The organism is Spirulina subsalsa PCC 9445 (genome assembly GCF_000314005.1).
Taxonomy (GTDB): Bacteria; Cyanobacteriota; Cyanobacteriia; order Cyanobacteriales; family Spirulinaceae; genus Spirulina_A; species Spirulina_A subsalsa.
In genome coordinates, this window is record NZ_JH980292.1 from 346,029 (window position 1) to 576,714 (window position 230,686).

Annotated in this window: 202 protein-coding genes, 1 tRNA gene and 14 pseudogenes (2 of these 217 only partly in view); 113 read left to right on the forward strand and 104 right to left on the reverse strand. The window is 46.5% G+C overall.

The features are described 5' to 3' along the window. From SPI9445_RS0101990 to SPI9445_RS0102010, 5 genes are all read right to left on the reverse strand, one after another. Nucleotides 1-1,945: the 5' end (the start) of an ankyrin repeat domain-containing protein gene (locus tag SPI9445_RS0101990; protein WP_017303042.1), read on the reverse strand. Its footprint begins 3,101 nt before the window's first position; 1,945 of the gene's 5,046 nt are visible here — the first part of the coding sequence; it begins with the start codon at nt 1,943-1,945; the stop codon falls past the left edge of the window. Nucleotides 1,946-2,188: 243 nt separating this feature from the next. Continuing rightward, complete coding sequence (locus SPI9445_RS0101995) at nt 2,189-2,686, reverse strand: HNH endonuclease (protein ID WP_017303043.1); 498 nt, start codon at nt 2,684-2,686, stop codon at nt 2,189-2,191. A gap of 283 nt (nt 2,687-2,969) precedes the next feature. Continuing rightward, on the reverse strand, nt 2,970-3,329 hold the full coding sequence (locus SPI9445_RS23985) for a hypothetical protein (protein ID WP_017303044.1): 360 nt from the start codon (nt 3,327-3,329) through the stop codon (nt 2,970-2,972). A 9-nt stretch (nt 3,330-3,338) separates the two neighbouring features. After that, entirely contained in the window at nt 3,339-4,160 is an 822-nt protein-coding gene (gene larE / locus SPI9445_RS0102005; RefSeq protein ID WP_017303045.1) for an ATP-dependent sacrificial sulfur transferase LarE, read from the reverse strand. A gap of 81 nt (nt 4,161-4,241) precedes the next feature. Continuing rightward, nucleotides 4,242-5,015 (reverse strand): ABC transporter permease, encoded by a 774-nt coding sequence (locus SPI9445_RS0102010; protein ID WP_017303046.1) that lies wholly within the window; start codon nt 5,013-5,015, stop codon nt 4,242-4,244. A 68-nt stretch (nt 5,016-5,083) separates the two neighbouring features. On the opposite strand from SPI9445_RS0102010, the gene SPI9445_RS0102015 reads away from it, so the two are divergent. Together SPI9445_RS0102015 and SPI9445_RS0102020 are read left to right on the forward strand one after the other, a co-directional pair. Continuing rightward, nucleotides 5,084-6,535, forward strand: coding sequence for a mechanosensitive ion channel domain-containing protein (locus tag SPI9445_RS0102015; protein WP_017303047.1), 1,452 nt, complete (start codon nt 5,084-5,086; stop codon nt 6,533-6,535). Nucleotides 6,536-6,861: 326 nt separating this feature from the next. Then, complete coding sequence (locus SPI9445_RS0102020) at nt 6,862-7,596, forward strand: hypothetical protein (RefSeq protein WP_017303048.1); 735 nt, start codon at nt 6,862-6,864, stop codon at nt 7,594-7,596. Between the two features lie 6 nt (nt 7,597-7,602). On the opposite strand, the gene SPI9445_RS0102025 is transcribed toward SPI9445_RS0102020, so the two are convergent. After that, nucleotides 7,603-8,067 carry a YbjN domain-containing protein gene (locus tag SPI9445_RS0102025; protein ID WP_017303049.1) on the reverse strand — a complete coding sequence of 155 codons (465 nt, stop codon included), beginning with the start codon at nt 8,065-8,067 and terminating at the stop codon, nt 7,603-7,605. 372 nt (nt 8,068-8,439) lie between these two features. Here SPI9445_RS0102025 and SPI9445_RS0102030 point away from each other — a divergent pair, with 372 nt between their 5' ends. The 16 genes from SPI9445_RS0102030 (at nt 8,440) to SPI9445_RS0102105 (ending at nt 27,955) form a co-directional block, all read left to right on the forward strand. Continuing rightward, nucleotides 8,440-9,282: an ABC transporter permease gene (locus SPI9445_RS0102030; protein ID WP_017303050.1), complete on the forward strand. Its 843-nt coding sequence runs from the start codon at nt 8,440-8,442 to the stop codon at nt 9,280-9,282. A 43-nt stretch (nt 9,283-9,325) separates the two neighbouring features. Beyond that, a complete protein-coding gene (locus tag SPI9445_RS23990; protein ID WP_017303051.1) occupies nt 9,326-10,603 on the forward strand; it encodes an ABC transporter ATP-binding protein in 1,278 nt (425 codons plus the stop codon). A gap of 160 nt (nt 10,604-10,763) precedes the next feature. Then, entirely contained in the window at nt 10,764-11,657 is an 894-nt protein-coding gene (locus SPI9445_RS23995) for a class I SAM-dependent methyltransferase (RefSeq protein WP_017303052.1), read from the forward strand. A gap of 8 nt (nt 11,658-11,665) precedes the next feature. After that, nucleotides 11,666-12,901, forward strand: coding sequence for a glycosyltransferase family 4 protein (locus tag SPI9445_RS0102045; RefSeq protein ID WP_017303053.1), 1,236 nt, complete (start codon nt 11,666-11,668; stop codon nt 12,899-12,901). Next, nucleotides 12,898-13,944 (forward strand): glycosyltransferase family 2 protein, encoded by a 1,047-nt coding sequence (locus SPI9445_RS24000; protein ID WP_017303054.1) that lies wholly within the window; start codon nt 12,898-12,900, stop codon nt 13,942-13,944. Before SPI9445_RS0102045 ends, SPI9445_RS24000 begins: the two co-directional genes overlap by 4 nt. Before the next feature lie 6 nt (nt 13,945-13,950). Further along, nucleotides 13,951-14,796, forward strand: a complete 846-nt coding sequence (locus SPI9445_RS0102055; protein ID WP_017303055.1) for a hypothetical protein — start codon at nt 13,951-13,953, stop codon at nt 14,794-14,796. Nucleotides 14,797-14,808: 12 nt separating this feature from the next. After that, a complete protein-coding gene (locus tag SPI9445_RS24005; protein ID WP_071525253.1) occupies nt 14,809-15,969 on the forward strand; it encodes a glycosyltransferase family 4 protein in 1,161 nt (386 codons plus the stop codon). Beyond that, nucleotides 15,966-16,814: a glycosyltransferase family 2 protein gene (locus SPI9445_RS24010; protein WP_017303057.1), complete on the forward strand. Its 849-nt coding sequence runs from the start codon at nt 15,966-15,968 to the stop codon at nt 16,812-16,814. Before SPI9445_RS24005 ends, SPI9445_RS24010 begins: the two co-directional genes overlap by 4 nt. Before the next feature lie 25 nt (nt 16,815-16,839). Then, nucleotides 16,840-18,684 carry a DUF8201 family protein gene (locus tag SPI9445_RS0102070; RefSeq protein WP_017303058.1) on the forward strand — a complete coding sequence of 615 codons (1,845 nt, stop codon included), beginning with the start codon at nt 16,840-16,842 and terminating at the stop codon, nt 18,682-18,684. After that, nucleotides 18,671-19,819, forward strand: a complete 1,149-nt coding sequence (locus tag SPI9445_RS0102075) for a glycosyltransferase family 9 protein (RefSeq protein WP_017303059.1) — start codon at nt 18,671-18,673, stop codon at nt 19,817-19,819. Before SPI9445_RS0102070 ends, SPI9445_RS0102075 begins: the two co-directional genes overlap by 14 nt. A gap of 26 nt (nt 19,820-19,845) precedes the next feature. Beyond that, nucleotides 19,846-21,462, forward strand: a complete 1,617-nt coding sequence (locus tag SPI9445_RS0102080; RefSeq protein WP_164674452.1) for a hypothetical protein — start codon at nt 19,846-19,848, stop codon at nt 21,460-21,462. Between the two features lie 21 nt (nt 21,463-21,483). Then, nucleotides 21,484-22,560, forward strand: coding sequence for a hypothetical protein (locus SPI9445_RS0102085; RefSeq protein ID WP_017303061.1), 1,077 nt, complete (start codon nt 21,484-21,486; stop codon nt 22,558-22,560). A gap of 14 nt (nt 22,561-22,574) precedes the next feature. Then, nucleotides 22,575-24,035 (forward strand): glycosyltransferase family protein, encoded by a 1,461-nt coding sequence (locus tag SPI9445_RS0102090; protein WP_017303062.1) that lies wholly within the window; start codon nt 22,575-22,577, stop codon nt 24,033-24,035. Nucleotides 24,036-24,101: 66 nt separating this feature from the next. Continuing rightward, nucleotides 24,102-25,577 carry an ArnT family glycosyltransferase gene (locus SPI9445_RS0102095; protein ID WP_017303063.1) on the forward strand — a complete coding sequence of 492 codons (1,476 nt, stop codon included), beginning with the start codon at nt 24,102-24,104 and terminating at the stop codon, nt 25,575-25,577. 12 nt (nt 25,578-25,589) lie between these two features. Then, nucleotides 25,590-26,855 (forward strand): glycosyltransferase, encoded by a 1,266-nt coding sequence (locus SPI9445_RS0102100; protein ID WP_017303064.1) that lies wholly within the window; start codon nt 25,590-25,592, stop codon nt 26,853-26,855. 35 nt (nt 26,856-26,890) lie between these two features. Then, the gene (locus SPI9445_RS0102105; protein ID WP_017303065.1) at nt 26,891-27,955 is read left to right on the forward strand and encodes an NAD-dependent epimerase/dehydratase family protein; all 1,065 of its coding nucleotides are present in this window, start codon (nt 26,891-26,893) and stop codon (nt 27,953-27,955) included. 38 nt (nt 27,956-27,993) lie between these two features. Here SPI9445_RS0102105 and SPI9445_RS0102110 read toward each other — a convergent pair whose 3' ends face one another. From SPI9445_RS0102110 to SPI9445_RS0102125, 4 genes are all read right to left on the reverse strand, one after another. Next, nucleotides 27,994-28,224, reverse strand: a complete 231-nt coding sequence (locus SPI9445_RS0102110) for a hypothetical protein (RefSeq protein WP_017303066.1) — start codon at nt 28,222-28,224, stop codon at nt 27,994-27,996. An 18-nt stretch (nt 28,225-28,242) separates the two neighbouring features. Beyond that, nucleotides 28,243-30,519: a heavy metal translocating P-type ATPase gene (locus tag SPI9445_RS0102115; RefSeq protein WP_017303067.1), complete on the reverse strand. Its 2,277-nt coding sequence runs from the start codon at nt 30,517-30,519 to the stop codon at nt 28,243-28,245. Between the two features lie 94 nt (nt 30,520-30,613). Beyond that, the gene (locus SPI9445_RS24015) at nt 30,614-30,904 is read right to left on the reverse strand and encodes a PIN domain-containing protein (protein WP_164674595.1); all 291 of its coding nucleotides are present in this window, start codon (nt 30,902-30,904) and stop codon (nt 30,614-30,616) included. A gap of 29 nt (nt 30,905-30,933) precedes the next feature. Further along, nucleotides 30,934-31,140 carry a type II toxin-antitoxin system HicB family antitoxin gene (locus tag SPI9445_RS0102125; protein WP_017303069.1) on the reverse strand — a complete coding sequence of 69 codons (207 nt, stop codon included), beginning with the start codon at nt 31,138-31,140 and terminating at the stop codon, nt 30,934-30,936. 342 nt (nt 31,141-31,482) lie between these two features. Between SPI9445_RS0102125 and SPI9445_RS0102135 the strand changes: the two genes are divergently transcribed. Both SPI9445_RS0102135 and SPI9445_RS0102140 read left to right on the forward strand, forming a co-directional pair. Next, nucleotides 31,483-31,710: a hypothetical protein gene (locus SPI9445_RS0102135; protein WP_017303071.1), complete on the forward strand. Its 228-nt coding sequence runs from the start codon at nt 31,483-31,485 to the stop codon at nt 31,708-31,710. Further along, nucleotides 31,700-32,113 carry a putative toxin-antitoxin system toxin component, PIN family gene (locus SPI9445_RS0102140; protein WP_017303072.1) on the forward strand — a complete coding sequence of 138 codons (414 nt, stop codon included), beginning with the start codon at nt 31,700-31,702 and terminating at the stop codon, nt 32,111-32,113. Before SPI9445_RS0102135 ends, SPI9445_RS0102140 begins: the two co-directional genes overlap by 11 nt. Nucleotides 32,114-32,232: 119 nt before the next feature. Here the strand turns inward: SPI9445_RS0102140 and SPI9445_RS0102145 are convergent, their stop codons facing one another. The 11 genes from SPI9445_RS0102145 to SPI9445_RS0102195 all read right to left on the reverse strand — a co-directional run bounded on the left by SPI9445_RS0102145 (nt 32,233) and on the right by SPI9445_RS0102195 (nt 36,906). Next, nucleotides 32,233-32,649: a type II toxin-antitoxin system VapC family toxin gene (locus SPI9445_RS0102145; RefSeq protein ID WP_017303073.1), complete on the reverse strand. Its 417-nt coding sequence runs from the start codon at nt 32,647-32,649 to the stop codon at nt 32,233-32,235. Further along, nucleotides 32,646-32,897, reverse strand: a complete 252-nt coding sequence (locus SPI9445_RS0102150; RefSeq protein WP_017303074.1) for a hypothetical protein — start codon at nt 32,895-32,897, stop codon at nt 32,646-32,648. Before SPI9445_RS0102150 ends, SPI9445_RS0102145 begins: the two co-directional genes overlap by 4 nt. 19 nt (nt 32,898-32,916) lie before the next feature. Beyond that, nucleotides 32,917-33,198 (reverse strand): hypothetical protein, encoded by a 282-nt coding sequence (locus SPI9445_RS0102155; RefSeq protein WP_026079466.1) that lies wholly within the window; start codon nt 33,196-33,198, stop codon nt 32,917-32,919. Nucleotides 33,199-33,342: 144 nt separating this feature from the next. Then, nucleotides 33,343-33,732: a type II toxin-antitoxin system VapC family toxin gene (locus SPI9445_RS0102160; protein ID WP_008055511.1), complete on the reverse strand. Its 390-nt coding sequence runs from the start codon at nt 33,730-33,732 to the stop codon at nt 33,343-33,345. After that, on the reverse strand, nt 33,722-33,955 hold the full coding sequence (locus SPI9445_RS0102165) for a hypothetical protein (protein WP_008055509.1): 234 nt from the start codon (nt 33,953-33,955) through the stop codon (nt 33,722-33,724). The genes SPI9445_RS0102160 and SPI9445_RS0102165 overlap by 11 nt, the downstream gene beginning before the upstream one ends. 152 nt (nt 33,956-34,107) lie before the next feature. Continuing rightward, complete coding sequence (locus tag SPI9445_RS0102170) at nt 34,108-34,461, reverse strand: DUF433 domain-containing protein (RefSeq protein ID WP_017303076.1); 354 nt, start codon at nt 34,459-34,461, stop codon at nt 34,108-34,110. A 74-nt stretch (nt 34,462-34,535) separates the two neighbouring features. Next, on the reverse strand, nt 34,536-34,760 hold the full coding sequence (locus SPI9445_RS0102175; RefSeq protein ID WP_017303077.1) for a hypothetical protein: 225 nt from the start codon (nt 34,758-34,760) through the stop codon (nt 34,536-34,538). 76 nt (nt 34,761-34,836) lie between these two features. Further along, a complete protein-coding gene (locus SPI9445_RS0102180) occupies nt 34,837-35,265 on the reverse strand; it encodes a type II toxin-antitoxin system VapC family toxin (RefSeq protein WP_026079467.1) in 429 nt (142 codons plus the stop codon). Beyond that, complete coding sequence (locus SPI9445_RS0102185; RefSeq protein ID WP_017303079.1) at nt 35,262-35,531, reverse strand: hypothetical protein; 270 nt, start codon at nt 35,529-35,531, stop codon at nt 35,262-35,264. The genes SPI9445_RS0102180 and SPI9445_RS0102185 overlap by 4 nt, the downstream gene beginning before the upstream one ends. Before the next feature lie 234 nt (nt 35,532-35,765). Next, nucleotides 35,766-36,026: an NACHT C-terminal alpha/beta 1 domain-containing protein gene (locus tag SPI9445_RS31855; RefSeq protein WP_420329805.1), complete on the reverse strand. Its 261-nt coding sequence runs from the start codon at nt 36,024-36,026 to the stop codon at nt 35,766-35,768. A 415-nt stretch (nt 36,027-36,441) separates the two neighbouring features. Continuing rightward, complete coding sequence (locus tag SPI9445_RS0102195) at nt 36,442-36,906, reverse strand: SPASM domain-containing protein (protein WP_164674453.1); 465 nt, start codon at nt 36,904-36,906, stop codon at nt 36,442-36,444. Between the two features lie 110 nt (nt 36,907-37,016). On the opposite strand from SPI9445_RS0102195, the pseudogene SPI9445_RS31860 reads away from it, so the two are divergent. Then, nucleotides 37,017-38,040, forward strand: a pseudogene (locus tag SPI9445_RS31860) (transposase). A 42-nt stretch (nt 38,041-38,082) separates the two neighbouring features. On the opposite strand, the gene SPI9445_RS0102210 reads toward SPI9445_RS31860, so the two are convergent. After that, nucleotides 38,083-38,928: a radical SAM protein gene (locus tag SPI9445_RS0102210; protein WP_017303082.1), complete on the reverse strand. Its 846-nt coding sequence runs from the start codon at nt 38,926-38,928 to the stop codon at nt 38,083-38,085. A gap of 185 nt (nt 38,929-39,113) precedes the next feature. Between SPI9445_RS0102210 and SPI9445_RS0102215 the strand changes: the two genes are divergently transcribed. Beyond that, the gene (locus SPI9445_RS0102215; protein ID WP_017303083.1) at nt 39,114-39,665 is read left to right on the forward strand and encodes a helix-turn-helix domain-containing protein; all 552 of its coding nucleotides are present in this window, start codon (nt 39,114-39,116) and stop codon (nt 39,663-39,665) included. Nucleotides 39,666-39,794: 129 nt separating this feature from the next. On the opposite strand, the gene SPI9445_RS0102220 is transcribed toward SPI9445_RS0102215, so the two are convergent. The 11 genes and pseudogenes from SPI9445_RS0102220 to SPI9445_RS28100 all read right to left on the reverse strand — a co-directional run. Further along, complete coding sequence (locus SPI9445_RS0102220) at nt 39,795-40,823, reverse strand: NACHT domain-containing protein (RefSeq protein WP_017303084.1); 1,029 nt, start codon at nt 40,821-40,823, stop codon at nt 39,795-39,797. A gap of 89 nt (nt 40,824-40,912) precedes the next feature. Continuing rightward, complete coding sequence (locus SPI9445_RS0102225) at nt 40,913-41,242, reverse strand: type II toxin-antitoxin system PemK/MazF family toxin (RefSeq protein WP_017303085.1); 330 nt, start codon at nt 41,240-41,242, stop codon at nt 40,913-40,915. Continuing rightward, nucleotides 41,230-41,490: an AbrB/MazE/SpoVT family DNA-binding domain-containing protein gene (locus SPI9445_RS0102230; protein WP_017303086.1), complete on the reverse strand. Its 261-nt coding sequence runs from the start codon at nt 41,488-41,490 to the stop codon at nt 41,230-41,232. The genes SPI9445_RS0102225 and SPI9445_RS0102230 overlap by 13 nt, the downstream gene beginning before the upstream one ends. Before the next feature lie 110 nt (nt 41,491-41,600). Continuing rightward, the gene (locus tag SPI9445_RS0102235; protein ID WP_017303087.1) at nt 41,601-43,253 is read right to left on the reverse strand and encodes an NACHT domain-containing protein; all 1,653 of its coding nucleotides are present in this window, start codon (nt 43,251-43,253) and stop codon (nt 41,601-41,603) included. A 41-nt stretch (nt 43,254-43,294) separates the two neighbouring features. Next, nucleotides 43,295-43,549 carry a hypothetical protein gene (locus SPI9445_RS0102240; protein WP_017303088.1) on the reverse strand — a complete coding sequence of 85 codons (255 nt, stop codon included), beginning with the start codon at nt 43,547-43,549 and terminating at the stop codon, nt 43,295-43,297. Between the two features lie 52 nt (nt 43,550-43,601). Then, on the reverse strand, nt 43,602-44,039 hold the full coding sequence (locus SPI9445_RS0102245) for an HNH endonuclease (protein ID WP_017303089.1): 438 nt from the start codon (nt 44,037-44,039) through the stop codon (nt 43,602-43,604). Between the two features lie 5 nt (nt 44,040-44,044). Then, a complete protein-coding gene (locus SPI9445_RS0102250) occupies nt 44,045-44,323 on the reverse strand; it encodes a hypothetical protein (RefSeq protein WP_017303090.1) in 279 nt (92 codons plus the stop codon). A 28-nt stretch (nt 44,324-44,351) separates the two neighbouring features. Beyond that, nucleotides 44,352-46,013 (reverse strand): NACHT domain-containing protein, encoded by a 1,662-nt coding sequence (locus tag SPI9445_RS0102255; RefSeq protein ID WP_017303091.1) that lies wholly within the window; start codon nt 46,011-46,013, stop codon nt 44,352-44,354. A 90-nt stretch (nt 46,014-46,103) separates the two neighbouring features. After that, on the reverse strand, nt 46,104-46,556 hold the full coding sequence (locus tag SPI9445_RS31295; protein WP_017303092.1) for a type II toxin-antitoxin system VapC family toxin: 453 nt from the start codon (nt 46,554-46,556) through the stop codon (nt 46,104-46,106). After that, complete coding sequence (locus tag SPI9445_RS0102265) at nt 46,553-46,852, reverse strand: hypothetical protein (RefSeq protein ID WP_202803624.1); 300 nt, start codon at nt 46,850-46,852, stop codon at nt 46,553-46,555. Before SPI9445_RS0102265 ends, SPI9445_RS31295 begins: the two co-directional genes overlap by 4 nt. Nucleotides 46,853-47,111: 259 nt before the next feature. Further along, nucleotides 47,112-47,234 (reverse strand): annotated as a pseudogene (locus tag SPI9445_RS28100) (type II toxin-antitoxin system PemK/MazF family toxin); the annotation flags it as partial. A 189-nt stretch (nt 47,235-47,423) separates the two neighbouring features. Here SPI9445_RS28100 and bioF point away from each other — a divergent pair. The 3 genes from bioF to SPI9445_RS0102280 all read left to right on the forward strand — a co-directional run bounded on the left by bioF (nt 47,424) and on the right by SPI9445_RS0102280 (nt 50,128). After that, nucleotides 47,424-48,572, forward strand: coding sequence for an 8-amino-7-oxononanoate synthase (bioF, locus tag SPI9445_RS0102270; protein ID WP_017303094.1), 1,149 nt, complete (start codon nt 47,424-47,426; stop codon nt 48,570-48,572). A 66-nt stretch (nt 48,573-48,638) separates the two neighbouring features. Continuing rightward, nucleotides 48,639-49,088, forward strand: coding sequence for an NfeD family protein (locus SPI9445_RS0102275; RefSeq protein WP_026079470.1), 450 nt, complete (start codon nt 48,639-48,641; stop codon nt 49,086-49,088). 80 nt (nt 49,089-49,168) lie between these two features. Beyond that, nucleotides 49,169-50,128, forward strand: coding sequence for an SPFH domain-containing protein (locus SPI9445_RS0102280; RefSeq protein WP_017303096.1), 960 nt, complete (start codon nt 49,169-49,171; stop codon nt 50,126-50,128). A 547-nt stretch (nt 50,129-50,675) separates the two neighbouring features. Here SPI9445_RS0102280 and groL read toward each other — a convergent pair. Then, entirely contained in the window at nt 50,676-52,343 is a 1,668-nt protein-coding gene (groL, locus tag SPI9445_RS0102285; protein ID WP_017303097.1) for a chaperonin GroEL, read from the reverse strand. A gap of 566 nt (nt 52,344-52,909) precedes the next feature. Continuing rightward, nucleotides 52,910-53,380 carry a DNA phosphorothioation-associated protein 4 gene (locus SPI9445_RS0102290; RefSeq protein ID WP_017303098.1) on the reverse strand — a complete coding sequence of 157 codons (471 nt, stop codon included), beginning with the start codon at nt 53,378-53,380 and terminating at the stop codon, nt 52,910-52,912. A gap of 248 nt (nt 53,381-53,628) precedes the next feature. On the opposite strand from SPI9445_RS0102290, the gene ilvN reads away from it, so the two are divergent. Beyond that, on the forward strand, nt 53,629-54,147 hold the full coding sequence (ilvN, locus tag SPI9445_RS0102295) for an acetolactate synthase small subunit (protein WP_017303099.1): 519 nt from the start codon (nt 53,629-53,631) through the stop codon (nt 54,145-54,147). A gap of 77 nt (nt 54,148-54,224) precedes the next feature. Here ilvN and SPI9445_RS0102300 read toward each other — a convergent pair whose 3' ends face one another. The 8 genes from SPI9445_RS0102300 to pyk form a co-directional block, all read right to left on the reverse strand. Then, nucleotides 54,225-54,923, reverse strand: coding sequence for a DUF726 domain-containing protein (locus tag SPI9445_RS0102300; protein ID WP_017303100.1), 699 nt, complete (start codon nt 54,921-54,923; stop codon nt 54,225-54,227). 19 nt (nt 54,924-54,942) lie between these two features. Next, nucleotides 54,943-55,200: a hypothetical protein gene (locus tag SPI9445_RS0102305; RefSeq protein WP_017303101.1), complete on the reverse strand. Its 258-nt coding sequence runs from the start codon at nt 55,198-55,200 to the stop codon at nt 54,943-54,945. A gap of 133 nt (nt 55,201-55,333) precedes the next feature. Then, on the reverse strand, nt 55,334-55,555 hold the full coding sequence (locus SPI9445_RS0102310; RefSeq protein ID WP_017303102.1) for a DUF4327 family protein: 222 nt from the start codon (nt 55,553-55,555) through the stop codon (nt 55,334-55,336). 170 nt (nt 55,556-55,725) lie between these two features. Then, on the reverse strand, nt 55,726-56,778 hold the full coding sequence (locus SPI9445_RS0102315; protein ID WP_017303103.1) for a D-alanine--D-alanine ligase family protein: 1,053 nt from the start codon (nt 56,776-56,778) through the stop codon (nt 55,726-55,728). 162 nt (nt 56,779-56,940) lie between these two features. Next, nucleotides 56,941-57,912, reverse strand: a complete 972-nt coding sequence (locus SPI9445_RS0102320; protein ID WP_026079471.1) for a glycosyltransferase family protein — start codon at nt 57,910-57,912, stop codon at nt 56,941-56,943. Between the two features lie 221 nt (nt 57,913-58,133). Beyond that, nucleotides 58,134-59,930, reverse strand: coding sequence for an SLC13 family permease (locus SPI9445_RS0102325; RefSeq protein WP_017303105.1), 1,797 nt, complete (start codon nt 59,928-59,930; stop codon nt 58,134-58,136). Beyond that, the gene (locus tag SPI9445_RS0102330) at nt 59,915-60,904 is read right to left on the reverse strand and encodes an NAD-dependent epimerase (protein ID WP_017303106.1); all 990 of its coding nucleotides are present in this window, start codon (nt 60,902-60,904) and stop codon (nt 59,915-59,917) included. The genes SPI9445_RS0102325 and SPI9445_RS0102330 overlap by 16 nt, the downstream gene beginning before the upstream one ends. Nucleotides 60,905-60,909: 5 nt before the next feature. Next, nucleotides 60,910-62,766 carry a pyruvate kinase gene (gene pyk, locus SPI9445_RS0102335; protein WP_017303107.1) on the reverse strand — a complete coding sequence of 619 codons (1,857 nt, stop codon included), beginning with the start codon at nt 62,764-62,766 and terminating at the stop codon, nt 60,910-60,912. 293 nt (nt 62,767-63,059) lie between these two features. Between pyk and SPI9445_RS32270 the strand changes: the two are divergent. From SPI9445_RS32270 to trmB, 3 genes and pseudogenes are all read left to right on the forward strand, one after another. Next, a pseudogene (locus tag SPI9445_RS32270) lies at nt 63,060-63,227 on the forward strand (pepsin/retropepsin-like aspartic protease family protein); the annotation flags it as partial. Between the two features lie 9 nt (nt 63,228-63,236). Then, nucleotides 63,237-63,467, forward strand: a complete 231-nt coding sequence (locus SPI9445_RS31865) for a type II toxin-antitoxin system RelE/ParE family toxin (protein ID WP_420329806.1) — start codon at nt 63,237-63,239, stop codon at nt 63,465-63,467. Between the two features lie 107 nt (nt 63,468-63,574). Then, on the forward strand, nt 63,575-64,210 hold the full coding sequence (gene trmB / locus SPI9445_RS0102340) for a tRNA (guanosine(46)-N7)-methyltransferase TrmB (protein ID WP_026079472.1): 636 nt from the start codon (nt 63,575-63,577) through the stop codon (nt 64,208-64,210). Between the two features lie 54 nt (nt 64,211-64,264). Here trmB and SPI9445_RS24025 read toward each other — a convergent pair whose 3' ends face one another. Further along, nucleotides 64,265-64,717 carry a hypothetical protein gene (locus SPI9445_RS24025; RefSeq protein WP_017303109.1) on the reverse strand — a complete coding sequence of 151 codons (453 nt, stop codon included), beginning with the start codon at nt 64,715-64,717 and terminating at the stop codon, nt 64,265-64,267. 211 nt (nt 64,718-64,928) lie between these two features. On the opposite strand from SPI9445_RS24025, the gene SPI9445_RS0102350 reads away from it, so the two are divergent. The 3 genes from SPI9445_RS0102350 (at nt 64,929) to SPI9445_RS0102360 (ending at nt 73,026) form a co-directional block, all read left to right on the forward strand. After that, a complete protein-coding gene (locus SPI9445_RS0102350; RefSeq protein ID WP_017303110.1) occupies nt 64,929-70,739 on the forward strand; it encodes an AAA family ATPase in 5,811 nt (1,936 codons plus the stop codon). Nucleotides 70,740-70,976: 237 nt separating this feature from the next. Beyond that, a complete protein-coding gene (locus SPI9445_RS0102355) occupies nt 70,977-71,978 on the forward strand; it encodes a fatty acid desaturase family protein (protein ID WP_017303111.1) in 1,002 nt (333 codons plus the stop codon). A 124-nt stretch (nt 71,979-72,102) separates the two neighbouring features. Next, on the forward strand, nt 72,103-73,026 hold the full coding sequence (locus SPI9445_RS0102360) for an NAD(+) kinase (protein ID WP_017303112.1): 924 nt from the start codon (nt 72,103-72,105) through the stop codon (nt 73,024-73,026). Between the two features lie 140 nt (nt 73,027-73,166). On the opposite strand, the gene SPI9445_RS0102365 is transcribed toward SPI9445_RS0102360, so the two are convergent. Further along, the gene (locus SPI9445_RS0102365) at nt 73,167-73,943 is read right to left on the reverse strand and encodes a PspA/IM30 family protein (protein ID WP_017303113.1); all 777 of its coding nucleotides are present in this window, start codon (nt 73,941-73,943) and stop codon (nt 73,167-73,169) included. Between the two features lie 288 nt (nt 73,944-74,231). Here SPI9445_RS0102365 and SPI9445_RS0102370 point away from each other — a divergent pair, with 288 nt between their 5' ends. Beyond that, entirely contained in the window at nt 74,232-75,809 is a 1,578-nt protein-coding gene (locus SPI9445_RS0102370) for an adenylate/guanylate cyclase domain-containing protein (RefSeq protein WP_017303114.1), read from the forward strand. A gap of 151 nt (nt 75,810-75,960) precedes the next feature. Here SPI9445_RS0102370 and SPI9445_RS0102375 read toward each other — a convergent pair whose 3' ends face one another. Continuing rightward, complete coding sequence (locus tag SPI9445_RS0102375; RefSeq protein WP_017303115.1) at nt 75,961-76,875, reverse strand: phosphatidate cytidylyltransferase; 915 nt, start codon at nt 76,873-76,875, stop codon at nt 75,961-75,963. A 101-nt stretch (nt 76,876-76,976) separates the two neighbouring features. Continuing rightward, nucleotides 76,977-77,567, reverse strand: coding sequence for a precorrin-6Y C5,15-methyltransferase subunit CbiT (gene cbiT / locus SPI9445_RS0102380; protein ID WP_017303116.1), 591 nt, complete (start codon nt 77,565-77,567; stop codon nt 76,977-76,979). 502 nt (nt 77,568-78,069) lie between these two features. On the opposite strand from cbiT, the gene SPI9445_RS0102385 reads away from it, so the two are divergent. The 4 genes from SPI9445_RS0102385 (at nt 78,070) to SPI9445_RS27220 (ending at nt 85,827) form a co-directional block, all read left to right on the forward strand. Beyond that, nucleotides 78,070-79,335: an RNA-guided endonuclease InsQ/TnpB family protein gene (locus tag SPI9445_RS0102385; RefSeq protein ID WP_017303117.1), complete on the forward strand. Its 1,266-nt coding sequence runs from the start codon at nt 78,070-78,072 to the stop codon at nt 79,333-79,335. 254 nt (nt 79,336-79,589) lie between these two features. Next, a complete protein-coding gene (locus SPI9445_RS0102390; protein ID WP_017303118.1) occupies nt 79,590-79,982 on the forward strand; it encodes a response regulator in 393 nt (130 codons plus the stop codon). A gap of 225 nt (nt 79,983-80,207) precedes the next feature. Beyond that, nucleotides 80,208-80,354: a hypothetical protein gene (locus SPI9445_RS30260; RefSeq protein ID WP_017303119.1), complete on the forward strand. Its 147-nt coding sequence runs from the start codon at nt 80,208-80,210 to the stop codon at nt 80,352-80,354. Nucleotides 80,355-80,376: 22 nt separating this feature from the next. Further along, nucleotides 80,377-85,827: a WD40 repeat domain-containing protein gene (locus SPI9445_RS27220; protein ID WP_017303120.1), complete on the forward strand. Its 5,451-nt coding sequence runs from the start codon at nt 80,377-80,379 to the stop codon at nt 85,825-85,827. A gap of 260 nt (nt 85,828-86,087) precedes the next feature. Here the strand turns inward: SPI9445_RS27220 and SPI9445_RS29740 are convergent, their stop codons facing one another. Beyond that, nucleotides 86,088-86,618, reverse strand: a complete 531-nt coding sequence (locus SPI9445_RS29740; protein WP_026079473.1) for a GerMN domain-containing protein — start codon at nt 86,616-86,618, stop codon at nt 86,088-86,090. Nucleotides 86,619-86,686: 68 nt separating this feature from the next. On the opposite strand from SPI9445_RS29740, the gene SPI9445_RS0102410 reads away from it, so the two are divergent. Beyond that, a complete protein-coding gene (locus SPI9445_RS0102410) occupies nt 86,687-87,673 on the forward strand; it encodes an aspartate carbamoyltransferase catalytic subunit (RefSeq protein ID WP_017303122.1) in 987 nt (328 codons plus the stop codon). A 210-nt stretch (nt 87,674-87,883) separates the two neighbouring features. On the opposite strand, the gene SPI9445_RS0102415 is transcribed toward SPI9445_RS0102410, so the two are convergent. Further along, nucleotides 87,884-89,362, reverse strand: coding sequence for an aminotransferase-like domain-containing protein (locus tag SPI9445_RS0102415; RefSeq protein ID WP_017303123.1), 1,479 nt, complete (start codon nt 89,360-89,362; stop codon nt 87,884-87,886). 171 nt (nt 89,363-89,533) lie between these two features. Between SPI9445_RS0102415 and SPI9445_RS24040 the strand changes: the two genes are divergently transcribed. From SPI9445_RS24040 to SPI9445_RS0102430, 3 genes are all read left to right on the forward strand, one after another. Then, entirely contained in the window at nt 89,534-89,806 is a 273-nt protein-coding gene (locus SPI9445_RS24040; protein ID WP_017303124.1) for a hypothetical protein, read from the forward strand. A 61-nt stretch (nt 89,807-89,867) separates the two neighbouring features. After that, nucleotides 89,868-90,818 carry an ABC transporter permease gene (locus SPI9445_RS0102425; protein ID WP_017303125.1) on the forward strand — a complete coding sequence of 317 codons (951 nt, stop codon included), beginning with the start codon at nt 89,868-89,870 and terminating at the stop codon, nt 90,816-90,818. A 463-nt stretch (nt 90,819-91,281) separates the two neighbouring features. Then, nucleotides 91,282-92,229, forward strand: coding sequence for a hypothetical protein (locus SPI9445_RS0102430; protein WP_017303126.1), 948 nt, complete (start codon nt 91,282-91,284; stop codon nt 92,227-92,229). A gap of 162 nt (nt 92,230-92,391) precedes the next feature. Here SPI9445_RS0102430 and SPI9445_RS0102435 read toward each other — a convergent pair whose 3' ends face one another. After that, entirely contained in the window at nt 92,392-93,267 is an 876-nt protein-coding gene (locus tag SPI9445_RS0102435; RefSeq protein WP_017303127.1) for an SDR family oxidoreductase, read from the reverse strand. A 211-nt stretch (nt 93,268-93,478) separates the two neighbouring features. Here SPI9445_RS0102435 and SPI9445_RS24045 point away from each other — a divergent pair, with 211 nt between their 5' ends. Further along, nucleotides 93,479-95,260 carry a response regulator gene (locus tag SPI9445_RS24045; RefSeq protein ID WP_017303128.1) on the forward strand — a complete coding sequence of 594 codons (1,782 nt, stop codon included), beginning with the start codon at nt 93,479-93,481 and terminating at the stop codon, nt 95,258-95,260. Here SPI9445_RS24045 and SPI9445_RS0102445 read toward each other — a convergent pair. The 5 genes from SPI9445_RS0102445 to SPI9445_RS0102465 all read right to left on the reverse strand — a co-directional run bounded on the left by SPI9445_RS0102445 (nt 95,257) and on the right by SPI9445_RS0102465 (nt 102,690). Further along, a complete protein-coding gene (locus tag SPI9445_RS0102445) occupies nt 95,257-95,685 on the reverse strand; it encodes a hypothetical protein (protein WP_164674454.1) in 429 nt (142 codons plus the stop codon). The genes SPI9445_RS24045 and SPI9445_RS0102445 overlap by 4 nt on opposite strands. Nucleotides 95,686-96,203: 518 nt before the next feature. Beyond that, entirely contained in the window at nt 96,204-97,229 is a 1,026-nt protein-coding gene (locus tag SPI9445_RS27225; RefSeq protein ID WP_017303130.1) for a helix-turn-helix domain-containing protein, read from the reverse strand. Nucleotides 97,230-97,444: 215 nt separating this feature from the next. Beyond that, entirely contained in the window at nt 97,445-100,177 is a 2,733-nt protein-coding gene (locus SPI9445_RS0102455) for a DUF4114 domain-containing protein (protein WP_017303131.1), read from the reverse strand. A 534-nt stretch (nt 100,178-100,711) separates the two neighbouring features. Then, nucleotides 100,712-101,917, reverse strand: a complete 1,206-nt coding sequence (locus SPI9445_RS0102460) for a TIGR03032 family protein (protein WP_017303132.1) — start codon at nt 101,915-101,917, stop codon at nt 100,712-100,714. Nucleotides 101,918-102,075: 158 nt separating this feature from the next. Beyond that, nucleotides 102,076-102,690 carry a Uma2 family endonuclease gene (locus tag SPI9445_RS0102465; RefSeq protein ID WP_017303133.1) on the reverse strand — a complete coding sequence of 205 codons (615 nt, stop codon included), beginning with the start codon at nt 102,688-102,690 and terminating at the stop codon, nt 102,076-102,078. Nucleotides 102,691-102,761: 71 nt separating this feature from the next. Here SPI9445_RS0102465 and SPI9445_RS24055 point away from each other — a divergent pair, with 71 nt between their 5' ends. The 3 genes from SPI9445_RS24055 (at nt 102,762) to SPI9445_RS0102485 (ending at nt 108,082) form a co-directional block, all read left to right on the forward strand. Beyond that, the gene (locus SPI9445_RS24055; protein ID WP_100227063.1) at nt 102,762-104,219 is read left to right on the forward strand and encodes an N-6 DNA methylase; all 1,458 of its coding nucleotides are present in this window, start codon (nt 102,762-102,764) and stop codon (nt 104,217-104,219) included. 321 nt (nt 104,220-104,540) lie between these two features. Further along, the gene (gene sat, locus SPI9445_RS0102480) at nt 104,541-105,716 is read left to right on the forward strand and encodes a sulfate adenylyltransferase (protein ID WP_017303136.1); all 1,176 of its coding nucleotides are present in this window, start codon (nt 104,541-104,543) and stop codon (nt 105,714-105,716) included. Nucleotides 105,717-105,820: 104 nt separating this feature from the next. After that, nucleotides 105,821-108,082 (forward strand): caspase family protein, encoded by a 2,262-nt coding sequence (locus tag SPI9445_RS0102485; protein ID WP_017303137.1) that lies wholly within the window; start codon nt 105,821-105,823, stop codon nt 108,080-108,082. 216 nt (nt 108,083-108,298) lie between these two features. Here SPI9445_RS0102485 and ftsH3 read toward each other — a convergent pair whose 3' ends face one another. Next, the gene (gene ftsH3, locus SPI9445_RS0102490) at nt 108,299-110,149 is read right to left on the reverse strand and encodes an ATP-dependent zinc metalloprotease FtsH3 (protein WP_017303138.1); all 1,851 of its coding nucleotides are present in this window, start codon (nt 110,147-110,149) and stop codon (nt 108,299-108,301) included. 292 nt (nt 110,150-110,441) lie between these two features. Further along, complete coding sequence (locus SPI9445_RS0102495) at nt 110,442-111,125, reverse strand: C40 family peptidase (RefSeq protein ID WP_017303139.1); 684 nt, start codon at nt 111,123-111,125, stop codon at nt 110,442-110,444. A 159-nt stretch (nt 111,126-111,284) separates the two neighbouring features. On the opposite strand from SPI9445_RS0102495, the gene SPI9445_RS0102500 reads away from it, so the two are divergent. Next, nucleotides 111,285-112,223: a serine hydrolase gene (locus tag SPI9445_RS0102500; RefSeq protein WP_017303140.1), complete on the forward strand. Its 939-nt coding sequence runs from the start codon at nt 111,285-111,287 to the stop codon at nt 112,221-112,223. A 196-nt stretch (nt 112,224-112,419) separates the two neighbouring features. Here the strand turns inward: SPI9445_RS0102500 and bchM are convergent, their stop codons facing one another. Continuing rightward, nucleotides 112,420-113,130, reverse strand: coding sequence for a magnesium protoporphyrin IX methyltransferase (gene bchM / locus SPI9445_RS0102505; RefSeq protein WP_017303141.1), 711 nt, complete (start codon nt 113,128-113,130; stop codon nt 112,420-112,422). A gap of 141 nt (nt 113,131-113,271) precedes the next feature. Then, nucleotides 113,272-114,411 carry an ABC transporter ATP-binding protein gene (locus SPI9445_RS0102510; RefSeq protein ID WP_017303142.1) on the reverse strand — a complete coding sequence of 380 codons (1,140 nt, stop codon included), beginning with the start codon at nt 114,409-114,411 and terminating at the stop codon, nt 113,272-113,274. 83 nt (nt 114,412-114,494) lie between these two features. On the opposite strand from SPI9445_RS0102510, the gene mrdA reads away from it, so the two are divergent. Together mrdA and rsmD are read left to right on the forward strand one after the other, a co-directional pair. Continuing rightward, nucleotides 114,495-116,303, forward strand: a complete 1,809-nt coding sequence (gene mrdA, locus SPI9445_RS0102515; protein ID WP_017303143.1) for a penicillin-binding protein 2 — start codon at nt 114,495-114,497, stop codon at nt 116,301-116,303. A 14-nt stretch (nt 116,304-116,317) separates the two neighbouring features. Further along, on the forward strand, nt 116,318-116,863 hold the full coding sequence (rsmD, locus tag SPI9445_RS0102520; protein WP_017303144.1) for a 16S rRNA (guanine(966)-N(2))-methyltransferase RsmD: 546 nt from the start codon (nt 116,318-116,320) through the stop codon (nt 116,861-116,863). A gap of 132 nt (nt 116,864-116,995) precedes the next feature. On the opposite strand, the gene petG is transcribed toward rsmD, so the two are convergent. The 4 genes from petG to SPI9445_RS0102540 all read right to left on the reverse strand — a co-directional run bounded on the left by petG (nt 116,996) and on the right by SPI9445_RS0102540 (nt 121,042). Beyond that, nucleotides 116,996-117,094 carry a cytochrome b6-f complex subunit V gene (petG, locus tag SPI9445_RS0102525; RefSeq protein WP_017303145.1) on the reverse strand — a complete coding sequence of 33 codons (99 nt, stop codon included), beginning with the start codon at nt 117,092-117,094 and terminating at the stop codon, nt 116,996-116,998. Between the two features lie 89 nt (nt 117,095-117,183). Continuing rightward, nucleotides 117,184-117,558 carry a c-type cytochrome gene (locus SPI9445_RS0102530; protein WP_026079474.1) on the reverse strand — a complete coding sequence of 125 codons (375 nt, stop codon included), beginning with the start codon at nt 117,556-117,558 and terminating at the stop codon, nt 117,184-117,186. Nucleotides 117,559-117,896: 338 nt separating this feature from the next. Next, nucleotides 117,897-119,579: an HD domain-containing phosphohydrolase gene (locus SPI9445_RS0102535; RefSeq protein ID WP_026079475.1), complete on the reverse strand. Its 1,683-nt coding sequence runs from the start codon at nt 119,577-119,579 to the stop codon at nt 117,897-117,899. A 542-nt stretch (nt 119,580-120,121) separates the two neighbouring features. Beyond that, nucleotides 120,122-121,042 (reverse strand): metal ABC transporter solute-binding protein, Zn/Mn family, encoded by a 921-nt coding sequence (locus SPI9445_RS0102540; protein ID WP_017303148.1) that lies wholly within the window; start codon nt 121,040-121,042, stop codon nt 120,122-120,124. A gap of 147 nt (nt 121,043-121,189) precedes the next feature. Here SPI9445_RS0102540 and SPI9445_RS24060 point away from each other — a divergent pair, with 147 nt between their 5' ends. From SPI9445_RS24060 to SPI9445_RS0102560, 4 genes are all read left to right on the forward strand, one after another. Beyond that, nucleotides 121,190-121,933, forward strand: a complete 744-nt coding sequence (locus SPI9445_RS24060) for a metal ABC transporter ATP-binding protein (RefSeq protein ID WP_017303149.1) — start codon at nt 121,190-121,192, stop codon at nt 121,931-121,933. Further along, nucleotides 121,933-122,772, forward strand: a complete 840-nt coding sequence (locus tag SPI9445_RS0102550) for a metal ABC transporter permease (RefSeq protein WP_017303150.1) — start codon at nt 121,933-121,935, stop codon at nt 122,770-122,772. The genes SPI9445_RS24060 and SPI9445_RS0102550 overlap by 1 nt, the downstream gene beginning before the upstream one ends. 287 nt (nt 122,773-123,059) lie before the next feature. Beyond that, nucleotides 123,060-125,591: a mannose-1-phosphate guanyltransferase gene (locus SPI9445_RS0102555; protein WP_017303151.1), complete on the forward strand. Its 2,532-nt coding sequence runs from the start codon at nt 123,060-123,062 to the stop codon at nt 125,589-125,591. A 108-nt stretch (nt 125,592-125,699) separates the two neighbouring features. Continuing rightward, a complete protein-coding gene (locus SPI9445_RS0102560; protein WP_017303152.1) occupies nt 125,700-126,557 on the forward strand; it encodes a Uma2 family endonuclease in 858 nt (285 codons plus the stop codon). A gap of 2 nt (nt 126,558-126,559) precedes the next feature. Here SPI9445_RS0102560 and SPI9445_RS29065 read toward each other — a convergent pair. Then, a pseudogene (locus SPI9445_RS29065) lies at nt 126,560-126,741 on the reverse strand (helix-turn-helix domain-containing protein); the annotation flags it as partial. A 209-nt stretch (nt 126,742-126,950) separates the two neighbouring features. On the opposite strand from SPI9445_RS29065, the pseudogene SPI9445_RS31870 reads away from it, so the two are divergent. From SPI9445_RS31870 to SPI9445_RS30265, 3 genes and pseudogenes are all read left to right on the forward strand, one after another. Further along, nucleotides 126,951-127,076, forward strand: a pseudogene (locus SPI9445_RS31870) (GNAT family N-acetyltransferase); the annotation flags it as partial. Nucleotides 127,077-127,156: 80 nt separating this feature from the next. Next, nucleotides 127,157-127,471: a DUF4388 domain-containing protein gene (locus tag SPI9445_RS0102570; protein ID WP_017303154.1), complete on the forward strand. Its 315-nt coding sequence runs from the start codon at nt 127,157-127,159 to the stop codon at nt 127,469-127,471. Between the two features lie 20 nt (nt 127,472-127,491). Further along, nucleotides 127,492-127,638, forward strand: a complete 147-nt coding sequence (locus SPI9445_RS30265; RefSeq protein WP_017303155.1) for a hypothetical protein — start codon at nt 127,492-127,494, stop codon at nt 127,636-127,638. A 216-nt stretch (nt 127,639-127,854) separates the two neighbouring features. Here SPI9445_RS30265 and SPI9445_RS26865 read toward each other — a convergent pair. Together SPI9445_RS26865 and SPI9445_RS31570 are read right to left on the reverse strand one after the other, a co-directional pair. Then, nucleotides 127,855-128,875: pseudogene (locus SPI9445_RS26865) on the reverse strand (IS4 family transposase). Between the two features lie 71 nt (nt 128,876-128,946). Next, nucleotides 128,947-129,081, reverse strand: a complete 135-nt coding sequence (locus tag SPI9445_RS31570; RefSeq protein WP_017303157.1) for a hypothetical protein — start codon at nt 129,079-129,081, stop codon at nt 128,947-128,949. 323 nt (nt 129,082-129,404) lie between these two features. Here SPI9445_RS31570 and SPI9445_RS31875 point away from each other — a divergent pair. Then, nucleotides 129,405-129,479: pseudogene (locus SPI9445_RS31875) on the forward strand (Uma2 family endonuclease); the annotation flags it as partial. 32 nt (nt 129,480-129,511) lie between these two features. On the opposite strand, the gene SPI9445_RS0102590 reads toward SPI9445_RS31875, so the two are convergent. Then, nucleotides 129,512-131,830: a TIGR03032 family protein gene (locus SPI9445_RS0102590; protein ID WP_237747917.1), complete on the reverse strand. Its 2,319-nt coding sequence runs from the start codon at nt 131,828-131,830 to the stop codon at nt 129,512-129,514. Between the two features lie 23 nt (nt 131,831-131,853). Beyond that, nucleotides 131,854-131,938 (reverse strand) — tRNA-Leu (locus tag SPI9445_RS0102595). Between the two features lie 84 nt (nt 131,939-132,022). Here SPI9445_RS0102595 and SPI9445_RS24070 point away from each other — a divergent pair. Continuing rightward, a complete protein-coding gene (locus tag SPI9445_RS24070; protein WP_164674455.1) occupies nt 132,023-132,286 on the forward strand; it encodes a hypothetical protein in 264 nt (87 codons plus the stop codon). Between the two features lie 218 nt (nt 132,287-132,504). Here SPI9445_RS24070 and ispE read toward each other — a convergent pair whose 3' ends face one another. Further along, on the reverse strand, nt 132,505-133,443 hold the full coding sequence (gene ispE / locus SPI9445_RS0102605; protein WP_017303158.1) for a 4-(cytidine 5'-diphospho)-2-C-methyl-D-erythritol kinase: 939 nt from the start codon (nt 133,441-133,443) through the stop codon (nt 132,505-132,507). Between the two features lie 47 nt (nt 133,444-133,490). Beyond that, nucleotides 133,491-134,303, reverse strand: a complete 813-nt coding sequence (gene rsmA / locus SPI9445_RS0102610) for a 16S rRNA (adenine(1518)-N(6)/adenine(1519)-N(6))-dimethyltransferase RsmA (RefSeq protein WP_033374134.1) — start codon at nt 134,301-134,303, stop codon at nt 133,491-133,493. A gap of 197 nt (nt 134,304-134,500) precedes the next feature. On the opposite strand from rsmA, the gene SPI9445_RS0102615 reads away from it, so the two are divergent. The 4 genes from SPI9445_RS0102615 (at nt 134,501) to SPI9445_RS0102630 (ending at nt 136,954) form a co-directional block, all read left to right on the forward strand. Continuing rightward, nucleotides 134,501-134,701 carry a hypothetical protein gene (locus tag SPI9445_RS0102615; protein ID WP_026079479.1) on the forward strand — a complete coding sequence of 67 codons (201 nt, stop codon included), beginning with the start codon at nt 134,501-134,503 and terminating at the stop codon, nt 134,699-134,701. A gap of 412 nt (nt 134,702-135,113) precedes the next feature. Then, nucleotides 135,114-135,695, forward strand: a complete 582-nt coding sequence (locus tag SPI9445_RS0102620) for a response regulator (RefSeq protein ID WP_026079480.1) — start codon at nt 135,114-135,116, stop codon at nt 135,693-135,695. Nucleotides 135,696-135,835: 140 nt separating this feature from the next. Beyond that, on the forward strand, nt 135,836-136,249 hold the full coding sequence (locus SPI9445_RS24075; RefSeq protein WP_017303162.1) for a hypothetical protein: 414 nt from the start codon (nt 135,836-135,838) through the stop codon (nt 136,247-136,249). A gap of 150 nt (nt 136,250-136,399) precedes the next feature. Beyond that, on the forward strand, nt 136,400-136,954 hold the full coding sequence (locus tag SPI9445_RS0102630; protein ID WP_017303163.1) for a Uma2 family endonuclease: 555 nt from the start codon (nt 136,400-136,402) through the stop codon (nt 136,952-136,954). A 141-nt stretch (nt 136,955-137,095) separates the two neighbouring features. Here SPI9445_RS0102630 and purU read toward each other — a convergent pair whose 3' ends face one another. From purU to pyrE, 3 genes are all read right to left on the reverse strand, one after another. Continuing rightward, nucleotides 137,096-137,950 carry a formyltetrahydrofolate deformylase gene (purU, locus tag SPI9445_RS0102635; protein ID WP_017303164.1) on the reverse strand — a complete coding sequence of 285 codons (855 nt, stop codon included), beginning with the start codon at nt 137,948-137,950 and terminating at the stop codon, nt 137,096-137,098. Nucleotides 137,951-138,029: 79 nt separating this feature from the next. Further along, the gene (gene ruvA, locus SPI9445_RS0102640) at nt 138,030-138,662 is read right to left on the reverse strand and encodes a Holliday junction branch migration protein RuvA (protein WP_017303165.1); all 633 of its coding nucleotides are present in this window, start codon (nt 138,660-138,662) and stop codon (nt 138,030-138,032) included. Then, nucleotides 138,662-139,225, reverse strand: a complete 564-nt coding sequence (pyrE, locus tag SPI9445_RS0102645) for an orotate phosphoribosyltransferase (RefSeq protein ID WP_017303166.1) — start codon at nt 139,223-139,225, stop codon at nt 138,662-138,664. The genes ruvA and pyrE overlap by 1 nt, the downstream gene beginning before the upstream one ends. A gap of 162 nt (nt 139,226-139,387) precedes the next feature. On the opposite strand from pyrE, the gene SPI9445_RS24080 reads away from it, so the two are divergent. The 4 genes from SPI9445_RS24080 to SPI9445_RS0102665 all read left to right on the forward strand — a co-directional run bounded on the left by SPI9445_RS24080 (nt 139,388) and on the right by SPI9445_RS0102665 (nt 142,739). Continuing rightward, the gene (locus SPI9445_RS24080; protein ID WP_033373939.1) at nt 139,388-139,885 is read left to right on the forward strand and encodes a hypothetical protein; all 498 of its coding nucleotides are present in this window, start codon (nt 139,388-139,390) and stop codon (nt 139,883-139,885) included. A gap of 586 nt (nt 139,886-140,471) precedes the next feature. Continuing rightward, entirely contained in the window at nt 140,472-141,371 is a 900-nt protein-coding gene (gene hetR, locus SPI9445_RS0102655) for a heterocyst differentiation master regulator HetR (RefSeq protein WP_017303168.1), read from the forward strand. A 172-nt stretch (nt 141,372-141,543) separates the two neighbouring features. Further along, nucleotides 141,544-142,131, forward strand: a complete 588-nt coding sequence (locus SPI9445_RS0102660) for a L,D-transpeptidase (protein ID WP_017303169.1) — start codon at nt 141,544-141,546, stop codon at nt 142,129-142,131. After that, the gene (locus SPI9445_RS0102665; RefSeq protein WP_017303170.1) at nt 142,131-142,739 is read left to right on the forward strand and encodes a L,D-transpeptidase; all 609 of its coding nucleotides are present in this window, start codon (nt 142,131-142,133) and stop codon (nt 142,737-142,739) included. The genes SPI9445_RS0102660 and SPI9445_RS0102665 overlap by 1 nt, the downstream gene beginning before the upstream one ends. A gap of 107 nt (nt 142,740-142,846) precedes the next feature. On the opposite strand, the gene cobS is transcribed toward SPI9445_RS0102665, so the two are convergent. Further along, on the reverse strand, nt 142,847-143,668 hold the full coding sequence (gene cobS / locus SPI9445_RS0102670) for an adenosylcobinamide-GDP ribazoletransferase (protein WP_033373941.1): 822 nt from the start codon (nt 143,666-143,668) through the stop codon (nt 142,847-142,849). Between the two features lie 378 nt (nt 143,669-144,046). Between cobS and SPI9445_RS0102675 the strand changes: the two genes are divergently transcribed. Further along, a complete protein-coding gene (locus SPI9445_RS0102675; RefSeq protein WP_026079481.1) occupies nt 144,047-144,502 on the forward strand; it encodes a hypothetical protein in 456 nt (151 codons plus the stop codon). A 50-nt stretch (nt 144,503-144,552) separates the two neighbouring features. Beyond that, nucleotides 144,553-145,665 carry a tRNA guanosine(34) transglycosylase Tgt gene (gene tgt / locus SPI9445_RS0102680; RefSeq protein WP_026079482.1) on the forward strand — a complete coding sequence of 371 codons (1,113 nt, stop codon included), beginning with the start codon at nt 144,553-144,555 and terminating at the stop codon, nt 145,663-145,665. A gap of 149 nt (nt 145,666-145,814) precedes the next feature. Here the strand turns inward: tgt and SPI9445_RS31880 are convergent. Beyond that, nucleotides 145,815-146,084: pseudogene (locus SPI9445_RS31880) on the reverse strand (zinc ribbon domain-containing protein); the annotation flags it as partial. A gap of 65 nt (nt 146,085-146,149) precedes the next feature. Here SPI9445_RS31880 and SPI9445_RS0102685 point away from each other — a divergent pair. The 3 genes from SPI9445_RS0102685 (at nt 146,150) to SPI9445_RS0102695 (ending at nt 147,959) form a co-directional block, all read left to right on the forward strand. After that, on the forward strand, nt 146,150-146,734 hold the full coding sequence (locus tag SPI9445_RS0102685) for a Uma2 family endonuclease (RefSeq protein WP_017303174.1): 585 nt from the start codon (nt 146,150-146,152) through the stop codon (nt 146,732-146,734). A 39-nt stretch (nt 146,735-146,773) separates the two neighbouring features. Further along, nucleotides 146,774-147,367: a Uma2 family endonuclease gene (locus tag SPI9445_RS0102690; protein ID WP_017303175.1), complete on the forward strand. Its 594-nt coding sequence runs from the start codon at nt 146,774-146,776 to the stop codon at nt 147,365-147,367. Between the two features lie 271 nt (nt 147,368-147,638). Beyond that, nucleotides 147,639-147,959: a hypothetical protein gene (locus SPI9445_RS0102695; RefSeq protein ID WP_017303176.1), complete on the forward strand. Its 321-nt coding sequence runs from the start codon at nt 147,639-147,641 to the stop codon at nt 147,957-147,959. A gap of 552 nt (nt 147,960-148,511) precedes the next feature. Here SPI9445_RS0102695 and SPI9445_RS0102700 read toward each other — a convergent pair. The 6 genes from SPI9445_RS0102700 to asnB all read right to left on the reverse strand — a co-directional run bounded on the left by SPI9445_RS0102700 (nt 148,512) and on the right by asnB (nt 158,208). Then, the gene (locus SPI9445_RS0102700; protein ID WP_017303177.1) at nt 148,512-151,715 is read right to left on the reverse strand and encodes an efflux RND transporter permease subunit; all 3,204 of its coding nucleotides are present in this window, start codon (nt 151,713-151,715) and stop codon (nt 148,512-148,514) included. Between the two features lie 224 nt (nt 151,716-151,939). Continuing rightward, nucleotides 151,940-153,541, reverse strand: a complete 1,602-nt coding sequence (locus SPI9445_RS0102705) for a B12-binding domain-containing radical SAM protein (protein WP_017303178.1) — start codon at nt 153,539-153,541, stop codon at nt 151,940-151,942. 219 nt (nt 153,542-153,760) lie between these two features. Further along, entirely contained in the window at nt 153,761-154,780 is a 1,020-nt protein-coding gene (locus SPI9445_RS0102710; RefSeq protein ID WP_026079427.1) for an IS4 family transposase, read from the reverse strand. 123 nt (nt 154,781-154,903) lie between these two features. Then, nucleotides 154,904-155,482, reverse strand: coding sequence for a Uma2 family endonuclease (locus SPI9445_RS0102715; RefSeq protein ID WP_017303180.1), 579 nt, complete (start codon nt 155,480-155,482; stop codon nt 154,904-154,906). 85 nt (nt 155,483-155,567) lie between these two features. Next, on the reverse strand, nt 155,568-156,230 hold the full coding sequence (locus SPI9445_RS0102720) for a Uma2 family endonuclease (RefSeq protein WP_017303181.1): 663 nt from the start codon (nt 156,228-156,230) through the stop codon (nt 155,568-155,570). Nucleotides 156,231-156,312: 82 nt separating this feature from the next. Next, complete coding sequence (gene asnB / locus SPI9445_RS0102725) at nt 156,313-158,208, reverse strand: asparagine synthase (glutamine-hydrolyzing) (protein ID WP_017303182.1); 1,896 nt, start codon at nt 158,206-158,208, stop codon at nt 156,313-156,315. A gap of 459 nt (nt 158,209-158,667) precedes the next feature. Here asnB and SPI9445_RS0102730 point away from each other — a divergent pair, with 459 nt between their 5' ends. Further along, on the forward strand, nt 158,668-160,722 hold the full coding sequence (locus SPI9445_RS0102730; protein WP_202803626.1) for an ATP-binding protein: 2,055 nt from the start codon (nt 158,668-158,670) through the stop codon (nt 160,720-160,722). Here SPI9445_RS0102730 and SPI9445_RS0102735 read toward each other — a convergent pair. Then, nucleotides 160,715-161,287: a hypothetical protein gene (locus tag SPI9445_RS0102735; protein ID WP_017303184.1), complete on the reverse strand. Its 573-nt coding sequence runs from the start codon at nt 161,285-161,287 to the stop codon at nt 160,715-160,717. The two genes, SPI9445_RS0102730 and SPI9445_RS0102735, sit on opposite strands and share 8 nt — an antisense overlap. Before the next feature lie 296 nt (nt 161,288-161,583). On the opposite strand from SPI9445_RS0102735, the gene atpD reads away from it, so the two are divergent. After that, nucleotides 161,584-163,035: a F0F1 ATP synthase subunit beta gene (gene atpD, locus SPI9445_RS0102740; protein ID WP_017303185.1), complete on the forward strand. Its 1,452-nt coding sequence runs from the start codon at nt 161,584-161,586 to the stop codon at nt 163,033-163,035. Between the two features lie 129 nt (nt 163,036-163,164). After that, a complete protein-coding gene (gene atpC / locus SPI9445_RS0102745; RefSeq protein WP_017303186.1) occupies nt 163,165-163,578 on the forward strand; it encodes an ATP synthase F1 subunit epsilon in 414 nt (137 codons plus the stop codon). Between the two features lie 84 nt (nt 163,579-163,662). Here atpC and SPI9445_RS0102750 read toward each other — a convergent pair whose 3' ends face one another. Beyond that, nucleotides 163,663-163,965 (reverse strand): 30S ribosomal protein PSRP-3, encoded by a 303-nt coding sequence (locus tag SPI9445_RS0102750; RefSeq protein ID WP_017303187.1) that lies wholly within the window; start codon nt 163,963-163,965, stop codon nt 163,663-163,665. A 115-nt stretch (nt 163,966-164,080) separates the two neighbouring features. Between SPI9445_RS0102750 and SPI9445_RS0102755 the strand changes: the two genes are divergently transcribed. From SPI9445_RS0102755 to SPI9445_RS0102800, 10 genes are all read left to right on the forward strand, one after another. Continuing rightward, nucleotides 164,081-164,788: a DUF2232 domain-containing protein gene (locus SPI9445_RS0102755; protein ID WP_017303188.1), complete on the forward strand. Its 708-nt coding sequence runs from the start codon at nt 164,081-164,083 to the stop codon at nt 164,786-164,788. Then, nucleotides 164,778-165,890 carry a nicotinate mononucleotide-dependent phosphoribosyltransferase CobT gene (gene cobT / locus SPI9445_RS0102760; RefSeq protein ID WP_017303189.1) on the forward strand — a complete coding sequence of 371 codons (1,113 nt, stop codon included), beginning with the start codon at nt 164,778-164,780 and terminating at the stop codon, nt 165,888-165,890. Before SPI9445_RS0102755 ends, cobT begins: the two co-directional genes overlap by 11 nt. A 293-nt stretch (nt 165,891-166,183) precedes the next feature. Then, the gene (locus tag SPI9445_RS0102765; RefSeq protein ID WP_017303190.1) at nt 166,184-167,614 is read left to right on the forward strand and encodes a cation:proton antiporter; all 1,431 of its coding nucleotides are present in this window, start codon (nt 166,184-166,186) and stop codon (nt 167,612-167,614) included. Nucleotides 167,615-167,945: 331 nt separating this feature from the next. Beyond that, nucleotides 167,946-168,293 (forward strand): NADH-quinone oxidoreductase subunit K, encoded by a 348-nt coding sequence (locus SPI9445_RS0102770; RefSeq protein ID WP_026079484.1) that lies wholly within the window; start codon nt 167,946-167,948, stop codon nt 168,291-168,293. Then, on the forward strand, nt 168,290-169,717 hold the full coding sequence (locus tag SPI9445_RS0102775) for a cation:proton antiporter (RefSeq protein ID WP_017303192.1): 1,428 nt from the start codon (nt 168,290-168,292) through the stop codon (nt 169,715-169,717). The genes SPI9445_RS0102770 and SPI9445_RS0102775 overlap by 4 nt, the downstream gene beginning before the upstream one ends. Continuing rightward, on the forward strand, nt 169,714-170,103 hold the full coding sequence (locus tag SPI9445_RS0102780; protein WP_017303193.1) for a Na+/H+ antiporter subunit E: 390 nt from the start codon (nt 169,714-169,716) through the stop codon (nt 170,101-170,103). The genes SPI9445_RS0102775 and SPI9445_RS0102780 overlap by 4 nt, the downstream gene beginning before the upstream one ends. Then, nucleotides 170,100-170,351: a hypothetical protein gene (locus SPI9445_RS0102785; protein WP_017303194.1), complete on the forward strand. Its 252-nt coding sequence runs from the start codon at nt 170,100-170,102 to the stop codon at nt 170,349-170,351. Before SPI9445_RS0102780 ends, SPI9445_RS0102785 begins: the two co-directional genes overlap by 4 nt. A gap of 52 nt (nt 170,352-170,403) precedes the next feature. Continuing rightward, complete coding sequence (locus SPI9445_RS0102790; protein ID WP_017303195.1) at nt 170,404-170,673, forward strand: monovalent cation/H(+) antiporter subunit G; 270 nt, start codon at nt 170,404-170,406, stop codon at nt 170,671-170,673. 72 nt (nt 170,674-170,745) lie between these two features. Next, entirely contained in the window at nt 170,746-171,318 is a 573-nt protein-coding gene (locus SPI9445_RS0102795) for a DUF4040 domain-containing protein (RefSeq protein ID WP_017303196.1), read from the forward strand. 31 nt (nt 171,319-171,349) lie between these two features. Then, nucleotides 171,350-172,012 carry a Na(+)/H(+) antiporter subunit B gene (locus SPI9445_RS0102800; protein WP_017303197.1) on the forward strand — a complete coding sequence of 221 codons (663 nt, stop codon included), beginning with the start codon at nt 171,350-171,352 and terminating at the stop codon, nt 172,010-172,012. A gap of 45 nt (nt 172,013-172,057) precedes the next feature. Here SPI9445_RS0102800 and SPI9445_RS27230 read toward each other — a convergent pair whose 3' ends face one another. Together SPI9445_RS27230 and SPI9445_RS0102810 are read right to left on the reverse strand one after the other, a co-directional pair. Then, nucleotides 172,058-177,283: a PAS domain-containing protein gene (locus SPI9445_RS27230; RefSeq protein WP_017303198.1), complete on the reverse strand. Its 5,226-nt coding sequence runs from the start codon at nt 177,281-177,283 to the stop codon at nt 172,058-172,060. Nucleotides 177,284-177,340: 57 nt separating this feature from the next. Beyond that, entirely contained in the window at nt 177,341-180,049 is a 2,709-nt protein-coding gene (locus SPI9445_RS0102810; protein ID WP_017303199.1) for an EAL domain-containing protein, read from the reverse strand. Nucleotides 180,050-180,385: 336 nt separating this feature from the next. Here SPI9445_RS0102810 and SPI9445_RS0102815 point away from each other — a divergent pair, with 336 nt between their 5' ends. Then, nucleotides 180,386-181,672: an FAD-binding oxidoreductase gene (locus SPI9445_RS0102815; RefSeq protein WP_017303200.1), complete on the forward strand. Its 1,287-nt coding sequence runs from the start codon at nt 180,386-180,388 to the stop codon at nt 181,670-181,672. Nucleotides 181,673-181,681: 9 nt separating this feature from the next. Here the strand turns inward: SPI9445_RS0102815 and SPI9445_RS0102820 are convergent, their stop codons facing one another. Both SPI9445_RS0102820 and SPI9445_RS0102825 read right to left on the reverse strand, forming a co-directional pair. After that, entirely contained in the window at nt 181,682-182,236 is a 555-nt protein-coding gene (locus SPI9445_RS0102820; protein WP_086010350.1) for a sugar O-acetyltransferase, read from the reverse strand. A gap of 83 nt (nt 182,237-182,319) precedes the next feature. Further along, nucleotides 182,320-182,505 (reverse strand): annotated as a pseudogene (locus SPI9445_RS0102825) (type II toxin-antitoxin system RelE family toxin); the annotation flags it as partial. Between the two features lie 605 nt (nt 182,506-183,110). On the opposite strand from SPI9445_RS0102825, the gene SPI9445_RS0102830 reads away from it, so the two are divergent. From SPI9445_RS0102830 to SPI9445_RS31005, 4 genes and pseudogenes are all read left to right on the forward strand, one after another. Beyond that, a complete protein-coding gene (locus tag SPI9445_RS0102830) occupies nt 183,111-184,289 on the forward strand; it encodes an RRXRR domain-containing protein (RefSeq protein WP_017303203.1) in 1,179 nt (392 codons plus the stop codon). Nucleotides 184,290-184,295: 6 nt separating this feature from the next. Beyond that, nucleotides 184,296-187,844 carry a methionine synthase gene (gene metH, locus SPI9445_RS0102835; RefSeq protein ID WP_017303204.1) on the forward strand — a complete coding sequence of 1,183 codons (3,549 nt, stop codon included), beginning with the start codon at nt 184,296-184,298 and terminating at the stop codon, nt 187,842-187,844. Between the two features lie 121 nt (nt 187,845-187,965). Then, nucleotides 187,966-191,910, forward strand: coding sequence for a two-partner secretion domain-containing protein (locus SPI9445_RS27235; protein WP_017303205.1), 3,945 nt, complete (start codon nt 187,966-187,968; stop codon nt 191,908-191,910). Nucleotides 191,911-192,057: 147 nt separating this feature from the next. Continuing rightward, nucleotides 192,058-192,285, forward strand: a pseudogene (locus tag SPI9445_RS31005) (element excision factor XisI family protein); the annotation flags it as partial. Nucleotides 192,286-192,386: 101 nt separating this feature from the next. On the opposite strand, the gene SPI9445_RS0102855 reads toward SPI9445_RS31005, so the two are convergent. Further along, nucleotides 192,387-193,838 carry an XDD3 family exosortase-dependent surface protein gene (locus tag SPI9445_RS0102855; protein WP_017303208.1) on the reverse strand — a complete coding sequence of 484 codons (1,452 nt, stop codon included), beginning with the start codon at nt 193,836-193,838 and terminating at the stop codon, nt 192,387-192,389. A gap of 409 nt (nt 193,839-194,247) precedes the next feature. Beyond that, entirely contained in the window at nt 194,248-194,439 is a 192-nt protein-coding gene (locus SPI9445_RS0102860) for a hypothetical protein (protein WP_017303209.1), read from the reverse strand. A gap of 214 nt (nt 194,440-194,653) precedes the next feature. Here SPI9445_RS0102860 and SPI9445_RS0102865 point away from each other — a divergent pair, with 214 nt between their 5' ends. Both SPI9445_RS0102865 and SPI9445_RS0102870 read left to right on the forward strand, forming a co-directional pair. Further along, entirely contained in the window at nt 194,654-197,002 is a 2,349-nt protein-coding gene (locus SPI9445_RS0102865) for a CHASE2 domain-containing protein (protein WP_017303210.1), read from the forward strand. A gap of 16 nt (nt 197,003-197,018) precedes the next feature. After that, nucleotides 197,019-197,729 carry a DUF928 domain-containing protein gene (locus SPI9445_RS0102870; protein WP_017303211.1) on the forward strand — a complete coding sequence of 237 codons (711 nt, stop codon included), beginning with the start codon at nt 197,019-197,021 and terminating at the stop codon, nt 197,727-197,729. A 7-nt stretch (nt 197,730-197,736) separates the two neighbouring features. Here the strand turns inward: SPI9445_RS0102870 and SPI9445_RS0102875 are convergent, their stop codons facing one another. Both SPI9445_RS0102875 and SPI9445_RS0102880 read right to left on the reverse strand, forming a co-directional pair. Then, on the reverse strand, nt 197,737-200,493 hold the full coding sequence (locus SPI9445_RS0102875) for a CHAT domain-containing protein (protein WP_017303212.1): 2,757 nt from the start codon (nt 200,491-200,493) through the stop codon (nt 197,737-197,739). 24 nt (nt 200,494-200,517) lie between these two features. Continuing rightward, the gene (locus SPI9445_RS0102880) at nt 200,518-202,221 is read right to left on the reverse strand and encodes a ShlB/FhaC/HecB family hemolysin secretion/activation protein (protein WP_017303213.1); all 1,704 of its coding nucleotides are present in this window, start codon (nt 202,219-202,221) and stop codon (nt 200,518-200,520) included. 495 nt (nt 202,222-202,716) lie between these two features. On the opposite strand from SPI9445_RS0102880, the gene SPI9445_RS0102885 reads away from it, so the two are divergent. Next, a complete protein-coding gene (locus tag SPI9445_RS0102885) occupies nt 202,717-203,586 on the forward strand; it encodes an aldose epimerase family protein (protein WP_017303214.1) in 870 nt (289 codons plus the stop codon). On the opposite strand, the gene SPI9445_RS24100 is transcribed toward SPI9445_RS0102885, so the two are convergent. The 3 genes from SPI9445_RS24100 to SPI9445_RS24105 all read right to left on the reverse strand — a co-directional run bounded on the left by SPI9445_RS24100 (nt 203,587) and on the right by SPI9445_RS24105 (nt 208,457). Further along, the gene (locus tag SPI9445_RS24100; protein WP_017303215.1) at nt 203,587-204,945 is read right to left on the reverse strand and encodes a methyl-accepting chemotaxis protein; all 1,359 of its coding nucleotides are present in this window, start codon (nt 204,943-204,945) and stop codon (nt 203,587-203,589) included. It abuts the gene before it with no gap. An 83-nt stretch (nt 204,946-205,028) separates the two neighbouring features. Next, entirely contained in the window at nt 205,029-205,247 is a 219-nt protein-coding gene (locus tag SPI9445_RS0102895) for a hypothetical protein (protein ID WP_017303216.1), read from the reverse strand. 159 nt (nt 205,248-205,406) lie between these two features. After that, nucleotides 205,407-208,457 carry a COG1470 family protein gene (locus SPI9445_RS24105; RefSeq protein ID WP_017303217.1) on the reverse strand — a complete coding sequence of 1,017 codons (3,051 nt, stop codon included), beginning with the start codon at nt 208,455-208,457 and terminating at the stop codon, nt 205,407-205,409. A gap of 242 nt (nt 208,458-208,699) precedes the next feature. On the opposite strand from SPI9445_RS24105, the gene SPI9445_RS0102905 reads away from it, so the two are divergent. Continuing rightward, the gene (locus SPI9445_RS0102905; RefSeq protein WP_017303218.1) at nt 208,700-209,563 is read left to right on the forward strand and encodes an alpha/beta hydrolase; all 864 of its coding nucleotides are present in this window, start codon (nt 208,700-208,702) and stop codon (nt 209,561-209,563) included. 132 nt (nt 209,564-209,695) lie between these two features. After that, the gene (locus tag SPI9445_RS0102910; RefSeq protein ID WP_017303219.1) at nt 209,696-211,690 is read left to right on the forward strand and encodes a serine/threonine protein kinase; all 1,995 of its coding nucleotides are present in this window, start codon (nt 209,696-209,698) and stop codon (nt 211,688-211,690) included. On the opposite strand, the gene SPI9445_RS30275 is transcribed toward SPI9445_RS0102910, so the two are convergent. After that, the gene (locus SPI9445_RS30275; RefSeq protein WP_164674431.1) at nt 211,657-211,974 is read right to left on the reverse strand and encodes a hypothetical protein; all 318 of its coding nucleotides are present in this window, start codon (nt 211,972-211,974) and stop codon (nt 211,657-211,659) included. The two genes, SPI9445_RS0102910 and SPI9445_RS30275, sit on opposite strands and share 34 nt — an antisense overlap. 110 nt (nt 211,975-212,084) lie before the next feature. On the opposite strand from SPI9445_RS30275, the gene SPI9445_RS0102920 reads away from it, so the two are divergent. From SPI9445_RS0102920 to SPI9445_RS24120, 11 genes are all read left to right on the forward strand, one after another. Beyond that, nucleotides 212,085-212,411 carry a thioredoxin family protein gene (locus tag SPI9445_RS0102920; protein WP_017303221.1) on the forward strand — a complete coding sequence of 109 codons (327 nt, stop codon included), beginning with the start codon at nt 212,085-212,087 and terminating at the stop codon, nt 212,409-212,411. Nucleotides 212,412-212,427: 16 nt separating this feature from the next. Continuing rightward, nucleotides 212,428-213,603, forward strand: a complete 1,176-nt coding sequence (locus tag SPI9445_RS0102925; RefSeq protein ID WP_017303222.1) for an LL-diaminopimelate aminotransferase — start codon at nt 212,428-212,430, stop codon at nt 213,601-213,603. 88 nt (nt 213,604-213,691) lie between these two features. After that, nucleotides 213,692-214,603: an FTR1 family iron permease gene (locus tag SPI9445_RS0102930; RefSeq protein WP_017303223.1), complete on the forward strand. Its 912-nt coding sequence runs from the start codon at nt 213,692-213,694 to the stop codon at nt 214,601-214,603. A gap of 240 nt (nt 214,604-214,843) precedes the next feature. Next, nucleotides 214,844-215,632 (forward strand): 30S ribosomal protein S2, encoded by a 789-nt coding sequence (rpsB, locus tag SPI9445_RS0102935; protein ID WP_017303224.1) that lies wholly within the window; start codon nt 214,844-214,846, stop codon nt 215,630-215,632. Between the two features lie 126 nt (nt 215,633-215,758). Then, the gene (gene tsf, locus SPI9445_RS0102940; protein ID WP_017303225.1) at nt 215,759-216,547 is read left to right on the forward strand and encodes a translation elongation factor Ts; all 789 of its coding nucleotides are present in this window, start codon (nt 215,759-215,761) and stop codon (nt 216,545-216,547) included. A 247-nt stretch (nt 216,548-216,794) separates the two neighbouring features. Beyond that, entirely contained in the window at nt 216,795-217,829 is a 1,035-nt protein-coding gene (locus SPI9445_RS27240) for a hypothetical protein (protein WP_017303226.1), read from the forward strand. Between the two features lie 10 nt (nt 217,830-217,839). Further along, nucleotides 217,840-220,302: an ATP-dependent DNA helicase RecG gene (recG, locus tag SPI9445_RS0102950; RefSeq protein ID WP_017303227.1), complete on the forward strand. Its 2,463-nt coding sequence runs from the start codon at nt 217,840-217,842 to the stop codon at nt 220,300-220,302. A 107-nt stretch (nt 220,303-220,409) separates the two neighbouring features. Then, nucleotides 220,410-221,069, forward strand: coding sequence for a Uma2 family endonuclease (locus SPI9445_RS0102955; protein ID WP_017303228.1), 660 nt, complete (start codon nt 220,410-220,412; stop codon nt 221,067-221,069). Nucleotides 221,070-221,142: 73 nt separating this feature from the next. After that, nucleotides 221,143-221,826 carry a Uma2 family endonuclease gene (locus tag SPI9445_RS0102960; protein ID WP_017303229.1) on the forward strand — a complete coding sequence of 228 codons (684 nt, stop codon included), beginning with the start codon at nt 221,143-221,145 and terminating at the stop codon, nt 221,824-221,826. A gap of 28 nt (nt 221,827-221,854) precedes the next feature. After that, nucleotides 221,855-222,145 carry a nucleotidyltransferase family protein gene (locus SPI9445_RS0102965; RefSeq protein WP_017303230.1) on the forward strand — a complete coding sequence of 97 codons (291 nt, stop codon included), beginning with the start codon at nt 221,855-221,857 and terminating at the stop codon, nt 222,143-222,145. Continuing rightward, nucleotides 222,142-222,339, forward strand: a complete 198-nt coding sequence (locus SPI9445_RS24120) for a hypothetical protein (protein WP_052646620.1) — start codon at nt 222,142-222,144, stop codon at nt 222,337-222,339. Before SPI9445_RS0102965 ends, SPI9445_RS24120 begins: the two co-directional genes overlap by 4 nt. A 51-nt stretch (nt 222,340-222,390) precedes the next feature. On the opposite strand, the pseudogene SPI9445_RS24125 reads toward SPI9445_RS24120, so the two are convergent. Then, nucleotides 222,391-222,726: pseudogene (locus SPI9445_RS24125) on the reverse strand (Uma2 family endonuclease); the annotation flags it as partial. A gap of 92 nt (nt 222,727-222,818) precedes the next feature. Continuing rightward, on the reverse strand, nt 222,819-225,416 hold the full coding sequence (locus SPI9445_RS26875; RefSeq protein WP_017303233.1) for a GmrSD restriction endonuclease domain-containing protein: 2,598 nt from the start codon (nt 225,414-225,416) through the stop codon (nt 222,819-222,821). 134 nt (nt 225,417-225,550) lie between these two features. Between SPI9445_RS26875 and SPI9445_RS31885 the strand changes: the two genes are divergently transcribed. From SPI9445_RS31885 to SPI9445_RS0102990, 3 genes are all read left to right on the forward strand, one after another. Further along, nucleotides 225,551-225,784, forward strand: coding sequence for an NACHT C-terminal alpha/beta 1 domain-containing protein (locus SPI9445_RS31885; protein ID WP_420329808.1), 234 nt, complete (start codon nt 225,551-225,553; stop codon nt 225,782-225,784). Beyond that, the gene (locus SPI9445_RS26880) at nt 225,711-225,941 is read left to right on the forward strand and encodes a hypothetical protein (protein WP_202803628.1); all 231 of its coding nucleotides are present in this window, start codon (nt 225,711-225,713) and stop codon (nt 225,939-225,941) included. Before SPI9445_RS31885 ends, SPI9445_RS26880 begins: the two co-directional genes overlap by 74 nt. Before the next feature lie 166 nt (nt 225,942-226,107). After that, the gene (locus SPI9445_RS0102990) at nt 226,108-226,326 is read left to right on the forward strand and encodes a hypothetical protein (protein WP_017303236.1); all 219 of its coding nucleotides are present in this window, start codon (nt 226,108-226,110) and stop codon (nt 226,324-226,326) included. Nucleotides 226,327-226,397: 71 nt separating this feature from the next. On the opposite strand, the gene SPI9445_RS0102995 is transcribed toward SPI9445_RS0102990, so the two are convergent. Continuing rightward, entirely contained in the window at nt 226,398-226,802 is a 405-nt protein-coding gene (locus tag SPI9445_RS0102995) for a type II toxin-antitoxin system VapC family toxin (protein WP_017303237.1), read from the reverse strand. A gap of 2 nt (nt 226,803-226,804) precedes the next feature. After that, the gene (locus SPI9445_RS0103000) at nt 226,805-227,041 is read right to left on the reverse strand and encodes a hypothetical protein (RefSeq protein ID WP_017303238.1); all 237 of its coding nucleotides are present in this window, start codon (nt 227,039-227,041) and stop codon (nt 226,805-226,807) included. Nucleotides 227,042-227,226: 185 nt separating this feature from the next. Here SPI9445_RS0103000 and SPI9445_RS31890 point away from each other — a divergent pair, with 185 nt between their 5' ends. The 5 genes and pseudogenes from SPI9445_RS31890 (at nt 227,227) to SPI9445_RS0103015 (ending at nt 228,395) form a co-directional block, all read left to right on the forward strand. Next, nucleotides 227,227-227,337 carry an NACHT C-terminal alpha/beta 1 domain-containing protein gene (locus tag SPI9445_RS31890; RefSeq protein ID WP_420329809.1) on the forward strand — a complete coding sequence of 37 codons (111 nt, stop codon included), beginning with the start codon at nt 227,227-227,229 and terminating at the stop codon, nt 227,335-227,337. 89 nt (nt 227,338-227,426) lie between these two features. Beyond that, on the forward strand, nt 227,427-227,741 hold the full coding sequence (locus tag SPI9445_RS0103005) for a hypothetical protein (RefSeq protein WP_017303239.1): 315 nt from the start codon (nt 227,427-227,429) through the stop codon (nt 227,739-227,741). Beyond that, nucleotides 227,729-227,959, forward strand: a complete 231-nt coding sequence (locus SPI9445_RS0103010) for a hypothetical protein (RefSeq protein WP_017303240.1) — start codon at nt 227,729-227,731, stop codon at nt 227,957-227,959. Before SPI9445_RS0103005 ends, SPI9445_RS0103010 begins: the two co-directional genes overlap by 13 nt. A gap of 31 nt (nt 227,960-227,990) precedes the next feature. Beyond that, nucleotides 227,991-228,149: pseudogene (locus tag SPI9445_RS31895) on the forward strand (hypothetical protein); the annotation flags it as partial. A gap of 30 nt (nt 228,150-228,179) precedes the next feature. Continuing rightward, nucleotides 228,180-228,395, forward strand: a complete 216-nt coding sequence (locus tag SPI9445_RS0103015) for a hypothetical protein (protein ID WP_017303241.1) — start codon at nt 228,180-228,182, stop codon at nt 228,393-228,395. 125 nt (nt 228,396-228,520) lie between these two features. On the opposite strand, the pseudogene SPI9445_RS31900 reads toward SPI9445_RS0103015, so the two are convergent. The 4 genes and pseudogenes from SPI9445_RS31900 to SPI9445_RS0103035 all read right to left on the reverse strand — a co-directional run. After that, nucleotides 228,521-228,781: pseudogene (locus SPI9445_RS31900) on the reverse strand (type II toxin-antitoxin system RelE/ParE family toxin); the annotation flags it as partial. Between the two features lie 11 nt (nt 228,782-228,792). Continuing rightward, on the reverse strand, nt 228,793-228,996 hold the full coding sequence (locus tag SPI9445_RS0103025) for a hypothetical protein (RefSeq protein WP_017303243.1): 204 nt from the start codon (nt 228,994-228,996) through the stop codon (nt 228,793-228,795). 387 nt (nt 228,997-229,383) lie between these two features. After that, entirely contained in the window at nt 229,384-229,725 is a 342-nt protein-coding gene (locus SPI9445_RS0103030; RefSeq protein ID WP_017303244.1) for a DUF5615 family PIN-like protein, read from the reverse strand. Continuing rightward, nucleotides 229,722-229,955, reverse strand: coding sequence for a DUF433 domain-containing protein (locus SPI9445_RS0103035; protein WP_017303245.1), 234 nt, complete (start codon nt 229,953-229,955; stop codon nt 229,722-229,724). Before SPI9445_RS0103035 ends, SPI9445_RS0103030 begins: the two co-directional genes overlap by 4 nt. Before the next feature lie 373 nt (nt 229,956-230,328). On the opposite strand from SPI9445_RS0103035, the gene SPI9445_RS31905 reads away from it, so the two are divergent. Beyond that, nucleotides 230,329-230,424 carry a hypothetical protein gene (locus SPI9445_RS31905; protein WP_420329810.1) on the forward strand — a complete coding sequence of 32 codons (96 nt, stop codon included), beginning with the start codon at nt 230,329-230,331 and terminating at the stop codon, nt 230,422-230,424. A 33-nt stretch (nt 230,425-230,457) separates the two neighbouring features. On the opposite strand, the pseudogene vapC reads toward SPI9445_RS31905, so the two are convergent. Beyond that, nucleotides 230,458-230,686 (reverse strand): annotated as a pseudogene (vapC, locus tag SPI9445_RS31770) (type II toxin-antitoxin system VapC family toxin); it runs 179 nt beyond the window's last position.

Consider the following 230,686-nt stretch of genomic DNA (forward strand, 5'->3'; position numbering starts at 1 on the left):
TGGTTTCCCCGACCGTTAGGGCATAGCGACCTTGAGGGGTTAGGAGAATGCGATCGCCATTGAGTTGGCTCATATATAGAGTTTGTCCCGTGGCCACTTCCACCAAGGTTAACGTCAGGGAATCCTGCCACAGTTCATAACGCCCATCGGCACTGGCGGCTAATACTTGAGTTCGGGGGAGGGTGGTAGAAGGGGGGAACGTCGCCAACACTTCCCCAATTTCCGCCACCTCACTGGGGGGCAATTCTCCCCGAGGGCTAACCTGTTCTTCCAAAGGAGTGGCCGGGACTTCAAACATACACAGCCCTTTCCCACTGATTAAACTCCACACCTTGAGGGTAATCACTGGGATAAACTGCCGGGGATAGGCCGGGTGATTGGGGGGTGGGGGTAACATTTTCGACCCCACGGACAAGACATAGCGGTTATCCGGCGTAATAGACACCCCTTGCACCGCTTCCCCAATCTCCCCGGCGAAAACGTGCCGTTGATGGGTCTGAAAATCCCACAATTCCATCGTGCCATCTTGTTTCCCGGCTAACCCATAGCGCCCATCTTGACTAAAACAAACTGCATTGACTTGGGTGGGGTTACTTTGGCCGCGCACCTGCCCCAAAGGAGTGGGACAAAGGCGCTTCGACTGAGAAAGACGGTTTTGAGCTTGGGCGATACTGGTTTGAACTTCTTCCGGCACGGGTTCTCCCATTTGCCCCCACATCTGCAAGGCACTTTCACAGTCATCCCGTTCCCAATGGATACAGCCCCAGAGATAGCTATTTAACCAAGAGGCTTGAGGGGGGAGGGTTTTCGCCAGTTCTTCTAGTAGGGTGGCATCGGTAATCTGACGCATTCGCCATAACAGCAGCCCGCAGTTATAGACCGATTCCGGGTGTCCGGGTTGATGGCGTAGGGCTTGATCCCACAGTTGCAAGGCTTCGGAGGTTTCCCCAAGGTCTAAGAGGGCGAGGGCGCGGTTGTTGAGGTGTTCGGCTAAGGGTTCTTGACTCAAGGCTTGACGGGGGTAGGCGGTGCCGATCACTGCCTGATAAATCTGCATCAGTTGTCCGGCGACCTCTTGGAAGCGATAGGGGCGATCGCCGGGATATTCTTGAAAACAATGGCGGAGTAGATGCACCAAGCCTTCCGGCATCAAGGGCAAATGGGAAGGGGCTGTCGTTTGGAGATATTGATGGAGTAAATGAGACGCGATCGCCCCCCGATTCCAATTCCGCCCCCCTTGGAACATTTCCAGCACCATTAACCCCCAACTCCAGAAATCTGTCTGGTGGTGAATGGCTTCCCCCCGTTCCTGTTCCGGGGAACAATAGGCCGGAGTCCAACCGCCCCAAGGGGTAAGGGTAAATTTATCCTCGTTCGCCCGCCGATCCAAAGGATTCCACAGGACATTCCCCCCATGAACCGCCCGCAGATTTCCCCAACCCCAATCCGTCACCTTAACCGTCCCGAGTGAGGTTAACAACACATTACTGGGCTTAAAATTCTGGTGTTTTAAACCCTTACTGTGGGCATAATCCAAAGCCCAAGCGCATTGGATGCCAATATCGAAAATCCGTTTGAGGGCGGCTGTATTGCCCCCATGATAGAGTCTCTCCTGACTAATCCACTGTTCTAGAGTTCCGCCACCAATGGCCTCGGTAAAAATCAGGGGATGATCTTCCACAACTCGCCCATAAAAGCAACTCACCAGATGGGGATGTAATCCTAAATCAACCCACTGCCCGGTTGTATGTTGCAGACTTTCTAATCCACCCACCCCAGCCAGCACATCAGGATGAGGCACTTTCAAGATTAAGTCCTGATTCCAGCCCTCATGGTGGACTTGATAAACCGTCCCTAACCCCCCTTCTCCGAGGATGGTTTTGACCCGATACAGGTCGAGGATTGTCTGTCCGACTTTAAAACGGTTGGCAACCTGAGCCTGCATGAAATCATTACTCCTGTGCTGTATGGATGGATTAAGCCCTGATTCTAGCAAAAAAGGTGATACATCTAAGCATTAAGGCGGAGAGTCGGGAGTTGGGAGCAGGGGAGAGGTAATAGGGAATAGGTAATAATTCTTGATTCCTCGACTCCCGACTCCCTAGGGCGCAAGCCTTGCGCCCCTACACCGACTCTCGATGCCTTGACTTCTAACGTTGAGCCTTAATTTGTCAATATTCCCTATCCCTTAAATCCCAATAACATATTTTTTCCATTCCTCATTCCGACCACTGCGAATATAGCGGGCGATTTCAAAATGTAGACTACTATAAGGGCGACGAGGTTGGCTCAGTAAAGGCATCTGCGCCTCATTCGGAGTCCGATTGCCTTTGTGGACATTACAACGCACACAAGCAGAGACTAAATTCTCCCAAGTGTCTCCTCCCCCTCGGGAGCGCGGAATCACATGATCTAAGGTTAAATTATCCCCTCGGAAACGACAGTATTGACAAGAGTGGTCATCTCGTTCGAGAATATTCCTCCGGGTCAGCGGAATCTCTTTGTAAGGAACTCGCACATAATAACGCAGTCGAATCACCGTCGGGGTAGGGAAGCGCCTATAAATCTCTTGGGTTTCAAACTCAAGCTGTTCGGCTTTTCCCTTAAGTAACAAAACGACCGCTCGCCGCCAACTCGTGATGTTGAGCGGTTCATAGGAGGCGTTCAGCACCAGAACCTTGCCCATTGTTCCTGTATTGTATAAAAGTGTTACTAAAATCTTACTGAAGATGGTAGCACAGGTTTTTCAATTGGTTGTTGACACTCCGGCGCCTAAAGGTGTGGGGGTTCTTGGTTTTGAGCAAGCCCTAATTAGGGCTTGCTGAATAAGTCCGAGAGTTGGGGAATCGGGAGTCGGGAGTCGGGAATAGGCAATCGTGCCAGTTTTAGATGATCTGTTCCCTGTTAAGAGTTCCCTGTTCCCTTGTTGAGCCTAGCATCTGGTGTTATTCAGCAGACCCTAATTAAACTCAACGACGGCGTTTCCGTTTAGTCAAGAGAAAGCGGGGAATGGGAAGCACGCGGCCTCTGGGGGTTCTCCGTTCCCGACATTTACGCCGCGCTTGGGCTTCAGCAATGCCGGGGGCGGTGCGTCGCTCACCCGCCTGTTCTTCCATGGTTTTCGGTCGATCGAGTTCTGAGGGGGGTTCGTCACTATTCCACCAGGCCACAATCCACCCCCCAGAAAACCCGCCTAAGCCGCCTAAAATAATGCTCACGGTGACTTGATAGCCCAAGGCAACGAGTGCCAAGAGGAAGAAGAGCCAGAGTAACAAGCCTATGGATACCCCTTGAACCACATCATCGCCTTTTTTCTTGGATTCAGCCATTTTTGAAGATCAGGCAGAGGTGGAAGCGAGTTCCAAAACTCGATTCAGTTTGCCGCTTTGATAGCCTTCGAGATCCAAGGTAACGTAAAGAAAGCCTAGTGCTTGGAAGGCTTGGACGAGGGAGGGTAAGTCTGTACTTAAGACAAACTCTTTAATTTCATGGGGGGGGAGTTCAATCCGGGCGGTGTCTCCTGCGGAACGGACGCGGATATTTTGTAGTCCTAATTTGCGTAAGTGGACTTCGGCCCGGCCGACTCGTTGTAATTTGGCGATGGTGATTTCTTCGCCGTAGGGAAACCGAGAACTGAGACAAGGTTGAGCGGGTTTATCCCACCAGGGTAAACCTAAGTGCTGACTAAGTTGGCGGACTTGGGTTTTGGTAATGCCGAGTTCGGCTAAGGGCGATCGCGCTCCTCGTTCTTTGGCGGCTTGAATGCCGGGGCGATAGTCTTTTAAGTCGTCTGCATTCACCCCATCAATCACATAAGGATACCCCCATTCTTGGGCGAGGGGTTTTAAGGTGTCGTGAAGTTCGCTTTTACAGAAATAACAGCGGTTGACGGGGTTGGCGGTATATTGGGGGTTGCTCATTTCGTGGGTTTCGACGCAGTGATGTTGAATCCCCAAGGTAGCGGCTTGAATTTTGGCATCTTCTAAATCTTCCGGTAGGAGGGACGGAGAGATAGCCGTAACGGCCAGAGCGCGATCGCCTAAAACATCATAGGCCACCTTGGCCACTAAGGTACTATCAATTCCCCCGGAATAGGCAATCAATGCCCGATCCATTGAGGCAAATAAAGTGTGTAGTTGAGTCAGCTTGGCCTCTAACATGGTTAGATTAATCCTTTGGGTAGATTGAGCAGAACAGAGTTTTGAAATCAAACCCCTATTGTATCGCCCCCCTTCCGGTGTCTAAAACTGCCTACGGGAGAAAATGAGAATCGCCACTGTCAACAAAACAATCATATACACCAAGGCATAAACCCCACTCCCCAACAATTCAAGACTTGGGGGAACTAAACCATAAACGGCCTCATTGCGGAAATTGAGACGGGATAAATCCGGCAACACGAGATAGAGATTCTGCGTCACCGCTTCAATCGTTGGGTTTTTGCTCAGTTTCCCCAAGGCCACCAAATCCGGGCTTAAATGTCCCATCACATAGACGGCCAAGGAGAGTAAAACCGCTAACAGGGAACTGGTAAAAGACCCAAACATCAAGGCCGTAGCCACTAGCACCCCCAATTCTAACCACAGGTACAGTAAGGAGAGGGCAATAGAGGACAGAGGAAATATAATATTAGAGGCCAACAACAATCCCAGATAAATTCCCGTCATACTGAGGAGCAAGACGGCTAGAACCATCCAGAGTCCTAAATGCTTACCCACAATGAACTCTGAAGGACTCACGGGTTTAGGTATCATGACCAGTACCGTGTGTTTTTCAATTTCCTTACTGATTAATCCTGTGCCGACAAAAATCGCCACGACACTGGTTAGCAGACCAATCACCCCTAAGCCAAAATCGAGAAAAATTTTGTCTTCTGTCAGGGCTGAAACCTCGGGCAGAAAGGATACTGCCGCCACCAACAGCAAACCGAATAAACCGAGTAGATACAAAATGCGATCGCGGATGACCTCTCGAAACCCATTGGCTGCGATCGCCCAAACTCTTCCCCCATTCACTCGTTTTCTTCTCCCAAACTCTTGATCATTACGATTTTATTCAGATGATATCCTCCCCAGTTTAACCCATGCTCAACCTCATCGAGTCCTTAATCAGAAATTTTCGTACTGTTTTTAATACCCCGATTTTCCCCGGAGAACCTCCCATTACACTCTGGGCAATCATTGAGCTTATTTTAGTTTTTTGCCTTGTTATTCTCTTAGTTCGTCTCCTGAGAAACCTACTTAAAAACAAACTGCTTTTACCCCTTAAACTCGATGTGGGCAACCGTGAAGCCATTGCCACCATTTTAAGTTACAGTTTAGGAACAGTCTTTTTTCTTGGCTTTGTCCAAAGCCTTGGCTTTAATATTCAATCCCTATTATTTCTCATTGGAAGTTTAGGCTTTGGGATTGGTTTTGCTTTACAAGATGTTATACGAAATTTTATTAGTGGATTGATTCTATTAGTTGAACAAAAAATAAAGGTTGAAGACTTTATTGAATTTGACGGACTAGCGGGTTATGTTAAAGCCATTTCCTTACGAGCGATTGTGATTCGGACTCGCTCAGGGGGGGATGTAATTGTCCCAAATAATAAACTGGTCGAAAGTAAAGTTTTAAACTGGAGCTATGGTGATCCTCAAGGACGGCTTGATATCCCTATTGGTGTAGCCTATGGGAGTGATCCTGTTTCGGTCACAGAAGCCTTGTTAAATGCGGCTTATTTAGAAAATAACGTCTTACATGAACCATCCCCGCAAGTTTTATTTATCCGTTTTGGAGATAATGCCTTAGAATTTGAGCTACGAGTCTGGATTAATGGATTTGACCGAGAACCTTTGATTAGAAGTTCTCTAAATTATTGGATTGATTATATATTCCGTCAAAATGGAATTGAAATTCCCTTTCCTCAACGAGATTTATGGTTAAAAAATCCAGAAATTCTAAATTCCATCATCCATCCACCCTCTCCCCAAGTTCTCCAGAAAACCTCATCAGAGAGTACCGTAAAAACAGGAAAAAAAAGCCATTCTGTACGGGATTTACTCAAGCAAGTGGTTTACTTTGAGAACTTAACCGACATAGAATTACGGCAATTCATTGAAATTGGCTATCGTAAACGACTTTATCCTGAACAGGTTTTATTTAAAGAAGGAGATCGCGGAGATGCCTTTTATATTGTTCTATCGGGTTCAGTTGATGTGGTGGTGCAAAAAATCAATAAACATCTGGCAACGTTGGGAGAGGGGCGTTTTTTTGGTGAACTCTCTTTACTGTTAGGAATTCCCCGCACAGCAACCGTAATCGCCAAAACAGAAACAATTTTATTTACAATCAACGACAAAGGCTTTAAAAAATTGCTCAAAGACCATCCTGAAATGGCAGAAGTGATTGTCCAAGAACTGGCAAAACATCAACAAGAATTATCAGAACGGCGGCAACAATTGCGAGATATGGGGTTAGAAGAAGACACAGAACAGGATAAAAATCTAGTCAACTGGGTGCGTCGTCGATTAACAGTTTTATTTAACTTTTAAAGCTATTCGTTGCTTCCCATAGGTTGGGTGAAGCAACAGCAAAATTTAACAAAATAGAGGACAAAGGTACATCTTTTTTTAATAATCTGTTCCCTCAAACTAGAGACTCTGTACCCCACCAGCAGGAGAATTGTTATATCAAATGAAATAGACTTGAGGGCAAAAGCCTGAATTTCCCCTGTTCCCCACACCTTCCCCTACTGCCCACAACTCAAGTTAAATTGGTGTTGTATCATTGATACAGAAAAAGTCAAGAACCTATGGAAACTAGCCTCTTCTCTCACCTTAAAACAAGCGGATGGACTGTTCTAGTCCTTCTCCTATCAATGGGTGCTATTATTGGCCTCCAGCGCCCTCGTTTAGCAACCTTACTCCAACCTGTCACAGAATTAGATCGAGCGCGAGTTGAACAGGAAGTACAACGGGAGGCCTTGCGTCTTGCTGTAATTCGTCACTTACCGAGTTTAGGGTTTGATAATCTCTGGGCAAATTGGGTCTTTTTGCGTTACCTTCAATATTTCGGGGATGATGAAGCAAGAGCCATCACAGACCATTCTTTAGTGTTGCCCTATTTTGAAATTATTTTAGAGCGAGATCCTCGTTTTCGGGATGCCTATAGTTTTTTGGCAACGGGAGGGTCAATTTTCGCTGCCCAACCCCAAGAAGCGAATGATTTAATGGAGGAAGCGTTCCAATATGTGCAACCCAGAGCGCCTTATCGGGCTTATTATATCCTCCGTCATAAGGCAATTAACCAGTTATTGTTTCTGGGGGATGGGGAAGCCGCGCGACGTTCTTATGAATTAGCGGCACAGTGGGCGACGGATTATTATTCTGACCCAGAAAGTCAGAAAGTGGCCGAATTATCGCGAGAGATGGCTGATTTTTTACGCAAAAATCCAGCCAGTCCAACGGCTCAAATTTCGGCCTGGTTAATGATATTAGGAACGGTGCAGGATGACCGAACGCGACAAATTGCGTTAGACCAAATCCAAGCTTTAGGGGGCAGAATTGAAGTGAGTCCAGAAGGACAAATTCAAGTTCTTCCCCCGTCGGAGTAGGGTGATTTATAATCCGAATTCAGCTTGTAGCCGATCATCATTGTCGTCGGCAATGGTTGCCACGAGGGTGATGGCGCGAGAAATTTCTCCGGGGTAGAGATCGGCTATTGTCCTCTGATGAGAAACTACTACTTGGTCGTTTAGTAGAGCAAAGCAGGTTTCAAAGGTTCCTGACCAATTCATGGCCATTAGTTGTTTCATTAACTCTAATTCGTTTTTGGCGGGTAGGGTGAGGATGGGCGACCAAACGGTTAATAGGTCATCATTCTTGGTTCCAGTCATCTGCACAAAGACTTCAACACTGCCATATTGGAATTTCCAGAGGGTTCCCTGTTCGCCGTGATTGACCATGGCGCTGTCATTTTGTTCTAAGCTGGAAATCACGGTTTCAATGATTTCCTGATAATTGAGGTTTTCTGTTTCTGCTAAGTCTTCTTCTTGAACAATGGGATCTAGATTATCGACGGTCATAGTATTTTGCCTATTCTGAGGTTGCAACAAGAGCTAAACGTTTGAAAGTTTACCCTGATTTTCGCCCGCTTCCCCTTGGGGGAAGGCGGGGAAAAGTAGCAGATCCAATCTTGAAATGGGTCGCTTTGCCTATTGTACTCATCCTCGGAGTGCTATTCTGTCTCAAATGGGCTTGAGGTTAAGAGTGTTAAGGCTCAAAAACCTTGTTTTTCGTGGGTTTGTGAATATTTATGACGTTATCTAAAGTTTCAGGAGATTTGCCCTCTAGTTTAGTGGGAGAAATCCTGCTAAATTAAGGCGAGTCTATGAATGAAGAATCCCTGTCTATGCAGAGCGGGGAGTGTCAACCTTTCCCATTGAGCAATCCGGCGAATGTCTCACAGTTCTAGCCCTAAACCCCCTACGTTAATTATTGAAGCGGGGAAAACGGAAAAACACTATTGGCGCGATCTTTGGCGCTATCGGGAGTTGTTTTATTTTTTGGCTTGGCGGGATGTGTTGGTGCGTTACAAACAAACGGCCATCGGTATGGCTTGGGCATTACTTCAGCCCTTTTTAACGATGGTAGTATTAACGGTGGTGTTTGGTCGGTTGGCTCAGTTGCCGTCGGATGGCGCACCCTACCCGATCTTGGTGTTTGCGGCGATGTTGCCATGGCAGTTTTTCGCTAATTCTTTATCGGCTTGTAGTAATAGTTTGATTACTAATGCTCATGTGATCTCTAAGGTCTATTTTCCCCGTCTGATTGTGCCAGCGAGTGCGGTGGTGGTGAGTTTTGTGGATTTTTTGGTGGCGGGGATGATGTTGTTGTTGTTGATGGTGGTGTACAATTTTGTCCCGACTTGGCGGATTATTTTCTTGCCGTTGTTTATTGCGATCGCCGCGTTAGCCAGTTTGGGGGCTGGATTATGGCTGTCGGCCTTGAATGTGAAGTATCGGGATTTCCGCTATATTGTGCCGTTTATCGTCCAGTTTGGGCTGTATCTCTCTCCGGTGGGGTTTAGTAGTAATGTGGTGCCAGAACGCTGGCGCTTGTTGTATTCTCTCAATCCGATGGTGGGGGTGATTGATGGGTTCCGTTGGGCGATTTTGGGGGGAAATTTTCATCTTTATCTGCCGGGATTTTTCCTGTCTCTGTTTTTACTGTTGGTGCTGTTGGTTAGCAGTTTGTGGTATTTCCGCAAGACAGAACGAACTTTTGCGGATATCATTTAGGGGAAAAATACTTATTGCTCTTTACGGTTGACCTGATTGCCCCATGTCCGATGTTGCCATTCGTGTGGAAAATCTCGGTAAGAAGTATCTGCTTAACCATCAGCAGGAGAGCGATCGCTATGCTTTACGGTATGCGATCGCCAATGGGGTGAAACGGTGGGGGAAACGCCTCTTGCACCCCCGGCAAGGGTTGACTCGTCCTGAGATTGAGGAGTTCTGGGCGCTCGATGATGTGTCCTTTGAGATTGAACAAGGCGATCGCGTCGGCATCATCGGCCGCAATGGTGCCGGAAAATCTACCCTCCTAAAAATTCTTAGCCGCATCACTGAACCCACTACCGGACGCATTACTCTAAAGGGGAGAGTGGCCAGTTTATTGGAAGTTGGTACCGGATTCCACCCAGAACTGACGGGACGGGAAAATATTTATTTAAATGGTTCAATTTTGGGCATGAGTCGCCAAGAAATTAACCGAAAATTTGATGAAATTGTGGCTTTTGCTGAAATTGAAAAGTTTCTCGATACCCCGGTTAAACGCTATTCTTCGGGGATGTATGTTCGTTTGGCTTTTGCCGTTGCTGCCCATTTAGAGCCGGAAATTTTAGTGATTGATGAAGTTCTAGCGGTGGGAGATGCCCAATTTCAAAAAAAATGTCTGGGCAAAATGGAAACGGTGGGAAAAGAGGGTCGGACGGTGATTTTTGTCAGCCATCAAATGGGCATGGTGAATCAGCTATGTAATCAGGCGTTTTGGTTAAGTCAAGGGGTTTTAATTCAACAAGGTTCACCCCAGACCATTATTAATGCTTACCTAGAGTCCATGAATCAAGGGGATAGCAACCGCTTTGTTGCCTCTCCTGATTTGCCCAATGAAATTCATATTTTTAGTGCTGAAACTGTCAATAATTTAGGGGAAGCATACAAACAGTTTGCTCACAATGAACCCATTATTTTAAGAACTAAGATAAAAGTATTAAGTTGGATTGAGAATACAAATTTTTGTCTGGTGTTAAGTGACAGGCCAGGGCGAAAAATTTTCACATCGGAGTATAGTTTAGATAAGATTGAGTCAAGGGCGGAGGAGTTTGAGCTAGCGTTTGAAATTCCTCCCAACTTTTTACAACCCAATTCTTATTATTTTGATTTATGTCTTCATGTTCCCAATGTGCGTCATATTGAAACTATCTCAGAAGTCTGTGAGTTTAGTATTATTGACTTTGGGTCAGATTTTTCAATGTATAATGAAGAGGTGGACAGGGGCTGCATATTTGCCACATTTTGTCAATGGCAGGTTCAATATTTAATGGGTCATGAGGTCTGAATTTTATGCTTTGAGAACCGATGGTTTTTAGTCCACTCATTGCAACCCCAGATATTCGACAAATTGACTCAATTGTTGTGAAAATAGCAGGCTTAAACAGAACCTAGAATCGTTGTGATTTGATGGTTCATGGTAACTCTCCTTTAGAGATGATGGCATTATGACACAGTTTGATTTTACGCTTTTTTCGCTGGAGGAACAGCAGAGTTTAATTGATTTGGTTGAAAAAATTCCCCACAGTCCTCTGGAATTGGCGGATATTTGGCATCTCCTTGATGAGATTTGGGATGAGTTAGGTTGTAATAATGAAAGGTTAGAAGAACATCAAATTAAAGCCTTTTATCAACATCCTGTTTGGTTACTCAATGGGGTATTTACCGAAACGGATTCTGTCTCTGTACAACATCGCCTTTCTATTGCCACTTGGGTAGCCCAAAATCCAGAAGTTACAAGGGTTTTGGACTTTGGGGGGGGCAGTGGTGCGATCGCCCGTTTCATTGTCCAAAAGAATCCGCAGCAAGCTGTAGATATTTATGAACCTTTCCCCCATCCTTATTTTGTACAACAAACGAAACCCTTTCCCCAGATTAAATTTATTCAACAGTCTGGCAATAATTATGATTGTTTAATTAGCACCGATGTTTTAGAACACACAGATGATCCTTTAAAATTACTGGCTGAGATGATTTCAACGGTGCGGATTCAGGGATGGTTAATCCTCGCGAATTGTTTTCTCCCGGTGATTAAATGTCATATTCCCTCAACTTTTCATCTTCACTATACTTTTGATCAGTTTGCTGAAAAAATGGGGCTTAAATGCCTAGGAGAATGTGCAGGTAGTCACGGCAAAATTTATCAAAAAGTGGCTGATGTTGCCTTAGATTGGGAAACTCTACGTCGTTTAGAAAAAGGTTCTCAAAAAACCCATAAAATCCGCCAAACCTATCAGCATTGGGTTCATCCTGTTTCCCTCCGTCTGAAATATTGGCTGGAACATCCCCTAGATTCAGTGCAGAAAATGGCCTCAAAGCTTCAACCTAACAGGAAAGGATAGATTCAACTATGGTTGAAGTGCTACACATTAATCAATCGGATATCAAAGGGGGGGCGGCTATTGCAGCTTATCGTCTCCATCAGGGGTTATTGCAGCAGGGGGTAGAGTCGCGTTTACTGGTAGGAGAAGCAAAACAGGCAGGCGATCGCATTGCTATTATACCCCGTCGTCTCAGGTTAGAAAACCAGCTTTCTCGCCTTAATCGACGCTTGAGTTTAAACTATCTCAATGTCATCAGCAGTTTTGAAATTCCCCGCCATCCCTTTTATCAGCAAGCAGAAATCCTGAATTTTCATAACCTCCATACGGGTTATTTTAACTACTTAGCCCTTCCCTCTCTCACCCGTGAAAAGCCTGCGGTGTGGACACTTCATGATATGTGGAGTTTTACCGGACATTGTGCCTATAGTTACGATTGCGATCGCTGGAAAATTGGCTGTGGTCATTGTCCCTATCCCCAAGAATACCCCGAAATCACCACGGATCACACCCCTTGGGAATGGAAACTCAAAAACTGGCTTTATCAACAGTCTAACTTAACCATTGTTACCCCCAGTCATTGGTTAGCCCAACAAGTGAAACAGAGTCTCTTAAAACACTGTCATCTTGAAGTCATTCCCTATGGCATTGATTTAGACACTTATCAGCCTATTTCCCCCTCTCTTGCCCGCACTGCCTTGGGCATTAATCACTATAAAAATGTCCTTTTATTTGGCGTAGAAAACCTCAGTTATCGCCGCAAAGGTGCAGATTTATTAATCGATGCCTTAGAAAAATTACCCCCCACCCTGAAACAGGAAACCGTCCTGCTCACCTTTGGGAATAGTAGTGATAAAATTGCTCAAATCGTCGGAATTCCTAACGTAAACCTAGGCTATATAGAAAGTGATCGACTCAAAGCGTTATGTTATTCTGCCGCCACCTTAACCCTATTTCCCACCCGTGCCGATAACTTACCCCTCGTCTTACAAGAAAGTTTAGCCTGTGCTACTCCTATTATTTCCTTTAATGTGGGAGGAGTACTAGAATTAATTGAATCTGGCAAAACCGGATACCTAGCAGAAGCCGAAAATGTAGAACAATTTACCCAAGGAATTTTAGAACTTTTGGAAAATTCCAGTCTGGTTGAAAAAATGTCCCAAAATTGTCGTAAAATAGCAGAGCAACGATACAGTTTAAGCCAACAAGCCCAGCAGTATAAAAACTTATATTATCACACTTTAAGCCACTTTAAACCCTCATGACGATTCTCACACAAGCCCTCCATTTAAAAGATTTGCCCCCTCCCCCCTCCGACAAAACCGGATGGCCTTGGGATCTAGAAATAAACCTCTTAAATCAAGTAGTAGATCCTGAACAATTGCCCTTAATTACCATTGTCACCCCCAGTTACAATCAAGGACAATTTTTGGAGGAAACCATTCGCTCGATTTTACTCCAAGGCTACCCCAACCTAGAATATATTATTATTGACGGAGGCAGTGATGACAATACCTTAGAGATTATTCGCCAATATGAACCCTTTTTAGCCTACTGGATTAGTGAACCTGATGGCGGACAATCTGAGGCACTAAATAAAGGCTTTAAACGGGCAACAGGGGAACTCATTGGCTGGCAAAATTCCGATGATACCTATGCTCCCCATGCTTTATGGTATGCGGCCAATGCTTATTTAAACAATCCTGCTGCTGATGTTATTTATGGGGAAGTTCACCATATTGATGAACAGGATAATTTTATCAAAAAATATCCCGTTATTGAAGCAACAGTTGAAAACATGATCCCTTACTCTAGCGTGAGTAATCATTCCGTTTTCTATCATCGTAAAATCTTTGAAAATCAGCAATGGATTAACTCCGAACTAAAACACTGCATGGATCAGGAATTTCACTTACGCTTACTCTTAAAAGGGTATCAATTCACCTACGAACCTCGTATTATTGGCTATTGGCGCATTCATGAACAAGCCAAATCCACCCGACAATTAGAAGTCTGGTCAAAAGAAGCCTTTCAACTCTGTAAATCCCTCTATCAGCAATCTGATCTTGAGCCAAAAATTCGGCAAAAAGCGAAAGACTGTCTCTATGGATTTTGTTTAGATAACTTCAGTAAAGGCAGGGTGGAAAACTTCCATGAAACCGTCAGGGAAATTATCCAGCTTTTTGGTCTTCAAGGGCTAACCTTCAGTATTATGGTAAAATACCTAATTTCCCTCGTCGGTAGTGAGAATTTATCTCGACTCCTTGCCTTAAAAAATCGCTGGAAAAATCTACCCCAGAATCAATAATTTAACATGGTAAACTTTGCCTATCGTGCAGCACGACTCCAAGGGAAACTAACTCGTTCCCTCTATCAAAAAATTATCCCCCAAATCGTCAAAAAGCCCATCACACAAACCCCAAAAATTAAGGCTGTTGTTTATGCCTTATCCTGTGAGCGAGATTTCCCGGAACAAGTGGTGAGTTTACGTTCTTTCTTAAACCATGTAGGGATTCCTGAACAGTTTATTATTATCTCAGATGGTTATAGCGCCAAGAGTTGCCAGTTATTGCAACAGATTCATCCCTGCGTCAAAATTATCCCCTTAAACGAGTTTATTGGAACTAAACTCCCGGCTAAAGTTTACCACTACGCTCAGATTCAATCAATGGGGAAAAAGTTAGCGACTCTGCTTTCTATCCCCCACCATACCGTTAGTATTTACACCGATTCCGATATTCTCTTTTTCCCCGGTGCCAGCGCGTTAATCCCCCTAATTGAGTCCTCAGCCTGCCATTCCTACTATTTACCAGACTCCAATCCTGCCTTTGATTTTCGCCTCATCCACCACCCCCAAGAGGCAGAAAATCCCATCAATGGGGGGTTTATTTTATTTAAAAAAGCACCGGATTGGACTGAGGGAATAGAGCGTTTTTTAAACCTTCCAGAAGAACCCAATTATTTTACAGAACAAACCATTGTTCACTTGACAATGCACCAAGACTGTGCTAGAGCTTTACCCTCTCAACATTATATTATGGGTCGAGAAGACGAGTTTATTTATTTAGATCAATATGCGCGACAAAAGGATGTTATTTTACGTCATTATGTAACCCCGGTTCGCCATAAATTTTGGGGTAACTTTGAGTTTTTATTCTAACCCTTTAAGCCCATGAAAAGACCGCTTAAAATCCTGATGATGCTCCATATGCCCTGGAATCGAAACCTAGGCGGTTCACGGGTACAAATTGAACTAGCCGATGAATTGATGAAACTGGGGCATCAGGTGGAAAAGTTTGCCTTTGAGGATGCCTTTCCTCAGTTTAAAGGCACAGCATGGGAGACGATAACTCGACCGGATTTTGCGGTTAAAGCCAATAAATTTATTCAAAGCTACGGTCATCATTTTGATATAATTGACGCGCATCAAGGCAACTTAACGTTACCCAAAGAAAAGCTTAATTTTCAGGGACTATGGATAAGTCGTTCTGTGGGACTTCATGAACTCTATTTTCAGTTTGAATGTGCCGCAGCGCGACGGTTTCCGCCCTCTCGCTTCAAGGTTCGTCTGTGGAATCAATTATTACGATGGCGCAATTATCGAGAAGTGATGAACTGTCACAAAAGCTTTCAGTATTGCGATATAATTAATCTGCCTAATGCTACAGAATTAGACTATTTAGAAACCTTTGCTGAGAAAACGGTAGTCTTTCCCTTTGGACTATCTCAAGAACGACGAGAGGTATTAAAAGCGGCGATACAGCCTGTTTCTCTACGCTTATCTCATCCGAAAGTGGCGTTTATTGGGACGTGGGGGTATCGGAAAGGTTCGCAAGATTGGGGGGGGATTATCCGGGAAATTCGCGCACAAATTCCGTCGGTTGAATTCGTCTTTTTAGGCACAGGATTAAGTGAGGAAAAAGTATTACAGGATTTAGAAATGAGTCGGGTTTCTTGGCTGAAAGTGATTCCCCAGTATGAGAGTGAACAATTGCCTAAATTATTAGGGGATTGTACGGTGGGAGCATTCCCCAGCTATTTAGAGGGTTTTGGCTTTGCGGTGTTAGAAAAACTGGCGGCTGGTTTACCAACTGTGGCCTATAATGTAGCCGGACCGAAGGATATTTTAGCCTCTCTGCAAGAGACAAGTTTAGTGCCTGTGGGAGATGGGCAACAATTCAGTCAAAAAATTATTGAAATTTTGCAATATGATGAGGGGAGTTATCAGGAATTACAGCGTCAGGGATGGGAATTAATGGAACAATTTGCTTGGGAAAAAATTGCCCGGGATATGTTATATGTTTATCAGTGCCGTCTGGAAGCGATGGGATGAGTTCAACTGGAGTTAAACTAAGTATTGCATTAGTGACGCGGAATCGTCCTGAGTCTCTCAATCGCTGTCTGGAAACTGTGCGATCGCAAAATTGCCAACCTTATGAGATAGTCGTCTCAGATGACTCCGATCCTGACCATCGTAGCACCACCCAGGCGATCGCAGAACATTGGCATTGTCGCTATATTCCTGGCCCCGGTAGGGGATTATATGCCAATCGGAATCACGTTGCTTTCGCTTGTCTCGGCACCCATATCCGCACAATGGATGATGATCATATCTTACCCCCCGGTCATCTGGCACAATGTTTAGTAGCCCTAGAACAAGATCCTTTTTCCATCTGGACAACGGGAGAAATTGGCTATATTAATGGAGAATATTGTGCCACAGCCCACCGAGCGAATCAACTCTGTAAATCGGGAGTCGGGATGACCATTGAAAACCTCGATGATAACTGGGGAATTGCCGATGGTTCAACCATCTATCCTCGCGTAATTTTTGACCAAGGTTTAGCCATGTTAGAAGACTATCGTTATGGTTCTAGTTATTTAGAATTTGGAGCTTATTTATACTATCATGGCTTTCGTTCCCGATGTATCCCTAACGCTTACATTGAACACTACGGGGATGAAATGACCATTACTCGTTACAATGCTACCATTTTAGAAAGTTATCTCTACGCCAGTTTGTGCTTTAATTTGTACTTTAAACGCAGTTATACCAATGCGCTTAAATATGCCATGATTTACCTCTGGAAACTTCGCCAAGATGCCCCCATTTTCCCCCGTTTAACCCGCATTTTAAACCACATCGAGCAACGTTGGGGAAAAGCCCCCATCTCCTAAATTCCTGCTAAATTAGTTATCTACCATGTTTGTTCTCTTTTGCCTGTGGCTCATTTTAGGAAGTATTAGCTGGATTATTGGCACTGGGGTACTCCAGCGCACTCATGCCGTCAGTATAGCTCGATTCGGCGATCGCACCATCCTCGCCCTTTGGTTAGGAATCACACTCCTAGGGATTTCCCTCCTCGCCACTTCCCTCCTCCTCCCCCTCTCCCCCCTCGTCGGTGGTGTCGTTGCCCTCCTCCTAATTCTAGCCGCCCTACAGAACAAAAACACACGCCAAGAACTCTACAAACTCCCCACCCATCTATCCCTTAAAAGAATCCTAATCTACAGTATAATCGGCGTAATAATCGCCCTCTTCAATGCCCAACCCGTCACCGCTTACGACACCGGACTTTATCATTTTCCCGTCATTCAATGGCTATCCGAACATGGCACCGTCTTCGGATTAGCCCTCCTTTCCTACACCTTCGGTTATCCCTCCTCTTGGTTAGCCCTAGCCACCCCCTTTAATTTACCCACGATTGGCACCCATTTAGCCGCCACAACCGGAGGATTTGCCCTCATTCTTTGCCTCGCCCAAGGCATCATAGCCCTCGAACGAATTTGGCGAAAAAACCATCAATTTGTTGACTATTTCTTACTCATCTCAACCCTCATTTGCCTACCCATTTATATCTGGTTCAGTCTCCCCATATCCCCCTCCCCAGACGTGCCGCTATTAGGTCTATCTATCCTTGTTCCTTGGTTAATTCTCCTATTGAGTCAAGCCCCCAAACCCCCGCAAAAAACCGTCATTGATGCCAGTCTAATCGTTCTAATTTTAGCCGCCGCAGGACTGACCATTAAACTCACAGGCATGGTTTTATTTCTCACCAGCTTTGTCTTTTACCTATTCTTTAACACCTTTAGCCTAAAACGCTTATTTACAGGCATAATAACCAGTCTTATCCTGTTATTTCCCATGTTCAGTTATGGTCTGATTACCTCCGGTTGTCCCCTCTATCCAGCCCCCCTCTTTTGTGTTAATGTCTTCCCTTGGTCCGTCGGCACAGAAACAGCCCGTCAATCCGCTAAAGTCATCCAAAACTGTGCGCGTTGGTTGTGTCCCCCCGACCAACCCCCCGACGCGGAACCGTGGGATTGGGTTATTCCGTGGCTCATTGACCAACGACAAGCCACCTTTTTAATCCTTTGTTCCCTAGTTTTTCTCTACCTTCTTTATCGGTTATGGCAGCAAGATAAAATCTTTATCAACGGACAAAAATATATAATCAGTTTAGGGAGTTTAGGCACTTTATATATGCTTTATGGTAGTCCATCTTTAAGAATTGGCTTAGGCTATCTTTTTATCATCCCCGCCTTTTCTCTTGCTCTCGCTTTTGAGCATAGAAAACCAGTAAAGGCTTTCTCCTTTCTGATCATTGTTTTAACCACAAACCTCTGGTTAGGGGTTTCCTCTACTCTAGTTTTGGTCTTTGTTTCTACCCTTATTTTAACCTTAGTTGCTTATGTATTTTCTCCTAAAATCAGTGATAAATTCTACTGGATAATGTTCCTGATTTTAGTCAGCATTGTACAGATTAGAATGATACCGACCTACTTTGCTGGCTTTAACTGGATTCTCCCCCCTCCTTTACCCACCTTACCCTCCGAACAATTAATCACTGAAACGGTTAATGATGTGGAATATACCACCATGAACCCGAACTATTTATGGGAACGAGAAATCGGATTTTGGTCAACTCCCGATCAATGTTGGGCAACTCCTCTCCCTTGTAGCCCCTTTCTAACCCACGATGATATTAGACTGCGTGACCCGGAACAAGGTATTAGAGGAGGATTTATTAGAAATGAGCAAATTTAAACGCACAATTTACTTAATTTATCAAATTATTTTAGCTAAAATATTAGATGGTCTTTTGCTATTTTATCAGCGAAGACAAGCCGTTCCTCACTTGCCAGAAGACCCATTAGAACACCCTGAATCAATTTTTATTTTACGCAACAATGACTTAGGCGATTTACTCATTATTACCCCACTACTTGACGCACTAAGAAAACAATTTCCTCAAACCAAAATTGTTTTAGGAATAGGACACTGGGCGACAGAGATTGTTCAACATAACCCCCACATTAGCGAAATTATCCTAATCAATGCCCCTTGGTTTAATCGCGTCATTCCCCAGCAAAAAATAACCGATATTTTTACTTATATTTTTACCTCCCCAGAAGTGGCAAAACTCAGCCAACAAAAATTTACTATCGGGATTGATATTTTTGGCAGCTATTGGGGGGCTTTCCTCTTACTTCGGGCTAAAATTCCCTATCGTTTGGGGGTTAAAGGGTATGCCGGAGGATATCAGGCTATGCAGCAATATGTCCAGTATAATGAACGTGAACAAGTGGGGCGTTCTGCCTTGCGCTTTGCCGAACTTTTAGGAGTGCAAGACTTACCCCAATGTCGCCCCCAACTCTTTTTAACCAGCGAGGAAAAAGCCGAGGGTGAGAAAAAATGGTCTGAGGTTGCTACAGAATCCCAACAGCGTGTTATTGTAGCCGCAGGATCTGGTTTAGAAGCCAAATGTTGGCCGTTGGATTATTATATTGAATTAGTCCGAGAACTAGCCCAACGTGATAGTCTTAAAATCATCCTCATTGGCGGAAAAGGAGATATTCTAGCCGCCCAAAAAATCAGTTCATCTGCCCCTAACACGATTAACCTAGTCGGGAAAATGACCTTACGAGAAACCTTTGCACTAACAGCCCTGTCTCAGCTTGTCCTGTGTAATTCTAGCATGATGATGCACGCCGCCGCCGCGTTTTCTATTCCTACCCTAGTCTTGCTAGGTGATAGTTTTGCCTCTCAAGCTCAACATGATGACCAATGGGGCTATGAGTCTTGCTATCATAGTTTAGGCAAAGAGTTAGGACAACGAGACAAAATTTATACACCCGATGAGGTTTTAAATTATGCTCGGTACAATCAATTATTATTTTGATCTCAATCCATCCCCTATTTTTTACCATGAATATACATTCATTTAAAACTTTAAAATCGGCTCATTTACTCAACAATCTCTTAATCTATCTTAAAGTAAATTGGGCGTTAACCATTGGCCTCTTTTTAGCCGTATCTGTTCGCCTTACTTTTTGGATTTATACCGATCGAACCTGGGAAGATGCCTTAATTACCACAACCCACGCCATGAGTGCGGCCGAGGGAATTGGTTTAACCCATCACGCGGGAGAACCTCCCATTCACGGTTTTACCTCTGTTCTTTCTGTTCTGATTCCTTTAGTAGCAGAGGTAACAGTTTCAGGATCGGGTATATTTTTCCTGAAACTTTGTTCAGTGATTGCTAGTGTTTTGACGTTAATTTATGCCCATTCTATTGGTCAAAAATATAACCTTGATCAGTGGTCAAGCTTATTTGTTTTAGTGTTCTTAGCCTGTGATTATCAGCACATTTTTTATGGAATGGCAGGCATGGAAACTCAAGTCGCCGTTGCCATTATTGTGGCGGGGGCTTTTTATGTTATAAATCGGGCAACTATTCCCAGTGGAATTTGTTTAGGTTTAGCGTTATTAGCCCGTCCTGATTTTGTTTTGTGGGTTGCCCCTGCGTTATTTTTTCTGGGTGTCTATAACTGGAAAATTGCTAGAAATTCGGGTATTATTGCCTTTCTTGTTACCCTGCCTTGGTTAATCTTTACCTTGCTTTATTATGGTTCTCCTGTGCCGAATCCCATTAAAGCAAAAGCTGGGTTTTATTTTCAGGATCAACTGACAGAACATTCCTCCAAGTTAGCTGAATGGATGCACTGGATTGGGGTAAGACTGGATATGCACCGACTGCAAACTTGGAAGATGTTAACCCCTCTCTATAATGTTAATTCCGCCATTATTATTGATCCTCCAATTCGCTTTCGTTATGCCATCATCTTTGCTTTCATTTTTGTTACGTTAGCCTTGATTGGCATTTGGACTAAGCGTCGTTCCCTTGAGTTTTACCCCATCATTGGCTATTTAGGCATTTATTTAGTTTACCGAGTTCTCTTTGTTTTTCCTTTCTATTTTGATTGGTATTTACCCCCCTTTACGGCTTTTTTGGTTCTCTGTGCTGGCCTTGGAATTCATCGCTTAGGTAAAGCGTCATGGCAGGTTAAGCGAGGTTTAGCGATTGTTCTTTCTCTCGCCTATGCTTTCCATATTCCCTTTACCTTTCCCTTAGAACAGCGTGTACAATCAATTGAGAATCAAGTGCGTAGACCGTTGGGAGAATATTTAGGTCAAGTCATTCAACCCGGAGAAGCTATTACCTCTGAATCTTCCGGCTACATTGGCTATTATTCAAGGGGATTACTGTGGGATTTTCCCGGTTTAACGTCCCATACTTCTCGGCAGGTTTTAGAGAATGTGCCACCGGAGGATAACAATTTATACTATTTGATTGCTCAGTTAGAACCGACATGGATTGTTTTACGACCTAATGAACGAGATGAGCTAGCGAGAATGTACCCAGAAATCTATGCTAAATATCGGGTACATAAACACCTGAAGTCAGAAGTAGATTTAAACTATTTATTTATGTCTTATACCAGTATTGATCAAGAATTCTGGTTAATGCGTCGTGAGGATTAAATCCGAGGAGAGGAAAGCGGGATGAAAACCTTAGTGCAAATTGTGCCGACGTTACCTCCGGGAGTCGATGGTTTGGGAGATTACGCCCTCTATTTGGCTCAACAATTAAAGCAAGATTGGCACATTAACACCCGCTTTGTAGTGGGAGATGCCAATTGGCAAGGAACGCCAAACATAGAGGATTTTTCCGTCAGGGCTGTGTCGGAACGTTCTGCTAAAAGTCTCGGTGTTTTGTTAGAAGATACAGAGCAGATTTTACTCCAATATTCTGGCTATGGTTATGCACAACGAGGATGTCCTAATTGGTTAGCAAAAGGGTTAAAAACGTGGCGACAACAGGGGGGGTATTTAGTGACCTTTTTTCATGAACTCTATGCCTATGATCACGGCCCCCCTTGGAGTAGTTCCTTTTGGTACTCTCCCCTGCAAAAACGGGTAGCGCGTCGTTTGGTGCAACTGAGCGATCGCACCCTAACCAGTAAACAAGCCTATGCCCAGCGTTTACAAGCCTTACACCCTGCCCAAAGTTCCCCCATCTCCTCCCTCCCCGTCTTCTCCACCATCGGAGAACCCCCCCATTTAACCCCCTTAAACCAACGAACGAGACGGATGATAGTCTTTGGTCATCGTAACAGCAGAACCCTCGCCTATGAGCGGGATTTCGCCCAATTAGAGCGCGTTTGCCAGGCACTGGAGATCACCGAAATTGAAGATATTGGCGTTCCCCTAGATTTTCCCCTACCTTGCGTTAATGGGGTGACAGTGCGACCGTGGGGGGTGCTAGATGCCGGGAAAATTAGCGCACTCATGCAGGATGCGATCGCCGGATTTCTAAGCACACCTCCCCCAGCCTACCTCGCTAAGTCTACCATATTTGCGGCCTACTGCGCTCATGGTTTAATTCCCGTGTTAACCTTACCCCAACAGCAACCCGAAGATCACCTAACCGCCATGCAGGACTACTGGCACGCCCACCCAGAGCAAGTTAGCTTATCCTTCACTCAAGGAGAAGCGATCGCCCACCAAGCCCATTGTTGGTATCAAGACCATAGCTTACCCAAACAAGCTAAAATTATAGCGACTCTTTTTAGCCCTTAATCTGTAAATATTCAATGGCGTTATCTGACCTTAAATTTCCCTTCTTCAAAACATTTAGCTTTACTGTTTTAACCCCAATTGTGTTATTTTGGTTATCTCTGTATGCCCTAGGTTATCCCTTGCCCGGCGATGATGATCTCTTCTTTATTGGGGCTGGCATTCACCTTGCAGAAACAGGAAATTTTGTCAACCCATTTCTATCCCAATGGGCTGAACAAACCATCGACCGATTCTATGTTCAACCCCCCTTTTATTCCTACGCTCTTGCCCTATGGTTACAAATTTTTAGCATCACAACTCGCAGTTTTCTCCTCTTCCAGTTCTTCTGTTATAGCAGCTTTTCAATTTTCCTAGCCTTAACCCTACGAAAGTTAAAATTTTCCCCTTTAGCGTCTTGGGCTATTATCCTCTGTGCTGCACTGTGGCTGCTGTTCGGAGGGCTAAGACAAGATGCCTTTGCCACCGCCTTATTGATGGCCGGGTTATATTATCTTTTAACCGATCAAGTGGTTTATTACCTAATTGGTTTTACAATTTTAGGTCTTTCCGTCCTTTCTTCTCCAGTTAATATTGCCTATGCCACCCCTTTAGCTTGGGCTATCCTAATCCGTAACTTTATGACCCAAAAATCCTCAATCTTAATCCGGCAGTATGTCACTCCAAGGCTGTTGATGCTGCTGAGTGCAATTGTTATAGTTTTTCTCCTATTTTTACTCAGTATTAACTTTGAACTGGCGCGCTTTTTTGCCGATCTCGGTTGGCACTCTGACCTACGACGTTCCCCCATCTCCCGTATTATACCTAACTTGATTTTTATTGTTACAGGAGGGTATGGAAAAATCACCTATGGAGGACTCTATATTTTTAGTATTTTCTTCGCCGGATTATTGTTTATAAAACGGAAAACAACCCCCAAACAGTTATATTGTGTCTTGCTAAGTTTGCTGCTAGCGATAATCTTGGGACTCATCACCTATGCCAACACCTTAGCCTCTAATATTAATTTCCTGCTTTGGGTGAGTATTATTCTAACCTTAAATAAACTAGACCTAAAAGCCCTTCATCGCCAAATCCTCTGTTGTATCGCTTTTCTTTTGTTATTAATTAATTACAGTTCAACTCTCTTAAACCTAGTGTTTGTCGATCATAGACTAGATCCCCCAGAAACGATTGCTGAAATTGTTGATTATGTGGCTAACAACCCAGAAAAAACCTATTTTATAGATGGAATTTCTGCTCGTTATATTTTTGACTATAAATTACCCCCTAGAGCCGTGAGTTGGGAATTTTCAGGAGAACCCGCAATGGGGCCTCCAACTTCCCTCGCGGATAAGTCTGAAAATGAGGTCTGGATTATTTCCCGTAGGCAAGCATGGCACGTTCCCGAGTTACCAGATTATCCTAGATTGACATTACTAGGTCGTCGTTTTAAAAGTATTGCCGCCCAACCTCATAAAATTCTTCTCATTCCTTAACTGATTCATGATTTCCCCCAACAATCATCACGGGATTCCTTATCAATTACATCAGGATCTAATTTTATGATTCAAGCAAAACTGATCCCTTTTCAAAATTTTAAGTCCATTATCAAAAACTACTATTTTCAAGTTTTTACCCCTATTCCCTTGTTTTGGCTGGTTTTTTATGCCCTAGGATTTCCTCCTCCTATGGATGATGATTTATTCTTTATTGGGGCTGCTATAAACTTAGCTAAAACGGGAAATTTTGTTAATCCATTATTAGCCTTGTGGTCAGATAGAGCGATTGACCGATTCTATGTTCAGCCTCCCTTTCATTCTCATATTTTGGGCTTTTGGCTTCAACTATTTGGCGTAAATACCGCTAGTCTTTTAGCCTTTCAGGTGTTCTGTTACTTTGTCTTTTCTGTTTTCTTAGCCCTTTTGCTCAAAAGATATAAATTTCCGTGGTTTACTCCCTTAGCGATTACCCTTTGTTACGGTCTATTTATGTTTGGTTTTGGGTTACGCCAAGATGGGATCTCCATGGCTTTTTTAGCCCTAGGTTTATGGCTGATTTCCTATGATCAATATCTCGCCTATTTTTTCGGGTTTGTTTGTTTAGGTTCAAGTATTCTTTCCTTACCCGTTAATATGGTAATAGCAATCCCGTTTGGTTTAGGGATTCTGATCCGCAACTTTTGGTCAATCAAAGACGCTCCAGTGACGCTTAAAAAGCATCTATTTTATACCTCAATGATTTGGGGGTTAGCTGTTTTATTTACATTTTTTATTCTTTTACTCAGTATCAACTTTGAATTGTCTCGTTTTCTCTCTGATTTATCTTGGTGTGCCTCCCTCCGTCGCCAACCGATTAGTAACTTAATCCCAAGTATTATTTGGCAAATTTCTATAGGGGCTGGAAAAATGATTTACGGCAGTCTTTACGGTTTATTGCTTGCTGTAGAAATCTTGGTTTTAATCAATTATAAAAAACAGGAAAATTTAATCAAAGGATTTTTAGTGATTAGCAATATTTCATTAGGAACAATGCTAATTGCTTATTCTAATGTCTTGGGAACAAATTTTAATTTTTTCTGTTGGGTCTGTGTGATCATTCTTTTATCGAAATCTACTCTCCCGGCAATTTCTCGAAAAATTCTAGGATTAATGGCGGCCGTTATTGTCTTCATTAATTACAGTCCCACGTTTCTCACACTCTTCTTCCAAGATAGAACTGTCTCTACAAGCGTACAAGAAGCTAAAGAGTTTGTCGAAGCTCATCCCAATACAGCCTACTGGGTTGATAGTATTGCGGCAAGGTTTGTCTTTGACTATGATATTCCTGAAGGGTCAGTAGGCTGGGAGTTTTCGAGCGGTTCGGTTTTCTTCTTGCCGAGTTCTGTCGCCCAAAAACCACCAGATATGGTCTGGATTATTGGGACTAAACAGGCTTGGCATATTCCTGATGAATTACCGGACTACCCACGATTACAAGTATTTGGTCGAGAATTTCAAAGTATTGCTCGTAAACCTTATGATGTTTTAATCATTGAATAAATTAGGCAAATTATGTCATCTCCAGCTAATGGTCGCTTAAAGTTTTTGGGTGCAGCGAGTTTAAGCACTGCGTTTAATTTGGTCTTAATCTCTGTCCTGATTGAACAATTACAATGGGATGGGAATATAGCCAATTTGGTGGCTGTAGAAGTGTCCTTACTGTTTGGTTTTTTGGCTTATCGTTTGTTGGTGTGGTCAGGGGGAAATTGGCAGATTCAGGATGTGTTGCTCAAGCAAATCCCCCTCTACCATATCTCTCATGGGGCGGCTTTATTGGGGCGGATTTTGCTGATTTTTCCCCTGTTGAACTATTGGGGGGTACATTATGGGGTAAATACCCTTGCCGGGGCGATTTTTGGGGGGATTTTGAATTATCTGGTGAGCGATCGCATTCTACCAGAATTAAGGCGATCGCATTTCCACTATCCCGAAGCCCTCGCCCCCTCCCTCGTTGCCTCTGGACCCCGTGCAGAACGTCCCGATTCCCTCCCCCCCGTCGATCTTCTTTCTATCGTTATTCCAGCGTATAACGAGGAAGGAAGTATTAGCCCCACCGTCCACAAACTCAGCCAGCGCCTAGAGGAAGCAGACTTAAACTATGAGATTTTAGTAGTCAATGATAACAGCCGCGATCGCACAGAACAAATCCTGCAACAACTGCACCAAGAAAACCCCCGCGTTCGTTACATTAATAACTACTACCCCAACGGTTTTGGTTTTGCCGTCCGGTGTGGAGTCGAAAACTTTCAAGGGGATGCCGTTATTGTCTACATGGGCGACAGTTCGGACAGTCCCGATAATATTATAGACTACTACGAACAACTGCAAGCAGGCTATGAATGCGTCTTTGGTTCGCGCTTCATCCAAGGCAGCAAAATTGTAGACTATCCCACCCACAAACTCCTAATTAACCGTTTAGCCAACTGGTTTGTTAAAGTCCTCTTTGGACTCGACTACAACGACACCACCAACGCCTTTAAAGCCTACCGGAAAGAAGTCATTCAAGGCATTTCGCCCTTACTTTCCCATCACTTTAACCTCACCGTAGAAATGCCCCTAAAAGCCATCGTCCGAGGCTACTCCTACACCATTGTTCCCATTACTTGGCACAACCGCAAAGCGGGAGTTTCCAAACTCAAAATCAAAGAAATGGGCAGTCGTTACCTCTTTATTGTCCTCTCCATCTTCTTAGAACAAAAACTATCGGGAGGAGACTATCACCGCAGCAGAAACCCCATCGCTCAATCTCCCATAAGTTCTCATAAATCGTCAAACTAAACCCCAGTCAAGTTATTAAAAATTCCCCAAACATCATGAGCGAAAAAATTCTAATTCTAGGCGGTGCTGGCTTTATCGGAAGTTCCCTCGCCCTTAACCTCAAACAACAATATCCTGACGCGCATATTATCTGTTTAGATAACCTCAGACGGCGCGGTTCAGAACTAAATCTCCCTCGCTTCAAAGCCGCTAATATTGACTTTATTCATGGAGATATTCGCAGCGAAGCAGATTTAGATCCCGCCATCTTAGCCGTTGATACTATCATTGATTGTTCCGCCGAACCCTCTGTATTAGCGGGATTTAGTTCCCCCCAATACGTGCTACAAACCAACCTTATCGGCACAATGAACATCTTAGAACTAGCCCGCAAACTATCAGCCCGTTTACTCTTTTTATCCACCAGTCGCGTTTATCCCATTGAACCGATTAAGCAACTCAATCTGATTGAAACAGAAACCCGCTTTCAACTGGCAGAAAAACAACCTTATCCCGGCATTTCTCCCCAAGGAATTAGCGAAGAATTTCCCCTAACGGGGGCGCGTTCCCTGTACGGTGCGACCAAACTCGCGTCAGAATTACTCATTGAAGAATACCGCCATGCTTATGGTTTAAAAGCCATTATTAACCGTTGTGGGGTGATTACTGGGCCCTGGCAAATGGGGAAAGTAGACCAAGGGGTTTTTACCTTTTGGATGGCTGCCCACTACTTTAAAAAATCCCTGCGCTATATTGGTTATGGTGGAACGGGGAAACAAGTTCGAGACTTACTTCATGTGAATGATTTATTTAACTTAGTGCAGTATCAACTGGAACATTTTGCTGAATTAGATGGAGATGTTTTAAATGTAGGAGGAGGGCTAGATGTGAGTCTTTCCTTATTAGAAACAACTCAAATCTGTGCAGAAATTACAGGTCATCAGATTCCCATTGAAGGGGTTTTAGCAGAACGGGAGGGCGATGTTCCCTTATTTATTACAGATGCCTGTAAAATGAAAGAAAAAACGGGCTGGAATCCTGCTTATTCCGCCCGACAAACTTTGTTAGATATTTACCAATGGATTCAACAAAATGAGTCCTTACTCTCCGGCATTTTATGACCTTGTTACTCAAATGAAATTGGTATGAGAATCCAGAGTTACGGTGTCTTAGTTTTATCCTTCACTAAAAACCACCAGAGTTCTAACCCAATTAATCCTAATCCCCCGGCGGTAACAGCTAATTTTAAGACTAAAGGCTGTTCGATTTGTTCAAAGGTTGGGTCTTTCGGTGGGGTGGAATGATCCATTTTAGTTTGACCGGGGGAGGGGCTAGTTAAGAGGAGAATCAACGTGATAGCCGTTGGGAAAAAAGTTCGCTTGAAATTCATAATTTTTGAGCTAAATTATCATATCTTGGGTTTAAAATGCCGTAACTGTAAGGCATTCATGACCACAGAAACAGAACTGAATGCCATGGCTGCCCCTGCGACAATGGGGTTGAGTAACCAACCGAAAAAGGGGTATAAAACCCCGGCAGCAATGGGAATCCCTGCCACGTTGTAAATGAAGGCAAAAAATAAATTACTGCGAATATTGCCGAGGGTAGCGTGACTAAGTTGAATGGCGGTGATCAGGCCTTGGAGGTCGCCAGAAATCAGGGTAATATCGGAAGCGGCGATCGCAACATCAGTTCCCGTCCCAATGGCAATCCCTACATCCGCTTGGGCTAAAGCGGGCGCGTCATTGATACCATCCCCCACCATTGCCACCCATTTTCCCTCCTCTTGTAACTGTTGGATAATAGCGGATTTTTGATCCGGGCGCACTTGGGCAAAGACTCGGGAAATTCCGGCTTGTTGGGCGATCGCATCAGCCGTTTTTTGATTATCCCCCGTCAGCATCACCACCTCCAACCCCATTTTCCGCAACTGCTTCACCACCGCCGAGGACGAAGGTTTTAAAGCGTCAGCAATGCCCACAATAGCCTCTACCTGACCCTCCAAGGCCACCCAAACCACCGTTTGACTCTCCGACTCCCAGCGTTCAGCGAGACGGCTTAACGGCTCATTTTGGGGGGTCTGGCGGTCACAATCTAAGCCCAACTCCCTCAACCAGCGCCAGGTGCCCATCTGGAGCCGAACCCCATTCACGCGACCCTGTACCCCACTCCCAGCAATAGCCTCAAAGCCCTCTACCTTGGGCAAATCCCCCCCGATTCCTTGATTTTTAGCATATTTGACCACCGCCTCCGCTAAGGGGTGTTCTGATTGATTTTCTAACGCCGCCATCAAGCCCAACAGCTTAATCTCATGGCCATCGGCGGTTCCCGTCACCGTTTGAAACTGACGTACCATCGGCTGACCCACCGTAAGGGTTCCGGTTTTATCCAAAACAATCGTCTGGATTTTGTGGGCCACTTCCAAACTCCCCGCATCCTTGATTAATACCCCATATTCCGCCCCTTTCCCCGTGCCAACCATAACCGAAGTCGGAGTAGCCAAACCTAAAGCACAGGGGCAAGCAATCATCAAAACCCCTAAAGTGGTGAGGGTGGCCAGAGTCAGGTTGCCCATCGCCCAAAACCAAATCACAAAGGTCAGAATAGCAATAGCCATCACCACCGGAACAAACCACCCCGTCACCTGATCCGCTAATTGTTGAATGGGGGCCTTTGAACCTTGGGCGGCCTGGACTAACTGGACAATCTGGGCTAAAACCGTATCCCGTCCGACCCGAGTCGCCGTAAATTGGAAACTCCCGGTTTTATTCAACGTCGCCCCAATCACCTCATCCCCCGCTTGTTTCTGCACCGGGACACTTTCCCCCGTCACCATCGCCTCATCCACCGTAGAAGCCCCTTCCACCACCTGCCCATCCACCGGGATTTTCTCCCCTGGCCGGACTAAAATGCGATCGCCGACTTCCACCTCCTCCACCGGAATATCCTCCACCTGTCCCCCTCGAATCACCCTAGCCGTCCGCGCTTGCAGTCCCAACAACTGACGAATCGCCTCCGAAGTTTTCCCCCGCGCCCGATGTTCCAGAAACCCCCCCAACAGCACCAACGTAATCACCATGGCACTAATTTCATAGTAAACATCCGGCGCTAACCCTTGCTGTATAAATAAATGAGGGGCAAACGTCGGCACCAACGAATAAAGATAGGCCGTCCCCGTCCCCAGCGCCACTAGGGTATTCATATCTGCACTATTCTGTTTAAACGCCTTCCACGCCCCGATAAAGAACCCTTGTCCCACCCAAAACACCACCGGAGTCGTTAACACCAACTGAAGATAGGGATGATGTAACCACATGGGAATCCAAGGCAAATGTAACCCCGTCATCATCGGCAGGCCACCAAACATCAAAACCCCACTAACAATTCCCCCCAACACCAGTTTCTGGATAAGTTCCCGTCGTTGGGCTTCTTGCCGCGCCTTTTCCTCCTCATCCAACTCCCTACCCATTGGTTTCATCGGAAAAGCCTGATATCCCGCCCGACTCACAGCCCCTTGAATAGCATTGAGGGTCGTTTGTGCTGGGTTATAGCGGACCTTAGCCTGTTCTGCCGCAAAATTGACCTGACAATCCTCAACCCCAACAACATCGCTGATTACGCGCTCAATACGACCCGCACAGGTCGCACAGGACATTCCCTCTAAGCGTAAGATTGATTCTTCCATCGCTTCCTCCTGACTTTACCTTGCTAGTTTTAAGATAAAGTCTCCTCCTCACTGGAGAGTCAAGGGAGTCCTATAAACCCCCAACCTTGATAAGTTAAGACCCAAAGTTAGAAGTCAAGGCATCGGGAAGTTTGAGGCGGTGATGTCGCCGTAATTGAATAGTGCGATCTTCAGTTTGGGGCAGTAGGGGGACTTGTTCAAACTGCATTAACAAATCAGCAATGACCGCTTCTTCCTCATTGGATAATTCTGGGAAACTCAGCAACTCAATTCGCACAATACAGGAAATAATCACCTCATTTTGTCTGATAAATGATTCTGAGAAAAATGGCAAGATTGCCGCTTCGTCAGCCAAGTAGTCAATAAATCTGTTGGTGTCGTAAATTTTACAAAGTTGTTTTCCTCAAATAGACTTCATACAGTAATTTCCACAATTTCATCTGTTGGGTCTATTCTGTTTAGGCTATTATTCGCAACAGTGAGCCACCCCTGAACGGCATCTTGTAAATTTTGCCGAACCTCTTCTATAGTATCTCCCTCGGTAATACAACCCCGAAATGCTGGAACTTCTGCCCAATAGCCACCTTCTTCTGCTGGATGAATAATTGCTGTAATTTTCATAAGCTAAGTATTAGTAAACTGCCGTTAAAAAAAAATTTGTCTTCGCCCATTAGCCGTTTTTGCTGAAGCCTTTGTTTAAAATCGGCAGTATGATGACCGACTCCCATTGTAATTAAATCAGCTTGCAGGTTCTGGATTTCTTCCTGTTCTTGAGCAATTTGAGCATCAATTTGGGTAGGTCATGGCAAATCGTATTTTTGGGTCCCTTTCTAGGGATTGCGGCAGTCGCCACGAGCGCGAGGAGTTAGGGGACAACCACCCTAACGGGGGGATGGTTAAACGGGGGGGTGATATGGTGCTATAATTTTGTCAAACTCTAAATTGCCAATTGACAAGAAAACTATGGCTAGTATTATTCTTCAAGTTGATGAAGAGATTAAGGCGGCATTTGAACAGGCTAACCCGGAAATCCAGAAACAGTTAAGTCATATTGTTCAGTTATTTTTACGAGGAAATTTATATGACAAGCGTTTAACTGAGGTGATGGCAGAAATTTCAGACAAAGCACAACAACGAGGCTTAACACCAGAAATTTTACAAGATATTTTAGACGATGACAATGACCCGTAAATTTGTCATTGATACCAATGTGTTAATCAGTGCTTTACTGTTTAAATCATCAGTTCCATTTCGGGCGTTAGAGTTAGCGGAAGAACAAGGAATAATTTTATACTCTGAAGCAACTTTAAGTGAATTAGGGCAAGTTCTGAATCGTCCCAAGTTTGATAAATACCTTTCTCCGGAAGAAAGGCAACTGTTTTTAATTAAATTCATCAATTCCTGCCAATTGGTCAAGATTACAGAAACAATCACAATTTGCAGAGATAAAAAAGACAATAAATTTTTAGAATTGGCTGTTAGTGGTAGTGCTAATCTCATCATTACAGGAGATTTAGATTTATTAGTGTTAAATCCTTTTAAATCCATAGAAATTCTGACACCCGATAGGTTTGCTGATAAATGTACTGAATAAACTCCAGCCGTGGGCGTGTTTTTCTTGAATCAGTTGGGCAACTGAAACGCAACTCTGGGCAATTGTTGGGTGAATAAACTTGCATCTATGGTATTAATTAGGCAGGTTTTGCTTTGATGTTAAAACATGAAAAGATTCTCAAAATAATTTTTATTATTCCATTGATAAATACTAAAATCTTTAATGTCTAATGATAAAATTCGTCCGGTTTTGTATTCTTCTGCTAACAGAACTAGGGATGCGTCTGCTAAATCCATCGGAACATCGCGATATTTATTCATCAAATCTTTGAGCTTAGAAACATGGTAAGGCTTAATTTCAAAAACTTGAAATAATCCCTCAGACATGGCATTAATAAAGGTAACTGAAGATTGAACTCCCCGACGACCTTGTAGAAAGTAGCAAGTTTCGGTTACAACACACCAGGTGGTTATCAAAGGTTCATTATATTGACCGAAAGTTTGTTTAGCTGCTTCATGGTAGTTATCATTTTTGTTGGCTAAGGCAACCCAGAAGCCAGTATCAACAATAATCATTGTTCAGTCCGAATTTCCTGCATTAAGATGGATTCGCAGTTTTTAGCTAAGTCAGGTTCGGCTTCAATACAACCAATAAAGCCAATTCTACTAAAATTTTCCAGATGATTAGTAGAAGTAGTCAAGAGTTGTTGATAATAATAGTCAAGAGCCGCTGCTAAAATTTCATCTGGATTTTGTCTAGTTTTCTGTTGGATAAAAGCAAGTTTTTGAGCTTGTTCATCAGTGAGTTGAGTGGCAATTTCCATTGTTTCCTCCTTTTGTCTATCAACTGAAGGATATTTTAACTTCGTATTGAGGATGTCTCTTTTTCAAATAATCAGCGATCGCCTTTTTTCGATTGGCCCGTTCTGATAAATCAGGAGGCGCATCTTCTAACAGATGTTCAGGATGTCCCCCACGTCTTTCGACAATAGTTTGGCGGGGTTGCAAACTCAACCAGCGTTCTTTAACCAACCGTTTAATCAATTCATCACTGGTCGTTTTTTCCTTGGCTAAAATTTCCACTAAACGGGCTTCTGTTTCGGGGTCTAGTTGTATGTTCAGTATGAATCCCTCTGATTTGTGATTAATATTTAATTATGCCTAATGGACGCCAACTCATCCTTAAACTGATTTAAGTTGAGGAGGGGCTAAGGGGGGGGGTGACTACTATTATAGCAAAATTTCCAGCAACCTGGTTTCTTGACAACATCACTTATCAAATGGATTCCATAAACTTAACCCGTCAATGCGCTTAAAATCATCAACGTTGCGAGTGACCAAAATACATCCGGTGACTAAAGCACAAGCGGCAATGATACCATCAGCCAGTTTTAAGCGATAATTTCGCCTAATTATCGCCGCAGTATCTAAAACCGCTTCCGTCAAGGATACGCAGTTAATTAGCCTTAAAAACTCTCGCATTTCATTGGCTTGCTCTTCGGTTAGACCCGGGTAACAAAGCAATTCAACCCAAGTAATTGGACAGTAAAATCCCTCTGCTTGTCGGCTGTCAATTTCCTCAAATACATCCTGAACTTCGGGCTGATTATTAAAATAATAAATCAGGATGTTAGTATCGAGAAGGTATTTATTCGGCATCCCATTCTTGTCGAATTTTTAATTGAAATTTCAGAGCATCGACGCGCTTGGGTAGAAACCCACGCCATCGATTCAAGTTGAGTCGGGGTGATTCGGTAGTATTTTGCACCTCTTGAGAGGGTTCACCCTGAGAAACTAGGGTAGCTAGTTCTTTTAACAGAAGTTTTTGCTCATCTGAGGTTAGAGTTTGAGCTTGATGCAGAATTTCTTGGTAATTAGACATCGGTTTTGGAGTCAGCTTTCAGGTGATGTTTTTATTATACTCGCTATTGGCTCAACCGGGTTTATTTTGAAGGTGGGGAATCATAAACCGGGTTTGTATCAAAACTCTGGTTAGTCCCTGAAACTATTGCAGAAACACGATTTCTCAGATACTCAAAGTTCATAGCTTTTCCTCTTTTGCTGAAGCCTTTGTTTAAAATCGGCAGTATGATGACCGACTCCTATTGTAATTAAATCAGCTTGCAGGTTCTGGATTTCTTCCTGTTGTTGGGCAATTTGAGCATCAATCTGGGGTTGATAGGTGTAGTAATAACTGAGGGCAGAATAAATGGCAGCCAGGGAAATTTCTGGGTGTTGAAAGTGCAGTTCTTCTGGACTCCAGCCGTGGGCGTGTTTTTCTTGAATCAATTGGGCAACTGAAAGGCGACTCTGGGCAATGCTTGCCTGATTTTGAGCATCAAGGTCTAGGTATTGCCAAGTTACCGGAGCATCGCTCGTGAATGCCATCTTGAGGAGAGGGTAAGGGTTGATACTATTGTAGCAAAATCCCAAGAAGCTCGTTTTCTTTGATTCCACGCAACCTAAGACATTTCTAAAACTTGTTGCAGAGAGGCAGAGAGTTCAATGGGCATAAAATAGGCGTTAGGATAGAGATAATCTTCCCCGGATTCATCAACAACCCGAATCATTTGATAGGGACTGGCTTTTGAGTCCGGTAAGACTTGATAGATTTTGCGAACTTCTAGGGAAGCGGCATAGTCTGTGTTTTTGATGCAAACAACAAATTCTCTTGAAACTTCCATCATCTGCCCTCGTTACTCAAGCATTGATTTGAGTTTTTATAACTCACTTCTAGAAATCATAGTCACCCTAAAAATAACTTTATGATTCAGGGATAAATGCCCGTTCAAAAGCTCGGTTTCGATAACGCCGATACACATCAAAATCACTATCTAAAGTAGCAATAGCTGGAATATTCAGCCGTTCCGAAATCGCAATTAGAGACAAATCCGCAAAATCTCCAGGCAAATCTGCATATTGCTGATTCAGTTCAGCAATGCGGGAAAAATCTTCAGGCAGCAGTGGGATTGTTTCAAAAACCCCCTTAGCAACTGCCTCTAAAAACAGATTTTGTATTCGCCAATTAGAACTTAAAAGCCACATAACCTCAGTAGCACAGCCAACAGTAGTGACTAGGTTACTGGTACATCTTTCAAAGAAGATTCGTACCTGTTGATGATAGCGGTCTTTAGCACTGTAGTAAGCGACTAGAATTCCACTATCTACAAGAATTACAGGATAGTAGGTCATTGCAAATCGTATTGAGGATGTTTCTTTTGCAAATAATCAGCGATCGCCTTTTTGCGAGTAGCCCTTTCGGACAGATCCGGCGGCGCATCTTCTAACAGATGTTCAGGATGTCCGCCCAATCTTTCGACAATCGTTTGGCGGGGTTGTAAACTCAACCAGCGTTCTTTAACCAACCGTTTAATCAATTCATCGCTGGTCGTTTTTTCCTTGACTAAAATTTCCACTAAACGGGCTTCGGTTTCGGGGTCTAGTTGTATGTTCAGCATGAATCCCTCTGATTTGTGATTAATATCTAATTATACCTGATTGACGCCAACTCATCCTTAAACTGATTTAACTTGAGGAGGGGCTAAAGGGGTGATTACTATTGTAGCCAAGTTGCCAGAAACCGGGTTTCTTTGAGAAAGGGTTTTCTTTGGTTGGGTTTTACTCTTTCTGGATTTCCAGTTTAGCGAAGTGTTCTTGCACGAGGCGATGGATGAAGCGGTAGCGATCGCCTTTTATCTGTCCAAGTTTTGCAACCACTGGAGGAGATTGGCAATCAAATCCGGGTCGCTTTCTAGGAATTGCGGGAGTCGGCACTCCGGGAGGGGTTGGGGGACAATCACGGCAATGGGGGGATGGCTAAACCGGGCGAGTTGATTGAGGACGGCGATATCAAAGCCTTGGGGGGTGGGTCGGTGGGTTCTTCGTAGAGGATGAGAGAAATCGTGATTTCCCTTTGGTGGGTTTCGGTAGCGAGGGGTTGGGTATAGCCACAGCGAAACCCAACATTTTACCGTTCACTAAGTGACTGATTCTTGATATCAAAAAACCCTAATCCTGCTCAACAGCCCGCAGTTTCGCTTGCGCTGCCCCAAAAAAATCTGGATCCGATCAACTATTAGCGAATGGGATCCAGATTTATGTTGTCCTTATAATAGGTGATCTGTCAGTTGTATTTTAGAAAAACGAACAGTGGTTACAGTCACATGAACAATATTGGACTCGCTGACATCCGCGCTCGCCACAGCCAGAAGCTGAGTCAAAAAATAAATTTGACCTAAAGTCCATATCCACTTCTATTTCCACAACATTGCCAAAGTTCTTGAGATTAATATCAGGAGGAAATGCTGAGGCAATTTTCGACGATTTTTTACGAGAGTAATTGTTGTATTTTGAGGTTTTCATTTTGGGTTAATTCTCCTTAAAATTAATAGGGTCTACAACAAGCTTTTGACTTAATACATAACGACCTATTTCCCGAATAGAGTTGCAGTCCGACTTATCATCAATTCGTCTATCTGGACAGTCCCCTGCACATTGATACTTGCAAAAACAATCAGTACATTCAGGATAGTTTAGGACGTTCATGCGCCGGAGGTTAGCAACTTTTTTCTGATCCAAAACTATGGTTTGGGTATCTTTATTGAAATATCCAAAGACAAACTCATCCGGTGCATTATCTCTAGCACACGCTATCACATCTCCATTGATAGAAACCGTCCAGTTGGGAATACCAACGTTTGAACAAAAAACTGGTCTAATCATATCGTATTCAGTGGATGCAGCATTTAAAACATATACGGGTTTGTTTTCTGCATATTTTAATGCTTCTACAATCATCCGCCCAAATACTTCTTTGTCAGGTGGTTCAACCAATGGATCTTTATGCTGGAGTGCAGAAGTGTTGAATGTTAGTAAAAAACTTGACAAAAAGCCCCTATTGTTTTAAAATAGGGGCTTACTTTTTTAAAAAAACTAATCCCTTGATTCTATCCAACTTTCCTCAAATTGTCAAACAATGCCTCGGTCATTTGCCTCAAGATGACTATCCCGTCTTAAATACTTTTAAATTCGTTTCCATTTGGCTTGAATTTGTTCTTGACCAGAGTCAAACCAGTATGAGAAGTCTCTTCAAGAGGCTTAATATTATGGGGGAGTCTGTTGATATTTCCACCTTTTCTAAAGCCAGTAAGTATCGCGATCCTCAAATTTTTTATCAATTGTGGGTTCATCTAACACAACAGTTTCTTAAACAGAATAAGGTTCCATCCAATCAGCTACAACTTTTTCCCTTAGATTCAACCATTGTCACTCTCACCAGTAAGTTACTCTGGCATCAAGAAGTTCACCNAAGTCAGCTTTTTGCGGGTCTAAATCTCTTCACCGGGATTCCAGGCGGACTCTTCCTTCATTTTGGTCAAGGTCATGACTATAATTATGGCGATACACCCCTAGAATCAATTCCAGCTAATGGCGTTTGAATAAATGGATAGAGGCTTTTTTAGCCTAATTCAAAATTGCCCTGTTACAAAAGTAAAGGGATCGTTATTTGGTCCTGAGAATTAGGGAACAATGTCACTTTAACTTTCCTAGATAATGGCATTTGTTTACTAGGCCCAAGGTCGCGAACAAATTGAAGCTAGAGTCGTGAGTTTTAGCGACTTAGAGAAAAAGACTGAGTTTCGATTAGTAACGAACTTACCCGAGACGGGAGAAGGAGGAGTTAGCTCAGAAGAAATTGCCGAGTTTTATCGTTTGCGTTGGTCAATTGAGTTGCTTTGGAAATTTTTAAAGATGCACCTCAAATTAGATCGCCTCATCCCTAAAAATATCAACGGAATTGAAATCCAGATTTATAGTTGTCTGATTGCCTATTTACTTCTAAATATGCTCAAGATACCGACAGAGTTCGGTAAATCTTTATTGGATAAATTGCGATATTTACAGGCGTTTATGTGTCAAAAAATTAGCTATGTACACTGGTTTAGAGAGCTAGTGCCACCTGGTTAAATTTACCCCTTAACAGGGTTAGTGTGTCCATTTGTACTTAGTTCATAAGTACCGATTCAACACTTCTGGCTGGAGTGCTCTCCCGAAAGGATTGAGACTCTCAATACCTATCGACCTCCCGGGAAATTCTTCAGCAATTAAGTCAATAATTTCAAAAAGGTGGGGAAGGCTGAATGAACTCACCGTAGCGCGGAAAGCGAATGGAAATTGTCTATTGTAGAAGTATTTTGCAGTTTCAAATACCTGCTGAAATGATCCATTACCATTTGGTAATGGTCGATGTCTATTCTGAATAAATGCAGGCCCATCGAATGAAAGACTAACACTGGTGAAGTTTTCGACAATAAATTGACGAACTTCATCTCCATAAAAACCATTGGTTGGCATGGCAAACCCAACTTTTATCCCTCTAGAATCGGCAATTTTTTTTGCTTTTTCTATGGTATATTGTAAAAGTGGTAATGCGTAAGTAGGTTCACCTCCACCATGAAAATTAACTGAAATCACATCTGGGGAACCAATGAAGTTGAAATAGCTAGTCAACACCGCATCAACTACTTCTTTGCTCATGGATGCTTGTTTATGCTTTTCCCCCGCTGAAGCATGACAGTACACACAGCGCAAAGTACAATTGTCTGTAATGGCAATTGCCAACTCAGGTACGGCATTATGTAAATTATCTAAGATGTCGGACATCTTCAGGAGAGGTTGATTTTTCAATCGTTCTATGAAGGTTGCTTTGAGCAGTGTATCTTCTGTCGAAGAAATAACCTCACCTATCTCTTCCGGTACTTGTGCTAAATAGCTTCTCAGGGGAGCATAGATAATACACTTTCCTTGATTATAGGAGTGCTTCAAAACAAAAACTTCTTCGTCTGCTATTTTCATTCTTCTTAGCCTCGTTTCAGATGGATACATTATGAATTGATTGTATCAATCTATGCAACACGGAAAAAATCGGAAAAAATCGGAAAAACCCTGGAAAAATGTTAAGAAATGTTAAAAAATGTTAAAATAGCGAATCATTAGGGATAATAATGGATCAGTAAAGATTGAGGAGCCAACCTGAACACATGAAATGGGAAGCAGTGTTGAAGTCAATTGATCAGTTAGTCTTTGAAAAAACTGGGAAACACCTTGACAGTCTGCAACTTGAAATTTTAAAGGGAGTCATCAACAGTCAGAAATACTCAGAGATCGCAGAAAATTACGGATGTACCACAGGTCATGCTACCGATCAGGGATATAAACTCTGGCAAATCCTATCAGAGGTTTTAGGAGAAGATCTACATAAGTCTAATTTTTGTGCTACAGTTGAACGGTTGGGAATTGCCAATTCTAACTCTATGTTAGTCAATCCAGTTCGAATTGGTCATTTGAATCTTTGCTCTAATTCAGAAAAGGGGGAATCAGAAGAATCTGATTTATTTACTCCTGATTCAAATCATCAAAAAACACAAACTGATGATTCGATGATTAAGGATATTCAACTTGAAACTAAATTAAAGACTATCCCTAAATTAATAAAAATAGGTTTGACAGCCCCACAAATTTCAGAAACTCTTGATTTGTCATTAAATAAAGTACAGCATATTACAAATCAATTACAGCAAAAAATCAACTAGATTAGCTTTTTGCATGGCAAGATTTTCATTCAATAAACAATCCTCTAAAACTAACTACTAATATGACAAATAAATCTTGTGTTATATTAATTTTGAAATATTGAGTATTTTATGCTCAATATCTCAAAATTAATCAAGGTAATCGGCCCAGACAAAAGGTGTGATTGCCTCTTGATTGCCTTGGTCGATTTGACCTAAATTATGATCCGCTTCTTTACGAGAATATTCATTGGGCCACTTCTCAAGAACCTTAATCAATTCTGAAATCGCCAAGTGCCTAATTGTTTCAGGGTTCGCCTTTATAGCTGCTTCTTCAATCAGATCGAGAAAATCTTTCCATTTTTGCTTTTTAAGATTCAAATCAACAAACCTCCACTTCCCCATCGGCGTAATAATTTCATCTGCTAAAAAACAGACGTTAAACTCATTAATTCCGGTTCCTGCCAGCCGATAGGCTTGATATCCATAAAAATCTCTGACCCCATCCTTAAACTCAACCAACGCCCGAATAAACCCCTCCTTCTCCTCATCCTCAACATCACCACGCCCCAACCAACACAAAATCACCTGCTTCCACTGCGGTTCAAAAATCCGATACCGCTTCCCCGCCACCGGACAATTCACATGATCCTTCGGCAGAAAATAATCCCAATCCTTCACCGCCAACGCCGCAAAATACTCCTGAAACGTCGCATGATAAAAAGCAAAAATCGCATCGCCGCGCCCATCTCTGCCCACCCGATTTAACCAGCCCAACCGCAACGCCAAATAACCCAAGGAAGTCCGATCCGATTCCTGCCCTAGATGCTGTTCCACCAAAGCCTGTGATAACCGAAATCGCTCCTGGGGCAAATTCAGCGCCGCCTTTGCCAGTTCCCCCAATTGCTGATTCAAATCCTGCTTTAATTTCGTGGTAGTCGTGCCACAACGTTCGGCATGGTTTTCCAACTCATGCCAATTCTGATTCCAACCATAAATCTTTCGCAGGTAACGGTCATATAACTCCGCCTGAGTTTCCGGCAACGATGACCCATCCCAAGTCATGCAGAGCAAGGTCAAACGCAAGGGATTTCGGACCAAATCAAGGAGGTGTTCCCGTCCCGGTTCATGGAGGGCGGCAATTAGAGCATCGGCAGGAGTTGGGGTTGAATTTGTCATGGCATTTTTGTTTGAGCAATCAAAAGCTAATCACTAAAGCATTGTTTATCGTCCCGGTAATGAGCGATCGCATCCCCCCCTCGATTGGCTCATTCGGAAAACATCTCAGCCAAGGTGTCGAGAACTCCGCTTTGCTCATCTGGACTAATTTGACCCAGTTTTTTGACCAATCGAGTTTTATCAATGGTGCGGATTTGATCCAGAACAATTTGCCCTTCCTTACCCTGAAACTGGCAGGAAATTCGCGTCGGGTAGGCTTTCCCTTTTGTCGTCATTGGTGCAATGATCACCGTGGCAATATGGCGGTTCATTTCATCCGGTGAGATGATCACACAGGGTCGTGTTTTCTGAATTTCACTGCCAATTGTAGGGTCAAGATTAACCAAAAAAACATCGAAACGCTTGGCTACCACTCCCATTCACTTTGCTCCCAATCGGTACTGTTGACTCGATCAAGAAGAACATCATCTTGTTCTTTCGCCATTGCTGCAAAGGCTTGATCCCAGCCGTTGCGTAACCGTCGTGCGGTGCGAATCGTGAGATGATCGCCCTCCACTTCAATTTCAACATCTGTCTGAATACCGCTTTGCTCTAAGAGTAGTTTAGGAATACGCACACCTTGGGAGTTGCCAATTTTAACAATTCGGGTTCTAATCACTGTACTCATACTTAGATGATCTCAAAAGCAGATGTGATTACATTGTAGATACCCTTGAAAGGGTCGTCAAGGGTTGCTCGATGTTCAATCCTAAGATTTCAAGGAGAATCAAGATCGAATCACTGTTCTCGATCGCTCTGGGCAAAGAATCGCCGGATAAAGGTTTCCATTTGATCCGTCTCAAAGGGTAAATTCCGATAGACATCAAACCCCGAAAAGGCATTTTGATCGGCTTCCCAGACATTCACCCGACAGGTAATAATCGCCCGTCCTAACCCCACCCACCCGGTTAATAACTGGGACACATGGGGCCGTTCAATCCGGGCAACCATTTCATCCAAGCCATCCATCAATAACCAGAGATGCTCTTTATGGTCTTGGAGAGAGGCGATCGCCCCTTCAACTCCCGCCAATTTCAACCATTTTTCTTGCAGATAATCCACCAGAGTCGGTTCCGTAAATTGTGCCAACTCAATCCAAATCGGGATGCCGAGATGTTCTGCCAATATCCAATCGGCGATCGCCTGTAACCGCGTCGTTTTTCCTGACCCCGGTTCCCCAATCACCGCAATCCGTCGCCCCTGACTTTGGGGACTTTTCCCCTGCCGCAAAACCTGATTAAAAAACTCATCCTCGGCGATGGGAGTCATTCTCTCTTCTTCCCGCTCTTGCTCTGGATTTTCCAAACTTTGCCCCGGTTTCCGTTGCTGAGTTTGGCGACGCTCAACCAATGCCAACGGCACATAGACATCCACCCGCTTAAATGCCGGATTAGCGGTTAATGCCTGTCGGTTAGCCAGCATTAACTCGGCAATGGGTCGCCATTCTGCTAAGGAAAGATGGGGGTTAGCGGCATCAAAATGCGATCGAATTTCTGCCACCAAACTTTCGAGGGTGCTTTCCAGTCCTTGCAACAACTGAGTGATCTGGGTTTCCATCACCCCCAACCGCTGACAGACTTCCGCAAAACCGGACTCAATCCCACGGGAAATATCCCTAAAAAACTCCTGCTGCTGGGTAACACTTCCCCGTAACTGGGTTTCCAACTCCTGAAACTGTTGCAGGATTTGGCTGAACTCCCCAACATTGCCCGCCCCTGTATTGGCTTGCAGTTGCCTCAGTTGTGCCTGCATTCCCGTCAGCAACTGCAACGTTAACCCCGCCCATGCTTTCCCATCCTTGGCAAAGTCTTCCTTGAGGGTTTCTCGCAAGGCTTTGGGGAAGGTTGTATGGAGTAAATCCGCGACTTGTTGACGCACCTCCGAGGGAATGGGAAAGCCACCCCCTTTACAGGCTGCCATGTTGAGGCGGATGAAGATATCACCCCATTCTGTAGGGGTGAGGTTGCCTTGTTGGGTGAGTTGGTATTCTTGGGGGGTGAGGAATTGGTCGAGTTGGGCTTCTCGTAGTTCAGGGTAACATTGCTGGGTGAGTTCCTGTTGGGCGATCGCGACCCAGTTATCCTTAGCTTGGGCGGCGATTTTTTCGAGATGTTGGCGGGTTTTGCCACGCTGTGATTTGGCGGCGAGAGTGATGACGGCAGCTATGGCTTTCCCCACCGCCTTCGTTAAATCCTGATTTTCTAGGGAAACTCCCCCCTCTCCTCCATCGAGTAACGCATCAAGAGCATTAGCCGTATTCCCCGCCGCTACATTGCCTAGAGCCGTTGCGAAAATTCCTCCCACCGGGCCAACGATCGCCGTCGTTGCCAAAGCCCCCAGAACACAGCCACCACCAATCGTTAGTTTTACAAGCGATCGCCCGACACCCATAAATCAGTCCCTCAAGCCTGTCATTATTCGACAAGCATCTCTTATCGTCCTGGTAATGAGCGATCGCACCTCATCTGCTGTTGCCATTGAACTGGATCGATCCCCTCCAATCCGTTGTTAGTAGCGAGATGTTCCAATAGCTCAGACATCCTCTGCCCCCGTGTCTTTAGGATTGGATCGGTATCATTCTCCAAAACCGTAACATAGACCTGTAACCGTTCATTGCCAAGGTTAGGGCGATCGTCAATCCACTCTAAACACCCATCTTGCAAAAAAGCCTTAAACGTCCTTAACATTGTAATTTGCTCCCGCTTGTACCGTGGAAACTCAATTCAATACACATCAACTTTACTCTCTATCGTCCAAGGGTGGGTGTCGCCCAATTTCGTAATCGGCGGCTCGAATGGCCAGGATGCGTTCCCGATTCAAAGCTAGTGCTGCCACCGTTGCTCGTCCAGTGGGAGTCATGCCCATAATCCTTAAACAATCGTCAGACCAGCGAAAATGGTCCAGCCATCGATCCTGTCTGGGATTAAATAAAGCGACCGTTTGCCCTGATTCTGGATCGATCGCATCTTGATAGCGTCCTTTCCGACGATTGCAGTGAAAACAGGCCAGCGCCAAATTATTCAGATCGCTAGAACCGCCTTCTGCTAAAGGAATAATGTGATCGATGGTAAATTGTACATATTGCCACTGTTCTGAAGCATGACAATATTCACACAGCCCTTTGGCGCGTTGCCTAACCGTTGCTTGTATCTGTTCAGAAATCCAGGGACGAGCCATTTTATTTAACCTGGCGAATTAGGCGCAACTGCCAAATTATGAATCGTGCGATTGACAAAACTTAAATAATCATCAATTTCCTCATAGGCATCTAACTCCTGTTCTTCTAACTCAGTTAACGCTTCAAGTTGCTGTTTTTCCAGCAACATGAGAATCCGATTCTGCACGGTTGCCGATGCCCGAAAAATGGGGACACCGGATTCCAACTCAATTCGCACCGCCCCATCTAGGGGTAACGAATCAGGGAGATGATGAAGAGGAGGGAGAGAAGGATGAACTAGCATCAGGGTAAAAGGTTGGGTTTTTCTTATTTTAATCAGTCTGGGCAAAGAATCGCCGGATAAAGGTTTCCATTTCCTTCGCCTCAAAGGGTAAATTCCGATAGACATCAAACCCGGAAAAGGCATTTTGATCGGCTTCCCAGACATTCACCCGACAGGTAATAATCGCCCGTCCTAACCCCACCCACCCGGTTAATAACTGGGACACATGGGGCTGTTCAATCCGAGCAACCATTTCATCCAAGCCATCCATCAATAACCAGAGATGCTCTTTATGGTCTTGCAGAGATGTTATCGCCCCTGCAACTCCCGCCGACTTCAGCCATTTTTCCAGATAATCCACCAGAGTCGGTTCGGTAAATTGTGCCAACTCAATCCAAATCGGGATGCCGAGATGTTCTGCCAATATCCAATCGGCGATCGCCTGTAACCGCGTCGTTTTTCCTGACCCCGGTTCGCCAATCACCGCAATCCGTCGCCCCTGACTTTTCGGACTTTTCCCCTGCCGCAAAACCTGGTTAAAAAACTCATCCTCAGCGATGGGAGTCATTTTCTCTTCTTCCCGTTCCCACTCTTCTCGGTTTTCCAAACTTTGCCCCGGTTTTCGTTCCTTAGTTTGGCGACGTTCCACCAACGCCAACGGCACATAAACATCCACCCGCTTAAATGCCGGATTAGCGGTTAATGCCTGTCGTTCAGCCAGCATTAACTCCGCAATTGATCGCCATTCTGCTAAGGAAAGATGGGGGTTAGCAGCATCAAAATGGGAGCGAATTTCTGCCACCAAACTTTCTAGAGTCCTTTCCAGACCTTGCAACAACTGACTGATCTGGGTTTCCATCACCCCCAACCGTTCACAGACTTCCGCAAAACCCGATTCAATCCCACAGGAAATATCCCTAAAAAACTCCTGCTGCTGGGTGACGCTTCCCCGTAACTGGGTTTCCAATTCCTGAAACTGTTGCAGGATTTGGCTGAATTCCTCCCCATTCACCCCCTCTTGACTGGCTTGCAATTGCCTCAGTTGTGCCTGCATTCCCGTGAGTAACTGCAAGGTTAACCCCGCAAAAGCTTTCCCATCCTTAGCAAAATCTTCCTTGAGGGTTTCTCGCAAGGCTTTGGGGAAGGTGGTATGCAGTAATTCCGCAACTTGTTGACGCACCTCGGAAGGAATGGGAAAGCCACCTTTCCCTTTATTAGCTGCCATGTTGAGGCGGATAAAAATATCCCCCCATTCAGTATCGGTGAGGTTGCCTTGTTGGGTGAGTTGGGATTCTTCCGGGGTGAGGAATTGGTCGAGTTTGGCTTCTCGCAGTTCGGGATAACGTTGCTGGGTGAGTTCCTGTTGGGCGATGTGCAGCCAGTTATCCTTGGCTTGGGCGGCGATTTTTTCCAGATATTGGCGGGTTTTGCCGGGGTGTTGTTTAGCGGCGAGGGTGATGACGGCAGCTATGGCCTTCCCCACCGCTTTGGTTAAATCCTGATTTTCTAGGGAAACTCCCCCCTCTCCTCCATCGATTAAGGCATCAAGAGCATTCGCCGTATTCCCAGCCGCCACATTCCCTAATGCTGTGGCTAAGACGGTTCCCCAGACTATCCCTTCTGCGGCGAGTAGGGGGGGAAAGGCGATGCTACCTAAGACGCAGCCGCCTCCAATGGTGAGTTTGAGGATGTTATTGCGGGCTACGTTCATCCTGATTCCTCCAAGCCTGGATTGATTATAACTGCGCCCGGAGAGTAATGCTACAAAAGGAATTAGGTCTGTATTAGCTCACGGTTCACCTCATAGAATAGATTGCCAATCTAGTGCCGTAACAAACCGGGACAAATGACCTACATTAGTTGTTGCGACAATTACTTCGGCGGTCTCATGACCCATAAGACGAGCTTGAGCAGACAGGATCACATCTCCATCTAACGCTTTAGGATCAGCAGTGGGCTGCCCACTTTGCCTTGCTTCTGCCCATAGTTCAGCCGCCAGCAACATTGTCTCTGTTGTAATGGGAATATAATCAAGTGTCTGTTTCAAATTATCAAGGCGACGTAAGCTCTGCAATAAGCCTGCACGAAGGAGTTCCCTGCGAACTTCATAGTCTGCAATTTCAGGGATAGCAACCCTTTCTCCACGCCGCAGAAGAGACTTTAGCCATCGTTGACATTCTAGTGGAAGACCTCCAGCTTTGGGGTTTGTGACCATCCCCAATGGCCCAGAATCCAGTAAAATCAATCGGCTCATGGGAATAGTGGGCGATCAGACAAGCGATCTTCATCCAAAGCGGTTTCCAAAAAGTCCCACGCTTGCTGATGCTCTGCTTCATCTTCATCATCACCTAGCCATGAATCTAAAAGGTCTACGGCTGCTTGATTTTGCTGTGCTTGTTCAGGATTAGGGGTAGGAGGAGTTGATGCAACGTTCTGTCGAAACTGGCGTAAGATGCCCAAAAGGTTTCTCCAATACGTCTGAGGCGTTGCCTCAATTTCATGAAGCAACACATTGAGGGATATGGGAGAGGAGCTAGATGGGTCTGCCATGGGAGAAGGCTTATCGTACAACTATAAATCAATTCTAGCGGAGGACTGATTGGTGTGTGTAGGTGGGTGACTCGTTTTTCATCTTGTGCATTGCAGGAGGATACCAAACAAACCACAAATATTTTTTATCCTCAACGGCTACCGCCACGCTCTGCGAACGCTCCTTCAACTCCCGCCGACTTCACCTGGCTTGAGCAAGTCACGGGCTTTCACAAATCACTCCTACAATATCAATAATGGCAAGGTTTGATCAAACTGTACCATGAAAATGGCAGTAAATTCGCATCGGGTAGGCTTTCCTTTTTGTCGTCATTGGTGCAATAATCACCGTGGCAATATAACGGTTCATTTCATCCGGTGAGATGCTCACACACGGTCGTGTGTTCTAAATTTCTAACCATTAATCTGGGTTTGTTGGGTTGCGCTTCCTGTGCCGAACCTACGGGCTGAATGGGTGGTTAAATATTAGAAATTGAGTTTCTAACCGTTAATCTGGTTTGTTGGGTTGCGCTTCCTGTGCCGAACCTATGGGCTGAATGGGTGGTTAAATAAAGGGGGGAGAAAACAAATTATGTCTAATCCGTATAGTTGGCTAGAAAAATCTCTCGCTACGATTCACCGGGCGAACTGGTATCGTTCCGTTAAAAGCATTACTGGACGAGGGGGGGCGGTGGTGGAATTAGAGGGAAAAAAGGTGATTAATTTTGCCAGTAATGATTACTTGGGGCTGGCCGGAGATGACCGTTTAATTGAGGCGGCGGTGCAAGCTGTGCGAGAATATGGCACGGGTAGCACGGGATCTCGTTTAATTAGTGGACATCGACCCCTGCACCAACAACTCGAACAAGCAATTGCGGCTTTAAAACAAACGGAAGATGCCTTAGTTTTTAGTTCAGGCTATCTGGCTAATTTAGGCGCAATTGCCGCTTTAGTTGGGTCAAGAGATTTAATTCTAGGGGATCAATATAATCACTCTAGTCTAAAAAATGGGGCTATTTTAAGCGGGGCAAAAACGATTGATTATTTGCATAATAATTTAGAGGATCTAGAGTCTAAGTTAAAGCAATATCGCGCTGATTATCGCCGTTGTCTCATTACGACTGACACGGTTTTTAGTATGGATGGGGATCTCTGTCCTTTGCCGGAATTACTGCAACTGGCACAAGATTATGAGGCGATGCTATTAGTAGATGAAGCCCACGCGACTGGGGTTATGGGTGCAAGGGGGGCGGGCTGTGTGGAACATTTTAATTGTACTGGGGCGGCTTTGATTCAAGTGGGAACGTTAAGCAAGGCTTTGGGGAGTTTAGGGGGCTATGTTGCAGGGTCTAAAGTGTTAATTGATTTCCTGAGAAATCGCGCCCCAAGTTGGATTTATACGACGGGACTTTCCCCGGCAGATACGGCGGCGGCTTTGGCGGCTTTGGAGATTGTCCAAACTGAACCAGAGCGACGTAACACAATTTTTGAAAATGTCAAGTTTATTAAGGAAAATTTAATAAATCAATTTGAAATTTTACCTTCGGAGTCGCCGATTTTGTGTTTAAAGGTAGACAGTCCAAAAATGGCGCTGGATTATGCTCAAAAACTCTATGATGGTGGAATTTTTCTTCCGGCCATTCGTCCTCCCACTGTTCCCACCAGTCGTCTCCGTTTAACGGTTATGGCGACTCATGAACTGTCTCATCTGGAGTATTTACGCTCTAAGTTGTTGAGTTAGAATATAGTCAGATTGCGGAATGTTGATTTTCCCTGTCGCCTTAATATTATGCCCTTTAATCCCATCATGTTAAGTCCTCCTCTCCTCTGGCTGATTACTGGAGTTATTTTATGTGGGATGGAACTGGTTTTTCCCACGGCCTTTGTGGAATTTATGATGGGCGTTGCTGCGTTAATTGTGGCATTGTGCGCGCTCATTATCCCTCAGTTTAGCTTGCAGGTTCTGCTGTGGTTGATTTTTTCCATACTGTTGATTATTCTGTCGCGGCGGATGTTTACGCCTTCCTATAAAGCGAGTCGTGTCATTGAGGAAGATAAGGAAGGACAGACCTTGACGGCTATTCCACCGGGGGAGACGGGACGGGTGCTATATGAGGGCAATTCTTGGAGTGCAAAGTGTGGGGATGAGAAATTGGCGATCGCATCTCAACAACCCGTTTATATCATTGGACGCAAGGGCAACACCTTAATCGTCATGCCCACGGCTGTGGTGTTAAATCCCACCGACCCTGAATGAGTCCTGATTCTACATCCTGTAAACTAGAGCGGCATCACCTAAAATTTTTAATCTGCCCATCGATCTTGAGGAATTAAATTATGAATCCCTTTGTTTGGATAGTTGTACTGGCCTTTGGGGGTTCTACCCTCTTAGGAAGTGTGAAAATCGTGAGTGAGAAAAACGAAGCCCTGGTTGAAAGTTTAGGCAGTTACAAGAAAAAACTCACCCCCGGCCTAAACTTTCTCGTTCCCTTTATTGACAAAGTGGTTTATCAAGAAACCGTCCGGGAAAAAGTTCTCGATATTCCCGCCCAATCCTGTATCACCAAAGACAATGTAGGCATCTGCGCCGATGCGGTGGTGTATTGGCGCATCATGGACATGGAAAAAGCCTACTACCGGGTGGAAAACCTGCAAAAGGCGATGGAAAACCTCGTGCTGACCCAAATTCGGGCAGAAATGGGGAAACTGGAACTGGACGAAACCTTTACCGCCCGGACAGAGATTAACGAAATCCTACTGCGAGAATTAGACATTGCCACAGATCCTTGGGGGGTGAAAATCACGCGGGTAGAATTGCGGGATATTACCCCCTCTCGTGCGGTGCAGGAGTCCATGGAACTGCAAATGTCGGCGGAACGGAAAAAACGGGCGGCTATTTTAACCTCAGAAGGGGAGCGCGATTCGGCGGTGAATGCGGCGCGAGGTCGTGCGGAAGCCCAAGTTTTACAAGCGGAAGCCCAGAAGAAAGCGGCCATTTTGGACGCAGAAGCCCAAAAACAAGGGACAGTCTTAAAAGCAGAGGCGGCTGCTCAACAGGAAGTTCTGAAAGCGCAAGCCACTGCCCGCGCCATTGATATTATTGTGGAGAAACTGAAAAATGATCCCGTGGCTCGGGAAAGTCTGCAATTCTTGCTGACTCAACAATATTTAGATATGGGTCAAATCATTGGTAGTAGTGGCAGCAGTAAGGTCATGTTCATGGATCCGCGTAGTATTGCCGCTACCTTAGAGGGAATGCGGTCTGTGGTGGGGGATGACAAAAAAGCGGTCTTGTAGGCGTTTCTAGCGACCGACTCCAGTCCATCTGTCGGTTATTGACACTCCCCACGCTATTTCCCGTGTAGCGAATCAATCGACAATTTTTTCTGAGCAATGCTGAGTTCGTGCAGATCTCGTTCTCCATTGCTCTTTTTTATTGGTCGGGGAAAAGAGCAAAAAAAAGAGAGCCACCTGGGTGACTCCCCCAATCATCAGGGTGCATCTACATGATTTAAATATAGCATTTTGGGTGAGGGGTGTCACCCCCCACCCCCCTATTTTTTTGTAAAAAAATATTAAATCTTGCTTATACATACTTATCAAAATTTGTCAAGAGTAAAACCGAGGAACTTTGCTCGTCTTTAGCTTATCCGTAGGTTGGGTGAAGCGTCAGCGCAACCCAACAACGGCAAAACCTTAGCAAACCTTGAAGTATTGGAGGGGGTCGGGTGGAAATTCTACTCAATACTGAATTTTCTCCCCAGAGCTAATATTCCCAAAAAAAGAGTCTGTGTATCACAGACTCCTTGAAAATTGACGATTCACGTTAGATAAACGGTCATGATTACATCATACCCATACCGCCCATGCCGCCCATACCACCCATGCCGCCCATGCCGCCCATGCCACCGTCAGGCATAGCGGGGGCGGGAGGTTCGGGTTTTTCCACCACTAACGCTTCGGTGGTTAAGACCATCCCGGCAATGGAGCCGGCGTTTTGTAGGGCAGAGCGGACAACTTTGGCGGGGTCAATGATCCCGGCGGCAATCATATCCTCGTAGGTATCGGTGAGGGCGTTGTAACCGACGTTAAATTCCTTTTCACGGACTTTTTCCACCACAACTGACCCTTCAACTCCGGCGTTGGTGGCCAGTTGACGTAAGGGTTCTTCGAGGGCTTTGGCGACAATGTTGGCGGCTACTTGTTCCTCGGTGTTGCTGAGTGTGCCTTTGAATTCATGGACTTTAGCGGCGAGGTGGATTAAAGTGGTTCCACCGCCGGGGACAATCCCTTCCTCAACGGCTGCTTTGGTGGCGTTGAGTGCGTCCTCAATGCGCAATTTGCGGTCTTTCAGTTCGGTTTCGGTGGCTGCCCCAACTTTAATCACGGCGACACCGCCGGCGAGTTTGGCAATACGTTCTTGCAGTTTTTCTTTGTCGTATTCCGAATCGGTTTCCTCTAACTGTTTGCGCAGTTGGGCGATGCGTTTGTCCACATCTTTACGATGTTCGTCTCCGGCAACAATGGTGGTGTTTTCTTTGTCGATGGTGATTTTGCGGGCTTTGCCCATCATGTCTAAATCGACGGTTTCTAGGCTCAGTCCCACTTCTTCGGAGATTAGACGGCCTCCGGTGAGGATGGCGATGTCTTGTAACATTTGCTTGCGGCGATCGCCAAATCCGGGGGCTTTGACGGCGGCCACGTTCAGAACTCCCCGTGCTTTGTTGACTACGAGGGTGGCGAGGGCTTCCCCTTCGAGATCCTCGGCAATAATCAATAAGGGGGTGCCGGCGCGGGCGACTTTTTCCAAGACGGGGACTAAATCGGCGATCGCATTAATTTTTTTGTCGGTGATCAACAGAACCGGATTGTCGAATTCCACCACTTGCCGTTCTTGATCGGTGACAAAGTAGGGGGAAATATAACCCCGATCAATCTGCATCCCTTCCACGACTTCTAATTCTGTGGATAAGGACTTAGACTCCTCAACGGTGATTACCCCGTCTTTAGTCACTTTGTCCATCGCTTCGGCAATCATTCGGCCGACTTCTTCATCATTCCCGGAAGAAACTGTAGCCACTTGGGCGATCGCACTTCCTTCTACAGGTTTCGCGATCTTCTCAATTTCGTCCAGCAAGAAATTAACGGTTTTTTCAATTCCTCGACGCAAGGACACTGGATTAGCCCCAGCCGCCACATTTTTCAGACCTTCTCGGATTAACGCTTGAGCAATCACTGTGGCCGTGGTGGTACCATCCCCAGCAATATCTTTAGTTTTTGAGGCGACTTCTTGAATTAAGCGAGCGCCTGTATTTTCCAGGGGATCTTCTATTTCGATTTCTTTAGCAACGGTGATCCCATCGTTTACAATTTGGGGCGCGCCAAATTTCTTCTCTAGGAGGACGTTGCGACCTTTGGGCCCGAGGGTAATCCGCACAGCATCCGCTAGGGTATTGACTCCTCTCTCTAAGGCTCGTCTAGATTCTTCATTAAACGAAACGAGTTTTGCCATTGTTCTTTTAAGGTTTCGCTATTACTCCAATAGCAAATTTAGCACTCTCAGGGACAGAGTGCTAATAAAAGAGTTCGGATAGAGGGTAAATGGCTGAACATCAGGCAGAATGGGAGTTTTACTCCCTACATTTTATCTAGATACACAGTTGTAGTATTTTGTAAAGCCTTTTCTCAGGTGAGTTTTCCGTAATCCTGGGTGTGGGTTGTGGGAAATTGAGTCTTGATCAGAGGTAGGGTCTGCTGTTCGCGAAGCGTTGCGTAGCAATATATCCCTCTAAGCCGTGTTACTAGGACTTTTAGCGGTTTATACCAAATTAAATAGACTTGAGGGCAAAAACCTGAATTTCCCCTGTTCCTTCCCGTTCCCTGTTCCCTTGACTTCTAACAGCGAGAAACGGCAAGGTTTTAGGGATAAATCATTAAAAAGGCTTGCCTTTTTTCGACTCCCCCTGTTCCCTGTTTCCCACCCGGAGTAGAGTTATATTGCTACGCAACGCTTTGCTACGCAACGCTTCGCGAACGCGAACGCGGAGCGTCACGAAGTGAACAGCAAGCCCTAGGTAGTCATAAAAAGCGACTGAGATCAAATTCTTCCACGGAGTCGGTTTCCTTGTGAAACCGTTCATCACTTAACATCAAGAGAATCCGTTCTGTATAGTCCACCGCCCCCCGTAATTCCTCCTGTAAGATTAATAGGCCTCCATTGGCATACTCTTCAAAAATCTGGATGCGGGTTTCCTCCGCCTCTCGATTGTAGGGGGAGAGAATCTTTAAATCATGGGTTTCTGCGATCGCCAATACCTTAATAATTGGCTCATATCCTCTGGAAATAAAAATATCCAGTGCAATGGGACCGGGTTCTGTGTTAGAACTCTTCTCAACGGGGAGGCGTTTTTTCCACTTTGCCCCCAAAACGGCCGCAAAAACCATCACATCGGCGTAGGTTTGAAAGGGTCCGGTGGTATCTTTGCCTTCCAGCAACCCTTGAACCAATTCCGCTTTATCTCGTGCAACACGCACACGACTGATTGCCATAGACTTTCCCCAATTCTGAAGTCTGAATTACAAAAGACTGGATCCCCTCCTAGAGAACTTTATACTAAAAAAGGTCAGTTTGGATGATTGGAAGGCGATGCTTTCCATCGGGGCGATCGCACAATTAACTAGGGGAATTGATCATGGGATCCCTTATCCTCCCCTCCTGATCCCATCCCCCTTAGCGACTGCCCACTTTCACCCACCCACACAGGTTACGGAATCGATTGATTGAACTATAAATTGCCATGAAACACACGATTTCTGTTTTAGTTGAAGATGAAGCTGGGGTTCTCACCCGTATTGCTGGATTATTTGCCCGTCGTGGCTTCAATATTGAAAGTTTAGCCGTTGGTCCAGCCGAACAAGTGGGGATCTCACGCATTACCATGGTAGTCCCGGGGGATGACCGGATTATTGAACAGCTAATCAAACAGCTTTACAAGTTGATTAGTGTTCTCAAAGTGCAAGACATCACCCAAGTCCCTTGTGTGGAACGAGAACTGATGTTAATTAAAGTCAACGCTTCAGCCTCCAATCGCGCCGAAGTGATCGAAATTGCTCAAGTGTTCCGGGCGCGCATTGTGGATATGTCAGAAGACACCCTCACCATTGAAGTCGTCGGGGATCCGGGGAAAATGGTAGCAATTGTACAGATGTTGAACAAGTTCGGCATCCGAGAAATTGCCCGCACCGGAAAAATTGCCCTTGTGCGTGAGTCGGGTGTTAATACAGAATATCTTAAATCTCTGGAGGCCAAAGTTTAGCCAGACTGTCGGGAATTCCCCCTCCTATGGGTGGGGGAGTCCACTCCAAGGCTAACCCATGCAGCGTTTCCCCCCTTTTAGGGGTGTGAGGATTTCAAAATCTGGCTTAAAACCGATAAATAATTTTTCGGGGAATAGCTAGCGGTTTTCATCAGGGGTGCTGCATCAATATTGAGAATTTGGGGATGGACTTCTCGAATGGGCTTAATGCCGCAGGGGCTACGTTCCCAGCCCAAAATCTGACTAAAGCGCATCAGGAGTAAATCTTCCCCATTGTAAACATTAAAGAGGGTGCCATTCAGATTAGAGGCGGCATAACTCCAGTTTTTAGTGCGATCGCGCTGAATCATCCCCCCCAACAAAATCACATCCTTTAAAATAGGTTTAGCTTCAAACCATTCTCGCATGGCATAGTAAGCAATTCTTGACCCTAAAGAACAGCCCATCAACGAAACCACCGGCACCGGAATTTCTTGAGCAATTAACTTCGGTAAAAAACTTTTGCCAATACGTTTGACATAACTACGGTGTCTTTGCCAGTAGGGGAGCGCTTCGCTTCCCAACTGAGACAACAACTCCAAAGACGGGCTAAACTGGGCAACATCCCACCATAAATAATAAATCGATCCTTGCCAGCCTGCTTGTCTTAAAATAGTCCACCATTGGTAATTTTCCGCTAAGGTATCCCCTCGATCTGACAAATAACCATCAACAAATATAAGAGCCTCTGCTTGACCTAAAGACGGCTCAATATTAATTAAATAGGGTTTATCCATGTTAGCTTAGTTCATCACATCACCACTTAAGAACGGCGGCTTCTATGCCTTGTTCACGGCGAATTTTACTATCCTTTTCAAACCACTGGATAATCTGTTGATGAGATAATTCGGCAATGGGAACTTGATAATCTTGGGCAATAACTTGTAATAAACGGAGGGAAGAAATCGTCAGACGAGTTAAGAACTTCTCAGAAGACGAGAGCAACGCCTGATCCACATCGGCGGATTCTTCGACGGACAGGAATTGAACCCCGGGTTGCTGAAATTCTGTCATAGAACTTTAAATTTAGACCTGTGTAGGCTGCATCTTGTTCCATTTTGACACAGAAGACCGGAAACCCGACAGGATAGCGTGGGAATTAGCCTTACCACAACACGACTCGACAAGAATCCCTGGGGTAATCTGCTTAATCTTCGTCCCAGTCTTCGCGCCCCATTAAGTCAATAACGCGATCGCGCAACAAATAACCATGACGTTCTAACTCACATTCCACCCAAGCCCATTCTCGTCCCGGGATAAACTGACACAGAGCGTAAATCGGCTGTTTGCGGCTCAATTTACCGTTCCAAACCAAATGGCGCACCTCTTCCCGAATCACATCGATAGAGTATTGAACGGATTGAAGCATTGCTGACCTCCTAGATCGGTCATTAAGGTATTAAATCGAGCTTTCTTATCCTAGAAATATTCAGTAACATTAGATACGAAATCTCTGTATTTCTTAATTTTCTGTGATTTTGCGGAGAAATGATAAGTATATTTACCATTTTTAATAAATGATCAAATCCCAAGCCCCCACTAATCCTGAGAACAAGCCAACTGAATCAATTGATCCACCAACTCCGGAAAGGGAACCCCCGTCGCCTCCCATAACTGAGGATACATACTGGTTGCCGTAAAACCCGGTAAGGTGTTCACCTCATTAATTAACACCTCCCCCGTAGACTCCACATAGAAAAAATCCACCCGCGCTAATCCCGCACAGTCTAGCGTCGTGAACGCCTGAACCGCCATCTCCTGAATCCTTTGGGTCACAGACTCCGGGAGAGGGGCAGGAATCGTTAAATCCGCTCGTCCGGCCGTATATTTCGTTTCGTAGTCGTAGAAATCACTGTTAAAGCTAATTTCACCCACAACAGACGCTTTCGGTTGCTCTTTTCCCAAAACGGCACATTCCACCTCCCGCGCTGTCACACCCGCCTCAATAATAATCCGGCGGTCGTAACTGGCGGCACTGTCTAAGGCCGCTTCTAACTCGCTACGGGTGCGGACTTTGCTAATACCGACAGAAGAACCTAGATTAGCCGGTTTAACAAAACAGGGGTAGCCTAATTTCGCCTCAATCTCATCGCAGAGTTTGGGGAAGACACAGGGATTAGACCAGACTTGAGAACGAGTCACCCCCATATATTTCACTTGGGGAAGTCCCGCTTGACCAAAAACCCCCTTCATGGCCAACTTATCCATCCCCACGGCAGATCCGAGTACCCCACTCCCCACACAGGGAACCTGCATTAAGGTTAATAACCCCTGTATCGTGCCATCTTCACCATTGGGGCCGTGGAGGATGGGAAACCAGACCTCAATTTCTGACGCTTCTGGGGGGAATTGCCAGAGTTGGGCGGGCTGGATTTCCGTTTCTGGGAGGGGTGTTCCTTGGGCTAAGACTTCTTGGGAGACGGCGGGGGGATGCCAGACTCCGTTTTTATCAATATAAAAGAGGATGAGGCTATATTTGCTTTGATTTTCGGGGGCGGTAATGCCGCGTGCGATCGCCCGGGCTGAGGCAATAGACACCTCATGCTCTCCCGACCGCCCCCCAAACAAAAGACCGACTTTTAACTGCGTCATCTTTTCTTCTCCTCACCCAGTCACGGGATTTAAGGCGTATTCTACCAGAAATATGGCGTGGGAATGCTCCCGACTGAGGAGATAATCGCCTCTACCATGGATAGGCTACCTGAACCCGTCACAAGAATCTCCCTCTATAGCACACCTTAGAGCGAGAGTATATCAAGGGTTGAGAGTTTCCATCACACGCTGATAAAACCAACGGTTGCGCGCTCGATGTTCTTCTAAAATATCTGGATAAACTAGGGCTTTTTTAACTACTGTCTGCCATTCACTGAGATCACAACCGTATTTATTTTTATAGCGCAAGTCAATCACAAATTTATTTAAAAATGTCTCCTTAAACGGACGAAAATAAAACCCTTTCTGTCGCCATTCCTGCACCGGATAAACCCCGGGCAAATACTTCAATGTCATAAATTTAGTGCTAAAGGGAAACATCACCACTTTACGCCCTAACAGAGTTCCCCAATAGGCCCCATGAAAGGAACTGGTTAAAATCGTTTCTCCCGAAGCCAAAAAATCCAGAATTTCCCCTAAATCGGCTGAGGCGTTGGTAGTATGGGGAAAACCGGGTAGAGAAATCTGGAATTTTTTATGAGAAAATACAACAAATTCATGTTGTGGGGAGCGTTTTTGCTCAAAACCGGGGTGCATACAAGTCACACAAGGCACCCAATCATAAGCAAAGCCATAATCTCGAATTCCTACTAAATCAAAGGAGTCTAAATAATCGCCATAGTTAAAAGTTGTTTTGACTTTATTCAGTTGTTCCGGCAGTGAGTCAGAATCTCGGCGAGTTCCACTATAAATCTGTTGACCAATCCCCCAAGCGATACGCTTTCCCCCGGAGCGCGGAAAGACTTCCTCTAGATTTTTATAACAAGGTTTAAAGGTTTCATATAATAATCCACCCCCTCCGACAATCAGATGTTTTTGCTGGATTTTCTCGACGGTTTCTAGTGTTACTGAATCCTGAACTCCTGCCTCGGGGGGATTAAATGATGGGTTGAGGTAATGAATATCTAATTTCCTATTCTCCATTCCGGTAAAGGGAAAATAGGTTATGGGAGAGGACATTAAATCCCCTACATTTTTGAGGTCGAGAACATGGGAGTGGATTATTGTAGTCATGGGATATGGGTAATAGGTAATGGGCAATCTTAACAAGTTGAGGCTCAACGTTAGAAGTCAAGGGAACGGGGAACAGGGAACAGGGGGGAGTGTCGTCCAATTTATTGGACGCTATATATGGGACTTGACACAATGCACACAAGCTTAACTTGTTAAGGTTGGGTAATAGGTAATGACAAATAGGGAATATTGGCAAAAAATCCCCCTCAAAGTGTTATAGCTTATCCCGATAAACCGCAGACTAAAACAATCACGGCCGGGGCAACAATAACCATGAGTAAATTTAATGGCCCCCCCACTCGCAAGAAGTCTAAAAATTTATATCCTCCCGGCCCGTAAACCATTGTATTAGTTTGATACCCAATGGGGGTGGCAAAACTATTAGACGCGGCTAACATCACCGCAAACATGAAGGCAAAGGGGTTTAAACTTAGGGTTTGAGCCACTTTAACCGCTACGGGTAACATGAGAACCACTGAGGCATTATTAGACAAAATTTCCGTTAATATTGAGGTGACTAAAAAGAAAAAGACCAAAATCCAGTAACCGGATAAACTGCCGCCTAAACTGACTAAATGATCCGCTAACCATTGGGTTGTTCCTGATTTATCCATAGCGATGCCGAGGGGAATAAGACCCGCTAATAAAAAGATAATATCCCAACGCACCGCCCCGTAAATTTCACCGGGTTTTAAACACCCTGTTACAACCATTAAGATCACGCCAGCTAGGGAACTAACGAGAATCGGCACAATGTCAAAGGCAGCAACTAATACAACCGCTACACCAATCCCAATGGCGATCGCCGCTTTCTCAGTGCGCAACATCTCCACATCTCGTTCTTCCAGCACCAACAATTCCCGCGTTGTTTGTAACCCGATAAAACTTTCTTTCGGGCCTTGTACTAATAACAAGTCCCCAAACTTTAACGGCACTTTCCCTAAACGACCTTGCACCAATTCCGCGCCGCGACGAATCGCTAAAATTGTGGCATTATACCGTTGTCGGAAGCGCATATCTTTTAATGTTGTTCCCACGAGACGAGAGTTAGACAGAATCAAAACTTCGGCAATTTTTTCTTCACCGGAACTTAATGTAGACTCAATCTCTTGGTCATTAAATTGAACATCGGCTAAGATTTCTAACCCCCGTTCATCCCGAATTTTTAATAAATCCGCCTTGGTACTCCGCACAACCAAAATATCACCAGCATCTAATACTTTATCGGCTAAAGGTTGAGGAAAGCGAGTTTTATTGCGGATTAGTTCTAACACATCTAAATCAAACTTACGCTGGATTTCACTTTCCCGTAAGGTTTGACCAATTAAAGTAGAACGGGGGGTTAAAACTAACTCGCTGACATATTCTTTGAGTTGATAATCCTCCGCAATACTACTCTCAGTGTTTTTCTCTCGATTGGGTAACAGATAGGGACTGAGAAAAATAATATAAATTAATCCCACTGAAAAGGTAATAATACTAATTGGAGTAAACTGGAAAATGCTAAATTCTGAATAGCCTAATTGAGCGGATAAACCACTAGCTAATACATTAGTCGATGTACCGATTAAGGTTAACGTTCCCCCTAAAATCGTGCAGTACGACAGAGGAATCATAATCTTAGAAACGGGGATTTTTTGTTGACGACACCAAGTTTCAACAATGGGCAGAAACACCGCGACGACAGCCGTATTATTAATAAACGCGCTAATCGGCCCGACTAACATTCCCATGACAAATATTTGCTGTCTGGGGTTATCTCCTGACCATTTAATCAGCCAATCGCGGATAATCTGAATGACTCCCGTTTTAGCAATGCCTGCACTTAAAATGAACATCGCCATGACGGTAATCGTGGCCGTATTGCCAAAACCAGAAATTCCTTCCTGTGGAGTAACAAGCCCCAAAATCATCAAAACAATAGCGACAATAAGAGCGATCAGATCAACGGGCAGAACTTCGCTAATAAAGCCAATTAATGCCCCGACAATAACCAGAACCGTTAAGATAATTTCCATTTAAAATAATCACAATACCAGTTGACAAATTCTCTTAAACCTGTTAGGAGAGGAGTGGAAGGTTGAAAGCCAACATCCTGCATTAAATCATCTACATCGGCATAGGTAATCGGCACGTCTCCGGGCTGCATGGGGAGCATATTTTTAATCGCTGTCTTACCGAGACAGGTTTCTAATAGTTCAATCATGGTGAGCAGTTCAACGGGCTTATTATTGCCGATGTTATAAATTTTATAGGGGGCATGGCTGGGGCCTTGGGGTTCGGGAATTTTAGCCATCACGCGGACAATCCCCTCAACGACATCATCGACATAGGTGAAATCCCGCTTCATTTGCCCTTGATTAAAGACATTAATAGGCTGGTTTTCTAAGATGGCTTGGGTAAATTTCCAGTAGGCCATGTCAGGCCGTCCCCAAGGGCCGTAAACGGTGAAAAAGCGGAGGGCAGTGATGGGGATTTGATAAAGATGACTGTAGCTGTGGGCGATTAATTCGTTGGCTTTTTTGGTGGCAGCATAGAGGCTTATGGGATGGTCTACGGAGTCGGTTACAGCAAAGGGGATTTTCTCATTCACCCCATAGACGGAACTGGAAGATGCAAAGACTAAATGCTTAATCTTGTTGTGCCGACAGCCTTCTAAAATGTTAACAAATCCGACTAGGTTACTGTCAACATAGGCGTGGGGGTTTTCGAGGGAATAACGGACTCCGGCTTGAGCGGCCAAATGAACTACTTGATCAAATTTGTGGTTTTGAAAGAGTTGCTGGGTGGCTGCTCGTTGGGCGAGGTCGAGGGGGTAGAATTGAAAGGCCTCGTGGGGGTCGAGTTGGGCTTTGCGGGCTTCTTTTAAGGCTACGTCATAGTAGGAGTTGAGGTTATCTACGCCAATAACCTGATGACCCTCTGCCAGTAAACGACGGCTGAGGTGAAAGCCAATAAACCCCGCCGCCCCGGTGACTAATATAGTTTTCATGTGGTTTAAAACAGAGGTAAGGACACCCCAACACCGTTATTTTGAGCGGTGGGTTTTGAGCCAAAATAGACTAATCCCCGTTGAGAATCGAGGGTTAAAATGGCACCATCCCGAATGACATCGGTGGCATTTTTCAAGCCTACAATCACGGGAACGCCTAGACGCAAGCCAATCACGGCGGCATGGCTGGTTAAGCTGGACTCTTCGGTAATAATTCCGGAGGCTTTACGAATGATATCTACATAGTCGGCATTGGTGGAAGGGGCGACTAGAATATCTCCCGGTCGGAAGTTGGCGATTTCTTTGGCGTTGCGAATCACTCTCGCCCGTCCGGTGATGGACTGTTCCCCAATGCCAATTCCTTGACCGAGGACGGCGGTCACGACTTCGACTTTAATTAGGTCGGTGGAGCCGGAAATCCCTTGGAGGGTGCCGGCGGTGAGGATGACTAAATCTCCATCAAAGAGCAGTTGTTTTTCTTGAGCCACATTGATGGCGGCTTGGAAGGTTTGGCTGGTGGAGGGTAAATCCAACACTAACAAGGGTCTGACTCCCCAAACGAGTTGTAATTGTCGGGCGACATCTACATGGGGGGTAATGGCTAAAATGGGGGTCTGGGGGCGGAATTTGGAGACGTTGCGCGCTGTGGCTCCGGTTTTGGTTAGGGTCATGATGGCGGCCGCGTCTAGTTGTTTGGCGATGTGACTCACGGCTCCGGAAATGGCGTTGGGAATTGACCGGGTGGGTAGGTTGACGTGATTGGGGTCGGCGAGTTGGTGTTCTACACAGGTGGCAATTTTGGCCATTGTGGCGACGGCTTCGACGGGGAAACTGCCTACGGCGGTTTCGTTGGAGAGCATGACGGCATCGGTGCCATCAAGGATGGCGTTGGCTACGTCGGAGACTTCCGCCCGGGTGGGGCGGGGGTTGTTTACCATGCTGTCTAACATTTGGGTGGCCGTAATCACGGGAATGCCCAATTGGTTGGCGGTGGCAATGAGGCGTTTTTGTAGGAGGGGGACTTGTTCGGCGGGGAGTTCTACTCCTAGGTCGCCCCGGGCGACCATTACGCCATCACAGAGGGAGAGGATGGCTTCCATCTGTTCGATGGCTTCGTGTTTCTCAATTTTGGCGATGACGGGGACGGATTTTCCGGCGCTGGCGATGATTTCTTTAATTTCGAGGATGTCGTGGGGATTGCAGACGAAACTGAGGGCGACCCAATCCACGCCTTGATCGAGTCCAAACATTAGGTCTTCTCGGTCTTTGGCGGTGAGGGCGCTAATGGAGAGGTTGGTGTTGGGGAAGTTGACTCCTTTGTTGTTGGAGAGGGTGCCGCCGACGACGACGCGACAATGGAGTTCTTCGTTGTCGAGATCAACGGATTCGACGGCCATTTCTACTTTGCCGTCGTCAATGAGGATGAGGGCGCCGGGGGTGACTTCTTGGGCGAGTTTGGCATAACTGACGTATCCCCGTTCTTGGGTGCAGGGAATTTTGCGACTGGTGAGGATGAAGCGATCGCCTTTTTCCACGACGACTGACCCGGTTTCAAAGCGTCCGAGGCGGATTTTAGGCCCTTGAAGGTCTTGTAAAATCCCCACAGGTTGATCCAGTTCAAAGGCGGTCTGACGGATTAAACGAATGGCTTTTTGATGGTCTTCATGGGTGCCGTGGGAGAAGTTTAACCGTAGGGTTGTTGCTCCCGCTTCAATTAGCTGACGGAGAACCGGGGGGTGGAGGGTGGCCGGTCCGACGGTGGCGACAATTTTGGTGCGACGATCATTTTCAGGCGATCGCACCAACGGTTGAGGATGAACCGGAAATCCGAAACGTTCAGCTTGGGGAAGCGGCACTTGCATAGTTAACCAATCACAATCATAATTTAGGGCAGACTAGGCCTTGAACGCAGCACAGAGTCATAATTCGCCAGTCATAATTCGCCATGATCTCACAAATAGGAACCCTTTGCTAGAGAAAAAACTCACGGAACAAGGGGGAGGGATAGATTTTCGCTTTCCCTTAACCCGGATACTCCAGAATTTTGTAATTTTGTCAAGTCCTAATTCATATATTTTAACGAGCAGAATCGGTCTTGAACAGAGATCCTTCAGAACCGCTCGGCGAGGCCTGAAAAAATACCGGAATGCCTTGATTGAGTTGGCGAAATGGTCGGGGCGATTCACGAGGTTTGGTTGTATCGGGTGCGATCGCTCAATTTCCTCCCGTGCTACTGGGGTTTGCTTGGACTGAATCGCGAGATGTACCCGTTATTCTTGGACAAATGAACTTCTTTGCAGAGTTCAAGGTGTGTTTTTATTAGGGTGAGATGATGCGCCAGGGCGATCGCAATTGTAGTTCGGCTTCTGACTCAAGAGGATCCAGTCCAATATCAAAAAAGTCTAGAACTTTTTCAAAACCCGGAAATCTTCATTTCCAATACCGTTATCCTAGAAACCGAATAGATGACTACATTATTTTTTATCGGGTCAGAGGGGAAATGGTGGAAATTTTGCGGGTTGTGCATGGCAGACAAGACCTAGAAGAATTGTTTAAACTTTGATCAATCAAAGGATGAAACTATGCTAGACATCACCCTAAATTCGTTAAAATCTTCCAGAGTGACAGAAGAGAGATATATTGATTTCGGATCAAAGTGAGGATAACATCTTGGCTAGAGTGCGCGTCCGTCAGCACGTTAACCCTTTAAGTCGTAAATATCAACAACCCATGACCCCTCCGCCGTGGGAACAGGTGTTCAGGTTCCCCCAACAGCCTCTACATCTAGATATTGGCTGTGCGCGGGGGAGATTTTTGTTAGACTTAGCCCCCTTGCAACCGGATTGGAACTTTTTAGGGTTAGAAATTCGAGAACCTTTGGTGATAGAAGCGAATCAAAAGCGGGATGAGGTGGGGTTGCACAATTTGGCTTATCTGTTCAGTAACATTAACATTGATGCTGAGATTTTGCTGCAATCCTTACCCCAAGGTGTTTTACAACGAGTCTCTATCCAATTTCCGGATCCGTGGTTTAAGCAACGACAAAGCAAGCGCCGTGTGGTGCAACCGGAGTTAGTGGCTATTTTGGCGCAATACCTCCCTGTGGGGGGGGGAGTCTTCTTACAGTCGGATGTAGAGGGAATGGCGGTGGAAATGCGCGATCGCTTCCAAGAACACCCCGCTTTCCACTTAACCCATCCTAGCCCTTGGTTAAAGGAAAATCCCTTACCCGTCACCACAGAACGAGAACGGGCTACGCTAGCGAAGTCTGAACCCGTTTATCGCTGTTGGTTTGAGCGGATTTAGTGCAGAGGGTGCGTCAGAATTACAGCGATTCCCCCTGACGCACCTTAGACGAAATTACTCTGGATCAGAATCCGAGGGAGTGGACTTGTCGGTTTCCGTGAGGATCTTCCAGGCCGCATCAACAGCCCGATCCATGCGATCGCCCCACGCCTTCATATCCGACAGTAACATTTCCCAGTTTTTATTCGCCGTGTCCTCCATAGCAGACACCGACTTTTCCATAGTCTCGCGCTGTTCATCAAAAAAACCGCCCAATTTTTGCAAAGTGTCTTGCGCTTGACGCATAGCCGTTACATAGGTTTCCCGCGTCATTTCCCCCGTAGACTCAATTTGGGATTGACTTTGCTTTTTAATTGCTTCAATCAACGCCATCATGTGATATCTGACTTCATCCGACTCCCCGCTCATTTTCCGTTCTACGAGGGCTTTGGTTTCCTCACTCACAGAACTAGAGGAAGAATCAGAATTTGGGGACGTTTCGTTAGTTGGTGTTGTTGGTTCAACCATGATTTCTGAACGTACTGCTAGAGGTTCACCTTTATTTTAACGGCTTCCCCCAATTCCTACCAACTGCCCCAACTGAATGGTCTAATTGTACGGCAAGCGTCTTCCCAGAGCCTAGAAATTAGTCAAACTTAACGAAACTTTGAGATATTTTGCCGCCCCAAAACCCCCAAAACTCCGGTTACAATAAAATTATTCATTTTAATTTAATGGTATGAATACTGTCGCCAATTTATCCGGCTACCAAATCCTAGAACAACTCTACGCAGGGACTAGGACTCTAGTCTATAGAGGAACTCGCAACAGTGATCAGCAACCTGTCGTCATTAAGATCCTACGGGATGAATACCCCCATTTTCACGACTTACTACAGTTTCGCAATCAATACACCATCGCCAAAAATCTCAACCATCCCGGCATTATTCAGCCCCTCGCCTTAGAATCCTCTAATAATACCTACGCCTTAGTGATGGAGGATTTGGGCGATATTGCTTTATCTGAGTATCTCAAGCCCGATAAAGATTCAAACTCAAAATATAAGGCTTTGCCGTTAATTGATTTTCTGGATATTGCCATCCAATTAACAGATATTCTCTATTATCTCCATGAGAACAGAGTTATTCATAAAGATATTAAACCCGCTAATCTTTTAATTCATCCTCAAACCCATAAAGTTAAACTGATTGACTTTAGTATTGCTTCTTTATTACCCAGAGAAACCCAAGAAATTGAAAATGCTAATGCTTTAGAGGGGACACTTTCCTATATTTCTCCAGAACAAACCGGGCGGATGAATCGGGGGGTGGATTACCGCAGTGATTTTTATTCGTTAGGGGTGACTTTTTATGAATTATTGACGCGAGTTTTACCTTTTACCTCAGAGGATGCTCTGGAATTAGTCCATTGCCACCTCGCCAAACAACCCCCACCCCTTGATCAGATTAATCCACAAATTCCCTCAGTTTTGGCTAAAATTGTCAATAAATTAATGGCAAAAAATGCCGAAAACCGCTATAAAAGTGCTTTAGGAATTAAACATGATTTAGAAAAATGTTTAACCCAACTCAGCGAAACCTGCCGTATTGAAGAGTTCCCCCTCGGACAGCACGACATTTGCGATCGCTTTATCATCCCAGAAACCCTCTATGGTCGTCAAGCCGAGGTTCAGACCATCCTCACCGCCTTTGAAAAAGTCAGTGACGGGGCGAGTGAAATGATTCTCGTTGCAGGTTTTTCTGGCATTGGAAAAACAGCCGTTATTCAGGAAGTCCACAAACCCATTGTACGCCAACGGGGTTACTTTATTCAAGGGAAATTTGACCAATTTCATGGCAATATTCCCTTTTCTGCTTTTGTGCAAGCTTTCCGCGACTTAATCGGGCAATTACTCTCAGAATCTGACCCAGAAATTGAACGATGGAAAACGGGCATTCTCGAAGCCGTAGGAGAAAACGGACAACTCCTAATTAATGTCCTTCCAGAATTAGAACAAATCATTGGTCAACAGCCTCCCGTCGTAGAATTATCTGGTATTGCAGCCCAGAATCGCTTTAACCTTCTTCTGCAAAAATTCCTGCAAGTTTTCACCCATCCAGAACATCCTCTCGTCCTATTTTTAGATGACCTGCAATGGGTAGATTCTGCCTCCCTGAACCTATTAAAAACCCTATTCGATCATTCCAGTTACTTACTGCTTTTAGGCGCGTACCGAGATAATGAAGTATCTCCCGTTCACCCCCTGATGCTCACCCTTGAAGAACTGAGAAAAAATCAAGTTAACTTTACCACAATTGCGCTCCCTCCCTTAACCGCAGAAACTGTTAATCAATTCGTAGCCGACACCCTAAACTGTGAACTAAGTATCGCTCAACCACTAAGCAAATTAGTTTATCAAAAAACCCAAGGTAATCCTTTCTTTGCGACCCAATTTCTCAAAGCACTCCATGAAGAAAAACTGATTACCTTTAACTGGAAAATCAACCATTGGCAATGTGATATTGCTCAAGTTCAAGCTTTAGCCATCACCGATGATGTTGTAGAGTTCATGGCCTTACAACTGCAAAAACTCCCCCCGGAAACCCAAAATAGTCTAAAACTAGCGGCTTGTATTGGGGCAGATTTTGACTTAGAAACCCTCGCCATTGTCAGCCAAACCACCCCAGAAATTGCAGCAATCAGTCTCTGGGAAGCCTTACAAGAAGGATTAGTCATTCCCATGACTAAAATCTATAAATTCTTTACCAAACTGGGCAATGAGAAAATATTAAAAGGGGCGGCTAATCCGACCTATCGCTTCCTCCACGACCGCATTCAACAAGCCAGTTATTCATTGATTCCTGAGCCAGAAAAAAAAGCCACTCATTTAAAAATTGGGCAGCTTTTAGAGCAAAACTTATCCGAGGAGGATACAGAAGATCGACTATTTGATATTGTCGTTCACTTCAACCTTGCCCAAGACCTAATCCCCCTAGAACAACGAGAACATCTGGCACAGCTTAACCTAGCGGCAGGTCTGAAAGCGCGCAACTCTACCGCTTATCTTGCCGCCCGAAACTTTATCCAACTGGGGCTACAATTCCTAGGCGAAAATAGTTGGAGAAATCAGTATGAACTAACCCTAAATCTTCATGTAGCTGCCGCAGAAACCGCTTATTTAAACGCTGATTTTGAGGGAATGACCCAAGAAGCCAATGAGGTGTTAAAACAGGCTCAAAATAGTCTCGATCCCGTGAAAATTTACGAAATCCAAATTAAGGCACTGGTAGCCCAGAGTCAAATGTTGGAGGCGATCGCACAAGGAGAACAAGCCCTCACCCAACTTGGTGTAGCCTTTTCTGCCCAAGCCGACGAAACCTTAGTTAATCATACCCTCCAAACCGTCACCCGCCAACTGGCAGAGCAAGAAATTGAGGAGTTAGTGAACTTACCTGTAATGACTCATCCTCAAACAGTGGCAGCGATGGAAATATTAGCCATCCTCTTTGCTCCCATTTTCCTAGCTAATCCAAATCTGCTCCCCTTACTATCAGGAACAATGGTCAATCTTTCCCTTGAGTTTGGCAATTCTCCCGTTTCTACGATTGGTTATGCCATGTATGGGATGGTTTTGTCGGCCTTTTTTGGCGAAGTCCAAACCGGCTATCGTTGCGGACGAGTGGCCTTAACGCTACTCCAGCGATTCGATGCGCGAGAATTTAAGGGAATTACCCTTTTGATGTTTGCCACCTTCTTACAACATCGTCAAGAACCGTTACGTGCTGCTATTCCCACCTTAAAAGAAGGCTATTCAGCCGCGATGGAAATGGGAGATTTTCTCTATGCCGGGTACAATATTTTTAATTCCTTTTACGACAGTTTCTTTGCCGGATTGCGCCTTGATGATTGGGCGTTAGATATGGAAAAATATTGCATTGTTTTAGAGCAAGTTAAACAACAATCTCCCTTAACTTATTTGAAGATTCAACAACAGTTAGTAGACCACTTGCAAACCGTAGTAAAACAACCTGACATTTTACAAGGTAAGCACTATGATGAAAGGCTGATGATTACCAAACATCAGCAAGATAATGAATTAACCGCTTTGGCGGTGGTTTATATTTATAAACTGATTCTCGCCTATTTCTTTGGTAACTATACTCAGGCCGAAGATTATATTACCGAAGCTAGTCAGTATTTGATGGCAGTCGGGGGAACATTCTACATTCCCGTTTTTCATTTTTACGCCGCTTTAACCTATCTCACCCGATGTAATGATTTACCGGAACCGGAGTCCTCTGAATGGTTTAATTTAGCCCTAACCCATCAAAAAACCTTAGCAGAATGGGCGAATTATGCCCCCATGAACCATCAACATAAATGGGAGTTAGTAGAAGCCGAAAAATCTCGCCTTTTGGGGCAAAAATTAGCGGCACTTGAATTATACGATCAAGCTATTGCCGGAGCAAAGGAAAATGAATATAACCAAGATGAAGGATTAGCCAATGAACTAGCAGCCAAGTTTTATCGCACTTGGGGGAAAGAAAAAGTAGCGGCTGGTTATATGCAGGAGGCCTATTATTGTTATGCTCGCTGGGGGGCTAAAGCCAAAGTCTTAGAGTTAGAACGGCAGTATAGTCAATTGCTTAAACCCATTTTACAAAAACCGGACATTTTGACCTCCTTACAGGAAACCCTTGTTACAGGAACAATTACCTTAAGCAGCACCTCTAGCAGTATTTCAGAGATTTTAGATTTAGGAACTTTAATCAAGGCTTCTCAAACTATAACCAAGGAAATTGAACTAGATCATCTGTTGGTTAGCTTATTAGAAATTATCCTAACTAATGCGGGAGCTAATCGGTGTGTTTTGCTGTTGAAACAGGGGAAATCTTTACAAGTAGTGGCTCAATTAACCGAGGGAAAAGCCCCCCAAATTGTAGACCCCATTCCATTAGGAACAAGTCCAGACTTACCTCCAACCGTTGTGAACAAAGTCCGACGCAGTTTAGAAACGATTGTGTTAAATGATCCCTGTAATCAGGCGCAATTTATGGTTGATCCTTATATCCAACGCTGTCAACCTAAAAGTATTTTATGCAGCCCCATTCTCCATCAAGGAAAACTGATTGGGGTATTTTATCTAGAGAATAATCTCACCGTGGGGGCATTTACAAGCGATCGCGTAGAACTGCTAAAATTCCTCTGTTCTCAAGCTGCCATTGCCTTAGAAAATGGGCGACTCTACCAAGAATCTCAACAGTATGCCCAAAAATTAGAACAATCCCTAGAACAACTGCAAATCAGCGAAGCCCGCTATCGTTATCTTGCCACAGCCACCTCTCAGATTATCTGGTTAGCCAGTCCAGAAGGGGTAAACCTTGATACTGTCCACTGGGCAGCGTATACTGGACAAACACCGGAAGAAGTGCAGGGGACAGGATGGCTCAATGCTTTACACCCCGACGATCTCCCCCATACGGTGGAAGTGTGGCAGGAAGCCGTAAGAACAAAAAGCCTGTATAAAACAGAATACCGCATCCGGGGGGCTGATGGAATTTATCGTTACTTTGCCGTGCAAGGAGTGCCGATTCTCACTGAAGATGGCAACGTGAAAGAATGGATTGGCACCTGTACAGATATTGATGCGCGTCGTCGCGCAGAAGATGAACTGCGGCGCAAATCTGCCGAACTAGAACGCACTTTACAAGAATTACAAGGGATGCAATTGCAATTAGTCCAGAATGAAAAAATGTCCGCTTTAGGAAATTTAGTTTCTGGGGTAGCCCATGAAATTAATAATCCTGTTGGCTTCTTAAAAGGGAATATTAAACCTGCTTTAGAATATATCGAAGATTTGTTAGGTTTAATCGACCTCTACCAAGCTAAATATCCTGAACCAGATTCAGAGATTGTCGAAGAAATAGAGCGGATTGAGTTAGAGTTTGTGCGGGAAGATTTACCCCAACTGGTTTCCTCCATGTGGGAAGGAATTAAACGCATTCAAGAGATTAGCAATAGCTTGAGAACCTTTTCCCGTGCTGATAAAGATTACCCCGTTGCTTGCAATATTCATGATGGCATAGATAGCACCATCATGATTTTAAAACATCGTCTCAAAGGCAATCAAAACCACCCGGAGATTAAGGTCATCAAAGACTATGGGGAGTTACCCCGGCTGAAGTGCTATGCTGGGCAACTGAATCAAGTTTTCATGAATATTCTTAGTAATGCTGTGGATGCAGTGGAGGAAGGGAATCAAGGGCGAAGCTATCAAGAAATCGATAATAAAATTTCGATTAAAACGGAAATTTTACCCGATGAGAAACAAGTCAAAATTTGTATCAAAGATAATGGTATAGGAATGAGTCCAGAAGTACAAGCTAAGATATTTGATGATTTATTTACTACCAAAGAAGTAGGAAAAGGAACAGGTTTAGGTTTAGCCATTGCCCACCAAATTGTAGTAGAAAAACATCAGGGCGAGATTCAGGTGAATTCTGAACAAGGCGTAGGTACTGAATTTGTGATTACTTTACCCCTCCTTTAGGAGCAACGCATAACTTGCTACAAAATGCAATACTTTTAATTTTTTTTTCAGGTTTTAAAAAGGGAAAAACTTTAACCTAGCTTAGTCTAGAGCGAAGGGATCCAGTCAAGGTACAATCAGGGAGCAGGAATAGTGGGGTAGGATGGGACATACTACAGAATTTCCTCGAAACTCTGGAACTGCCCGTGTTTTCCCCCAGTCTAGCCTGTTGGAATTGCTCGCTAATGAGGCTTAAGTGTGTTAAATCCAGGTCAACAATTATATCAGAAACTCCGTCAAGAACTTGCACAAACAGACTTCTTTAAACCCGACTTAGGGCATCATCTCCGCCGCTTATTCCTTTATGGTGGATTGCATCTCATTTCATTCTGGGGAGTCTTTTATTTTGCCCACAGTGGCTGGCGTTGGGTCGCCCTGTTGGGTTTAGCATTAAGTAATCTGCAATTTTACTTTTTCGCCCATGATGCGGGTCATTATTCCCTCTCCCGTCGCAAGATTATTAATTTTTTAGTTGGGGAATTCAGTATGAGTTTCTTGGGGGGAGGAAGTTTCCACTTCTGGCAACACAAACATAACCTCCATCATCGTTACTGCAACGAAGAAAAAAATGATCCCGATGTTGAGGCATTGTTTGTCAAATTCTATGCTGATGATACTACGGAAAGACCGGGGTGGATTCGCTGGATCGTTAAGAATCAAGCGGTTTTAGTTTGGTTCTTAGCCATGTTTCATAATTTTGATTACTTACGACTCAGTTGGTTGTATATTGCCAAACATCGGAAACTGTGTCAGCGTGAAATGGTTCTCGCTCCCCTGCATTTTTGCGTTTATTTCTTCCTCCCTGCCGTTGTATTAGGTTGGCAGATGGCTGTAGTGAATTACCTGTTTATCACGGCGGTAACGGGGATTTTATTGGTCAAACTGTTTGCGGTGAATCATATCGGAATGCCGACCATTCCGCCGGATCACAATTTATCGTTTTTGGAGCAACAGGTGATTACCTCGCGCAATGTATTAGTTCCCCGTTGGCTTGATGACTATTTTGGGGGATTAAATTATCAGATTGAACATCATTTATTCCCCTGGGTTCCGATTAGTCGCTATCGTGGGGCGAGTCCTGTGGTCAAGGCGTTTTGTCAACAACATGGCATTCCTTACCATGAGGAAAATTTATTCTCCGCTATGATGGGGGTAGAGCGTCATCTAGCACACATGGCCGCCACGGAGAAATCCGCATGATATCCAAGAGGGAAACAAGGCCTAATCGACAAATCCCATCTTAAATTCAGCCGTCAATTATCAATTCTTAAGACTTGGCAGCAATCGGGTAGGGTAAACCAACCAAGGCTAAAAGGGGGGACTCGTGCAACTCAAACAGGTCATCATTATCCACAAAGCAAGAAACCGGGATAGTGAGGTGTGGGCGGAAAAATGCGCCCGTCAGTTGGAACAGCTTCACTGTCGCGTTTTAGTCGGTCCCAGTGGTCCCAAAGATAATCCCTACCCGGTGTTTTTGGCCTCAATTACCCAACCCATTGATTTAGCGGTGGTGTTAGGGGGGGATGGGACGGCTTTAGCGGCAGCGCGTCATTTAGCGGCGGAAGGGATTCCCATTTTGGCGGTGAATGTGGGGGGGACTTTGGGCTTTCTGACGGAGCCCTTTGAGGTGTTTCAAGACACGGAACAGGTTTGGGAACGGTTAATCGGCGATCGCTATGCTGTGCAAACTCGGATGATGTTACAGGCGAATATCCTTGAAGGTAGCCGCACCCACCCTCAAATTGTCGGCGATTCGGTACTGTGTTTAAACGAAATCTGCATCAAGCCCGCCAGTGTTGACCGAATGCCTACCACTGTCATTGAAATGGAAGTGGATGGGGAAGTGGTGGATCAGTATCACGGGGATGGTTTAATTGTCGCCACCCCCACCGGATCTACTTGTTACAATGCTTCGGCCAATGGTCCAATCATTCATCCGGGAATGCAGGCGATCGCCGTTACCCCCATTTGTCCCCTCAGTTTATCCAGTCGTCCCATTATCCTCCCCCCCGGTTCCGTCGTTCACGCTTGGCCTTTGGGGGATTATGAACTCAACACCAAATTATGGACCGACGGGGTAATTGGTACCCAAATTTGGCCGGGACAACGGGCTGAAGTGCAAATGGCACAATGTCACGCTAAGTTTATTATCCTGCGGGAAAAATACTCGTTTTATCAAACCCTACGGGAAAAACTCCAATGGGCTGGAACAAGGGTTCTTCATAGTAACAATCATCACGCAACCTAAGTAGGGCTTGCTGAATAACTCTACTCCGGGTGGAAAACAGGGAACGGGGGGAGCAGGGGAGCGGGGGAGAGGGAAAGACGAGGAATTAAGACTTATTCCCTATTCCCGACTCTTGGACTTATTCAGCAAGTCCTTAAAATTTATTGATTCAACTGACGGCGGAGTTCCTCTAATTCCGCGTCTACCACCTCCACATTTTGAGTCGTATTGGCGACTGGAGTCGTGCCTTGGGGAAGTGCCTGTTGATCGGGGGCAGATCCACCCAACATTTGAGCCTTCATCGCCGCCAGTTCATCATCAACATCGGTACCACTTTCCAAAGCAGCAAACTGACTTTCTAAATCCACACCCCCCAACTCGTGGGCGGCTTGAGAACGCGCTTCCAACTCCAGCACCTTCTCCTCCATCCGTTCAAACGCCCCCATCGCACTCCCGGTGTTCATAGAACTAATCGTGCTTTGGAGTTGTTCATTAGCCTTAGCCGCTTGAACTCGTGCCTTGAGCATATCTTTCTTGGTTTTAGCCTCAGAAATTTTGCTCTCTAGGGCGACCAAATTCCGCTTCAGGGTTTGAACTTGGTTATTTTGAACCTCTAACTGAGATTTCAGTTGAGCCGCCGTATCTCCGCTCGTTTTCTTGCGTTGTAAGGCCTCGCGGGCTAACCCTTCATCCCCTTTTTGTAAGGCGAGTTGGGCGCGCTGTTGCCAAGTGTTGGCCTCGCTTTGGTTTTTGTTGTACTGTTGTTCCGTGCGTTTTTGGGTAGCGATCGCCCGGGCAACGGCTTGGCGTAGTTGAACCAAGTCCTCCTGCATATCCAGAATCGACTGTTCAAGGATTTTCTCAGGATCCTCGGCTTTGCTCACCATATCGTTGAGGTTAGCGCGAACCACTCTACCAATCCGGTCAAATAATCCCATAATCTATGACATTCCTCGCGAGGTGGACAAAACAATAAATAGTGATCTTGCGTAATAATTCTAGTGTGCCATTATCTGGGGGAATTGACCAAGACTCATGGGATTGTCCTTGAGAGGGCTCTTCCCTGCTGAATGAGTCTGGGAATCGGGAGTGGGAAGTCGAGAATCTCCTGTAGACTGGGAAGGTATCAGAATAGAGAAGAGGTGATGTTTCCGTGATCTGTGGGATTCTTGGCTCACGGAAATAATCTAGACTAGCCAGTATGGTTTCCCCGCTTGCAGCACGCTATGGTGAATGATTACCCCTCCCCTGACGCTTTAAAAGCAGAGATTGAGCAACTACGTCAGGAAAATGCTCGTTTGTGTCAAGAAAAACTAGATATCGAGATTGTCTTAGAAAACACCGTCAGCCATGCGGATTTTATTGAGTCCCAATTGCAGCGCACCAACGAACAACTCGCCCAAGAAGTCAAAGAGCGTCAACGGGCTTTAGCCGCCTTAGAAGCGGTTTTATCGGTGGTTAAACAAGATATGCGGGATTTAACCATCCTGTTGGCCAATACCACCGAACACGGAGATTTAATGGAATCCTTGCTCTATCAACAAGCAGAAGATGTCACCCGAGAAAGTGAGCAACGATTAGCCCAATTTTTAGAAGCAATTCCCGTGGGGGTGATGGTGTTTGATGGAGTGGGCAAACTGTATTATATGAACCGGAAGGCTGCTGACTTATTAGGAAATAGTCACTTTGGGGATCTCACCTTAGAGAAAATGTCAGAAGTTTGTCAACTGTACGTTTCCGATAAACCTGATCTTTATCCGACTCAAGACTTAGTGGCGGTTAAGGCATTAGAGGGACAAAGTACAAAGGCCGATAATTTAGAAATTCAACGGGAAACGGTGCGGATTCCCATTGAATGCTGGGGAACGCCGATTTTTGATGAGGAAGGCAAGGTGATTTATGCTTTGACTGCTTTTCAAGATATTACGGATCGGAAGAATGCGGAGGAAGTTCGGGTTAAGTTAACCAATGATTTGTTAGAGTTAACCCAAGCCTATTCCCGGTTTGTGCCGAAACAATTTATTCACCTCCTCTCGAAAAAAAGCATTATTGATGTTGAAATTGGCGATCGCATTCAAAAGAAAATGTCGGTTCTCTTCGCCGATATCCGGGACTTTACCAAGCTTTCGGAAGGGATGACTCCCTCAGAAAATTTCCTCTTTCTCAACTCCTACTTACAGGAAATGGATCCCATTATCCTAGACCATCATGGGTTTGTGGATAAGTATATGGGAGATGGCATCATGGCCTTATTTCCCCGCAGTGCCGATGATGCCATTACCGCCAGCATTTATATGTTACGCGCTCTCAAACAGTGGAATCAACAGCACCAAAACTCTAGTTTCCCCCCCCTCAAAATCGGAATTGCGATTAACACCGGAGACTTAATGTTAGGTATTGTGGGGGGCAAAAATCGCATGGATGGCACGGTGATCAGTGATACTGTTAATTTGACCTTCCGCATTGAACGACTAACCCAACTCTATGGGGTGTCATTATTAATTTCCCAATATACATTTACCCAGCTCAAATATTTAGCAAATTATGACATTAGAATTATTGATCGAGTACAGGTTAAAGGACGAGTTCAACCCATTACCATCTATGAAGTCTTTAATTCTGATCCACCCAGTTTAAGGAAAAAAAAACGCCTGACTAAGACCTTGTTTGAGCAGGGAATCACCGAATACAATCTAGGAAATTTAGCCGCAGCAACTACCCTGTTTGAGCAATGTCAAGCGGAAAACCCAGAAGATCCAGTGATTGACATTTATTTGGAACGTTGTCGGAGTTTGGATGGTTGAAAAAGGGGGTTTGATGGCCGATAAGTCCCGCGCCAACCTTAACTTGTTAAGGTTGGGGAATAGGGAATACTAATCAACTCCCGACTCCCGACTCCCGACTCCCGACTCCCAACTCTCGGACTTATTCAGCAGACCCTACAGAGGGAGTCGGTCAAAACAGGGTTTTCGGCAATAGGGGCAAAAACAGCGTCACATAGTAATAAATTAAGGGCGCGGTGAACACATAACTATCCGTTCGGTCTAAAATACCGCCATGACCGGGGATGAGTTGGCCTGAATCCTTCACCCCTGCATCCCGTTTCATCATAGACTCGGTGAGATCCCCCAATAAACTCACCACCCCAATTAATAACCCCAACAAAATCCCGCTGATTTGCCAAGCGTTCCACTGCATATACCACGCGCCCCATCCCCCGACTAACGCACTGGCGAGAATGCCAAAAACTGCCCCTTCTACGGTTTTTTTCGGGCTAATTTCTGATAGACGGGTTTTGCCGAAAAACTTACCCATGAGATAAGCCCCAATATCGGCCGCCCAAATGCAGGCAAAAGCAATCAGGGTGATTTTGAGGGCGGGGGAAAAATGATTAATATTCCACCAAGCGGGGGGCAGGGGATCTAAACCAATATTAATCTGGGGCAGGGCGTTAGGATTGGTGGCAATCAGAATCGGGGGATGACTTTCTAAACCCACCCGTAAGCGAATCCAATAACTGGGCAACCAACCGCCATAAAATAACCCTAAAATCGAGGTGGAAATATCGGCAATGGAGGCGAAGGTTGGCTGAAAGAGGAGATAAAAACAGATGAAGGTGCCGCCAATGGGGAAAAAGGCATCGGTGAGGGTGGGGTTAAAGGTGGCGGTAATCAGCAGCAATTGAGAGATAACTAGGGTGGTTTTTCCGGCCGGATTAATGCCCTTAGCCCTGACTAGACGGAAGTATTCCAGTTCTCCTAAAAGAACAATGACCATAAACCCGGCGGTAAAGTACCAACTCCCGGCTAGGAGCATTCCTAAAGCAAGGGCGATCGCAACAATAGCGCTAATAATCCGTGACCAAGGCATATCAAAAGCGTTTCCACCATCTGGGGGAAGAATAAGAGGAGGTTAAAGAAATCTTATCAAACCTTAAGGGGTCTTGCAGACATTTCACAGAGATTCAGGAGTTATAATTTCTCCCCACTTAAGATAAAAATGGGGTGAACCGAGGCAAAGGTTTGATGATTGCCCCGGGTTTCTAAACGATTAATCACAGGTTGAACGACTTCGATATTGCGCGCTTGGAGTTCCGCAAAGCCTTCTGAGAGGGCGTAGAGGGTTTCTAAATTCGACGCGGTGGCAATTAAACGGCCTTCGGGTTCTAAACAGTCCCAAACGAACTCTAGAATCGTTTTAATGGGTCGTCCTCCTTCTAAACAAACGCGCTGGGGGCGAGGTTGGACATTTTCCAGACAGTCGGGGGCATTGCCTTCAATCACCTGCACATTTTTCACCCCAAAGCGATCGCAATTCCGCCGGATTAAATTGGCCACATCACTATCCCGTTCCACTGCAACAATGTTATTTTTAGGACAGAGCAACCCAATTTCAATGGGAATTGTGCCAGTCCCGGCTCCAATATCCCAGACCACGGAATGAGTCTCTAAGCGTAGGTAAGAAAGCATCAACAGACGCACTTCCCGTTTACTTAAGGGAATACCGGGGAGTTGTTCAAATAAATCATCAGGGATGCCGGGGGTTCTATAAGGCCAAAGCATGGTCATGGGAGTTCAACGGTTTAATTTTCTAGGGTAACGCGAGAAAAGGACTGTCTCAACCTAGAGAAGTTTTTCGTCCGAGTTCGGGTGTGCCGAAGAAGGAAACGGGGAATCGGGTGTCGGGTGTCGGTGTCGGGTGTCGGTGTAGGGTGTCGGGAATCGGGAAAAGGTAATAGTCTAGGGTTTTGGCTATTCCCTGCTCCCCTGCCCCCCTGCTCCCCGGTCGGTGAGCGAAGTCGAACCGCTGCCCCCCCTCTCCCCTGCCCCCCTACTCCCCTGCTCCCCCTCACCAAGCCCTAGTTATTTTTCCCGATGGGGCAGGTGATCTAAACCAAGGGCTTTCTGGGTAATCTTTTTTAACAAAAATGTTGCGGAATTCCCCTTCCTCGCTTGCAGGGAGGGGATGGATAGCAACCCAGTAATAAACTGAGCGACAGTGAATCCTTAGATAAAATCCTTAGATAATCTGTTATACTGTTGTCAGCAAAATCGGTTCTCAATAATGTATAAGGCTTACAAGTATCGTATCTATCCTACTGACGAGCAAAAAGTATCCCTAGCTAAGGCGTTCGGATGCTGTCGTTGGTATTGGAATTTGGCGTTAGACTTGTGCCAAAAAACCTATATCGAGACGGGGAAAGGATTGTCTCGTGGATACATTCAAAGCCTGTTACCTAAACTAAAAAAGGAATATCCTTGGCTAACAGATGCCTACTCCCAATCCTTACAGGTGGTTGCCCTTAATCTTTCTACTGCCTACAAAAAATTTTTTGAGAAACGGGCGCTGTCACCCCGTTTCAAGTCAAAGCATGGTCGGCAGTCTTTAAGTTATCCTGCTAACGTTAAGTTGGAGGGGGATTACATCAAAATACCGGGAAAAATTGGATTGATTTATTGCCGTCGTCATCGGGAACTTGAAGGGACAATCAAAACAGTTACTCTCTCCAAAAATCCTGACTGCAAATACTATGCTTCAGTGTTAGTGGATGACGGGAAGGATGCCATTAGCCCATCGGTTGAGGGTAAAGCTATTGGGATTGATGTTGGACTAACTCATTTTGCCATTACTAGCGATGGGTCTAAGTACGACAACCCTCGCCATTTTGCCAAGCATCAGAACAACCTCAAACGCAAACAAAAAAAGCTATCCCGCAAACAAAAAGGGAGTCAGAACCGGATTAAAGCGAAGCAAAAAGTAGCTAAGGTTCATAGTAAGATAGCCCGATGTCGTGAGGATTTTCTACACAAGCTATCCCGCAAGATAGTTAACGAAAACCAAGTGATTGCTGTAGAGAATCTGAACGTCAAAGGGATGGTAAAAAACCCTAAACTAGCCAAGGCAATTAGTGATGTGGGTTGGGGGATGTTTACCACAATGCTGAAATACAAAGCCGAGTGGGAGGGGAAAACTTATATTGAAGTTGACCGCTTTTTTGCGTCTTCAAAAACTTGTCACGTTTGCCTTAATCGAGTAGATAGTTTAGCGTTAGAGATTCGGCAATGGGAATGTCAAAATTGTGGCACTCACCATGACCGTGATCTCAATGCAGCGCAAAACATTAAAAATGAAGCCTTGCGGATATTGTCGTTGGGAACCAGCGATACGGCCTGGGGAGGGAACGTAAGACAACCTGGCAAGATTTCGGTTTTGCTAGATGCTGTTCCCATTGAATCAGGAAGCCCCATCCTCGCGCCTAGGCAGGGTGGGGTAGTTCACGATGGTAAGTCTAGGGGAAATATACAAATCATGGTTAAGGTAGGGTCATGATGAACCTAAATTCAGTCTAACCTCCCAACCTCCAGGCTTAAAGCCACGGGAGTTGAGCTATCACACATTCTTAGACCGAACTTCTTAAACCTAACGCTGAGTGCATTTCCCCTGTGATTTTGTGATCTGTGATCCTGTGGTCTGTGATTTTGTCCGGTTGGCCCCAATGACTTCAAATTTCCTCCCGGAAAACAGTCAACGGTTTAGACAGAATTAATAGCGCGCCTTTTTATATTCAGTTGGGAGAAGTTCTCATGACCACCATTCTGATTGTTGATGATAGTCAAACACAACGACATATTCTGTCAGACTTATTAGGGCAACATAAGTTTACAATTTGGACAGCCGCCAATGGTTTGGAAGCCATTAAACAAATTCGTCAACAACAGCCAGATTTAATTGTGTTGGATCTGATTATGCCCCAACTGAATGGTTATGAGTTGTGTCGTCTGCTCAAAACCAACCCCTCCACCCGTGACATCCCTATTATTATCTGTTCCGCCAAGGGAACCAATGTGGATCGTTATTGGGGACTCAAACAAGGGGCGGATGCCTATATTGCTAAACCGTTCCATGCTCATGAGTTGGTGGAAACCATTCAACAACTGTTAGCCGAAAGTAGTTCTATGGGATTGTTAGGGACTTAGGAGAGTCAGTTAGAGAATTGTCCCCCCAGAGAGAATATTCTGGGTGATGGGCTAATTCCCTTGTAAAATAGAGGGCAGTAGGGGTTAAACCTTCTCCCGCGAAGTCCGCGCTGACCGAGTTCGCCCCCCCGGAAATCACGCAATTCACAAACTGTCTGCTTGCTTCCCCCTGAGTTCTAAGCCTCACTTTATCTTGAGGGCATAGAACATTTACAGGAGATGGTTATGGAAGCGCTGTTTTACCCCGTGTTGGTTGAATCTACCCCCGTTCAAGTGGAAGCAACGGCTGAGTCTCACCCCAAGCTTGATCTGAGTTATACTGAAACACGCGAATTGCTTTGGTACTGGGAAATCTTGATGCGGGTGGCTTGAAGACCTCCCTTCCCCTTCATCTATGAGTGAATCTACTGTTCCCGATCTGACCGCCGAAAACAATCAACGCTCCCTAAGTACATTATTGCGGGCGATCGCATTTTCTCAAGAACAGTTCACCCTCATCCTCCTCCGTTGTAACTATCAAAGCTTACAGCAGGAAATGTGGGAGCAGTTACAGGGGATGATTCCCGAAGCAGATCCCCTCTACCTGTACCCCATTTATCTCCCTCCTCGCCTCAATACGCTTTTTACCACACTCCACGAGGTCTATGAGCAGGAATTTAGCGGGTTTTCCCCCGAACTCTTGCCCGGTGCTTTAAGTGTCTTTAACCTCGACGGGGTGGCAGATTTGGAAAGTGTCTTAGAAGTCACCAACCAGATGCGGGATGAGTTCCGTAAGTCCCTCCCCCTGCCCATTTTGCTCTGGGTAACGGATGAAGTGCTGCAAAAACTCACCCGTTTAGCCCCCGATTTCAAAAGTTGGGCGGCCACCTCCTTAAAATTCGAGTTAGCGCCCGAGGATGCCATTGTTTTATGGTGGCAAACCACAGACTCCCTGTTTCAGCAACTCCTAGAGGCAGGAGTCGAGCATTTTTTACCCAATGAGGCCGTCGATTTAGCCCCCGGTTGTCGCACTCGTCAGGAGTTAGAATTTGCCAAAGGCAAGGTAGAAACCAGCCAAAACCAACTAAACCCCGTGAGTGAGGCGACTTGGTTATTTATTCTGGGGCGGGATGCTTATGGCAATCAACAGATAGACCAAGCGCTGGAGTATTTTCAAGCCAGTTTAAAATTTTGGAGTCAGGGTAAAAGGTACCCGCAAAGGGAACAAGCGGGGGGAAGCCAGAGAGAGGAACGCCTTTCTCATTCTGAGACGCTCCGCGAACGGGTGAACCCTTTTTTAAATCATAAGGGGCTGGTTTTATTTCATTTGGGACTATGTTACTGTCGGCAAGCCCAACAAAAACCCGTCAACAGTCGGACTTATTGGTTAGAGGCGAAATACTGTTTTAGCGCCAGTTTAGAGATTTTCCGCTTGAAAAACCTGCAAGACCCCCTCTATACTCCCTTAGTCAATCAAATGACCGTTCAAGTGGGGCGAGTCCTGCAAAAATTGGAGGATTGGCACGCTCTCCAACGGTTAAGTTTAGATGCCCTCAAACAAACAACGGCGCTGAATGATCCCGGTCATAGTGCGAGGGTGTATGGTTTTTTAACCCAAGTGGCTTTAGCTTCACCGGGGGCGAAAGTGGGGGAACGAGCCGAACAGTTAGCACGACAGGCGATCGCACTTCAAGAACAAGCCCCCAATGCCCAAGCCACCGCCCACTACTTACTCCTGTTAGCTCAGGCTCAAATGCAGCAAGGTCAAGTAGACCTCGCCCAAACCGCCTTAGAACAGGCCAAAGAAACCCTAATTCATCATTGGTCCGAGGGGAATCAATACAGACTGGAGAGTAAAGAAAAAGAGCGCCTCTATCTGACGATATTGGAACAATTGCGATCGCTCTACTTCCAGAAAAAACAATATCAAAAAGCCTTCACCCTCAAACAAGAAAAGCACTTTGTTGAACAATACAGTGGACTGCGCGCCTTTCATGGAGTCCCCACCTCCCATAGTGACCGTTGGGTAGCCTCTTGGTCAGACCTCGTAAATCAACGTTCCCAGCACCTCATCACCGCCTCCGGTCGTCAAACCCTCATTAACGACCTCCTCGAACGGATGAGCCGTCATGATCATAAACTCACCATCCTCCACGGCTTTTCCGGCGTGGGAAAAAGTACCCTTCTCCGAGGCGGCCTCATTCCCCAACTGCGCGGGCAAATCATCTCCGCCCGGGAAGTCCTGCCCGTCCTACAAAGCCGTTATCGAGACTGGGAAGCAGAATTAACCCTCGCCTACCAAGAAGCCCACAAAACCTTTCAAGACACCGCCCTAGAAGCCAATCAGCAAGCCATCCCCCCCTGGCAACCCGAACAGCGTTTACAAGATTTATTGACCCATCTGCACCAAAACGCCCAAGGGCAAATCCTCACCGTCCTGATGTTTGACCAATTCGAGGAATTCTTTTTCCTCACCCCCGACCACAGCCAACGGCAGAAATTTTATGAATTTTTACGCGATACCCTCCAGTTGCCCTTTGTTAAAATCATCCTCTCCCTACGGGAAGATTACCTGCACTACCTACTCAACATCGAACGTTCCGTAGACCTCGAAGCCATCAACAACAACCTCCTCGACCGTCAAATTCGCTATCAACTCGGCGACCTCAGCCCAGACTACGCCCATCAAGTAATTTCCCAACTCACCGAAGCCGCCCAGTTTCACCTTGAACCGCGCTTAATTGAAGCCTTTGTCAGCGATTTAGCCCAACCCCGAGGCACCGTGCGCCCCATTGAACTCCATCTCGTCGGGGCGCAACTCCAAGCCGAACAAATCACCACCTTTGACCAATACCAGAACCTCGGCAAACAGCCCAAAGCCACCCTCGTCACCCGTTCCCTCCTAACCATCATTGACGACTGCGGCCTTGAAAACCGTCAGGTCGTCTGGCAAATCCTCTTTACCCTCACCGCCAGCAACGGCACCCGCACCCTGAAAACCAAAAGCGAACTAAGCCAATACCTCAAAGAACATCAAGCGGCTCCAGACCCTACCCAATCCGTCAGACAATGGTGGCCTTTTAAACCAAATCCCCTTTTTCCCCTCCCCCCCGATACTCAGGACTCCCTCGATTTAATCCTAGAAATTCTAGTCGGTTCTCGCTTAGTAGTGCGTTTCCCTGAAGACCCCGAAGACCGTTATCAATTGGTGCATGATTACCTCGTTGGGCCGATTCGGGAGCAATACAGTCAGGTGCAAGTGGAAGCCATCGAAGCCCAATTTGCCCAAAAACAGCAAGCCCTCGTCAAGGTCGAAAAACAACGACTCAAAGCCATTGTCGGCGGTGGGGTGATGGGGGTGTTAGCCTTAGCGGCCGGATATTGGGCTTGGCAGGCTAATCTAGGGCAACGTCTCGCCCAAAATGCCTCCCTGAACGCGGAACTCTTGGCCTTGAGTACCTCATCAGAAGCCCTGTTTATTTCCGAACAGCGTTTTGATGCTCTCCTCGAAGCCCTACGCGCCGCCAAAGCCTTACAGGAGGATGTCCTTGAACGTCATCGCGCCCCCCAGTGGCCATTCCTCCCAAGCAGGGCAAGTATCCCCCCCTTCCAAAGGGGGGCTAGGGGGGATAATATTCCTCCCTTCCCAAGAGCAACAATCATTCCCCCCTTCCAAAGGGGGGCTAGGGGGGATAATATTCCCCCTTTCCAAAGAGCAACAATCATTCCCCCCTTCCAAAGGGAGGCTAGGGGGGATAATCCAACAGCACAACTCGGAGGGAGAATCGCCCAAGACCAAATCACCCCAGACCCCGCACACCTCCTAAAAACCTTCCCCTTACCCTCCCAAGCCGAAATCACCCCCGCCACCCAATTTAAAGTCATTGCCGCCTTAGAACAGGCAATTTATGGCGTACAGGAAAAAAACCGCTTTTCCGGCCATGAGGATGTGGCTTGGTCTGTGCAGTTTATCGCCCAAGATCAAATCATTGCTAGTACCAGTCGGGATGGTTTGATTAAATTATGGCGACCCGATGGGCAGTTATTAGCCAATTTGCGGGGTCATGAGCAAAGTGTGACCAGTGTAGACTGGAGTCAAACCCCCCAAGATGCTCTACTGGCCTCTAGTAGTGAGGATGGCACGGTTAAACTCTGGTCAATGACTTTAAACCAGGAACCCGGAACCCGGAACCGGGAACAGGGAGGGAGAGAGCGTCAACTGTCTTGTTTACAGCCGGTAGGCTGTCATTTTGCCCCCCCTCAAACCATTGCCGCACAACAAGGCATAGTCTACACGGTGCGCTTTACCCCAGACGGACAACGGTTAATTACCGGGGGAGAGGATGGCACGGTGAAATTATGGACGAGATGGGGGGAATTGCAGGGGATTCTCACCCGCCATCCGGATGCGGTGCGTTGGGTCGCGGTTCATCCTCAAGGGAATCTCATTGCTTCGGCCAGTCGGGATGGGACGATTCGGCTAGTTAGCCTGACGGGGGAGGTGGTGCAGACTCTGACGGGTCATAGCGGGCCGGTGAGTTATGTGGCGTTTAGTCCTGATGGTCAGGGTTTAGCCAGTGCGGGGGATGATAAAACGATTCGCCTCTGGGAGGTGGGGACGGGGGAGTTACAACAGACGCTCACGGAACATCAGGATTGGGTGTTTGCGGTCAATTTTAGCCCCGATGGCCAGGGTTTGGTGAGTGGGAGTAAGGATGGCCGGATTCTGGTCTGGAATCGTCAGGGAGAGGTCTTACAGACGCTGTTAGGCCATCGGGATGGGGTGACGGCGGTTCAGTTTAGTGGGGATGGGCAACGGTTGGCCTCGGCTAGTTATGATAAGAGTGTTCGGGTCTGGGATTTGGCGGAACGGCCGCGGGTGGCGCTGGTGGGGCATCAGGGGGCGGTGGATGATGTGGTGTTTTCCCCGGATGGTCAGCGACTGGTGACGGGGGGGCGGGATAATTTGGTGAAACTCTGGACGCGAGAGGGGGAGTTTCTGGGGGATTTACGAGGCCATGAGGGGTTTGTGGAGGGGGTGAGTTTTTCGCCGGATGGGGAGTTTATCGCTACGGCCAGCCGCGATCGCACTATCAAAATCTGGACGAAAACCGGTGAGTTGCTGGAGACGTTTACAGGCCATGAGGATTGGGTGACGGATGTGCAGTGGCACCCCGAGTTCCCCCTATTGGCCACGGCCGGCCGCGATCGCACGGTGAAACTCTGGACTCCTCAAGGCACGGTCTTACAAACCTTGGCGGGGTACAATGCCCGGGTGAATACTGTTGCTTTTAGTCCTGATGGTCGCTTTTTGGCGGCGGGCAGTGATGACAGTACCATCCAATTATGGCAGATTGACCCCCATAGTTATAAGGCTTCTACGGTATTGTCCAATTTAGCCGGCCATCGGAGTTGGGTGATGGATGTGCAGTTTTTCCCCCACTGGAATCTGAGGGGAAGGAATGGGGAAAAACCTTTGTTGGCTTCGGCTAGTTATGACAATACAATTAAGTTCTGGACGCAACAAGGACAAGTGGTGAAAACCTTAATTGGTCATACGGACAGTATTAATCATTTACGATTTGACCCCACGGGGGAGATTATGGCTACTAGCACCTGGGACAATCGTTTGCAGATTTGGCAAACTAATGACCAGCTTTTAAAAACGTGGGAAGCCCACCGGGAGCGGGTCACGGCTATTGCTTGGAGTCCTGACGGTTTAATTTTGGTGACGGCAGGGGGAGATAGTACGGTGTACCTCTGGAGTTTGGATTTACAGGTGTTGCTAGAGCAAGGCTGTTTGTGGTTGCGGGACTATTTGCGCCATAATCCTAATGTGCGAGATGGCGATCGCAATTTATGTTAGGGAGTCGGGAGTCGGTGTAGGGGCGCAATGCTTGCGCCCTAGGGAGTCGGGAATAGGTAGGGCTTGCTGAATAAGTCCGAGAGTTGGGGAGTCGGGAGTCGGGAGTCGGAAGTAATGTCATTGCGAGGTACGAAGCAATAAGCGTCAGGAGTCAGGAGATTGCCTCTCCCTCTCTCCCCCTCTCCCCCTCTCCCCTGCTCCCCTGCTCCCCCTCTCCCCCTCTCCCCCTGTTCCCTGTTCCCTGTTCCCTCTTCCCTTATTCACAATACCAAATCGGCTCCTTGTTCAGTAAAACGTACCTCTTGAATTTGCCACTGACGATTACTGATCAAAGTTTGACGCACACTACCAAAGAGGGCGAACTTCTCACAACTGGAGAGGGAGGCAAAATGGCGAGGACTGCTAGGGGAGAGGCGAAAATCAACCGTTGCCAGACCTTGAGCATTTACCGTGACCTGGTATCCGGCAATGGCAATATCAGCCCGAGCGCTTTTTTTCAAAACTTGTGCGATCGCCTCCTCCATTCCATCCTGTAAGTCCACTGTGACCGTTTCCGGCACCAACTGTTCACAATTGCTATCAGGATAAAACACCTCCACCGCCAGCGTTGCCGTCGTTGTAGAGGGCGTTTCTAGGGTGATATAGGCGGGTAACTCAGAAGTGGGTTCTAAGGTTAAAATATGGGGGGATGGGGCAACATCTGCCGGGGCATTGAATGAACCACAAGCGCTCACCAACAAGACCATTAGACCCAGCAGAGAAGAAGACCCCCATTTTGGGTTAAGCTTCATAGGGGGAAATTGTGCTGTATGTGTTCATTAACCACTATTCACCCTGATCTTGCCCCCATCTGGATAAAATGACTGAAACCACCTCATGGACTCGCCATCATGTCCTCTCCCTCGCCGACTTTAGCCCGAGGGAGTATGATACAGTTCTACAAACCGCCGCTAGTTTCCGTGAAGTCCTCTCCCGTCGCACCAAAAAAGTCCCCGCCCTACAAGGACAAGTCGTTGCGAACCTCTTTTTTGAACCCTCCACCCGCACCCGCAGCAGCTTTGAACTGGCCGCTAAACGCCTGTCGGCTGATACCCTGAACTTTGCCCCCGGTACCTCCTCCTTAACCAAAGGAGAGACGATTTTAGACACCGCTAAGACCTATTGGGCAATGGGCGCTAACCTGATGGTTATTCGTCATCGCCAATCTGGAGTTCCCGGTGCGATCGCCCAAGCCATGGATCACCTCCAAACAGGCGTTAAAGTTTTAAATGCCGGAGATGGATTACATGAACACCCCTCCCAAGCCCTCCTAGATTTATTTACCCTCTGTTCCCTGATTGACTTTGAATCCCCTCGTCTGGACTGTCTCGCGGGAAAAAAAATCGCTATCGTCGGGGATATTCTCCATTCCCGTGTTGCCCGGTCTAATATCTGGAGTTTAAGCGCGGCCGGAGCCGATGTCCATTTGGCCGCCCCCCCTACCCTCCTCCCCTCCCTCTTCGCAGAGATGGGTCAAGTAACGCTACACTGGGAACTCCCCCCCGCCCTCCAAGACGCGGATTTTGTCATGACCTTGCGCTTACAAAAAGAGCGGATGACCCAGAATCTCCTGCCTAGTTTACGGGAATATCATCAACAATTTGGCATTACACGCGATCGCCTGCAACTCTGCCATCCCGAGGTTAAAATCCTCCACCCCGGCCCCGTCAATCGTGGAGTAGAACTCAGTTCCGATTTAATGGATGATCCTCGTTTGAGTTTAATTAATCAACAAGTCACCAGTGGAGTGGCTGTACGCATGGCTCTTCTGTATTTATTAGGCACTGGACTACATCAGGCTGGCTGAATAACTCTGCTCTTGGGGGTAGGGAACAGGGGGAATCGGAAAAGCGCAAGCCTTTTTGATTCTTTATTCCTAAAACCTTGCACCTTCTCGCTCCCAATCGAAAGTCCTAGTAACAATGCTTAGAGGGATATATTGCTACGCAACGCTTCGCGTTCGCGAAGCGTCACGAAGTGAACGCGGAGCGTCACGAAATGAACAGCAGACCCTACATCATTGATTCATCTCGGTTTGCGCCAAAAACTGCCGGGCAAGTTGCTGTTTCGTCAATAATCCTAGCGTCTGGATGGCGTGATCTAATTCCGACGACCAAAGCAACCCCGCATTCAAACGTAAACAGTTGCGATAACTTTCTGAGGGGGAAAAAATAATCCCCGGTGCAATACTAATCTGTTGCTCTAAAGCCTCTCGATATAAAATCATGCTGTCAAAATGGGAGGGGAGTTCCAACCAAAGCACATGGCCCCCTTGAGGGCGGGAAACGCGGGTTTCGGGGGGGAAATACTCGCAGATGGCTTGAGTCATGCGAGCCATTTGGGTTTGATAAGCTCGGCGTAGGTGGCGTAAATGCCGATCATAGCCACCATTCGCCAGAAAAGCCGCTACAGTCAGTTGGGGTGCGATCGCCGTTGTCACATTAACCGCAATTTTCAACAGTTCCACCTGCCCCTGATAACGTCCAGGCACCAACCACCCCACCCGTAAACCGGGCGAGAGAATCTTACTCACCGAAGCACAATATAAAACTAACCCCTCCGTATCAAACGCCTTAATCGCCTTGGGACGAGCCGCCTCAAAATAAATTTCACCATAAACATCATCCTCAATCAGGGGAACTTGATAATGAGTTAACAACGCCACCAGTTGTTTTTTCTTCTGGTCACTCATACAATGCCCCGAAGGGTTGCTAAAGTTGGACACCAAAGCACAAGCGGCCACTTTCCCCTGTGCCAGCGCCGTTTCTAAATACTCCAAAGAAATCCCCTCAACGGGATGGGTGGGAATTTCCAACGCCTTAAGATGAAGCGCCGCCAAGGTTTCCAACAGGCCATAATAACAAGGGGATTCTATGGCCACCGTATCCCCCGGTTTAGTCACCACTCGTAACCCTAAATAAACCGCCTCCGTCGTGCCGTTGGTCGAGAGAATTTGATCCGGCACCACCGAACAGCCTGCATCCATCAACCGCTTGGCCACCTCATGGCGCAACGCCTCACAACCGGGCGGAATGCCGTAACCATGAACTTTTTGGGGTTGAGCGCGCATTACCTGCCCCATCAGGCGGTTTAAGGCCTGACTGGGGAATAAATCCGGGGAGGATATAGCTGCCCCCAATTGGATAATTTCCGGGTGCTGCATGGCTGCCCGCACCTGAAAAGCAACCGAGGTATCAACGGCACAAGGGAGAGAGGGGGGGGTGGAGGTTTGGGGGAGTGCTGGGGGGACGGGTAAAAGGCGTTTGACATAGTATCCAGACTGGGGGCGGGCGGTGATTAACCCTTCATCTTCTAGAAGGCGATAGGCTTCTAAAACCGTTGAAATGCTGACGGAGAACTGTTGGCGGAGTTTGCGCACTGAAGGCAGGCGATCGCCCGGTTGCAACGTTCCCTCCCAAATCAACGCCCGTAACCGTTCCGCCACTTGCTCATAGAGATTTTGCTCTTTCGTTTTTTCCAGCAATTGTACTTTCATTTGCCCTCAATTTAGGGGTTTAGGCAGGGAACAACACAGTTCTCCTCAAAAATAACCAGAACACTTATCAAAATCAAAACTGTTATGATTACAATTCATCATAACTGCTGCTGTTCGATTGCTCAAGAAATACAGATAATTAAACATAGATGATTTAACCCGGTTCAGCCCATGAAAACACAGCCCTCCTTTCTCCCCCTATCCTCCACCACCGTTCCCCTTAAGCCCGCTTCCACCCCATCCCGTCGGGGTCGAAAACTCACCCAAGACCTGCTGCATCGTCTGTTTCAGTGGCTACTCGGCAATAATGAACCCAAAATTAGGCTAGAGCGAGACAATTCCGAACAAATTTACTATCAAGTCTATGATCCCGTAACCCAAGAACGCCAGCGTTATCTGACCGAACAGGAAGTCCGAATCTGGTTAGAAAAACGGTATTTTTAGAGCTTGCGCCCCTACCCCTGCTTATAATGGGGGCGTTCTTAGCCCAAAAAAACAGTAGCTCATGACCCAAGCGTTAGGATGGTGGGGTGTGCCCTTGGCGATCGCAGCCGGAACCCTTCGAGGCAGTATTCCCTTTCTCTTCGTCAGTTTAGGCGAATGTTTAACCGAAAAAAGCGGCAAAATTAACCTCGGTTTAGAAGGAGTCCTACTCACAGGAGCCATGAGCGCCTACGCCATCTCCTACCTCACCCAAGACCAACTCAGCCCCATCTTCGCCCCCTGGTGCGGCGTTCTCGTCGCCGCCCTCGCAGGCATGGCACTAGGCATCATTCAAGGGTGGCTCTGCCAACAGCCCCGCGTCAACGATGTCGCCGTAGGCATCGCCATGATTATCTTCGGCAGTGGGATTGCCTTCTTCTTCGGCAAACCCTTCATTCAGCCCGTCGCCCCCCGTCTCATCGCCTTTGAGTGGGGCAACTGGAGCAACCTTCCCCAAGTCCAAGCCGCCCTAAAAGTCAGCCCCCTCTTCCTCCTCGGTGCCCTCCTCGCCCCCCTCATGCAGTGGTTCTTCACCGCCACCCGTTGGGGCCTCCTCGTCCGAGCCGTGGGCGACAGTCCCCAAGCCGCCCGAGCAATGGGAATTTCCGTCTTTAAAGTCCGAATGCTCAGTATTATGGCCGGGAGTAGTTTAGCCGGAATCGGCGGCGCGTCCCTCTCCCTTTACTATCCCGGCTCTTGGAACGAACTCATTTCCAGTGGACAAGGCCTCATGGCCGTTGCCCTCGTCATTTTCGCCCACTGGAACCCCATCCAATGCTTCTACGCCTCCCTCCTCTTTGGCGGTTCCCAAGCCCTCGGCCCCGCCCTACAATCCGTCGGCATAGACTCCTACTATTACCTCTTCAACGCCGCCCCCTATATCCTCACCCTCGTCATTATGATCCTCACCTGTTCCCCCAAAACAACCATTCCAGGCACACCAGGCGCATTAGGTAAAAACAATCACCCTTAATCACATCCAGAAAATTGATCACAAATCCCGAAAAATCACGCTATCCTGAGTATCATAATTGATCCCCATGATCCCGTGTCCAGATCAACGCCTCATTAGGGCAGAGCATCCACTGATTTTTCTCTCGTGTTATAAAATACACTGGAATCATCCGGAAAATTCTGTTGTCCCTCGCATGAGAGAAAGAGATTCTAAGCTGTTCAGAGTAAAATACAATAAACTTGTCTCCCCAGCATCTACCAGCAGATTTGGGATTGTATAAGTCCAGCACAAGACTAGACATTTAACCCACAGGGTTACAATGTTCTTTCATTGAGCAACTACCAAGATTAAGATGATGTCACCATCCCATCTTGCTGTTTCCTCGGTTCAGGAAACAAGGGATTCTAGAATGCTCGCTCAGAGCAGACATTCATGAATCGTCAAATAGTCGTAATGTGGTTAACGCAGGGAACGTAACACAATGACAGGACGCAGGATATTAATTTTTGTCTTATTGGTCGTCTTGGCTATGGTAGCCGTCGTACTAATTCATGGGTCAGGCTCCCCCGCCGGGCCAATGTTAATTAGTATTTTACTGGTGGCCGTGTTCCCCATCATCTCCGTTGCCGCCACAACCCGCGTCTGGTGGGACTTGATTGATAACTTTCGGGATGATGCCAACCTCCGCCATCCAGCCGTTCGATTTTATCTTTATGGTCGGGGAGGGAGCGGTAAAACAACCCTGATTAAAAGTTGGTTGGGGGGAGAAGTTCGACCAGAACAAGCGACTAAATATTTTGCCTATTACACAGCGGAAAAATACTTAGACCTCGAAACAAAACGGCGCTGTCGGGTTGTGATTTCTGACTATCAAGGGCAATCTCCCTCACAAAACACCCTCAATGCGTCCTCTAAAGTCATTGGCCCCCCCGGACAGCGTTTAGTGAATGGGGTCTTTTTCATTGTAGATATTGCCCCTCGCATCGAAAAAAATGGTCGTCCTTTAGATACCTACGAATTACTTGAGTGGTTATCAGTCGATACAGAAATGAAAATCCGCAAGCGGGTTGAACAACATTTAGAGTACATTGTTCCAGCCATTTTAGAAATTGTTTTTTCTACCGTTTATAGTCATAACTTAATCAGTACAACATTAGTGATCAATAAAATAGATTTACTAGAGAAAGTCGTCGCAATGGGCTGTATTCCGGGAGTCAGTTTAGCCAGTGTTGATGAATATGCCCGCAATTTATTCCGGCGCATTGAATACAATATCCGCGAAGCTTGTGATAAGGTGACAAGTCCGGATCATAACATTGAATTTTCTGTAGTTTTAGTGAGTGCCTCTAATGGCACGGGGGTTTCTCGTATTTTCAATGATACGATTAAGCGCTACTCGGATATGAATTTGAAAATTGAGGTCAAATAGTTAGGGCGTGCTGAATAACTCTACTCGTGGGGCTAGGGAACAGGGAACAGGGGAAATTCAGGTTTTTGCCCTCAAGTCTATTTAATTTGGTATAAACGGCTAAAAGTCCTAGTAACACTGCTTAGAGGGATATTCAGCAGACCCTAGTCACGATTGACTCTTTTATACGACCCCCCGCAGTTCCGTTAATGCGGCGCGTAGTGAGGGGGGATTGTAACCCAAACTAAAGGCCTTGGCACTATCTAAGGAGAGATCAGCCGGACGGGGGGCAGCCATTTTAACCTCTTTTTGAGAACAGCCGATTAACCCTGTGCTGGGTAAACCTAAAACCTCTACCATTAAGCAACCAAATTCATAACGAGATAGTCTTTCTTTACCCCCCAAGTGAATAATCCCAGAAACCTTTTCTAGGGCGAGTAATAACCCTTCTGTGGCGGTTTTTGCGCTCACGGGCATTCGGAACTCATCGGTAAATAGTTTTAATTCTTGTTCAGCCCGCAGGGTTTGAATAAAAGGTTGAATAAAACTCTCGGCTGTAGGGGCGGCGACTCCAAACATGAGAGGCAGACGACAGACGGCTGTTTTGGGATAACGGGCTAACATTCCCTGTTCTGCTTCGGCTTTTTGTTCTCCATAAATGCTGAGAGGACAAACGGGGGAGGTTTCGCTGTAGGGGGGGTTAAACCCATCAAAGACTAAATCAGTGGAGGTGAAGACACAGGGGATGTCAGCCTCGGCACATAATTCCGCTAGGTGGAGGGAAGCGGTTACATTGATTTTATAGGAGGCTTCGGGGTGGGTTTGGCAATAGTTGGGTTTGGAGGCGGCGGCAGTGTGAATGACGGCATCGGGTTTGATGTCTCGGAAGAGTGTCGTTAAGGCTGAGGTTTGGGTGAGATCGATTGGGCAGAGGTGAACACCGGGTAGGGTGAGGGGATGGGAGGAGTAAGTTCCGTAAACCTCCCATTCCTTTTGAACCAGTTGGCAGAGATTCCACCCGAGAAAGCCACTGGCTCCTGTGACGAAAAGTTTTTTCATGGTTTTAAATCGGGAAAATTTTCAATAATATTGCGGATTAGTGTATTTTTCGCGGATTGTTCTCTACTTGTGGCGGTTACAAGATGGTTAAGACTGACGCACCATCAAGCAAACCACTAAGGGCGTAATGGGAGAGATATCATATTTTTGACCCCTTAACCCGCTAGGATAGTTTCTAACACACCCCACACTCTGCGCTCTCAGGCATCCCATGAGACTTTTACTGGTTGAAGACGATGACATACTAGCTCAAACCCTTAGTCAAGCCCTAACGGATCAGAATTATGTGGTGGATGTTGCCTATGATGGTGAGGAAGGATGGGATTATGCCCAATCTTTCACCTATGACCTCATTCTCTTAGATGTTAGTTTACCCAAGCTCAATGGGATTGCTCTGTGTCAACGTTTACGTCAAGAAGACTGCCACACTCCTATCTTGATGTTAACGGCTCGGGACTCCAGTTCTGATAAAGTGACCGGACTGGATGCGGGGGCCGATGATTATGTGGTCAAACCTTGTACGATTTCTGAACTTTTTGCCCGGATTCGCGCCCTGTTGCGGCGACAAAGTGCTTCAGGTGCGCCAATTTTGGCCTGGGAAGAGTTGACGTTAGATCCCAGTAGTTGTGATGTCAACTACAAGGGGCAACCTGTGGATCTCTCGCCGAAAGAATATGCTTTGTTGGAACTGTTTTTACGTAATCCCAAGCGAGTGTTTAATAAAAGCACGATTTTAGAGCATTTATGGTCGTTTGAAGATCCTCCGAGTGATGATACTATCCGAGCGCATATTAAGGGGTTACGGCGTAAATTAAAGGCTGTAGAGGCGGATCAACTGATTGAAACTATCTATGGGGTGGGTTATCGGCTTAGAGCGTTGCCTGATAAAAAGCCGCCGGAGTCTCCTGTCCCGAGTAAAGCGGAAAAAACCCGACAAGCGGTTCAGCAAGCATGGGAACAGTTTAAACCTGCAATTCTTAAGCGCTTGATGGTGATTGAACAGGCGATCGCCGCCTGGGGGAAAAACACCCTTAGCCCAGACCTACAGGAGGATGCCGCCCAACAAGCTCATAAGTTGGTCGGATCTTTGGGAATGTATGGTTTTCCAGAAGCCTCTCTACTCTCCCGGCAACTCGAACACCAACTCCTGGACTTAACCACCACCTCCCCCCCAATCCTGACCCAACTGCTGCAAACCCTCCGCCAACACATTGATCCCCCCTCCACCTTTCCCCTCGTGCTGATCATTGACCCTAATTCCGCTTGGGTGGAACAACTGACCAGCACTGCCCCCCAGTGGTCTGTACGGGTGGCTAGTGTGGCTCACCTCAAACAAGCTAAAACCTTCCTCAAACAAGAAACCCCCGACCTAATTCTGTTAGATCCTCAAGGGGAGTGGGCAAGTTTAAAGTATTTCACCACCCGTTACCCGAAAATTCCGGTTTTAGTGATGACTGTAGGCGATCGCTTTGCCGAACGTCTCACCGTTGCCCGCCTAGGTGGGAAAGGCTTTCTGGTTAAACCCCTCACCCCAGCCCAAGTCTTTCAATTCATCCAACACACCTTACAAGACCATCAATGCCCCCCCACCCATCTCCTGATCATTGATGATGATCTCACCTTCCTCCAAGACGCTAAAACCACCCTGACCCCAGAAGGGTTCACCATTCACACCTGTTCAGATCCCCGCCAGTCTTGGCAACTCCTCACCCAAATCAAACCCGATTTATTAATTTTGGCTCTGGAAATGCCCCATATTAGCGGACTGGAACTTTGCCAAGTCATTCGCAATGATCCCACTTGGAAAGTTCTACCCATTCTTCTCCTCACTCCTGCTCTTAAAGATCAACCCAACCCGCCTATGCCCGACCGAGGGGCCGACGACTACCTCTCTAAACCCGTTAACCTTTCCCAACTCAAAACCCGTATTTATAACCGTTTAGAGCGCACTCGACAACTGCAAAATGCCACCTCAACCCCAGCGTCAAGCTAGACCAAGCATTCCAGTAAATTCGTGATAGCGTGATTAGAACAAGACCAACTTGACGTTTCCACAACCTCAACTCGGTTTTTATCAACCATGTGTAGAATGCGGTAAATCATTAACCGATGTTCTGCCGCAAGAGAGGTTATACTGGCCAATTCTCGCACTAAAGCCACTTCTGCCGTTGAAATCCAGCGATATTGGAGAATTTCTGAGTAAATCACATAGAGGCGTTCAATCCGTTTAATATTATTCACCACTTGGTTAAAGGAGAGCGAGGAGACTTGTTGGGAGTCATAAGGGCTGAGGTCTTGAGGCATGAGACAATCCTTTGGCTGATCCAATCCAGAGACAGATGATAGATAGGAAGACTCAATTAATTCTCTTCCTTCGGGATAGTTTGTTCTGATTTCTTCATAGGATTGCGTCTTCATGACCGTCTTGCCTAGTAAACAATGAATGGGTAAATCTTAATCCCTCCTTCTGGAGGTCACTGGGAATTGAGTGGAGTTGTGACTGTCTATGATAGAGAGATGGAATCTTTACCACCCGTTCCCTTGAGCCTAGGAAAAGTGATCTGATTAGGTTAACAGTAACTTCAGTCAACTAATAACAGGCTGAAGTTAACTTTACCAGTAATCATTAGATTAACACCCAAATATGAAAAACTTGGGGAGAAAAAGTGGCATTTTCTTTTTCCCCCCGAGAGGAAAGGTAAACCGGGCGAACAAGTCAAAATTCCGGCGGCGTTTCCTCCCCGGAAGGAGTGAGAGGAAACGCCGCCGTTTTATCTAGGGTTTGCTGAATAACTCTGCTCCGGGTGGGGAGAGGGGGGAGATGGGTTGATTACTGTTGCATGAGTGCCTATTCCCGACTCCCTAGGGCGCAAGCATTGCGCCCCTACACCGATTCCCGATTCCCGTTCCCTGTTCCCCGTTTCCCGTTCCCTGATTCAATTATTCATTAACTCTGGGGGAGCAATGCTGGTGGTTTGTTCTTGCGGGATAACCTTTTGACTATGTTTAGAGGACTGGGACACGGATTCTGGAGTGGGTAAAGCCTCAGTATCCACAATAGCACTGACACTTTCTTGATGAGACGATAACCAAGCTAATCCTCCTACCGCACCAGCGACAAGGGCGGTATAGCCTAAATACATATGCAGGGAGGTCACTTGCCCCACACCTCCATTCAACCCCGGAGAATACCAGGAGGGAACCGCATTATTGGGCTGTATGGATTTCGGTAATGCCTCCGCTAAGGTCTTACCATCCAATCCCAAGGTATTCCCTAAGCGGCGAATAAAGCCCCGTAAGTAAATGTCCTCGGGCAGTTGATCAATTCTGCCTTCTTCAAGGGCTTTAATGTAAAACACTTGAACTAATGTTTTGCTGTGTAATTGACCAATCGACATTCCTTGGGCTTCTCGGGCTTCTTTGAGAGCGTGACCAATTTGCTGACAAATTTCGTTGCGTTCTTGAATCGCGAGTTGGGCGCGTTGGGCTTTGCTCATTCTCTTATGAAGTTTCAGGAAGTGGTTTTTCGCTTCAGTGGGCGACTCAGTTTCCGGTCGCAATATGGGGATAGGGGTAGACTGTTTGGGTGTTTCCGCGACGGGGTGACTGTCTGAGGTCTGTTCTTCCCCAGAGTCTTCAACTTCCGTAGCGGCCACATTTTTAGTATTAATGGACACGACTTTACTTTTCGGCAGATTGGGCGCCACGTGATAACGCTGGGCAATTTGGCGAACAGCGATGCGAATGGCTTCCCGTCCAAGAGACTGGACTAAGGACTGAGCCTGATTTAATGCCTCTTCGGTGACGGTTTGTAATCCGTTCATGGTGCGTTGATAAATCTCACTTTCCATCAGTTCCGCTTCAATTTGCGAAAAGAGGGATTGAACGGCGCCGAGTGAGGTGACATTGTTGTTGGTTGATGTTGCCGCGCCAGCCTGTGCAACCGCTAGTTGTAATTCCATAGTTCGTTCTGTCTCCGTACCCACATAAATAGCACAATCAAGATTTCGGTGATGTTGGTGTGACTCCGGCACCCACCCCCACGATCCTCTGCCCACTCTTTCCCGGAATAGAGGGTTAAATCCGGATAGTTTTGTGCAGGATGGGCGAAAAGGCGGACAAAAAAAGAGGGGTATCCTCACCGGACACCCCCAAGGGGAAAGTTTAGTTCAAGGGTCTAAGCCATTGGAGTGACATCAATGCGCACAATGAGATCATTGAAATCGCGATCGCCTCCACCCGGTAGATCCTCAAAACCGATCACGTTGCTACCAAACAACAACACATGATCCACCCGATCGGGATTAGCCCCAATAAAGGGGAAGTAAGCCACAATATCACTGGTTCCCTGGACGTTTTGAGGATTGACCGCCAGTAGATCCTGCGTGGTTCCATTAACCACAATAAACGGTGCATACAGCGCTCCAGCCGCAAAGACACTGGAGAACTGCGCCACATTTTGATTCCCCACATTAAAGGAAATATCGGGAACTCGGTTGTCAATGGCCGCTTGAGCGTATCCAGCCTCACCGGGCGCAATCCCATTCACCCGACCACTGGGGTCATCAATGCGATAGAGGTTGAAATTATTGGTAAAAGCCGCCTCACGAAACAGGGTAAAGGTTGCTCTCACGTTCCCTTGCAGACCTCGCAAATCGAGAATTTCCTGTTCCGGTTGCAGTTGGGTTTGCCGTCCGTCAAATTGAATCCCCAAGGGAATTCCCCCAGTTTGCCGCAGAGACAAGGATAGATCCCCAAAGTTCAGGGAATACTGACCCGCCGCCGTTTGGGAGACGGCTAATTGAGGACTATTATAAGAAACGACCCCATTGGGACTAATGAAGTCCACGCCAAAAACATCCCCCGGTCGGAGATCGGTAAAGATAGAAACTTGTTGATCTGTACCGAAACCACTGGGTCGGAAGATACCCGGTAAGACGGAAAATAGGGATTGTTGACCCGCTAATTCTCCGGTGGCTGAGAAGCGGGAAACCCGAATTTCGGAAATATTCCCGGCATTCGTCCCAGTTAAGCGAAATTCTAAGTTATCTGGTTGTCCGATGCCTAAACGGAATAAACGACTGGTGGGGTCATAAAATAGAACATCCCCTGCCGGAGGAGGCACAGGAGGCCCCGGAGGAGTGGGAGGCTGTCCGTCTGGAGTGACATTGCCGGAAATGGCAAAATCAAACAGTCCGCTAATAGTGGGGTCGTTGGCGGCAAAGCGGACTGTGCCTTGGAAGGTGCCGAGATTGGCACTATTCACGGCTACCCCGAAACTGGTGGACTGATTCGGAGCCAGTACAGGATTAAACCCTTGGGTATTGAGACTAAAGGCGGGGGTGTCTACGGTCGGGACGGCTAGGATTAAGTTATCTAAGCCGTTGTTGGTGATGGTAAAGGTGGTAAATTGTCCTGGCGCACCAAAGGCAAGGGTACCTAAGCCAATGGGGGAGGTGGTGCCGTCGGCGATGACTTGTTCTCCCCGTCGGACTTCGATGCGGGATGCCCGTACCGTCCCCTGAACCGTAAAATCAAAGGGTTGAGTAATATTAGGGTCATCTACGGCAAAACTCACCACACTAGAAACTTGACTATTGAGATTATTTAAGTTTCCACTATTGAGAGCAACTGTAAAGCTGGTGGTTTCATCGGGGGCGAGAACCGATTGAAACCCGGTTTGATTAAGGGTAAATAAATTGGGGTTAGCAATGGTCGGAGTTCCCAAATTCATGGTCGTCCGACCAACGTTAGTAATCTGAAAAGTTGTGGCAACGGCCGCCTGATTGAAACTAACATCAGTAATGGCAAGGGTTGTCCCATCTATCACTAATTGGTTAGTATCTAATCGTTCAACTTGAATTTCGGGGAAGAGGGTTTCATTGAGGAAAAAACGCAGCCCGATTTCTTCTTGTTGAACCCCAACTAACGCATCCGGTCTACCATCTTCAGTCAAATCCCCAAAGGCAATAGTAGCCCGTTGTCCCCTGGATCCACCGGGTAACTCATTAAAGGATTTAAAGGGGTTTATATCATCTCGTTGAACAAAGTTGGGAGATTGAACTGTTCCGGTGTTTTGATAATAAATAATTTGTCCGTTTTTCTGTCCAATAAAGACATCATAGGTCTGTTGATTGCTATATTGGAGAAAAGAAGGATAGAGGATTTCAAATACTTCTGTGCTATTAACCGGTCCCACACCATTTAACGGGTTATCCGCTCCTGTTCTTGGAGCAAAACTTATTTCATTGAGTTGAATTTGCCCGTCTAAGTTTGTATCTTGGGTGGTGTTTTGATAATAAACAATATAGGGAGCTGTAGGATTTGCCCGGTTGTTATACTGACCGATAAATAAATCTGACCTACCATCTCCATTAATATCTACAAATGTGGGAGCAGCATAGGCTGTGGCGGCTGTGATACCAAAGAGATTTCCCTGTTCGGTAGAACGATCTGCATTAGCCCGATTCAGTTCTCCGGTGCCTCCTTGGGAAGTCGGGATGGGATCTTTAAATCTAGGATTCGTTGCTGAACCAATATTTTGGAAAAAGAAGAGTTCTCCGTCCCCCGCACCGAGGAATAAATCTAAGTCTCCATCCCCATCAATATCCGCAAAGGCTGGGATGAGGGGAGTTCCAAACTGGGTGTCTACTGCATCTTCAATCCGAATGTGTCGGAAGGGATCATTCTGAGTTCCTGTGAGGTCTTCATATTGACCGTCTTCGTTTAATTTAAAAAAGGCGACTCTTCCTGCGTTTGTCCCAATGACGGCTTCAAGCCGACCATCTCCAGTCAAATCAACAAGGAGCGGGGCGGTGAGGGCTCGTGAGGTTGTATTTACTAAGACCAGGCCATTATTGGTCACTGGATCATTAACAGGAAGTTGGAGAGTAAAAACGTTTTCTGCCATGATGGTTGATGCAGTCTAAAAGTAGATTGGGTTTATTGGTGGATCAGGAATTGGCTAGGGCTGAGTCGGGAACAAGAAAATGATCGGCAAAACAAAGATGATCGTCAAGAAGATTACAGTGGTTTGGAATGCACTGGCCATATTGTAGGGCGGTTTGCCCGGATTGATCATCGTTTTTTGCGAGAATCTTGGCAACCTAAGACAGGGAAGATTCGGGGGCATGGGATCTTTCTTCGAATTATCATCGACTCCTCCAAACGACAGGAATTGCCATTCAAAACTAACCGCTCTGACACGCTCTATAACCTTTAATCTATGACCTTGGGACTTTATGACCTTTGGATTTTATGACTGGAGGATGAGGGTATTCGGGACAAAGGGAGATTAAGGAGGAGGATGGGACAATCCGAGGATGTAAGTGGGAGGAGGAGAAAAAGCGGAAAGTTTACGGGTTAGAAGAACTGGGATTTTCATACTCACCGCCCTAAAAGGGCGAGGCTTTAAACCCAAAAGATTTCGGCAAGTTGCAGGGCGTTAATTGTCCTGCCAGTATAAAGGGTTACTCCCTATACTAGCTTGATTTTCCCCTCGTTCGAGTTCGTCTTCTAAAAAAGTTAAGTTTGGGCTAGGTTGGGGGGGATCAAGGGGGTGGAGTTGGTCTGGGGGGATAGTGGGAATGGGTTGTTGTTCAAGGGTGATCAGTTGGCAGATTTCGTCGGTCATAAAGCCTAGTGCCATGGGACGTAGGGCGTTGGGGATCATTTGCACGTCGTAGAGTTCACTGATTACGCCGTCGATTTGTAACCAGTGGTCGATGATTCCGGTGTTGAGGTTAATCCAGAGTAGGCCACATTGGGCGATCGCATCTTTGGCGGTTAAACGGTCTTCAAGTTCGAGTCCGCTAAAGGTTTGCTCTCCTCTAGGTTTGGAGAGTCCCACAATCGCCCAATCTTGATGGAAGGTTAAACCGCGTAAATAGCCCGGACAGAAGGTCACAGGTTCAAATTGACCTAACACGGGGTCAAAGTAGCCGAAATCGCCTGTTCCTGAGTTCAGAAGCCATAATTTTCCCCGATACCAGCGCGGAGAGTGGGGCATGGAGAGGTTAGTCAGGATCACCTCGTTGGTTTGCATATCCACGACACATCCCCCATCCCGTCGTCGTTGTCGCCACCCGGCGGCTACATCGGAACGACTGACGGCGGTCACATAGCGGGGTTTGCCGTCTACGAGGGCGAGGCCGTTCAGGTGACAGCGATCTTCGGGGACGAGTTGGCTAATAAAGGGGGGTTGCCAGAGGGGGATAAAACTATGGCGATCGCTTATTGTGGCGACACAACTAAAGAGGGTGTTGACGAAAATCGGGCGATCGCACTCATCCACCACCACATCATGAACATCTACATCTCCGGTCGTGTAGGCAATACGGGGAATATACAGTTGGTCATACCCCTTATGAAACTGTCCCTCCGTTAACGCATTATCCAACTGCCACAACTGAAAACGGGTACTCATCCAGAGGCGATTCGGTTGGCTAAACAATCCCATCGGGCGCTGAAACAGGCGCTCAAAAATGGACAAGGAGCCATCGGGTTTAATCCCAACCAAGAAAAGGCGGTTGGTTTGATAGGTAGTAAAGGCTAGACTAATTTGGTGTTGCACTAACCACGGGATAAACTGGCGAGAGCAGCTAAAGCTAAGAGGGGGGGCGGTGTTCGCTTGGGTCATGGATTCACTCATCGGTAATCTCTTGTCGGGTGCATCAGAAGGAATCACTTAATGGTGTCGCCAATTTTGAAGAATAAGCTTGATGAACTTTTGGCTGTGGGTTAATGGAGGGCGATCCAATGTGCTTGAGGTGGGGGTGAAAAATTTTTCGCCCCTACTTGGATAGTAGGTCACTGATTACTGATGATGTGTTGCCAATCTAACACAAACCCCGGCAGAACATTTTCCCCGGATAATTGGCGAGAATTGGGCAAAATCTCCACCTCTTGACCCGGCCGGTAGATTTCCACCTGTTCCTGTTGTGGGTCAATCAACCAGCCCAACTGAGTCCCATTGTCGATATACTCCTGTAACTTGTCTTGTAACTTGCTCAAACTGTCCGATTCTGAGCGCAGTTCAATGACAAAATCTGGACATAACGGCACAAATCCCCTACGTTGAACTGGGGTTAGAGTCTGCCAACGGTCTAAACGAATCCAAGCGGCATCGGGGGAACGGTTCGCCCCATTGGGTAAAATAAAGCCTGTAGAAGAATCAAAGGCGATGCCATGTCCCCCTTCTTCCTCCATCCACTTCACTAAGAAATAGGCAATTCTGATATTGCGATGTCCGGTTTCACCACCCGTGGGGGGATTCACAATGAGTTCTCCTGTTGCTGTTCGTTCTAGTTTTAACTCCGGATTGGCGATCGCAAGTTGGGCAAATTGCGCTGGCGTTACGTTCAACTTGAGATCCGTTGGCCATTGTAAGGTGAGGGTGTCTGGAGGGTGGGTTAGGGTGAGCATGGGTGAATTTTCGACCAGTGCCTTTTTATTCTATCCTTTGTGATGGAGGGTGTCCTCTTGAGCATTCAATAATGATGAATAGCAACAAAAAACAATTAGGGGATTTTCAAACTCCTGCCCCTTTAGCAGATCAGATCCTTAAACTTCTCAAATTGAAGTATCAAATCAACCCTGATTTTATTTTAGAGCCTACCTGTGGTTCGGGAGTATTCATCCAAGCATCACGCAATGAATTTAGCCACGCCAAAATTATGGGCTTTGATATTAATTCTCACTATATCCAGTTAGCACAAAAATCTATTGAATGCAATCAAAATCAGGATAATATCATCCTAAAACAAGCTGATTTTTTTACCAATAATTGGCAAGAAATTCTATCAAGCGTTTCTGGGTATCTTTTGATTTTGGGGAATCCCCCTTGGGCAACAAGTAGTGAATTAAGTCGTCTCAATAGTCATAATATACCAACAAAATCAAACTTTCAAAACAGACGAGGCATTGAAGCGATAACCGGTTCAGCTAACTTTGATATATCGGAATGGATGCTTTTACAATACATTGAGTGGCTATCTGATCGTCCGGGAACAATTGCCCTGTTGTGTAAGTATTCCGTGGCTCGTAAAGTTTTACAAGAAATCTCCAAAAAATATCCTAGTTCTTTCTCGACTTCAATTTATTTAATCGACGCTAAGTATTATTTCAATCTCTCAGTACAAGCTTGTCTGTTTCGCCTATCTACGGATTACAAAGAAACAAATGATTGCCCCGTCTATATGGATTTAAAGACCCAAGGGTTATGCTCCGTTATTGGTGAGCGAGATGGTTTTATGGTGAGAGACACGAAAACCTATGAACAAGGGAAACATTGGTTAGGATATAATTCTAAATACCTTTGGCATTCTGGGATTAAACATGACTGTTCTAAGGTTATGGAGCTAGACCAAATAGGGGGGAATTTATTCGTTAATGGGTTGGGAGAAAAATATTATTTAGAAACGGATTATCTGTATCCCTTGCTCAAGGGGTCAGATGTTGCCAATGGGAGAGTTAAAGATTACCGCAAGCTCATGTTAGTCCCTCAGCGATGGGTGGGTGAAGATACTAGAATTATTCAAGATAAAGCTCCTAAAACTTGGCAATATTTACAAGACCATGATCTATTTTTTACAAAACGCAAAAGCTCGATCTATCGCAACAAGCCCCCTTATGCTATTTTTGGCGTAGGAGATTATTCCTTTATGAACTGGAAAATTGCAATCTCTAGTCTGCATAAGAAGCTTAAATTTAACTTGATTGGTTTGTTAAATAATCAACCTGTTATGTTTGATGATACGGTTAATTTTTTATCTTTTGAGACGGCACAGGAAGCAGAGTCTATTTTTCATTATATCACATCACAGGATGTTTTACAATGGTTAGAGTCTATGATTTTTTGGGATAGCAAAAGACCAATAACTGTTAATTTACTGAACCGATTGTATCTAGAAAAATTTGCCTCAGTAAATAATTTTAGTCTCTGTCATAAATGAGCCTCACTAGCATGAGAGTTATTGCTCAATTCAAGGTCGATATAGCGTTAATAAACGAGATGAAAATTTTAGTAGATACTGTATTGCCTATCAAGGGGGGGCGAAAAAATAGCCCAACAGAGCAGGAGTATTCAGTGGATTAAGGCGATCGCAGGGAAAAACCGCCCCCCATCCAAGGCAAACCCGAGACTGGCATCAGATCCTAACCTGAAGCCAGACGAATCCCTATTCCCTATTATCCTGTTCCCCGTTCCCCCATTAAGCTAGGATGAAGAATGGAACGTTAAAGCGGTCAGAACCCGCAATCAATCAATATTTAGTATGACTACTCATGTTGATGGCATCGCGCCCCACGGCGGACATCTTATTAATCGCATCGCGTCGGAAGCAGAACGACAGGAATTTTTAGCCCAAGGGGAGGAACTGCCCCGTGTTCAATTGGATGAACGCGCCATTTCTGACCTACAAATGATTGCCATTGGGGGGTTTAGTCCCTTAATGGGATTTATGGAACAGGCGGACTATGAGCAAGTCGTTACAGAAATGCGTTTAGTCAATGGTACCGTCTGGTCTATCCCGATCACCCTTTCCGTCAGTCCAGAACAAGCGGACCCCTTAAAAGAAGGGAGTTGGGTTCGTTTAGATGATGGAGAAGGTGGTTTTATTGGGGTGTTGGAACTCACCCAGAAATACCACTACAACAAAGCCCATGAGGTCTTAAATGTCTACGGCACCGATGACATTAAACATCCTGGGGTTAAGGTAGTCTATGACCAAGGCGCGGTCAATTTAGCGGGGCCGGTGTGGTTGCTGAAACGAGATCCTCACCCCCTTTTCCCTCAATATCAAATTGATCCCCTGGTCTCTCGCGCTAAGTTCAAAGAATTAGGCTGGCAAACCGTTGTAGGATTCCAAACTCGTAACCCTATCCATCGCGCCCATGAGTATATTCAAAAATGCGCCCTTGAAACAGTGGATGGGTTATTTTTACATCCCCTCGTCGGTGCAACGAAGAGCGATGATATTCCGGCGGATGTGCGGATGCGTTGCTATGAGATCATGCTAGAGCATTATTTCCCCCAAGACCGGGTAATGTTGGCGATTAATCCCTCAGCGATGCGTTATGCCGGACCCAGGGAGGCGATTTTTCATGCCCTGATTCGCAAAAATTACGGCTGCACCCATTTTATTGTGGGACGAGATCATGCGGGTGTGGGGGACTATTACGGCACTTACGACGCTCAGAAAATTTTTGATCAGTTTGACCCTCAAGAGTTAGGGATTCAACCGATGAAGTTTGAACACGCTTTTTATTGCACCCGGACGCAACAAATGGCGACGACGAAAACCAGTCCGAGTCAGGTAGAGGAACGGATTCACCTGTCGGGAACAAAAGTGCGGGAAATGTTACGACGGGGTGAGTTACCCCCTCCTCAGTTCTCTCGTCCTGAAGTGGCGGCGGAGTTGGCCAAGGCGATGCAAGTTCCCGTTGCTTAAAATAGCAGTAAGGGGTTGAGGGGCAGTGGTGAGTCCCTGCCCCCTCAACAACGAGAGTAAAAACCTGATACCCTGATAGGGTCGATGGATAGCGGACAAGGGCTATGGGATTGGATCGACGGACATTTTTACAAGGTTTGGGTTTAGGTCTGCTGACTTGGGGCGGACAGTGGATGGTTAGTCCCAAGGCGAGGGCTTTTCCTTTAGGTAATGCTTATGCTCAAGGTTTGGTCAGTCCGACGGGGCGTAAGTTGGCGTTGTTGGTGGGGATTGACCAATATCCCTATAAGTCCCATTTACAAGGCTGTGGGACGGATGTGCTACTACAACGGGAGTTGTTAGTTCACCGCTTTGGTTTCCAACGAGGGGATATTGTGTCGTTGGTAAATCAAGAGGCAACGCGAGAAAATATCGAATCGGCTTTTTCTGAACACCTGATCCAACAAGTGAAAGAGGGGGATCGGGTGGTGTTTCATTTTAGTGGCTATGGCAGTCAGGTTCGTTTACCGGGGACGGAGGACGCGGGGGAACTTTTGGTGCGCAGTCTGATTCCCGTGGATGGGGTGATTGCCACGAAGGGAGAACCAGCGGTTAATGACCTGTTAGAGGAAACGTTGATTCTTTTGGCGCGATCGCTCTCGACTCGTCATGTCACGTTAGTTTTAGATACCAGTTACTCGAATAATGGTCAGGAGTTACGGGGAAATTTGCGATCGCGCTCTAGCCCCAGTGATCCCGCCAAACGTCCCAGCCCAGAAGAGTTAGCCTTTCAAGAACAATTACGCCTGCTGCGTTCGGCCGGTCGTTCCCCCACCCCCCTCAATTGGGGACAGTCCAGCTTTCCGGGGTTTATCCTCACGGCCGCCGCTCACGATCAACCCGCCCTAGAGGGTCAATGGAATGGCTTTAGTGCGGGTTTATTCACCTATGCCTTAACTCAGTATCTCTGGGAAAGTACCCCCCCCAGCACACTCTATATTAGCCTCACCCGAGCCACAGAAACCCTTCGCCCCCTAACGACCCAGCAGCCCCAAGGCCTTGGCATTTTTTCCGGCAACCCCCCCCTCGTCTATGATTTACCTCTCCAGCCTACCTTTGGGGCCGAGGGGGCAATTATCGCCATTGATGAAGAACAGAATATGGTGCAGTTAACCCTGGGTGGCTTGCCTCCTGCGGTGTTAGATGTCTGTGGGAATTCCCGCTTTTGGGTGGTGGAGGGTGAGATTAGCCCAGACACCCCCCAAGTCCAGATCCGCTCCCGCAATGGCTTAAAAGCTAAAGCTAAGGGGGTTGACAGCCCCGCCACGGCCTTAAAAGTGGGGCAATGGGTTCAGGAAGCCATTCGGGTCTTGCCCCGCCATATCGGGCTGGTGGTGGCCTTAGATAACGCTTTGCAACGGATTGAACGGGTGGATGCAACGAGCGCCTTTGCCAATATTAATGTGGTGTCGTCTGTGGTGACGGCCGGAGAACAACGAGCCGATTGTTTGTTTGGCAAGGCAAAATCCCCCCATCCCGTGACGGTAGCCATGACCGATTTACAGCCCTTGGATCGTCCTCCCACTAAGGGCTATGAGTTATTTTCTGTGGGGGATTTACCGATTCCTAATACTTTGGGTCTGGCTGATGAAGCGGTACGATCGGCGGTGAATCGCTTAATTCCCCATTTAAGAACCCTTTTAGCGGGCAAATTGTGGGGGCTAATGGTCAATGAGGGGTCCTCTCGCTTGGGGGTGACGGTACGCTTCCAACTGCTGCAACCTCAACCCATGACGCTGTTGGAACGGTCTACAGGACGCTATCCTGGGGCAGAAATAACGAAGAATGCCCCCAACTTAGCCGACCGCACCAGCGCCCTTGTTACGCTGCCTGTGGGGGGGAAATTGGAGTGTCAGTTAGTGAATCAAGGCGATCGCAAACTCTATGTGTTACTGGTGGGCTTAGACCCCCTCGGCAATCCTCTTGTTCTCTATACTCCCGCCCTCTCTAATCTTTCAGATCCCAACCACAACGCCATCGGGTCGAACTCTTTACAAATTGAGGCGGGTCAAACCCTCACCCTACCCCGCACCCCGTCTAATCTGAACTGGTTTATTACCGGGTCTACGGGGGTGGTGGAATTGTTCACTTTGTTTAGTACCGAACCTTTTACTGAAACTCTCACCCTGTTGATCAGTTTAGCGAATAAGGGAGAAGGCGATCGCTTTGTCGAATTACCCAACCCCCAAGAAGTCGCCCAAGCGATTTTACAGGATATTCACAACGCCAGCGCCGTCAGTCCCGATCTATTAAGTTCCCCGGCTGATTTTTACGCCCTAAATGTGGAAACTTGGGCCGGTCTACATTTTGTCCTACAAATTGTGTGACATCCTCCCGACACCGACCCTAGGGGTACGGTGCGGGCTTCCCCATATCACCATGAGGCTTTCCTACTTCTACTTTCTAGCCAGTCAAGTAATTCTTTTTCTTGACTGGCATCTGGATAAATTCTGTTCCCGACTCCCGATTCCCCTAAAAATTCCCCCACCCGATAGGACAGGATGGGGGAAATTGATACTCAATCAACAAAAGCCAAAATAGCCTTAAACAATAGCGGCCATTTTCACGTCATTGGTGTCTAAGATGTTTTGTAACTCTTCCGCGTCTACCGTTTCTTTTTCCACCAACATATCCGCTAAAGCATCAAGGATGTGACGATTGCTCGATAAGACATCCTTAGCGCGACTGTAGGCTTGATCGACCAACTTCCGCACCTCTTCATCAATGGCAGCCGCCGTTTCATCGGAAAAATCCCGATCCGACGCAATTTCCCGACCGAGGAACACATTGCCTTGTTGACGACCTAAAGCGACCGGGCCCAGGCGATCGCTCATGCCAAACCGAGTCACCATCTGCCGCGCTACCCGTGCCACCTGCTGTAAATCATTGGAGGCTCCAGTCGTCACCTCTTCCTCACCGAAAATTAACTCCTCGGCAATGCGACCCCCCAAAGCGACAGCCATTTGATTTTGCAGATAAGACCGAGAATATAACCCCGAATCCATCCGATCCTCACTCGGTGTAAACCACGTTAACCCCCCAGCGCGACCCCGAGGAATAATACTAATCTTCTGCACCGGGTCATAATCCGGCATTAACGCCCCCACCAAAGCATGACCCGCTTCGTGATAAGCCACTAACTGTTTCCGTTTTTCACTCATCACCCGGTCTTTCTTCTCAGGCCCCGCTAACACCCGGTCAATGGCATCATTGACTTCATCCATTGAGATTTCCGTCAAACTGCGACGGGCGGCTAAAATTGCGGCCTCATTCAACAAGTTAGACAAATCCGCCCCCGTAAAACCGGGAGTCCGACGGGCGATTTTTTCTAAATCCACATCCTTAGACAGGGTTTTGCCTCGGGCATGAACCTGAAGAATTTCCTTCCGTCCCGCATAATCCGGACGATCGACCACTACTTGACGGTCAAAACGACCGGGACGCAACAAGGCCGCATCTAACACATCCGGGCGGTTGGTGGCGGCAATAATAATGATTCCGGTATTGCCTTCAAACCCGTCCATTTCCGTTAACAACTGGTTGAGGGTTTGTTCCCGTTCATCATTTCCGCCCCCTAAACCAGCACCCCGACTGCGACCGACGGCATCAATTTCATCAATAAACACAATACAAGGAGCGTTGGCTTTAGCTTGTTCAAACAGGTCACGCACCCGAGAAGCACCTACCCCAACAAACATTTCTACAAACTCGGAACCGGAGATGGAGAAGAAGGGAACACCCGCCTCACCTGCAACGGCACGGGCTAACAGGGTTTTCCCCGTTCCAGGCGGCCCGACTAATAACACCCCTTTAGGGATTTTTGCCCCAACGGCGGTGAAGCGGTCAGCATTTTTCAGGAAGTCCACCACTTCCGTTAGTTCTAATTTCGCTTGTTCAATCCCCGCTACATCCCCGAAGGTGACTTGAGTTTGGGGTTCCATTTGCACCCGGGCGCGAGATTTGCCAAAGTTCATCGCTTGGGATCCCGGACCACTGGAAGCCCGACGCAAGATAAAGAACAGGGCGATTAACAGTAAAGCGGGAACAAAAAGACTGCTTAAAATGCGGAACCAGAACCCGTCATCGCTAGGGGGTTGTACGGAAATATCCACGTTGTTGGTGGTGAGGATATCGATGAGTTCCGGGTCATTGGGGAGGTTGACCAGAACTTGGGTTCCGTCTTGGGTGGTGACTGAGGCTTGAGAACGATCGGCGGTTAGGCGGATGGTTTCAATTCTACCGCTTTCCACTTCTTGGATCAGTTGACTATATTTCCAGCTTTCCCGAGTTTCCCGAGGGCTATCGAAAAAGGCTGAAGCGAGGGCTAAAAGGACGACCGCTAATAGGACGTACAGTCCTGCATTACGCCATTTTTTATTTTTGTTATTGTTCACGCGCTTGAACTCCTAATGTTGTTGGCTGTGGCAATATCCTTATCCTTATATTTTTACTATTTTGACAGTGTTTTCTCGTCGCTATCGGCCGGAGAACCAACCATCAGAAGCAGGGGACTGTCTGAATCCTCTCGGGTTGGACAACACTGTATTTTGTATAGCAAGGATGGCTTGCGCCCCAAGGTGACAACCTGTTTTACTCTTTATATTAATTTATGTTAACGTTTCTCAGAAAGTCTTAACAGAGTTGACAAAAAAAGTTTTTTGTGCATTTAGGGGCAGGGGAGGAATTTCAACCGGGCCAACTGGTCATGATTCGTCCGGCACAGAGAAGATAGGGGTAGTATTTGCTCCCCACGGGGCCACTGTCGGGAGAGAGAGAGTCAATGCCGATGCCGTTGCGCCCTTTTTCAATGCCGGAACTGTGAATATATTGATTGTCCCCTAAATAGAGAGCAACGTGGGTGACGCGGGTAGTTTCTTGAAAAAAGATTAAATCTCCGGGGAGGAGGTTGTCCCAAGGGACTTTTTGGCTAAAGGCTTCCTGTTGGTAGGAGTCCCGAGGCAGCCAAATGCCAGAGGCGGCAAAGGCGGCCTGGATGAGTCCGGAGCAGTCATAATGGGGGGCAATGGTTCCGCCCCAGAGGTAATGATGGGGTTGTGCCATAGCGTGGTGGGTAAAGGCGATGATCTCAGGGATTTTTTCGGCGATCGCCTCCCGTGACCAAATCGGGGCGCAATACTTGTTTTCACTAGGTTTGAGGTTTTTTCCTTCCGTCACAGGTAGCCAAGCCAAATAATCATCTTCACAGAGTTGGACGTGATAGGCTAATCCCTGTTGTTCTAAGATGCGCAATGGTCGCCCTTGCGCCGCTTGGGTGGCCAAACCTTGACAACTGGGGGAATTATAGAGATTAAGATCAATCTGGCAATGATATTCATCGGTTGGGGAGGGGGGAAAATCGGATAGTTTCATAAAGACCTCCGGGAAACCCCAGCGCCTTGTGCCTGGGGAGGGATGGGAGCGTCGATTGAGCGGGGTACGGCTAGAAGCAAGCTACGATACCCCCGAAATCGACACACCATCAAAGTAACTCACAGATAACCTTTTAAAGTAAACAATAAACAGTCAATAATGCCCTTTTTCTATCGTCACCCCCACATTGAAACCTTGGGTCAACAGATTTTAGACGCAACTTGGTCTAGATTTCCCAACATCACCGGGCAACAAATCGCCTTCACCTGGTTAGTGTATGACCCCCCAGTGATTGTTAATACAGGGGCAGCTATTGCCTACGAGGAGTTTTGGCAGTATCCTGTTCGGGGCTTTAGTTATCGAGGCACAGAACGTTACTATCCCGCCCACTTAGCTCAATTGTTTTATCTGGTGGCCATTGAGGAATGGTTAAGTAAGGAAATGTTAAGCACCTCACCGGAACTAGAGCGAGCCATTCGTGATATGGCTATTCATTCTAGCCATGATGCCACCAGTTTAGTGATTGATGTATTGAGCGGAACCACCAGTGGGCCGGAATTATCGCCGGGGCCTTTTGAAACTTGGAAACAACAACGAAATATTGTTAACCGTTATTTTCAATCATTAGGCTGGGAAGAACTCGCTGAGATTAACTTAAATCAAAAAACTTGGAGTCATGGCCCCTACGGTCGAGAACGGTGTTATATGGGGGAAATGATGGACAATCGCAATATGTTAACCGCCAATGCGATCGCCCGCCTTCTCCATAGTATTGTAGGAGGGGTGGCCGTGAGTAGCGATCGCGCTCAAACCATGATGCAAATGCTTCAACGTCAACCTGACCTACCCCTCACCCAAACAGGCACAGAAAACGGCATTCAAGGCTTCCTCGGCCAAGGAATCCCCCCTCAGAGTCATTTATGGTCAAAAGGAGGCTGGAACGCCCAAGTCCGCCATGATGCTGCTTATATCGAAGTGTCAGACCTTCAGCCCTATCTCCTAGTCGTTCTCACCGAAGGCATCGACGAGCAAGACAAAGCCGCCATTCTCCCCTTCCTCTCTCAAGAAGTTCTAGCGGCCATGACTCAGATTCATTAGGGAACGGGGGGCAGGGGAGCAGGGGAGAGGGGGAGTTGATCATTATTAACTATTCCCGACTCCCGATTCCCGACTCCCGATTCCCGACTCCCGATTCCCGATTCCCGACTCCCGATTCCCGATTCCCGACTCCCGACTCCCGACTCCCTATTCTCTATTCCCTATTACCTATTACCTATTCCCTATTCCCCGTTCCCTAATTATCAATTGACCGCACCGCTTCGAGCAAACGGGAATAATAGAACCGAGTGCTAGTCATCTCCTCCCGTTTGAGCGTGAAACCATTCTCTTGCAGAATCTTCACAATATCCGCCTCCTTGTGTTGATAAGCCCGCGTCGTCTTACTCGGCCCCGGGAAAAACTCCCCAATCCGCTTTAAGAGTGTCAAACAGAGGGTTTTCGGCGCAAAACTCAAAATCAAACGGGATTGTGCCAAAGAAGCCAGATGTTTAATCATTTGCGCGGCCTCATCTGTCGGGTAGTGGATTAACACATCCAGACAAATCACCGTATGATATTGCCCGCTAATCGACTCCAAATCCTTGGTTTCCAAGGTTAGACCACTCGTATCCTTTAACGTCTCTTGGGCGCGTTCTTGGGCTTCTGTGACCATTTTCTCAGAGATATCACTCCCATAGACCTTAGCCCCCGCTTCCGCCAGAGGAATACTTAAACTCCCCACCCCACAGCCCGCATCACAAATCGTCAACCCTTCCAAATTGCCATCATCCTGAAGCCAGCCTAAGACCTTATCAATCGTCTGTTGATGGCCAACGCGGATATCGAGTTGAACCTTATTTACCTCCCCATCGCCATAAATCCGCCGCCATCGGTCGAAACCTGTAGAGTTAAAATAGTCTTTAACAATAGTTTTATCATTGAGAGTTTTATTATCCAGAGCCGTCATTATCCGTTAATCCTGTTGAAAGTTCAGAAATAGCCACAGATACTAACTGTACTGCCATTGGGGACGACCAGACAAGGTTTTGTCTGCTGGGTATTTGACCGAGAAAAAATAATGTTGATAGAAGTTTAGGTTTCATTGTCCCTAACGCTCCAGCACGACACAATCCCCAGCTGACCACCCCATAAACACTTCACTATCGGGTTCTAACGCCAAAACACTATCCCCCGGCTGCATTACGATTACGGTTTCCCCGGTTTGTACTAACTCTACCCCGTACTGTTGGCGAGTTCCTAAATACATGACATACTTTAAGCGCCCCTCATAACAATTCTGCCAATGGGATTGGGGTTCAAGACTTAACTGAATTTTTTCCGGTCGAATACTAACCTGAACTGGAGAAAGAGACTGTACTGGCACCGCACTACTACTAAGAGGAGGAATGAACATGGGCAGTCCTTGGCGTGTAATCAGGGTAACGCGGTCTGGGGTGACTTGGGCGCGATCGCCCACAAACAAATTGGTATCCCCAATAAAGTCCGCCACAAAAGCCGTCTGGGGACATTGATAAATCTCATTAGGAGTTCCGACCTGTTCAATTTGACCCGCCCGGACTACAGCAATTCGATCCGATAACGATAACGCCTCCTCCTGATCATGAGTCACCATGACAAAGGTTAACCCTAATTCCCGATGGAGTCGAGACAGTTCCACCTGCATCTCCTTACGCAATTTAAGGTCTAAGGCCCCAAGGGGTTCATCTAATAACACCACGGCCGGACGATTGACCAAGGCCCGGGCTAAGGCCACGCGCTGCCGTTGTCCCCCGGAGAGTTGATTCGGATAGCGTTGGGCAAATTTTTCCATCTGGACTCCCGCTAAAGCCACCTTAACTTGTTCTTCCCGTTCAGTCCGAGGAACTTTTCTGATTTTTAAACCAAAGGCAATATTTTCTGCAACGGTGAGGTGATTAAATAAAGCGTAACTTTGGAACACCGTATTCACCGGACGACGATAGGGCGGGATGCGATTCATGAGTTGAGATTGAATCAAGACCTCCCCGGCCGAGGGAGTCTCAAAGCCTGCAATCATGCGTAACAGGGTAGTTTTACCACAACCCGAAGGGCCGAGAATACTAAAAAACTCCCCCTGACGAACTTGGAGGTTGACCCCATTGACGGCGGGTTCCCCGTCAAACACCTTGAACAACTGCCGTAATTCAACATCGAGGGATTCCGCGCCCTCATTTGTCGAAATTTGTGTTTTGATTAGAGTAGAATCCATTCCAGATTGTTTATCCCCACTTTGAGTACAACCTCTGAGTTATTTGCTATTTTATTGGCTAATAGAGGAAAGACGAATAACCCATGATGCGAGCCGTTCATCCCACCACCGTTCAACCTGCGTCCAAAGTCGGACCCAAACAAACCTCCCGCACTGTTGGGCGGCAATATCAGTCTGTCTTTATTATGCTAATGATTAGCCTCTTACTGTTAGGGGGCATTGGTTCTCGTTTAGCTTACCTTCAGTTAGTCGAAGGCGATCGCAACAAAGAACTCGCCGAAAATAATCGCATTCGCCTCATTCCCAAGCAACCCGTCCGTGGCACCATTTTCGACCGCAAAGGCCGCATCCTCGCCAGCAGTCGCCTCGCTCACACGGCCTATGTGTGGCCCCTCGCCCAAAAATACGACACTTGGGATCAAACCGTTAAACGCCTTTCCCAAATCCTTAAAATTCCCGAGGCCGACATTCGCACCCCCGTAGAAGATGCAGGCTACAACTCACCCACTCGGGTAGCCGTGGGTCGAGACTTAACGGAAGCTCAAATTACCGCCATTAAAGAATACAGTGCCGAATTACAAGGCGTGGATGTGGATATTGAACATATTCGCAATTACCCCAACAAACAAGTCGGCGCCCACATTCTGGGTTATACCGGAGAACTCAACGCCGAAGAACTCGCCCAACGCCGCAAAGACGGCTACCGTCTGGGGGATATTGTGGGACAAATGGGCGTAGAAGAAGCCTATGAGCATCTGCTGCGCGGGGAGTGGGGCGGACAACAAGTGGAAGTCAACGGCGCGGGTCAAGTGGTGCAGATTTTGGGGCAGAAACAGGCCAAAGCCGGAAGGGATGTCACCATTACCCTCGATTTAGAACTTCAGAAAGCCGCCGAACAAGCTCTAGGCAGCCGTCGAGGGGCGGTGGTAGCCATTGACCCCAATAATGGAGCCGTGCTGGCTATGGCCAGTTTTCCCACCTTTGACCCCAATATTTTCTCCTCCCGCATTACCCCGGAAACCTGGCAAAAACTGCAAGGTCAAGGCAATCCCTTTGTTAACCGGGCGTTGCGGGGTTTTCCTCCCGCTTCTACCTTTAAAGTCGTGACGGCCACAGCGGGGCTGGAATCGGGCAAATATCCCCCCAGTACTATCCTCCCCACTTTTGCCTATTTACGAGTGGGGGGTATGGCATTAGGCGAATGGAATCGCGCCGGTTTTGGACCGATGGGCTATGTCGGGGCGATGGCTTGGAGTAGTAACACCTTCCACGGCCAAATCGGTCGCGGGGTAGGGGGTGAGGTCTTAATCGACTGGGCCCGTCGTTACGGTTTTGGAGATAGAACAGGGATTGAGTTAAAATCTGAGGCTCCAGGTCTGATTGCGGATGATGCTTGGAAACGCAGGCAATTTAACTGGGAGTGGACGGTCGGGGATACGATCAATATGTCTATTGGTCAAGGGTTCACCCAAGCGACTCCTCTACAAGTGGCGGTCATGTTTGCTGTTCCGGCGAATGGAGGCTATCGGGTGCGACCCCATTTAGTGGAAGATCCCAGTAAGAGTAATTCGGATTGGCGAGAGTCTTTAAATCTGAAACCCTCAACCCTTGATATTTTACAGAAATCCCTGCGGGCGGTTGTCACCAATGGAACGGGGGGAGCTTTACAAAGTGAGGGGATTCCTACACCCGCCGGAAAGAGCGGCACGGCGGAAGCTCCTCCGGGGAAAGCCCATGCTTGGTTTGGGGCCTATGCACCCTTTGACAAGCCGGAAATTGTCGTGGTGGCCTTTGCCGAACATTCTGGGGGCGGTGGGGGTTCGGTGGCGGGGCCGATGGTGGCTCAGGTCATGGAGGCCTATTTCCGGCAAAAGAATAATCCTCAGCCCTAAAGGGAGTTCTCCCCATGCGAATTTATGGGAATCGACCGTTGAAAACCCTGCCGGGGCGTGATGTGCGCCCGACTCCGGCGAAGGTGCGGGAGGCTTTGTTTAATATGTGGCGCGATCGCCTCGAAGGATGTCGATGGCTGGATCTCTGTGGGGGCAATGGTTCGATGGGGGCAGAAGCCCTCTGTCGAGGGGCCGGGTGGGTGGTGGGGATTGAAAAGTGGGGGAAGGCCTGCCGAGTGATGGGGGAAAATTGGCAACAGTTCGCCCAGGGGGAGCAAGAGTATCAAGTGATCTGTGGAGATGTTCGCCAAAAACTCCCCGGTTTGGCGGGACAGGTGTTTGATTGTATTTATTTTGACCCACCCTATGCCAGTGATCTCTATCAACCGACCTTAGAGGCGATCGCATCATTCCACTTACTGGCCCCGGATGGGATAATGGCGGCCGAATACGAACCCCATTTCTGGACTCCTCCCCCCCAAGTGCAGCAACTCACCCTCACACGACAAAAGGTTTATGGCAATAGTGCGATCGCCTTTTATCAAGAGGAGGGCGTTTAGGGGCGCAAGTCGGGAGTCGGGAGTCGGGAGTCGGGAAAAGGCAATACTCAAGAGTTTTAGCTATTCACTATTCCCCTGCTCCCCTGTTCCCCCGTTCCCCGTTCCCTAACCCAGTTATTCAGCAGACCTTAGCTAACTCCGTTTGTACTGCATATAGGCCGCAAAAAATAGCCCAGCCAAGGTAATCATAATTAAGCCAAGGGCAATCCCTAAGAGTAAAGGTTCAATCATGCTCGCTCTCCGTTGTTATAGTTCTTTACCTTTTTTTCATCCTACAAGAGATTGGAAACCCTGTGAGGGAAATTCGCCCCTTTTCTCCCTCACAGTGTTTTCAGATACTGCAATAAATCCGCCATATCTTGGGGATTTGGCTGAAACTTTGGCATGGGGGGCGTTTCCCCACTAATCACCTGTTGAATCAACACCACATCAGAGCGCCGTTTCGAGATATGTTGTAGACTCGGCCCCACATTGCCATCTCCATAAACGCCATGACACCCCGCGCAGTTAATCTCAAAAATCGCATGACCCCGTTGAGGATCTCCTTCAATGGCTAACACATTTTGAATATAGGGGTCTGACACGCGGTACAAATAGACCCCAACTAAACTGGACAGCAGCAGGAGAATGATCCCCAGCAAGAGCAAGATCAGTCTTGGTATTACAGTTTCGGTCTGGGCAGACTGAGTATCCACGGTCAATATGGTAAGAGTTCGCAGGAGATTAATCGTTGAGATGATCACAGGGACAACCCCACTTTGATTCAAAGCGGGATTTCCCAGAATGTTGCATTTCATCAACTAAGCTTAAGATTTATGGCGAAAATCAGCAAGGGGTTGGGCAAGTTAGGGTTTGTTGAATAAAGGAGCAGGGGAATATTGGGTAGGGTGCGTTACGCTCCGCTAACGCACCGTTCGGGCATCCCAAGGGCTATTTCCGACTCCCTAGGGCGCAAGCATTGCGCCCCTACACCGACACCGGACACCCGACACCCGATTCCCCGTTCCCTGTTCCCCTGTCAAGTAGACCCCACTCAGCCCTCTTCGGGGACTTGATGCCCCAGAACCTGATACACTTGGCGCTGAATAAACACATCCACTAAAGCCTGATTGATTTTATTCTTATGGGCTTCTTCCCGTAAAATGCGCAGAACGGTAGGCACGGGTAAAGGTTTACGATAGGGACGATCTGCCGCCGTCAGGGCATCATAAATATCTGCAACGGTTAACATTTGGGTTTGAATGGGAATTTGATCCCCTTTCAATCCTTCAGGATAGCCTGACCCGTCTAAGGTTTCATGGTGACGGTAGGCAATGACGGGGATTTCTTTCAGGTGTTTTGTCCAAGGGATGCGCTTGAGAAACTCGTAAGAGTGGGTAACATGAGACTCAATGAGTAAACGTTCTTGATTGCTCAAATTCCCCCGAGGAGTCAGCAATTGTTCTAATTCTGCTGGTGTTAGCAGGGGGTGCAGTTGCCCATCGATGCCGCGATAGTGATATTGAGACAGGGCGGTTAAATCGGCTAGTGCTTCCTCAGAAAGGGCGTGAAATGGCTCTGTTGCCAAGGCTTCCGGCTCATTGAGGTGTTCAATAAAGGCTTGATACTTTTGTAGGGTTGCGATCGCCTTTTGTAAATCTGCGTCTAACTCCGCCAACTGTTGGCAGTGACTACAACTCCCCCCTTTATCAGGACTATGAAACACCCGAGGATGATTGATCAGGTGTTGAAACTTCCGTTCAGCACAGTCCATCTGTAACGTGCGTTGTGCCACAGCAAAGCGCTGACGAATCACCTCTAACTGTTCGGGGTACAGTTTTTTCCGTTTATTTAAAACCGTTTCCGGTACTCCAACCTTACCAAAATCATGAAGTAGGGCAGCGTAGCGGATTTCTTGCAGTTGTTGAGCATTAAAAGAAAACCCCCACAACGGCCCTAAATCAATTGTATTCACTTCTTGGGCTAACTGCACCGTTAAATCCGCCACCCGTTCAGAATGCCCCGAAGTCGTCGGATCCCGGGCTTCAATCACTTGCACAGAAGCCCTCACAAAGCCCTCAAACAAGTTCTCAATGTTTTTTTGTAGAATATTGCGTTCAATGGAAATCGCCGCTTGAGAGGCAAAAGAACGCAAAATCCGTTCCTCCCAATCAGAATAGGGGCGAGTGATTTCCTGGGCATTTTCCGGGGTAATCAACAGATGAGGGCTAGTTTTGCGATTAAGGAGTTGCAATACCCCGATTAACTCCCCCTCAGCATTGTGCATGGGCAGGACAATCACCGAACAAGTCCGATAGCCAAAATCCTGATCAAATCCCCGATCCAGTTTATAAGGGAGATGAGTGGGAAGAGCATAGGCATCCGGGATGTTAAGCGATCGCCCCGTTGCCGCCACATACCCCGCTAAACTCTCGGGTGAAATTGGGAGTGCAACCTCAGAAAAAGATGCCCGGGGGAGGGAATCATTCTGAGCCACTTTGAAAATCAAATAAGGCTCTTCTTCAGAACGATCTATCAAAAAAATACTACCTGCGTCACTATAGGTAATCTCTCGACTTTTACTTAAAATTAGATGCAACAACTGCCCTAGGTCTTGTATAGCAGACAATGCTGTTCCAGTAGCTAGCAGTTTCTCTATGAGGTCTAGACGATCTTGAAACTGAGTCGTAAATTCCTCATAATCGTATATGAGATTGAGGGAATTAAGGGCAGTCATAGTTGCGAATAAGGCACAAAGGGAATAAGGCACAAAGAGTGAATATTCAAGGCAAGCTGAAGCCAGAGAGCTAGACGATCTGCACAAATCCCAATCAGCTTATCCCAAGTATATCCTTTTAGAAAAATTTAATACATTTTTTGACTTAATTCAAAGTCAGTCAAAAAACACTCGACCATAACGAGACTATCTACACTCTAGTCTTCAATCTTTTTTCCGTAGATTCCGGCAATCTTCATTAAAAATTTAAAAAAAATCAGTAAAAATACTGATTTGGATGGCTTCTGATTCCAGATCCATTATCAGGGGCGGATCTTACATTGACACCTAGGGGGCTTTTGCGCAAAACGGCACGGAATTACTTCTTGAGAAGATAAAGAGACAGTAAGCTATAGCTTGCGGAATAAAAGGGAATAGGAAATCTTTTTAATTCCCTATCTCCCCGACTTTTTCACCACACTCTAAGCTCAATGTTCCCAGGGGAGAATCACTTTCAAAAATCTGTCCTCCCTCTACCCTCAAACCCCGGCCAAACGCCCTCCTTAATTGGGTGCAAAAGGAGTTATAGTTCCCCCCAAACCTTCCACAATTGCCGTTGTATTCGCCACCAACATATTAATATAACTATCCCCCGCACTACCTGCCGCCCCAATAGAATCAGAATATAACTGTTGTGACGACAAAACCGCCCCTGATTCCTGGGCTAAGGTATCCATTAATGCCGGATTAATCGTCGTTTCAGCAAACACAGTAGGGATATTTTGCCCACGAACTTCATTCGCCAATTGACTCAATGTTTGCGCACTGGGCTGTTCTTCTGTGCTGACCCCAATTAAGGTTCCCAGTATTTCTAAACCGTAGGCTTCTGCGTAATAGGCAAAAGCATCATGGGTCGTCACTAACTTTCGATTTTCCGGGGGAATGGTGGCAATTTGGGCTAAAATCCATTGATCCAGTGCTTCTAATTGTTCAATTAAACCCTGAGCATTCTGGCGTAAATTTTCGGCTTTTCCGGGCAATAATTCAATCAAAGCATCCCGAATGACTTCCACCATAATGATCCCATTTTTCGCATCTCCCCAAACATGGGGATCGGGCAAGTTTTCTGCCTCATCCATTAACGGAGTAATTTGTTCAGCCACTGCGATTTTTTTAGCCCGAATCCCGGCGGCATTAATTAACCGAATTAAAGCCGGTTCTAAGTCGTAGCCATTATAGAAAATTAAATCCGCTCGTTCTAAGGCAATACTATCTTGAGGGACGGGTTCATAAACATGGGGATCTTCCCCCGGTTTTAAGATACTTTTCAGTTCAATTTTGTCCCTCGCGACCTCTTGGGTCAGATCTGCCAAAATGGTACTGGTGGCCACCACATAGGGTTTATCTGAGTCTGAAGTGGGTTGTGCATTGCACCCACTCAACAGCAACAGTCCACAAAACAGGAGTTTTTCTAAGTGTCTCATCGTCCATTCACAATTCTTTTCATAATTCTCTCATAATTTTTATCATAATTCTTTCATTTTCTGCTATGCTGGGGGGTATTGTGGGAAGTTAAAAGCCGTTGTCAACCACCCCAGCCACGAGGGGATGGGGTTTCTCGGAGGAAGATCATGAGCCAGATCACGATTGAAAATTTGGGCGTACAGTACCGTAGTTTTGAGGCCTTGCGTCAGGTTAGCTGTGTGGTGCATTCAGGACGCTTAACGGGGATGATTGGCCCCAATGGGGCGGGGAAGAGTACGCTGTTAAAGGCGATGTTGGGGTTAATCCCGGCCGAGGGAACCCCTGTTTTGTATGGGGGGCAACCGTTACACCGTCAACTAGAGAAGGTGGCCTATGTTCCCCAACGGAGTCAGATTGACTGGACTTATCCCGCGACGGTGTGGGATGTGGTGATGATGGGACGAGTGAAGAAAACCGGGTGGTTGCGGCGCTTTTCAGTCACCAGTCGCCATCGGGCTTATGAGGCTTTGGTGCGGGTAGGCATGGAGAAATTTTGCGATCGCCCCATCGGACAACTTTCGGGAGGACAACAGCAGCGCGTCTTTTTAGCCCGATCATTAGCCCAAGAAGCCGAAATATTTTGTTTCGATGAACCCTTTGTGGGAGTAGATCAAAAAACCGAGGTCGTTTTATTCCAGATTTTCCGAGAATTAGCCGATCAAGGTCATGTCGTGTTAGTCGTGAATCATGATTTGGGGGAATCGATTACCCATTTTGATGATTTAATTTTATTGAACAAGGAAATTGTCGCCGCCGACGTGCGGGAAAACGTCTTAAACGAAAGCAACTTAAACCGCGCTTATGGGGGGAAAGTCTCCTTTTTCTCTGGATCTTCTTTACAAGCTGCCTGATGAATGCCCTGCTTGAACCCCTCCAATATAGTTTTATGCAGCGATCGCTCATTGTCGCGGTTATCGTCGGTATGCTTTGCGCTGTCGTCGGTTGCTACCTCTTAGTGCAGCGTTTAGCCCTCCTTGGGGATGCCATTAGTCATTCCGTCTTACCCGGTTTAGCCCTTGCCTTTTTAACCGAAACCAATCTTTTTGTCGGGGCCTTTATTGCCGGAATTATTAGCACCCTTTGTATTAATTTAATTCACACCCGTTCTAACATCAAAGAAGATGCCGCTATGGGGATTGTTTTCTCCGCCTTCTTCGCCCTCGGAATTATCCTCATTACCACCATTCAACGAGAGAACAAGATAGACTTAAATCATTTCCTCTTCGGCAATATTTTAACCGCCACCTTTAGCGATGTACGGGACACCCTAATCATTGCCGTTTTAGTTTTATTAGGGGTGGGTCTATTATACAAAGAACTACTATTTTATTCCTTTGACAAACTCGGCGCGCAAGCCGTAGGTTTACCCGTTAAATTACTAGATTTAAGTCTAATGGTCTTGATTGGCATGACCATTATTGCCAGTTTAAAAGCCGTTGGTGTTATTTTAGTTCTCTCCCTATTAATTACCCCCGCCGCCACCGCTTATTTATTGGTGAAACGACTCCATCAGATGATGTTTATCGGGGTAGGAGTCGGGGTAATTTCTAGTATTAGTGGGATGTATCTAAGTTATTTCTACAATCTCCCCTCCGGCCCCGCCATTGTATTAGTCGCAACCGGATTATTTATTCTCGCCTTTCTCTTCAGCCCCAGCCAAGGACTTTTAACGGTAAACAGTAAGAAATAGGTAATGGGTGACAGGTAATAGATAATAGCCAAAACTCTTACATTTTGCTTTTTGCCTATTGCCTCTTGCCTTTTACCTCTTGCCTATTTCCTGAATAATTGATCGTGAATCTAGCTAAATGTTAAAATTCTCTAGGGTTTCCGCCTGATAGAGAGGGGATTAGGGATACTAGGAGATGGAGTATCCGGTTGGCTCAACGGGAGTCGTAGATACAGCATAAAAGAAACACTTTAACCAGCCCCTGTTAATAAAAATCAATAAAAATGTTTAATCATTAAGGAGTATTTATGCGTGCAGTGCTGATGGCGGGCGGTTCTGGGACTAGACTACGCCCTTTAACCTGTGATCTCCCCAAACCGATGGTATCCATCCTCAACCGTCCCATCGCCGAACATATCATCAACCTACTCAAAGACAACGGCATCACCGAAGTAATTGCCACCTTGCACTATCTCCCCGATATTATGCGGGACTACTTCCAAGACGGGAGCGACTTTGGCGTACAGATGACCTACGCCGTAGAAGAAGATCAACCCCTTGGGACTTCGGGTTGTGTAAAAAACATTGCCGAACTATTAGACGAAACCTTTCTGGTCATCAGTGGCGATAGTTTGACCGATTTTGACTTAAGGGCTGCGATCGCCTTTCATAAAGCCAAACGCTCCAAAGCCACCCTTATCCTAACCCGCGTCCCCAACCCCCTAGAATTCGGAGTCGTCATCACCGACAGTCAACAACGGATTTGTCGCTTCCTCGAAAAACCCTCCACCAGCGAGATATTTTCCGATACCGTCAACACCGGAGCCTACATCCTAGAACCCGAAGTCCTAGACTATCTCCCCGTCAACGAAGAATCCGACTTTTCCAAAGACCTCTTCCCCCTCCTCCTCCAACGAGGAGAACCCATGTATGGGTACATCGCCGAGGGCTATTGGTGCGACATCGGCAACCTCGACACCTACCGTCAAGCCCAGTATGACGGCTTAGACGGCAAAGTTCACCTACAGATTCCCTACGAAGAAAAAACCCCCGGTCAATGGATTGGTCAAAACACCTACATTGACCCCAGCGCCAAAATCGAGCGCCCCGTTCTCATTGGTAGTAATTGCCGCATTGGCCCCCGCGTCCATATTGAAGCCGGAACCGTCCTCGGCGACAATATCACCGTCGGAGCCGATGCCGACCTGAAACGCCCCATCATCGCCAACGGCGCAATCATCGGCGAAGAAGCCCACTTAAGAGCCTGTGTCATCTCCCGAGGGACAAGAGTAGACCGTCGCTCTCATATCCTAGAAGGCGCCGTTGTTGGGTCCCTCTCCACCGTCGGAGAAGAAGCCCAAATCAGTCCGGGAGTGCGCGTTTGGCCCAGCAAAAAAATAGAGTCAGGAGCCATTTTGAACATTAACCTGATTTGGGGAACCATGGCCCAGCGCAATCTGTTCGGACAACAGGGCGTTTCTGGATTAGCCAACATAGACATCACCCCAGAATTTACCGTCAAACTCGGAGCCGCCTACGGCTCCACCTTAAAACCCGGTTCCATGATCACCGTATCCCGCGACCAACGCCCCATCTCCCGCATGGTCAGCCGTTCCCTCATTGCCGGATTAATGTCCACCGGAGTTCACATCCAGAACCTCGAATCCACCGCCATCCCCGTCGCCCGTACCGTCATCCCCACCCTCAGCGTCTCCGGGGGAATCCATGTCCGCCTCCACCCAGACCGCCCCGACTATATCCTGATTGAATTTTTCGATAAACAAGGCATTAACATTTCCAAAGCCAAAGAAAAGAAAATCGAGGGAACCTACTTTAAAGAAGATATCCGCCGGATGCCCATAGCCGACATTGGCACCATGACCTACGCTTCCCAAGTCTTAGACCTCTACAGTCGCTGTTTTGAGCGACAACTCAACGTTGCCGCCGTCCAAAACAGCCGCGCCAAAGTGGTGATTGATTACGTCTACGCCGTCACCGGGGCCATTTTACCCCGCTTACTGGCAAAATTTGGCTGTGATGCTGTGGTATTAAACGCCAGCTTAAGCCAGACCGCCGTTTCCAACGAAGAACGAGAAAACTTGCTAATTCAGTTAGGCCATGTCGTGGAGGCCGTGCGGGCGAATTTCGGCGTACAGGTATCTGCTAATGGAGAACAGTTAATTCTCGTCGATGAGGCAGGTTTACCCATTCGGGGCGAAACCCTGACCGCCCTAATGGTTAACATGATCATGACCGCTCATCCCCGGAGTACCGTTGTGGTGCCCGTGCAGACCTCCAGCGCCGTAGAAAAAATTGCCCGTCGTCATGATGGTCGCGTCATTCGCACCAAAGCCAGTCCCACGGCCTTGATGGAAGCAGCCCGGGCGAATCATAATGTGGTCTTAGGAGGGAGTGGGGAAATGGGCTTTATTTTTCCCAGTTTACATCCCGGATTTGATGCCATGTTCTGCATTGCCAAGTTAATTGAAATGTTAACCATTCAGGAACGTTCCTTAGCCCAAATTCGCGCCGAATTGCCCAAGGTGTGCCATAAAAACTACACAATGCGTTGTCCTTGGACAGTGAAAGGGGCTTTAATGCGTCATTTAGTAGAAACCCATGCTCCGGAAAATTTGGAGTTAATCGACGGGGTGAAAATCGTTAATCGGCAAAATGATAGCTGGATTTTGATTCTGCCTGATGCGGGAGAGCCATTGGTTCATTTGTATGCCAATAGTGACGATCGAGACTGGGTAGATCGGGTGTTATTGGAGTATCGTCAGCGTGTACAAGGGTTTATTGATCAGGAGGAGGGAGTGGATCTCTTGCAATTGGGTTAGAATCGACCCGGATTCTGCCGAGTCGTTGCGTTTGGTGTGGGGAATTAGAAATCCTGGGGTTTCTTTGTTACAATGTGAATCACCCTTTGCGATGAGAACTATTGCACCATGACCATCGCCAAATCTTCGCCCTTCGGTATTACCCGCTTACCGGATCATACCCAACTCCCCGACTCCGACGGTACTTTTGTGAAAAACTTTCAGGAGCATCCCCAAAGTATCCTACTCACTGATTCCATCCAACCCCGATTAGAGCAACTCCATCCTGATGGACAGTATGCCATCGGTCAAGATTGTGGCATTTATTGGCGTTTAACTGAACCTCCCGAAAAGGGAGCGGAATGTCCCGACTGGTTTTATGTTCCTAATGTTCCTCCCGCTCTAGATGGACAATTTAGGCGTTCCTATGTGTTATGGCAAGAATTTATCCCCCCCCTGATTGCCCTTGAATTTGTCTCAGGAGATGGGTCCGAAGAGCGAGATAGAACTCCCCTATCACAATTAACAGAAAACCGCCAAAAACCGGGGAAATTCTGGGTCTATGAACAGATTATCCGTCCCGCGTTCTATGCCATCTATGAGGTACAACGGGCAAGTGTGGAGGTCTATCACTTGATCGAAAATCATTATGAGTTAGTCCAGGCCAACCAACGGGGGCATTATGCCATAGAACCGATGGGGGTAGAGTTGGGCATTTGGCAAGGACGCTATGGGAATGTAGAGTTGCCTTGGTTGCGCTGGTGGGATTGTGAGGGGAATTTATTGTTAACGGGGGATGAACGAGCGCAAATTGAACGAGAACGAGCGCAAATTGAACGAGAGCGAGCGGAAGAAGCTCAGTTGGCATTAGAGCAAGAACGGCAACAACGGCAACAACGGGAACAGGAGTTAGAGCAAGAACGACAACGGGCGGCAAGACTGGCGGAGTTGTTGCGTTCTCAGGGCATTAACCCAGAGGAATTTTGAGATTGATATCCAGTTACAGGGTTTTCCCTGAATTGAGGAAAGTTAATCGACCGAAACTGACCATATTTCTTAAACCGGGGAAAACCAAATTATATACCCCTCGACAGATTTCTAGCCAGTCAAGTAATTCTTTTTCTTGACTGGCATCTGGATAAATTCTGTAGCAATAGTTGAGGTTTAACAAGAATAGTAGCTTATGGACATGAACCAATTATACAATATTTAGGGATAAATCGTCACTCCCTAGTAAATGATTGTTGGTGAATTTTCGGGGCATCGAACCCCTCAATTAACCGTCTTTCATCCCGGCACTGACATTTGCTACGCAACGCTTTGCGTTCGCGAAGCGTCACGAAGTGAACGCGAACGTACAGTGCGGGGCTTCCCGACGATTTCTATGATGACCGGATGGCGAAAATTCTCAAGGCTTACATCGGCGAGATCAACGACATGGAACAGCAGGAAATTGATGCCATTAATCAGGATCTCCCCTTCACCAAAAAGGAAATTGTCTTTTGAATTTGAGTTTTCCCAACTTTTTCACGTTGTTTTTCTAAGATTCTAAAGTTGAAGCCTATCAGATTGTGCCTTGTCTCACTATGACCCCTCCAACTTCTACCTTGAATCTTCTTTATTCCCTCCTGAAAAAGCTTGGGGAGACAACAGCCACAGGTCAATTAGTCCTCACTGCCCAGAACAAACGCTGGTATTTCTTCTTTTACCAAGGTAAATTAGCCCATGCTACCACCCAAACCCATCGCGTTCGGCGTTGGTATCGGGCATTACGGAAACATGACCATTCATGGACTCCCACGGACTCCGATGCTTTCCAACGAGAACCTTGGGAGTATTGTGTCCTCTTGCAAGAGTACCAACAGAAAAACTCCATTATTCCAAAGCGAAAGCGATTTTAAAAACTATTTTTTTAGAGGTTTTGTTCTCTCTAAGTCAGGCGCAAAATATCACGCATAAATGGACTAATAACTGGTCGATTGAGAAATATAATCAGCCAGAGTTTACCTTTGAACGGGCAGAACTGAAACCCCTTTTTAAGGAAGTCAAAGCCTTAAGTGAACAATGATATTCTTTGACCTTTTTCCCGAGTCTTTCTGATCAAGGTATTTTCTTACAAACTCCTCCCCCTTTCTTCGGCATCAAATAACAGTCTATTATCCCTGCAACCCTTACTCAACGGAAAGCGAACCTTCTGGGATATTGTTGTAAAAACCCAGAAGTGTTGAATCGGTACTTATGAACTAAGTACAAATGGACACACTAACCCTGTTAAGGGGTAAATTTAACCAGGTGGCACTAGCTCTCTAAACCAGTGTACATAGCTAATTTTTTGACACATAAACGCCTGTAAATATCGCAATTTATCCAATAAAGATTTACCGAACTCTGTCGGTATCTTGAGCATATTTAGAAGTAAATAGGCAATCAGACAACTATAAATCTGGATTTCAATTCCGTTGATATTTTTTAGGGATGAGGCGATCTAATTTGAGGTGCATCTTTAAAAATTTCCAAAAGCAACTCAATTGACCAACGCAAACGATAAAACTCGGCAATTTCTTCTGAGCTAACTCCTCCTTCTCCCGTCTCGGGTAAGTTCGTTACTAATCGAAACTCAGTCTTTTCTCTAAGTCGCTAAAACTTACGACTCTAGCTTCAATTTGTTCGCGACCTTGGCCTAGTAAACAATTGCCATTATCTAGGAAAGTTAAGTGAACATTGTTCCTAATTCTCAGAACGAAGTAGCGATCCTTCAACTTTTGTAACAGGGCAATTTGAATTAGGCTAAAAAAGCCTCTATCCATTATTCCAACGCCATTAGCTGGAATTGATTCTAGGGTTGTATCGCCATATTTATAGTCATGACCTTGACCAAAATGAAGGAAGAGTCCGCCTGGAATTCCGGTGAAGAGATTTAGACCCGCAAAAAGCTTGACTTGGTGAACTTCTTGATGCCAGAGTAACTTACTGGTGAGAGTGACAATGGTTGAATCTAAGGGAAAAAGTTGTAGCTGATTGGATGGAATCTTATTCTGTTTAAGAAACTGTTGTGTTAGATGAACCCACAATTGATAAAAAATTTGAGGATCGCGATACTTACTGGCTTTAGAAAAGGTGGAAATATCAACAGACTCCCCCATAATATTAAGCCTCTTGAAGAGACTTCTCATACTGGTTTGACTCTGGTCAAGAACAAATTCAAGCCAAATGGAAACGAATTTAAAAGTATTTAAGACGGGATAGTCATCTTGAGGCAAATGACCGAGGCATTGTTTGACAATTTGAGGAAAGTTGGATAGAATCAAGGGATTAGTTTTTTTAAAAAAGTAAGCCCCTATTTTAAAACAATAGGGGCTTTTTGTCAAGTTTTTTACTAACATTCAACACTTCTGGTATATTGCCAATCTCCGATGAGGGTTGCAGCTTGTGCGGAGGGGGTATAGGGCGCAAAGTAGCACAAGGAAGTAGCGGCTAAACCTAACGTTAAACTTGCAATTTTATTCAGCATGGTTAATTTCTCGCGTGAAGTTACTTGATACTAAGGACAGGAGCTATGTTTGATTTTTTTGTGTCCTGTCGGGCATTGAACCTAGGGTTTTGATGCCTTATGTAACTGTCTCGCTCAGTTGGCAGGGAAATGATGCAAGGAAGGATAAACTTTACCGTAACTTCATAATTGGATCTAGTTAGGGCTTGCTGAATAACTCTGCTCTGGGTGGGGAATGGGGAACAGGGGCAGTCGGGAATGGCGAGTCGGGAGTAATGTCCCTGACTCCGACGGTACTTTTTTGAAGCTCCCCACCCACAAGGGGATGGGGCTTTCAACGCAACATTGCTGTAAAAAATTTTCAGGAGCATCCCCAAAGTATTCTACTCACTGACTCCATCCCCTCCCTGCAAGCGAGGAAGGGGAATTCCGCAACATTTTTTTTAAAACTCTATCGCTCCCGCAAAAACCCCCAGTTCTTCAAGCTTAACTCCTTCATCACTCGACTTATCACCCCAGACCAGTCTTGCCGCAGGGTTTGCCGGAATAACGTCATGGTGGGATACCAAGGAGTTTCACGGCGGTCTAACATCCAGCGCCAATCGGGAGCATAACAGAGCAACGTCCAGACCTGTTTTCCTAATGCTCCCGCCAGATGAGCAACAGAAGTATCAACAGTAATTACTAAGTCGAGTTCTTGGATTAAGCGGGCGGTGGCGGCAAAGTCGGTCAGGAAGGGGCTTAAATCCGCGACAGGGCAAGAGTCGGGCAGTTCTTTTAACTCTTCGACCCGTTCCCCTTTTTGTAGGCTGTACCACTGAAAATTAGACTGTTGTAGCAGGGGGAGAAAGTCCTTTAGGGTGGCGGAACGGTTGTGATCGTTTTTGTGGGTGGGACTGCCTCCCCAAACGATGCCGACTTTGGGCAAGGGGGAGGGGGGCAGTTGAGGATGGGGGGCGGGGGTGATGTGGAGATAGGGGCAGGGGGTGGGGTGGGTGTCGGGGAAAACTTGCAGGACGTGGGGCAAACTCATTAGGGGGATGTAGCTGTGGAAGTCCTCTAGATTAAGGGGGCCGGGGGGGAGGATTTGGTCAATGCCGGGGACTGAGGCGAAGAGTTCCCTTAATTCGGGGACACAGACGAGGAGAACACGACTACACCGTTGGGCGGCTAGGGGGAGATAGCGGATAAATTGGATAGCATCTCCAGCGCCTTGTTCTGTGTGGATGAGTAGGGTTTGTTGGGGTAGGGGGCGACCATCCCAGCGGGGGTGAGGACAGTCAAAGGGGGTAAATTCGGGGGTTTGCCAGCGCCATTCGCACTCTTGAAAGCCTTCTGCCCATTGCCCCAAGGTTAATAGAGCCATGCCGAGGTTAAAGTGAAGGGTGGGGAGGTCGGGACGGAGTGTAAGGGCTTGTCGATAGTGAGCAAGGGCTAAAAGCATTTGATTCTGGGCATTGTAGAGAATCCCCAAGTTGTTATAACTCTCTGCGTGGTGGGGGTCAAATTCTAGGATTTGGCGAAACTGGGCGAGGGCGAGATCATGGGTTTTGGGGTCATCTCGATAAATCACCCCCAGATTGTACAGGGCGGGGATATAGTCCGGTTGTAAGGCGAGACAATCTTGATAATGTGCGATCGCCTTTTCCCGTTCCCCCGTCTCATAGGCCTGATTCCCCAACTCAAACAGATGATTCGGCGACTGCATCGCCAACTCCGGGGACGGATGCACCACCTCCTGTAACGCCTCATCCGGCAGCGCAAAAGACGTTTTCAGTAACTCCTCATCCCACTCAATCAACTCCGGAAACCGAATCCCCGGCAGAACCTCCACCGCGAAAACCTCCTGTACGGCATCCTCGAAGCGCAGGAAGGCCACCGTTTCCCCCCGGTCGATATCCACCACCCAAACCCCACAACAACGCTCCTCTTGCTGACTAATGGGAATCCCACTAAACACCGCCGTTTCCCGCACTTGGGACAGTCCCACAAAAGCCCAGCGCCCATAAAAACTCAGCCCCCGCGTAAACCCCGGCAACTGTGCCACTGGGGTTAATTTCCCCCCGTTCAAGTCAACCGTTGCCAAACTCCCTTTCCCCGACTCCAACACCCAGAGGCGCCCATCATACCACCGAGGAGAGTGAGGCATCGAGAGGCTTTGAGTGATGATCTCATTACTGGGAATATCCATCAGAATCCCCCCCGTTGCCTTGGTTTTCCGCCATCCTTCCGGGGTATTCGTCGCCCCCAAGGCCGTCACATACTGGGGTTGATTCATCGGCCCCACTGCCAAACCATTGAGGTGACAACGGTCTTCTAGAGCATAGTGGGTAATAAAAGGAGGTCGCCAGCGAGGGACAAAACTAGAACGATCTTCCAGCGTACAGAGACAGGAAAAACGGGTATTAATAAACCATAATTCCTCATCAATATAGGTCATTTCGTGAATATCAATATCCCCCGTAATGTGGGTTTTGCGGGGTAAATAACAAGCATCATGGGGGCCTGGTTCTTTCAATCTTGGAATAACGGCGGGAATATTGCGAAATTCGATAATTTGGAAGTGAGTCCCAATGGCCAAGCGGTTGGCATCAGCTACCATCCCCATTGGTTTATCAAAGACCCGAAAATGAGTATTTAGCACTTCTCCCTCACTGCGCAAAATAACCACTTTTCCCGCTTGGTAGGTGGACACAATGAGGGAGATTCCCAGTTGATTCAGCAGGTGAGGAAAATTGCTAGTGTGGACACTACTTAAAGGGTTTTGCAAAGGGCTTTGCATAGGGGAATAGATGGGGGCGGAGAGACTTGAACTCTCACGGTTATCACTAACCAACGGATTTTAAGTCCGTAGCGTCTACCATTCCGCCACGCCCCCCTTTTTTCAAAGGCGAACTTCATCATAGCAGAAAAAAAACGGGCTTGGCAAATTAATTTATTTTATGGTTTCTTGATGGAATGTTTGACAACATTGATAAATAGGGAACAGGGAACGGGGAACAGGGAATCGGGAGTCGGGAGTCGGGAGTCGGGAGTCGGGTGTCGGGTGTCGGGTGTCGGGTGTCGGGAATCGGGAGTCGGGTGTCGGGAATCGGGAGTCGGGTGTCGGGAGTCGGGAATCGGGAGTCGGGAATCGGGAGTCGGGAATCGGGAGATTGCCTCTCCCCTGCTCCCCTGCTCCCCTGCTCCCCCGTTCCCCGTTCCCTTTAACAAAAATGCTGCGTAATTCCCCTTCCTCGCTTGCAGGGAGGGGATGGACTTGACCACTAACTCCCAAAGCGAAAACCAAGCTAAAAAGGGCTGTGTTGCAAGAGAAAATTTGGGTCTTAGGAACTAGGACTTCTGCCTGGGGAGGGAAGATAAGACTGGCTATATTTCGGTATAGAAAGCACTTCCCATTGAATCAGGAAGCTCCATCCTCGCGCCTCGGCAGGGTGGGGTAGTTCACGCTAAATGGATACCCTGACTAGAGAATTGTGTCACCCATAGCCCCAAATCGGGATTAGGGATTTGTTGGGCGATGGTTTCTTTTACCTGTTGGGCTTGGTTTTGGGACTCACAGAGGGCGAAAACCGTTGGACCTGAACCGGACATCATGGTACCGAGAACTCCCGCTTCGGCAAAGGCAGCGCGTAGGTGAGCGACGGCGGGGTATTGGGGTAAAACCACCTTTTCAAGATCGTTGTGGAGGTGTTGGGCGATGCCGCGGCCGTCATTGTGGGCGATCGCCTGCACCAAGGCTCCAGACTCCACAATAGCCGCCCGGTGGTGGAATTGGTCGGCTTCGGTTAAGTAGGTTTCCCCAAATTGTTGGCGATAGGTTTGATAAGCCCAAGGAGTAGACACTTCTAAACTTTGATATTTCCCCAACACCACCCACCAACCATGAGGATTATGGAGAGGATCTAACTGTTCCCCTCGTCCAGTGGCTAAGGCTGTCCCCCCAGCCACACAAAAGGGAACATCTGACCCCAATTCCGCCCCTAAGTCTTGCAATTCCGGCTGAGTCAGTCCCAGTTGCCAGAGGAGGTTTAACCCCACTAACACCGCGGCCGCATCGGTTGACCCCCCGGCCAGTCCCGCCGCCAGGGGAATATGTTTCTCGACCATAATCTCTACACCGCCCCAATTGCTGAAGGCATGGGGAAAGCGTTTTTCCATGAGTTGAGCCGCTTTGTAGGCGAGGTTTTGCTTTTCGTCGAGTTGGGGCAAATTACACCGGACGCGGGTCAGGGGGAGACTACTACTCTGAATCGTGATGCGATCGCACAGGTCAATACTTTGTAGAATCATCACCAACTCATGGAATCCATCGGGGCGATCGCCGACAATTTCCAGATACAGGTTAATTTTAGCCGGAGCAAGGAGTGTGTAACGGTTCATAGGAGTCCAAGGGCGAATAATTGGGGGATACAGCCTTTCTCACGGGCTTATAATTCCCCAATTTTATTACTGAGGGCGATCCAGTCGTCAACTCCAAGATTTTCCGCCCGGGATTGGGGATTCAGATTCAATTGTGCAAAACATTGATTGATCTGCTCCTCGGGAAATAAGCCCTTTAAGTTATTGCGCAGCATTTTCCGTTTACTGGCAAACCCCACTTTGAGGAGGGTAGCCAATTTTTGGGGAGATTGCGCCCGATGTTCTCGCACAAAAGGACGAAGCCGCACCACGGCGGAATTCACCTTGGGGGGAGGCGAAAAGGCTTTAGGGGGGACTTGACAAATCGGCTCACATTGGGCGAGATACTGCACCCGCACTGACAGCGCGCCAAAGTTTTTCTGGTGAGGTTCGGCACAAAGGCGATCGCAAATTTCCTGTTGCACCAACAACACAATCGACTCGTAGGGTATCGCTCGCGGTTGGTCAATGGTGCCTAACAAATATTGTAAAATCGGCCCGGTGATGTTGTAGGGAATATTGGCTACCACTTTATTGGGGTTCTGGAAGCGGGGGAAATCCCCCAGCATTCCCTTGAGGTCTAAAGTTAAAATATCCCCTTCCAACAACAGAAAATTCTCCATTTTCCCGAAACGATGCACCAAACGGCGCACCAAATCCCGGTCAATTTCCACCGCCACCAAAGCCTCTACCCAAGGTAACAAACGGTCCGTTAGGGCGCCCTGTCCTGGGCCAATTTCCAAAAGGCGATCGCTCTTTTTTAACTCCGCCGCCGTCACAATCTCCCCCAATACCTGCTCCGACTTCAGCCAATGTTGTGCAAAACGTTTTCGCGCTCTCATCACAGTAATCCATAAATTAATTATCCATTCCCCCACACCTCACACCCTATCCCCCAAGATATACCCCTTGTGACATATATCACGTTACTAAGTAATTAAACTCACTTCGTTCTTAAGATTTAATCACTCTCTCACCAGAGAAAATTTGAGATACTATGGCTGTGATTCAAATCAGGGTAATACGTTGGAGCAGTCCCATGTCTATTTCACTTCAGGAAACACCAACCTATATCGAAGAGTTCGTCAATCACATTTTGACCACTCGCCGTATCACACGCCAAGACCAAAGCCGCTTAATGTCTCTCCTTTTTGATAATGTGTTAGGCGACCAAGAGCAGCGCGTTGTCAACCGGATTTTTGATGCCCTTCATCAAGGAACTGTCCGCGTTGTAGATTAATTCAGCATTCTACAGGAATAGATAGGGTCTAAACCCTTGGTCAACCCAAGCAAGAGGCAAACAACAAGGGAAAAGCCCATGAAATTGACGGTAAAGCTCAGAATTGGTCTAGGCAATGCCTCCAGACCCAAGTTTTTATACACATTCTAGTGCTTGATTCATTTAGAGATGAATCGCGGTCAGGGACTACGCTATAATCGATTGCATCGTTGAGACTCCAACAGGAAGCGCGAGAACCAAGCGTCAAACAACGATACTCCTGCGGAAGGTGGGAGTCTGCCTGTGGACGCTGAGTAAGACCAAAAGGATTTGATTCTGGCGGCTTCGGCGGTTGAAGCAGGAAGCCTTGATTGTATGTGATTCAATCGTCGGTACTTCACTCGTTTTATAATCACCTCTCAAGGAGTCAGTCGTGGCCACTCAAAAGATATTAGTCATTGACGACAGCCGGGTTATTCGACGAATGGTTAAAGATATGTTGCCTGCGGGTAATGTAGAAGTCATTGAAGCGAAAGACGGTGTAGAAGGACTAGATTTAATTCACAAGGAGCATCCCAACCTGATTATGTTGGATTTTTTGCTCCCCAAAAAGAGTGGCTGGGATGTTTATCAAGAACTACAGAAAGACCCTCAATTGTGTTATATCCCCTTGATGTTGATGTCAGGGCGCAAAGAAGAGGTGACAGAAAAACTCCCAGAACCCTTTCAATTCTTCGCCTTTGTCGAAAAGCCCTTTGAGAAAAAACAACTCGTCGGGGCGATTAAAGAGGCGATGCAAAAAGCCGCCCAGAAGAAAAAAGCAGTCCCCGCTCCCACAGGTGCTCCCTCAGCAGCCACTCCGGCGGCGGCAGCTACTCCTGCGGCTGGCGGCGGGGCATCAAGTGCCGAAATTCAAGCCCTCAAGAAACAAATCGCACAGATGCAAGGTGAAATCAATTTGTTGAAGAAACAGTTAGGACAAGTTGTTACCCTCATCAAGCAAAAGTTGAAATAATTCTCTGAGTGTGCCGCCAGATATCCCAAACCCGGTTTTAACGTGAAACGCGGGTTTTTTCGTTTTTAGTACCTTAAAAAGTGCGAAATGGTATATAATGTTTAACATTCTTAACATTGTAGCGCTTTAAAAAACCATCCATGAGTGTTGTTCCTCCCGTTTTACCTGCCATTAGCGCAGCGATTATGATTACTTGTTTTTTTGCCATTGCCTTTGGGTTTATTTTCAAGGATATGCTGGAATATCAAGTAGCGTTGTGGAATATTAAGCGCCAAACCCAAGCTACGATTAATTACAAAAACCCCAGTTTAATTGTAGCTTATTTAGCCTTGACGGTTTTTATGACGCTCTTTGTAGGGGAATGTCTTTCCGTGTTTCAAATTGGCTATTTATTCGCCTCAATTTTAGCGGTTGTGGTGGTTATTCCCACCGCGCTTTTAGTTTGGGTACAACTGGGAGAAATGTTGAAGCTACTGGCTATTGGTGGCTCTCAAGCAATTGATATTGATAGCTATTTATCCATGCCGGAGTTGGAAGCTAAGGCAAAAAAATAAAGGGAACAAGGGAATGGGGAATAGGTAATAGGTAATAGGTAATAAGTCTTAATTCCTCGTCTTTCCCTCTCCCCGACTCCTGACTCCCCCCTATTGCCTTTTGCCTCTTCCCAACTCCTTATTTCTTATGACCTGATTCCCGTCTCAAAAATGCAATTACTCACTAAAAAATTCACGATTGAACAATATCAAAAAATGGGTGAAATGGGTATTTTTGCCCCAGAGGAACGGGTTGAGTTAATCAAGGGAGAAATTATTGCGATGTCGGCCATTGGTTTACAACACGCGGTAGTTACCAATCGCTTAACTAATTTCTTCCCTCGTCAATTGGGGGATAGAATGATTATGACGGTTCAGAATCCCATCCGACTCAATAATTCCTCTGAACCTCAACCCGATCTTGCCCTACTTAAACCCCGTACAGATTTTTATGCTCAAAAGTTCCCGACACCCGATGATGTTTTACTGTTAATTGAAGTGGCGGATTCTAGTCTTACCTATGATCAGGAAATTAAAATGCCACTCTATGCAGAAAATGGGATTCCTGAGTTCTGGCTGGTTAATCTTAATCTTCAGGTTTTAACGGTGTATCGAGAACCGGATGGAAAAACCTATCAACAACAGCAAAATATGGGGGACAATCAAAGAATTGCCCCTCTTGCTTTTCCGGATTTAATCATTGATTTTAGTACCATTTTTGGTTAAGCTCATTGAAACTCTTTCAATCGGGCTTGCTTAATAAAACTAGATGCTAGAACCCAGAAATTAACAGGAAATAGGCAATCTTAAAAAGTTAGGGCTGAAAGTGAGAAATCAATAGTATTTGTTAGAAAAAATAAGACCCCATTAAGCAAAAACAACGGTACGAGTTCCGTAGACTAACACCCGATTTTGTAGATGAAACCGCACGGCTCTGGCTAATACTAACCGTTCTAAATCTTTCCCTTTACGGATTAAATCTTGTACGGTGTCGCGGTGACTAATTCTCACCACATCTTGTTCAATAATCGGGCCTTCGTCTAAATCTGCGGTGACATAGTGAGCCGTTGCGCCGATGATTTTAACGCCTCGTTCGTAGGCGCGTTGATAGGGATTGGCACCGGGGAAAGCGGGGAGAAAAGAGTGATGAATGTTAATAATTTTTGAAAATTGTTTAACAAAATCTGGGCTTAAAATTTGCATATATTTGGCTAAAACAACTAAATTGATTTGATATTTTTCTAAAAGCTCTAATTGTTGAGCCTCTTGTTCTAATTTGGTGTCTTTGGTGATGGGAATATGATAAAAGTCTATGCCAAATTGCTCGGCAAGGGGTTTTAAGATGGCATGATTGCTGATGATTAGGGGGATGTCTACGGTGAGTTCTTTGGCTTGCCAACGCCAGAGTAAATCGAGTAAACAATGATCTTGTTTTGTCACCCAAATGGCGAGACGGGGGAGGGTGTCGGAAAAGTGGAGTTGCCAGGTGGCGTTAAGGGGTTTGGCGATCGCACCAAAAGCTGGATCAATCACCTCGCGGGGTAAGTTAAAGCCCTCTAACTGCCATTCTAGGCGGGTTAAGAATAATCCCTGTTGGAAATCAGTATGTTGATCGGCATGAATAATATTGCCCCCATAGGAGTAAATAAAATCAGCAATTTTGGCAACTAAGCCCTTTTGATCAGGACAGGAAACCAATAAGGTCGCGGTGGAATTGTTCATAACAGTTACTTCATTCATGGACTGATGCGGTTTGTCACTTAGGGCAAGCTTGAGGTAGGGAAATCTCCCCCCTCTTAAACTACTGACTCAACCAAGCAATGGCGCTCCGAATCCATTCCTCTGGGGCGGGATTTTTCATTAACTGGGCATCCCCACTTAAAACTGAAAACGCCTGTTCAATTTCGTCGTTATCATAGCCCAAGGCCAATAAAGTCATCTCGACATCGGCTTGGATTTCTGGGGAAGGTAAGGGGGACTTGCCACTTAAAACCACCCCCGATTGTTCCCGCCATTGGGCTAATTTAGTGCGTAATTCTAGGGAAATCCGTTCCGCCGTTTTTTTGCCCACTCCGGGGGTTTTCGAGAGGGTTTGGATGTTCCCCGCTACAATGGCTTGAACCAGATCCGCAATGCCGAGGGTGTCGATGAGTGCGATCGCCAACTGGGAGCCAATCCCACTCACACTGATTAAATGGCGGAATAAATCCCGTTCCGCGGCCGACTCAAAGCCGTATAAAATCAGGGCATCCTCCCGGACTTGTTGATGAGTAAACACCTGCATCTGATCCTCCGTCTCTAGGGTAATATGTCGCCCCCACCGGGAGGGAATTTGGATCTCATAGCCCACCCCCTGCACCTCTAGCCACAAAAGGACTCGACCGTTGAGACTCTTGACAATAGCGATCGCCTTCCCCTTCAAATAAGCCAGCATTAACCCCTTAACTCCTGCGTTCTCCGTTGTAAATCCTCAATCCGGAACAGCACCTCAAACGTCAGACCAACAGACTCATAAAACTCCCGTCCGCCCTGTTCCCGATCCACCAAAGCCATCACTTGATTCACCCGATAGCCCGCATCCCGTAAGCGTTCCACCGCCAACATCGCCGACTTCCCCGTTGTCACCACATCTTCCAACACCACCACCGAAGCCCCGGCCTCTAAACTCGGCCCCTCAATATAGGCCTTCGTGCCGTGTCCTTTGGCCTCCTTGCGCACAATCAAGGCCGGAATGGGTTGATTTTCCAAGGCAGACACCACACTAACAGCCGTCACAATGGGATCCGCCCCCAAAGTCAATCCCGCCACCCCTTGGGTTCCTTGGGGGAGACATTCCCACAACAAGCGCCCCACCAGTAAAGCACCTTCCGCCCGGAGTGTCACCTGTTTTCCGTTGATATAGTAGGTGCTACGTTGCCCAGAGGACAGGACAAAATCTCCCTCTTGATAAGCATATTGAACCAGTAAATCTAATAATTGTTGACGCAATTCAATCATGGAAAACCTCTAAGATAGGGCGGTTAGGATAGAGGATGATTCCTCTCCCTCCTTTATTTTCCCATTGGATTGCCTGTTCACCGAATCCCGTTCAAGCTCTGAGGAGGTCATGTTAAGATCGAGGGGCTTTGTCAGGCAAAATCGTTGTGAGGACTTAAATCCATGATGTGGCTACGATTCTCCTTCCGAGACGCTGCGCGATTCTCCTTCCGAGACGCTTCGCGAACGCGCTTTTGGCTTTCCACAGGCGTTACTGCTCTGATTCTCAGCAGTTTTACCTCCCCAGCGTTAGCCCAATTTCTCTCTACCCCCGTCGGCATTAATCCCATTCGCCTAGATCCTATTCCCGAAGCCTTTAGACGCGCTTTAACCTTTAGTTCTCAAGACACCTTTTCCACCACCTTCACCACTGGGCGACAACTCGATTTTATGTTTGGATTGGGGGGCTTTCCTGAAGTAGAACTCAATCGGGATATTTCCTTAGTTCATAAAGTGTATGAAGATGTTTTAAGGCAACAATACTCCAGCGGCCCCATTCTCCGCTCCCCTGACCTAGAAAATCCCTACAATTCCTCTCTCCGCACCAATCCCCTCTATACCCAGCCCGGACAAGCCCTGCCGGGGGGAGAATTTGTCCTGCCTCGTCCCTTTTTGCCTTGAAACCTTAAGGGAGCAGGGGAGCAGGGGAGCAGGGGAGAGGGGGAGTTGATAATTATTAACTATTCCCGACTCCCGACTCCCGACTCCCGACTCCCGACTCCCGACTCCCGACTCCCGATTCCCGATTCTCAACCCTCATCTGAGGGGGAGGGGTGGTTCACCCGATAAGATCGCGTATAATGAAAAGCAACTGGGCGGTCAGTCCAGCGAGGTTGACCCAGTGTGTGCAATCCAGTAGGGTGGGACGTACCCGAACTTATACGCTTGGGGAGATGAACTGGAATCTGATAGAATCTATCCTCTAGAGTCTATTGGTCTTTTGGCAAATCGTTAAACCAAGAATCCTTTCAATCTTAAAAAGGAACGTCAAATTGGGGTGCTTGGAACTAGACCTGTTAGGATATGGCAACTGATTCAAGTGATTTGAGAAAACCGGACTGGTGCAGCTTAGGTCGCCTCATTCATGATTTTTCCAGATGGCTTTGAATTTCTGGGTTTACCCTTAAACCCCTTTAAAAGCTTCTCCTAACACTCAGTCTCTCTACCGAAAGAATAGTTCACCCCTAGTAACTTGATTAATGGCAATATGAAGAGTGATCTTGATCTGATCAAAACCCTCAGCCCCAGTGCGATGGATCAGATCATGTTTTATCTAGCTTTTAGTGCGATGCGCACCAGTGGACACCGCCACGGGGCTTTTTTGGATGCGGCGGCAACGGCGGCAAAGTGTGCCATCTATACCACCTATATTGAACAAGGGGAAAATGTCCGCATGACGGGGCATTTACACCATATTGAACCCAAACGGGTGCGAGTGATTGTTAACGAGGTGCGCCAGGCGTTAACTGAGGGAAAATTGCTCAAAATGTTGGGGTCCCAAGAACCTCGCTACTTGATTCAGTTTCCCTATGTGTGGCTGGAAAAGTATCCTTGGCAACCGGGGCGATCGCGGATTATGTTAGGATCCCTTGAACCGGAACACCGGGACTATCTAGAAGAAAAACTGCCCCCCAATATTCCCGATGCTCAGTTAATCAACTCCTTCCAGTTTTTTGAGTTAATTGATTATCTGCATTTGCGATCGCAAGAAGACCTCCCCGAAGACCGCAAAATGCCCATGAGTGAAGCCCTCGCCGAACATATCAAGCGCCGTTTAATCTATGCCGGAACCGTCATGCGCATTGATAATCCTTGGGGCCTACCTTACTACGCCCTCACTCGTCCCACCTACTCCCCCGCCGAAGACGAAGAGCGCACCTACGTTATGGTGGAAGATACCGCCCGTTTCTTCCGCATGATGCGAGATTGGGCTGAACGCAAACCCCAAGTCATGCGGGTTTTGGAAGAGTTGGACATTTACCCCGAAGACTTAGAAGCCGCCCAAGCTGAGTTAGATCAAGTGATCCGGGCTTGGGCGGACAAGTACCATAAAAAGGGTGGGAAACCCATGATTCTCCAGATGATTTTCGGCGACAAGGAAGACTAGGCTTGGTGATGCGGTAGAGAAATTAATTATCAATTGTCAATTTTTGACCATTCATTTATGAATTTTAAGTAAAGATTTATTTTCTGGCTTGAGGTGAGGAAACTTTTTCTATAATATTAGGCATCTTCTTATTCAAAATCGCTGTATTTTAGTTCGGGTGAGGATGCAACAAATGTTAACTTGGGTGAAAAATACTCATCTTACTCGGAGTCTCCTGTTCGGGTCTGCGATCGCCATGATCAGCTTATTGGGGCATCAAACCCAGATGAGCGCCTCTCGTTCCCCCGGAACTTACTCCTCCGCCCTTGGTTCTGTAGCCGCCTTAGACTTGCCGGAATTAGGTAATCCTGACCGTTATCTCCCCAATGAACTGGAAGTTCACCTCGTCCTACGCTTACGGGAACGTCGGGTGTATGTGTATCAAGGGGACGAACGGAAAGCCAGCTATCCCGTCGCCATCGGCACATCTCGCACTCCCACCCCTACCGGGACCTTTGAAGTGTTCCAAATGGTTGAAAATCCCATCTGGCAAAATCCTTGGACAGGTCAAGTGACCGCACCGGGTCCCAATAGTGCTTTAGGTGTGCGTTGGATTGGCTTTGCTAATATGTCCAATGGGATTATTGGGTTTCATGGTACCCCCACAGTCAATTCTATTGGTCACGCGGCATCTAATGGCTGTGTGCGGATGTTTAATCATGATGTGGTTGCCCTGTTTGAACAAGTTAAAATGGGAACCAAAGTGATTGTTGAGCCGTAATGTGGACTGTGTTTGAGCTTAAGACTTATCAACTCGCTCCAGTTCAGGCTTTCCCCTCTCGATTCCGGGGGTATTGTCTGACTGGGGCGATTCTCTGTATTTTATGGGGACAGGGCAGCATAGCGGCCGCCTCCACCCCCTCGGCCGTGGGTCTATTGTCGGAGATGATCCCCTTTGAGGTTCCCACTTTGGGGGAATCTTCCCGTTTCCTACCCGATGAGATTCCGGGGCGTTTGGTCTTAAGATTGCGCGATCGCCGGGTGTATTACTATGTGGGGGATGAATTAGTCGTGAGTTACCCGGTGGCCATTGGTCGTCAAGGGTGGGAAACGCCCAAGGGACAGTTTGAAGTCCAGCAAAAAGTCGTTAATCCCGTCTGGGAACACCCCTTTACCCGTGAACGAGTTCCCCCCGGCCCCGATAATCCTCTAGGGAGTCACTGGATTGGTTTCTGGACTGATGGAAACAACGCCATTGGGTTTCATGGCACCCCCCAAGAGGAGTTAATCGGTCAAGCGGTTTCTCATGGTTGTGTACGCATGAGAAATGCGGATATTGCCGCTTTATTTGAAAAGGTTAAAGTGGGAACTGTCGTCATTGTTGAGTAACTGGACTAGGGAACGGGGAACGGGGAATAGGGAATAGGGAATAAGTCTTAATTCCCCCTCTCCCCCGCTCCCCTGCTCCCCTGCTCCCTTCCCGTTCCCTAGCCCACCTATTCAGTAAGCCCCATACCTGTGAGTAATACCAAAAACCCAGCCTCAGTCCACTCCACCACAGCCCCGTAGGTGTCCCCCGTATGCCCCCCTAATTTACGGTTGAACCACCATCCGGTGAACAAAGCCAGTCCCATCCCTGCAATAGTACAGATCAGCACCCCTAACCATTTTTCTCTGTTCAGATATATTTGCAATAGCCCTAAACCCACTAAAACCAAGAACCCAATCAGGAGGTCTTGAGGAGAACGAAAGTATTGCTTATGAAACGCGCCCTTGCCTGTGGGTTTGAGATAGGGATAAAAGGCGATCGCACAAACCTGGCCCCAACGGCCCCAACCCGCCGCCCCCATAAGTCCCCAGAGGAGCGGTAAATCCCCCCGACTTAAATCATATAAAGCGACCGTTTTTAACAACAAAATAATCACCCCCACCATCACCCCAAACGCCCCCGTATGGCTATCCTGCATCACCTCTAAGCGACGATTCGGGGTCAAAACAGCCAATCCATCGGCCGTATCCATTGCCCCATCTAAATGCAGCCCATTGGTCAACTGGAGCCATAACACCACTAACACCACACTGCGCGTTAAGTCAGGAACTCCTAACACCCCTAACCCGAAGTTAATCAGGGTTAATCCTGCCCCCAAAGCACAGCCAATGACCGGAGCCCAACGCGCAATCCGTTCAAAATGCAAAGACCACGAGGAAGGTAAAGGCAAGCTAGTATAAAAAACCACACCCCCCAAAAACGACCCTAGACAGGATAAGCTGCATTTTTTGAGCCACTTTATCCATTGATGTACTTGCAACTGCTTCATCTCCTGTTAAACTTGAGACAAGCGAGTTCAAGAATCTTGGGCTAAGATTGGGTCAGAGGTAGTTGTTAGGAAACTATCTTATTCCTGAATCCATTCCGACCCGTTTCGGATGATCGATTTTAGAGAGATGCTATTTAGGGAAAAGATAGTCTAGACGTTCAGTTAGATGTTTAGTCGTTTGAATCTTCTCACTATAGGCCATTCTACTCTAAAAGTTTGGGAAGTAGATAATTATACCTAACACAACTTCTATTAAATTGCCAATAAGCTCAAAGTGTGACTTGTCTATTGGCCTATCTTTAGGGCTAAACCCTAGCGCTCTGAGTTGTTCAGAGCATAGTCGAAATAAGCCCCCATCTCATCAATGGCTTTTTCCCCATGAGTTATAATCAGTTCTCTCACTCTATCCCCGCTCCCTGTATAGTAGACACCGGTCTTATCGTCAATAAAGACGATATGCGTCGTCTGCTTAGTTCTTTGGGCAGGGTGCGTTATATTCATACATTGGACGATCAGGTGCAAAATCAAGGTGAAGGTTGTATTTTAGAGGTTTTTACTGATCCAAGTCAGGCCACTTTAATCGCCAATCGGGCCTTATACATTAATGTCTGTAGCTTTGACTATTTGCATTTGCATCAATCTCCAGAAGGAGATAGTTTCTTTGATTTAGTGCAGGAAAACCGTCAGTTAAGGTTGATTTCTCTAGGAAATCCCTTAAATGATCCAGAAAGCTCCCGTAATTTAGATGAAGCGGCTTTAGAAGCCATGTTAACCCAAGTGCTTTCCGCCAAATGGGATGTACAAATGGATGACGAAGACGATTGTCCTTTTTAATTCCTGTTCAATTAGGACAAATATCAGTACAAACCAAAGGGAAAACAAGAGTGGGATTTTCGTTTCAGCTTCAAGCAACCTGTCCAAAAACTCAAGCCAGGGCTGGCGTATTTCATACGCCTCATGGGGTGGTTGAAACCCCCCGTTTTATGCCAGTAGGGACGGCCGCCACCATTAAAGGCTTAATGCCCGCGCAGGTGGCCCAAACGGGGGCGCAAATGATTCTTGCCAATACTTACCATCTACATATTCAACCCGGGGAAAAAGTAGTTGAGATGGCGGGTGGGTTGCATCAGTTTATGGCTTGGCAAGCCCCCATTCTCACCGACTCCGGAGGCTTTCAAGTGTTTAGCCTCAGTGAACTCCGTAAAATTTCGGAGCAAGGAGTAACATTTCGCTCACCCCGAGATGGGCGACTGATTGAACTAACCCCTGAGCGTTCCATTGCCATTCAAAACGCTTTAGGGGCCGATGTGATTATGGCTTTTGATGAATGTCCCCCCTATCCCGCAGGGCGGGGGGAAGTCATCGCCGCCACCGAACGAACTGCACGCTGGTTAGAACGCTGTATTCAAGCCCATCAACGCCCCCAAGACCAAGCCTTATTCGGGATTGTCCAGGGGGGAGTGTTCCCCGATTTACGCCTAGAGGCCGCTAAAACCCTGATTCAATTTGACCTTCCGGGTTATGCCATTGGGGGGGTGAGTGTGGGAGAACCTCCCGAATTAATCCATGATATTGTGCGGGCTACCGCGCCAATCTTACCGCCGGATAAGCCGCGTTACCTGATGGGCGTGGGAACCTATCGAGAAATGGCGATCGCCGTTGCTGCCGGGGTGGATCTCTTTGACTGTGTAATCCCCACCCGTTTAGGGCGACACGGCACCGCCTACGTGCAAGGAGAACGGTGGAATCTGAAAAACGCCCAATACCGCGAAGATTTCCGCCCCTTGGATGAAACTTGTCCCTGTTACTGTTGCCGGAACTTCAGCCGTGCCTATTTGAATCATTTAATCAAAGCCCGGGAGATGTTAGGGTTTATTCTCCTCTCTCTACACAACGTCACCGAGTTAGTTCGCTTCACCCAACGGATGCGCGAATCTCTATTACAAGGCAGTTTTAGCAGCGATTTTGCCCAGTGGTTAGAGAAAGAGGAAACCTAGAAAGCAATCTAAATCGGTAGGTTTTGACACTCTCAGGCCTAAAGGCGAGGGGATTGTTCATTCATAGACCCAACTTGCTGTAAGCGATACTTGTCTGTCTTTTGAACCTCCCATCGCTGAAAGCGAGGGATTCCCATATAGACTCTTATCTAGACCGAAGTCCCCGACAGAACGCCATTACTGGGCTGTTTGACCACGGGCGCACCGACCGCAGTTAATCCACGCTGTTTTACTATCATTGAAGCAGCAACATCCCGATCCACGGTGTAGCCACATTCGGAGCAAGAGTGAACCCTTTAAGAGAGTTCTTTCTTCCCTGTATGGGTTCCACATTCAGGACAAACTTGAGAGGTATAGTCTGGATTGACCTTGGCAAAATATGTATCCGTTTGAGAGCAAACATATTGCAAGATAGTAGCGTATGTGACGCAACCCTACAGCATTTTTCATCTCGTTTATACAACCTATATATTAGGAGAAAATTATGATTGCTGAACTGAAATTTCCTCAAAAAATGACCCCAGAAGAATACTTAGAATGGGAGGACAAGCAAGAACTTCGTCATGAATACATTGACGGCGAAATTTTAGCAATGACAGGGGGAAGTATTCCACATACTAAGATTTATCTCAACTTCTACAGAGCTTTGTACCCTCATTTGCGTCAAAGAGGGTGTGAGGCTTATGTGTCGGACGTGAAAGTTAAGGCCAGTGAAAAGAGTCGTTATTTTTATCCTGATTTAGTCATTACTTGTGATGCTGAGGATTTACGATCTCAACAATTTGTAAAAAATCCAACGGTGATTGTTGAGGTGCTTTCTCCGGGAACATCTGCTTATGATCGCGGTGATAAATTCAAATATTATCGTCAGATGGCTAGTTTGCAGGAGTATGTTCTAGTGGATTCAGAATCAATTTCTGTGGAGGTGTATAAGCGGGGGGAGGGGAAAATGTGGGGGTATTATGCCTATGGGGAGGGAGAGGCGATCGCACTCCACAGCATTGGATTTGAATGTGCCATTGAACTTTTGTATGAAGGGGTTACATTTGGCAATGAATCCCCGGACTAACTTCAAGGACGGTAAAACACGATAGCTCAGGAGAAAATTATGATTGCTGAACCGAAATTTCCTCAAAAAATGACCACAGAAGAATATTTAGCATGGGAAGATAAGCAAGAACTTCGCTATGAATACATTGACGGCGAAATTTTTGCAATGACAGGGGGAAGTATTCCTCATAATGATATTGCGCTAAACTTTTATACAGAGCTAAGACCTCATTTGCGTCAAAGAGGGTGTCGAGTTAATGTTTCGGACGTGAAAGTTAAGGCCAGTGAAAAGAGTCGTTATTTTTATCCTGATTTAGTCATTACTTGTGATGCTGAGGATTTACGATCTCAACAATTTGTAAAAAATCCAACGGTGATTGTTGAGGTGCTTTCTCCGGGAACATCTGCTTATGATCGCGGTGATAAATTCAAATATTATCGTCAGATGGCTAGTTTGCAGGAGTATGTTCTAGTGGATTCAGAATCAATGTCTGTTGAGGTGTATAAGCGGGGGGAGGGGAAAATGTGGGGGTATTATGCCTATGGGGAGGGAGAGGCGATCGCACTCCACAGCATTGAGTTTGAATGTGCCATTGAACTTTTGTATGAAGGGGTTACATTTGACACTGAATCTTCAGATTCAGTAGAGTGAAGGTTGAGGGACTTGCTAAGAGCGACCAGAAGTCGGGAATTGCCACCGAACGCTACGCGAACGGGATCGGGAGTCGGAAAGAGGCAATAATCCCTAATGCCCCTTCCCTCCTGTTCCCTCTTCCCCACCCGGAGCAGAGTTATTCAGCACGCCCTAAGTAATCTGACTTAGAGAAATTCGACGGAATGTAAAATCATGTTGAAACAACGTTAAAAATTCTTGAAAATCGTTTAAATGTGTAGATAACACCGAAGATCGCCGAGGAGTCCTAATGGATCAAGAATTAACCAAATACCGTTTAAATTGCACCTTAACATTTGGTGATATTTACGGACAAATTATTGTCTGGCTCATCGTTATTTTGATTAGTCTAGCCACTACAATTGCCTTCTGGAGTAGCTCCCGTCAAACCTATGCCTTTTTAAGCTTGGCCATTATTGTTGTCCTTTCATTACCCTTTCTCTTGTTTGCTTTTGTCACCACTCTCCTCAATCATATTGAGTTTATCCCCGTAACTGAAGCAGAGAAAACCCAAAAACTCTCCTTAAATGCACCCCGTCCCGCTCAAAAACCCGCCCCTTCTGCTGGATAGTTTGTTCAAGAGGAAAAACGCAACAAAAAACGGTAAAATGAAGTATCGGTTTTCATGAAGTTTTAGGTGGTGGATGAGCAATCATCCACCCATTTTAATCCAGGCCTTGCTCTGAGTCTGTGGTGCGGTGCGGGTTTCAGACTACAGGATAGGGGTGAGGTCAGGTCGTTAACTCGGGCTTGCTGAATAGGGGAACAGGGAATAGGCAAGAGGCAATAAGTCTTAATTCCCCGATTCCTGACTCCCGGAGTTTCCCCCCCATCAATCTCTTCTGAAGCTCCCGGCAGAATCTTGGATTGGCCCGGAGAGAACGTCACGAAATAGGGGCAACGGGCTAATAAGGCTCAGACTCCAGAATTCACCCTATGGTAGACTTCCGACAAGCTAAAAAAACGGTAAAATAAGTTTGTCGGTTTTCACGAAGTTTTGCGGGTGGTTGAATTGCAGCCACCTGTTTTTCTTGAGTTTAGTTATCAGTCAAAGGTTATGAATCATAAATAACTATATAGGTTATAAGCTCCCCTGTTCCCCGTTCCCTAACCCCACGATTGTTCACTGATTGCGAGGGGAGAATAACCCATCATGGAGCAACACATAAAAACAGGGGATGATAAACAGGGTTAACAAAGTGGCCACCGATAAACCGGAGAATACCACCACCCCTAACGGTTGGAGAAACTCTGAACCTTCTCCCACACCCAAGGCCAAAGGGAATAAGCCTAAAACTGTTGTAATGGTGGTCATGAGAATGGGTCGTAATCGTTGGGGTGCGGCTTTGAGAATGGCGGCATAACGACTCATGCCAAACTCTTCGCGGATTTGGTTGGCTAACTCTACCATGACAATGGCATTGTTCACCACAATCCCCACCATGAGGATAATTCCCACTAAGACCATGGCACTAATGGGGGTCTGGGTGATATATAAGCCCAGAAAACCACCTGCTAGGGCGAGGGGAACCGTGAGGATAATTACAAAGGGGTCGATGAGGGAGTTATATTGTACAGCCATCACCACAAATACGAGGAACACAGCTAAACCGCCTAAGACCAATAGGGAACTTTGTAACTGACGGTTACTGGCGGCGGCGAAACTGGGCAGGATGCGCACTCCTTGGGGGAGTTCAACTTCTTGCAGGGCGTTTTCTACTTCCGCTAAGCCCGCGCCTAAACTGGCTCCTTCGGTCAAGTTTCCGGCAATAATAAACACTTCCCGTTGATTTAACCGTTGAATCTGTCCGGGAGCGCGACCTTTGTCTAGGGTGGCAATCTCCCGGAGTTGGATGGGTCGGTTTTGGTCGGTAAAGATGGGCAGTTGGGAGAGTTGGGCGATACTTTGGCGGGCTTCGGTGGGCAGTTGCACTCGCACGTCTACGAGGCGATTTTCCCGTTGGAGTTGGGTGGGAACTGAACCGAGTAGGGCGGTTTGAATGGTGCTGCCGATGGTGGCGGTATTCAGGCCGAGGTCGCTTAGGCGTTCCCAGTTGGGGTTAATTTGAACTTCGGGTTGAGAGGGGTCGGCATCGGGATTAAAGCGCACAGATTGCACTTTTTCATCCAGAAGGCTTAACACTTGCCGTCCGGCCTGTTCTAGGGTGGCTTCGTCGCTGCCTTGGAGGATGACATCAATATCAGCGCGGGGGACGGGGGAGTTATTGAGGATAATCCCGCGCACGCGACCGGGGGAGACGCGGAGGCGAATATTAACGAGATTGAGTTGATTTAAGGCGCGGGTGAGTTTTTCGCTATAGGCTTGAATGTCGGTGTTGGGTTTAACGGTAATGGTGCTAGAACTTCTCAGAATGTTGGCGTTGGTGTTGGTGCCGAATAAAAAGCCTCCGGTGGTGGTAAAGGCGTATTCGGTTTCGGGTTGTTCTAGGATAATGCGGTCTACGGCCTCCATAACCTTGCGGTTGGTTTCAAGGGTGGTGCCGGGGGGGAATTGAGCGATTAAGTTGGCCTGTCCGGTGTTAATTTGGGGGAGGACTTCTTGGGGGATATGGTTGAGGAGCCAGAAGCTACTACCGCCTAGGATGCCAAAGGCGAGGACAATGACAATGATTCGGTAGTGAAGGACTTGGGCGAGTAGGCGGGTGTAGTTGAAGGTGGTTGCGGCGAAGGCGTTGTTAAAGGTGCGTAGAATGATGTTGTGTTGAATGCCGCTATTGTTGGATAGTCCCAAGAGACGGGAGGCTAACATGGGGACGAGGGTTAGGGCGAGGACGAGGGAGGCGGCGACGGAGAAGCTAATGGTTAGGATGAGTTCGTTAAAGAGTAGGGAGAAGAATCCGCCGATGAGGAGGAAGGGTAAGACGGCTACTAGGTTGGTGGTGGTTGAGGCTAGGAGGGCGGACTCGACTTGCTGACCTTGGTTTTCGGCGATGTTCTGAACTTCGGAGGGGGATAATCGCCCACGATGGCGATATTTTTCAATGCCTGCGTCTATGTTTTCTAACATGACGATGGAGTTGTCTACTACGATGCCCACGCCGAGGGCGAGTCCACCTAAACTAAAGACGTTGATGGATAAGCCGAAGACTTTCATTAAAATGACGGCGGTGAGGGTGGCGAGGGGAATGGCGGTGATAATGATGAAGGTTTGACGGAGGGAGCCGAGGAAGAAGAAGACGGCGAGGGAGGCGAGGAGGGTTCCGGTGACTCCGGCGCTGACGACGTTGGCGATCGCATTTTTAATAAAAACCGACTCATCTAAGGTGGGAATGAGGGTCATATCTGAGGGAATTAACCCCCCAGCTTTTAATTCTTCAATGCGTTGTTTGACCCCTTCTACTACGGTCACGGTGTTGGCATCGGGTTGTTTCTGCACGCTGACTTTAACCGCAGGTCGTCCATTGAGGGTGACAAAAACCCGTTGTTCTTCGCTACCGTCGAGAACATTGGCCACGTCCCGCAGTCTAATACGCCGCCGACCCAGAATTTCATCACTTCCTCCCACCTCTAGGGTCAAGTCTCGCAGGTCATCCACGCTGCGGAAACGGCCAACGGTACGAGTCAGGGGTTCTCCGGCCTCCCCTTCCAATCGTCCCCCGGCTACATCTTGGTTGCGATCGCGCAAACTATTCAGAACATCCTGCAACGTCACCCCCAAAGCCTGCAACCGTCGCAAGTCCAACTGAACTCGCACCTCTTCCTGTACCCCCCCAGAAACATCCGTTACAGCCACCCCCGGCACTATCCCCAATTCCCGGGCGAGTTCCTCCTGAGCAAACACCCGCAACGCCCGCCTGTCCATCGTTGCCGACTCTAGAGCAAACTCATAAACCGGGAGTTGAGAGGGGTCAAACTTAAATAAACGGGGTTCTTCAATGACATCCGGTAAACGACCACGAGAACGGTTCAGGGTTGCCGTAGCATCATTCAACGCCTGATCCACATCTTCCCCCGGAGCAAAGAAAAGATTAATACTAATTTGCCCTTCCCGGGTTTGAGAATAAACCTCTACCACGCCTTCCGTCGCGCTCAGTGCCTCTTCCAAAGGTTTTGTCACCTCTTCCACCGCCACATTGGGCGACACTCCTGGCGCAGCGACTCGCAAGCCAATACGGGGGTAAGTAATCGCAGGCAATAAATCCACTTGCAGATTGAGGATGAAAAAGATACCCACGACAACCGCCGCCACCGTCAACATGAGGGTACCAATATGACGACGAATGGCGAGGGAACTAATAGAAAATTTCGGTTGAGGATTGCTAGGAGGGCTTACAGCAATAAACTTTGAGCGAGACTCATCTAGCATGGTAGAAATTTTAAAAACAGCAATATCTTCCCATAGTAGTGGGTGAGGCTGATTTTAACCACTTTTAGCTTTTCCGTCGAGCAGCCCCCGCTCTACTGATCAGTCTGGAGAGTTTAATTTAATCGCTGGTGGGTAGGGGGAATTCCTGAATTCCCCCGACGATATGGGTTAAAGCTCCAATATGACCACTCAAACAGGATGGCCATCGTTTGACACCCATTCCCCTAAGAAAGCGCCACCGTTTCAGACACCGTTTCCTGTGGTTTAGCCTGTTCTTGCTGCTCTTTTTGAGCGACAAACGCCGCTAATTGTTCCTCAATTTGTGCCTTGACAATATGGCGATAATCTGCGAAATGCTCAATGTAAGCACAAACACTTAAGTAACTCATCACCCCACCCGGATTACAGCGCATAATGTCAAACAAATAGGGCCAGAACTTCCAGCGTGTTGGACGAACAACGCCTTGATTCCACAATACCGTTAATAGACCTTTCACAATGTCCAAACGAACCTTTTTCGGTTCCCGTTTCTTTTCCGGGAAATTCGCCGTAGCTAGAATGCGATAACAGCGATGCGTCCGTTCTAAAAACATTTCGGGATCATATAATTGCCAAAACGTATCAATATATTCCCGCGCAATTTCTTCAATCGGGCGCGTGGGAATAAAATTCATCAACGTACTTTGATTCAAGTCAGCCGATGCCCCCAATAAACGCCCCTCTTTTTGCAGTCGGAACCATAAAGCCGTATCTGGTAACGCCTGCAACATACTATAAATAGCTACCGGGATCCCGCTTTCTTGGACAAACTGAACAATGCGTTGTCCTGCCCCCGGTTTTTCCCCATCAAACCCAATAATAAAGCCCGCCATAATTCGCAAGCCAGAACTGGTAATTTTATAAACCGATTCGCTTAAAGGACTACGGGTATTTTGGAACTTCTTCGTTACCGCTAAACTGTCCTCATCCGGCGTTTCAATGCCCAAGAACACAGAGCCAAAATTACAGGCTACCATCATGTCCATTAGCTCTTGATCTTGAGCTAAATCAACCGAAGCCTCTGTGTTAAATGGGAACGGATAGCGATGTTCTTCCATCCAAGGCTGTAAAGCTTTTAATAACAACTTCACATTGCGTTTATTGCCAATGAAATTGTCATCCACCACAAACACCGTATCGCGCCACCCTAAATCATATAAATACTGTAATTCCGCCAGCAATTGTTCCGGGGTTTTCGTGCGCGGTTTCCGACCATATAACACAATAATATCGCAGAATTCACACTGGAAGGGACACCCCCGAGAGAACTGCACCGACATCACCGCATAGGCATTCATTTCTAACAAATCATAGCGGGGGATGGGGGTACCAGTCACATCCGGTTTTTCTCCATTAGAGCGAAAAACCCCTGATGTTTCCCCTCGTTCCACGGCTTCGATAAACAAAGGGATAGTAATTTCCCCTTCATCAAGAATTAAAAAATCAATGCCTGCCCCTTGACAATCTTGGGGAATTGAGGTAGGATAGGGTCCCCCGGCCGCTACTAATTTTCCCCGTCGTTTTGCCTCCCGAATTTGCTCTAATAAATCAGGCTTTTGGACAATCATTCCTGAGAGCATGATTAAATCCGCCCATTCCCACTCGTCCTCTCGAATATCGCGCACATTGCGATCGACTAATTTGAGTTCCCAATGTTGGGGAAGGAGTGCAGCAACGGTAATCAATCCCAGAGGGGGTAAAAAGGTTTTGCGTCCAATCAGTTGGATGGTGCGCTCAAAAGACCAGAAACTTTTCGGAAAAATGGGATAAACGAGTAAAACTTTCATATTATGAGCCAGAAATGAGGTTAAAAAGAAGACGGTTGTGAATAATGGATACTTATTTATAGCACTAATTACAGATTTCGCCACATATTCTTAATTAGTAACCAATAATCGTTATCAGTCCGTCACTAAGTAGTGAGTATTGATAATCATTCAGAAGTGTTGAATCGGTACTTATGAACTAAGTACAAATGGACACACTAACCCTGTTAAGGGGTAAATTTAACCAGGTGGCACTAGCTCTCTAAACCAGTGTACATAGCTAATTTTTTGACACATAAACGCCTGTAAATATCGCAATTTATCCAATAAAGATTTACCGAACTCTGTCGGTATCTTGAGCATATTTAGAAGTAAATAGGCAATCAGACAACTATAAATCTGGATTTCAATTCCGTTGATATTTTTAGGGATGAGGCGATCTAATTTGAGGTGCATCTTTAAAAATTTCCAAAGCAACTCAATTGACCAACGCAAACGATAAAACTCGGCAATTTCTTCTGAGCTAACTCCTCCTTCTCCCGTCTCGGGTAAGTTCGTTACTAATCGAAACTCAGTCTTTTTCTCTAAGTCGCTAAAACTCACGACTCTAGCTTCAATTTGTTCGCGACCTTGGCCTAGTAAACAATTGCCATTATCTAGGAAAGTTAAGTGAACATTGTTCCTAATTCTCAGAACGAAGTAGCGATCCTTCAACTTTTGTAACAGGGCAATTTGAATTAGGCTAAAAAAGCCTCTATCCATTATTCCAACGCCATTAGCTGGAATTGATTCTAGGGTTGTATCGCCATATTTATAGTCATGACCTTGACCAAAATGAAGGAAGAGTCCGCCTGGAATTCCGGTGAAGAGATTTAGACCCGCAAAAAGCTTGACTTGGTGAACTTCTTGATGCCAGAGTAACTTACTGGTGAGAGTGACAATGGTTGAATCTAAGGGAAAAAGTTGTAGCTGATTGGATGGAATCTTATTCTGTTTAAGAAACTGTTGTGTTAGATGAACCCACAATTGATAAAAAATTTGAGGATCGCGATACTTACTGGCTTTAGAAAAGGTGGAAATATCAACAGACTCCCCCATAATATTAAGCCTCTTGAAGAGACTTCTCATACTGGTTTGACTCTGGTCAAGAACAAATTCAAGCCAAATGGAAACGAATTTAAAAGTATTTAAGACGGGATAGTCATCTTGAGGCAAATGACCGAGGCATTGTTTGACAATTTGAGGAAAGTTGGATAGAATCAAGGGATTAGTTTTTTTAAAAAAGTAAGCCCCTATTTTAAAATAATAGGGGCTTTTTGTCAAGTTTTTTACTAACATTCAACACTTCTGATAATCATTAATTGTTCCCTATAACTGAATTTTTTAAAACCTTGATAATTCTAAAATAAATCCGGGTAAAACATCTTCCCCTGATAAGCTTGTTGGCAATGAAACAATTTCTATCTCTTGATTTTGACGATAAATTTCTATTCGTTGATTTTGAGGGTCAACCAACCACCCCAATCTTAACCCACTATCCACGTATTCCTGCATTTTTTCCTGTAATTGAGTTAATGAATCGGTGCGCGATCTTAACTCAATCACAAAATCAGGACAAATTTTGGCAAATCCTTCCTGTTCTTCTTGACTTAATTTATCCCATCTTTCCTGAGAGATCCAAGCGACATCAGGAGAACGGTTGCCCCCATTGGGCAAATTAAAGATAGTCGAAGAACTAAAGACTTTACCTAGGTTTGTTTGACGATTCCATAACCACACCAAGCCATTAAACTCTGACTCTCTGTTCCCACTAATTGCGCCTACAGGGGGCATAATTATTAATTCTCCTTTGGCTGTTTTTTCCAGTTGCCAATTTTCGTTATTTTGGCAAAGTTGATAAAATTGCTCATCACTTAAATTGACAGTCTTAATGTTCAAGATAATGGGTTTTGCGGTAATCATTTGTTTAAGTTTTGGTAATGAATGTTTGGGGGTTGCTGAATAAGTCTACTTGTGGGGTTAAGGAACGGGAAACAACAGATAATTTTTATGATATTTCTTCAACAAAAGCTTGATGTTCATCCGTGGCTAACCCCTCTTGTAAAATCGCTAAAACTTGAGGTAAGTCACCCGCTAATAATGCCGATCTATCTAACCATAAACCCGGAAAAATTTGGGAACATATTATACCATCTGCATTGGGTTCAAGTTTGATATATTCTTCATTGGTTAATCTAAACCAGTCCAATTCATGATCATCAACCCGCCAAACTAAATATTCTTGAACTTGGTTACGGCGATAAACATTAAGTTTTTGATGTAAGTCCAGAGAGACGGTACTTGCTGCTATTTCGACGATTAACTCCGGCGCACCTTCTACATAGCCATCCTCACTAATTGTTGATTGTCCACCCTCTATAATTCTTAATAGCCCATCGGGTTGAGGTTCATTATTGGCATCAAGGCGCACGGTACAATTATCCCCTAATTGCAAACTAGGGGTAAAGGCTTTGTAGAAACCTAACCAAGTGATAATACGAGCGTGGGGTTCACCATGATTAGTAATTCTCAGGGGGGAAGCCATGTAAACAATTCCTTCAATCAATTCGGCTTTTTTCAGATTGGGCATAGCATTATATCTACGCTCAAATTCGTTACGAGTCAGTTTATCACCATTTTCTAGGGGAAAAATTGTTGCAGTTGCTGCCATGATTTTATTTCAAATTTTAATAGATTTTAAAGTGTAAACTGGGAGTACCTACTAATAGGATACCCTGTCTTTTGAATTGATGCTAGGAATTACCCCAATGTTCATACCACAGTTCAAACACGAGTAACGTCCATAATAACTTACGATGATCTTGTTTGCCTTGCAGATGTTCCCGCAATAGTTTCTGAACATAACTCACATTAAAAAAGCCTTCTGCTTGTAGGCGTGTGGGGGAGAGCATTTCTTCGAGGAGGGGACGTAAATCACTGGTAAACCATTTAGCGACGGGCATATTAAAGCCTTTCTTGCTCCGGCGTGAAACTTGTGGGGGTAAGTGATTTTTCATGGTTTGTTTTAAAATATATTTAGTGGTTAGGCCGTGGAGTTTCATGCTGTGGGGAATTTGGGCGACATATTCGACGAGAGTATGATTAAGCAGGGGAACTCTCACCTCTAGGGAATTAGCCATGCTTGCCCGATCAACTTTGGGTAGAATATCTCCTTCGAGATACATTTTTAGGTCACAATATAACAGTTGATTAACGGCTTCTTGGGCTTGGGAGTTGTGTTGATGTTGGAAGGCAATGTGATAAGTATCTTTTTCTGCAAGTTGTGTCCAAGGTTGTAGAAGTTTTTGTTTTTGTTCAAGGTTAAATGAACCGAGCCATTGATGATGGCGCATGATAATGGGAATACCACGCCCGGCGATAAAACGGCGGAGTTTGAAGTCTAAACTAATGTTATCGAAGGACACGGGTAGGCGGTCTACTAACCAAGGAATAAAACGATGGCGAATAAAACCGGGGAGTAAGGCTTCGTAGTATTCGACTAAACGATGGGCTTGTAGTGTAGAATATCCGGCAAAAAGTTCGTCGCCGCCATCTCCGCCGAGGGCAACTTTGACATGATGGCGGGTGAATTGGGAGAGGAGAAAGGTGGGAATAAAGGAGGAGTCACCGAGGGGTTCATCTAGGAATTTTGCCATTTGCGGCACAAGGTCTAAGGTAAGTTTAGGGGTGAGGGTTAATTCGTAATGTTGGGTTTGTAAATGATGGGCAACTTGACGGGCGTAGTTTGATTCATCAAAGGAGGGATCATCAAAGCGAATGGAAAAACTTTTTACATTGCCGGGGGCTATTTCGGTCATGAGGGCGGCGACGGTGCTGGAATCTAATCCTCCACTGAGGAGGACTCCGACGGGAACATCACTGACCATTTCTTTTTCTACGGCATTGCGTAAAACGCCTAATAATTCCCGTTGATAGTCTTTAGCTTGTTTGGGTTTAATTTTTTCGCTGCGGGACAAATTCACGTCCCAATATTGCCAGATTTTCAGTTGACCGTCGTAGAAGGAGAGGGCATGACCGGGGGGGAGTTTGGCGATGTTTTGGAAGATGCTGCGGGGGGTGGGGATGTATTCAAAGCTGAGGTATTCGTTGAGGGCGACTAGATCAATGTTGCGGGAGATGCCGGGGTAGGTGAGGATGGTTTTGAGTTCGGAGCCGAAGATGAGGGCGTTGTCTTGGAGAGTGTAGTATAGGGGTTTGATGCCCATGCGATCGCGCCCAATCAATAAGCGCTGTTTCCGACTATCCCACAGGGCAAAGGCAAACATCCCGTTGAGGTATTCTAGAAATTCATCGCCGAATTCTTCGTAGGCGTGAACCAGAACTTCTGTATCGGTTGCCGTGTAAAATTTATGACCCAAGCGCGTGAGGGAACGAGTTAATTCGCGATAGTTGTAGAGTTCCCCGTTGAATACCACACAAATGGTTTTATCTTCGTTATAGATGGGTTGTTGTCCTCCCGCAAGGTCGATAATGGAAAGACGACGAGAACCCAAGCCCACGTTATTCTGGACATAGTAGCCTTCTTGATCGGGACCTCGATGGGTGATAGCTGTTGTCATACGGCCGATTAATCCGGGATCTACTGGGCGATCGCGTTCTCCATACACCACACCACAAATTCCGCACATAGTCTAATCCTCAATTCATCGTCCCATTAAAACATCTCATAGCACTCCACAGGAGGAGATATTCAATATAGCAAGTTGGGTGGGGTGACAGTGAAACCCAAAAAAATAATCATCAGTAATCTGTCATGGTAAGTGGAATAAAGCTCTCTCCGTTGTTCATTATTAATGATCAGGAGAGAAAAATATTTACGGTTTATTGCTTAAAAATCTTATTTTTACTTAACGATCTAGAGCGTATCCCACAAGCTAGAATAAACTGGTATAAAACAGCAAAAAAACGCCTCTTTTCTCCCCTCTCCTCTTACCCTAGCACCTAAAAAACAGGGCTATACTCACTAAGTTAAGCTCTTGTCTAGAAGCAGATTTAGTGAGCGGATTTTTCAGACTTTTTTTGTAAATAGTTGATCCCCCCTGACCTAATCAACTCTGACCTAATCGTGAACAAATTGTGACAAAATCGTGAAAAACAAGCAGGCTCGATCCCTTGTTCGTTCTTTGACCTTCAAAAGCCAACAACAGGGCGTAATATTACTTTATTTGATTGGATTTATTTTTTTACAAGCCGTTAGTGGCTTTCAAATTTGGCATAATTTTAAACAAAAAGAAACGGCTTTAATGGCGCGCTATGTGGAAAAACTCCAACATACCTATCGCGTCACCACAGACACTTATAAATTAGTTTCTCAAACCATTTACGATGAAATTGTCAATCGTCCTGAAATTATTGATTTAGTGGAAGCGGCTAATACTGCCACTCCCGAGGAACAGGCCATTTTGCGCGATCGCCTGTTTAACGTACTCAATCCAACTTATCAAAACCTCACCAAACGCAATTTACGCCAGTTACACTTTCATTTCCCCGATGGTACCAGTTTTTTAAGAATGCACCGACCGGATCGCTTTGGCGATCCCTTATTTGATGTGCGTTACTCTATTAAACTAGCGAACGAAGAAAAAAGATTTGTTTTTGGTTTTGAAGAAGGTCGAATTTATAATGGTTTTCGTTATGTTTTCCCTCTTTTTTCTTTAGCAAATGGCAATCCTCAACACATAGGATCAGTAGAAACCAGCATTAGTTTCCAAGCCATTCGGGAAGAGATGGCCAAACTTTTCCCCGGTTGTTTTGACTTCATGCTGCGGGGAGATATTGTCGAATCAACGGTTTTTGCGGAAGAACAAGGCAATTATAACAGCAGTCCCATTAGTCCAGATTTTGTTATTGAGTCCCCGGAATTACGGGGAGATATTTCCGGTCAGAAAGAATGGTGTAAAAATGTGGATCAAATTAATCAAGCTCTCCAAGAGGTCGTTCCGGGGAGAATCCAAGAAGATACACCTCAAGCTATTGCTGTCCGTCTAGAGAATCAACAGGATTATGTTGTCACCTTTATCCCCATTCACAATATTAAAGATGACTTAGTGGCTTATATTGTATCCTACGAGGTGGATGAGAACCTAGCCGGATATCGCCTGACCCTTTATTTAATGTTAGGCGCAACGACTTGTTTTAATAGTATTCTGGTGTTGTTTATTGCCTATATTAACCACAGTCGCAAGTTATTAACCCATAAAAATAAACGCCTTGAAAAAGAGGTAGAAGCTCGGAAAATTGCTGAAGATAATGCTCATCACCACTCTCAAGAATTGCAGATAACCTTACAAGAACTGAAGGTGACACAGGCGAAGTTAATTCAAACGGAAAAAATGAGTTCTTTAAACCAGTTAGTGGCGGGAATGGCGCATGAGATTAATAATCCCATTAGTTTTATTTACAGTAATGTTGAACCCGCTAAAGAGTATCTGACCACGCTTTTTAATACCTTAGATTTTTATCAGCAAGTCCCCTGTTGTCAAGCCTTGCCACTGCCACCGGATTGGGACGATTTAGAATTTGTGCGGGAAGACTTTCCTAAACTTTTAGAGTCGATTCAATTTGGGGCGAAACGAGTGGATCGGATTGTGCAAGCATTGCGCAATTTCTCGCGACTGGATGAAGCTACTCTCAAGTCCGTGGATATTCATGAGGGACTTGATAGTAGTTTAGCGTTGCTCAATCATCGACTGCGGAGGAATGAGCAACGTCAGGAGATTGAGGTGAGTCGAGAGTATAACGATTTACCGTTAATTACTTGTTATCCGAGTTTGTTAAATCAGGTGTTTATTAATATTCTCTCTAATGCCATAGATGCCTTAGAGCGGTGCAGTTGGCAAGAGAACAATGTGCCGAGGATTCAGGTGAAAACGGCACGAATTGATGAGGACTGGATCAGCCTAGAGATGGCTAATAATGGCGATCGCATTCCTCCTGAGATTTTAGACCGGATTTTTGACCCGTTCTTTACGACAAAACCCATCGGCAAGGGGACAGGATTAGGACTCAGTACGGCTTATTTTATTGTAGTGGAAACCCACGGCGGACAGGTGAGTTGTGATGCTCAACCGGGGGGGGAAACAACCTTTCGGATTAAATTACCCATTCAGGGGGTAAATCGGGGGGAATTCCCCACTATTTGAGTAATTCGGTGAGTTCTTGGGTGGATGTTCCCAGAATCCGGGCGAGGGTGTTCATTTCATTATTACTGAAGCCATCGCGAATTTCGATCAGTTCTTGGGCTGACTTCCCGACGATACGCGCAATCACCTTAATTTGCTCGTCGGTGATGTCCTTGCCGCGATAGATGTCGCGCAATTCTTGGGGGGAGAGACGATAGGAGTTACAGAAAAAGATAAATTCCTTGTCGCTTACATCGAGTTCTCGCTGGCGATCGCGTAATAAAAAGGCGATCGCCCTCGTCCCATGTTCAGGACGCTTGGCATTCTCTAGATAGCGCTCCATTAACTTATTCACCCGTGCCGGATTTCCCCCCGTCCGTCGAATCAAGTCTAGACAAGCCATCTGTAACGCTTTCGTCAGCGTATCATTATCCTCGTGCAGTTGTTCGTCCTCATTGAGCGTTTCCACAATGCGGGCGGCAATTTCGGGGGTACAGAAACCCACCTCTTGATCCTCATAGACAATCGCAATATAGGTGCGGTCAGAGTTAAACTCTAGATGTAAGGGCTGATTGGTTTGTTTCATCTATCTATCTACACTACCGGGAACATGAACAGAACAAGAACGATGGCTCTACCTCAATAATAATGGTTAAATCTCACAGTCCGTTGCACAACCGCAAGACGACGGAATTTTATCCCCTCCCACAGACGCAGAAGAGTTCAGCCAGAGAACACTGGATTGGTGCTAAAGAATGGTAATCTGAAAGATGGAAAATTTCAGATTAGCTTAAGAGTTCTCCTAATCTTACTTGTTTTAATCAAATCCCATAGCATACGTTGTGCGGATTGTCAAACATACACAACTCCAAAAGACAAAGCATGGTAGCCACAACAGAACAGACCAATATCGGCAAAATTTCTCAAATCATCGGCCCGGTAGTCGATGTGGATTTCAGTGGTAGCAAAATGCCCAAAATCTACAATGCCTTACGAGTAGAAGGCAAAAACGAGGCGGGCAATGATGTTGCCGTTACCCTAGAAGTACAACAGTTATTAGGGGATAACCAAGTCCGAGCCGTCGCCATGAGTAGCACAGATGGCCTTGTGCGGGGGATGGATGCGGTTGACACCGGAGCCCCGATTAGTGTTCCTGTGGGGAAAGTGACCCTCGGTCGAATCTTCAACGTTTTGGGGGAACCCGTAGACAATCGCGGCCCGGTTGAAAGTGAAGAAACCTCTCCTATTCACCGTTCCGCCCCTAAACTGACCGAACTGGAAACCAAACCCACGGTTTTTGAAACCGGGGTTAAAGTGATTGACCTGCTCACCCCCTACCGTCGTGGTGGGAAAATTGGTCTGTTCGGCGGTGCAGGTGTGGGTAAAACCGTGATCATGATGGAATTGATCAACAACATCGCGATTAACCACGGGGGGGTATCCGTGTTTGGTGGTGTGGGGGAACGGACTCGGGAAGGGAACGACCTCTACAACGAAATGATCGAGTCTAAAGTGATCAACCCCGACAACTTAGGCGAGTCTAAAATTGCCTTGGTGTACGGTCAAATGAACGAACCCCCCGGAGCCCGGATGCGGGTGGGTCTGTCGGCGTTGACTATGGCGGAGTATTTCCGCGATGTGAACAAGCAAGACGTGTTGCTGTTTATTGACAACATTTTCCGCTTTGTACAAGCGGGGTCTGAAGTATCCGCGCTCCTCGGTCGGATGCCTTCTGCGGTGGGATATCAGCCCACTTTAGGGACAGACGTAGGGGAACTGCAAGAACGGATTACGTCCACCAAAGAAGGGTCAATTACCTCCATTCAAGCGGTTTACGTTCCGGCGGACGACTTGACCGACCCGGCTCCTGCAACTACCTTTGCCCACTTAGACGGAACTACGGTATTATCTCGCGGTTTGGCGTCTAAAGGGATTTATCCGGCGGTAGATCCCCTCGGTTCCACCTCCACCATGTTACAACCCAGCATTGTGGGTGAGGAACACTATCAAACCGCTCGGGCGGTTCAAGCCACCCTGCAACGTTATAAAGAGTTGCAGGATATTATTGCCATTTTGGGCTTGGATGAATTGTCCGAAGATGACCGCTTAACGGTAGACCGGGCGCGCAAGATTGAGCGTTTCTTGTCTCAGCCCTTCTTTGTGGCGGAAGTGTTCACGGGTTCTCCGGGGAAATATGTCACCCTAGAAGAAACCATCAAAGGCTTCCAAATGATCCTGAATGGGGAGTTAGATCATCTGCCCGAACAGGCGTTTTATTTGGTGGGCAATATCGAAGAGGCGATCGCCAAAGGTGAAAAAATGAAAAACGGTTAGGATGTAAACCCCTAGGGGGGTGGTCATTCCCCCCCCTTGCATCCTTCCTCTTTTTGTCGGTGGAGAGCAACTCAGTTGTCTCTCCCCTTCGCCACGCCACTCCACCCGAAACAAAGGACTAATAGCAAGATGACTTTAAGTGTGCGCGTTGTTACGCCAGATAAAACGGTTTTAGAAACCTCCGCCCAAGAGGTGATCCTCCCTAGCACCACCGGACAATTAGGGATTTTAAGCGGTCACGCCCCCCTGTTAACCGCGTTAGATATTGGGGTGATGCGCGTCCGTCCGGAAAAAGACTGGTTAGCGATCGCCTTACTCGGAGGTTTCGCCGAAGTTGAAGAGGATCAGATCACGATTTTAGTCAATGGGGCTGAACGGGGCGATAAAATCGACCTCGAAACCGCTCGTCGTGAGTACGAAGAAGCCCAGCAAACCCTCAGCACCATCACCGAAGATAACCGCCAAGGCAAGATCCAAGCCGAACGGACTTTGAAAAAAGCGCGTTGTCTCTTTCAAGCGGCAGGTGGGATGTCTAAGGTTTAGAACTGGGGTTCTCGTTCTGAATGCACAAACAGGGCAGTTCGTCAAGTGAACAAGCTGCCCTGTTTTTCAATGATTAATTATCAATTAATTACTGCCTGTAAACACCACATCTGGGAACTTATCCTGCGCCGTTCCCATTGGAGTGCGCTTGCCTTCTTCTTGCCAGTAGTTGATCACTTCTGTTGCACGGTTGAGGAGGCTAATCCGTTCTGCTTCGCTAATCCAGTGTTTCGCTTCTAACTCCTCTTTGAGTTGTTCCCAAGCGTCATTACGGGGCCAGAAGAAATAAGCGGTTAAAGGACTGGTGCCTTTCCCTACAACTTGATCTACTGCGATCGCAACATTTTCATCTAACCAAAGAACTTTTAAAATAAATCTAGAGTCCAAAGATACCTCCGAGCAACTGTATATTTTAGGCTAACGCATAAATCGACAATTCCGTATTATACCCCACAATGAAACCTATAGACAAGTTGACCAAGGAGGGAGCATGAGCAATGGTATGGAAGATGTAAACTGGGTAGATCTAGACGAAAAAAAGCCCAACCCCCCGCCCCAACCCCCCTCTTCCTCCTTGATCAATGAACGGCAGTCCATCCCCCTAGAAATGGTGGAAACAGCCTTTCTTGCCAGCGCCGCCAGCCTCATCTGGCTGATTAACTACTACTTCCCCCTCGGTCCAATTTTGCGCATTTTCTTCCCCATTCCCTTAGCCTTGATTTACCTGCGCTGGGGAGGCAGAGCCGCCGGGATGGGCGTCTTAGTCTCGGGGCTGTTACTCTCAGTGTTGATGGGACCAACCCGCAGTATTTTGTACATTATTCCCTTTGGTCTATTGGGAGTACAACTGGGCGCGGTTTGGCGGAGACAAGGGAGTTGGTACTTTTCCATTTTTACCGGGACCATCTTAGGGGCGTTTGGCTTCCTGTTGCGGTTTTGGCTGTTATCCGTCTTTTTGGGTGAAAATCTTTGGGTTTATGTGGTCAATCAGATGACCGTATGGGTCGATTGGCTGTTACTCCGTCTCGGGATTCTCGCCCAACCTACCCCCCTAATCATTGAAGGGGTAGCGCTGGGAGCCATTTTCTTGAACAGTTTGCTCTATCTATTTGTCGTGCATTTAGTGGCGCTGTTGGTGTTCGACCGTTTGGGCAACCCTATCCCCCGTCCGCCCATCTGGGTTCAAGTTTTATTTGAATATGACTATTAAGTGCTATACTCAACAGCCAATCGGTCAGCAGTGGTTACAACGCCATCGGGGACAATTGCCCCATCTGGCCTGTGTGTTAGGGTTTACAGAAACCGGGTTAATTGAAGGCATTTCCGCCGCCGGGGCAACACCGGAAGATCGGCAATATACAGCCCTAGCCGATGGGGAATTTCTGGTCAAGGGGCGGCAACCCAACCCTTGTTTTCCCCTACCCCCTCTCACGGCCGGAGCTTCTCCGGTGTTGATTAGTCGGGCGGTGGTGGAGGCGTTTGGGCTACCTGTAACCCTGTTCAATGCGGGACTCCCTCAACCTCCTGCCGTGCCGTCTGTGGACTTACAAGGGCGTTGGGCGCGTTGTGTCAGTAGTGGTCAGGCGTTGCCCTTGGGAGTGGTGGAACACCTGTTACAGCAAGGGTTAGATTGGGGCGCGGGTTTGGGGCAAAAAGCCCAGAGTTACTTAATGGTCGCCGAATGTGTGGTGGGGGGAACCACCACCGCCCTAGGGGTATTACGGGGGTTAGGTATCGCAGCAGAGGGCAAGGTAAACAGTAGCCATCCGTGCTGTAATCATGCCCAGAAACAGGAGTTAGTCGAAGCGGGGTTAAGGGCGGCGCAGTGGTGGGAACAGCAGCCCCCTCGCCATCCCTTAGCCTTGGTGGCGGCCGTGGGAGATCCCATGCAGGTGGTGGCCGCGGGGATGGCCATTGCTGGGAGTCAACATGGGGGAGTGTTATTGGCGGGGGGAACCCAGATGTTGGCAGTTTATGCTTTAGCTGAGGCGATCGCAGAATTTTATCAGTGGTCCTGGCAACCCCACCGGGTCATCGTGGGTACCACGCGCTGGGTGGCAGAAGATCCCACCGGAGACACCGTAGGCCTCGCCCAAGCCATTGGTTCAGTTTCTTTGCTCGCCAGCCAACTCGACTTTAGCCCCTCTCAATATGCTGCCCTCCGGGCCTATGAGGAAGGATACGTCAAAGAAGGAGTCGGGGCCGGGGGTTGTGCGATCGCCTCCCATCTCATCCAAGGCTGGACATCCCAACAACTCCTAGCCGCCATTGAGCAGTTATCAAGCGGTCAACTCCCCGACACTGAATCATAGATTACAAAACACAACAGACAGTTCATTTACCTAAAATGAGTCTTTCTAAAGCTGAAGCAAAACAACTATTAGAACCTTTAATTTTTGAGAAAAAAGAGTGATGAGTGCTGATGCGATCGCCATCAACACCAATGACCCTATCTTTCTGTCCCAGAGTAGATCCCTTTTGCCAGTAAAAATGCTAGAAAGGAAAAAATACGTCTAGGCTGTGTCCCTTAGCCCACTTTAAATTCCTGTGTTAGAAACCTTATTTCCAGCCTAGAAACCCACACGATCAAGAAAAATTATAAACCATGACTATCTTAACGATCGTTTGGATTGCCCTCTCCTTTTTTGTCGGGTTTGTTATCTACTTACTCCCTCCCCTCTCCCGCTATTTAGCCCTAGCCATCGCTCTATTTTCCGGCAGCTACGCACTCCTGAACTTTAGGCAATCCTCCCCCCTAACCTTACAACTATTAGATAACTTTGGCGTTAGTTTGCTGGTTGATCAACTGAGTAGCTTTTTTATCCTCACCAACGCTCTAGTCACAGCCGCCGTTATCTTTTACTGTTGGAATACCGGAAAAAAAGCCTTCTTTTATGCTCAATTGATTATCCTTCATGGCAGCATGAACGCGATTTTCATTTGTGCAGATTTCCTGAGTGTTTATGTTGCCCTAGAAGTGATTGGGATTTCCTCCTTTCTGCTTCTTGCCTATCCCCGCACCAACCGAACAATCTGGGTAGCTTTACGTTACTTATTTGTGAGTAACGTAGCCATGTTATTTTACCTCATTGGGGCGATTTTGATTTATCAAGTCAATCGCTCTTTTGCCTTTGCTGGATTAACCAATGCTCCCCCAGAAGGCATTGCTTTAATCCTAGTCGGATTATTCGTAAAGGGCGGCGTTTTTGTCTCGGGATTATGGTTATTACCCGTAACCTATTCTGAATCAGAAACGCCTGTTGCGGCCATCCTTTCCGGTGTAGTGATCAAAGTGGGGATTTTTCCATTAGTCCGTTGCGCTTTAATGTTTGAGGATGTGGATAATATTATCCGGGTTTTTGGTGTTGCCTCAGCCCTAGTAGGGGTTATCTATACCATCCTAGAACAAGATACAAGGCGAATGTTAGCCTTCAGTAGCGTTTCCCAATTGGGTTTTATTTTAGCCGCCCCAGAAGTGGGAGGATTTTATGCCTTAAGCCACGGTTTAGTAAAATCTGCTCTGTTCCTAATTGTTGGAAACTTACCCAGTTATCAATTCAAAGAATTACAAAGTAAACCCATTTATACCCCCCTCTGGACAGCCTTAGTCATTGCCAGTTTTTCCATCTCAGGCTTCCCGCTGCTCTCAGGATTTGGCGCGAAGGTTTTGACCATGAGAAGTCTCCTCGGTTGGCAAGTCATTGTGATGAATATTGCCGCATTAGGAACAGCCATCGCCTTTGCTAAATTCATTTTTTTGCCGAAAGGGGGTGAGAAAAAAATAAAATATGGTTTTTGGTCAGCCATGGCGGTGTTATTTGGTGGCTTAGTCGTCGCCAATGGGGTATATTACAAAGCTTACACACTGGAAAATGTAATTAAACCCTTAGTAACCATTGGTTTAGGTTGGCTGATTTATCTCTTCTTGATTAAACCCATTGTTTTGAGATTACCTCGGATGTTAGAACAGTTTGATCACTTGATTGGGGTGATGAGCTTGATCTTGGTGTCGCTGTTTTGGATGGTGTTGGCTTGATTGGCTATAGCTAGGGCTTGCTGAATAACTCCGAGAGTTGGGGAGTCGGGAGTCGGTGTAGGGGCGCAATGCTTGCGCCCTAGGGAGTCGGTAAAAGACAATACTCAAGAGTTTTGGCTATTCACTACCCACTATTCCCCTGCCCCCCTGCTCCCTCTCCCCCCGTTCCCTGTGAGTGCCGTCATGAGTGGTGATGCGATCGCCATCCGTCCAACACCTAAGCACAAATGACCATATCTTTCTGTCCCAGAGTAGATCACTTTGGTCACCAAAAATGGTAAAAATAAACAATTGTATCTAGCCTATGCCCCTTAGCCTACTTTAACTTCCTGTGTTAGAAGCCTTAATACTTGCCAGCGTCCTGTTTGGATTTTTCGGCATCATCTTCAAGAAAAATCTGATGATGAAAATTATCGCGATGGATATCATGAGTACAGGAGTCATTGCTTATTATGTACTCATTGCCTCCAAAGATGGTGCTTTTACCCCCATTCTCACCCAGTTAACAGGTAATGTTGACCCCATAGCCTACGCCGATCCCGTTCCTCAAGCCGTTATTTTAACCGCCATTGTGATTGGCTTTTCCATTCAAGCCTTAATGCTAGTTGGGGTGATGAAATTAGCCCAAGATAACCCCACCTTAGAAACCCACGCGATCGAGAAAAATTATACACCATGACTATCTTAACGATCGTTTGGATTGCCCTCTCCTTTTTTGTCGGGTTTGTTATCTACTTACTCCCCCCCCTCTCCCGCTATTTAGCCCTAGCCATTGCTGTATTTTCCAGCAGCTACGCACTCCTAACCTTTGGGCAATCCTCCCCCCTAACCTTACAACTATTAGATAATTTTGGCGTTAGTTTGCTGGTTGATCAACTGAGTAGCTTTTTTATCCTCACCAACGCTCTAGTCACAGCCGCCGTTATCTTTTACTGTTGGAATACCGGAAAAAAAGCCTTCTTTTATGCTCAATTGATTATCCTTCATGGCAGCATGAACGCGATCTTCATTTGCGCCGATTTTATGAGCGTTTATGTCGCCCTAGAAGTCATTGGCATTGCTTCCTTTTTACTCGTTGCTTATCCCCGAACCAATAAATCAATTTGGGTCGCCTTGCGTTACTTGTTTATCAGTAACGTAGCCATGTTGTTTTACCTGATTGGGGCAATTTTGGTTTATAAAGCCAATCACTCTTTCTCCTTTGCTGGATTCACCAATGCCCCCCCAGAAGCCATTGCTTTAATCTTAGTAGGATTATTAGGCAAAGGCGGCGTTTTCGTTTCAGGATTATGGTTGCCCTTGACTCATTCTGAAGCCGAAACTCCCGTTTCGGCAATCCTTTCCGGTGTGGTGGTGAAAGCGGGGATTTTCCCCTTGGTCCGTTGTGCCTTAATGTTTGAGGAAGTAGACAGTATTATCCGGGTTTTTGGGGTCGCCTCCGCCCTGCTAGGGGTCATCTATGCCATCCTAGAACAAGATACCAAACGGATGTTAGCGCTGAGTACCATTTCCCAATTAGGTTTTATTTTAGCCGCCCCCGAAGTGGGAGGATTTTATGCTTTAACCCACGGTTTAGTAAAATCTTCTCTGTTTCTAATTGCCGGAAACTTACCAAGTCGTCAATTCAAAGAATTACAGTATAAACCCATCTATACTCCCCTCTGGATAGCCTTAGTCATTGCCAGTTTTTCCATCTCAGGCTTCCCTTTGCTCTCAGGATTTGGCGCAAAAGTTTTGACCATGCAAAGTCTCCTAGGATGGCAAGTCATTGTGATGAACCTTGCCGCATTAGGAACAGCTACAGCCTTTGCTAAATTCATCTTTTTACCTCAAGGGGGTGACAAAACGACGAAATACGGTTTTTGGTCAGCCATGGCGGTGTTATTTGGGGGATTAGTCGTTGCCAATGGAGTGTATTACGAGGCTTACACGCCGGAAAATGTAATTAAACCCTTAGTAACCATTGGTTTAGCCTGGCTGATTTATTTCTTCTTGATTAAACCTATTGTTTTGAGATTACCTCGAATGTTAGAGCAGTTTGATCACTTGATTGGGGTGATGAGTTTAATGTTGGTATCGCTGTTTTGGATGGTGTTCGCATGATTGGCTACTTGAATATATTATTACGGCTTACAATCTGGTTTTTGTTGACGGCGGACTTAAGTTTAGCCAACATTATTATTGGTGTCGCCGTGACATTATTACTTCCTCGGGTTGCTACGTCTCCGGGCGCACTGAAAGACTGGCTAAGGGCATTTTGGGAAATAGTTGTCGCGATTCCTCAAGCCTATTTTGAGGCCGTAGAAATCATGGTTCGTCCTCATAGTGCAGAAGCCATTACGATGGAACGAGTCAAACCCCAACGCACACCGGGCTTGATTTTTTTAGATATTTTTGTGATTACATTCACGCCGAAAACGATTGTTTTGAAATATCATGAGGACGGTTGGTATGAGGTGCATCGTGTCACACCCGGGAGGGACAAATGAATTTAATATTATTGGGAATGTTATTGGCTTTACTAATCCCCATGTATGAAGCATGGCAGGATGATCAGATATGGCAAAAGATGTTAGCTTTTGCGAGTATTGCCACCAAAACATCGATTCTCATTCTGATGGTTTCAGTGCTGCGGGATGATTGGATGATTGGGGTGGTTGGGGTGTTAATTTTAAGTGTAGGCAATGCCGCCTTAATGTTATTAGCCCAAATTATCAAGCGTTTAAATCAGATTTAGGTCCGTTGTTTTTTTAGAAAACGAATCAGAACATTGATCAAAGTAGAGTTTTATGGTAGATATTATCAGTTATTTTTGCTTCGGGGTTGGTATTGTGTTTTGGTTTTGGGGGACTCTTCCCTTAGTGGGCGATCGCTCCGTACTGTTCAAACTCCATAGTCTCTCCGTGGCAGATACATTAGGCTCGATGACCATTGTGGTGGGATTATTACTCAGAATTCCCAACGAGTGGCCCCTTTTAATCTTAGCCTTGATCTCCTTGGCGATTTGGAACACCATTTTGGGGTATGTTTTAGCCTATTGTTCGAGCAGTCGTGAGTAACTAGCTCAATAGCCCCTACCCCAACATCGGATTCTTCGTTCACTGCTCCTGATTCCCTATTTTCAACCCTTTATGAACAACACCGATATTTTAGTTATTGTTTCTCTCCTGCCCTTATCGGCCTTGATGTTAGTCTTACAGGTCAATCCCTATCATGCTTTAGTCATTCGTGGGATTTTAGGGGCGGTTGCTGCCCTAGTTTATGCCGTGTTAGGGGCGGCCGATGTAGCACTAACCGAGGCCTTGGTGGGTACAATGTTGTCGATTACCCTCTATGCGGTTGCTGTGCGTTCCTCCTTAGTGATGCGCTTAGGAGTGGTGACAGAAGAGGAGACACTCTTAGAAGAAGAAATGCCCGAAGGATTTAGGCAATTGCTCGCAGAGTTACGGACAGCCCTAAAAAAATATCATGTCCGTTTAGAGCTAGTTTGTTATCGTAATGAGGAAGCCTTAGAACAAGCCCTGAAAGAACATGATGTTCATGGAACTTGTTTGCCCTCAGAGATTAAAGACTATCAACTCATTACCCGTATTGAACGCTTATACGAGATTTTCCAAGCGGACACCACGTTCCCGGTGAGTCGTTGGGAAGAGGTTGTAATCAACAAGCTCCCTGAGCCAACAGAATTGAGTCTTAATCCTTAATAAAAATTAATTCTAGATTAATTAGAAAACGATGAAATGGATTTATTTAGCAGCCGGGCTAGCTCTTTACATCAAGATCATACTGATCTCTAATCCTGAAGCGGAATTACTCGACCCGTCCATTGTGGAATTAGTGGTGCAAGATAGCGGTGTGACCAATGCTGTATCGGGGATTATTTTTAGGAATCGCCTATACGACACAATTTTTGAGGTAGTCGTGTTTACCTTGGCGATTATGGGGGTACGTTTCCTGTTGGCCAATGAACCCCCTTTAACAGTAGTTCACCAATTGAGAGATCAGCCCTCCATTGTGTTGGCGCGTCTAGGGGCAACGATTGCGGCACTGGTGAGCATTGAATTAGCCATCCGAGGTCATTTGAGTCCGGGGGGGGGTTTTGCGGCCGGAGTAGCTGGGGGAACCGCTATTGGTTTGATTGCCATTACTTCATCTTCTGAGTGGATGGAGGGCATTTACCAGCGCTGGCGGGCGGCTATTCTGGAGAAAATCTCAGTTTTAGTCTTTATTGTGGCGGCGGTGGTGACTTTAGTTGGCATAGAATTCCCCCATGGTCAATTAGGGGGTTTAGTGAGTGGGGGAATTATGCCGATTTTGAATATCTTAGTGGCGATTAAGGTGGCTTTAGGGTCTTGGGCGGCGGTGTTGTTGTTTATCCGCTATCGGGGGTTGTTATAGCAAGAGTGCTGTAGTATTCGGGGTTGGGTGGTTCACGTGCAGCCATTATGACTGTTGGTGGTTAATCCACTCTTCTAAAGCGGCTTTCAAGCGGGTGAATTCTAACTCTAATTGGGCTAAAGCTTCAGAAGAGGCTGCAAGATTTTCCGCTTTTGCCGCTAGTTCTAATTCAAAGGCCACCTGACGAAAGGCTTCGCCGCCAACGTTTGCCGCGGCACCTTTTAAGCCATGAGCTTTACAAGCGACTTGGGACAGATTTTCCTGGACCAAAAATTCACGCAGCACGGCTAAATCTGGGGGAATATCTTCTAATAAGAATTGACAAATTTGTACAGCCATGTTAAGGTCGCCGCCTAAACAGGTGAGGAGAGCGTCCTGATTGAAAACTACAGAGGTGGGGGGATTTGAGGGTTCAGAAGGGATGGTTTCGGGTTCAGGACGTAGCCATTTTGTGAGCATTTCGGTCAAACTTTGGGGGTTGATGGGTTTGGGGAGATAATCATTCATCCCTGCTTCTAAACATTTCTCTTTATCCCCTTTCATCACATGAGCGGTTAAGGCAATGATGGGGGTGTTTTGATACTGGGGGCTGACTTGTCCTGCTCGAATCAGACGGGTGGCTTCATAACCGTCCATTTCGGGCATCTGACAGTCCATAAAAATTAAAGTATAAGGCTGTTCGAGAGGGGTATTTTGTAAAATGCCCAGCACTTCTAAACCGTTGGGGGCAATATCAACGGTTAACCCTAGTTTTTGCAGCAACCCTTTAAACACCAGTTGATTCACTTGATTATCTTCTACGAGGAGGAGACGGGTGTTAGGAGGCCAAGTGGGAGGGATGGTAGATTTTGGTTCAGATGTATTCATAATCAGAGGTGGGGGTGAGGTTGATGGTTCTCGGATGACCCTACCATGATTATGGTAGCGGCTTAGGGCATGGTGGAGATCGGCGGGAATGATCGGTTTACTCAGGGCGGTGAGACAACCCAAAGCTTCTAATTCTTGGGATTTGGCAGGGGTGCTGATGGGTGTGAGTAGGATACGGGGGAGGGGGGTAAACAGGGGATGCTGGGTGAGGATTTGTTGTAGGGCGGGGGGGAGTTGAACATCAAATAGGATGAGATGAAGGGATTGTTGTTGAGCGAGTGTTAGCACTCTTTCGCCTTCTCTGGGGGAGGTGAGGGAATGAGCGGGGATAAAAATTTGGGCGCCCCATGGTTCGAGATATTGCTTGATGATGGCACAAACGCGGGGATTGTGGTCTAGGACTAAGATGTTAAGGTTTTGGAGATTGAGGGGAGGAAGAGGACGAGGGGGGAGGGGACTGGTTTGTAGCAGGACTTCAAAGACAAATTCACTGCCTCGCCCGAGTTCACTGGTGAGGGTAATATCTCCCCCCATGAGTTGGCAGAGTTGGCGACTAATGGCTAATCCTAACCCGGTGCCGCCATATTTGCGGGTGGTGCTGGTGTCTACTTGGGTGAAGGGGTTAAATAACAGGGGGATTTTATCGGCCCGGATGCCAATACCTGTATCTTGTACGGCGACGGTGAGACGTAGATGATTGTTTTCTGGGGTGAGGTGGCAACGGAGGAGGATCTCGCCTTGTTGGGTGAATTTAATGGCGTTGCTGACGAGATTAGTCAGGATTTGTTGGAGACGATTGGGATCGCCTTGGACTTGCACGGGGGGCAGTTGGGAGATGTCTAGGATGAGTTCGAGGTTTTTGGCTTGGGCGGTGAGGGCCATACTTTGGGCAAAGTCGGCGAGGTGTTGGGTGAGGTCAAAGTCGAGGATGTCTAGTTCTAGTTTGCCTGCGTCGATTTTGGAGAAGTCGAGGATGTCGTTAATGAGGGTGAGGAGGGCATCGGCGCTGAATTGGGCGATGTTGAGGTGCGATCGCTGTTCGGAATTCAAGGGACTATCTTGGAGTAAGGTTAACATCCCCATGACCCCATTCATGGGGGTTCTAATTTCATGGCTAATCATGGCGAGAAACTCACTTTTCGCTCGGGCGGCGGCTTCGGCGGCTTCTTTGGCTTGAATGAGGGCTTGTTCGGTGTGTTTCTGCTGGGTAATATCAAAGGCGAGACAGGTGACATACCAACAGTTTTGTTCTGCATCAGCGCGGGAGTGGTTAGTTTGGGCAATCCAGTGCGTGTTTCCCGATTTATCTTTAATCCGATACTCATAAGTGCCGGAACGTTCGGCGAAAATATCCCCATACATTGGGGGGGAGACGGCAGCCCAATCTTCAGGATAGATGGAGTTTGTCCAGAGGTGTTGATCAGCAATCAGTTCTTCGGGAGTATAACCGGAAATGATGATACTGCCTTGGGAAACATCGGTGATTAAGAAACTGCCATCGGCAAAAACCTGAATGCGGGTAATGGCGGCCACTACACTATTGAGGATATTGTGTAGGTGGGTTTGGGATTCTTGGAGGGCTTGTTCGAGGCGCTTGCGATCGCTAATATCAATAATCAAGGCATAATACCCTTGCACCTGTTGGTTACTCCCCCAATCCGGCACTAATACCCCCGCTACATAGCGCGTCGGTCCGTTTTTATAGGGGAGTTGGGCTTCATATTCCACCAGTTCCCCTCCTAGGGCTTGTTCAATATGCCTTTTAGCCTGGCTATAGGCATCCTTGCCGATGACATCTTCCACTTTTTGGCCGAGGAGGTCTTTTTTGCGACAGTTGAACCAAAGCTCATAGGTGCGATTGACGAACTGATAACGCTGGTTGGCATCGGTGTAGGAAATACAACCGGGGATTGAATCGGTAATCAGTTGTAGGCGGTTTTCGCTGTCTCGCAGGGCAATTTCTGCCCGTTTGCGATCGCTAATATCCGTATCCACCACCGTACAATTCCAATAGCCCCCCCCTTCATTCCACTGCACCCACAGATGAGCCAAAATCCAGCAGATAGAATCATCCTTGCGTCGCAGACGGTATTCAATCTCATAGGTTTTGATGCCTCGTTGTTGCAAAACATCTTGCAAAACCGGAACTAGGATCTTTTCCCAATCTTCGGGATAAACTGCCGAGCGCCACTGATTCCGCATGATTTCCTCCACACTGTAGCCATAGGTTTTGGCAGAGTGGGGCGAGACATAATCATACTTGGCCGACAAATCGGGATAGATGCGAAAACGCACAATCCCCACAATGGCCGTATCGAGAACTTCCGTTAACTGACGCTGGGAATCTTGCAAAGCCAGTTCTAATTCCTTTTGATGGGTAATATCTGCCGAAGTCCCCACTAAATACTGCACAGTCCCCGCCTCATCATAAATGGGGATATTCACCGCCGCAATCCACCGGGTAGAACCGTCCGGTTTCAGGATACGAAACTCTCCCCGAAAATTCTCTTTCCCTTCTTTATTCTCATGGAGGGCGTTAAACACTTGCTCTAAATCTTCAGGATAAACACTATCTAGCCAAGAATTGGGGTTTTCATATAAACTTTGACAAGATTTGCCCCAAACGCGCTCATAAGCTGAATTCACATAGAGCATCTGGCTATTATCCACCGTTTTGATATAAAACACTTGGTCGATATTTTCCGCAATCAAGCGCAACCGAGTTTCACTTTCTTGTAGGGCTAGTTCCACCTGTTTACGAGGGGTAATATCGGCCACAGTTCCCCGAATCTTCACCACTTGCCCCGCCTCATTATAGATGGGGTTGCCCTTGGTGTGGATATAGCGGATATTGCCCTTTTGAGTAATGATCCGTAAATCACAGTCAAAGGATTGACTCTGATCAAAAGAGGCTACAATTTCCCGTTCAAAACGTTTTTGATCTTTTGGGTAAATGTGTTGAATCGTTAAATCCGGCCGGGGAACAGGAGAGGCGGGATTCGCCTCATAAATGCGATACAATTCCTCAGACCAGGTTACAGTTTCCGTCGCCGGATCACATTCCCAGCTTCCCACATGGGCGATGTGTTGCGCTTCGATCAGGGCGGCCGTTTTTTCCCTCACCTCTTGTTCTAGCTGGTGAGTATAGTTGCGACTCAATTGTTGGGCTTCTTGGAGTGTCGTCACCATTTGGCTGAGGGAGGTGGCGAGGTGATTCATCTCTTCAATGCGACTGCCAACGGGCGACTGGTCTAAATTCCCGGCCGCACAAGCTTCCGTCACGTTAGCCAAACGCGACAGAGAGCGCGTAATCCGTCGAGATACCCACAGACTACTGCCCACCGATGCCCCCAAAGCTACCAAACATAAAGCTAGGGTGCGGCGTAAATTTTTCTGGACTTCGGCCATAAAATCGGATTCTGGTATCACCAACACAATCAGCCAATCTAGGCCGAAATTATCCTGATAGGTGACGACTTGGGTAAAATGGCGCATTCCTTGATAGTGGGTGTCTTGTTGGGCATTGCCCCACCAAGTCATCTCGCCCCAAGTTTGGGTAAGTTCTTCTGTTACGCGGCGAATGAGGGGATTTGGGCTATCTGGGGCGGCTAGTCGCTGCATTTCCCCGTCTTCTTGTTCAAGATAGAGGGGCGAGTCGGTGGAATTGGCGACTAATAAGCCGGAGCGTTCGAGAATAAAGACTTGTCCTGATGGACTAATATTGAGAGTGCTTAAAAAATAGTTTAAATGTTCTAGGGTGAGATCGGTAGCGAGAACCCCTCGGAGTTCTCCGGTGGCTGTGTACATGGGTAAACCTGCCGAAATCCCCAACACAGGGCGGGTGCTGAGGAATTGATAGATGGGACTCCAAACAGGGCTTTGGGCTTCTGTTGGGGCTTTATACCAAGGGCGAACCCGAGCATCATAGGTGGTGGAAAGAACGTGATGGCTGATAATTTCCCCTTGTGCATCCAGTCGGGATAAGGTATAAACACCCTGGGAAAAATTCTCCGTTCGGTAGACACTGGATTGATAGGTGCCGCCACTGGATCCTATCATGCCTCCTCGTTCATTAGCGATCGCAATGGTACTCACCGAGGGAAACAAGGTAATTTGTTGTTTAAAATGGGCTTCGAGTTCCTCGGTTTCTGTCACTTCAAACCCCGGAATATTTCCCGCTTCGATGGCTTGAGCATTAAGTTGATTGACTAAATGGGGAATACCTAGGGTTTTTTCCAGATATAATGTCACCCGCCGCCCACTTTCTGTAATTAACTGATGGGCTAAATTTTCTATAGATTGCTCCCCACTGTGATAGGATAAATACCCCACTAACCCGACAATCCCTAGGGTTTGGGTGGTGAACTGAACGGCTAAAATTAAGTAGAGGGGAATGGGTTTCATACATCAATTATCTATCAATGGGCAATTGATCCTTGAGGGTTGAAGCTTGATAATTGATTAACAAATCATGGCTCTAGCGTCAGATTCTGCAAGAGGACGACTAATAAAATAGCCTTGAGCGAGATCACACCCCATTGATTTTAACCAATCTAACTGGGTTTGGGTTTCCACCCCTTCCGCCACCACGGTTAAATTCAAACCATGTCCCAGGGCAATAACGGACTTGACAATAGCTGCATCTTGTGCGTCAAGTGTTAAATCTCGGATAAAGGATTGATCTATTTTGAGTTTGTCTAAGGGAAAATATTTCAAGGCTGCTAAAGAAGAGTAACCTGTTCCGAAATCATCCATAGCAATTTTAATCCCCAACTGTTGTAAATTCCGTAATACAGAGATGGTATGCTTAACATCTTGCATGGCAATACTTTCGGTAATTTCTAATTCGAGCAAATGGGGAGGAATAGAGAGTTTATTAAGCAACTCTAAAATTGTTTTTAATAAGTCGTTTTTTTGAAATTGTCGGGGGGATAAATTAACGGCAATGGGAACATCACCAGAGTTTAATTTTTGCCATTTGTTAATATCTTGACAAGCAGTTTCTAAAACCCAGTTCCCAATGTTATTAATCAGTCCAGTCTCTTCGGCGAGGGGGATAAATTGAGCAGGAGAAATCCAGCCATGTTCTGGGGAGTACCACCGGATTAAGGCTTCCATGCCGACAATTTTCTGGCTGTTTAAACAGAGTTGAGGCTGATAATGAAGGCTAAACTCTTGACGTTCGAGGGCTTTATATAAACTATGTTCTAAAAGCAAGCGTTGTTGGGCTTGGGTGCCTAGCTTGCTGGTGTAAAGTTGGAAGATATTACGCCCTTTTTGTTTGGCTTCGTAGAGGGCGGCATCGGCGTGTTTCAGTAGGGTTTGGGAGTCTTCGCCGTGGTAGGGGGCGATCGCAATCCCGATGCTGCCTTTAACGTATAACTCTTTCCCTTGGCAGTTAAAGGGAACATTGAGTAGGGTTAGAATTTTCTGGGCGGTTAAATTGGCATTGTGGGGGGCGCGCAGGGGACAGAGAAGGATGGTAAATTCATCCCCTCCCCACCGGGCTACAATGGCCTCGGGGGGGAGAGAGGTACGCAATCGTTGACCGACGCGGATTAAAATTTCATCGCCGATATAGTGACCTAGGGTGTCGTTAATGGTTTTAAAACCGTCTAAGTCGAGGAATAAAACGGCCATCAGTTCCCCTCGTCCTACACGGGTATTGGCCAGAGCAAGGTTCAGGTTATCGTTGAATAACATCCGGTTGGGGAGTCCGGTGAGGTGATCATGATAGGCCTGATGGTGCAACATGGCCTTAACGTGGCGTTCCATGACGGCCATATAAATCTGTAAACCAATGGCCTGGGCGAGTTTAATTTCCTCTAGACTCCATTGGGGGGGAATGTCTCGGCTAATTTCTCGCCACGCTTCAAAGGAACGCCGAGGGAGATAATTCCGATGGTCTGAGTGGGTGCGTCCTGCCCAGAGTGTGGCGGTTTCAAGTTCTTGACGAAATAGGGTTAAACAGCCGATACAACGCTGTTGATAGCGCAGGGGAATCACTAACAAGGAGCGGATTTTCTGTTCCCCAAAGTTGGGCGCCTCCTGTAGGGAGAGAAGGTCTTGGAATTGGGGATGGGTTTTCACATCCTCAATGTAGTGAACTTGCAGTTGGGGGCTATCTTTGAGGTTTCCGATGGCTTGCTCCCAGAGTTCGCCCTGGGTGGTGGGTTGTGGTGCAATCGTGGGGATACAGGTAGTGAGGATATTTTGCCAGAAAGGGGTTTCTTCTAACATTAATGAACGGGGTTGAATGCCCACATGATGGAGTTGGGTGGGTTGGTTGTTTTCGGAGAGGATATAGAGTCGTCCCCCGTCACTCCCTGTCGCTTGGACGGTGATTTCTAGGATTTTTTGGGGTTTTTGGAGGGCGTTGGGGGTGGCGTGGAGAATATTACTCACGGCGTTGAGGGCGGCTTCATGTTCGGCCTGTTGTTGGGCTTGTTGTAACAGTTGAGCTTGGGCGATCGCAATGGAAACTTGATCCACCACTAACTGGACAATTTGCAATTCGCGATCGCTATACTGCCGACTCTCTTGGTGATGCACCACAAATAACCCCCATAACCCCTCACGGGTTAAGATGGGCAGCACCAGAGAAGACACCACCCCCATAGCCCTTAAATATTCCTGATGACAAGGATCTACCGGAACATAGGCGGTTTCTCCCCATTCCAGTCCGTCTTGATGATCTAGGTTGAGGGTTTGACAGGTTTTTTGCCCAGCATTCACGTCCACAATCACCCGTTGACGGGTTTGAATGAACATTTGTCGGGCATAGGGAGGAATATCTCCGGCCGGAAAGTGTAACCCCAATAAGGACGGTAAACTATCCGGTTGTAGGGCTTCGGCAATCACTTCCCCACTGGCATCCGGGGAAAATCGATAAATCTTCGTCCGGTCTACATTTAGGAAACTGCGAATTTCTCGCACGGTACTGTCTAAAATCGTCTTTAAATCCAGAGAGTCCCGAATTTGCGCCGTGATGCGTTTGACAATACTTTCTCGTTCTTTCCAGGAACGAGTCGGTTTTTCGGCTATCCAATAATCTGGAGACGAGGTAGAATTTAATACGACAGAAGAGAAATCATCTGAAGATTGATCTATAGATTGATCCGCCGGATGACTTGGCTGTGATGGCAAGGGGTTGGGGTTTGATTCAATCATACTGTTGATTTGCTCTCATCTGTCTTCCTAATGCAATAGGGTTGAACAGTTGGGTGAAAAGACTGCTCAGGGTTCAGGCCAGAGGCCTTGAGGAATGATTATCCTAAAGGCGGCTTGTACGGCTCATGGGCTTATACAGGATCAATCCACCCGTTGGGCTAGGAAATAGGGTAGGAATTAATCAGAATTTAAGATCATAAGCCATTTAGCGTAATACTATACCGCAATATCTCTTAAGTTCACGGGGTCTATTCCCAAGGTCTTAATCCTCCATCCTATCGAGAAAGTAGGGGAAAGTGTGTGATTTAATGACCTTAAAGGATTTAAAAAGGATTTATGACCAGGCTAATCGCCCATGTAGTTGAGTCTTGGACAGATGTAGATTTTGTGACCGGGGAAAAGCTTCCTTTGCCTTGGCAAAAAGCGTTAGAAAAGACGGGGTTATCCTCCCAAGGAATTTTATTTCCGCGCAGGATGGAGGCGTTGAGTGAAATTGTCGCTTGGGCGCAAAGAGAACACTGTCCTCTCCTGATCGCAGGGCGGGGTAATCAATTAAGTTGGGGCGGCCTTCCCCAAGGAATTGAAGCGGTGGTCAGTACCCAAAACCTCAATCAGATTGTTGATCATGCGGTGGGGGATTTAACCGTTACGGTGGAGGCGGGTGTCACCTTAGAGGACTTGCAGACCCAATTAGCCCCCACGGGGCAGTTTTTACCCCTAGACTCGGCCGGGACAGCGACCTTGGGGGGGCTAGTGGCGACGGCCGAGGCGGGAAGTTGGCGACATCGTTATGGGGGGGTGCGGGATTTGGTGCTGGGTTTGTCCTTTGTGCGGGGGGATGGTGCGATCGCCAAGGCCGGAGGGCGAGTGGTAAAAAACGTGGCTGGGTATGACTTGATGAAGTTATTCACCGGGTCCTATGGTACCTTGGGGGCAATTACCCAAATCACGTTTCGCACCTACCCGATTCCTGATGCCTCTAGCACTTTATTGTTAATGGGGGGCAAAAGTGCGATCGCCGCCCTCCAACATACCCTCATCACCTCCCCCCTCACCCCCACCCGTGCCGATTTACTCTCCCCCTCCCTCGTCCAAAAACTCAATCTCGGTCAAGGCCTTGGTCTAGTCGTCCGTTTTCAGAGTATCCCCGCCAGTGTCCAACAGCAACAAGACCAACTGATGAGTCTCGGTCAACAAGTGGGTTTAACCTGTGCCGTGTACAAAGAAGCAGAGGAAACTCAACTCTGGCAAGCCCTGCAAACCATTAACCAGCCCGCCACCCCAGAAGGGATTACCGCCAAACTTGCCCTCCTCCCGTCGGAAATATTGCCCTTTTTCGACCATTTAGACCTTGTAACTCAACACCAAGGGTTAGCCCTTCTCCATACCAGTAGCGGACTGGGGAAACTCCAACTCACCGGGGAAAATGCCCCCGAACAACTGGAGAAACTACGGGCTTTCTGTCAAGTTCACCAAGGATTTATCACGTTATTAGAAGCGCCTGTTAGTCTAAAACAAGAGGTTGATCCTTGGGGATATAGTGGCAACGCTTGGGGAATGATGAAACAAATTAAACAGAAATTTGATCCAGCAAATATCTTTAGTCCGGGTCGTTTTTTTTAAACATTGATCTCAAAGAGAACGAATCACTCGGGCAGGATTCCCGGCGACCACAACCCCCGGGGCTACGTCCTTTGTAACCACAGAACCCGCCCCAATCACTGACCCTGCGCCAATACTGACCCCCGGACAAATGATTGCCCCTCCGCCAATCCAAACATCAGAATTAATGGTGATGGGATGGGCAGATTCTACCCCAGTGCGACGGAGGCGGTAATCCAGAGGATGGGTCGCCGTGTAGAGTTGCACACCCGGGCCAAAAAACACATCATCGCCAATCTCAACCCTTGCCGGGTCAAGGATAACACAGTTGAAATTCAAGAAAACCCGATCTCCCAGGGTGATATTTTTCCCATAATCACAATAAAAGGGCGGTTCAATCACCAGAGAACAACCCACCGCCGCAAATAAAGCCCCGTAGATTTCCGCTCTCAAGTTCTGGTCTTGAGGGCGACTCTGATTCAGACGAGCCAGTAAATCCCGAGTGTGAGAACGTTCGGCGAGGAGTTCGGGATCATTCGCATTGTAAAGTTCCCCCGCCAGCATTTTGGCTTTTTCTTTGTTCAATCTTACACCCCATCAACTTGAGTCTTTTCAGATTATTCTGGCTTTCTCCCCTCGTAAACTATCAAGTGTAGCCATTCTTAACAATAGACAATCCGGTACTCGCCACTATCTACTCGATAATAACCAGAATATCCTTTGAGTTTTTTACAATCAGAGGGTAATGGGTCAAGATTAAGTGATAAGGTCTTTTTTGCTATTTGTGCCGCTATTTTAGGTTGTAAGCCCTTTAACAAATCTAAAACCGCTCCTAAACCATCAAGTTTAGCCATTGGCAAATCTTTAACAGACAAAATAGAATGCACTTGACAAATCCCCGACATAACCTCCCCCTCCATCCCCTTCAATTTGCTAACTCACCTCCTCCCATTAAACGTTGTATAGCTATTTGTTTATAGAGTACAAACATTCTTAACAATTTACAGACGAAACCGAGTTTAAAGACTACGGATGTATGAAAGCCACCGAAAGGAAAAGGCTTATAAGCTCCGAAAGAGGATATTCCAAGCAGCCCAAAAGGTTGTATTCTTAACAAAGAAACCATCAGACTAAGAGCCGGATGATGGGAAACTGTCAAGTCCGGTTCTGAATGGGAGGGGGTGAGGGCGACCTCACTCTTGACCCCTAATCTGTTTACCCGTCTTGATAACCCTTCAAGAACTCCCACCTGCGTTCCGCGAGGTGGGAGAGTGGGGAGCCAGACCCGCTGAAACCTTGAATAGCCCATAGAGCCGAATCCTGTCACGCACTTCCGGTTGCTTCTCTAGACCGGACTATCTGCAAGCCTCCTGGTTCGAGGCGTTGGGAAAGCCAAGCCATGCTGGATTCGGTGGGCGAAGAGACTTAAACTCGATCATAGGATCAGAGGTTTATCACAATGCTACGAATTCCAGTTCTATCACCTGACGGGAAACCGTTAATGCCAACCAAGCCCAGCCGCGCTCGTCGCTGGATTCGGGATGGAGTGGCTGTGGGCAAGTGGTCGGATGTGGGGATGTTTTACGTCCAACTGACCCAGCAACCATCTGGGGAAAACACTCAAACCATTGCGGTTGGGGTTGACCCCGGAAAATTGTATTCCGGTATCGGAGTGCAATCACCCAAAGCCACCCTATTTCTAGCACACCTGATTCTGCCGTTCCAGACGGTCAAAGACCGGATGGATCAACGTCGAATGATGCGACGTGGACGCAGGGGGCGCAGAATTAACCGCCAGGTTGCCTATTCCCAACGCGCCCACAGACAGAAGCGATTCGATAACCGCGGACAGAGTAAACTGCCTCCCAGTATTCGGGCCAATCGCCAGCTTGAATTACGGGTCGTGACTGAGTTATGCCATCTGTTTCCCGTTAGCAAGATTGTCTACGAATACGTGAAAGCAAAAGGCTCAAAATCCTTCTCCCCTGTGATGGTCGGGCAAAAAGTGATGTTAGGTTGGTTGTCAAAACTAGCATCAGTTAAGACTCAATTCGGCTACGAAACGGCTAGTATCAGGACTCAGCTAGGGCTGGTTAAGTCGAAAGACAAATCGGCTCAAACGCCTGAAAGCCATGCAGTTGATGGGTTAGCTCTGGCCTGTTCTGAATTGATCAAGTACGAACCGTTCCACACAGCCAACACTCGCGGCCAGACTTGGAGGGGTTCAGTTGCGTTAACGTCTTCGGTTTTCAATGTAATTCATAGACCTCCGGTTTCACGTAGACAACTGCATCTGATGGTTCCAGCCAAGGGTGGTGCACGCCGCAAGTATGGTGGCACAACCACACGACATGGAGTTCGCAAAGGTGACATTGTTCGCGCTGAAATGGCAGGTCGAGTTTACGTCGGGTGGGTGAGTGGCGACACCCAACGACAAGTATCTGTGAGTAATGCCGACTGGAAGCGGTTAGGGCAATTCACCGCTTCAAAAGTCTCTTTGATTGCCCGTAGCACAAATTTGGTAGTTTCGGGGGCATCGTTGGCGCAGCCTGCGCGGAGCGCATACCCCCGAAACCACCGCTCCTATCCCTCCCCCACCTGCGTTCCGCGAGGTGGGGGTATCTCGGAGGTGTTTTGATAACCCATGAAGAGTGCTTTTCTCGATCGTCTCAATAGTCCGGAACGTCCTGTCCTCGTGTTTGATGGTGCAATGGGGACAAACCTCCAAGTTCAGAATCTCACGGCTGAGGACTTTGGGGGAGCGCAATATGAGGGCTGTAATGAGTATCTGGTGCAGACGAAACCGGAGGCCGTGGAGAAAGTCCATCGCGGGTTTTTGGAGGCGGGGGCGGATGTTATTGAAACAGACACCTTTGGAGGGACTCCCTTGGTGTTGGGAGAGTACGATTTAGCCCATTGTGCCTATGACCTCAACCGCAAGGCGGCAGAGTTGGGGAAACGCTTAACCCAAGAATATTCTACGCCAGAAAAACCCCGCTTTGTGGCCGGATCTATTGGGCCGGGGACGAAGTTACCGACCCTGGGACATATTGATTTTGATAGCCTGCGAGAGGCCTATATTGAACAGATTCGCGGCCTCTATGATGGGGGGGTGGATCTTCTATTAGTCGAAACTTGTCAGGATGTTTTACAAATTAAGGCGGCACTGAATGCCATTGAGGCAGTTTTTGCCGAAAAAGGGGAGCGTTTGCCCTTGATGGTTTCTGTCACTATGGAAGTGATGGGAACGATGTTAGTTGGGACGGAAATGGCCGCCGCCTTAGCGATTTTAGAACCCTATCCTATTGATATTTTGGGGCTAAATTGTGCCACAGGCCCCGAACAAATGAAGGAACATATTAAGTATTTGGCGGAAAATTCCCCCTTTATTGTTTCCTGTGTTCCTAATGCAGGTTTACCGGAAAATGTGGGCGGTCAAGCTCATTATCGCCTCACGCCGATGGAATTACGGATGGCCTTAATGCACTTTGTCGAAGATTTGGGGGTGCAAATTATTGGCGGTTGTTGTGGTACTCGACCGGAACATATTCAACAGTTGGCGGAGATGGCGCAGGGATTAACGCCGAAAGAACGCCGCCCCCATTATGAACCCTCGGCGGCCTCGATTTATAGCACCCAGCCCTATATTCAAGATAATTCCTTTTTGATTGTGGGGGAACGGTTAAATGCTAGTGGGTCGAAAAAGTGCCGCACGCTGTTGGATGAGGAGGACTGGGACGGTTTAATTTCCCTCGCGAAAGCCCAAGTTAAGGAAGGGGCGCATATTCTGGATGTCAATGTGGACTATGTGGGACGGGATGGCGAACGAGATATGCGAGAGTTGGCCTCGCGCTTGGTGAATAATGTCACGTTGCCCCTGATGTTGGACTCGACGGAATGGCAGAAGATGGAGGCGGGTCTAAAGGTGGCCGGGGGGAAATGTATCCTGAATTCGACCAACTATGAGGACGGGGAACCGCGCTTTTATCAGGTGTTGGATTTGGCCAAGCGCTATGGGGCGGGTGTAGTGGTCGGTACCATTGACGAGGAGGGGATGGCACGGACGGCTGATCAGAAATTTGCGATCGCCAAACGAGCCTATGATAGCGCCTTAGCCTATGGTATCCCCCCCCATGAACTCTTTTTTGACCCCCTCGCCCTGCCCATTTCCACTGGGATTGAAGAAGACCGGGAAAATGGCAAGGCGACCATTATTTCTATTGAAAAAATCCGCCAAGAATTGCCCCATTGTCACATCTTATTGGGAGTCTCTAACATTTCCTTCGGGTTAAATCCGGCCGCCCGTCAAGTGTTGAATTCAGTCTTTCTTCATGAAGCCATGCAGGTGGGTTTAGATGCGGCCATTGTCAGCGCCAGCAAGATTTTACCCTTAGCGAAAATTGACCCCGAACATCAAGAAGTTTGCCGGGATTTAATTTATGATCGGCGGAAGTTTGAGGGGGATGTATGCGTTTATGATCCCCTAACGAAATTAACAGACTTGTTTGCAGGGAAAAAAGCTAGTAAAGGGGAAGCGGTTGATGTTAATTTACCCATTGAAGAACGGCTAAAACGCCATATTATTGATGGGGAACGGTTAGGGTTAGAACCGGCTTTAGAGGAAGCCCTACAACAATATCCTCCCCTCGATATTATCAACGTTTTCCTCTTAGATGGGATGAAAGTTGTCGGGGAATTGTTCGGTTCAGGTCAGATGCAATTGCCCTTTGTTTTACAATCTGCCCAAACCATGAAAGCGGCTGTGGCTTATTTAGAACCCTTCATGGAAAAAGAAGAGGGAGAAAGTAATGCCAAGGGGACGTTTATCATTGCAACGGTCAAGGGAGATGTCCATGATATTGGCAAAAACCTAGTTGATATTATCTTGACCAACAATGGTTATAAAGTGATTAACTTAGGCATTAAACAGCCTGTGGAGAATATCCTACAAGCCTATGAGGAACACAAGGCGGACTGCATCGCCATGAGTGGATTGTTAGTTAAATCTACGGCTTTCATGAAGGATAACTTAGAAGTGTTTAATGAGCGAGGAATTACCGTTCCTGTGATTTTAGGCGGTGCTGCTTTAACGCCTAAATTTGTCTATGAAGATTGCAAGAATACCTATAACGGTAAAGTGGTTTATGGGAAAGATGCCTTTTCCGACTTGCACTTTATGGACAAACTAATGCCCGCCAAAAAAGCCGGGGGGTGGGATGATTTACAGGGCTTTTTAGCCGATTTTGCGGCAGAAAATCAAGTTTTCCAAGGTCGCAATGAGGGGAAAGAAGACGGGGGAGACAGTAGCAATGGCAAGGTGAAAAAAGATGAATCGGTGGTCATTGATACCCGCCGTTCAGAAGCGGTTGCGGTGGAAATAGACCGACCGACTCCTCCTTTCTGGGGGACTCGGTTGTTACAACCTAGTGAGTTATCCTTAGAGGAGATTTTCTGGTATTTAGACTTACAGGCGTTATTTGTGGGACAGTGGCAATTCCGCAAACCTAAAGACCAATCGCGGGAGGAATACGACGAGTTTTTAGCGGCGAAAGTTCACCCAATTTTAGCGGACTGGAAAGCGAAAATTCTCAAGGAGAATCTCCTCCATCCGACGGTGATTTATGGGTATTTCCCCTGTCAATCGGCGGGGAATACCCTATCTATTTATGACCCCAATAATCCCGAAGGGAAACAAGAAGTCGCGGCCTTTGAATTCCCCCGACAACGTTCCGGTCGTCGTCTCTGTATTGCGGACTTTTTCGCCCCCAAAGATTCGGGGATTATTGATGTTTTCCCCATGCAAGCGGTAACGATGGGGAATGTGGCCACAGAGTACGCTAAAACGCTGTTTGAGGGGGATGATTACACCAATTACCTCTATTATCACGGGATGGCGGTACAAACGGCCGAGGCGCTGGCTGAATGGACTCACGCTAAAATCCGCCGGGAGTTGGGATTTGGGGACTTAGAACCGGATAATATTCGAGACATCCTGCAACAACGTTATCAGGGTTCTCGTTACAGTTTTGGTTATCCGGCCTGTCCCAATATACAAGACCAGTATAAACAATTGACGTTGTTAGGGTGCGATCGCATTGGTTTATACATGGACGAAAGCGAACAATTGTATCCTGAACAATCCACTACGGCCATTATTACCTATCATCCCGTGGCGAAATACTTTAGCGCCTAGGGGGAATGCACGGGGGAATAGGGGTTAGAGGTCAAGTTTTGTGCAAATGCGATCGCCATTGCATCAAAATCCTGCATTTTGTCAGAGACTAAAGCAAAGCGTATCACCCCCAGAAAAGATCATGTCTTCCCTTAAACCCCTCATCAGTTTAGGTGCTAGTCTCTGTTTCCTCACCTTAACCCCCAAACCCCTACAAGCGCAAATCATCCCAGACACCACCCTAGGCAGCGAAAACACCACCCTCACCCCCCAAACACCCATCAACGGACAACTCGCTGAACAAATCGACGGAGGCGCTATCCGGGGAGTCAATCTCTTTCATAGTTTCCTTGAATTCAATATTAACGACGGACAGCGCGTTTACTTCCACAATCCCACCGGAATTACTAACATTTTTAGTCGCGTCACTGGCAGCCATCCCAGCAACATTTTAGGCACCCTTGGAGTAGACGGCAACGCCAACCTTTTCCTCCTCAATCCCAACGGGATTTTCTTTGGCCCCAACGCACAACTTGACATCAACGGGTCATTTTTAGCCACCACAGCCCATCGTTTATTCTTCGGGGATGGTTTAGAATTCAGTGCCACTAATCCCCAACCTGCACCCCTTTTAACCGTCAATCTTCAACCCGGATTACAGTATGGAGATAACCCCCAAGGTATTATCACCAGTCGCGGAATTTTATCCGTCGGCGAAAACCTCACCTTGGCCGCCCCACAACTCGATATTCAAGGACAACTCTATGCAGGTCAAGATTTAACCCTAAAAGCCCTCGATACCCTGAAAATTCGAGACACTTTGACCCACCCTTTCATTGCCGTTGCTGAGGGTAAATTAACCCTGCAAGGGGATGAAAAATTAGATATTTTTGCCCTCAATCATCCCGACAGTGGCTTATTTTCTGGTCAAGATATGATCTTACGCAGTGCCAATCCTGTCCTAGGAGATGCACACTACTGGAGTGGGGGGAGTTTTCGGGTCGAAAACCTAGAGCAAACTCCGGGAGATTTACACAGTCCCAATGATCCTATTGTCTACTCATTGGGGGATGTTTTAATCAACGAATATACTGGAACATCTCTCCATATTTTAGCCGGAGGTCGGGTTAATATTGCCAACATAACCATCACCGGCCCCGATGCCACAGGCAACACCATTAATCCCATCACTACCCCCAATTTAAGCACCGTTACCCTATCTGATGGGACAACAGTTCAAATCGATGGAACGAATCGCGCTACTGTGGATATTCGGGCAGGAATGGACACCCAATTTATCGGTCTTCCGGGAATTATAGGAGCTAATTTTACAACAATTAATGGCTTTGCTTTTCCCACCGTCACTAATGCGGAAATCAACATTGGCAACATTACCATTAATGTTCCCGATAGTTTAGTGTTACTCACCAATTATTATCAAACAAACCCCAACTTACAAGGAGATATTACCCTATTAAATGGGGGAGTAATTAAGACCAGTAGCACGGTGGGAAATGGGGGAGATGTTTTTATCAACTCTCGGAATAATATTAATCTAAATGGACTCATTGATACAGCGTCCACTGTTGGAAATGCCGGAACAGTCCATGCTGTTGCTAAAAACTTGCTCCACGTGACTCAATCCATTAATACTAACTCTACCAATGGCAATGGGGGATTGATTAACTTAGAGGGAACAGAACTGAATATTAGCAACTCATTGAATTCTAGTTCACTTCAAGGTAACGGGGGTCATATTAACTTAAAAAGTCAGGGCAATTTGTGGGTACAAGGCGCAATAAGCACTGCCTCCCAAGCTGGAAGAAGTGGTGATGTTAACATCAGAGCTAATAATAATTTAACCGTCAATCGGAATATACAATCCTCCTCTACAGGACTTAACTCAGGCAACATCACCCTTGAAGCTATTTTAGGGAATATTACCCTCAATAATGCCCTAGTGAATAGTAACACATTTGGAGCAGGTCAGGCCGGAAATTTGACCGTTAAAGCAGGTCAGGATGTCATTCTAAACAACCAAGCAGAACTCTTAGCTGGGACTCGTAGTTCTGGTCGGGGTGCTGTTTTAAACCTAGACGCTCAAAATTTGAGAATAGTTAATGGTTCAGGTTTGTATAGTAATACAAACAATTCAGGTCATGCTGGGACAATTTTACTTAACATTGCCAATACTATTGATTTAGACCGAGGCTTTATCTTTGTCAATACCGTTGGCGGAACAGGCAACGCGGGAAATTTAGTCATTAATAGTCAGAATTTTAGCGCAAAAAATGGCTCATTAGTTTCGGCTTTTAGTCAAGGCAGTGGGAGGGGAGGAGATATAGTTATTAATGCCTCTAACTCACTCCAATTAACGGGGAATAATGGGAGTTCTACTGGTTTATTTTTAGGGGCGACTAATTCAGGGAATGCAGGTAACTTATCAGTATCTACTCCTCGCTTAACTCTTGAAGAGGGGGCGAGTATCTATGCTTCTACATCCGGTTTAGGACAAGCAGGAAATGTCACAATTAACGCATCAGGTTTTTTGCGCGTCATCGGGACATCACCCGATGGATTGCTTCGGAGTTCTTTATATGCCGATACTTTTGGGGGTGGGAATGCGGGTAATTTTACCATCCAATCTCCTTTAATTGAAATCTTAAATGGGGGTCAAATTTCAGCCTCAACTATCAGTCAAGGTAATGCGGGTTTACTTAATGTAAATGGTCAAAATCTAACGGTTGCTGGACAAAGTAATAATGGTTTAGCCAGTCGGTTACTTTTTGAATCCCAACAAGCAGGCAATGCAGGTCAGTTAAATATTAATGTCTCTAATGTACAGGTCAAAGATAGTGGGACTATTTCAGCCATTACCACTAATACGGGGGATGGAGGACGCTTAACGGTAAATACTGATAACTTCCAAGTGTTGAATAATGGTTCTGTCCGTTTTGATAGTAGTGGAACGCGGGATGCGGGTCAGTTGGCAATTAGTACGCGGCAGTTTACTTTAGACACAGGAGGACAGGTTTCTGCAACAACTTCTGGCAGTGGTCAGGGGGGAATTTTAGACGTTAATGCTCAGGATTTTGTGCGGGTTTTCAATAATGCTCGTTTAAGTTTTGATAGTAGTGGAACAGGAGATGCGGGTCAGTTAACGATTAGTACGCGGCAGTTTACTTTAGACACAGGAGGACAGGTTTCTGCAACAACTTCTGGCAGTGGTCAAGGGGGAATTTTAGGCGTTAATGCTCAGGATTTTGTTAAGATTACTGGAGCAGGAAGTCGTTTAAATTTAGCCAGTTTAGGGTCAGGAAATGCACGAGAGCTAAATATAAACACGGGAGATTTAACGGTTGAAAATCGGGGCGAAATTTCTATTAGTGGATTGGGGACAGGTCGGGCAGGAGATTTGAATATTAAAGCGCGCTCTATGTTTCTCAATCAACAAGGGAATTTATTAGCGAGAACGATTTCTGGGGAAGGGGGAAATATCACCTTAGAAGTCGCTGAAAATCTGATTTTACGTTACAATAGTAATATTTTAACCGAGGCATTAGGAACAGGAAATGGGGGGAATATTTTTATCACGGCTGGGGGATATGTTCTAGCTATTTTGTCTGAAAATAGCGATATTGCGGCGACGGCAATTGAGGGACGAGGGGGTAATATTTTCGTCCGAGCGTTAGGTATTTTTGGCTTTAGTAATCCGGGGCGATTGGTCCGAACACCACAGAGCGATTTAAGCGCCAGTTCTACTTTAGGAATTGATGGGATAACTGTGTTAGATGTAGAGCCATTTCAACCGGAGGAACAGCTACCGGGACAGCCTAATGATCCTCAAATTGGCACAGGATGTCAAGTCCGACGGGATGGCACGACTCAAGATTTAACCCGTAGTCGTTTTAACATTACTGGAAGGGGAGGTTTAGCTCCCTCTCCGACTGATGCGTTACCGGGTTTTATGCTTTCCCCGTCCTTTATCCGTCGAGATGTGGAGTCTGATGAGAGTCAGGGTTTATCGGAGTTATCGACTCTTCAATTATTATGGCAGTGTCAGATTAAGAATTCTAGGATAGAATAAATTTCTACTTATTTACGATGTGGAGTTAAAGAAAATTACACAATGGAAAAGCTAGAAAAATATCGCAAGATTATTCAAGATTTACTCACCGAATATGCTGAGAAAGGAGGTGATGAGTATGTAGAAGCTTAACTATTATTTGATACAGAACGAGATCGTTATCAGATGATTTATGTGGGTTGGTATCAAAAAAGAAGGATATTCGGCCCTGTGTTATATTTTAATATCAAAGGGGGAAAAATTTGGATTGAGTGGAATGGAACAGAAGATGAGATTGGCGAAATTTTAGCCGATAAAGGTATCCCAAAACAGGATATTGTGGTAGGGTTTCATGACCCATTTATGCGCCAATACACCGATTATGCTACGGGCTAATAGTGATAGAGAGAGTAGTTCAGAATTAAAAAATGATGCGTCGGGATTACAGTGATTCTTTCTGACGCACCTCGCATGAGTTTCTAGTTTATTGGGAAATGCTATTGAACCCGTTTTTTTAGTTTTGTTCCGAGGAAACCCACTGTAATTAAACCTAAAAGAACAGTCGGTTCAGGTGCTTTTTCGCTGTCATTTTCTACCGGTACCGGAGGTAAGAGAAGTTTAGGTAAGTCTACATAGTCTGGTAAACCTTTTAAATCCTCAATCATCCGTATTTTAAAACTGCCAATTTCTGAATCTAAACCTAATTGTAAAGAGAAAGGTCGAGATGTATTGGCTAAGTCAATCACTCCAACGGCTGTAAAGGTACTAATCGGTTGCCCGAAGAGTTCAACAAAATCTACTCGATCTCCGGGTTTTAAGCTATTCAGTGTAACGACTTCAGTTTGACCGTTGATATTGGGGACAATAATGCTAAACGTATCTTCGGCAGCAATTCCACAAGGAAAGTCCAAAATTTGTTTAAATTGTGTTCCCCCAATGGTTGTAAATTCAAAGCCTGTATAAGCTGGGGGATCATACCATTGATGGGATAAAACATCGTAGAAAATTTTCCAACTGCCATCAATTTCATCCGGTGCTAAGGCTTTAAGTTCCCCTAATGTAACGGCACATCCATCATCAATAATGGGGTCAGGTTCGGGAGGAGGTGGGTTAAAAGAACCGAGGAGAGCCATTCCATCATTGAGACATTCTTTTAAGAGAGTAGCGATAAAATTCCCCGTCCATTCTAGGGGCTTTTGGAAGCTAAACCCCATAATATTACTGCCTAGTTCAAAAAAGAAACTCGGATCAAATCCTGCTTCTTCAAGTTCTTGTTGACTGCGCAAGGTGACATCTCCGATTCTTTCTCCACTGCCAATCACATTAGGCATCAAACCTTGACTGGTATAAGGATCAAAGTAAGGATCGTTCCAGCGTAAATCTCCCATCCAAGTATCAAGATTTCCTAAGTTACCTCGTTCTTTAGCATAGGCATTATAGCTGCCTAAATTCCAGAAACCTGCGTTATATCTTCCGACATGATATCCGGTAACATTGGCATAAACTCCCACATCAACGAGGGAATCATTATAAGGTGTGAAACGAACACCATACATTAAACCAGAGTCAAAAGCCGCTTGATAGTTTCCGGTGCCAGAGAAGTCAAAGAATAAGTCACCGGACGCAATGCTGTTGTTGCGAACAGGGAAACAAGTACCGTTATTTAAACAGAGTCGTTCTCCGGTAACGTTACCTTCTAAGGGGGTGTTTGTGTTGAGTGCAACCCAAATTAAACCTGTTTCGGAATCTTCTTTAATGGCCATGCCATAGTCTTCATAAATTGTTCCCCCAACTTGAACGTTACCATTGACTGTTCCATAACTATCATAGCTGGGGTCAATGGTATAAAACCAACCGTTGTGAAGGGTTGCAGCGAGACTGCTGGAGGCAGCACTGAGGGTTAAACCGAGGGTGGTGGTAGCGACACCCATCCAATGTTTTGTTTTCATAATCCTGACCTAGAGTAGATGAACAAATAGGATTGTCTTCTGTTGCGAAAATTCGCCAGAAATGGCGGATCGTTTTTCATGAATTATCTCTTGACAATCTTACTTCTATCACGAAAGTCTGGATTTTTGAGATGATTTACTGAATCTTTAAGAAGGGGAAAATAAGTGTAAAAAACCCTACTTTTTATTTAAAAAAGAAACCAAAAGCCCCTAGTTCTCAAGGGAGTTCCCAAGAGAAGCTTAAGAAATCATTTCGAGTTTACCAAAGCTTTAAATTACAAAAATGTCTGTTTGATTCCTCCTCAGAGCAGCACGAAGAGAGCAAGGGGAGACGCTTCCTTGCTCTATGGGTGTCTCTGGTGCGATCGCCTGAATCCGATGCAACTCGTTATAAATCGTTACAATTCCCCTAACTCTCCCGGATACAGCGCGACTGTTGAATCACCCAGCCATCCATCACCGCGCACTGGAGACGGGTAAAAGCGCGCAAATCCTCTAAATCATATTGGGTCATTTGTATTAAAGTTCGTAACTTGGCTTCAGTTTCGAGGGTTAAATAGCCAGTCTTTAACACTTGTTGGGTCAAATCACGAATCAGCATAATGGGAAACCAGTTAGTTGATTTTACTGATCTCTCTGGCAAGATGACCCCATTTGATGCAAAATTTATCCCCCATCGGGAAAAATTCCCCCACTTTGTGAAGTTTTGTCGCAAATTCCCCCAGGCTGCATTATTTCCCCAGTTTTGCCCAGAGATATCAATATAATCAAAGGATTCTACTCAAACCAGAATCCTGATAAGCGGTATTAGAAGGATGGAAAAAGTTGTTATTCTGGAACTGGACGGAAGCTTAGAAACCGGGTGTCGCGTCACCTTGGAAATTAGCTCATCAGGGATGGCCAGCGTACTCAAGCGCAAGGGAAACCTCCCCCCGAATCTGGCCTTAGCCGAGCAGTTACAACACCATTGGTTAGAACGCTATCGTCCTTTAGGGGCTCCCTATCGTCGTTCTCAGAACGCTCCCGAAATTTGGGAAGAGATTCTCTTTCGGATTAAACCCAAACAGATAGTACAACAAGCCCTGATTGAGCAGAGAATCGCTGAATGTCAGGAGTCAGGTCAGCAATTGTGCGATCGCCTGAATCAATGGTTAGACTCCCCCGACTTTCGGCCCCTCGACAAAACCCTCCGTCAGCAGCTTTCCCCCCAAGACACCATCCGCTTTCTCGTCCGCACCCAAAACCTACCCCTGCAAAAACTCCCCTGGACCCAGTGGGAACTCCTCCAACAATACCCCAACGCCGAACCCGCCTTAAGTCCCCTCGAATCCACCTCCCACCCCTCCCACTATTCCCCCTTCCGCAACGGCCGCGTGAAAATCCTCGCCATCCTCGGCCACGACGACGGATTAAACCTCGCCAAAGACCGACGTTTAATTGAAAATCTCCCCCAAGTAGACCCCCACTTTCTCATTAAACCCGACCGCGCCACCGTCATTGAATGCCTACAAGATCAACCTTGGGACATTCTCTTTTTTGCCGGACACAGTGAAACCGAAAACGACCAAGGCCGTCTTTACCTCAACCCCAACGAAAGCATCACCCTTGATGAACTGTGGTTCACCCTGAAAAAAGCCGTCGAACAAGGTCTACAACTAGCCATTTTCAACTCCTGCGACGGTTTAGGACTCTCCCAGCGTCTAGACGACCTCAACATCCCCCAAATGATTGTCATGCGCGAATTAGTCCCCGACCAAGTAGCGCAAAAATTCCTCACCTACTTTCTCAAAAGCTTTGCCACCGGAAAACCCCTTTATTTAGCCGTCAGAGAGGCCAGAGAACGGCTACACGATGAATTAGAACCCTACTTTCCCTGTGCAAGTTGGTTGCCTGTCATTTGCCAAAATCCCGTCATTCTTCCCCCCAGTTGGGAGTCCCTTTGTGAACTCGCCGATTCCCCTCTCCCAGACCCTCCCCCTCCCCCGCCAAAACGTCCCCCGTGGCGACAATTCATCCTCACCAGTTTATTAGTTACTGCTTGTATTATTGGTCTGCGAGAAGTGGGGGTATTTCAGCCAGCCGAATTGAACGCTTTTGATCATCTCATGAGGTTACGACCAGACACCCAAGGAGCCGATAATCGAATTTTAGTCATTACCATTGGAGAAGAGGATTTACAGTATCAAGATGAGCAAGGATGGGAGCGGAGAGATTCCTTATCTTTTGAAGCATTAGACCTGTTATGGCAAAATCTCAAGCCTCATGAACCGCGAGTATTAGGCATTGGGATTATGATGCCTAAAAACTTAGAAAATCATCCTGAATTAATGCTTGAAGAAAGGGTTTTTCTGGGATGTCAAATTGCATCACAGGATTTGCCCAGTCTGGGCGCTCCTGATGATTTTCCTAAAGAAAGATTAGGATTTACCCAAGCCCCAGAAGATCCTAGGGGTTTCATCCGTCGCCAAACTCTAGTCCGTCGGGCTGATTCAAACTGTCCCACTCGGCGTTCTTTTGCCTTACGAATTGCTAATCGTTATTGGCAGCAACAAGGGCAACCTGTTTTAGAAGAAATGGAGGATATTGAGGAGCATTTTCAACCTTTGCTTGAAACCAACACAGGAGGATATAGACTCTCAAAAAGTCAAGCTGGAGGCGCGCAAATTTTACTCAATTATCGTTCTCAGTCTCCTAAACAGATTCCGTTAAGATTTATGCTACAAGGTCTTTCTAATGCAGAGATGCGTAACTTAGTGCGCGATCGCATTATTCTCATCGGCAGAGATGAACATAGTGAGGGAGCGGCTTATACCCCTTATAAATCCGATAGAAAAGAGGCTGGAATTGTTATTCAAGCCCAGATGATTAGTCAAATTTTAGATCAATCTCGCCTTTATACCTTACCTCAGCCATTAGAACATCTTTGGATCTTAAGTTGGTCGGTAACTAGCCTAATCATCATTCAATTATGTCGTAAACCACGCCTGTTAATCTTTGGTGTTAGCAGTACCCTAGGAGTCCTATTTTTTCTGTGCTACATAAGCTTTAATCAAAATTGGTGGCTGCCTTTAATTCCTTCGGCTTTAGGGATAATTGTAACCAGTCCGGTAATCATTTATCTTGACCAGAAATCAAACACCATCAAGGTTAACCCGTTTAATTAATTGGAGAGTAAAAAACATGAATTCACTCATTAAACTTCCTAAATTATTGCAAATTATCCTCCTGATGTTTGGCTTTTGGAGTTATAGCTTTTCCCTGCCCAGTCAAACCCAGAGTACAAACAATTCGCCTTTAGATAGTTTAAGATTAACACAAAGAAATAGAGAAGATGAGGAAATACATGGGGAAATAGAGACTGGTAGACGTCCGGGTTGTCCTCAACTGACTCATCCTCTAACCCCCATTGTCATTCATCAAGAGCAACCCGGCAATAGAATTTTACGTTTTGGTAGAACCACCCAAGAACATCCCACAATTTGGGTTTATATTCCCTATGATACAGCTATGTTAGGTCGAGTCATTTTTGATCTGCGAGATCGGGATCAAAAATTACTTTATGAATTTAATGTACCGGTTCGTAATACTCCCGGATTTATTCAAATTCCACTCAACAAAGATTATCCATTAGAAATTGATCAATTCTATCAATGGCACTTAAGTATAGATATGTACTGTTCCGAAAATGCCCCTGCTCAATTTGACTCCACATCAGCATGGATTCGTCGCGTCTCTAACTCTAGCTCAGAAGAATTGATTTATGATCGTCTCACAGAGCTTAACAATTTAGACCCGAATCAACAACAAAGTGCGTTACAGTCTTTACTCAGAGAATTAGGATTAGACTCCTTGCAAAATGAACCGATGAGTCATTGCTGTAAACCAGAATAGCTCAAAACTATTGCCAATTCCCGACCAAAACATAAGACGACCAAAAATAAGGTAATCTATAATCTGGATTCTGCAATAACTGCACCTGAGCTTGACGTAAAGCTTCCCCTTTCGTCATCTCAGGTTCTGCTAAGTTGTCATAAAAATGGCTGATTAATATGGCGGTTGCTGCATCATTAATATCGAATAAAGAAGCAATGGTACTCCTTGCCCCAGACTGAATTGAAATGCCCGCTAAACCTAATGTAGCACGTTTATCTCCTATCGCTGTTTGACAAGCACTCAAGACTAATAAATCTAGGGGGGTTTCCTTTCTCTCTCCCTGAGTTTGCAAAATGCTGCTTAATTCATTCAAAGTGATTTTCTCATTATAGGCTGAAATAAAAGTGCCATTAGGATCAGATTTGAACATTCCATGAGTCGCTAAGTGAACGATATTAAATGATTGCTGGGTTAGAGCATTTTTAAAGGAAAAAGGGGTAAAATCTTGATTCTTTAGGATAGTATTTTGAGGAAACTTGGATTGGATGTAACTTAACTCTTTTTCAACAAAGGGTAAGGCAATTTGTCCTAAATTTTCTTCACTAACCCCGGCAGCTATAATATTTTTAGACTCTAGAGGGATAGCCGGAGTTTCTAAAACATTAAATCCTAAATTTAGGGCAAGACTGTATTTTTCAATCAAGTATTGTTCCCCATCATACAGCGCATTGAGAGGAATATTTTTTAACTCGCTATCCAAAATAAATACTAAAGAGCTAATTTGATTAGATTGTAAATTGTCTTCGATAGGTTCAATTAATAACTGATATAACTCTGAAAAGACAGGAGAGTTTATTCTTCTTTTAATATGATCTCTAATTTCAGCTACTTTAGCCTCAATATCATCTGCTTTTCTCGCAAAATGAATTAACGGCTCATCCTTGGGCAACTTGACAATCCCATGAACCTGATCATCTAACACAATCAAGGACATAACGGCTGTGTTTAAATTATTCTCAGCGATGTAGTCATTTAACGGCACTCCCTGATCATTGCGCAGTTGACATCTTAAATAGTCTTCCAGTTCAGCTACTTGTAACTGTTCAATAATTTGCGTCGCTTGTTGCAGGGACTGATTATTGTCTTGATTAATCAAAAGCTGGGCAAATTGTCGATAAACGGGTTCAACATCATCCCGGAATAAAAAGGGATAATCAAAGTTATTCAATGCCGTTAAATTCAATCTCACTGTATCTAAACTTTTCAGAGAAGATTGATAGGCTGAAATAGCTTGCTTGAGTTGATTTCGTTGGGTTAAGATTCTCCCCAGTTGCCATTGCCATTGATAAAGTAATTCTGGGGATTGCATTTGTTGAGCGAGTAACAGCGCTTCTTGTGTCAGTTGTTGGGCAAGAGGCCATTGTTGCTGTTTTTCATACCAAGCTCCTAAATATCCTTTGGCGTAAGATTGAGTTTGATTGTTGTTAATTAGAGTTGATTGCTCAATCACTTGTTCTAGGAGTTGTGGCGCAAGTTGAGCAAAATCTTTAGATTGACTTTTAATTAAAGTATGAGCGAGTTTGAGTTTAGCGTAAAGTAGTGGATGGGAGAGATTTTGCTGTTCTAAGAGGGCAATGTCAGATAAAAGCGGTTCTAAGTTCTGTAATTCGGTTTGCAGTAAGGCTAGGTTTGCCTCAATTAAGTCCTGATTTCCGGCTATCTCGTCTCTGTGTTGGGAGAAGTCTAGTAGAAGCTGTAAGCGGTTGGTTTGCGCTTGGATTTTTAATAAGGGAGTCGTTAGGGGGGATTTGATGACTTGTTGATAAGTGTTGAGGGTTTGGGCTAAAATTTCCAGTAGGTTTGTGCTTTCTCTGATGAAAATATTATTTATTTTATCGAAATACAAGCGATTGTTTAAATCCTTTTTCTGATAATATTTGGCTTGTAAGGTGTTGCCGAGTTCTAATAAAATTGCGGGCTTTAGGGAGGGTGAGGGGGTTTCTTCGAGTATCTGTAAACTCTGCCTTAATAACCGTTCAGAATGGTCTAAATAATCGCTCTCTGTGCCGAAATATTGGGTTAATTCGGGTATATCTCCCACGAGGCGGATGATTTTAGCGAGTTGCTGGAGTCCTGTGGCTTTGAGGGGGGAGTTGGGGAGTTGGAGGAGGGGAGGATTGAGTTGGAGAATACGGTTGAGGGCTTCTCGATAGAGTCCAAGGTTTTGTAGGGCAAAGGTTTGATGAATTTGCGGCTCAATGGCTCGTAAAGGTTGCCCCATTTGCTGATAATATTGGGCGGAGTTTTCCCAGGCGTTAAGGGCGGTTTGAAACTGACCTAAATTGAGGGAAAGTGTCCCTTGAACTGACCAAGTTTGTGCTAGGATATTTAGGGTATCTGTGGATTTTGGTTGTGGGTTTAAGAGGTCTAAACTTTGGTTTAAAAGGGTTTGGGCTTCTGTCCAATTTCCTTGTTTTTGGTACAATAGGGAGAGGTTGGTGAGGACAAGGGCTTGTCCGCCAATGTCTTGGTTTTGGGTGTATTGGGTGAGGGCGGTTTTTAGGAGTGCGATCGCCTCTTCTATCTGGTCTTGCTCATAGAGTACCGATGCTTGCTCTACCAACTGCTGGGAGGGGAGATGGCTTTGAGATTGTGCGGTGACGGGGAACAGGGTAAGGGTGAAACAGAGCAAAAAGAGGCACAAATAACGGAAGCTAGGGCGATGTAAGGCGCGGAAAAAAGACTGTCTGGGGTTTGGGGAGAGAGAGAATTTAGTGATCATGGGCTTGTCCCTGATACTGCCTCTTTAAAAAGGATTGACTTGTATTGAGAAATGTAAACCGTTTTCTTGCCAAGTGCGTTGAGTCGATGAACGAGAAGAGAGGGGAATTCCCCAATCTAAACGGGCAGAAAGGCGATCGCCTATCAACCATTGTAAGCCCAAACCAAGGGAGGCGAGACTATCCCAATCCGAGGACTCGCCCTGATTCCACCCCAGACCAAAATCCACGAAAGGGGCAACTAAAAACTGGACTTCGGGCAGTTTCAAGACCGGAAAACGCCACTCCGCCGACCCAGAGAAGCCATGATCCCTTAATAGGCTATCCTGACGATAGCCCCGCACCGTCCCCAATCCCCCCATTCCCAACTGTTCAGAAGGGACTAAAGGGCGATCGCTCCATTGCCAAGTTCCCCGTAAAATCAAGGTGCTATCCCCCACTAAACGCACATATTGCCCTTGTCCTCGCCAAGCGAAAAACCTGGCATCTGGGGGCTGAGAATTAATCGTTGCCCCCAGAGCGTCCAGACCCAGACTAAACTGAGAACGGAAGGCTAAAATATGCTGACGGCTTTGTTGCGTCCACTCCTGAGTAAAACGTAGGGCTGTAATTTGGGTTTTCCCCTCCCCATCGGCACCGGGGGAGAGAGGAAAGGGAATATCCAGTAAACGAGTGGCGCTTTCTGTGCGCGACAAGGCTAAACCCACCGCGAATTCTTGACTGGGGGTTTGCTTTAAAGGATGGCGCACCTTGATTTGAGTATAGCGGGAGATAGACTCCACATTGAGCGGCTCAAAAGGAGGTTCAATAATGCGACTACTGGCGGTTCCCGTCGTTAAATTAACCGTTGTATTGTGGGGACTGACAGGGAGGGTGTAGCTGAAATCGTAGCTATTGCTGCCCTCCGTGTTACTGTAACCCAACTGTAAGCGATCGCCCCAACCGGATAAACTCCGATGTCCCACCGTCACCCCTCGGCGAAAACTGCCCACACTTGGCGATCGCCCATTATCCGCCAAAACCTCCCCAAACCACGGATTAGCCGCCACTACAGCCACCGTTAAAACACTCTGTCCCCCTTGAGGACTCGCCCCTAACTCCCCCTCTACCTGCTCAATCATGGGGTCTAATTGTAATAACCGCAACCCATCCAGTAACGTGGGTTCATGGAGAGGGGGAGTCGTGGCTAAATTCAGGCGCGATCGCACATACTCCCGATGTAATCGCCCCTCCACCCTCACCCGAATCTCCGCCACCCCTCCTTCCCTCACCTGTACCCGCAAAATCCCCGTCTCCTGAAACCGACGAAAATCCTCCGGACTCACAAAAGCACCACTGGTAATATAGCCCCCCTCCTCATACTTGCGGTCAATCTCCCCCAATAAGGCCATCACCTCCGTCACAGAGAGACGATCCCCCACCTGCCAATCCCCCTGTAAATCCTCATCTCCAAACACCGTATTTCCCACCCATTCCAACCCTTGTAAAACAAAACCCTCCCCCTCCACAACCGGGGGAGGCGTTTCCTCATCCAGTAACGGTAAATCGAGAAACGGATCCGTCGGGAAAACCGGAGTATCGGGCAAAATCTCCCGTCGGGGCTCCGAAGGCAATAAATCCGCCGGATTGGGAACTTGGGGACTTTGGGCGCTCACCTCTCCCCCCAAGAGGCACAATCCCACACCGAACAACAGTAAACCCTGGGTACAACCTAAAACATGGGCAGACATGAGACAACATTTGTGGTAGACGGCACGCCCCAACTCGGGCAAAGTGCCATCATCTTATAGCAATTTCCCTTTAATTCCTCCCAACGCTGACCACACAAGAATAAACCCAAAAATAAACCAAGTACCTAGCTAAAACCGCCAGATACTTGTGATCTTGTGATTCAGGGTACACTTCTTGACATCCTCCCCTGCTTAAAAGCGGGGGATTCGGGCCTTGAGCAGGCAACCAAAGTTACTCGCCTAGACCACAGGTTGACGCTTGAGGGGTGGGCTTGGTAGCACACCCGGCCGACATGACCTCCACGCCCGTTTTAAGTCTCGGACTGCCAGCCCGCGACTTCGGTTCAGAAGCTCTGATTCCGATCCAGTCACTACATTGACACTTTAGAACACGTCATGTGAAGAATTGGTGAAGGGGTAAGCCGATAGTGTCAAGACTTGGTTAAATCGTAAGGATGGCCTAAGATCAGGAAAATTTAGAGGGGACAGATATCGGTGTTTGCGATCGCACTTAAACAAGAACAATATCAAACCTATATTCTCACAGACCAAGAAGCCCACTCTCGCATCGAAGTTGTCCCCGAACGCGGGGGAATCATCACCAGTTGGCGCATTCAAGGACAAAATCTCCTCTATTTTGACCCAGAACGCTTTCAAAACCCCGATCTCAGCATTCGTGGGGGAATTCCCATCCTCTTCCCCATTTGTGGCAATCTTCCCAATGATCTCTACGTTCATCAAACCAAACAATATCAACTCAAACAACATGGTTTTGCCCGGGATCTTCCTTGGACTGTCACTGAGGGCCTCACCCAAGACTGTGCTGGAATTACCCTCACCCTCACCAGCAACGACAAAACCTATAGTCATTATCCCTTTGAATTTGAACTCCAATTCACCTATCAACTCAAAGGCAATTCCCTGAAAATCCTGCAACGCTACATTAACCATTCCAGCGTAGAAATGCCCTTTTCTACCGGATTGCATCCCTACTTTTGGGTATCCGATAAAAGCAAACTCTTGTTTGATCTCCCCGCGACCCAATATCAAGATCACCTCACCCAAAAAACTCACCCCTTTAAAGGTGCGTTTGACTTCACAGAACCGGAAATTGATTTAGCCTTATTTCCGCTCAGTCGTCCCTCCGCTTCCGTCACGAATACCCGCCATAATTTAAAACTCACCCTCACCTACTCAGATATTTATTCCACCCTCGTTTTTTGGAGCGTTCAAGGGAAAGATTATTATTGTTTAGAACCTTGGAGCGCCGGACGAAACGCCCTCAATAGTAAAGAAAATCTCACCTATCTTCCCCCCGGTGAAACTTGCGACGCTTGGGTTGAAATGACCGTAAGTTACTGTTAATTAGGTAATTTCATTTAAGGTTTCAGCCGCTAGATTCAACCTCTGCGCACTACTTCTAGCATAATTCATCCCTAATTTTGTCTCCTCGGCGGCATTTTCTAAGTGGTGCATCGTATCTACAACCTGTTGGGTAGCGTGAACTTGTTGCTTTGTACTGAGCAAAATTTGTTCACTACTAATAGCCACCTGGTTAATGACCTGAGCGACTTCGTGAAATACCGTCACCGTTTTTTTCGTTGTCTGAACGGTTTGGTTTAAACTTTCCGTTCCCATTTTTGTAGCAACCACTGTATTTTTAATCCTGTTTTGAATATCCAAAATTAACGAATTAATATTCTGCGCAGACTGTTTACTTTTATCGGCAAGTTGCCGGATTTCTCGCGCTACAACTCGGAAACCTTCTCCTTGTTCTCCCGCTCTAACTGATTCTATAGCTGCATTTAAAGCTAACATATTAGTCTGATCTGCTAAATCCCGAACCGCTTGAGAAATAGTTCCCACTTGATTAGCTTTTTCTTGCAGCCAAGCAATGTGTTGTGAAATATTGTCTACTTGTTTTTTTAATTCAGTCATATCTTGCTGACTGGTTTTTACAGTCTGACTGCCTTCTGTGGTTAAATCCATTACCTGATCCGCTACCTTTTTGGTCGCTCCGGCTTGTTGCGCAACATCTTCAGAAAATTCTCTCAGTTCAGTAATAACGTTAGTTGTTTCATTAATAACCGTTTGCTGTTGAATAGTAACTCGCTCCTGTTCTTCAACGATTGAGGCAATTTCTTTGGTGGAAAGCACTACATTTTTAACCGTGCCATCCAGTTTATTAGAGATGCTTTGAATGAGCGAGGCAATAATTCCTAAAAGTAGCAAATTCAAAACGAATAATGATATTTTTAAGCCCTGCAATATATTTAGATTTTGATCCGCTATTTTTTCAGCAGATTCTGTGGCACTATCCGCTAATCTCCAGACTTCCTCACTCAAGCGGATTAGGTCTTCTTGATGTTGAGGGTCATTTTCGGGACTATCAATTAGATTTTTTAAAGTGTTCCAACGGCTTTGTAAGGTTTGGATATGTCCTAATAATTCAGGATTTTTAATAGCGGTCAAACCAAGTTCTGAACTCCCTCCAACTAACCCCGAGAAGATTTGATCAATTGTGTTTATATAAAATTGATCTCGTTCACCATTTAACCTTAATTTCGTTATTTTTTGGCTAGAACCCCGAATCACCCCAGTTAAATTAATAACGCGAGCATTCCCATTCATTCGGTTGATTTGTAAAAATAAAGCTGTAATATTGACCAAAGAAAAGCCAAATAAAACCAAGACAATATAACGCATTTGAGTGGTTAAGCGCATGAGTAAAATCTCCTAGGTATTAATCGCCATCCTTAACAAAAGGAAGAGCGATTTAAAATCGTTGCTATCCTAGAGTATTCCCTTTAATGACCTCGTACAAACCAGCCAAACAAATTAATATCACGGCGCATTTTTTTTAATTCCGTTTGGTGTTTTTGGGCTGTTTCTGCATACCAAGCGCAATAATCCCGCCAGTCTTCGCGCTGTTCTCGTTCCCGACGAAATTCATAGGCGAGTTGATGGGTGGCAAACCTTTCCGTTTGCGGTGGTGTCGGGAGGATAAAGCGGAATTCTTGTCCCATTGTTGAGTGATGAATCTTGAGAGCCGTTAATTCATTCTATCAATGTTAGAAGTCAAGGGAATAGGGAACGGGGAACAGGGAACAGGGGGGTCGGGAGTTGATTAGTATTACCTATTACCTATTACCTCTCCCCCTGCTTCCTTATTCAAGAAACCCTACTCACTCAAATTCTGGGGGCAAACTAAAGGGGGAATCGGGAACTGTGGGGAGGGTGGGAATGGGACGACTGGGCAGGGTGCCATCACTGCCGGGAGCCGCGCCGGGGGTTGGTTCTGGGGCAATAGTTTCAATAATGAGCGATCGCTGCACCTGCTCCCCAGACGGACTCACCGCTTGTAACGTCAGGGTTTGCTGGCCACTCTGTTGACTCAAAGGATAGGCCATACTCCCAGAAGACCCTACACTCCCCGGAATGGGGAGCAGCGTCACCTTAGTTCCCACCGGCCCCTGGACTTGCCAAGAAATGCGCAAACTACGGGTCGGAGTACGAGGATTGACCCGGGCAATGTATTTGAGGGGGACATTCCGGCCATTGACCTGAAAACTGGCAATGCGCACCGGTAAATCCGGGGCCTTCACCTCCACCAGATTAGATCTTTGACTGGTGCTGGGTAAACCTAAACCCGCTTTCGGCACCACCGAAAGTTCAAAGACATATTGACCGCCCCCCGTGCTATTAGTCGGGACATTTTGACAGACTAACCGCTCTTGACTGGCGCGGCAATAGTCAATCAGGGGGGCGGGGATGCCGTCGGTGAAGTCATAGCGTTGTTGGGAGGCTAAAACCGCTCCTTCAGGCGATCGCCCAATCACCCGCAATTCTCGCAAATTTCGAGGAAAACCAATTTCCCAATTCAAACGCACCCGTTCATTTTGCGTCCCATCATACTGGCTTTGGGTCGTGTCAAATTCCAGCAACTCGGGAGACTGGGGGGTTTCAATCACAATAGTATCCGTCGTTTTCGCCTCCACCACTTCCCCATTGCCCTGTCGGGGAACTAAAGCCACCTCAAAAATATACTCCCCCGGTTCTCGCACCACTTGGGGAATCTCCCGACAAATCAGCCGTTGTTCGACAATTTGACAGTACGGCCGCAAAGCTTCAGGAATGCCCCCCGTAAAACTGTAGCGTTGTAGAGGACTCACCACACTATTATTGGGCGCACGGCCAACAAGGCGAATTTCCTGCAACTGTTCCGGGTGGAGAACCTGCCAGTTAAAATGAATCAGGGTTTCTGGGAACGGCGAATCATTGACCGACCTAACGGTATTGACAGCAACGGGGGCAGTATTCGCCGTGGCATTCGGGGACGCGATTTGAGCCGCTAAATCTACCAAGGTCGGAACCGGAATCGGGAGAATACTAATGGTATCTGTGCGTTGGGAAAAGGGGCTATTATCCCGTAAACGACGGGGAACAACCGTTAACTCAAAAGTGTAATCTCCCGCTTGTCGGGCATCGGTGCGCACATTTTGACAGACCAGATTCGGCCGGAAGGAACAAACCGACCCTAATGCCTCGGGGATGCCATTGGTCAAATCATAGACCAAAGGACGAGGGGGGGTTGCGTCTCCCGTGGCCGTGCCGCTAATTTGCAAGGAGGCAATACGTCGGGGGTGGGTAATTTGCCAGTTGAGATGGATAAAATCCCCATCAGCGGCCTCGTAGGTGGGGGAGACGGAACTAAACTGAAGCACCCGGGGGGGGCTAGGGGGACGGACAAAGTACCACCACACCAAGAAAATGGCGGCGGCGATCGCACCCCCCACCGCCAAAATCACTAAAAACAAGTGCCACCACGGCCTCGCCTGCCAAATTAACGTACCCTCTAAACTTTCTACAGGTAAGGGCAAATCATGGCGATCAATTAAATCCAAAAAGAACCGATACTCCCGCCCCTTCCCCCACCAAGGCCGCCGTTTCCGTTCCCTCGGCTCCACCTCCACAAACACCTTGCCACTTTCCCCTTGAGGAATTTGTAAGGTATTCGGCAACAACCGATAGGTGCAATCTGGAGTTTCCGCATCTTCCCGCGCTTCGATGACTAATTCCCGCCCCGTATTGCCCTCATTCGCCACCCGCACTTCATACAACCCCTCCCCTAAGCGAATCTTGCCTAAAATTGTCCGTAACTCAATATTCAAGTCATAGCGGGGGAGAACCGTAAGATACATCACCTCCATTAGCAACAAATCCCGATTATTGAGAGAAGTCAGGCACACCGTCGGGAAATACTGCCCCGCGCTAATCTCCTCGGGAAACTGCAACAACAGCACTATCTCCCCCTGACTCCCCGGATTCAGAGCGAGGGTATCTTGATCCAACACTAACCCCAAACGGTTTAAACCCTCGGGATAAATCACCTGATACCAGTCTGGGGACAAATCACTACAAGTCAGCCGAAACCGATCCACTCGATTGGAACGATTGTTCACAATCACCCGCACCTCAAACGGTTGCCCCGGTGTAATGGGGAGGGGTTGAGTCGCCCGGGTACTGGGAAATAGGGTAAAAGTGGGATCATTAACCTGGGGCCCCGCTTGAATGGGGGGCAAAATCCGCAAGGTTTGTTGATGGCGGATGGGAGTATCTTCCGGGTAATGTTCCGGCGCATCAATAATGAGAGAATAAATATAATTTTCCGGGATAGCCTGCACCGGAATAACAAACTGAAACACCACCTCACTACTTTGCCCCGGACTCAAAGCCAGCCGTTCCTCGGGGCTTAAACACCATTGACGCAAAGGTTGGGAAGTTTCATCAATGTAGAGGTCGATGATAGCCCCTTTTGGCCCTTGATTACTGAGAGTCACCCGCAATTCAAAGGTTTCTCCGGCCGTGATGGTGTAGTCTCCCGATGGATTGGTAATCATGGCAATGGGATTGCCCCGCATAGAGACTAAATCCCCATTGCGTTCCGAAGTCGCCAAAGTCTTGCGGAGGAGTCGCTCCTCACTCACCAGCATCCCACTCTCCCCACTCGGTACCATCCTATAGCGGGTTTCCTCGTCCAAAGTCGTCAGTGTACTGAGATATCCCTCTTCAACTAAGGCGCTTAATTCAGCCTCAGCTTCCGGTAAATCTAGCTCAAAATGCTCGGCGACTTCCTGTAAGGTCACATCGTCCGCTAGACGAACCATCCAGCGCAAAATACGGGCTTGTTGGTCAGGCAAGGTTGACCAAATGGCTTCGGAACTACCTTGAGTCATGGAATCTATAACGGAAATGTTAGCAAAAGCAATAGGAGACTATACAGCGTCGTAACCAAGAATCGCACTTCATCTTACATGGATTTTTAGAAAAATGAGGAAAAAGATTATGAAGAATCATTATATTGGTGCTTGCCAGAAAATTATTTTTTTTAACGGTAAATACTGGAGATAGATGGCAACTGAGAGGAGAACAAACTATCCTACTCTAGAATGCCCCATACCACTCAAATTAGGGAATCATGGCTCATTCTTGGCGTAAGCTCCTCCTGGGAGACTTTACCCTAAAACGTTTTATTCGGTCTTTTCTGTTTATTTATACCTGCTTCGCCGTATATGTTTATATATTCAGCGATTCAATGATTTTTCTTCCACCAGAAAGTAGTTATGAGGACAGTCCAGAAATCCTCAAACTGCTCACACCGGATCAAGAGTATATTTCCGCGCTCCACTTGCCCCATCGGGATGCAACCTATACCCTGCTTTATATTCATGGTAATGCAGAGGATTTAGGCGATATTCGCCCGCTTTTAGACCAACTTCACACCCTTAACGTTAATATTTTTGCCTATGACTATCGGGGTTATGGCACCAGTGAAGGAAGACCCAGTGAGCGCAATGCTTATGTTGACGTTAAAACGGCCTATCAGTATCTACGGGACACCCTGAATGTCCCGGCTGAGAATATTATTGTTTTTGGTCGTTCGGTGGGTGGGGGGTCTGCCCTCTACTTAGCTGTTCATAAGCCCGTGGGGGGGATTATTCTAGAAAGCACGTTTACTCAGGCTTTTCGAGTCGTTGTTCCTTTTCCCTTGTTACCCTTCGACAAATTTAGAAATCTCGATAGAATTAAGCGGGTATCTGCTCCAGTTTTGATTATTCATGGCACAGCCGATGAGACGATCCCCATCGCTCACGGAAAAAAACTATTTGAGGCCGCACCAGAACCAAAACTGGCGTTCTGGGTTGAAGGGGCCACTCATAACGATGTGCCTTGGGTGGACTGGGACGCTTATCAAAATAAACTTCAGAAATTTGTGGATTTGCTGGAGTCGGAGCGTAATAGCTTATATCTGGAAACAGGTTTAAGTCAGTCGTCTCGTTGAACCCAGAATCCCAGTGCTTTTAGCTCCTAGACGGGAGGACCCGCGCTCTACCTGAGCTTGGTCAGCGTCGGGAGTGTATCACAGGTGGGATGGTCAAAGGTAAAATACAGCGCAAAAGGTTCTAGGTTGATCATGATCAGTGCGGTGGATGCCGGGGAAATTTTAGGAGAGCGTTATCGGGTTTTACAAGGTTTGGGTAAAGGACGCTGGGGGATGACCTATCTGGCCGAGGAAATTCCGGTGAGTCAAGATCGCTGTGTGATCCAAGTCTTTACCTTTCCGATTCCTGCTCCAGAACAAAGGTCTGATTTCCAACATCAGATTACCCAGGAGGCTGAACTCCTCAAAAAACTAGATCATCCCCAAATTGCTAAGTTTCGGGATTGGTTTATTAGTGAAACCGCCGATCATTGGGTGCTTTATTGGGTGTCGGACTATGTGAGTGGCCAAAGTTTACGTCTTTTACAACAAGGGCGTTGGGTACAACAACGGGGGTTTGAGAAACGGGAAATTGTCCAACTGCTCTCTCAGTTATTACCTGTGCTGCATTATCTCCATTATCATGGGGTCATTCACCGCAATCTCTCCCCTAATCATATTTTAATTCGTCAACGAGATAGTTTGCCCGTACTTGTTGATTTGGGAGGAATTCAGCAAATTATCGCGAACCAAAGGGCTTTAAGTGATCCTCCGTCGGTGGTTATGGTGGGTCAAGTGGGCTATGCTCCGCCGGAACAATTCCAGAAGGGGATTATCTTTACTTACAGTGACCTGTATGCTCTAGCGGCGGTGTTGTTAGTGTTATTGACGGGACAACCGCCGGAGGTCTTGCTCAATCCGGAAACGGGAAACTGGGAATGGCAGCAGTTCACCCGCTTTACGCCCAAACTCCAAGGAATTTTTACGAAAATGTTGGCAAAACGTCCGGGCGATCGCTTTCAAAATGCTTATGATGTAATGCAAATGCTACAAGATCAGCCCACACCCCCCCCACCTCCGAGAAGAGGGGAATCAGGAGAGGGGAAAAGAGACAAGAGTAAGGAGTCGGGGCAAAAATCCTCGACTCGTCACTCATCGGCTTCTTTGTCTCCTCAGCAGAATTCAAGGTTGCTCAAACGTTCTGGAATGCGTTTATTAACAGTTCTCTCCCAATTTGTTCTTGTCTTGGGGTTTGTTGTGGCGGCCGGGGCGATTGGCTGGTGGTTTGGCAATTATTGGCTGACCTATCAATTGGTTTCGGAACGGGAGATCCTGCCGGAGTTGGATGATTCTCCCCCGGTTAGTCCCCCACCCCTTGAGGAGGATTGGACTCCCGAAAATCTTAGCTTTCCCCTCACAGATGACCCAGAACCGGATCCGGATGAGAGTTTACCGTTGCTCGAACAAGAACGGAAACTGGCTCTCCGTCAACGGCGCTTGAATTTGACTATTGATTATGAGTTTTTTCAACAGTTGGTTCAACAGCAGTTTTTAGCCCAATATCCGGAGCGACGGGGGAGACGGTTAAGTAATCGTCCCGAGGATATGGTGTGGCGCGATCGCTGGGATGAAACAGCGACTCAAGTTTTAGATCAGTTGATGTTTTTGAGTGGGGAAGCCCGACGGGGTTTAGGCAGTTATCGACGGCGCGATCGCGAGCGCTGGGAAGTAGAGGTGCAACGGTTGGATATTAGTCCTCGGGTTTTATATGAACTGACGGATCGGGCGTTTTTTCACCGTTTCCCGGAACACAAAGACCGTCAGTTTCTCAATGAACCCATCGGACAGGTTTGGAATGCGATCGCCTTGGAAAAATTGCGCGCCCTCCGTTCCGGTTCTGCTTTACAAAAGGTATCTTTTCCGAGTGGGGAAGATAATGTCCAACTCGAAGGAGAATTAGATCCCGGTCAAGGTCAAGTGTTTTTATTGCGGGTGGAAGCCAATCAGCGCTTATCGATTAATGCAATTACGGATCGAGCCGTCGGACTCTCGCTCTATGCTCCCAATGGTCAGGCTTTATTATCGGGTTCAGATGAGCGCGCTTGGTCGGATACGGTCAACCGGACGGGACTTTATGAGGTCGTCCTCCTTTCCCGTTCTGCCCAATCTCTCAATTATCGCTTATCGATTAAGATAGAGAATCCTTGAACAGGGAGCAGGGGGGCAGGGGAGAGGGGGAGCAGGGGAGCAGGGGAGCAGGGGGGCAGGGGAGAGGCAATCTCCCGACTCCCGATTCCCGACTCCCGATTCCCGACACCCGACTCCCGACTCCCGACTCCCGACTCCCGACTCCCGACTCCCGATTCCCGACACCCGACTCCCGATTCCCGACTCCCGACTCCCGATTCCCGACTCCCGATTCCCGATTCCCGACTCCCGACTCCCGACTCCCGACTCCCGATTCCCGACACCCGACACCCGACACCCGACACCCGACACCCGATTCCCGATTCCTGAAAAATTTCTTTCCCCAGAAAGGTTGTAGGGAGGATCGCGCTCCTTTACGATAGAACTTTGTGCATTTTTAGTGAGGTTAGCGATTGTGAGTCAAGTTACTGTCATTTCCGATGGGGAGTTTGAAAAAGCGGTTTATGGTCAGAATAAGCCCGTTTTAGCCTACTTTTGGGCGGCTTGGTGTGGGCCTTGTCGCTTAGTCTCCCCGTCTATAGAAGCCCTTGCCTCGGAATATGGCGATCGCCTTAAAGTTGTAAAATTAGAGGTAGACCCCAATCCTGACGCAGTGAAAGCCTGTCAAGTGGAGGGAGTCCCCGCCCTCAGATTATTTAAAGACCATGAAATAGTCTTATCTCATGAGGGAGCCATCGGCAAACAAGCCCTGTTTGATTTACTCAAATCCCACTTAAATTAGGGATAGCCCCAAAACTATGCAACTGGCTAAACGTATTGAACCCTTAAGAAACAACGTCTTTGCTGATATGGATCGGGCGAAAGCCCAAGCCCAACGGGAAGGACGAGAAATTATTGATTTATCCTTGGGATCTTCGGACTTACCCGCTCCCGATTGTGCGATCGCCGCCATCCAGGCCGCCCTCGAAGATCCCCACACCCACGGCTACACCCTCTTTCATAGTACCCAAGCCTTCCGCCAAGCCGCCGCCCAATGGTATGAGCAGAAGTACGGCCTTCCCGTTGATCCAGAAACAGAAGTTCTGCCCCTCATTGGCTGTCAAGAAGGCACCGCCCACCTCCCCCTAGCCGTATTAAATCCGGGAGACATTGCCCTATTATTAGATCCGGGCTACCCCTCCCACACTGGCGGGATTCATTTAGCCGGGGGAAAAATTTACACCCTACCCCTGCGCGCCGAAAATCACTTTTTACCGGACTTGAGCGCCATTCCTGCCCCGATATTAGCCCAAAGCCGTCTGATGGTCTTGAGTTACCCCCACAATCCCACTACAGCCATCGCCCCCCTCAGCTTTTTTCAAGCCGCCGTCGCCTTTTGTCAACAGCACAATATTGTTTTAGTCCACGACTTCCCCTATGCAGATTTAGTCTTTAGCGGCACACCCGCCGCCCCCTCCCTCTTACAAGCAGATCCCAACAAAACCGTTTCTTTGGAATTATTCACCTTTTCCAAGTCCTACAACATGGGGGGATTTCGCATCGCCTACGCCATCGGGAATGCTGAGTTAATTGGGGCTTTGCGACAGGTGAAAGCCGTTGTAGACTTCAATCAGTACAGGGGCATCATGCAGGGTGCGATCGCCGCCTTACAAAGTGATCCTACCATTGTCCAACAGACCGTCAACACCTTCCAAACCCGCAGGGATACCTTCGTGCAGGCTCTTGGGGGCATAGGCTGGGACGTTCCCACCCCACCCGCCACCATGTACATCTGGGCGCAACTCCCCGCCCCCTGGCGAGAGCGTTCTATTGAGTTTTGCTGTGAATTAGTGGCTAAAACTGGGGTAGCGGCATCCCCCGGCGCTGGCTTTGGCAAAATGGGGGAGGGCTACGTCCGTTTTGCCCTTGTTCATGAACCGGATGTATTGAAAAAGGCCGTCGCTCGCATAGCCGAGTTTTTGGGGCAATTTTAGCTACTCATTGATCAATTCTGTTTTGTTGGGTTGCGCTTCCTGTGCCGAACCCACAGGATATATTTAGAGTTTTGGTTCTAGCTGAGTTATGGATATTAGCGCGATTTTACCGACCTTTGTTGTCACCCTGCGAGAAGGGTTTGAAGCCGCCTTAGTAGTGGGAATTGTCATGGCCTGTCTACAAAAAGCCCAACAAACTCGCCTCTATCCTTGGGTGTATGGGGGGATATTCGGGGGAGTGATCACCTCGTTACTGGTGGGGGTACTTTTGGGGGGGATTTTGCAACAGTTGAGTGTGTCGGATCAGCCCTATGCTCCGGTGATTCAGGAGTTTTTAGAGGCGAGTTTTGGGCTGTTGGCGATCGCACTCCTCAGTTGGATGCTCATTTGGATGACCCAACAGGCCAAAACCCTCAAAGCCGAAGTTGAAGGAGCCGTGACCCAAGCCCTGCAAGGGGAAGGGGCGGGCTGGGCTGTGTTTAGTCTGATTCTCATTGCCGTCCTACGAGAAGGATTTGAGACGGTATTATTCATCGTGGCCAAATTCCAAAACGGCTTTACCACACCCACCCTCGGAGCGGTTTCAGGGCTACTCTCTGCTACCCTTTTGGGCTATCTTCTCTTTCAGTTGGGCGTAAAAATCAATATCCGCCTGTTTTTCCAAGTGATGGGAGTTTTCCTACTCCTGATTGTCGGGGGATTAGTCGTCAGCGCCCTCAAACATCTGAACGGCGGCGTTGATCTGCTGGCCGCCTTAAGTCCCCAATATGCCGCCCTCTGTTGGGGAGAAACCACCTGCTTACTAGGCGGGCTAGTATGGGACACCTCCGCTATCTTGCCCGATCAAGCCTTCCCCGGCATTGTCCTGAAAGCCCTCTTAGGGTATCGAGATCATCTTTACGCGGTGCAGGCGATCGCCTATCTCATCTTTTTAACCCTCGTCGGAGGGCGATATTTCCAAAGTTTGCGCCCCTCCGGGCCAAAACTCGCCAGCCAGTAATTTAGGGAACGGGGAACAGGGGGCAGGGGAGCAGGGGAATAGTGAATAGCTAAAACTCTTGACTATTGCCTTTTCTCGACTCCCGATTCCCGACACCCGACACTTGCCTACGGATCAATGTCCCCTCATTGTGCTACCCTAGGAAGGCTGTACAAAAACTCGCACATCTAGACCTTCGGGTGTTTCGTTAAGAAAGACAAGTCTAGATGGAGGATTAACCCGAACAAGGAGAAAAAAAATATGGCAGTTGTTTCCCTAGCTAATTTGCTAGAGTCCGGGGTTCACTTTGGGCATCAAACCCGCCGTTGGAATCCCAAAATGGATCCCTATATTTATACCTCACGCAACGGGGTTCATATCATCGACTTGGTGCAAACCGCCGAGTTAATGGAAGAAGCCTATGAGTATATGCGGAACGCCGCCTCTCAAGGCAAAAAATTCATGTTCGTTGGCACCAAACGGCAAGCCGCCGGGATCATTGCCCAAGAAGCCGCCCGTTGTAATTCATATTATGTGAACCAGCGTTGGCTGGGGGGGATGTTAACCAACTGGGAAACCATCAAACACCGCATTGATCACCTCAAAGAACTCGAACGCCTCGAAGAAACAGGCAGTATTGAAAAACGACCCAAAAAAGAGGGATCTGTTCTGCGTCGGGAATTAAGCAAACTGCGGAAATACCTTGGCGGGATCAAAAGTATGCGCCGCCCCCCCGATGTCGTGCTAATTGTCGATCAGCGTCGGGAATATAACGCCATTTTGGAATGCCAAAAACTCCACATTCCCATTGTGTCTTTGTTAGATACAAACTGTGACCCTGACTTAGTGGATATTCCCGTCCCAGCTAATGATGACGCTATTCGATCCATTAAACTAATTGTGGGACGATTAGCCGATGCCATCTTAGAAGGTCGTAGCGGCGGCAAAGATGTAATCGAAGAAATCGACTACTCCGGAGAAATCGACTACGAAGACGATTTTGAGGATGATGAGGACTTCGACGGAGAAGACGACGACAGCGAAGAGTAAAACCCCTCGTTGTTTTCTGCCTTGCCTCTTCTAGATTCCAGCACGAGGGGGTTATGTCTTGCCCCTGCCCTTTTCATCAAGGGAGTGCAACAATAGTCAGCAGATCAACCCTACTCCAACAAAATCATGGCTAAGAAAGATAAAAAAAGTAAAGGAAAAGAAAAAGTAGCGAAAGCCCCCGCACCTGCACCAGAAGAACCTAAAGTAGAAGCCCCGGCCGAAGCCCCAGCTGAAGCCCCGGCCGCTAAAAAACCCGCAGGAGGAATATCCGCCGCCCTAGTCAAAGAACTCCGGGAACAAACCGGGGCGGGGATGATGGACTGCAAAAAAGCCCTGACGGAAAACGACGGCGACATGGAAAAAGCCGTGGAATGGCTGCGCAAGAAAGGGATCGCCTCGGCGGATAAGAAAGCCGGACGGGTTGCGGCGGAAGGTTTAGTAGACAGTTATATTCACACTGGGGGACGAGTAGGCGTTCTGGTGGAAGTGAACTGTGAAACCGATTTTGTCGCCCGTGGGGATAAATTTAAGGCTTTGGTGCGAGATATCGCCATGCAAATCGCCGCTTGTCCCAATGTGGTTTATGTGAAATCGGAGGATGTGGATCCTGAGTTTGTGGCGAAGGAAAAAGCCATTGAAATGGGACGGGAAGACTTAGCAAGTAAGCCCGAAAACATCCGCGAAAAAATCGTACAAGGGCGTATTGATAAACAACTCAAAGAAATGTCTTTGATGGATCAGCCCTATATTAAAGACCAAACTATTACGGTGCAAGAGTTGGTGAAACGAACCATTGCTGATTTGGGGGAAAATATCCAAGTTCGCCGTTTTAGCCGCTTTGTTTTAGGGGAAGGTATCGAGAAAGAAGAAACCAATTTTGCCGAAGAAGTCGCCGCTCAAACGGGTCAAAAATAAACCGCTTTCTATTTGAGTTGTAAGAGGGTGGGGAAGTTAATCCATCTCTTGGGCGGGATTCATGGGTAGGGAGAATTCATGAATTCTCCCCACCATAGCCTATAGAATGGCTATAGAAGGACAGATTAAAGAATCTGGGAAAAAAGGTAAAAGTTAGAAAATTTGCGGTTCTACTTTTGCCTTTTTCTAGTTTTTGCTCTTCGGAAATATTGCTGTATCGCCTATCATAGTGAATGAGGATCAGACTATGGCTAAAGCTTTAGATAAAATTAATCAAGAGTTGACGGCTTTAGATGAAAAGGTCGAAAGAGTTAATCAAGAAATACGCGGTCAGTATGCGGAGTATTCTGGGTTAATTGCCCAAACGGTTAAGCGGCAGTTGGTGACGTTATTTTATCAAATTAGCACCCATGTCTATCCTGAGAATTTTTTAAAGTTATCCCTCTCGGAACGGGAAAAGCTACAGCAGGCAATTCGAGATTTAGGGAAAACTGGGGGTCGTCTTTTTGGGGAAAATTTAGAAAATCCCCTAGAAGTTCCGCCGGAAAAAAAGGTAGATTTTCGCTCGGAAATTCTCAAGAAATTACCAATTACGCCGGAACAGTTGGAAAAGGTGCGGCAACATATTTTAAAGCGGAAAGATGCTGAGTCAGGAGGGAGGGAAAGCTCTAGCTCTGAGGAGTTTATTTTAATTGGTAAGTTGGAGGATGGGGAGGATTTGGAGTTGGAGCTTGAGTCGGACTCTCTGGATTCTGATCCTCTGGATTTTATGGAGGAGGAGGATGAGGAAGATGAGTTAATGGAGGAGGAGGATGATGATGATGATGAGGAAGATGAGGAGGAGGAAATTTCCCATGCGTTGCTGATATTGGTGCGTTGGTTAAAGCAGGTGGAACGGGGTTTAAATCAGGCGCTCAAGCAATTATCTCAGGAGGGAAATCAACTTTTAATCCGGGCGCGGATTTTCCCTCCTCAAGTGCCGTCTAAGGTGTTGGAGGCGGCTATTCAAGCGGAGGAAGGGGGCGGAACCGGAAATGCTCCGAATTTGCTAAATTTGTTGATTGAGGGAGGACGGGAGGACGTGGTTCCGGTGACGGCTTTACGCTTGCGTTTGTCTGAGTTGGAGTTTGGGGATCCGATGTTGGCGCGATCGCGCAGTCGGATTCGGGAGTTAAGCGCCCAAGTGAAAACCCTCCATAAGCAGTACCAACAGTTACAACGGGAAAAGGCGATCGCAGAAGCTGAGGCCGCTTGGCGTGCGAGTTGGTATGAGGAGAATTGAGACTGGAGAGATGACGCAGATTCCGGACTGGTTACGTTTAAAAAAAGCCCTCACGGTGGAGGCCGAGCGGGGTTTTCAGGATTTGCAAGGCAATCAGTACCGCTTTAGTGAGTTTATGACCCTCAGCTTGGGGGAAAGTTTGGCGGTGGGAACCTCTGATCATCGTCGCCGTTGGCAGAGTTTGGCGCGGGAATTTGCCCGCTATCCCCAACTGGATCAAAGCCAACGGCAAGCGCTCATCGCCACAACTCGGCAGTTCCTCCACCAGTTCCAACAAGACCTAGAAGCCCCTCCTGAACCTCCCAAAACCCCAAATACCCGACCTCTGAGCCTCCGTGAGTCTCACAGACCCACCTCCGATAACATTCCGCCCCTAGATGCACCCCTCAAGTCTTTGCCGGAAATTGAGCGTCGCCGGACGGGGGATGCTTTGCTGCGTTTGGGCTTATATACGGTGCGGGATGCGCTGTTTTATTATCCGAGGGATCACCTTGACTATGCCCGACAGGTGAATATTGCCCAGTTGATGCCGGGGGAGACGGTGACGATTATCGGCACGATTAAGAGTTGTTCTTGTTTTAGTAGTCCGAAAAATAAGAAATTGTCGATTCTGAATATTGTTATGCGCGATCGCACTGGACAGATTCGACTCAACCGTTTTTTTCATGGGGCTTATTTCGCCAATCGAGGCTGGCAGAAGCGTCACGAACTCCAGTATCCCCTGGGTGCGATCGCCGCCGCCTCCGGACTGGTCAAAAAGAATAAATACGGCCTCACCCTAGACAATCCCGAAATCGAGATCCTAGACAGTCCGGGAGGCAGCATTGAATCCCACAAAATTGGTCGCATTCTGCCCGTCTATCCCCTCACAGAAGGCGTTTCCGCCGATATTGTCCGCCAAGCCATTCTAGCCGCCCTCCCGGCCATTCAACACCTCAAGGATCCCCTCCCTCCTGTGATTCAAGATCAATATAGTTTAATCCCCCTACAACAAGCCCTCACTCATTTACATTTCCCCCCGGATCAAACCGCACTCAGTCAAGCCCGCCGTCGTCTTATTTTCGATGAATTTTTCTATTTACAACTCGGATTCTTACAACGTCGGCAACAAGAAAAACAACTTCACAACAGCGCCATTCTCGCCACTACCGGAGAACTGATTGAGCAACTGAAAAAAATTATTCCCTTTGAACTCACCAACGCTCAAAAACGGGTAATTAATGACATTTTAAACGACTTAAATTCATCCATCCCCATGAATCGACTGGTGCAGGGTGATGTCGGTTCAGGGAAAACCATCGTCGCCGTCTTTGCCATTTTAGCCGCCATTCAATCCGGTTATCAAGCCGCCTTAATGGCCCCGACAGAAGTTCTCGCCGAACAACATTATCGAAAATTAGTCAGTTGGTTTAATATCCTCTATCTTCCCATTGAACTACTCACCGGGTCTACAGGAGTCCGTAAACGACGGGAAATTCATTCCCTCTTAGAGACAGGAGAACTCCCCCTTTTAGTAGGAACTCATGCCCTAATTGAAGATCCCATTCAATTTAGAAAACTGGGCTTAGTGGTCATTGACGAACAGCACCGTTTCGGCGTAGAACAGCGCGCCAAACTGTTAGCAAAAGGCACATCTCCCCACGTCCTCACCATGACCGCCACCCCCATCCCCCGCACCCTTGCCCTCACCTTACACGGGGATTTAGATGTGTCCCAAATTGACGAACTCCCCCCCGGTAGACAACCGATTCAAACCACAATGTTAACGGCACGACAACGGCCCCAAGCTTACGAGTTAATCCGTCGAGAAATTGCCGCCGGGAGACAGGCTTATGTGATTTTCCCCCTGATTGAAGAGTCAGAAAAACTAGATGCTAGGGCGGCGGTTAAAGAACATAAACGGTTACAAGAGGTAATTTTTCCTGATTTAAAAGTAGGGTTATTACATGGTCGGATGAATTCGGCGGAAAAAGACGAAGTTTTAACCCAGTTTCGGGATAATGTGACCCAGATTATTGTATCTACCACAGTAATTGAGGTGGGGGTAGATGTTCCCAATGCCACCGTGATGATGATTGAAAATGCAGAACGTTTTGGACTGTCTCAATTGCACCAATTGCGGGGGAGAGTGGGGCGCGGTTCTCATCATTCCTATTGTTTATTAATGAATGGGGGCAAAAGTGCGGACTCTCAGCAAAGATTGAAGGTTTTAGAACAGTCTCAGGATGGTTTCTTTATCTCAGAAATGGATTTACGTTTACGGGGGCCGGGAGAGGTTTTAGGGAGACGACAATCGGGATTAGCGGATTTTGCCTTGGCTAGTTTAGTGGAAGATCAGGATGTGTTAAATTTGGCGCGGGATGCTGCCGAAAAGATGATTTTAGCCGATGAAAATTTAGAGGATTTTCCAGCCTTGCAGGAGGAGTTAGAAACCCGGTATCAAAAGATGATGGGCGGGTCAATTCTAACATGAGGGGGGAGAGGTGAAGTCGGCTAGATCGGGAATGGTGCGCGATCGCTCCTGACCCACCATAACCGAATCGCTATAATCAAACTGTCCCCTCATCTCTGGTCGATACTATGCAGATTCAATCTCCCATCTATCCACCTCTGGAAAATGGCGACCGTCTCAGCTACCGAGAATTTGAGCAACGTTACGCCGCCATGCCGACGGGTCAGAAAGCCGAATTAATTGAAGGAGTCGTTTATATGGCCTCACCCCTGCGGTTTACCACCCATGCCAAACCCCACGCCGATTTAATCGGGTTACTTTGGACTTATAAAATGGCAACCCCAGGCACAGAAATAGGCATTGAACCCACCCTTCGCCTCGACTCAGACAACGAAGTTCAACCGGACGGGGTGTTATTGATTCCGGAGGGAAGTTCTCAAATCACCTCAGAGGGGTATATTCAAGGCGCGCCGGAATTAGTAGTAGAAATTGCTGCCAGTAGTGCCGCCATTGATTTAGGGGATAAACAACGAGTTTATCGACGGAATGGGGTGCAAGAATATCTAGTGTGGCAAATCTTTGACCAGCGACTGGATTGGTTTTATTTGGAAGAGGGAGTTTATCAGTCTCTTGTTCCCAATGATCAGGGGATTTTGTGTAGTCGGGTGTTTCCCGGTTTATGGTTAAACGCAACGCAACTATTACAAAATAACCTCGCGGCCGTTTTGGAAACCCTACAAGGGGGACTAGCCTCCCCAGAACATCAAGCCTTTATTCAACCGGATTAAAACAGAGGTTAGCCATAAATTGCCATGACCCCATCGCTATAATCAAACTGTCCCCTGATCTCTGGTCGATACTATGCAGCTTCAATCTCCCATCTATCCACCTTTGGAAAATGGCGATTCTCGTTCCGAGACGCTGCGCGAACGTCTCAGCTACCGAGAATTTGAGCAACGTTACGCCGCCATGCCGACGGGTCAGAAAGCCGAATTAATTGAAGGAGTTGTTTATATTGCCTCACCCCTGCGGTTTACCACCCATGCAGAACCCCACGGTCTGATCATCACCTGGTTAGGCGTTTACAAAGCCGCTACCCCCTCCACCGCAATGGGGATTGAACCCACCCTTCGCCTTGATTCCGACAACGAAGTTCAACCGGACGGGGTGTTATTGATTCCGGGGGGAAGTTCTCAAATCACCTCAGAGGGGTATATTCAAGGCGCGCCGGAATTAGTAGTAGAAATTGCTGCCAGTAGTGCCGCCATTGATTTAGGGGATAAACAACGAGTTTATCGACGGAATGGGGTGCAAGAATATCTAGTGTGGCAAATCTTTGACCAGCGACTGGATTGGTTTTATTTGGAGGAGGGGGTTTATCAGTCTCTTGCTCCCAATGATCAGGGGATTTTGTGTAGTCGGGTGTTTCCGGGTTTATGGTTGAACGCAACGCAACTATTACAAAATAATCTCGCGGCCGTTTTGGAAACCCTACAAGGGGGACTAGCCTCCCCAGAACATCAAGCCTTTATTCAACCGGATTAAAACAGAGGTTAGAACAACTTAACGACTGATGAATTTGCCAGAGCGACTGCAAGAGAAACGAGAGGAAATTTTGACATTAGCTGCCCAGTATGGAGCCAGCAATATTCGTGTTTTTGGCTCCGTGGCACGGGGGGAAGCCGATGCCGATAGTGATGTAGATTTTTTGGTGGAAATGCAGCCCGGACGCAGCTTGCTGGATATGGGTGGACTGCTGATGGAACTCCAAGAGTTACTAGGCTGTCGGGTTGATATTATAACGGAGAAGGGGTTACGTCCTAGGATTCGCCAACAAGTCCTAGCGGAAGCGATACGGTTATGAGAAGTGATCTCGAAAAGTTGCTGGATATGTTGGAAGCAATAGAACGCATTTATCAAGGGCGGTTTGAGGAATTGCAACGGGAAATTATGGTTGGTGTTGCTGCTTCCGAACGGGGTGAGGTTGTTGATGGGGAAACAGTGTTCTGCCAACTGCAACAAAAGCTACAACAACGTGGCTATCAAGATGATTTATGACTAATATTTGTCGTTTTATCCCATCGCCTCGTTACCCTTTTCTCGGCTCCCCTACCCTCCGAGTTGCTGCTTGAGATCACGAATGGCTGCACTGGTATTTCTCTGATAGGCAATTTCTAAACATTGAGCAACGAGAGCAGCTGGGTTGACCGCCGGGAAATATTGGCTTTGGGATGTGATGCCGTATTCATTGCCCTGAAGTTGGTAAATCATCAGTTGCTGGTTCCGAAATAGCCAGACTTCTGGCACTTGATAGGGCAGATAATCCTGCACATCTGAGTAGCTGGTGATGTCAATTTCTAACACCAAATCTGGCGGGGGGTCATTGCGCCAATCAATCCGTTCTTTACCGGAAACCGCTTGCCAATGGTCAATAACGACGAGATAAATCTGTAGTAACTTTGTGTTGCCAGTCTTTGGGGAGAGTTTAGAGGTGTCGTGAACACTGTTGGAAAATTCTTGTTTTATTTAATTCTTGTTTATTCAGATAAAAGTTTAGAGCCTTTCTTTCTGTTACTATCACTGTGAGTAATTTGAAGATTCTCTATAGAATCTTCTCCACCTATGCTTAATGGTGTACTATGATCTACCTCAATATCATCTCCTATAAATAGAGGTGCTCCTGAAATAGCACAGCGATTATCTTGTCCTCTAAGTTTTTCAAGCTTTTGAGGTTCAGAAAGCTGAATTTGTCTTGAGTTAATTTGATACTTTTTGTGAAAATCTTCAACTTTTGGTAAAAATAGATCTTTTGTAAAATTTGAAGTATTTCTCAAATCATAAAAAATATTTTTTAAATCTCGTTTGATATCTAACCTATGAGATTTAACCATTTCAAGTCCAAGTGGGTTAAGAAGATACCAAAGAAGGTAAAAGTCTTGTTTTGTACGCCTAAATGAACGAACTTGTCTTTGCGCTTTAAATAGCAAATTGAGTTCATCACCAAAGAACTTATCGAATTTTTCTTTACCTCCTTCAACATCTCTATCCAGTAAAATGATTTTTACTTTTTTTACAAAGCTTTCCACATTTTTGATACTTTTGAGAAAGTTCTTCTTGACTTCTTCATCTTCAAATTGAAGTAGCCTAGTGATGTCGTGCGATGAACCTATCCTTACATTTATTCGATTATTTTTATCATAAATGTACAAAGACTTCTTATCAGCATCCTTACTCTTAAGGTGCTGATACTCAAGGTATGCTAAGGATGTATAAAGTTCTTCATTTTCCATTCTATCTCTATCATTACGGCTTTTGACAAGTTTGATATAAAACCATTCTCTATACTTATCAAGACTCTTTCTAATATTTTCAATAATGTCTCTATCCACCCAAGAATTCCACATCTCGAAAGAATTCTCTCTAATTGGATATGGCTTGTTATTGAGTCTCACAAAAAGATCAACGGGATTAAAATCTGGATTGAGGCTTTCTTGAATTTCGACTACCAAAAGTTCAAAATCTAAAATCTTATCTTGTAAAGAAGGATCAAAATTTTTCAGATCGTTGTAGGTTTTGTTGTTTAAATCCTTGAGTATTTTTAATCCCTTTAAACGAAAGCTTGAGTTTTTACTGCTACATTGATGACCACTCTCATCCATATACTTTTGACCTATAAAACCTAAAATTGTTAGTAGACGTTGTTGTCCATCTATCACCTCTGAAACACCATCTTTACGCTTATAAATAAATATTGCTGGAAGGCTGATACCTAAAAGAATACTTTCAATAATTGAAGACGCTTTAGATATATTAATTACTTCTGTTCTTTGGTAAGAAGGACGAACAAGAAACATATTGCGATTCATCCCTCTCGCGATATCATCTATTGAAGTTCGTGATGGTTCTGGCTTTGTTACTCTTAAAGATTCTAATTCACCGAGTTTAGTAATCGTATCATCTTTTTCACTTTTCCTGATGAGATTTAATTCATCCCTTGTCTTCTTGTCACCCTCTACATAGGCACGAAGATTTATATCAAGTTCCTGCTCAAATAACTTTGCCATAAATGAGAAACGTTCTTGAACCAAACTATAGTAATGAGAATCAATAAACTTATCATGATTATCTGAAATTGCACGACCTAAACGTTCAATAAAGTTGGGTGTATCCACTTGAGATAGATCTATTTGTTCCGCATCTAATACCTGAAGTCCCCATAACAAACATTCAAAAGCTGGTCGTTTTACACTTAAACTTTTTTCTGTAAATACCTGCTTCATCCGATGGACTAGACGAACTTTTTCTACAAATCTATTACATAAATCCTTTACATCTTCTACCTCGTTTGCCATATGTTCATACAATTTATCTAGCGTTTCAGTTCTATTGTTTCCCCATGAGTAATATCTAATAGGAAACTTGTGAAGAACTAAATACCTACGAATAAACTGTAGGATTCTTCCACTATCAGAAACTCTTTCACTCTCCTTCGGCAAGAAAAGGTCAGTAACCATATTGCAGAATTCAGAATCTTTTTTTACAAACTTCTTAAAATGTTGAAAAACTGAATCTGCATCATATAGAGCATTATCTATTTCTGGCTTCTTTAAAGGGGTTATACCAGAATTATATCTACCAAATATTTCTTTTTTAACTTTATCTTCCAGACTTGGATTGAGTCTAGGTTCGTTAACTATTTCAAATTCTATAATTCTAATTTTGGCATCAAGAAATAAATCAATTATACTTTTTGTTTCAGAACTAGCTTGTAAAGATTGATAAGTTGCTTTAGCGATCTGCTTTAGGGCAGCCAGACCATTCCTTGTCAATGAAAATTCATTTTCTTTAAAACGCTTTATTGTCTCAAATCTTTGCCTTCCATCAATTACTTCAATACGAGAGCCGTTGTTAAAAAATATAAGAGGAGGTATCTCAGTACCCAATAAAATACTTTCAATAAAGTAAGTCGCTTTATGATCATCCCATACATAATTTCTCTGGTAATAAGGCTTGTAATCGATTTTATTTAAACTGCGTAAACTAAATAGTGAGTCTATAGATTTTGAATAGGTTTCAATTTTCAAGTGCGATGTGAAAATTGTTTCAAAGTCTTCTTGAGTCAAAAAACCACTCATTATCAATTTTTCTCCTAAATTTTGTTGATATTATTTGATTCCTAACCTTGGAATTATAGGATAGCAATACCCTAACTGTCAAACTCCCCCAACTCCTACAAACCCAACTCACCGAAACCAACCTCCACAAAACCCTGCAACTCCTCTGCATCGACGGCAGCCGCTTCAGCGACCCTAGCAACCCCGCCCTACAAATCTACACTAGCCTTAAAAAAGCTGGTTGTCCGGCCAGCCCCGACGGTAAACCCGATACCATTGCCAAACTCCAAGCCTACTGGCAAGCCTACTGGGAAGATGACCTCAGCGACCAGGCGATCGCCCTCATCCTCTACGAAGAACCCACCAATCCACCCCCCCCAAGGCTTTGATATGGCGGTCCTCAATCAACTCGCCCGCTTTAGCCATCCCCCCATTGCCCTAGTTGTCCCCGATCGCCTTGCTGAATGCCGATTACCGCAGTTCCTAGAAACCGACCCTAATTTAGTGACAACAATCCTTCAGTGGTTGCAAAATTTAGAAAGATAGGGGGCATCCCTTCCTCACCTCAGAACCTCTAGAAGCGCCGTTAAAAGGCTTTCCCCCCAATTAACCGAATCTGATATCCGCCATTGAAACCTGGTTAGGTGAGATTTGAGGATTGGCATTTTTTAGGTTAAAATATCGATAGATTAATAGACAAAAAAAGTAAAAAATGGTTAATTCTTTTGAATTTAAAGCGAAAATCAAACAAGGCATGATAGAAATTCCGCCGGAATATCAACAAAGTATTCAAGAAGGAAGGGACGTTAGAGTGATTGTGTTTTCAGAAGCCAAGCCCCAACCCAGATTAATGGATCAACTGGCAGAAAACCCCATTCCCGTTCAAGGGTGGGTCAAACCAACCCGAGATGAAATTCACGACAGAAAGTGATGAGTGATAAAACCCTATTTATTGATTAAAATATTTGGCGATATCGTTGTCAAGTTGATGAATTAACACTATCATTGATAAATAGAAATCACCTTAATACTTCGAGTTCGACGAATTGACTTTTGAGGTTTTTCATTGGTTATGAATTCCGTTGCTCCAACCGAGACTGCTGCTGCAATATGTAAAGCATCCATAGCCCCTAGTCCAAATTGACTAGATTCTCGATAGGCTTGTTCAATGATAGTGTTGATATCGTTTGCCCAGTAAATGACGGCATCAAAAAAAGTTTCATAAAACTTTATCTCGCTACTTTGTTGATGATAAATGGCTTTTGGCAAAACCTCTAATTTCAAAAAAATACTAGAAGCAAATTCTCGCTGGTCATCTTCTAAGATTTGTAAAGAAAGTTCAGCCATTTCATTTTCAGCGCGAGCCGCATAAATTAACACTCCAGCATCAACAAAAGTTCGGATCATGATTAGTCTGTATATCCTCCACGACGTTCCACTTTTTCTTGTTCTATTTCTTCTGGCGTTAACAAGGGGATGCCCGATTCTATAATTTCTTGGCGGATTTTTCTTAACTTTGCTCCAAGCGGGGAATTGGGTTTAGTCGGTTGGGGCGTTTGATGAAGAGAGTCAATAAAAGCGAGAACTTGTTGCTGTTGTTCAGGGTCTAAACGCTGCCATTTTTCTAATAATTTTTGGGTAGTCATTTGGCTTGATTCCTGATTTTAGGCTCTGATTAATTGTAATATAGCCTGACTTGCGATCGCCCCCTCAAAATCCTCAAACCTTGTAGCCTCCTCCCCCAGGGTGCCATCCTCCTCAGCAGCGAATTTCCACCCCGACCCAAGCCACCCCAGAACTCATCGCCTGTTGCCAAAAACTGACCGGGGTAATTGCTGTAGCCTTTCTCACCGATGACCCCCTAGAAGCGCCGTTAAAAGGCTTTCCCCCCAATCAACCGAATCTGATATCCGCCATTGAAACCTGGTTAGGGGAGATTTAAGCAGCCACCAAGAAACCCGGTTTCCGAACCCTCACCCCAAGTTCTCAAATTCGCTAAAATATTAGCAAACCCTAGCCTTCAGCTAAAACATGGAATCAATTGTTAAATTTATTGTTTCTACTCCCCTAGGGTTCACAGTCCGCACTACCGAAAGCTACTGGCAAACTTTGCTAATCAAACATCCAGATATTACCCATTATGAAACTGAAATTCAGCAAACCCTTAATCAACCCGATGCCATTTACCAAAGTCAGCGCGATATTGATGTCTTGCTATTTTATCGCACTCTCAAAGCCAAAAGGTGGCTGGTTGCTATTGCGCGGCGTTTAAATGGAGAGGGTTACTTGATTACAGCTTACCAAACTGATGCAATTAAAACCGGATCAAAGTTATGGCCCAAATAAAAGTCTTTTACGAACCCGAAACCGAACTCTTAACTATTTTTTGGCAATCTCCCCGCCCTAACCAAATTGCTACGGAACTTGGGAACGATATTATCCTTTTCAAAGATGGAGATACCAATGAACCCATTGGCATCGAAGTGTTATCCTATCGCCCTGGAGACGATCGCATTAGTGGCATCTCCCTGGAACTCGGTCAACAAACCCTGATTAAAACCTGAAAAAATCCACTGAACTCAAATCTAAGCGAAAATTACCTTCCTCACCGAGGAACCCCTAGAAGCGCCGTTAAAAGGCTTTCCCCCCAATCAACCGAATCTGATATCTGCTATTGAAACCGGGTTAGGGGATAGTGTACATGGGGTTCTCCCTGAAACTTGGCATAAAATTAGAATTGACCTTGAAACCTGATTTAGCTGTGTGAGAGCAGACTGAACTGTTATGAATACCCTAGCTCAAGAAATTCTCAAAAACTTTGATGAGTTGCCGAAGACAGAACAACAGGCGATTCTCCTACGGAGACGCTTCGCGATCGCAGCAGAAATACTCAAGCGTGTTATCAATTTTGACTTTACCCCTTTGACCAATGAGGATTTAGTCCTCAATGCAGAAGCACTATTTTTAGCCTTAGATGAGCAAGAAGCAGATTATCAGTAGTCCTAACCGGGGAGAAGTTTGGATAGTTGATTTAAGTTTCACCGCCAAAGTTAGGCAATTTTTGTTCTTTTATCTGTTAGTTCAAATGAGTTAAAGGAGATTTACGAAGCCCTGTTTAGGAACACTTAATACACCTCATTATGGCTGCCTATATCAACAAATACCGCTTTTTCATCTTCGGTAAAATAAAACACTACCCTCTCATCATACTCTACACTAAAGCTCCATAAGTCTTTTAACTTCCCCGATAGTTTATGGGTCTTTAAACTCGGTTCAAATGGATCTATAATAAACAGCTCTAATTTTTTCCAAAACTTGGCCTCCAAATCTGCATTACCTTTAATCTTCTTTTTAAAAGAGCGTTTAAAGGCAGAACTAAAACTAACTTACATAATTATTATTCAAGTAATTCTTTTAATCGGTTAATTTGACTAGAAAATATAAGTTCTTCTTGCTTCTCTTCCTGCTTGGCTAATTGAAAATTTTCATAAATTTGATCACGAGACTCTTCACGAAGATATTGTTGTAATAACAGAGAAATTTCTCTTTTTTCATCTGTGGAAAGACTTTTTATGACATCAACTACATCATTAAATTTCATTATTAACTAAGCCTTATGATGCTGAACTGCCTTTAATAATATCCCATTTTGCCATAAACTAACCGACACCCCCCAAAAAGCCCCCTTAGAAAGCTGTCCCCCGAATCAACCAGTCTAATCCCTGCCATTCACTACAACTCACCACTGAGTGCGATCGCCCCCTCAAAATCCTCAAATCTTGTAGCCTCCTCCCCCACGGTGCCATCCTCTTCGGTAGCGAAACGGTTTCCACCCCGACCCAACCCACCCCAGAACTTATTGCCTTTTCAATGACCGGGGTAATTGCCGTTGCCCTTCCTCACATCAGAACCCCTAGAAGCGCCGTTAAAAGGCTTTCCCCCAAGCAAGGGAATCTGATATCGACGATTGAAACCGGGTTAGGGGAGATTAAGGAGTATTTGTAATTTCTACAATCATTTCTCCTTGCGACAATTGCTCTAACGCATTCGGTAAAGTCGCTATTAATAATTGTCGCAAGTTGCGGTTCGTGACATTGCCACAAGTTAGCCACAAAATTTGAGGAGGTGTTCCTAAACGACATACCAAGTCGATGAAATCACTGTCTTTCGTAATAATTACCACATTTTCAGCCCGTGCTGCCGCAAAAATCTCGATATCTTGAGCATCCCGTAAGCCTAAATCTCGCAATGCTCTGGCTTCTAAACCAAAGGTTTCTGTCAGCCAACTTGCCAATGTAGGGGGAAGTTGAGCATCAACCCAAATTTTCATGCGGTTAGTCTAGGAAAATCAGTACGTCTTGCTGCAAAGACTAAACAGGCTTGAATATCTGCTAGTTCTAAATCTGGAAAATCTTCTAAGATTTCAGAAATGCTAACATTTTCAGCTAACATTTCTAAAATATCGGTGACTCGAATTCGCATCCCGCGAATACAGGGACGACCCCCACATTGACCGGGATTTTGCGTAATTCGGCTCATTAATTCAGGAGTTGAAGTCATATGTTTAAGGCTGAATGTGTGATTATGCCTCATAAATTATAGCCGATCGCGCTCCTCAATTCTTTCTCCGAATAAGCGCTCACCTTTAAATCCCTGCAACACCTGCCCCTGTATTGCTTCAACGCCTACATCCTCGCTAACCAAACCCGCAAATAGGAAATCGCTCTCACCTTCAGCAAACTGATTTGGGATATCACTTGTCCCGAAGAAAGACCCCCCCGGCATCCCTGCTGAACTGCGCCGCCCCCTCAAAATCCTCAAACCCTGTAGCCTCCTCCCCCAGGGTGCCATCCTCTTCGGTAGCGAAACGGTTTCCACCCCGACCCAAGCCACCCCAGAACTCATTGCCTTTTGCCAAAAACTGACGGGGGTAATCGCCGTAGCCTTCCTCACCGAGGAACCCCTAGAAGCCCCCTTAAAAGGCTTGCCCCCCAATCAACCGAATCTGATATCCGCCATTGAAACCTAGTTAGAGGAGATTTAATTAGAGGAGACTTGAGAATTAATTATTGTCAGGTCGAAAGCGTAACCTATTAAGGCTTGTCACCGTTGCAATTGTCTCAAAATCACGGTCATTATGAATTAAGATCAACTGATGTGCGATCGCCAGTTGAGCAATGCAACAATCAATATTACTTCTAACCGTTCATCCCTGTCGTTGTAAATCGTAATAAATTCGGGCAGCCGCCACCCAAGTATTAGGAGTGGGTTCGATATAGTCTTGGTCTTGC

Excerpts from the sequence above, each read along its gene's own strand:
- SPI9445_RS0101995 (WP_017303043.1), bottom strand. The coding sequence starts at position 2,686 with ATGGGCAAGGTTCTGGTGCTGAACGCCTCCTATGAACCGCTCAACATC.
- SPI9445_RS23985 (WP_017303044.1), bottom strand. The coding sequence starts at position 3,329 with ATGGCTGAATCCAAGAAAAAAGGCGATGATGTGGTTCAAGGGGTATCC.
- larE (WP_017303045.1), bottom strand. The coding sequence starts at position 4,160 with ATGTTAGAGGCCAAGCTGACTCAACTACACACTTTATTTGCCTCAATG.
- SPI9445_RS0102015 (WP_017303047.1), top strand. The coding sequence starts at position 5,084 with ATGCTCAACCTCATCGAGTCCTTAATCAGAAATTTTCGTACTGTTTTT.
- SPI9445_RS0102020 (WP_017303048.1), top strand. The coding sequence starts at position 6,862 with ATGGGTGCTATTATTGGCCTCCAGCGCCCTCGTTTAGCAACCTTACTC.
- SPI9445_RS0102025 (WP_017303049.1), bottom strand. The coding sequence starts at position 8,067 with ATGACCGTCGATAATCTAGATCCCATTGTTCAAGAAGAAGACTTAGCA.
- SPI9445_RS0102030 (WP_017303050.1), top strand. The coding sequence starts at position 8,440 with ATGTCTCACAGTTCTAGCCCTAAACCCCCTACGTTAATTATTGAAGCG.
- SPI9445_RS23990 (WP_017303051.1), top strand. The coding sequence starts at position 9,326 with ATGTCCGATGTTGCCATTCGTGTGGAAAATCTCGGTAAGAAGTATCTG.
- SPI9445_RS23995 (WP_017303052.1), top strand. The coding sequence starts at position 10,764 with ATGACACAGTTTGATTTTACGCTTTTTTCGCTGGAGGAACAGCAGAGT.
- SPI9445_RS0102045 (WP_017303053.1), top strand. The coding sequence starts at position 11,666 with ATGGTTGAAGTGCTACACATTAATCAATCGGATATCAAAGGGGGGGCG.
- SPI9445_RS24000 (WP_017303054.1), top strand. The coding sequence starts at position 12,898 with ATGACGATTCTCACACAAGCCCTCCATTTAAAAGATTTGCCCCCTCCC.
- SPI9445_RS0102055 (WP_017303055.1), top strand. The coding sequence starts at position 13,951 with ATGGTAAACTTTGCCTATCGTGCAGCACGACTCCAAGGGAAACTAACT.
- SPI9445_RS24005 (WP_071525253.1), top strand. The coding sequence starts at position 14,809 with ATGAAAAGACCGCTTAAAATCCTGATGATGCTCCATATGCCCTGGAAT.
- SPI9445_RS24010 (WP_017303057.1), top strand. The coding sequence starts at position 15,966 with ATGAGTTCAACTGGAGTTAAACTAAGTATTGCATTAGTGACGCGGAAT.
- SPI9445_RS0102070 (WP_017303058.1), top strand. The coding sequence starts at position 16,840 with ATGTTTGTTCTCTTTTGCCTGTGGCTCATTTTAGGAAGTATTAGCTGG.
- SPI9445_RS0102075 (WP_017303059.1), top strand. The coding sequence starts at position 18,671 with ATGAGCAAATTTAAACGCACAATTTACTTAATTTATCAAATTATTTTA.
- SPI9445_RS0102080 (WP_164674452.1), top strand. The coding sequence starts at position 19,846 with ATGAATATACATTCATTTAAAACTTTAAAATCGGCTCATTTACTCAAC.
- SPI9445_RS0102085 (WP_017303061.1), top strand. The coding sequence starts at position 21,484 with ATGAAAACCTTAGTGCAAATTGTGCCGACGTTACCTCCGGGAGTCGAT.
- SPI9445_RS0102090 (WP_017303062.1), top strand. The coding sequence starts at position 22,575 with ATGGCGTTATCTGACCTTAAATTTCCCTTCTTCAAAACATTTAGCTTT.
- SPI9445_RS0102095 (WP_017303063.1), top strand. The coding sequence starts at position 24,102 with ATGATTCAAGCAAAACTGATCCCTTTTCAAAATTTTAAGTCCATTATC.
- SPI9445_RS0102100 (WP_017303064.1), top strand. The coding sequence starts at position 25,590 with ATGTCATCTCCAGCTAATGGTCGCTTAAAGTTTTTGGGTGCAGCGAGT.
- SPI9445_RS0102105 (WP_017303065.1), top strand. The coding sequence starts at position 26,891 with ATGAGCGAAAAAATTCTAATTCTAGGCGGTGCTGGCTTTATCGGAAGT.
- SPI9445_RS0102110 (WP_017303066.1), bottom strand. The coding sequence starts at position 28,224 with ATGAATTTCAAGCGAACTTTTTTCCCAACGGCTATCACGTTGATTCTC.
- SPI9445_RS0102115 (WP_017303067.1), bottom strand. The coding sequence starts at position 30,519 with ATGGAAGAATCAATCTTACGCTTAGAGGGAATGTCCTGTGCGACCTGT.
- SPI9445_RS0102125 (WP_017303069.1), bottom strand. The coding sequence starts at position 31,140 with ATGAAAATTACAGCAATTATTCATCCAGCAGAAGAAGGTGGCTATTGG.
- SPI9445_RS0102135 (WP_017303071.1), top strand. The coding sequence starts at position 31,483 with ATGGCTAGTATTATTCTTCAAGTTGATGAAGAGATTAAGGCGGCATTT.
- SPI9445_RS0102140 (WP_017303072.1), top strand. The coding sequence starts at position 31,700 with ATGACCCGTAAATTTGTCATTGATACCAATGTGTTAATCAGTGCTTTA.
- SPI9445_RS0102145 (WP_017303073.1), bottom strand. The coding sequence starts at position 32,649 with ATGATTATTGTTGATACTGGCTTCTGGGTTGCCTTAGCCAACAAAAAT.
- SPI9445_RS0102150 (WP_017303074.1), bottom strand. The coding sequence starts at position 32,897 with ATGGAAATTGCCACTCAACTCACTGATGAACAAGCTCAAAAACTTGCT.
- SPI9445_RS0102160 (WP_008055511.1), bottom strand. The coding sequence starts at position 33,732 with ATGCCGAATAAATACCTTCTCGATACTAACATCCTGATTTATTATTTT.
- SPI9445_RS0102165 (WP_008055509.1), bottom strand. The coding sequence starts at position 33,955 with ATGTCTAATTACCAAGAAATTCTGCATCAAGCTCAAACTCTAACCTCA.
- SPI9445_RS0102170 (WP_017303076.1), bottom strand. The coding sequence starts at position 34,461 with ATGGCATTCACGAGCGATGCTCCGGTAACTTGGCAATACCTAGACCTT.
- SPI9445_RS0102175 (WP_017303077.1), bottom strand. The coding sequence starts at position 34,760 with ATGATGGAAGTTTCAAGAGAATTTGTTGTTTGCATCAAAAACACAGAC.
- SPI9445_RS0102180 (WP_026079467.1), bottom strand. The coding sequence starts at position 35,265 with ATGACCTACTATCCTGTAATTCTTGTAGATAGTGGAATTCTAGTCGCT.
- SPI9445_RS0102185 (WP_017303079.1), bottom strand. The coding sequence starts at position 35,531 with ATGCTGAACATACAACTAGACCCCGAAACCGAAGCCCGTTTAGTGGAA.
- SPI9445_RS0102210 (WP_017303082.1), bottom strand. The coding sequence starts at position 38,928 with ATGAAAATAGCAGACGAAGAAGTTTTTGTTTTGAAGCACTCCTATAAT.
- SPI9445_RS0102215 (WP_017303083.1), top strand. The coding sequence starts at position 39,114 with ATGAAATGGGAAGCAGTGTTGAAGTCAATTGATCAGTTAGTCTTTGAA.
- SPI9445_RS0102220 (WP_017303084.1), bottom strand. The coding sequence starts at position 40,823 with ATGACAAATTCAACCCCAACTCCTGCCGATGCTCTAATTGCCGCCCTC.
- SPI9445_RS0102225 (WP_017303085.1), bottom strand. The coding sequence starts at position 41,242 with ATGGGAGTGGTAGCCAAGCGTTTCGATGTTTTTTTGGTTAATCTTGAC.
- SPI9445_RS0102230 (WP_017303086.1), bottom strand. The coding sequence starts at position 41,490 with ATGAGTACAGTGATTAGAACCCGAATTGTTAAAATTGGCAACTCCCAA.
- SPI9445_RS0102235 (WP_017303087.1), bottom strand. The coding sequence starts at position 43,253 with ATGGGTGTCGGGCGATCGCTTGTAAAACTAACGATTGGTGGTGGCTGT.
- SPI9445_RS0102240 (WP_017303088.1), bottom strand. The coding sequence starts at position 43,549 with ATGTTAAGGACGTTTAAGGCTTTTTTGCAAGATGGGTGTTTAGAGTGG.
- SPI9445_RS0102245 (WP_017303089.1), bottom strand. The coding sequence starts at position 44,039 with ATGGCTCGTCCCTGGATTTCTGAACAGATACAAGCAACGGTTAGGCAA.
- SPI9445_RS0102250 (WP_017303090.1), bottom strand. The coding sequence starts at position 44,323 with ATGCTAGTTCATCCTTCTCTCCCTCCTCTTCATCATCTCCCTGATTCG.
- SPI9445_RS0102255 (WP_017303091.1), bottom strand. The coding sequence starts at position 46,013 with ATGAACGTAGCCCGCAATAACATCCTCAAACTCACCATTGGAGGCGGC.
- SPI9445_RS31295 (WP_017303092.1), bottom strand. The coding sequence starts at position 46,556 with ATGAGCCGATTGATTTTACTGGATTCTGGGCCATTGGGGATGGTCACA.
- SPI9445_RS0102265 (WP_202803624.1), bottom strand. The coding sequence starts at position 46,852 with ATGGCAGACCCATCTAGCTCCTCTCCCATATCCCTCAATGTGTTGCTT.
- bioF (WP_017303094.1), top strand. The coding sequence starts at position 47,424 with ATGTCTAATCCGTATAGTTGGCTAGAAAAATCTCTCGCTACGATTCAC.
- SPI9445_RS0102275 (WP_026079470.1), top strand. The coding sequence starts at position 48,639 with ATGTTAAGTCCTCCTCTCCTCTGGCTGATTACTGGAGTTATTTTATGT.
- SPI9445_RS0102280 (WP_017303096.1), top strand. The coding sequence starts at position 49,169 with ATGAATCCCTTTGTTTGGATAGTTGTACTGGCCTTTGGGGGTTCTACC.
- groL (WP_017303097.1), bottom strand. The coding sequence starts at position 52,343 with ATGGCAAAACTCGTTTCGTTTAATGAAGAATCTAGACGAGCCTTAGAG.
- SPI9445_RS0102290 (WP_017303098.1), bottom strand. The coding sequence starts at position 53,380 with ATGGCAATCAGTCGTGTGCGTGTTGCACGAGATAAAGCGGAATTGGTT.
- ilvN (WP_017303099.1), top strand. The coding sequence starts at position 53,629 with ATGAAACACACGATTTCTGTTTTAGTTGAAGATGAAGCTGGGGTTCTC.
- SPI9445_RS0102300 (WP_017303100.1), bottom strand. The coding sequence starts at position 54,923 with ATGGATAAACCCTATTTAATTAATATTGAGCCGTCTTTAGGTCAAGCA.
- SPI9445_RS0102305 (WP_017303101.1), bottom strand. The coding sequence starts at position 55,200 with ATGACAGAATTTCAGCAACCCGGGGTTCAATTCCTGTCCGTCGAAGAA.
- SPI9445_RS0102310 (WP_017303102.1), bottom strand. The coding sequence starts at position 55,555 with ATGCTTCAATCCGTTCAATACTCTATCGATGTGATTCGGGAAGAGGTG.
- SPI9445_RS0102315 (WP_017303103.1), bottom strand. The coding sequence starts at position 56,778 with ATGACGCAGTTAAAAGTCGGTCTTTTGTTTGGGGGGCGGTCGGGAGAG.
- SPI9445_RS0102320 (WP_026079471.1), bottom strand. The coding sequence starts at position 57,912 with ATGACTACAATAATCCACTCCCATGTTCTCGACCTCAAAAATGTAGGG.
- SPI9445_RS0102325 (WP_017303105.1), bottom strand. The coding sequence starts at position 59,930 with ATGGAAATTATCTTAACGGTTCTGGTTATTGTCGGGGCATTAATTGGC.
- SPI9445_RS0102330 (WP_017303106.1), bottom strand. The coding sequence starts at position 60,904 with ATGAAAACTATATTAGTCACCGGGGCGGCGGGGTTTATTGGCTTTCAC.
- pyk (WP_017303107.1), bottom strand. The coding sequence starts at position 62,766 with ATGCAAGTGCCGCTTCCCCAAGCTGAACGTTTCGGATTTCCGGTTCAT.
- SPI9445_RS31865 (WP_420329806.1), top strand. The coding sequence starts at position 63,237 with ATGCGCCAGGGCGATCGCAATTGTAGTTCGGCTTCTGACTCAAGAGGA.
- SPI9445_RS24025 (WP_017303109.1), bottom strand. The coding sequence starts at position 64,717 with ATGGTTGAACCAACAACACCAACTAACGAAACGTCCCCAAATTCTGAT.
- SPI9445_RS0102350 (WP_017303110.1), top strand. The coding sequence starts at position 64,929 with ATGAATACTGTCGCCAATTTATCCGGCTACCAAATCCTAGAACAACTC.
- SPI9445_RS0102365 (WP_017303113.1), bottom strand. The coding sequence starts at position 73,943 with ATGGGATTATTTGACCGGATTGGTAGAGTGGTTCGCGCTAACCTCAAC.
- SPI9445_RS0102370 (WP_017303114.1), top strand. The coding sequence starts at position 74,232 with ATGGTGAATGATTACCCCTCCCCTGACGCTTTAAAAGCAGAGATTGAG.
- SPI9445_RS0102375 (WP_017303115.1), bottom strand. The coding sequence starts at position 76,875 with ATGCCTTGGTCACGGATTATTAGCGCTATTGTTGCGATCGCCCTTGCT.
- cbiT (WP_017303116.1), bottom strand. The coding sequence starts at position 77,567 with ATGCTTTGGCCTTATAGAACCCCCGGCATCCCTGATGATTTATTTGAA.
- SPI9445_RS0102385 (WP_017303117.1), top strand. The coding sequence starts at position 78,070 with ATGTATAAGGCTTACAAGTATCGTATCTATCCTACTGACGAGCAAAAA.
- SPI9445_RS0102390 (WP_017303118.1), top strand. The coding sequence starts at position 79,590 with ATGACCACCATTCTGATTGTTGATGATAGTCAAACACAACGACATATT.
- SPI9445_RS30260 (WP_017303119.1), top strand. The coding sequence starts at position 80,208 with ATGGAAGCGCTGTTTTACCCCGTGTTGGTTGAATCTACCCCCGTTCAA.
- SPI9445_RS27220 (WP_017303120.1), top strand. The coding sequence starts at position 80,377 with ATGAGTGAATCTACTGTTCCCGATCTGACCGCCGAAAACAATCAACGC.
- SPI9445_RS29740 (WP_026079473.1), bottom strand. The coding sequence starts at position 86,618 with ATGAAGCTTAACCCAAAATGGGGGTCTTCTTCTCTGCTGGGTCTAATG.
- SPI9445_RS0102410 (WP_017303122.1), top strand. The coding sequence starts at position 86,687 with ATGACTGAAACCACCTCATGGACTCGCCATCATGTCCTCTCCCTCGCC.
- SPI9445_RS0102415 (WP_017303123.1), bottom strand. The coding sequence starts at position 89,362 with ATGAAAGTACAATTGCTGGAAAAAACGAAAGAGCAAAATCTCTATGAG.
- SPI9445_RS24040 (WP_017303124.1), top strand. The coding sequence starts at position 89,534 with ATGAAAACACAGCCCTCCTTTCTCCCCCTATCCTCCACCACCGTTCCC.
- SPI9445_RS0102425 (WP_017303125.1), top strand. The coding sequence starts at position 89,868 with ATGACCCAAGCGTTAGGATGGTGGGGTGTGCCCTTGGCGATCGCAGCC.
- SPI9445_RS0102430 (WP_017303126.1), top strand. The coding sequence starts at position 91,282 with ATGACAGGACGCAGGATATTAATTTTTGTCTTATTGGTCGTCTTGGCT.
- SPI9445_RS0102435 (WP_017303127.1), bottom strand. The coding sequence starts at position 93,267 with ATGAAAAAACTTTTCGTCACAGGAGCCAGTGGCTTTCTCGGGTGGAAT.
- SPI9445_RS24045 (WP_017303128.1), top strand. The coding sequence starts at position 93,479 with ATGAGACTTTTACTGGTTGAAGACGATGACATACTAGCTCAAACCCTT.
- SPI9445_RS0102445 (WP_164674454.1), bottom strand. The coding sequence starts at position 95,685 with ATGAAGACGCAATCCTATGAAGAAATCAGAACAAACTATCCCGAAGGA.
- SPI9445_RS27225 (WP_017303130.1), bottom strand. The coding sequence starts at position 97,229 with ATGGAATTACAACTAGCGGTTGCACAGGCTGGCGCGGCAACATCAACC.
- SPI9445_RS0102455 (WP_017303131.1), bottom strand. The coding sequence starts at position 100,177 with ATGGCAGAAAACGTTTTTACTCTCCAACTTCCTGTTAATGATCCAGTG.
- SPI9445_RS0102460 (WP_017303132.1), bottom strand. The coding sequence starts at position 101,917 with ATGAGTGAATCCATGACCCAAGCGAACACCGCCCCCCCTCTTAGCTTT.
- SPI9445_RS0102465 (WP_017303133.1), bottom strand. The coding sequence starts at position 102,690 with ATGCTCACCCTAACCCACCCTCCAGACACCCTCACCTTACAATGGCCA.
- SPI9445_RS24055 (WP_100227063.1), top strand. The coding sequence starts at position 102,762 with ATGATGAATAGCAACAAAAAACAATTAGGGGATTTTCAAACTCCTGCC.
- sat (WP_017303136.1), top strand. The coding sequence starts at position 104,541 with ATGACTACTCATGTTGATGGCATCGCGCCCCACGGCGGACATCTTATT.
- SPI9445_RS0102485 (WP_017303137.1), top strand. The coding sequence starts at position 105,821 with ATGGGATTGGATCGACGGACATTTTTACAAGGTTTGGGTTTAGGTCTG.
- SPI9445_RS0102495 (WP_017303139.1), bottom strand. The coding sequence starts at position 111,125 with ATGAAACTATCCGATTTTCCCCCCTCCCCAACCGATGAATATCATTGC.
- SPI9445_RS0102500 (WP_017303140.1), top strand. The coding sequence starts at position 111,285 with ATGCCCTTTTTCTATCGTCACCCCCACATTGAAACCTTGGGTCAACAG.
- bchM (WP_017303141.1), bottom strand. The coding sequence starts at position 113,130 with ATGACGGCTCTGGATAATAAAACTCTCAATGATAAAACTATTGTTAAA.
- SPI9445_RS0102510 (WP_017303142.1), bottom strand. The coding sequence starts at position 114,411 with ATGGATTCTACTCTAATCAAAACACAAATTTCGACAAATGAGGGCGCG.
- mrdA (WP_017303143.1), top strand. The coding sequence starts at position 114,495 with ATGATGCGAGCCGTTCATCCCACCACCGTTCAACCTGCGTCCAAAGTC.
- rsmD (WP_017303144.1), top strand. The coding sequence starts at position 116,318 with ATGCGAATTTATGGGAATCGACCGTTGAAAACCCTGCCGGGGCGTGAT.
- petG (WP_017303145.1), bottom strand. The coding sequence starts at position 117,094 with ATGATTGAACCTTTACTCTTAGGGATTGCCCTTGGCTTAATTATGATT.
- SPI9445_RS0102535 (WP_026079475.1), bottom strand. The coding sequence starts at position 119,579 with ATGACTGCCCTTAATTCCCTCAATCTCATATACGATTATGAGGAATTT.
- SPI9445_RS0102540 (WP_017303148.1), bottom strand. The coding sequence starts at position 121,042 with ATGAGACACTTAGAAAAACTCCTGTTTTGTGGACTGTTGCTGTTGAGT.
- SPI9445_RS24060 (WP_017303149.1), top strand. The coding sequence starts at position 121,190 with ATGAGCCAGATCACGATTGAAAATTTGGGCGTACAGTACCGTAGTTTT.
- SPI9445_RS0102550 (WP_017303150.1), top strand. The coding sequence starts at position 121,933 with ATGAATGCCCTGCTTGAACCCCTCCAATATAGTTTTATGCAGCGATCG.
- SPI9445_RS0102555 (WP_017303151.1), top strand. The coding sequence starts at position 123,060 with ATGCGTGCAGTGCTGATGGCGGGCGGTTCTGGGACTAGACTACGCCCT.
- SPI9445_RS0102560 (WP_017303152.1), top strand. The coding sequence starts at position 125,700 with ATGACCATCGCCAAATCTTCGCCCTTCGGTATTACCCGCTTACCGGAT.
- SPI9445_RS0102570 (WP_017303154.1), top strand. The coding sequence starts at position 127,157 with ATGACCCCTCCAACTTCTACCTTGAATCTTCTTTATTCCCTCCTGAAA.
- SPI9445_RS31570 (WP_017303157.1), bottom strand. The coding sequence starts at position 129,081 with ATGCTGAATAAAATTGCAAGTTTAACGTTAGGTTTAGCCGCTACTTCC.
- ispE (WP_017303158.1), bottom strand. The coding sequence starts at position 133,443 with ATGAACCGTTACACACTCCTTGCTCCGGCTAAAATTAACCTGTATCTG.
- rsmA (WP_033374134.1), bottom strand. The coding sequence starts at position 134,303 with ATGAGAGCGCGAAAACGTTTTGCACAACATTGGCTGAAGTCGGAGCAG.
- SPI9445_RS0102615 (WP_026079479.1), top strand. The coding sequence starts at position 134,501 with ATGTCTATTTCACTTCAGGAAACACCAACCTATATCGAAGAGTTCGTC.
- SPI9445_RS24075 (WP_017303162.1), top strand. The coding sequence starts at position 135,836 with ATGAGTGTTGTTCCTCCCGTTTTACCTGCCATTAGCGCAGCGATTATG.
- SPI9445_RS0102630 (WP_017303163.1), top strand. The coding sequence starts at position 136,400 with ATGCAATTACTCACTAAAAAATTCACGATTGAACAATATCAAAAAATG.
- purU (WP_017303164.1), bottom strand. The coding sequence starts at position 137,950 with ATGAACAATTCCACCGCGACCTTATTGGTTTCCTGTCCTGATCAAAAG.
- ruvA (WP_017303165.1), bottom strand. The coding sequence starts at position 138,662 with ATGCTGGCTTATTTGAAGGGGAAGGCGATCGCTATTGTCAAGAGTCTC.
- pyrE (WP_017303166.1), bottom strand. The coding sequence starts at position 139,225 with ATGATTGAATTGCGTCAACAATTATTAGATTTACTGGTTCAATATGCT.
- SPI9445_RS24080 (WP_033373939.1), top strand. The coding sequence starts at position 139,388 with ATGATGTGGCTACGATTCTCCTTCCGAGACGCTGCGCGATTCTCCTTC.
- hetR (WP_017303168.1), top strand. The coding sequence starts at position 140,472 with ATGAAGAGTGATCTTGATCTGATCAAAACCCTCAGCCCCAGTGCGATG.
- SPI9445_RS0102660 (WP_017303169.1), top strand. The coding sequence starts at position 141,544 with ATGTTAACTTGGGTGAAAAATACTCATCTTACTCGGAGTCTCCTGTTC.
- SPI9445_RS0102665 (WP_017303170.1), top strand. The coding sequence starts at position 142,131 with ATGTGGACTGTGTTTGAGCTTAAGACTTATCAACTCGCTCCAGTTCAG.
- cobS (WP_033373941.1), bottom strand. The coding sequence starts at position 143,668 with ATGAAGCAGTTGCAAGTACATCAATGGATAAAGTGGCTCAAAAAATGC.
- SPI9445_RS0102675 (WP_026079481.1), top strand. The coding sequence starts at position 144,047 with ATGAGTTATAATCAGTTCTCTCACTCTATCCCCGCTCCCTGTATAGTA.
- SPI9445_RS0102685 (WP_017303174.1), top strand. The coding sequence starts at position 146,150 with ATGATTGCTGAACTGAAATTTCCTCAAAAAATGACCCCAGAAGAATAC.
- SPI9445_RS0102690 (WP_017303175.1), top strand. The coding sequence starts at position 146,774 with ATGATTGCTGAACCGAAATTTCCTCAAAAAATGACCACAGAAGAATAT.
- SPI9445_RS0102695 (WP_017303176.1), top strand. The coding sequence starts at position 147,639 with ATGGATCAAGAATTAACCAAATACCGTTTAAATTGCACCTTAACATTT.
- SPI9445_RS0102700 (WP_017303177.1), bottom strand. The coding sequence starts at position 151,715 with ATGCTAGATGAGTCTCGCTCAAAGTTTATTGCTGTAAGCCCTCCTAGC.
- SPI9445_RS0102705 (WP_017303178.1), bottom strand. The coding sequence starts at position 153,541 with ATGAAAGTTTTACTCGTTTATCCCATTTTTCCGAAAAGTTTCTGGTCT.
- SPI9445_RS0102715 (WP_017303180.1), bottom strand. The coding sequence starts at position 155,482 with ATGATTACCGCAAAACCCATTATCTTGAACATTAAGACTGTCAATTTA.
- SPI9445_RS0102720 (WP_017303181.1), bottom strand. The coding sequence starts at position 156,230 with ATGGCAGCAACTGCAACAATTTTTCCCCTAGAAAATGGTGATAAACTG.
- asnB (WP_017303182.1), bottom strand. The coding sequence starts at position 158,208 with ATGTGCGGAATTTGTGGTGTGGTGTATGGAGAACGCGATCGCCCAGTA.
- SPI9445_RS0102735 (WP_017303184.1), bottom strand. The coding sequence starts at position 161,287 with ATGAAACAAACCAATCAGCCCTTACATCTAGAGTTTAACTCTGACCGC.
- atpD (WP_017303185.1), top strand. The coding sequence starts at position 161,584 with ATGGTAGCCACAACAGAACAGACCAATATCGGCAAAATTTCTCAAATC.
- atpC (WP_017303186.1), top strand. The coding sequence starts at position 163,165 with ATGACTTTAAGTGTGCGCGTTGTTACGCCAGATAAAACGGTTTTAGAA.
- SPI9445_RS0102755 (WP_017303188.1), top strand. The coding sequence starts at position 164,081 with ATGGAAGATGTAAACTGGGTAGATCTAGACGAAAAAAAGCCCAACCCC.
- cobT (WP_017303189.1), top strand. The coding sequence starts at position 164,778 with ATGACTATTAAGTGCTATACTCAACAGCCAATCGGTCAGCAGTGGTTA.
- SPI9445_RS0102765 (WP_017303190.1), top strand. The coding sequence starts at position 166,184 with ATGACTATCTTAACGATCGTTTGGATTGCCCTCTCCTTTTTTGTCGGG.
- SPI9445_RS0102775 (WP_017303192.1), top strand. The coding sequence starts at position 168,290 with ATGACTATCTTAACGATCGTTTGGATTGCCCTCTCCTTTTTTGTCGGG.
- SPI9445_RS0102780 (WP_017303193.1), top strand. The coding sequence starts at position 169,714 with ATGATTGGCTACTTGAATATATTATTACGGCTTACAATCTGGTTTTTG.
- SPI9445_RS0102785 (WP_017303194.1), top strand. The coding sequence starts at position 170,100 with ATGAATTTAATATTATTGGGAATGTTATTGGCTTTACTAATCCCCATG.
- SPI9445_RS0102790 (WP_017303195.1), top strand. The coding sequence starts at position 170,404 with ATGGTAGATATTATCAGTTATTTTTGCTTCGGGGTTGGTATTGTGTTT.
- SPI9445_RS0102795 (WP_017303196.1), top strand. The coding sequence starts at position 170,746 with ATGAACAACACCGATATTTTAGTTATTGTTTCTCTCCTGCCCTTATCG.
- SPI9445_RS0102800 (WP_017303197.1), top strand. The coding sequence starts at position 171,350 with ATGAAATGGATTTATTTAGCAGCCGGGCTAGCTCTTTACATCAAGATC.
- SPI9445_RS27230 (WP_017303198.1), bottom strand. The coding sequence starts at position 177,283 with ATGAAACCCATTCCCCTCTACTTAATTTTAGCCGTTCAGTTCACCACC.
- SPI9445_RS0102810 (WP_017303199.1), bottom strand. The coding sequence starts at position 180,049 with ATGATTGAATCAAACCCCAACCCCTTGCCATCACAGCCAAGTCATCCG.
- SPI9445_RS0102815 (WP_017303200.1), top strand. The coding sequence starts at position 180,386 with ATGACCAGGCTAATCGCCCATGTAGTTGAGTCTTGGACAGATGTAGAT.
- SPI9445_RS0102830 (WP_017303203.1), top strand. The coding sequence starts at position 183,111 with ATGCTACGAATTCCAGTTCTATCACCTGACGGGAAACCGTTAATGCCA.
- metH (WP_017303204.1), top strand. The coding sequence starts at position 184,296 with ATGAAGAGTGCTTTTCTCGATCGTCTCAATAGTCCGGAACGTCCTGTC.
- SPI9445_RS27235 (WP_017303205.1), top strand. The coding sequence starts at position 187,966 with ATGTCTTCCCTTAAACCCCTCATCAGTTTAGGTGCTAGTCTCTGTTTC.
- SPI9445_RS0102855 (WP_017303208.1), bottom strand. The coding sequence starts at position 193,838 with ATGAAAACAAAACATTGGATGGGTGTCGCTACCACCACCCTCGGTTTA.
- SPI9445_RS0102860 (WP_017303209.1), bottom strand. The coding sequence starts at position 194,439 with ATGCTGATTCGTGATTTGACCCAACAAGTGTTAAAGACTGGCTATTTA.
- SPI9445_RS0102865 (WP_017303210.1), top strand. The coding sequence starts at position 194,654 with ATGGAAAAAGTTGTTATTCTGGAACTGGACGGAAGCTTAGAAACCGGG.
- SPI9445_RS0102870 (WP_017303211.1), top strand. The coding sequence starts at position 197,019 with ATGAATTCACTCATTAAACTTCCTAAATTATTGCAAATTATCCTCCTG.
- SPI9445_RS0102875 (WP_017303212.1), bottom strand. The coding sequence starts at position 200,493 with ATGATCACTAAATTCTCTCTCTCCCCAAACCCCAGACAGTCTTTTTTC.
- SPI9445_RS0102880 (WP_017303213.1), bottom strand. The coding sequence starts at position 202,221 with ATGTCTGCCCATGTTTTAGGTTGTACCCAGGGTTTACTGTTGTTCGGT.
- SPI9445_RS24100 (WP_017303215.1), bottom strand. The coding sequence starts at position 204,945 with ATGCGCTTAACCACTCAAATGCGTTATATTGTCTTGGTTTTATTTGGC.
- SPI9445_RS0102895 (WP_017303216.1), bottom strand. The coding sequence starts at position 205,247 with ATGGGACAAGAATTCCGCTTTATCCTCCCGACACCACCGCAAACGGAA.
- SPI9445_RS24105 (WP_017303217.1), bottom strand. The coding sequence starts at position 208,457 with ATGACTCAAGGTAGTTCCGAAGCCATTTGGTCAACCTTGCCTGACCAA.
- SPI9445_RS0102905 (WP_017303218.1), top strand. The coding sequence starts at position 208,700 with ATGGCTCATTCTTGGCGTAAGCTCCTCCTGGGAGACTTTACCCTAAAA.
- SPI9445_RS0102910 (WP_017303219.1), top strand. The coding sequence starts at position 209,696 with ATGATCAGTGCGGTGGATGCCGGGGAAATTTTAGGAGAGCGTTATCGG.
- SPI9445_RS0102925 (WP_017303222.1), top strand. The coding sequence starts at position 212,428 with ATGCAACTGGCTAAACGTATTGAACCCTTAAGAAACAACGTCTTTGCT.
- SPI9445_RS0102930 (WP_017303223.1), top strand. The coding sequence starts at position 213,692 with ATGGATATTAGCGCGATTTTACCGACCTTTGTTGTCACCCTGCGAGAA.
- rpsB (WP_017303224.1), top strand. The coding sequence starts at position 214,844 with ATGGCAGTTGTTTCCCTAGCTAATTTGCTAGAGTCCGGGGTTCACTTT.
- tsf (WP_017303225.1), top strand. The coding sequence starts at position 215,759 with ATGGCTAAGAAAGATAAAAAAAGTAAAGGAAAAGAAAAAGTAGCGAAA.
- SPI9445_RS27240 (WP_017303226.1), top strand. The coding sequence starts at position 216,795 with ATGGCTAAAGCTTTAGATAAAATTAATCAAGAGTTGACGGCTTTAGAT.
- recG (WP_017303227.1), top strand. The coding sequence starts at position 217,840 with ATGACGCAGATTCCGGACTGGTTACGTTTAAAAAAAGCCCTCACGGTG.
- SPI9445_RS0102955 (WP_017303228.1), top strand. The coding sequence starts at position 220,410 with ATGCAGATTCAATCTCCCATCTATCCACCTCTGGAAAATGGCGACCGT.
- SPI9445_RS0102960 (WP_017303229.1), top strand. The coding sequence starts at position 221,143 with ATGCAGCTTCAATCTCCCATCTATCCACCTTTGGAAAATGGCGATTCT.
- SPI9445_RS0102965 (WP_017303230.1), top strand. The coding sequence starts at position 221,855 with ATGAATTTGCCAGAGCGACTGCAAGAGAAACGAGAGGAAATTTTGACA.
- SPI9445_RS24120 (WP_052646620.1), top strand. The coding sequence starts at position 222,142 with ATGAGAAGTGATCTCGAAAAGTTGCTGGATATGTTGGAAGCAATAGAA.
- SPI9445_RS26875 (WP_017303233.1), bottom strand. The coding sequence starts at position 225,416 with ATGAGTGGTTTTTTGACTCAAGAAGACTTTGAAACAATTTTCACATCG.
- SPI9445_RS26880 (WP_202803628.1), top strand. The coding sequence starts at position 225,711 with ATGACCTCAGCGACCAGGCGATCGCCCTCATCCTCTACGAAGAACCCA.
- SPI9445_RS0102990 (WP_017303236.1), top strand. The coding sequence starts at position 226,108 with ATGGTTAATTCTTTTGAATTTAAAGCGAAAATCAAACAAGGCATGATA.
- SPI9445_RS0102995 (WP_017303237.1), bottom strand. The coding sequence starts at position 226,802 with ATGATCCGAACTTTTGTTGATGCTGGAGTGTTAATTTATGCGGCTCGC.
- SPI9445_RS0103000 (WP_017303238.1), bottom strand. The coding sequence starts at position 227,041 with ATGACTACCCAAAAATTATTAGAAAAATGGCAGCGTTTAGACCCTGAA.
- SPI9445_RS0103005 (WP_017303239.1), top strand. The coding sequence starts at position 227,427 with ATGGAATCAATTGTTAAATTTATTGTTTCTACTCCCCTAGGGTTCACA.
- SPI9445_RS0103010 (WP_017303240.1), top strand. The coding sequence starts at position 227,729 with ATGGCCCAAATAAAAGTCTTTTACGAACCCGAAACCGAACTCTTAACT.
- SPI9445_RS0103015 (WP_017303241.1), top strand. The coding sequence starts at position 228,180 with ATGAATACCCTAGCTCAAGAAATTCTCAAAAACTTTGATGAGTTGCCG.
- SPI9445_RS0103025 (WP_017303243.1), bottom strand. The coding sequence starts at position 228,996 with ATGAAATTTAATGATGTAGTTGATGTCATAAAAAGTCTTTCCACAGAT.
- SPI9445_RS0103030 (WP_017303244.1), bottom strand. The coding sequence starts at position 229,725 with ATGAAAATTTGGGTTGATGCTCAACTTCCCCCTACATTGGCAAGTTGG.
- SPI9445_RS0103035 (WP_017303245.1), bottom strand. The coding sequence starts at position 229,955 with ATGACTTCAACTCCTGAATTAATGAGCCGAATTACGCAAAATCCCGGT.